Source organism: Collinsella sp. UBA1693, assembly GCF_002320115.1.
GTDB classification, from domain to species: Bacteria; Actinomycetota; Coriobacteriia; order Coriobacteriales; family Coriobacteriaceae; genus Collinsella; species Collinsella tanakaei.
Window position 1 is genome coordinate 1 of the sequence record NZ_DCJT01000012.1, and the last position, 161767, is coordinate 161767.

Genomic DNA, 161767 nt, shown 5'->3' on the forward strand with positions numbered 1-161767 from the left:
TTCGATCAAGGGATGCACGGACATAGGCTGGCTTCCTTTCTGACGGCGCCCCGGTGGGCGCATCGATAAAAAGGAGGGGCTACCGAACAAGTTGGCGCCCCTCCCCCACTCATTTGCCCTCCGCCGCCCAAAGCAGTCGAGAACGACGGGGGCGAAAAGATTCACGCTAACTCGAGACGGCCGCTAGCACTCGGCGTAGCCGGAGGAGATGAAGTTCTCCGCCGCGCCGATCAAAGGCGCATCCCCACCGAGCTCGCCGCCGACTATGGGCGTGGCGGCGACGGGCGGCATAGCCTGGCTCTTGAAGCCCTCTGCCATGGCATCCGACCAGTTGGGGCCGCACTGCGCGACGGAACCGGAAAGGATGACGCACGCCGGGTCGAGCATGTTGCACATGCTGCCCAGTACTTCGCCCAGAGCGAGGCCGGCGCGGTGCTCCGCACCGATGGCAGCCTCGTCTCCCGCGGCAGCGCGAGCGTCGATCTCCGCGCCGTGCATAGGGGTGCCGTCCTCGCAGAACTCGTCGCCGCCCAGGCGCACGTACTCGCGGATGATACCGGGGCCGGCCGCGATAGGCTCCAGGTGGGCGCTGGCGCCGCAGGGGCACGGAACGCCCGCCGCCGCGGGGCAGCAGACGTGGCCGATATGCCCGGCCTCGTCATGGGCGCCCAGCATGATATGGCCGTGCTCGACGAACGCGCCGCCGATACCGGTGCCCACGGCGACCACCAGGCAACTGGACGCATCGCGCCCGCCGCCGTGGCGCGCCTCGCCGAGCGCGTGGGCATGAACGTCGTTGAGGACCCGGCAGGGCAGGCCGCAGGCCGCGGTAACCTCCGCACCCAAGGCGGTTCCGCCCCAGCCGGGCATGATCTCGTTGGCGTACGTGATGTCGCCGCTGCGGGGATTCACGACGCCGGCGCTGGAGATGCCGACGCCCACGGGCTTAGCACCGCTGCGCTCGATGGCGGCTTTCACCTGGTCTATAACGGTAGCGAGAACATGCTCCCCGCCAAGTTGCGGATCGGTTGGGACCTTTACCACGCTCTCCACGACGGGAGCATCTCCGCCAAGGGTTACCAGACCGCACGCGATCTTGGTGCCGCCGATATCGACGGAAACGATCGTCTGAGTATCCATGAGAAATCTCCTCTTTCAATTCGAACCGGTCGGACGAGTACGGCCCGGGGCCCTACAGCAGGCCGTTGTCGACGAGGACCTTGCGGATGGCCTCGACGTTCTCGCCCTCGAGCGCCTTGACGGGACGAGGCATGGTGGGGCTATCGAACACGCCCATGAGGTGCATGGCGGTCTTGAAGGCGCCGACGCCGCCGGCGTAGCCCTGGACTCCCGTGGTGACGTCCCAGATATGGCTTATCTCGTTCAAGCGGTCCTGCTCGGCCTTGACGGTCGCCCAGTCTCCTGCCTGCGCTGCCTTCCACATGCGTACATAGCCCTCGGGCTCAACGTTGGCGAGGCCCGGCACGGAGCCGTCGGCGCCACCCAGGTACGCGCCGTCGACGACGACCTCGTGCCCGGTCAGCAGGGTCAACGGGTGACCAAGCTTCTCGTTCTCCTGAACCAGGTAGCGGAAGGACACGTCGTCACCGGAGGAATCCTTGACGCCGGCGAGCACGCCCTCGGCGCCGAGCTTGGCAAGGAGCTTCCAGGGAAGCTTGGTGTGGACGCACACGGGGATGTCGTAGGCGAAGATGGGGAGGTCGAGCTCCTCGTGCAGGATGCGGAAGTGCTCCTCGACCTCGGCCATGCCGCCCAGGGCGTAGAACGGAGCAGTGGCGACCAGGACGTCGGCGCCGAGCTCCTGCGCGACGCGACCGTGCTCGAGCACGCGCTCGGTCTCGGTATCGATGATGCCGACCATCACCGGCACGCGATGGTCGACGATGCGGACGGCCTCGGAGATGATCTGGCGACGACGCTCGTCGGTGGAGAACACGACCTCGCCCGAAGACCCCAAGAAGAACAGGCCGTCGACGCCCGCATCGATCATACGGTTGATGCTGCGCTCAAAGGAGACGACGTCGAGCTGGTGATCCGAGGTATCGGGGACGACGACGGGCGGATAAACACCGGTGAACTTGGCAGTAGTCATAGCGACAACTCCTTCTCTTATCGCCCCGGGCTCCATACCCGAGACTATTGATCAACGAACGCGGAGCCCGGCCCCTAACGGCGGGCACCTGAATTGTACTCATCTCTCGACGGAACTGAATCGCCTATTCGGTCGAGAGCAGATACGCGAGCGCACGGTCCTCGAACGCGTTGATGCGCTCGCGTCCGTGCTTTGGATAGATGATATGGCGACACGGGCACCCCATGCGATTGACCAGCGCGAACTGATCCTCCACCTTGTCGGGCGCATCCATAAGGCCGGTACCCACAAGGGTTGGGCAGACGATGCGCCGCGCAAGGTGGACAAGGCTTCCGCAATCCCCGCACAAGGCGGGCGCGCAGGGATTCGCCGCGGCGCAACGCGCGATATCGCCGCCCGAAAGAGCCGCGACACCCAAAGCGAGGGCTCCCCCCAACCCTTCGCCCCACGTCGAGATTGAAGAGGGGTCGAGCACGGAGACGGCGCGGGTCGCCGCCTTGAGGGCGATCGCATCGAGAAGAACGTCCTCGAACGGCCCTTCTTCCTGATCAAGGGCGAGGACCGCCATGCCAACGCCCGCGAAACGGGTCATATGATGCCAGCCACGAACCGGCCTGCCCGCATCGTGGAACATCAGAATCAGCGGATGCGCGCCCTGCCCGGAGGGAAGCACGAGGCGCGCGCGGATCGAGCGGCCGAGGCTCTCCCCCGACACGCTCCAATAGCAAGCCGCCGGATTGCCCATATCGATCCGCTCCACCGTGACGCGCGCGGCAGCGTCGGGATCGACTGAGCCGGCAAGCGCATCGATGCGCTCATCGAAGGCGCCGTCGGCGTCTTCGCCCCTCCACGTCGAAAGACGCGAAAGGGTCGCGGACACGGTGCCGGGAATCGCCGCCGCAGCGGGCGAGATGAGTTCCATTACGTTTGATTCGAGCGCCATGCCTACATCGCCTCGCAAAAGAACGCAATGATCATATCGTCGAACGATTGGATCTCCTCGTGGCCGAAACCCTCGAAGAACTCATGGCGCTTCTCGCAATCAAGATTGTTGAAGACGGCGAACTGGGTAGCGACGGGGCAGACCGAATCTGCGGTACCCGTGCCGAAGAGCACCGGGCATGAGACCATGTGCGCGAAATTCTTCGTATCGATATACGCGAGAGAGCCGAACGCCCGATCGATATCCCCACCCTCCGCATCGAACCAGCGGGTGAAATATCGAAGGCCCTCGTAAGCGATATCATCGGCGCCCAGGTCCCAGACCAACCTGAAATCAGACAGGAAGGGATACAGTATGGCGGCCCGATCGATCGCATCGCGGTTGAGCGCGCACGTGGCGAGCCCCAAGGCACCGCCCTGGGACGCGCCGTTCACGAAAAGGCGCGAGTGGGCGAACTCCGGACAGGTCTGGACGATTCGCATCATGATGCGAATGTCTTGATGCAGCCTGACGTAATAGAGCTCAGCGGGGTCGCCGGACAAGCCGGCGATGATGTGGCCGCTGACCGTTGGACCGGGATACCCACCGAGATCCTGCGAGGGGCCGCCTTGACCCGGGCAATCTAAAGCGAGCACCGACATTCCCATGCCGACAAACGAGCACTGCTCGAACCAACTTCGACTCGATCCGGGATAGCCGTGGAACTGAAGCACCAACGGATTGGACGAATCGCTCGTCACGCTACCGTCCGCGAGCCGAGAGGCGCGTCGGATGTATTTGGCATGCAAGCGAGACCCGTCGATGCCCGAGAACCAGACATCGAGAAACTCGCACGAGGGCGCATGGGGCAGCTCGGCGCGGGCGATATCGAACTCAAGCGCGACCGCGTCGGCCTCGTCCATACGCTCAGCCCAGAACGCATCGAAATCACTTGGGCAGGGGTCGCTACCCCGGTATGAAGACAGCTCTCCGTCATGCATCCAAGCCATAACCCCTCCCTTCATCGGATATGCGAACCGAAGCGGCACTTTCCACGAACGCGCGCCCGACGGGGTGCCGGACGCGCGAACCTGTCTATGAATTGCGACTACTCACCGAGCTTAGGATGCAGCAGCGAGGGCGCGGCGCCAAGCAGCAGCTTGGTGTAGGGGTCCTGCGGGTTCTCGAAGACCTGCTTAGCGGGACCCTGCTCCATGATCTGGCCATGGTTCATGACGATGATCTTATCGGAGATGTAGCGGACCGTCTGGATGTCATGGCTGATGAACATCATGGACAGGCCAAGGTCCTTCTTGAGGTCGGTCAAGAGGTTGAGGATCTGGGCGCGAACCGACACGTCGAGTGCGGAAGTGGGCTCGTCGGCGATGATGGCGCTGGGGTTCAGCGACATGGCGCGGGCGATGGCGACGCGCTGGCGCTGGCCGCCGGACAGCTGGCCGGGAAGGGCGCGAAGGGCGCTCTTGGGAAGGCCGACCAAGCCGATAAGCTCGTTGATGCGCTTCTCACGTTCGGCGGGGCTTCCCACCTTGTGGACCAGCAGCGGGTCGAGCAGCTGATCATGGACGATCATGCGGGGGTTCAGAGCCGTCGCGGGATCCTGGAAGACGACCGAGACCACGCGACCCATCTGCTTGCGCAGATCGGCGGTGCGCTTGGTGACGTCCTGGCCCTTGAAGTAGACCTTGCCGGACGTGGGGCTCTGCAGGCCGCACATGACGTTGGCGGTAGTGGACTTGCCGCAACCGGACTCGCCGACGATACCGATGGTCTCGCCCGGCATGAGCTTGATCGAGACATGGTTGACGGCGTGGACCAGGTTGGGATGGAGGAGCGAGCCCGTACGGGTCTTGAACGTGACGGAAATGTCGTCGAGGAAGATGATGGGCTCCTTCTCGGCATTCTGCGCAGCGCTCATCTACATCACCTCCGAGGCAGTCTTGGCGCTGATGGTCTCAAGGTAGGGCGTAAGGCCGTTGGCCTTGAGGTAATCGTCCGGAAGCTCCGAGTAGCGATGGTACTTGCCCGGAACGGACTTGATAACGGGATGGACGTCCAGGCCAAGGGTGGGGTGGCTGGAGCGCGGTGCGAAGCGGTCGCCGCGGGGGAAGTCCTCCGGAGAGGGAACCGAACCGGGAACCTGATGCAGGCGCGTACCGTCCTTGGCGCCCTCTTCGATGGAGAGGACGGAGCCAAGCAGGCCGCGGGTGTACTCGTGGATGGGGTTGGTGAGCAGCTCGACGGTGGGAGCCTGCTCGATAACCTGGCCAGCGTACATAACGGTGATCTCGGAGCCAACCTCGGCCACCAGGGCAAGGTCGTGCGACACGAAGATCATAGCGAAGCCGAGCTTTGCCTGAAGGTCGTTCAGGAGCTTGATGATCTGCTTCTGAACGGTAACGTCCAGCGCGGTGGTGGGCTCGTCGCAGATGATGAGCTTGGGGTCGCGGGTAAGAGCCATAGCGATAAGGACGCGCTGGCGCTGGCCGCCGGACAGCTCGTGCGGATAGCTCTCGAGCGTGCGCTGCGGATCGAGGCCGACGAGCTCGAGGAGCTCCTCGGCGCTGCGGGTGCCACCGCGGCTGGTAAGCTGCTTCATCTGGCTGGAAATGAGCATGGAGGGGTTGAGCGAGGACAGGGCGTCCTGGTAGACCATGGCGATCTCGTGGCCCAGAAGCTGACGATGCTCTTCCTTGGTGAGCTTGAGCAGGTCCTTGCCATCAAACAGCACCTGGCCGGTAATCTGCTCGCCGGGGTCGGTAAGGCCCATGATGACCTTGGTGGTAATGGACTTGCCGCAACCGGACTCGCCCACCAGCGCCATGCACTGGCCGGGGCGGACCTCGAAGGACACGCCGTCGACAACCTTAACGTCGCCGTGGCTCTCGAAGCTGATGGAGAGGTCCTTGACCGCGAGCAGGGGCTCGACGGACAGGTCGGGCACGTGGCGGTCGGTGCGCTTGAGCTCGACATCGCGCAGGGCGCCGAGACGACGATTCAGGGACTCAGCCTGCTGCTCGTAAGCAAGAACGGGATTATTGACCAGGATGTCGTCGGCGCGGTTGGACTCGGAGTCGTTGGACTTGACGGGGGCGCCGGGCTTGGCAGCCATGGCGTCGGTCAGGCCCTCGGAAAGGATGTTCAGCGCAAGGCAGGTAACCATAATGGCGATGCCGGGGAACAGCGCCTGCCACCAACGGCCGGCAAGTACGCCGCCGCGGGCGTCAGCGAGGATGTTGCCCCATGTAGCCGTCGGCTCGGTGATGCCCGCGCCGATGAAGGTAAGGGATGCCTCGAAGATGATGGCGTCTGCGACCAGGGTGACGGTAAAGACCATGATGGGCGCGATGCAGTTGCGCAGGACGTGCTTAACGAGGATCCAGGGGGCCTGGGCGCCGGACACGATGACCGCGCGGACGTAGTCCTCGCCGTATTCGGAAACGATGTTTGCTCGCACGATACGAGCGATCTGCGGCGTGTACATGAAACCGATGGAGAAGATGATGGCGGGCACGGAGTTACCGAGGATCAAGACCAGAACGGCTGCCAGGGCGATGCCGGGAACCGACATGATGATGTCGAGCAGGCGCATGATGACCTCGGACACGGCCTTGCGGGAAACGGCTGCGACGGCGCCGACAATGGAGCCGCACACCAGTGCGAACAGGGTTGCACCAAAGCCGATGACCAGCGAGTAGCGACCACCGTAGAGCATGCGGGACAAGATGTCTCGACCCTTATCGTCCGTACCGAACAGGAAGCCGCCACCGGGCGCCTGGCGCGCGGTGAAGATCTCCAGCGGGTCATGCGGAGCGAGTACGGGAGCGAGGATGGCGGTAAGCGCCACGAGCACGAGAAGGATGAGGGAGATCTTGCTTCCAAGCTTCATGTTCTTGAAGCCGCCGAACTTAAGGCCCTTGGAAGCGGCATCCTCGAGGCGCTCGGTCTGTTCTTCACGAATCTTAACCATGGCCTACACCGTCCTAATGCGCGGGTTGATGAGCAGATACAGCATATCAACGATGATGTTGATGATGACGAAGGCGAGCGCGACGACGATGACGACGCCCTGGACGAGCATGGTCTCGCCACCGGTGATGCCAGCGAGAATCGCCGTGCCCATGCCGGGGAGGTTGAAGATGACCTCGATGACGACGGCGCCGCCCATGAGGTAACCGATCTTGAGGCCCAGCGTGGTAACGGGGGTGATCAGGGCGTTGCGAAGCACGTTGCGGGCGATGACCACGAACTCGGGAAGGCCGCCGCCGCGAGCAGTGCGGACATAGTCCTTGTCAAGCTCCTCGACCATAGCCGTACGAACGATACGGGTCATCTGGCCGGTCAGCGGGAACGCCAAGGCGATGGCGGGCATGAGCATGCGCGCAAGGTAGCCGCCAGGGTTGGTGGTGAAATGCGGCAGAGGACCGGAAGCCGGCAGCAGGTGCATGTAAGACGAGAACACCAAGATCATCAAGACTGCCAACCAGAAGGAAGGCGTAGCGATGCCGGCGATCGAGAACACGCGGATCAACTGGTCGGGCCACTTGTCGCGGTAAAGCGCCGCGATGACGCCAAGCACGAACGAAACGATGGCGCCGATGATGAGACCGATGAAGGTCAGCTGCATCGTAACGGGCAGGGCCGTGGCGATACGGGAGGACACGGACGTGCGCGCTGCGCCGTAGGTGCCAAGGTCGCCGTGGAGCAGACCGCCGATGTAATTCACGTAGCGCTCGGGCAGCGGGTCGTTAAGACCCTGCTCCTCCATATACTGCTCGATCGCTTCCGGCGAGGCGCCCTCGCCCAGGGCGTTTCGCGCGGGAATACTCGGGTCGGTGAACGACATGAGGCCGAACACGAGCAACGTGACGCCGAGTGCCATGATGGGCAGCGCGACGAGACGTCGGCCAATGAGGCGCAAAAGATTGTTCACTGCTTCCCCTCTCTCTACTGATACTGCAGTAAACGATGAATGGGGGGTTCAGGTAGAGCGAGTCACCCAAACCCCCCACTTCACGTACTTTTTGTCACGCGCGAAGGCGTGCTCGTGAAACCGAAATTACTCGGTAACAGTGGTGCAGTCGATGAAGGACATACCGGTGGTGCCGATGCCCTCGAAGCCCTCGATGCGGACACCCTCGGCGTTGGGGTTCTCGCTCCAAGAGGCGGTAGCGGTCTTGACCTGGAGAACCGGGTACAGGACAGCCTGCTCGGCGATCATGTCGAAGCACTTGTTCCAAGTCTCCTGCTGCTCGTCGCCGGTCTGGCCCAGAGCGGAGGACATGAGCTCGGTGAGCTGCTTCCACTCAGCGGACTCGCTCCAGCGGGCACGGACCTTCATCCAAGCGTTGTCGCCGTACCACCAGTTCATGAGCAGGTCGGGGTCGGCGCCGAAGCAGGAAGGATCGCCAGGGGCGAGCAGGAGGTCGAAGTCGCCGCCAGCGTCGATGTCGGCGTAGGTATCGGCGGAGGTGCGGGTCACGATCTCAGCGTCGAAACCGAGCTCCTTGAGGTCCTGCTGGACCTGGACGGCCATGGTCTTGACCTGCTCGTTGTCCGTGGTGAGGAGCTTGATGGCGCCACCGGTAGCGCCGGCCTCCTCCAGGAGGGACTTAGCCTTGTCAACATCATGGGTGTAGACCGTGGAGGCCTCATGATAGTTGGTGTAGGACTTGGGCAGATAGCAGGTGGGGGCGGAGGCGAGGCCAGCGAACGCGTTCTCGATCATCTTGTCGTAGTCGAGAGCGAACATGATGGCCTGGCGGGCCTTGACGTTGTCCCACGGAGCCTTCTGGGTGTTGAAGAGCATGAAGCGGGTGCCGAAGCCGTCGACGACGTCGATTTTGCAGCCGGCGGACTCGAGCTGCTCGACGGCGTCAGCGGTAACCATCTCCATGACGAGCGTGGAGCCTTCCTGCTGAGCGGTGACGCGAGCGGTGGGGTCGACCAGGATGTCGTAGTGCAGCTTCTTGTCCTTGGCAGGATGATCGCCGTTGTACTCGGGGTTGGGGACCATGTCGACGGCGGAGTCGGAGATGGACTCATACATCCAGGGGCCGGAGCCGACGGGCTTGGCGGTCATGTCCTCCTTGGTGGAAGAAGCAGGGACGACGCGAACGATCGCCAGGCGCTCCTTCAGCAGGGAGAAGTTGGGAACGGTGGTCTTGACGGTGACGGTGGCGTCGTCCTTCTTCTCGACGGAGGCGATGGGAGCCAGCATCGGGATGTAGATGTTGCCCTCGGCGGTAGCGCGGACGAAGGACTCGACGATGTCGTCAGCGGTCACGGCGTTGCCATCGGAGAACTTGGCGCCGTCGCGCAGGGCGATCTCATAGGTGGTATCGTCGACCTGCTCGGGGTCGCCGGCGGCCAGCTCGTTGTAGACGCTGTAGTCATGGAAGTCCAGGCCGTACAGACCCTCGACGACATGCCAGTTGGTGCCGCATGCAAGAGCGGAGGAGGTGCTCGACGGATCGAAGTTGGTGGTGGTGTAGGCGGAGCCTGCGGTGATGGTGCCGCCGCCCTTGGTGCCGCCCTCGGCCGGAGTGGAGCCAGCGGGCTTGTCGCCGCCGCCACCGCAGCCGGCGAGACCCAGGCCGGCAACTGCGGCAGCGCCGCCAGCGAGACCGAGGAAGGAACGCCTGTTCATCAGATCGTGCATAATAGCTCTCCAATCACTAGAGCTTTCACGCGGCAGGGCAAATCCCGCCGTGCAATTTACGGACAACCTAACAATACCGACCACATCCGAACGCTCGGTTGTCCGCTCGGCGAGCGTTACCCTGAATCGCGCATACGGAAAAACCGACCGTTCACGGATTTGTTGACTTATTATTGCCAAGGTGTTATTGAGAAGACCACTAATACCAGTTTATTTCGAGCTTGTTTCGTATACATTTGTACATTATTAGAGTTACCCCAGTTGAGCACTCTACTTTAGTAAACCGCCCTATCACTCTCGTTTTTTATCGAATTCTTTCAGCCTTTTTTCTTCATACCACTTGTTATAACCAGATGACAAAAAACATCCCGTGAAACATGCCGTTCACGGGATGAAAACTTGCACTTTACCGTTTGTTATGACAGAGGATGAAAAATGTGCTAGGCAGCCTTATGCGCGAAGGGTATCGTAAAGCGCCCGGGCAACGTCCTCGCTTACACCCTTTACCGCCGCGATCTCATCCACGCTCGCCTCGCGCAGTCGCTTCATGGAGCCAAAGTGCTTCATGATGTCCTTTTTGCGACGCGGGCCTATACCCTCCACCTCGTCCAAAATAGATACGGTCATAGCCTTGTCGCGAAGCTCGCGGTGGAACGTGATCGCAAAGCGGTGGGCCTCGTCGCGCACCTGCTTGATGAGGTAGAGCGATGCCGAGCCGGTGGGAAGCACAACGGGAGTCTCGTCCCAGGGCACAAAGACCTCCTCGTCCGCCTTTGCCAGACCACACACGGGGATGTCGAGCCCCAGCTCTTCCAGCTGCGTGAGTGCCGCGGTCAGCTGCGGCTTGCCGCCATCGACCACAAGTAGATCCGGCCGCGAGCCAAAGCGTTCGTCCGCCATGCGCTCTGGAGCATAGCGGCGACCCAGGACCTCTTGCATGGAAACGAAGTCGTTCGCCTCGTCCAGCTCAGCGCGGATCTTGAAGCGGCGGTATTGCGATTTGTCCGCGCTGCCGTTGGTGAACACCACCATGGACGCCACGGTAAACCGACCGTGGATGGTGGAGATGTCGAAGCACTCGATGCGAAGCGGCGGCGCGGGCAGGGCCAGGGCGCTCTCCAGCTGAAGCAGGGCCTGGTTGGTGCGGTCGTCTGCATAGCCGGTGCGCATCATGTAGCGAAGCAGCGCATGGCGGGCGTTTCGCTGCGCCGTCTCGAGCAGGCGGTGCTTCTCGCCGCGCTGGGGACGGTGCAGGCGGCACACGCGCCCGCGCTTGGAGGTAAGCCACTCCCCTATCATCTCGCCGTCTTCAAGCTCGCAGGCGACGTCGACCTCTGCGGGGATATCCGCCGTCTCGTCGTAATAGCGCTTGACGAAGCCCTCTATGAGCTCTTCTTCCGAGACGTCGAAGCCCTTGTCCAGAATGAACTCGCAGGTGCGCTGCGTGCGGCCCTCGCGGACTACAAAGACGCAGGCCCCGGCGATTGTCTCCTCGCGGTAGAAGCCGATGACATCGATATCCACGCTGGTTGGGAACACCACCTGCTGGCGATCGTCCAGCCCGTCGATCACCTCGAGGCGGCGCTTGACGCGGCCGGCACGCTCGAAATCAAGCTCCGCGGCGGCAGCGGACATTTCCTCTTTAAGGTCTGCGATGAGGTCGCGACGCTGGCCGGACAAGAAGCGCTCCACACGGCGCACGTTCTTGGCGTAGGAGTCCGCGTCGATCATGCCCGCGCACACGCCCGGACCGCGTCCCACGTGGTAATCGAAACAGGGGCGGCCCTTCTGCGCGCAGATAAGACCGATGAGGTCCGCATCCTGGGGGCTTTTCTCCAACAGGCGGCGCACGCGCTTCCACTCCGTACACGACGCGCTGCAGATGGGGCACACCTTGCGCAACGTATCGATGGTCGCCCGCGCCGCGCGGCTGTCCGTGTAGGGGCCGAAATAGCGCGTATCTGGACGATGCTTCTCGCGCGTGTACTTGATAGCGGGAAAGACGTCGCCCTTGGTGATGGCGATGTAGGGATAGGACTTATCGTCCTTGTAATCAACGTTGAAATAGGGATGGTATTGGCCGATGAGGTTTCGCTCGAGCACAAGCGCCTCGTGCTCGTTGTCGACCACGATGTAGTCGAAGCTGGCGACCAGCTGCATCATGAGGGGAATCTTTTGGCGGTCGTCCTGCAAGGTGACGTACTGGCGCATGCGGGCGCGCAGGTTCTTGGCCTTGCCCACGTAGATAACCTGGCCGGAAGCGTCTTTCCACAGATAGCAGCCGGGATCGGTGGGCACCTGCGCCACCTGCTCGGCGATACTCGGCACGGGACCGCCCGCGATATCCATGCAGCTCCTCCCAAACGCTGTAGATTCCTCGTCCAAAAACGCACCGTGCGCACCGCCGTGAAAGCAAGGGCACGGCCATGCGGTATCATGTCCCCTTAGCGACCGCGCGCCGAAGGGCCGCGCGACCTTGCCCGTGAAACATCTCGATGCAAAGGGGACGAATATGGTCCGCATCTCGCATGATGCATCTATCCTACCAGTCATCTTGGGAGGCGACATTGGCGCCTACGCTATTGGACGCGAGTTCCACGAGGCATACGGCTGCAAGGCGATCTCGCTGATTCAGGAGCCCATAGGCATCATCAAGCATTCGCGCATTTTTGAACACGTTCGCTGCACCACCACCGAACCGGAGGAGATCTGCGATCACGTGCGCCGCATCGCGGTGCGCAACCGCGATAAGACCGTGGTGCTGATCACCAACTCCGAGCCGTGCATCCCCGCCGTCAACGCCGCCAAGGCGCAGATCGAGGGCATAGTCTCGCCCACCCCGTCCGCCGAGGTGATCGCACAGGTCTCGAACAAGAACCGCTTTAACGAGCTATGCCGCGCGCACGGCCTGGACACGCCCGCAACCGAACTGGTGCGCTTGGCCGGAAACGAGCCGATCGCCCCCAGCAAAATCGCTTTTCCCCTGGTTGCCAAGCCCGCGTACTCGCCCGAATACGCCAGCTTTATCAACATGGGCTTTAAGAAGGTCTACTTTATCGAGCGCCAGGAGCAGCTGGACGAGCTATGGGCCAAGCTGCGCGACGCCGGGTTCGCCGGCAACTTTTTGGTGCAGGAGCTTATCGGCGGCGACGACACCTATATGGACAGCGTCACCCTCTACATAGATAGCCATGGCAAGACCACCATGTTTGGCGGCGCTCAGGTGTTGCTGGAAGACCACGCGCCCTCTATGCTGGGCAACCCCGTGGCCATGATCACCCAGCCCATGGACGACGTATGGGACAAGTGCGCCCACATGCTCACCAGCATTGGCTACCGCGGTTTTGCCAACTTCGATATCAAGCGCGACCCCGCCACGGGCCGCCGCTTGTTCTTGGAAGTAAACCCGCGCATTGGCCGCAACTCGTTCTACAACTGCGCGGCGGGGGCAAACCCCATGGCGTTTTGCGTTGAGGACCTGGTTTGCGGACAAGACGTCGAGCCGGTGCGCATCACCAACGAGATCCTCTACTCGCTGGTGCCCACCCGCCTGCTGCGCCGCTACGTGCGCGACCCGGAACTGCTGGCGCGCGTCGACCGCCTGGTGAGCCAGAACCGCGTGTTTGACCCGCAGCGCTACGCCGCGGACCGCTCGCTGCGCCGCATGGTGGACGTGGAGTTGACGGAGAACAACCAGTACCGCAAGTTCGCACGCTACTACCCCGAGCCCACCGAGACCTCGTTCTAGCGTCGCTCGGCGGCTGCGGCGGCGCGCCTTGCCGCGTTGATGCGCGCCGCCGAGACTGACGCAAAAAACGGTCAAAAGTAATACCCGGAACTCGCGTATTACTTTTGACCATTTTGAACCGTTTCATATGGTCCCCCGTAATACCGATTTTGGAATTGGTATTACGGGGGACCACTTTTTCTCAGATTTCTGGTTCTTTTTAATACCAATCTTAAAATGTGTATTACAGCGAACCATTTTACCCTCATAAAACGGCCCGATTCGATACATGTATTACAACGGGCCGTTTTCCAAGAGCACAAAGCGACGGGCACGAAAGGCCACGCACGGAAGGCATGGCCACAAAAACCTACTTGAACAGCCTGCGATACAGCTTGAGCGAGCCCTCCCATACGCCAAACAGCGGGCTCAGCGGCTTATCGAACGTGCCGATCCACTGCGTGGGCTCCTCGATAAAGAGCATCTTAAACTTGCTGATACCGTCGTTGAGCAGACCGTTGAGATCGTAGAGCACAGCTCCACTCTGTTTTGCCTCAAGAATCGCCGTCCACTTGAGCAAATAGTTGGCGCGCTTTGTTTTACCTTCCTCGTTCACGCCGCCCCAGAGCTCAAACGCGGCAGCAGGCGTGGTGACGTTCCACAAAAACGCGAGCAGGCGACCTTCGCACTCGGCGACAAAGACCTGGTTCACATCGTCCATAGCGTCAAATGCCACCTGGTAGTAATGGTCGTCATGGATAAAGAAGTTATCCTCTTCAGCCGTCTTGTGATAGAGGTCGAGGATGGCCGGCAGGTCCTCACGCGTTGCACGACGCACCTCGACGCCCATGCGCCCGGCCTTGCGAATGTACTGGCGGGCCTTCTTGGAATGAAAGCTCTTGAGAATGGCATCCTCATCCGGCACGGTATCGATCACCGCGGTGTTGGCGATCAAGATGGTGCTCCCCTGCTTCCAACCGTCATTGAGGGTCACGCCGGACACGCCCGGGTCGATCTTGAGCGAAACGGCGTGCACGTGCTCGCGGCACCACTGGGCGATAAGGTCCGCAGCGCGGGGCAGATCGGCGACATCCTCAACAATGGGACCGCGCGGAGAATAGCAGATGCTCTTGAACGGCCAGGGAAGCTTGCGCACCAACACCAACGCGGCGCAGACAAACGTGCCGGCGTCCTCGCACACCACATGATGCGCGGTCCAAGAACCGGTCTGCTCCTTGAGCGATCCCCAGCCCCAAGACTGCATGGGGTGGCCGTTATGGGTTCGGACAACCTGGTCCCAGGCCTCTTGCGTATCGATCAGACGATATTCCACGGTTGATACTCCATCTATCTCTAATATCCGGCAACCATGCCGGGCTTCATTACAAAGATCTGCAGACAGGTAGGTGGACGATGAAGGGCGGCGCGGCCAGAAACGGGTCCCGCCCCCGCTGTCCTATGCCCTGCGCACCAGGCGACCCACCTTGCCAAAGATAGCGTCGAAGAACGGCGCCTCGGACTTATGCATAGCGTATGACAAGCCATAGCACATAATCAAGGATGGGATACCGGCAGCGCAGGCATAGATCAAGCCGCGCATCATGGATCCGCCCACTTCGCCCGCAAACATGTTGAGGGCAAGCAGGATACCGGCGCCGGTCGCCGCGCCCAACAGGCCAAAGACCAGCCCGCGCACGCAGCTGGACACCACGGACGAAAGGCCCAGGGAACCAATCTCGCGGCGAACATTCAAAATGGTCACCACGTCGACGGCGATAAAGAAGAACGTGGAGCTAAACGGAACCACGTACAGGCCGTAGACGGGAGTGAGGACGATGCAGAACGTCACCTGCACCACGGCTGCCACGCAGGTGGCGATGGCGTAGAACTTCATGCGCATAAGCGAGGAGCATACCTTCTGCAGATAGGTGGACAGCGCGTAGAACGGCAACGCCACGGCCTGGACCTGCAGGTAGGCAGCCGTAAGCGCGGCATCCTCGGCATCAAAACCGCCAATGACCGCGATGAGCACCGGGGCGAAGACGATCAGCAGCAGCGAGCACGGAATGAGCGTGAACATAAGCTTGCGCATGCCGGAGACCAGCGCGCGCTTGTAGGCGTCCATGCGGCCCGCAACGCGGAAGTTGGACAGCTCGGTAAACATGGTGACCGAGATGGGGATCGCCAAAATGGAGTACGGCAGCACGTACCACACGCGCGAGTAATACGCGATGGCGGCGCCGTTGGCCGTGACCTGCAGGGCGCAAGAGGACTGCACGGCAGACGTTGGGAACGACGCGAACGTGACCACCAGCGTGGGCAGACCGATAGCCAAGGTCTCCTTGATGGCGGGGTCGTGCAGATCGACGCGGAAACGCAGGCGTACACCGTGGCGCGCCAGGGCGGGTATCTGCATAAAGACCTGCGCGGCGACGCCCAAGGGATTGCCCACGGCCAAGATGATCAGCGCCTGCTCCCACGTGAGGATGCCGCTCTTGACCACATATGCATACAGCGAGAACGACGCGATGGTGATGACGTTGTTCACAATGGGAGCGGCGTTGCTCCAAAAGTAGTCGCGTTCCGCATTGAGTACGCCGGAGATAATGGACGAAAGACCGTACAGCACGATCTCGAACGCGAAGAACCTAAAGAACCATACGGCGAGGTCGAAGTTGAAGTCAGAGCTGGCACCTGCGGACTGCGTCCAAATGAGCGGCGCCGCAAAGATAAAGCTCACCACGGACATCACGCCCATGAGCATGACAACGAGCGAGAGCAGGTTGGACGCGTAATCCGCCGCGCCCTGGCGTCCCAGACGCTTGCGTACGGAAACGTAGACGGGCAAAAACGAGGTGATGAGCATGCCGCCCATGACCAGCTCGTACAAGAAGTTAGGCATAGTCGAGGCAACCGTGTAGCAGCTCGCCACCGCCATAAGGGCGCCGGACAGCGCGTTGGCCTGGGCCATGGTGCGGCCAAAGCCGGTGATGCGGCTGATGATGACGAGGATGCTCGCCGTGTTCGCCTTTTGCGAGGCGATCTGCTCGACCTCCTCCTCGCTCTCAAAATCCTCGTCCATAGCTGGAATTACACCCGTGGACTCAACGGGTTCAGATTCCAACGCAGCATCCCCGCGGGCGGCCGCATGGGCGCGAACGGCAGCATGCGACGGGCTAGCGTGCGAAACCAGAGCTGCATGGTCGCCACCAAGCGTGCCGGTCACGCCGGCGTCGGCGAACAGATTGCCGGTGGCGAAATCGCTCCCCTCCTCTGCCACAAGCTCGGAATCAGCAGGGAACAGATCGCCCACGTTGTCCATCTCGCCCATAGGCTGCACGGGAACGGGGGCCAGCGCCGCCTCTAAACGCGAGCGCTCCGCGGCAGACAGATAGACAGACGTCTCGTCCGGTCGGCGCATGGGCATGCCATCGCCCTCAAAGCGCGTGCGCGCAGCGACTAGAAACGCCGTCGTCTCATCGGGACGAGGTGCCTCGCTCCTTACGGTGGGCTTGGACGCAAAATGCCTGCCTCGCGGTCGTTCGTCCATATCCATTGGGTCCCCCTTAGGTCCCTTCATTGTTCCATAGTCTCTTAACTATAAATCAGGCTCCGGGAATGACCCGAAGCCTGATAATCATCACACGTTGACGTGTTTTCTATGTAACTGCAATCTCGCGAACGGATTAAACCGGAGAGCCGCCGCCCATATACGTGGAGCTGCCGGTGTTGAGCGTAGCGGTAACAACGCCAACGCCGGGCATGGAGGCGTGAACGTAACGGCCGCCGCCAATGTAGATGCCCACGTGGTAGATCGAGGTTGCGCTGTAACCCCAGAAGACCAGGTCACCGGGTTTCAGCGAGCTTGCGGAACGCACCAGGTGACCCTTGGACTGAACCAGGTTGAACTGGCCTTGCGACCAATGGGTGATGGAATAACCAACCTGCGCGTAGCTGTAAGACACCAAGCCGGAGCAGTCGAAGGTGTTGGGGCCGGCAGTACCGTATACGTACTCCTTGCCCACCTGCGCCAACGCGATATCGACCACGCTAGAAGGAGCGTTGCCGGAATCGGAGCCGTAATCAGGAGTGCTGGGCTTGCTGCTGCCGGACGAGCTGTTGTTGTTGGAACCGGAGTTGCTGCCGGAGCCGGAGTTGTTGTTCGAATTGTTGTTCGAATTGCTGTTGGAGTTGTTGTTCGAATTGTTGTTGTTGGAGTTGTTGGACGAGGAATTGTTGTTGGAACCACCGTTGTTGGTATTTCCAGCATTACCCGTGTTGGAAGAGCTGTTGTTGGACGAGGAGCCGTTGTTCTGCTGCTGGGCGGCCTGCTGCTTCGCATACTCCTCCTGGGCGATGCGAAGGGCCTCCTCCTCGGCAAGCTGCTCCTTCAGCTGGCTATCGAGACCGCTGTAGAAGGTCTGCTGCGCGTTGACGCGAGCGGCGACCGTGTCGGTCTGCTGCTGCTGATCGGCGACAAGCTGCTTCTGCTCGGCCTCCTGCTTGGCCAGGTCCTCTTGCTTGCTCTCAAGCTCGGACTTAGCGGCACGGACGGCATCGATTGCCTGCTGATCGCGCTCGGCAATCTTGTTCGCGTAGAACATGCGAGAAAAAAGCTCGCTAAAGTCATTTGCACCAAGGATGACGGAAAGAAGGCTCGCGTCACCACGCTTGTAGCTATCGGACAGGCGACCGCTCAGTTCCTCCTGAGCCACCTTGAGCTCTGCTTCCTTCTCAGAAATCTCGGTCTTGGTGGCCTCGATCTCAGTCTGGACGTTGCTCAGGTTGGTCTTAACCTCTTGAAGCTTATTACCAGCGAGCTCGAGTTCCTGCGTGTAACTCATAAGCTGGGCATACGCCTCGTTAACGCGCTGCTGCAGCTGGTCAGAAGGCTCAGCGTAGGCGGGCTGAGCGGGAATAGTGCAAGCCGCGAGTGCAAATGCAGTGGCAACCGTAACAGCCGCGCGAGTACGTTTTAGCATCATTTCATCGACCTTTTCTATCGACGGCGGACCGTTCTATACTAGCAGCCCCGCAACCATCGCGCCAATGACATTCACGTCCTCAACACCTTTCAGACCGTTTACAGGCCCCAATCACACGCTCGCGTCCGTCGCACGGCAAATGTCGGCAAACGTCGCCGCGCAATAAGTTCCAAGGTCATCGGGCGTGATTTCAATCTGCGCACCGCGGCGTCCGCCAGAGATCATGATGGTGTCGAATAATTGTGCAGTTTCATCGATGAGTGTGGGAAAACGCTTCTTCATGCCCACCGGAGAGCACCCGCCGCGGACATAACCCGTTGTTGCAAGTAGGTCGCGAACATGCAACATCGACAGAGACTTCTCCCCCGCCGCTGCTGCCGCGCGCTTAAGATCCAGCTCCTCGGCAACCGGGATGCAGCACACCACATGACCGCCCTCGGGCGTCGCCGTCACCAACGTCTTGAACACGCAATCGGGATCCTGCCCCAGCACGCTGGCAACATGCTTACCGGATAAATCGGATTCGTCCACCTCATACGTATGGACCGTATAGGCGAGCCCAGCGCTATCGAGTTCACGCATTGCATTGGTCTTCTGAAGCTTCTCGCGCTTTGCCATCGCGCTTCCTCCTTTTGATCCCCGCGCCCCGGCTCCGTAGGCGAACCCTCGGGCTGATTACTTGGACGAGCTTTTGGGTGGAAACCCTCTAAAACTAGTCCCGATACAACAAAGGCCCCACGAGGAGGCCTGAAAAAAATCTGGAGCCGGAGGAAGGATTTGAACCTAGAATCTGCGGAAAACGAGACCGCCGCTCTAACATTGAGCTACACCGGCATATATGGGCTGCTCTTGCAGCGAGATATATAGTACGCGCGCTTGCCGCCGCACACGGGGCCGAAGGGGAATATGCACATCTTCAACACGAAGCCTCATCGCGAGGCGACCGACGGGGCCCTGGCATGGCCCCTTCACGCCCCTACGGTGAGCTCTCTGGCACCCAAAGGAATCCATCACCCCGTCCCCCGAATACGTACGCGCCGCATGCCGACAAGACAGAATATTCCACACAATCGCGGGGAAAATGGAATAGTTAGTATGTTCTGGACGAGTACAGTCCGGATCCGGGCTTGCCCGGCAAATTTGAAAGGAGCATATACATGCTACTGGAAGGCAAGAAGGCAGTTATCACCGGCGGCACCCGCGGCATTGGCTACGCGATCGCAGAGCGCTTTATCGAGGAGGGCGCCGTTGTAACCGTCTTTGGCTCCCGCCAGGAAACCGCCGACGCCGCAGTCGAGAAACTGCTGGCAGCGCACCCCGATGCCAAGGTTTGGGGCCGCACCTGCGACCTTACCTCCCTTGACGCCGTGACCGAAGCCTTCAAGGCTGCCGCCGAGGACATGGGCGGCCTTGATACCGTCGTCAACAACGCCGGCATCTCCCAGTCCACCCCGCTGCTGGACTACACCGCAGACGAGTGGCAGAAGGTTATGGACCTCAACGTCACCGCGGTCTTCAACGGCTGCCGCGCCGGCGCGCAGATCATGACTGAGGCGGGTCACGGCGGCACCATCACCACCACCAGCTCCATGGTCTCCAAGTACGGCCAGCCCTCCGGCTGCGGCTACCCCACTTCCAAGTACGCGGTCAACGGCCTCACCCAGTGCCTGTCCCGAGAGCTCGCGCCCAAGGGCATCCGCGTTAACGCCGTCGCCCCCGGAATCACCAAGACCGACATGGTCGCCGCGCTGCCCGAGAAGATGATCGCACCGTTGATCGCCACCATCCCGCTGGGCCGCATCGGCGAGCCCGAGGACGTCGCGAACGCCTTTGTCTACCTGGCAAGCGATATGTCCTCTTACGTGACCGGCGCCGTCATCCCCGTCGACGGAGCAGCCCGCTCCTAATCGCGCCGCATTAATAGCGCCGCATTAATCGCGCATCGCGCTAGGCATAGCTCGAACAGAGGGCCCCGGCATTGTGTCGGGGCTCTTTTTCTCCAGCACTACCAAACAAGAAAATGGCACGTTTTAATACCTCATATCTATGTATTAGAACGTGCCACATTGAAGCGCTTAAAGTGGTTCGTTCTAATACCAATATCAACATCGGTATTACCATGTGCCGCTTTTTCCTAAAAAAACGGTACTTAGTAATACCGATTCCAACATATGTATTAAAAAGACCCATTTGAGCTACTAAAAATGGTCCATTTCAATACCTCATCTACCGAGAGCGACAGTAGAAGAAAACTGGAGGTTTGACAGGCGCTCAACGAGAAGCCCAGCCCCACAAGTCCACCCAACAACAACGAACGCGCTGCCGACACTTAGATATCGACAGCGCGCTCGCGTTCGCGCTATGTATAGGCACGCACCTCCCGGGGGCGGGCCCGTTTCTTAGAAATGCATCTTATCATCCCACGCAAGCAACGCGGAAACCCTCGTTACTCACCCAGCTGGGCCTGGCGCGCGCGGTCGCGCTCCAGGATGGGGCCGAGGAACTTGCCCGTGAAGCTCTCCGGGCACTTGGCAACCTGTTCCGGCGTGCCGGCAACCACCACGGTACCGCCGCCGTTACCGCCGTTGGGGCCCATGTCGATGATACGGTCCGCCACCTTGATAACGTCCAGGTTGTGCTCGATCACCAACACGGTATTGCCGGCATCAACCAGACGCTGCAGCACGTCGAGCAGCTGGCGCACGTCCTCAAAGTGCAGACCCGTGGTGGGCTCGTCCAGAATATAGAACGTCTTGCCCGTCTGGCGACGGTGGAGCTCCTTAGCCAGCTTGACGCGCTGGGCCTCGCCGCCGGAAAGCGTGGTGGCGGGCTGACCCAGGCGCACGTAACCCAGGCCCACATCGTAGAGGGTCTGCAGCTTGCGCTTGATCTGGGGAATGTTGCCAAAGAACGCCAGGGCCTCGGTCACGCTCATCTCCAGCACGTCCGAGATCGACTTGCCGCGGTAGGTGACCTCCAGCGTCTCGCGGTTGTAGCGCTTGCCGCCGCAGACCTCGCACGGCACGTAGATATCCGGCAGGAAGTGCATCTCGATCTTGATCTGACCATCGCCCTTGCACGCCTCGCAGCGGCCGCCGGAGACGTTGAACGAGAAGCGGCCCGGCGAGTAGCCGCGCGCCTTGGACTCCGGCACGCTGGCGAACAGCGCCCGCAGATCGTCCCACAGGCCAATATAGGTCGCCGGATTGGAGCGCGGCGTGCGGCCGATGGGGCTCTGGTCGATATCGATGACCTTGTCTATCTGGTCGATGCCCTCGAGCTTCTTATACGGACCCACCACGCGCGTGGAGTGGTGGATGGCGTTGGTGAGGGCGGGCGCGATGGTATCGGTCACCAGCGACGACTTGCCCGATCCGGAGACGCCGGTCACCACGGTTAGGGTGCCGAACTCGATCTTCGCCGTGACGTTTTTAAGGTTGTTGGCAGAGGCGCCGGTGATCTTGAGGGCGCCGCGACCAGGCTTACGGCGCTTCTCGGGCACGCGGATCATGCGCTTGCCGGTGAGGTACGCACCGGTCATGGAGTCCGGGCATGCCATGATCTGCTGAGGCGTGCCCGCGCAAACCACCTTGCCGCCGTGCTCGCCCGCACCGGGACCCATATCGATCACAAAGTCCGCCGCGCGGATGGTGTCCTCATCATGCTCGACCACGATGACGGTGTTACCGATGTCGCGCAGGCGCTCCAGAGTCTTGATCAGGCGCTCGTTATCGCGCTGGTGCAGGCCGATGGAGGGCTCGTCCAAGATATAGAGCACGCCCATGAGTCCCGCGCCAATCTGGGTCGCCAAGCGGATGCGCTGGGCCTCGCCGCCGGAAAGCGTGGCGGAGGCGCGGTCCAGGGTAAGGTAGTCCAGGCCAACGTCCACCAAAAAGCGCAGGCGCTCCAGGATCTCCTTGACTATGCGTCCGCCGATGAACTGCTGGCGCTCGGTAAGCTCCAACCCCTCGAAGAACTCCAGCGACTCGCGGCAGGAAAGGCAGCACACGTCATAGATCGACTTGCCGCCCACCGTGACAGCCAGCATCTCCGGGCGCAGGCGGGCGCCATGGCACGCGGTGCAGGGCTCCTCGCGGATGTAGCGCTCAAGACGGGTCTTGGTGTTCTCGTTGGTGGTCTCCGTGTAGCGCTCGTACAAGATGTTGCGCACGCCGGAATACTTGGTATCCCAATGCGTGTCGCGACCGTCCTGCGTGTGGTAGTCCACGCGCATCTTTTTGTCGCCCAGGCCGTCCAGGAAGATGCGGCGCACGCGGGCGGGAAGGTCGCGCCACGGGGTGGTCGGCTCTACGCCCAGGTGTTTGCACAGCGCGCGGAAGATCTGCGGGTAGTAATTGGACTTGCCAAAGAAGGTGCCAAAGACGCCGTCTTCGATAGAGAGCGAATCGTCTTCAATCAGCGCCTCGGCGTCCACCACCTTTTTAAAGCCAAGGCCGTCGCACTCCGGGCAGGCGCCGTAGGGCGCGTTGAACGAGAAATCGCGCGGCTGCAGATCATCGATGGAGTGCCCGTGCTCGGGGCAGGCAAGTGCCAGCGAGTACTGCAGTAGGTCGCCCTCGGTACCCTCCGGCGCATCGCGATCGGGCAGTAGGTACACGCCCACGTTGCCGTGAGCCAGACGGGTCGCCTGCTCAACGGCCTCAGCGATGCGGCCCAGGGAGTTCTCGCGGATGACGATGCGGTCCACCACCACCTCGATGGTATGCTTGAACTTCTTATCCAGCTCGATGTCCTCATCCAAACTGCGGACCTCGCCATCGATGCGAACGCGCGAGAAACCCTCTGCGCGCAAATCCTCGAGCAGCTTGGTGTACTCGCCCTTGCGACCCATAACCACGGGAGCCAGCATGAAGGCACGGCGTCCGTTGCCGGCTTCCAAGATCTTATCCGCCACCTGGTCGGTGGTCTGGCGCTCGATCACGCGGCCGCACTCCGGGCAGTGCGGGGTGCCTATGCGAGCGAAGAGCAGACGCAGGTAGTCGTAGATCTCCGTCACGGTACCCACCGTGGAGCGCGGGTTCTTGCTGGTTGTCTTTTGGTCGATGGAGACCGCCGGCGACAGGCCGTCGATGGAGTCAAGATCCGGCTTGTCCATCTGACCCAGGAACTGGCGGGCGTAGCTGGAGAGGCTCTCCACGTAGCGGCGCTGGCCCTCCGCGTAGATGGTGTCGAACGCCAGGCTCGACTTGCCCGAGCCCGAAAGGCCGGTGATGACCACCAGCTCGTCGCGCGGTATGGTGACGTCGATATCCTGCAGGTTGTGCTCGCGCGCGCCGCGGATGACGATCGAATTATCAGACATGCTGCAAACTCCCATGCTGGGCCAAACAAGACCCCTTCTCAATAGTTTTGCAGCTTCTCAGTCTAGCGTATGGACGAGGACTCTGCACGAACATTTGTACGCAGATAATTGTCACCACGGGAACCGCACGTCTTGTTCGATTGGACCGAACCCCGTCGCTAACGCCATTTCCAACCGCTCTACTTAGTGCGGATAAGGACGCCGCACCATAATAAGCCGGCTCATCGCTTTACGGAATGCGCCCAACGCCGCCAGATGCTACGCAACGTCCGCCACGACCAAATTCCGTATCGGTTCCGAACTGAGATGCAATTCATATGTGCCGGCGAGTAACTCGCCGTTATCAGAATCCACATATCCCGTGGCAGCGCTATAGGGAATATGGGTAGTGTAATCGGTCTGCGGCACTATGCTAAGCGCACCCAAACCCCCTGAGGGAACGCTCGGTTCAGACTTCGACCACAACTCGTTATCAATCTGCAGCACGGCATCTCCATTTGCAAGGTTCAGGCCCATGCCTATAAGCTCGATCGCCGACCCTTCGGAATCGGGCGCCGCTGCATTCCTCACGTTCATCTCAACGCAGATAACAGACTTGGTACTGTCGCCGTCAAGCCCCGCCGCTTTGTCGATTCCGTAGCGCTCGATATACTCATCATGGGTCATACGCTCCATTCCAAGAACCGTCACGCTGTAGTCTTCCGATCCAAGGGATTCGTTAATGAAGGACCCCGACAGCTCGATGGCCTCCCCCACAGCGTGTCGCCTCGCCTCAAAACGAATCGCGGTCGCGTTCACAAAAGCGATCCTCGCCACGCAAAGGGCAACCAGAACGAGGGACAGCAAGAGCACAACCTTCTTCTTCATACCTTCGGCACCCCCTCCAGACCATTCTGCATCGGGGTCGGTGAGGCAGCTTTCCTCTGCCGCTGAATAATGTGGCCGTCTTCCATGCGCACGATCTCATCCGCAACGCGACGCAGCATGGCCGCATCATGGCTCGCGATAATACCTATTGCCCCACGCGTCTTGATATCCCTTGCGATTCGATCCATAAGCCCGTACCCGCTCTCGTCTAGAGCGTTCGTCGGCTCATCGAGAAAGACTGCGTCGGGATTTCCCAAAATGGCGGCAGCTATGCCGAGCCTTTGCTTCATGCCGAGCGAGAACTGGCGATATTTCCTTTTGTCCCGCGGATCGAGGCCCACGTACGCTATGCGCGAGCGAATTGCCTCGTCCGCAACTCCGCCAATAAGGGCCGCGATGTACTGCAAGTTCTCAAAAGCGGTGTAGCGATCGAGAAATGCCGGGTTTTCTATCAGCATGCCGGCACGAGGAATAAAATCCAAATCGCGCCCTAATCGCCTTCCGTTGTATTCGACAAATCCCTTGTCAAGATACATAAGGCCGGTCATAGCACGCATCAGCATGATTTTTCCGGATCCATTGGCGCCGCACAGCCCAAGCACCCTTCCGGATTCGCACGACACGCTCACGCCATCCAGCACCTTGATGCCCCGGACGGTTTTCTCCGCACCCTGAACTACGAGCCTATTCATTGCGTCCTCCCCCGGATAGCAATTGACGAGAAAAGAAGATACCTCCTATGACGATCGCCAGCCAGGCGACCACCAGGCACTCGGACAAAGCGACGTTGAGCGGCACGCCTCCTAGGAACAGCCCTTTGTGCCTTCCGGTGATGAGGTAGTTGCCCAGCAGCAACACGTGCTGGAACATGCAGGAAAGCAGCAGATAGCTCATTACGACCGCGTACGCGGGGATGCGTTCGACCAGCATTGAGATGGAGAACTGCACCAATTGCAGACAACACGTGACACCGACGATCGAAACGATGAACAGCCCCACATTCGCCCCAGCCCCCAGTTCCTGATCGGCGGCGAGGATCGCGGAACCATCCGACCTGATGACATTCAGGCCTTCTACCGTCACCTCGAGGGTCATATTCGATCCCGCCATGAAAGCAACGAGCGTGATCCCAAAAAAGAACAGCGCCCAGAACAGCAGGGAGGATGCCACGCACCATGCGCTCTTCGCAAGCCACCAAGACCAACGGCTGCCAGACAACGCTATGCTCTTGGCGCCAACTCCAAACGTGTCCTGACGGGGATAGTCAAGTGTGCAAGCAAAGAAGAGAGCAAATGGAAGAACCCACTCGAACGATAAACTCACCGGCCTGCCCTGCATCACCTGCCGCCAATCGATAGGAACGGGATGGTCGAAGGTTTCCGCAACGATGTCGCCAAGCGTGAATGCCGCTGCATCGCCTATTGCCACCTTAGACAAAGCGACCGCGCCAAATCCGAGGACAGCCCCCAAAAGAACTGCCCCTATGTAATAGGGCAACAAGCGAACGAAGCCAAGGCGAATGTCCCTGGCAAGCAGTTTTGCGAACATCATAGGTAGCACCTCCTCTTAAATGAGATGATGGGGACAAGAATTCCAATCACGGAATAAACCGCGATCAAAACGGCAATGGCCGTCATCGACGGACTGGTGGAGTCGTATCCCAAAGGATGCAACACGGTAAACATGTCGAGCGTCTTGCTGCTGCCCATGAAGAACATGTTATTTATGGATAGAGACATATAGTTGATGAGCAACTGCGCTAAAACCGACCCGATGAAGAGCCGTACCGGACTTTTCGCGTACAACGAGACGGCAAGCACCGCGATAGACCACATTCCGCAGAGAAGCGCCGCGGTACCACTCCAGCAGAGCAGGTACATGCCAGGTTGAGTAAAGAAGAACGATCTAAAGGGGGTGTCGAGCGATATGGGGATGCCAAACGCGAACACCTCGTTTGGATCGGGCGTACCCCAGGGCCCAACCAAGCTGGCAAACACAATCGCCAGTAGAAGCGGAACAAGGGCAATTAGCGCGCCCGACACAAAGCAGGCCAGGGCTTTAGCGCAATAATATGCACCGTCGGCAACCCTGGAAAGCGCATGGGACTGGAATCCGGACCCACGGTCCTCTGCCAACGTTCCGGCACCCGGAAGCAGACACAACATGGGAAGAAGAAAGTAAAGCAACGCGGAGAAGGGCTTGCCGTCCGTTCCCACCCAATACATGGGCGCCAAGCGGCTTTGCATACCATAGCTTTTATAGAACCCCCCCCCGGTCAAGAACCGCCCGCGCATATCCATACCATTCGCTATAGCTTAGATAGTCGAGCACGGCACTTGCAGCAACGAGCACCATCGCCGCGGCAACCGCCCCGATAAACCAAGGGGAGCGGAGCATCCTTCTCAACTCGGCGCCGAATAGCCGAACAAAAGCCCTCGCGGTTTGATAGACGCCCTGCTTTAACACGCCCAGTTTGTACCGGTCTCATAGCACCCCCAAATCAACGACAAAAGACCCCACGCTACTGGGATTATCAAAAACCAACGCATAGTTAAATTGCCCAGAAGCGGCCTGCTCTTTGGCGGCGTCATCGTAGAGCCCAACCTTGAATATCATCTGTGCGCGGGTAGTCTCGCCCACGGGAAGGGGCACGGCACCATCGATCGACGGGTTCTCATGCTCTACCGTTGGCACAATCCAAACGGATCCGCAATCGATACGCGTACCCCCAATCTCCTCGATGGGATTTCCGGTGGAATCACATGGGAAAACGCGAAAATCATTAAACTTGATCCAGTAATCCTCTTGTCCATTTTCTAGATGGTCGGCAACCGCATTCACATTGGTAATATCGACATCAAGAACAATGAACTGATATTCTGCCGTTTTATCAACCCTATCGTCACCGTAGTACTCAGAGAGCTCCGCACGAACATCATCGGGGACATCAAGCCCATCTACGGATGAAACACGCTTAGCGCTCAAAACGCTCCAGTCGATTGTTCCGTAATAACCAAGGGCGCATAAATACGTGCGGGTAAAACGTGACCCTTCCTCGCTCTCCGAGTCATAGCCAGTCAAGGAAAACGATTCGCCAAGAAGATGACGCTGGCTCACTAGATCTGCCAACTCACTGTTCCCCCGCTCGTAGTCCTCCGTATACTCAAGTACTTTTTGAGGGGTGCCATCGCCTAAAAATCGAATAGATGCCGTAGAGCCAGCAATTACCAGCAACGCTGAAAGGGAGAGGAAGGCACGCCTCGTTACCCGCTTTGCCACAGCCATCAACTCCAGTTCCAGAGCGGGCGAACCGAATCGCCCGCACATCAAAGGACCTACCAAATATTGGGGTTGCAGTAACCATTAAGCGGAGTGTAAGAACGCAGGCTGTCAGGGCTCCAAACACCTTCAACGTAGCCCGTCTCCCTATTGCTCCATCCTGTCAACTGGCAAGTAGCGGTACCTGATTTGCCAAAGCGCTCGTACACAAGATTCCGAATGCAGTACTGACCGGTGGCCATGCCTTTTTTCACCTTAGCAGTAGTCCCGCCCATGCAATTCACCAAACTGGTCGCTTCCGAAGGACCGCCATCTACATAGAGATTTGCATCGGGAACCGTAATGCTGTCGATGCATACGTATGTGGAAGTCGAATTATGCTTAACCTCCAACGAATCAGCAGCAGTGGTCTGGAAGAAGCTGAAATCAAAGTGGAACGCACGGTCATTGTTATGGTAAGGAGTCACCTCGTTAGTTGAGGCAACAGCCATAACGGGTGCGGCGCATAGCGCGCCCGTGCCGACAGCCACAGCAACGGCAAGGCCGCACAACCGCCTACTCAAATTAAACTTCCCACCCATAGCGCTTCCTTCCTACTGGAAGATCCCCGATTCCCTCGGGCTTGGAAAGAAGCGTGCGCCAATTAGACGGTTTTGTATGTGGACAGGGGTGTTAGACCATGCAAATGGAGCGTCTACAAACCCGTTACCTGCTGAATCTTTTCCAACGCACCCTGAGCGTCATGAACGCCGAGCTTTGCGTAGGCGCCGCGGCGGATGGCGTAGACGGCGCTGGGCGAGTAGTGCAGGTCGCGAGCGATCACTGAGCAGACGCATCCATGGAGCGTTTGGATTATCACCTTAGCCTCGAGCGCGTCGAGCCCCATGGCAACGCAAACTGCTTCCATGCGATCGCGTGGAATGGCAACAGCATCCCGAGCGGCATCAAGCAAACGGGATCGATAGTAACGAGTTACCGCAAGGGCCACGGAAGCTATGGCAGCTGCAGCGCCGACGGCACCCAGACCCAAGCTGATGGCCGCGCGCGCCCGAAGCTCGTTCATCGCTCCCTGTACGATCTCAGTTTCATACAGATGCGACCCTATGGCATTGACCCCCACCATACCGACGAGAACGCCAAGCGCGAACGCAGCTATCGGCAACTTGGAGGAAAAGACGAGTGACCAGTTCCCCTCGTCAAGCTGAACCAGAAGACATAGAACGACAAAGGGCAGGGCGAACTGCATCCCGTGATTATCCATGGCATATATCGCCGCCGCTCCCGCAGCCCCAGTTGCAAGCGTGCAGGCAAACCGCTTTGACGCGGCATGTTCGATGACAAATATCAGGACCACCAGCTTGAGCGACCACGCATAGGGCTCGATGCTTGCCGTGTACGGCCAGGAAGACGAACGCCAAGAGATGGCGAACACCAGCCCCGTAACACCCATGAGCACGGCAACTAGGAAGGCCTGCAGGGCGTCATCCAATCCGGATTCTTCAGATAGCTCCTAATGAAGCACCCTTCCCACCAAGACGGCGGCGACAAAAGCCGCAGTGGGCAACGCCATGAGAAACCACACGTTGGCAATCCACACCGTGGCAGCAGCCAAGCCCAAGCATACAACGTCCGCGATGCCAAGAACATCGTGCTCACAAAGAAGTTTAGGGAAGAGCTCGGCAACCGAAAAGAAGGACATGGAAAGCAGCAGGCCCAGGGAGATGCCGATGCACACGTTGTTGGGCAGGTTCCACGTTACCCCCACGACGCTCCACGGCATAGCCCCGATCATGGCAAACAGGCTTAGCGCGCGGGCGATGGGCTTTAGGCGAACATTAAGAAATGCGGGATCGAAAAACCGCCCATGCGACCCCTTCGCACCATCCCGCTCTTCTACTCCGCCCAGGCCCTCAGCATCATTCGACATATCGTCCACACCCGGCGCAGCCAGCTTACGTGCGTCCTCAATAGAATCCACGCCCATCTTGGCGCGGGCGCGGCCCCATAGGCTCCTGACCGTAGAGGAACTAATCCCCATGCGAGCAGACGCCTCCTTGGAGTTGAGTCCCTCGATCAAAAGCCGAGTCGCCTCGAGCTCGCGCTCCGACAGCCCCCAGGCGTTGTCAAATGACATGCCGCAAGAAGCGGACTCGCCATCATCTTCCAGAACTTCCGCCGCGGCACTGGCAGGCTCACGCACCTGGGTGTTTGAAAGCAAAGGCGGCACAAGAAAAGAGACGGCGAGCGCCGTGGCTGCCAGCCCCAGGGAGACGAGGGGGTTGTCAATAATCCAGAAAAATTGGTCGGGCAAATACCTGATATATATGCGCGCCGTGATCTCTCCCGCGCACAGCCCCCCACGCGCAGGCGAACAGCCCGCGAGCGCCGACGACTCTGGACGAGCGTTGCAAAAAGGCTCCGATAATACCAAGAGGGACGAACATGATGGGTGCAAACAGAGGTGACACCATTTCTTGCATATAGCCCATGGGCGCAGCACCGAGCGTAAGCGCGGAGAACGCGGGGGCGCGCAAAAAACCAATACACACCGAACACGTCAGCAGAACAACAAGCAAAGCGTGGCTGGGGGCATCCACCGATCGATCATAGGCGGCGCGCAGATACATATGGACAGCGCAGGCCACCATGGATCCGATTGACGTCACCTTCCAAATTCCATGGAGGGATGAGGCGGCCGCGTACGCGTCCGCAGCACCGAGACAGCGCGCCGATATTGCAAGGACCAACGAGGCACAGAACCACATCGCAGCTAGGGCAATGCAGGTAGCACGGACGAAGCGGCCACGCCGCCCTGCGAATGCTCGGCCTCCGATGCGAGCGACGACGCGAGGAGCAAGCGCCGCCCCAACAAAAACGCAGCAAGCCAACCAATAATAGCCAGAGAAGGCGAGGGAGCGCATACCGAACTCGACGGGCGTCGGATCGAGGATCGACGGGACGGCGAACAGCAGGGCGAACCACCAAGCATCGACGACCATATTCCCCTCCCAAATCATTCCTCGCACGCAACTTGAACAATTGTAAGTCCAGGGCATCAGATTGTGAACGGAGCCATTCTAAACAAATGAGTCATCGCCTCGCGCTGAAGGCTAATATAGAATTCTCGCTAAGAAACCTCACTCCATGAATCAGGGTGGACTCATACGATGCATGTCGTCCATAAACAAGGCTTGCAACACCTGTCCACACGTTGTCTACAGCCACTATAAGACCGGGTCACAATTAGTCTGCATCGCTATTGTTGCTACTTACGACTTATTTACGATGCCCCGGGATGTAAAGTGAGCGAGGGCATTGCCCCCACTCCCAAGGTCACATGCATACATGCGTCCCCACGGGTACAATGGGTTGCGTATGATTCGACCGAGCCGGACGGCACGGGCGCGAAGGGGACGCATCCCCGCCGGCCTCGTCCAAACCCGACTCAATACGCGTATTCGCGCAATCGTCCACCCCCATGCGATCGTTTGCACACGGAGGCGTTGCGCGCAGAGAGGACAACCATGGGTTGTGAGCACGCACAGGCCGCGGGCGGGCAGACCGCTCCGCAGCAATTCGATGAGAACAATCTGTCCGAGGTGAAGCACGTCATCGCCGTTTTGTCCGGCAAGGGCGGCGTTGGCAAGTCGCTGGTCACGGGCTCGCTGGCAATCGAGCTGGCACGCGCGGGCCACAAGGTGGGCATTCTGGACGCCGACGTTACCGGCCCGTCCATCCCCAAGATGTTCGGCATGAGCGGTCGCCGCGCCATGGGCCTGGGCAACCTGCTTTTGCCCGAGATCTCTACCCACGGCATCAAGGTGATGTCCAGCAACCTGCTGCTTGCCAACGAGACCGACCCTGTTTTGTGGCGCGGCCCCGTGATCGCCGGCGCCATCCGTCAGTTCTGGAGCGAGACCAGCTGGGGCCCGCTCGACTACCTGCTGGTCGATATGCCTCCGGGCACCGGCGACGTGGCGCTCACCGTGTTCCAGTCGCTGCCCGTGGACGGCATCGTTGTCGTTACCAGCCCGCAGGACCTGGTGAGCATGATCGTCGCCAAAGCCGTCAACATGGCCGAGAAGATGGACGTGCCGGTTCTGGGCGTGGTCGAGAACATGAGCTACGTGGAGTGCCCGGACTGCGGCAAGAAGATCGAGGTCTTTGGCCACAGCCGTCTGGACGAGGTGGCCGCCGCCTACAACCTGGACATCCTGGGCCGCCTGCCCATCAACCCCGCCTTCGCCGCTAGCTGCGACGCCGGCACCCTTGAGGACGACCTGCCCGCCGGCATGCTGCCCGAGGCGGTGGCCGCCATCCAGACGACCGCCGAGTTCCTGGACGCCAAGGCCGCACTCGAGCAGGAAGACGCTGCCACGCCTGCCGAGGACGCTGCCGACCCCGAGTAGGCAGACTCTCAAAGAGTACTCGTCCAAAAACTCGTCCAAAATACCCGCGCCCAACCGCGCCCGCCCGCTGCCCGAAAGCGAGAAACCATGAACGCCCGCCCGCAGACCCGCTACGACGTTGCCATCATTGGTGGAGGGGCCTCCGGCCTTTCCACCGCCATAGCCGCGGGCCGCGCGGGCGCCTCCGTCTGCGTGCTCGAACGCGACGTGGCCTGCGGTCTGCCCATTTTGGCCACGGGCAACGGACGGTGCAACCTGTCGAACGCCCGCCTTGATAGCCGCCGCTACCACAACGCCGCCGCCGCTAAGGCCGTGCTGGGACGCGACGGCGCGTCGCGGGCGGCGTCGTTTTTTGACTCGTTGGGGCTTATGACCTGCGAGGTTGAGGGACGGCTCTACCCCATCACCCGACGCGCGGAGACCGTACGCGACTGCTTGCTGGGGGCGTGCGAGCGGCTGGGCGTTGACATGCGCTGCGGCGTTGAGCTCCAAGGCGCCGCCCTTGACCCGGCGGCCGCGCCGGACGCCGCAGGCGGCGCGTGGATCCTCGATATCAGCGAGCCCCAGCGGCCCGTCTACGTTCACGGCGACCAAAGCGACCGCGCCGCCCTGCGCCGCGCCCGCAAGACGCTCGCCGGCGCACAGATGGCCCAGCGGCAAATTCGCGCGCGCTCGCTCGTTATCGCCGTGGGCGGCTGTTCGCATGACATCTGCGACGTGCTTGATATTCCCCATGTGGACGAGGAACCCGTGCTCTGCCCCATCGCCGGCACGCTGGCACGCCCCGGTAGCGGCGCGGACGCCGGCAACAATCCGCTCGACGCGCTCGACGGGCTGCGTCTGGAAGCCATGCTCACCCTCAAACGCAAGGGTGCCTGCATCGCCTACGAAGAAGGCGAGGTGCTCCTGCGGCCCTACGGCATCTCCGGTATCGCCGTATTCAACCTATCGCGCCGCTGCCAAGCGGGCGACCTTATCGAGATGGACCTGTTCCCCGCCTGCAACAACGACCAGCTCGCCCACACGCTGCGTGCACGCGAGCAGCATGTGGGCCCTTGGAACGGAGAGGCAACGTGGTTCGACGGGGTACTGCCGCGCGCGCTGGCCTCATACGTGTGCGAGTGCGTAAACGGGGCGGGCGATGCGATCGCTGCCAGCGCCGCGTTGCTGCACCGCATCAGCCTGCGTGTTACCGGCACGTGCGAGCACCAGCAGGCGCAGGTGCGCCGTGGAGGCATCCCGTTTTCATCCATTGATGCTGACACGCTTGCCGTCACAAGCCGACCGCACCTATTTGCCTGCGGCGAGGCCCTGGATCAAGATGCGGACTGCGGCGGCTACAACCTGGGCTGGGCTTGGCTTTCCGGCCTGCGCGCGGGCGAGGCCGCCAGCCGTTAGGCACAGCCAAATGGCCGCGCGTTTCAAGCGGCCGCCCACCTTGCGACAGCCCGCCCATGCGACCGAACATATGAAACGGAGTTCCCCGTGATAGAGATTTCCGAGATCAAGGTTTCCCTCAAGGAAGGCGCCACCGAGCAGGCGGCCCTCGAAGCGGGAATGCGCGAAGCCGCCCGCCTGCTGTCGCTGGCACCCGCGGACATCGCGCACAGCGAGCTGCACCGCACGTCCATCGACGCGCGCAAGAAAAGCGACGTGCACTTCACCGTGAGCGTTCGCTTTACCCTGCGCGGCGGTCTTGACCAGGCAGACGTCCTTACGCGAGCAGACGCGAAGGCAGCCCGGCGTATCCGCATTGTGGACGAGGACTCCCCCTCCTACCCCGTCCCGCTTGGCAAGCACGCCCGCCCCGCGCTGCGCCCCGTGGTGGTAGGCGCCGGCTGCGCGGGCCTGTTCGCGGCTCTCACGCTGGCGGAAGCCGGGTTGGAACCGCTCTTGATCGAGCGCGGCGACAATGCTGCCGACCGCACGCGCGCCGTTGAGCACTTCAACGCCACGGGCGAGCTTAACCTAGAGAGCAACATCCAGTTTGGCCTGGGCGGCGCGGGCACGTTTTCCGACGGCAAGCTCACCACGGGTACCAAAAACCCCGCGCACCGCCTCATCCTCCAAACGCTGGTAGATGCCGGCGCCCCGCGCGAGATCCTGTGGGAGGCCAAACCGCACGTGGGCTCCGATATCTTGCCGGGCGTGGTGACGCACATGGTGGCGCGCATCCGCGACCTGGGCGGCGAGGTTCTATTCCGCACGCGCTTGGTGGATATCGACCGCGGGTCTAGCGGCCAGATTGAGGCTGTCCACGTTTCGCACAACGGTGAGGACGAGGAGCGCATCGCGTGCTCGCACCTTATCCTTGCCTGCGGACACTCCGCACGCGACGTCTTCGAATTGCTGGATCGCCGCGGCTTTGAGCTGGCGCGCAAGACCTTTGCCGTGGGCGCGCGCATAGAGCACCTGCAGGAGGACATCGACCGCGCGCAATACGGTCCCGCCGCCGGCCACCCCGCGCTGGGCGCCGCGCCCTACAAGCTGGTAGCGCATACCAAAAACGGTCGCAGCCTGTTCAGCTTCTGCATGTGCCCGGGCGGCGAGGTGGTCGCCGCGGCCAGCGAGGCGGGCGGCGTGGTCACCAACGGCGCCAGCCTCCATGCACGCGCCGGTAAAAACGCCAACGCAGCCCTGCTGGTCAACATCAACCCGCAGGACCTGCCAGGCGATGACGTACTGGCCGGCATCCAGCTGCAGCGCGAATGCGAGCGCATGGCATATGAGCTTGGCGGTGGCGCGTACAAGGCCCCCGCGCAGCTGGTGGGCGACTTTTTGTGCGGTATTCCCTCCGTGCGCGGCGGCAAGGTAACGCCCACCTACCCGCGCGGCGTCACCTGGGGATCCATCAATATGGCGCTGCCCCAACACGTAACCGAGACCATGCGCATGGGCATTCCCGAGCTCGCGCGTCGCCTTCGTGGTTTCGATGACGAGGAAGCCGTGCTAACCGGCGTGGAAACGCGCTCCAGCTCCCCCATCACCGTGGTGCGCGACCGCGCCTGCCACGCCCAGGGCGCCCAGGGGCTCTACCCTTGCGGCGAGGGTGCGGGCTACGCGGGCGGCATCATGAGCGCCGCCACGGACGGTATCCGCTGCGCGGAATCGCTCATCGCGGACCTGGGATAGACGCTCTAAGCGACGTCGCGCGACGTTAGTCATTAGGGTTGTAGATATCGCACACGCTGAGGCCCGCCGCAGGGTCGTAGTTGTATTCGACGATGCAGCAGTTGCCCAGGCGCTTGCCGCTCGAACGGTAGTCGTAATCGAGCGCGCGCAGCACCTGGGCGCACGCGGCCCCATGGCTCACGGCCAACACGCACTCGTGGTCGGGGCGATCCATGACGCGCTTCAGGGTATCCATCAGGCGAGCCCTAAATTCCATCTCGCCCTCGCCCCCAAACGGAACGTAGAAGTCACCGTAGGGCAACGGAGGGTTGGTATCCTCGGTAAGGCCCTCGAAGGTGCCGAAGTTCCACTCTTTCAAACCCTTCTCACGCACGTACGGCACGCCCGGGACCACCAGCTCGCACGTATCGCACGCGCGCTCGGACGTGCTGGAATACACGTGGTCGAACGCGATACCGTGCCCGCGCAGCCACTCCCCCGCCGTGCGCGCCTGCTCAATACCAGTTGCGGTAAGCGGAGAGTCGCACCACCCCTGTTTGCGCTTAAGTACGTTGAACAGCGTCTGGCCGTGACGCATCATATAGAGCTTCGCCATGCTGCATCCCCCTTGCATTCGATATACCGGCTCTTGTCTTCGTCCACATTATACGGCTCGATGCCGAGTCATAATAAATGGGGACCGCGAGCGATCCCCATAAAGCTATCTGTTATGCCGCCCGCATGCGAGCGAACCGTGCCCCGCCACCAGCGAGACATGCAACCGCAAACGCGCTTGTGGCTACGCCACGGCCTTGGCCTTCTTGGCACGGCGGAACGGGCAGGAACCCTTCTGCGGAGCCACACCGGAGAGCACCAGCGCGCCGTAGACAAAGCCCCAGCCGGCCAGGAACAGCTCCAGGCAGGACAGGGCAACGGAAGCGCCCTCGCCCGCAAAGTTCATCATGTTGAAAAAGCTCACGGCCCAGATGGCGGCGGCGAGAACCAGCGTCACAAACCAGTGGCCAACGCCCTTGCGGTCCATCTCAAGCGCGATGAACATCACGTAGAACGCCAGGAAGATGCCCACAAACGCATAGGTCAGCGAGAAAACGGCGATGTCATACGGGAAGAACAGCTCCCAAAAGCCCGCGACAAACATCAGCGCGCCCAGCACCGGCTCGGTCCAACCAAGCACCCACGTGGACTTGGAGACAAAAGACGCGATGAACGTGACGGCGCCCAGGAAGATACCGATCCACGGTAGCATCTCCAAAAGGCCCGTAAGGCCGTTGTGGGGCGTGATCATGAACATCCCCAGGCCACCCTCTACCGGAGTCACATACATGTAGACGGCGAACAGGAAGCAAAACGCGGCCATAATGACCAGGTTCCACTTCACTTCGAGCAGCTTCTTGATGATTTCGTCTTTCATCGATACCCCTTTTTCTTCCCATTAGATCGCGCAGGCGACAGCGCGCTCCTCTTCAAGGTCAAAGTATAGCATCCAGATTTACCGTGTTGAAACATAGGTTAGCGGGACGAGGAAGGGTTAACGTACGGCCGGGGTCCCACCGGTCTTATCACGAGATGCGTTCGCCGCTCTTTTGGACGAGGGAGGGCTCCGCACGGCCTGGGCCCCACCGGACTTATCAAGGGATGCGTTCGGCCCTGGCGGGCCTCAGAGCATCCCTTAGATAAGCCGGTGGGCGCCCCGGCCTGATGGGGGCCTTCCTGGTCAAGGCGCTGAAGTGGGCCCTGTAAGAAGCGGAGCCGGCGCCTGCGGAGGCGCCCCGTGCGACTTGTTCTGTTCGCGAATTGTTTGGCAGAGGCAGCTGCACAAAGTTGGCCTACCCCATGGTTTTGATGAGGTAGTCCTTGAAACCTGGATGGAAGGGCAAAGACAAGCTTGCCACGGATCGGCTCGTCTATAACGCCCGCTTCCAGAAGGCGCTTTTTGCAGATCGAGACATGGCTTGGAGACTTGGCAAGTCGCGTCTTTAGATTGGCCTGAAGCGTCTTACCCTCGTCCCGACTCATGGCAAGCAAAAACTCGATATCTGCTGGAGAGAGTTCGGAAAGCGCTGCATCGAAGACACGCGATTCGAGCTCCTCCTGCGCGAGGCCGGCACCCCGCCTCACATGGTCGATCGAAATGACGTCATCGTCATGCGACGCGCTCCAAGAGCGATAGCCGACCAGCTGCAACCGAAACCGATGCAAGGTGAACCGAACTCGCATCGTCTATCAAATGGGAAGAAGCGGCGCTCGTCTGTTGAAAAATGTCTTCGAGCATTCCTTTGGTTGCCGTCACGTTGGACGCAATCCAACCGCGGGCGCGTGCCTCTTGAGCAAGGTACGTAATAAGAGCGGTCTCGCCCGACCCGATTTAATAAAGCGAAACGGTCTTAAACGGTCTTAAACATCTCAACCGCAGGGGGGGGTTTACCTGGGATTGTGGATACGCAGGGGCCGCACGGGTTTCCGCCTGGGGTGTTCTGAGGCGCAACGCGCCGAACACACCCCAGACGGAAATCCCGGGCGGCCCCACAGCGGCAAACGCACCCCGGGCGGAAACCCAGACGGCCCCGCTCATCGCCCAAAAACCGCTAGCTCTTACCGAACCTGGCGCCCTTGCGAACGCGGCCGCTTGCGAACTTGGACCCCTTGCGGGCGTCACGGCGAAGGCGCTCGATCACCTCGTCCTCGCTGGTGCCTTCTGCCAGGGCCTTGAGGTGCACCACCGCGTCGCGCAGGCGGGCCGCCTCCTCGAAGTCCATGGCCTCCGAGGCGCTGCGCATGTCATCCTCCATCTGGGCGATGATGCGCTGCAGCTCGTCGGGAGGAAGCTCGGAAAGCTCTTGCGCCAGGCGCTGGCCATCGGAAGCCTCCACGCCGGGAGCCGCATCCGCCCCGCCCTCGCCCGCCGGGGTGAAGAACTCGCCGTGGCCCAGCGAGTCGCCGCGGCTGCGGTCGCGCTTGCCCAGGGTCTCCGAGGCTTCCGCGATGAAGCTCGAGATGTCGTTGATGGCCTTACGGACGGTCTTGGGCTCGATGCCGTGCTCCTTGTTGTAGGCCATCTGGATCTCGCGGCGGCGCGCCGTCTCGTCGATGGCCTCGCGCATGGAGTCCGTGATGGTGTCCGCGTACATGATGACCTCGCCCTCCGCGTTGCGCGCGGCGCGGCCGATGGTCTGGATGAGAGAGCGGCGGTTGCGCAGAAAGCCCTCTTTGTCCGCGTCGAGGATGGCGACCAGCGAGACCTCCGGCAGGTCCAGGCCCTCGCGCAGCAGGTTGATGCCAACCAGCACGTCGATCTTGCCAGCGCGCAGGTCGCGCAGGATCTCGACGCGGTCCAGCGTGGCGGTGTCCGAGTGCATGTAGTTGACCTTGACGCCGGCGTCGAGCAGATGGTCGGTGAGGTCCTCGGCCATGCGCTTGGTGAGCGTGGTGACAAGCACGCGCTCGTGACGGGCGGTGCGGACCTTTATCTCGTCCAGCAAATCATCGATCTGACCGCGCACGGGGCGCACGTCGATCTTGGGATCGAGCAGGCCGGTGGGGCGAATGATCTGCTCCACGTTGTTTTGGCTCACGCGCAGCTCGTAGTCGCCCGGCGTGGCCGAGACGTAGATGAACTGCGGGATGCGCGCCTCGAACTCGTCGAAGCGAAGCGGGCGGTTGTCCAGGGCGGACGGCAGGCGGAAACCGTGCTCGACCAGCGTGACCTTGCGCGAGCGGTCGCCCTCGTGCATGCCGCGGATCTGCGGTACGGTGACGTGGCTCTCATCGATGATGCAGACCATGTCCTTTGGGAAGTAGTCGATGAGCGTGAACGGGGGCTCGCCGGGTTTGCGGCCGTCCAGGTGGCGCGAGTAGTTCTCGATGCCGTTGGTGAAGCCCATGGTCTCGAGCATCTCAAGGTCGTAGTCCGTGCGCTGCTGCAGGCGCTGGGCCTCCAGGAGCTTGTCCTCCGCCTTGAGTTCTGCCACGCGGTGCTCCAGCTCTTCCTCGATGGTCTTGAGGGCGGCCGTGACCTTGGGCTTCTCGGTAACGTAGTGGGAGGCGGGCCATACGGGGATGGCGTCGTACTCGCGCAGGATCTCGCCCGTGACCTCGTCGATCTCCGCGATCAGCTCGACCTCGTCGCCAAAGAACTCGAAACGCAAGGGGTGCTCGGCATAGGGCGGGTAGACGTCGACCACATCGCCGCGCACGCGGAAGCAGCCGCGCGACAGATCGTAGTCGTTGCGGTCGTACTGGATGTCGATGAGGCAGTGGATGAACTCGTCGCGCTCGAGCGGCACCTTCTTGTCCACGTTGGGCGCCAGACCCGCATAGTCTTCCGGGCTACCGATGCCGTAGATGCAGGACACGGACGCGACCACGATGACGTCGCGGCGAGACAGCAGCGAGGCCGTGGCCTGGTGCCGCAGCATCTCGACCTCCTCGTTGATGGAGGAGTCCTTCTCGATGTAGGTATCCGACTGCGGAACGTAGGCTTCTGGCTGGTAGTAATCGTAGTAGGAGACGAAGTAGACCACCGCGTTATGCGGGAAGAACTCCTTGAGCTCGCTTGCAAGCTGCGCGGCGAGCGTCTTGTTGGGTGCCATGACCAGCGTGGGCTTGCCCAGCGCCTCGATGGTCTTTGCCATGGTGAAGGTCTTACCGGAGCCGGTAACGCCCAGCAGCACCTGGTAGCGGTCTCCGTCTTTTACACCTTTGACCAGCGATTCGATGGCTTGGGGCTGGTCGCCGGACGGCTCGAAGGGCGAAACGACCTCGAAAGCGGCCGGCTCTCCCGTGACACCGAAGCGGCGAAGCTCCCCGCCTACGCGTTCGACCTCGAAGTTCTCCATTGCTCTCCCCTCTTTGAACGCTGTGTTCACAACCATTTTGCCATGTACCGCAAAACCGCGCACCGTATACGCGCGAGCGCAGCACGATGCGCTGGCAGATTGACATACGGGGAGACGGGGAGCCTACATGAACGCGTCCGGATAGAGCTGGCGATAGCGATCGTGCGCGTTGTTGACGCGGATAAGGTAGGCCTGCGTCTCCGGGAAGGTAATCGCGTTATGCAACGACGTATCCTGCTGGACCCAATCATCGACGTTGCCCATCCCGCCGTTGTAAGCGGCGATGGCCCGGTCCGCCGACCCGTTGAAATACGTGATGAGGTAGGAAAGGTAGGCGCTGCCGAACTCGATGTTGACCGCGGGATCCTCGAGGTCGTCCGCGGAATAGAGCGAGCCGTCGACCAAGCCCTTGTCCACCATATCCCGGGCGGTCTCGGGCATAAGCTGCATAAGCCCGCGCGCGCCCTGGCTGGACTTTGCATCGGGGTCCCATCCGGACTCGGTCTCGATTACGGCGGCGACAAGATAAGGGTCCACTCCGTGCGCGGAGGCAGACCGCGTGATCTCGTCCTCATATTTTAAGGGGAAAATGGCGCTTACCAGCAGCGACGGCGCATAGGAGTACGCCGCCGAAACGCCGCCCACCACGGCCACGGCCAACATGGGCAGCACGCGGTACCACGCCAGCAGGCGAGGTCGCTTAGCCATGAAGCGTCTCCTCTGCTGCGGGGAGCGCAAGGCCGTAGCGGTCCACCAGCGCGTCGAGCTCGCGGAACAGCGAATCGTCCGCGCAAGCGTTATCGATGACGTAGGTCGCCATGGCGATCAAGTCTTCCTCAGCAGGCTGGCATTCTGCGCGGCGGTCGAAGTCATCGGCGTCCATGCCGCGCTCCACGGCGCGAAGGCGTCGCGTCTCCAGCGGGGCCGTCACGGCAATCACTTCATCTGCCAGCGCGAACGCATCGGCAAAACCCGCGGGGGCAGAGATCTCCACCACAGCAAGCTGGTGCTCCGGAACCATGACCGAGCAGCAATTAGCCGGCAGCAAGCGAAGCCCCAGCTGCTCCAGCAAGATGGGATGGACGATGGCGTTGAGCCGCGCGGCGTCCTCCGGCGTATCGAACGCACGGCGAGCAAGGACGGCCCGGTCGATGCCGCCCATGGCGTCGAGCACGTCCCAGCCAAACTCCTCCGCAATAGCGTCCACAACGGCGGAGCCGGGCTGATAGAGGCCTTTGGCCAGCTGGTCAAGGTCGATGCGCATGGCGCCGCGACGCTCGAGGTAGCGAGCGGCCGTGGATTTGCCCGAGGCGATGTTCCCTATGAGAAAGAAAGTAATCATGGTTACCTATTGTTGCTCAAAAGCACATCCGGGCGTAAGCGCGGCAGAAGTCTTCGTCCTAATTACACGCGAGCGCCGCAAGCGACAGGGCCCCGCGCGGGAACAACCCCGCAGACCGCGCGGGCGAAGCCTCGTACCCTAGGCGTCGCGAGACCCGGCAGCGGGCGCGCCCGCCGCGGCAAGGGGACGAAGAACAGTCAGTACGCTCAACAGCAGCGAGCCCAACGCAATCGCACCCCCGACGAACCCGATGAAACCGATGCCCACCCCGGACACCACCGCGCCGCCCAGCGCCGTACCCGAACCGATACCCAAGTTGAAGATACCTGAGAAAATGGACATGGCCACGGTCGAAGAGTCCTTATCGCAGCAGCGGATGATCTCCGACTGGTAGGCGATGCTGAACGTGGTGGCGAACATGCCCCACACCGCGCAGGCGGCGCCAAACGCGACGGGCGCCGAAGCGGTGAAGCGCATCAGCAGCAGGCCCGCAGCAACCCCCGCGCACGAACCGGCCAAGAACAGGGCGCGGCGGCGGTCGTAAAAGCGCGTCATCGCGACGCTGCCGACGAGCCCCGCGATGCCGAAGACCGTGAGCATGAGGGTTATGAGCGCGTCGGGCATACCGCCCACCTGCTGCAAAAACGGTTCGATATAGCTATAACCGGTGTAGTAGCCCGTCGCGAACAGTATCGTGGTGGCATAGATACCCATAAGAACGCGATTCTTGAGCAGCAGCGGCAGCTGGGCCAGGGTGAACGGTTCTTCCGCCGGCATCTTGGGAAAGCACGTCATCAAGTACACGACGGTAGCCGCGGCCACCACCCCGACGATGGTGAAGGTCATGCGCCAGCCCACCAGCAAGCCGATGGCGCGGCCGATGGGCAGCCCGAAAATCATAGCGATAGACGTTCCGGTCGCAACCATGCTGACGGCAAGGGCGCTATGGCGTACGTCGACCAAGCGAGAAGCGCACACCGCCGCAATGGACCAGAAGACAGCGTGCGCGCAGGCAACCACCAGCCGGGCAAGCACCAGCACGAGATAGCTGGGCGCCGCCGCGGACAGAAACTGTCCCAAGGAGAACAGCGCGATAACGCCGAGCAACAGCTTTTTGAACTCGATGCGCGACGCCGCCATCATAAGCGGCAGCGACAAGATCATGACCGCCCAAGCGTACACGCTGATCATGATGCCGGCTTGAGCCTCGGTAAGTGAAAATGTTCCCGCGATATCCGTAAGCAAGCCGATGGGCATAAATTCCGATGTGTTGAACACAAACGCTGAAAACGTCAGACCGATGAGCGGCAGCCATTGGCGCAAAGTGATTCCCTTTTGCATCAACGCACTTCCTTAACTTGTAAACTCGATAGACCGCAAGACCAACTGGTGAATTATACGGAACTCCCCCTTCTTTCTAAGACCGCCATCGCAACCGTTATGAAATCGTTTACATTGCCCTAACGCAAGAATCGAATGCGCGGAGTCATAGGGCGACCACCCATGCGGCGACTCGTCCATCCTTAAAGATGCGAACATCTGTTTGTGTCTATGCTATGATAGATAGTTACATAAGAGCAAGGGAGGGAGGCTATATGGACGATAAGCGGATCAAGCAGGCTCGATTCGCCGACGTGGCGGCACGTTCACAGCGAGTCGAGCGCGCTCGCGCCCTCATAGACCAGATAGTCTCCGATCAGAAGGCGCGCGGCAACTCCCATTTCTCGTCCAACGTATATCAGGACGAGCCGCTGCTTAAAACCGGTCGCCAAATGGCCAGCTACCTCCCGGATCGCTATCGCGAGATGCGGGCCATATCCCGTTGGGATGAATCCGGCACGGGCGGGCGCGGACGATGGCTCAGCGAGGCCGAGCTGTTCTGGCGCCAGGGCACCTTTATGGCGGATTTTGAGGACGACTGCCCCTACCGCGGCAACTTCAAATCCTATTACCCCACGTACAACGCCATGAGCGACCGGCAACTGCGCGGCTACTTCACCTGGCGCTCACGCATAAGGGCGGGCGAGCTGGCGGAGGCGCCGGACGCCTTTGCCCTGGTGTACATCTACGAGGTGCTCTGTGGCATTGGCGTGGATGATCCGCTGCGCGGATTCGAGACGCTCAAATGGTTTTGCGACGCGTGGGACAGCGAAGAAAAGGACATCAAGCGCCATGGGCTGACCTGGCAGCAAGACTACGTGGTCTACCACGACCTTGACCCCAAGTTGCTCGCCCAGACACCGTCCATGGAGTTCGAGGCGTCGCTTTACGCCTTTGCCCGGGCGCTCGCGAGCTACCGCAAGGGCGCGGGGTTGGACGAGATGGACGAGCCGTCTGACACGGTGGGCACGACGGCGGAAGCGGCGACAAGGACGACGGCGACAAGGATGACGACCGCCAGAAAGCGCAAGAGCGGCCCGCTCCCCCGCCCGGACGCCGATGTTGCCAGTGCGATGCTTGACGCCGCGGCGCGGCTCTCCGCCCATCGGATCGACACGGACGAGTTTTATCGCGAGCACCGAGATGACATGCGCGCCGTGACGGCCTCCGTCCTCGTCCGCCTTGACCAGCACCATCGAAACACCCGCGGCACAACGCTGGTCGAAGTTCTCTTTGGCAAGCGCATAGAGATGTCCTACACCATGTTCGCCTCGGCGGTGTTCTTTGAGGAGCGCGCCCACGCAGACGCCCACGTGACCCTCAACCCGCTTCGGTCCTACCGCTGCACCAAGGGCCTTTGGACGTGCGACCGCGTCCATTGCGACCAGGGGCGAAACATCAAGCTGGGCAACATCCTAAGGGAGATCGACCGCAGGATGCGCATTGCATGGGAATGGCCGCGTCTTTTGGACGAGGACGGCACCAAGACGCCCAAATACCTGCAAAAGATGATCGATACCGAGATCAAAAACCAGCTTGAATGGTCACGCGCGCACCAACCGGTTCGCATCGACATCGATTTGAGCAAGCTCTCCGGCATCCGCAGCGCGGCGGCCCAAACCCGCGAGGCCCTTCTCATAGAAGAGGAGCGCGGCGATGCGACGGCGAGCGGGTCCGCCTTGCTTGAAAGCGCGGCATCGGTTGCGGGGGTCGACGTGCCGAGCACCGCCGGTTCCCGTCCGGCGCCACCGCAAGCATCTGGACCGGCGCCATCGCAAGCATCTCCAAGCTTGGCTAAGCATGTGGACGAGGAGCCGCGGGCTGCGGCGACCCGGCCGCCCGCAATGCTGCAGGGCGGGCCGTTCTCGCCAGAGCAAGCATCCTACCTGGCAGACCTGCTCGCTGAATCGGCCTCGCCCCGCGTTCCCGTGGGCACATCTGAGGACATGCTGGTAGATGCGATCAACGACGCCGCGTTCGACCTGGTGGGAGACACCATATTGGAATTTGCAGCAGGCGGCGTGCGCCTTATAGATGACTACCGTGAAGACGTGGAAGGATACATCAATGGATAGCCCCGTGGCACAAAACCCCGTAGCGAACGGCGCGACGGCGGGCGGTGCGGCGCCGACCAGCACAGCGATGGATGCCCCCAGGCCCATCGACTTCTCCAGCGCGCCGCGCATCCCCAAGCGCATCGCCGCCGTCATCCTCAACTCGCTCAAAGGCGGCGTGGTACCGCGCATCGGCCTGCCCTACATCACGGTGGGCCGCGAGACGGAGATACGCGCGCTGCTAACCGATCTGGACCTTATCGCCGACGGCGGCGCATCGTTTAGATTCCTCGTCGGGCGCTACGGTGCCGGCAAAAGCTTCTTGCTGCAGACCATCCGCACGCACGCTATGGGTGAAAACTTTGTGGTAGCAGATGCCGACCTGTCGCCGGAGCGCCGTCTGCAGGGAGGCCAGGGACAGGGTCTCGCCACGTATCGCGAGCTCATCCGCAACCTTTCGACCAAAACTCGTCCAGAAGGCGGCGCGCTGATGCTGGTGCTCGACCGTTGGGTCGCCGCCATGCAGGGCTTGCAAGCCGACGCATCGCCCGACGGCACCGTCTCGGACGGCGAAGCGCGGGTGCGCGCGTTTTGCGCCTCGCTTGAAGAGATGGTCCATGGGTATGACTTTTCGCGCATGCTCATGCTGTACTACCGTGCGACCGTTGAAGGCGATGACGCTATGCGCGGATACGTCGCCAAATGGCTGCGCGGCGAATACCGCACCAAGACCGAGGCGAAAGGCGAGCTGGGCAGCACCGCGATCATCACGGATGACGACTGGTATGACTACATCAAGCTGCTGGCGGCGTTTTTGCAGGGCGCGGGCTACCGTGGCCTGCTGGTGCTGATCGACGAGCTGGTCAACCTGTACAAAATCCCCAACGCCATCAGCCGGCAGTACAACTACGAGAAGATCCTGCAGATGTATAACGACACGCTGCAGGGCAAGGCACGCCACCTGGGCATCATCATGGGCGGCACCCCCACCTCTGTGGAGGACCGGCGCCGCGGCGTCTTTAGCTATGAAGCGCTCCGCAGCCGCTTGACGCAGGGCCGTTTTGCCCGCGAGGGTATGAGGGACATGCTCGCCCCCATCATCCGCCTGCACCCCCTCACCTACGAGGAGCTGCTGATCCTTATCGAGAAGCTCGCCCAGATACATGCCGGCTACTTTGGTTACACGCCAGCGTTGACCGAGCTGGACTTGGTTGGATTTCTCACGGCGGAATTTGGACGAGTTGGGGCCGAGAGCCACCTTACCCCGCGCGAGGTGATCCGAGACTTCATCGAGCTTCTGGACATTGCCTACCAGAATCCGAACACGTCCCTGCCGGAGCTTTTGGGATCCGCCGGCGCGAAGGATGGGGCCGCGGCGACGTCAACGCCGGACGCAACGGTGGCGCCGGGTGCCGCAGGGGTGCCTGGTTCCGCAGGAGCGCCTGGTCCCGTAGCGATGCCGGCCTCCGCCACAGGCAGATCCGACGCCGAATTCGCCGAGTTCACGCTGTAGCAAAGTTCACGTTGCGGCTTCCCCTGACACGGCAACGTCAACGTTGATGAAACATAGAAAAGGGGCGCTTTTTGATTCGCTGGAATCGTAAAAGCGTCCCTAATCCCGTCTCACCAAAACGGTCTATAGAACCGCGGGCAAAACCGTGGCCATGCCTCGGTCGACCCGCGGTAAATGCGGGCCAAACCGCGGCCAAGCCGCGGCCAAGCCCGCAAGCTAAACAAACCAGAAAGCAGCCTTACTCCTCGGCGTCCTCGGCGGGCTTCAACGCCTCGGCAGACTCGGCGACCACGTCGGCATCGGCGCGGTGACCGTCCGCATCGCGCTCCAAGTCATGGATCAGCTCGCAATAAGCGTTCTCCGGGGCGGTCTTGATGGGAGCCTTCTTGGAGTAGAGCTTCACCGCACCCGCGGTCTTGTTGATGGGCTGCAGGGTGCCGGCGCCGGCGACGCAGCCGCCAGGACAGGCCATGCCCTCAAGCAGATAGCCGTTGAACTTGCCCTTGATGGCAGCCTTCATCATCTTGCGGCACTCGTCCAAGCCCTCGGCGTTGGTAACCTTGACATCCATGTCCGGGTGCTCGCGGTGGATAGCGTTCACCACGGCGTTGGCCACACCGCCCGCCACGGCAAAGGAGCGGCCGTCGGCGCTGGCGACCTCGAAGTCGCTGGAACCCTCGCCGGCGAGCTTGGTGTAGTCGATGTCCTTGGCCTCCATCATGCCGGCCATCTCCTCAAAGGTGAGGACAAAGTCGACCTCGCTCTTAACGCTCCTGCGCTGCGCCTCAAGTTTCTTTGCCGAGCACGGGCCAACGAAGACGATCTTAGCGTTGGGATGCTGCTTGCGGATGAGGCGGGCGGTCAGCGTCATGGGCGTCAGAGCCATGGAGACGCAGTCCGCATGCTCCGGGAACTCCATCTTTGCCATGACCGACCACGCCGGGCAGCAAGACGTGCCCATAAACGGAATCTTGTCGGGCACTTCCTCCAAGAAGTCCTCGGCCTCCTGCACCGCGCACAAATCGGCGCCCAGGGCGACCTCCTCCATACCGGTGAAGCCCAGGGCCTTAAAGGCCTCGCGCAGCTTGTCCACGTTGCCCTTGCCGCCAAACTGGCCGACAAACGCGGGCGCGACCTCGGCGATAACCTCCTCACCGGCAAGAATGGCCTGGATAACCTGGAAGATCTGGCTTTTGTCCGCAATGGCGCCAAACGGGCAGTTGACCAAACACTGTCCGCACGAGACGCATTTGCTGTAGTCGATCTGCGCGCGGCCCTGCTCATCAGAGCTGATGGCGTTCATACCGCAGGCAACGGCGCACGGGCGCTCATGATGCTGGATGGCACCGTAAGGGCACACGCTGGCGCAACGCCCGCACTTGATGCACTTCTCCTGGTCGATGTAGGCCTTCTTGTCCTTAAAGGTGATGGCCCCCTTAGGGCAGATCTCGCGGCACGGGTGAGCCAGGCAGCCCTGGCACGCATCGCTCACCTTGTACGAGTTCTCCTCGCAAGCGTTGCAGGCGAACTTGATGACGTTGATCAGCGGCGGCTGGTAGTAGGTCTCCGGCTTGGCGGCCTCGGCCACGCCCTCGGACAGCTTCGCGGGCTTGTCCACACCCTGCAGCGGCAAGCCCATCGCTAGACGAATGCGCTCGCCCACGATGGCGCGCTCGAGAAACACGCTCTCGCGGTACGTCGCGACGTCGCCCGGAATAATCTCGTACGGAAGCTCGTCCACCCAGCCGTAATCTCCCGACTGGCTCTCATATGCAAGGCGCGCTACCTCGCGAAACACGGTACGGCGAATCTGGGCGAGGCTGGTGTAAACCCCGCGCATCGAATTGCTCATAACAGTCTTCCCCTCTGTAACAGTTTGTTCTCTGTTGAGCCTATAGCGATGATTAACATTTTATAATCGTTGTCGCATATTCGACTAGACCAGTCGACGTTTCTTGGTGTTTTGAGTCGCATTTTGACCGCGCCCGGGCGCCCCTGATCGCCATTGAAGGGATATCGACATGAAGAACAACCACAACACGCCTGCTTCTGTTGATAAATACCATCTGCTAGAAGCCGCCGCCTGCCGCGCCGCCGACAGCGCCGTCATGAGACGCCGCGGTTTCCTCACCGGGGCGCTCGCCCTCGGCCTCGCCGGAGCCCTAAGCGCGTGCACCGGCAACGGCAACGCCGCCGGCTCCGCGACGGGCTCCGCAGCCGCAGCGGGTTCCTCGTCCGCAACCGCTTCCAAGACAACCGTGCGTGTCGCCTCGCTCAAGGGCCCCACCTCCATGGGCCTGGTTGGCTTTATGCAGAAGGCGGGCCAGCTCACCGCAGAGGGTGCCTCTGAGATGGAAGGCTCCGGCAAGGACCTCATCAACGCCTACGAGTTCCAGATGATGACCGCCGCGGACCAGATCATGCCCTCCATGATCAAGGGCGACCTCGACATAGCGCTGCTGCCCGCCAACGCCGCGAGCGTGCTGTACGCCAAATCCAAGGGCGCCGTGCGCTGCCTCAACATCAACACGCTGGGCGTGTTGTCGGTGGTAACCGGCGACGCGGCAGTCACCGCATTTGAAGACCTCACCGGTCGCACCGTCTACCTCACCGGCAAGGGAACCACGCCCGAATACGTCATGAACTACCTGCTCGATGCCGCGGGTATCGCGGACACCGTGACCCTTGAGTTCAAAAGCGAGGCCGCAGAGGTTGTCTCCGTACTCGCTGCCGACCCGCAGGCCGTGGGCGTACTGCCCCAGCCCTTTGTCACCGCGGCGCAGGTCAAGAACGCCGCGCTCGCCGCTCCCGTTGACCTTACCGAGGTTTGGGAGTGCCTCGCCAGCGACACGGGCAGCCAGCTTCTCACCGGCGTGACCGTTGCCCGCGCAGCATTTGTGGACGAAAACCCCGATGCCGTGGACGAGTTCATACGCGAGCAGGCAGCGTCCGTCGACGCCGTCAACGCAGATCCCGCCACCGCGGCCAAGCTTGTAGTCGCCGCGGGCATCGTTGAAGCCGAACCGGTGGCAGCAAAGGCGATTCCCGCCTGCCACATCACCTGCATCGAGGGCTCCCAGATGCGCGATGCCCTGGAGGGCTACCTCGACGTGCTCTATAACGCCGACGCCTCATCCGTGGGCGGAGCCATGCCAGGCGACGACTTCTATTACCAGGCATAGTGGAAGGCGCGGGAAGCGATGGGTTGCCGAAAGCACGGTGTGGAGAGCAGGGTCGCTAAAGCCGGGGCTATCTTGTTTTGGATTGTCGCCTGGCAACTCACCAGCATGGCGGCTGGCAGCGAGTTTGTCCTGGCGGGCCCACTGGATGCCGTCGCCGCCCTAGCGCACCTGCTCCCCAGTGCCGAGTTCTGGCGAAGCGTCACCTTCTCCCTCGTCCGCATCGTCGGTGGCTGTGCGTTCGCCTACCTGGTCGCCGTCCCGCTCGCCCTCGCCGCCGCCTCGCATCCCACCGTGCGCACGTTACTGCAGCCCGCGATGGGAGCAATCAAGGGCACGCCCATCGCCTGCACGGTGGTCGCGCTGCTCATATGGTTCGGCTCTGGTAATATCAGCGCCATCGCGGTCGGCCTAGCAGTGCTGCCCGTCGTCTATTTTGGCGTGCTGCAAGGGGCGGACCGCGCCGATCCGCGCATGAGCGACCTTTTCCGTGCTTTTGGAACCCCTGTGCCTGTGCGTTTGCTTGCGCATACGTGGCCACAGATCCTCCCCTACCTTCGGGCCGCCAGCCAGTCTGCATTGGGCATGAGCTGGAAGGCCGGCGTCGCCGCAGAGCTCATCGGCGTACCAACAGGGTCTATAGGAGAGCGGATCTACCAAGCGAAGCTCTTGCTAGAAACCGCCGACCTGTTCGCCTGGACCATCGCCGTGATCGTCCTCGCTTGGGCATGCGAACTCGTCGCACTACGCGCGCTAGACAGCAGCTGGCCCGCGTTCGCGAGACTCGCGTTACAATTCCGTCGCCGTGCATCGGACCAACCCCGCCCCTCGGGCACATTTGCCCATGCCGGAGCCCCGGTCTTTTCCGCCACAAGCCTTGTCTGCGGGCACGATGGCGCCCTGGCCTGCGGGCCATTCGACCTCGCACTTTGCCCAGGCGATATCGCATGCGCGGAGGGTCCCTCCGGCGCCGGCAAGACAACACTGCTGGACACCATAGCCGGCGAGCTCGCCCCTCTGTCCGGCGAAGCCGTCCGCAAAGCCACGACCGTCGCGCGCGTCTATCAGGACACCCGCTTGGTAGAGGACCTCTCCGCCATCGACAACCTGTTGCTCGTCACCCCCGCGGACTTCTCTTCTTCCAACGCCCGCGAGCGCCTCGAAGAACTACTGCCCGCCGACGCGGCCGACGTTCCCGTGAAACGACTTTCCGGAGGCCAGCGGCGCAGGGTTGAATTGGCCCGCGCGTTTGCAGCGCCCTCCGACCTCGTCCTGTTAGACGAGCCCTTCACCGGTCTGGACCCACGCGCTCGAGACCTCGCTCGCGCGCACATTCTCTCGCATATGCACGGCAAAGCGGTGCTCATCTCAGCCCACGATGCTTCAGAGCTAAGCCTTCCGTTTTCGAAAACAGTTCCAGCGGAAACAAGCAGACCTTTGTCCTAATTAAAAGAAGCGAACGACCCCACACCCATCCAGGTGCCACCAGATGCATTCGCGCTCCGTACAGCATGGGCAAAGCCTACCTCTATACCTTGCGGCAGCTCGATCTCCGCAGCACGTCATTTCTTAGATAGCGCAGAGGGCAAAATCGGTTGTATAGACCACAGATAAGAATTGGCCTCGATTATGACGTTGCGCCGTCCACCTCTAAAGGTCGATTTTGCATATTGGGAATTGGTTTAGATCGAAGATCTCCCTTCGGCGAGAAATTAGCCTGTCTTTTCTCGACCCGCCTCCGCCATCTCAAGGGGGAGATGGCGGCACAAAAGCAGGGCGCACTCGAAGCGGGTAAGAAAAACGCAGGCGGCACAATATACTAGAATGCCCATATGACAATCAACCTGCAGCAAAGGACCATTCATGCCTGATTCAATGTCAGCATCACAAAGCCTCGATGTGTCAACGGTATATTTCGAATTTCTATCGGCGATATTCGGCCGTTACTCCAAACCTATCGGATACCTGATTCTCGCCCTGCTAGCACTGGGCATCGCCTACTTGACCTTCCTCATCGTTCGCGGCATCTACCGAAGCCATATGCGTAAAAAGTTTTATCGACGCGAGGGGATAGAGCTTCCAAGCAATGTCCTCGTAAAGGTCAACAGAGATGACAACGATCCCATGATCGAACTTCACTTTCCATATTGGACTCACTCCAACAAAAACGGAACCAGAGACAAGCGGTATTCGAGCAACCCAATTGTCCTGCCCAATAGCACCGTTGTATCTAGCCATTGGATTCTGAAGTCAAATAGCCCAATTAATGCCACGAGAGCAGCCTGCTGCCTTCGTCGTAAAGGAGAGCCCATTCCCTTTTGCGAAGTCGAGCGCAACGCCTACCTCGAAGAAAGTCATTCCAGAGAAATACATAATCGAGCAACTAACCTCAATTCATTCATCAGACGGTTCAGCTCGCCGTTTGAATTTGAATCATACTGCGCTGACCTGCTGAATAAAAACGGTTGGATAGCCCGAACAACAAGGGCAACTGCAGACGGTGGCTTTGATATCGAAGGGGTTGACCCCCAAGGGCGCAAGTTCATCGCAGAGTGCAAGCTCTTTACCAAAAGCAAGGCAAGCCGTCCCGCAATCCAAAAACTTGTAGGTGCGGCACAACTTGAAAAAGCCGATCGCATGTTGTTCTTCTCTCCAAGCGGCTTCACTGTAGAGGCAGAACAATTCGCCTCAGCGGTTGGCTGCGAGTTGTTCGGTTTCTCCAGCATCGCCAATATGCATAACAACAGCTTTAGCGCACCAGCGCACAGCGACTTTGATATCAACGACTTCGAGATAAGCAATGAAAGCCTTTATGCCTATTATCCCGACGATTATCGATAGCCCAGCCACCTGACAGCCAATTTGCAAATCGACACCAGCTGGCGCTCTGGAACATTAATGCTAATATAGAACATACGTTCTTTAGTCTTCAAATCAAGCAGCACGGAGGTCGACCATGAGCGCATTCGATCGCTACGCACCCTTTGTGCAGGACTTTATCTACAACCACAACTGGGAGAACCTGCGCTCCATCCAGGTCGCCGCGGCGGACGCCATCTTCAATACGGACGAGAACGTGCTGCTCACGGCAAGCACCGCGTCTGGCAAAACTGAGGCAGCCTTCTTCCCCATCCTCACCGAGCTGTGGGAGAACCCGCCCGCAAGCGTTGGCGCTATCTATATCGGTCCACTGAAGGCGCTCATCAACGATCAGTTTTATCGCCTTGGAGACCTGTGCGAAGAAGCGGATATCCCCGTATGGCACTGGCACGGCGACGTCTCTGCCTCGCACAAAGCGAAAATGCTCAAGCATCCCAGCGGCATCCTGCAGATCACGCCCGAATCGCTCGAAGCGCTGCTCATGCACAAGCACGCTGCTGTGCCGCGACTCTTTTGCGACCTGCGCTACGTGGTGATTGACGAGGTCCATTCGCTGCTTCGCGGCGACCGCGGCGGACAAACCCTCTGCCTTATCGAACGCCTGGGACGCATGGCCGGCGTAAACCCGCGCCGCATCGGGCTTTCCGCGACAATAGGCGACCCAGAGCGTACCGGCGCGTTTCTCGCCAGCGGCACGGGTCGTGGCTGCATCATCCCACGCTTTGAGGAGCCGCACCGCGTCTGGCGCCTGTCCATGGAGCACTTCTATATCACGGGCCCCCAGACAACCGAGCGAGCATTGCAAGACCACGGCCCCCAACAGGCAGACGTCCTCAAAGTCGAACGCGTAGCGAGCGGCGAAGACGGAGGCGATGCGGACGACGATAGTCCCCGCATGGCGCCGCAGGCCCTTCCCGATCCCGACGGCGTGACCGTGCTCGATGCGGATGACAACGCGCTACTCGCCCCCACCGATACCGCACCCGATAACGCAGACCCCGGCATAGGCTACATCTTCGAGCGAACGCGAGGCCGCAAGTGCCTGGTCTTTGTCAACTCGCGCGAGGAGGCGGAAGCCGTCTGCTCCATGCTGCGCAGCTATTGCGAGGCGCGGCATGAACCGGACCGCTTTCTCATCCATCATGGAAACCTCTCTGCCAGCTACCGCGAGACCGCGGAAGACATCATGCGGGATGAGGAGCAGCTGCAAACAACCGTCACCACCGCGACGCTTGAACTTGGCATAGACATCGGGCGGCTGGAGCGCGCGTTCCAGATCGACGCGCCGTTCACCGTCTCCTCCTTCCTGCAGCGCATGGGACGAACGGGGCGGCGCGACGATCCGCCGGAGATGCATTTTGTCATGCGCGAGGAGCAGCCCGAGCCACGCAGCATGATGCCGGAGACCGTGCCGTGGAAACTCATCCAGGGCATTGCGCTGGTGCAGCTGTATCGCGAGGAGAAATGGGTTGAGCCGCCCGCGCTGGACCGCCTGCCCTACAGCCTGCTCTACCACCAGGTCATGGCCACGCTCGCGTCCTGTGGGGAGCTCTCCCCCGCGGAACTCGCCCAGCGCGTGCTCACATTGAGCTACTTCCACCGCGTCTCCGCAGACGACCTGCGCGTGCTTCTGCACCACCTCATCGATACGGACCAAGTCGAGGTCACTGAAAGCGGCGGGCTCATCGTGGGTATCTCCGGCGAGCGCGTCACCAACTCGTTCAAGTTCTATGCGGTGTTCCAGGAAAACGAGGAGTTCACGGTGCGCTGCGATTCATCCGAGCTGGGCACCATAGTCAATCCGCCACCCGCGGGCGAGCGCATCGCCATCGCCGGGCACTGCTGGCTGGTAGAAGAAGTCGACTGGAAACGCCATTTGGTGTTCTGCACGCAGGTTAAGGGCCGCGTGCCCGCCTACTTTGGCGACTGCGCTGGCGATATCAACACGCACGTGCTTGAGCGCATGAAGCGCTCGCTAGAGGAGCACGATGTCTACCCCTATCTGCTAGGCAATGCACGCGCCCGTTTGGCGCAAGCGCGCCACGTTGCGGCCAATGCCGGCGTGGCGGGGCGCGAGTCCCGGCCGCTCATCAACTTGGGCGGAGACACGTGGGCGCTCTTTCCCTGGCTGGGCAGCTACGCGTTCCTGGCGCTGGAGCGTCTTCTCAAGATCAAGTGCGCAGACGAGCTTGGCCTTAAGGGACTTGACCCTTCTCGTCCCTATTTCATGCAATTTAGGATGAAGACAGACGAGGAGACGTTCTATCAGGTAGTCGCCGCGGAGGCAGAGGCCAATTTCGCCCCCATCGATCTGGTATACCCCGGCGAGGTACCGTACTTTGACAAGTATGACGAGATGCTGCCCGCAGAATTGGTTCGCAAGGGCTTCGCGGAAGGCGTGCTCGACATAGAGGGCATGCGCGAGCGCGTCACAGGCTGGCGCGATGCGTTCGCGGCGTTCGCATAGCCCCGCGCTCGCCCGCCGCATAGTGCCACACGGCTCAGAAGCTCGCTAATCGCGAAGGACCTCTCCGAGGAACCCCTCGTCATACGGAACAACGGCGGGCACGCTGACGTCCGAGTCCGTTGCGATGACGAGGAAGTTGTCCTCCCCGCCGAAGCGCTCGTCCTCGCAGGGCACGATGTGCACATGGGGGAAAACACGCGAAAGCGTCGCCACCTGGTCGCGCAGGAAGGTAAGGTCCCCGCAGTTATCGCGGGAGACCACATTGGTCAGGTAGATACCCCCGGGCACCAGGCGACGGCGAATCGCCTGGGCCGCCTCGAGAGTCGCCAGCGACGCCACCGGCTCGGCACCCACGAAGCAGTCGTTCACGATCGCGTTGTACTGCAGGCGGCCGCGCAGATACTCGCGGGCACCGCGCGCCGACCCAAACGGATTGAGCGTATGCGCTCGGTGCCCCGCATGGACCGAACGATGGGCGGGATCGGGCAAGCTGACTTCAAAAAGGCGATCCTGCTGGTCGAGAAACGCGCGCGCGTCCGCAACAAAGACGCGCATGCGATTGCCGCGGGCTCGGGCGGCATCACCCAGGCGCTCCTCAAGCTCGTCCACAAAAAACCAGCGGCGTGCAGCAGAAACCACCGCAGGATCGATCTCCACAACATCAAGAGAGATTCCCTCGCGCGTGGTGAGCAGATGCTTTGGGTATGCAAACCCGCCGCCTCCCAGCATAAGGACATCGGTCATACCGTGCCCAAAAGCAGAGGCAAGCGGGGATTCCGCCGAAAACATGGTATCGAAACCGCGATAGTACTCGAACACGGGTTCAAAGCGGTGCTCGCCCGTATACGTCGCGGACTGAAACACACCGCCGGACCTGAGCACGCGCACGGGGTCTTTTGGATGAGAAGGAGCGATGCCCGCCCCATCGCCCGCCACCGCGTCGCCCGCTTCTTCATCGTCCACTTGAAACATGCGGGAGCGCGGCGTGTACACCAGGGCGCAGCCGCTATGCGTTCGCAAGGGATGCGCGTCGAAAATGCGCGCAAGCGCGGCGGCGGACGCAACGGAAGCGAGCGCCAGCGCGGCAACACCCGCTGCAACCCTTGATGATGTGGAACGAAAAACCATGGCTCCCCCTTGCTGAGAAACGCAGGTGCTGCGAGCGGACATTGGGAATGGACGCAGCGAACAGGCTACAGATCGCGGCGCTGGTAAAGGCCGTTGTCCTCAAAGCCCAGGCCGCGGTAGTACCCGCGCGTGCCCACAGCGGAAATAACGTTGATGCGAGTATATCCCTCATCGCGAGCGATTTCGCAGGCGCGCTCGACCAGTCGGCGACCCAGACCCAGATGCTGCGCCGCGGAGCCCACCGCCCCCGCCTCGCCCAAGCGAGCGACCGCGCCGTAAACGTGAACCTCGCGGATCATCGCCTCGCCCGCGCGCACGGGCAGCTCGTCCACATGATCGGCGAGGTAGTCCGTATGCGGCAGCGACAGGCGCAAGAAGCCCGCGATGCGCGTGTCCTGGTCCACCCACTGCAAGAAGCGCTCCGAGGTATTGGTGGTCTCATAGCGGACCTCGTCCAAACGCAGCGCATCTACGTCGACCAAGCCCGTGCCCACCTCGCGGTAACGAATCTCGCGCACTCGCTCACCGACGGCGAGTCGCTGCTCCACCATTTGACGCAGGTTGGGCTTCTTGTTGCCGGCTTTGATGTCATTGGACGAGAAGTCGCGAATCATGCGCGAGATGCGGCAGAACGAGGGCGTGGCGAGCACGTCGGCGGCGAGCACGTCCATGAGGACGTCTTCGGTATACGGAACCCATGCGCCGCTATCGAAATCGCGACACAGACGCGCCCCCTCGATGAGCGCGCAGGGATAAAGCTTGATCTCATCGGGCTGATAGGGGGCCTCGGTGACCAGGCGCCGGTAGTCGCACTTGTCGCTTTCCGGCGTTGCGCCCAGCAAGTTGACCATGGCGTGCGCGTGAATCTTGAACCCGAAGGCGCGCAGCAACTCGAAGGCGCGCTGGATGCGCTCGATGCGGATGCCGCGATCGTTGGAATCGAGAATCTGCTGGTCAAGACTTTGAATTCCCATTTGAATCTTAGTTGCGCCCAACTGCCGGATGAGCGTGAGCGCGTCTGGCGTCACGGCATCAGGACGAGTCTCGATCACCAGGCCAACCACGCGATGGCGCGCGGTCTCGTTGGCGTGCTGAAGCTGGACGAGCTCTTCCAGCGTGGCGGATTGCATCCGCGCGGCGCGGACCCATGCATCGCTTTCGCCATAAAGACGAGCGAACGCGCGATTGTAGTTGAGCTCGCCCGTATCGATAGCGCGCTGCTGTTCCGCCGCGAACGCAGCGAACTCTTCGGCGGTCTGCGGGAAGCCGCACTCGCGATAAAACGCTCGACGGGCAGCCACGTACGCCGGAACGCCGGCGTCTCGCTGAGAGTTCGCGTCCGCGCACGTCGCCGCATCGAGAGCAGAAGGGTTATCCGCAAGCATGGGGTTGGCGGCCACGTCCGCTATCGCGCTATCGTTCAGCGCGCGGAACAGCTCGGACACAAACCAGATTTGGTATCCACGGGGATAGTCGCTCCACGTGCCGCCCAAAATGATGAGCTCGATCTTGTCGATGGCGTGCCCCATCTGCGACAGCGCCGTCAAGCGCGCGGACACCTGCAAGTAGGGGTCGAACCACGTTTGCTCGGCGCGCTCGCACGCGGGCTCGCCGTGCAGATAGCTCTTGGGCATGCGGATATCATTGGGGCAGTAGCGGCAATCGCTGGAACACGGCCAGGGCTTGGTGATGACCGTAATGGTCGCCACGCCCGACGCCGTGCGCCGCGGCTTCATGCGCAGCACCGCCAGCAGCTTCTCCTCCAACTCCGGCGTCACTCCCCAGGACGCCCAGCGCTGGGGCTCGTCGCGCTTGACGCGCTGGTAAAACGGCAGTAGCCGACGCTTGGCGTAAGCACGCTTGTCCGCGGCGTCGCGCCGCGCCTGGGCGTTGATGATTTTCACCAGCGAGCGGTCGTCGACCTCGCGACCGACGGCAAGCTCGCTCAATATGTTCAAAATGATGTCTTCCATGACAGGAATTGTATCGTAAAGAACGGGGCATCGTCTTGCTCCCCCACCTGTCGACTCGCATATGATTATGCTTGCAATACCAGAGAAGATCGCCCCGCTCCCTCGTCCTCGCCAAACAGAAAGCCCCCTTACATGGACAACGCCACCGCCCAAAACTTTATCGATCTCAACACGCGTTTCTATGCGGAACACGCCGCTTCCTTCTCGGCCACCCGCAGCGCGCCATGGGAAGGCTGGCGGCACGTGGCAGACATCGCGCGCGAGCACTTTGGCGACACGCCCGCCGCGCTCCGAGTCTTCGACCTGGCCTGCGGCAACCTGCGATTCGAGCGCTTCTTGGCAGAGCAGCTTCCGCACACCTCGCTACATGCCACCGCGATCGACAACTGCCCCGCGCTCGCCGCGAACATGAACGAGCTTGCACGCGTCGACTACCACAGCCTCGATATCCTGACCTCCCTTCTCGCCGAGGACGAGTATGGAAGCGATGACGCGATCGCAGGTTCCCGGACCCCCGCGCTCGATACGGCTTTTCCCCACGTCTCCTGCGATCTTTCCGTCTGCTTTGGCTTCATGCACCATGTGCCGGGCGCAAAGCTTCGCCAGGCCGTACTCAGCCGGCTCATCGACGCCGTTCGCCCGGGCGGCATCGTCGTTGTCTCGTTTTGGCAGTTCATGAATGATGAGCGCATCGCTCGCAAATCAGCGCGCTCCCTCGACCTCGCACTCGCCCAGCCTCCGTTCGCGGGCTTCGCCTCCAGTTCGCTGGAAGAAGGCGACCACCTCCTTGGCTGGCAAGCCAACGATGCGGCCTTTCGCTATTGCCACCATTTCTTAACAGCCGAGATAGACCAGCTTGCGGCATCGGCCTCGCCCCTCGCCGCGCCCATCGACACATTCTCTGCAGACGGATCCAACCACAGCCTAAACCGCTACCTAGTGCTCCAGCGAAACGCTTAAGGGCGGGGCAGCAAACATGCGCCTATGGGGTGTGCCCTCCGCGCAAACGGGGCACGCCCTCTACGCAAGCTGATTTAATTCATGCGGAGCAAGCCCCCACGGGACTTTCGCGCCTTCGTAAGCCTTCAGCATAAGCATGCCTGCGCAGTTCTTGAGGATAATTGCATCCATTTCAAAAAAGTCTTTGTATACCAGCTTGGTAGACTTTTCCTACCTGCACCTTCTTACAGACAACAGGGGTGTCTACTCAGCAAAATCCAAAATCGATGCAATTATCCGTCATATCTGCACGCGCCTGGCCAACCCCACCGCTTATACCGGGTACAGCACTGACAAATATACCCCATATGAGGAATAAAAACCCACGATCAGAACCCGCTTGCCTCGCCCGCCGCGCAGCCCACACACATAGAGAGCCGCCAACCACCGCAGACCCTGCACAACTCGCACGCCAAGCGCAGGTATCATGAAACACCTTGCCTACCTGCCAATCCCGCATGAAAAGGAGCAGCCTAATGGGCTCGACCCGCGCCAGAACCCCCAAGAACTTTGTCCTGGACGAGCGCTTGGAGCGCTATCGCGACGCCATCGAGTACATTCCCGCAGCCTACGCTGGCAACTGGGCGCAGGCGTGCTGGCCTCTCGATCCGCATGCGGATAGCACCTCGCCGCGGTCTTTCCGCGAGGTGCGACTCGACCTTGGCTGCGGCAAAGGCAGCTACCTGGTAGCCGCCGCGCAGGCAGAGCCGGACGTCCTTTTCATAGGCATCGACATGCAGCCGGTCTGCATCGCCTACGCCTCCCAGCGCGTGATCGAAGCGGGCATCAAGAACGCGCTGCTCATCCCCGGCAGCGGCGAAAAGCTTTCGCACATGTTCGCCCCCGGTGAGCTCGCCAGCATCACGCTCAACTTCCCCACGCCGCACCCCCGCAAACGCGAGGCAGCGCAGCGCCTCACCACCGTGGAACACCTGCTCGACTACCGCAAGCTGCTTGCCCCGGGCGGCACCGTCGTTTTGCGCACGGACAGCGAGCCCCTCTTTGATTACTCGCTGCCGCAGTTCGAGGGTGCGGGCTACACCGTTCAGTGGACCTCGCACGATACGCGCGCCGACCACCCCTCTATCCCCATGAGCGAATATGAGGAGCGACTGGTAGAAGAAGGAGCAACCGTCCACGGCATCTGCGCCCGCCTGGACGAGGAGCCCTCAGGGCAGCAGCTTCAAGCAGCTCGCGAGCAGTCCCTTAACAGCCTCTACGACTACATCCCCGAAGACCTCTACGAAGGCGCCTACATTCCCCATGGCATGAACTTCGCGATCACGGCGTTCCGCAATCGCCGCAGGAACCTAGAGGCTCGAAACAGCAGGCAATAGCCCCGTCTTCTGGAACTCGGTTTCAGCTAGTCAGGTTGCCCGCGCCCTTTTCATCAAAGGTTCATTTGTTAACGCGAATCTCGCCTTTGCTGGTTGTTCCAGCATTCCGGCCAATTTTCAAAACCGTCGGTACTATCGTTCTTCTTTTTGGGAATGATGACAACAGTTGTCGCATTTCTATCATCAGTAGCGGCACTGCGACTACCCGTCGCTTCCGTCACATTTCATAAAAAGGAGAAAGCATCATGGACATCAAAAACGTTACCGTAGCCGGCGGTGGAGTGCTCGGCAGCCAAATCGCCTTTCAGTCGGCATATTGCGGCTTCAACGTCACCGTCTGGCTTCGCAGCGAAGGCTCGGTGGGGCGCGCGAAGCCCAAGTTTGAACGACTGCGAACAATTTACCTCAACACCCTTGAAGCCATGAAAACAAACCCGCAGGCATACTGCCGCGGGCTCGCCCCCTCCCCCGACATGAGCGCAGAAGAGATCGACCAGCTGAAGGCGCGGGCAGATGCGGCCTTGAACAACATCACCTTCACGCTAAGTTACGAGGACGCCGCGCGCGACTGCGACCTCGTCATCGAGGCGATCGCCGAGAATCCAGAAGAGAAGATCGCCTTCTACACCGAGCTCGCAAAACACCTTCCCGAGAAGACAATCATCGCGACCAACTCGTCGACCATGCTCCCCAGCGCTTTCGCACAATACACTGGCCGTCCGGAGAAATACTTGGCACTCCACTTCGCTAACGAGATCTGGCACAACAACACCGCCGAGGTCATGGGGCATCCAGAAACCAGCAAAGAAGGGTTCGATGAAGTGGTCACATTCGCCCAGGCGATATCGATGATCCCGCTGGAACTCCACAAGGAGCAACCGGGATACATCTTGAACAGCCTGCTTGTCCCCTTCCTCTCCGCAGCGGAAGCGCTGCTGGCAACCGGCGTCGCGGACTGCGAGACCATCGACAAGACGTGGATGCTTGCCACCGGCGCCCCGTTAGGGCCGTTCCGCATCCTGGACATCGTCGGCCTCACAACCGCATACAACATCGGCATCATGGATCCACGGTCCAAAGATCCCGGCACCGTTCAAGGCAAGGTCGCCGCCCTCCTCAAAGGCTATATCGATGAGGGCAAAACCGGTGTCAACGCGGGCGAGGGCTTCTACAAATACTAATCCGCACGCACGGACCCAAGCGCGGTCGAGAATAACGGCAGCCAATAGGGCGCGGGCCCACATCCCTACATAACGTGGACAGCGGACCCGCAGCCATCACGGCACCAGCCTCGCGAAGACAAATGCCGCCCAGCAATACCCCCACCGGCGTGCAGGGGCGTCAAAAAGCGGGTATACTGGTAGCGATCGGGAGGCGTACGCCCTCCTGGAACTACTTGTTGTGGGGCAAGCCCGCACGAACAGCCGCTCCGGCCAGGGCGGCTGTTCCCTTTTAGCGAATCCTCCTCCGCGCGGCGGCCCAGATTCGGTGCGGTCGCGCCCAAATCCACATCCTTGCGCCAGATTCCAAACATAAGCCCACAAGGCACACGGGCACACGGAGTTCTTCTGCGCAGCTACCCCGGCGGCGAGCCACGTCCCCGCATCACCGTATAATGGGCAAAACAACATGCGATGTAACGGAGACCCCATGCCAGACAGCCCAACCATAAACCAAGAGAATTCCTCGTCCGCAAACGCAAGCGCGACCGCAGCGGCGAACGCAAACGCGACCGGCGGTGCGTTCGACGCGCACGCCGCAGGGTCGCTGGGCGCACTGGCCCCCAGCTGGTGGGAACCTACCGACGGCGAGGAGGCGGAGCCCTGGCTCACCGCGGAGGACGCATACGGCCGCTTCCTCGAATGGGTGGAAGCCCGCGGCATCGAGCCCTGGCCGCACCAGGAAGAAGCCCTGCTCGCGCTGGCCGCGGGCAGCAACGTCATCCTGGGCACGCCCACGGGGTCGGGCAAGTCGCTGGTCGCGATCGGCATGATGTTCATGGCCATGGCCACCGGCCAGCGCGGCTACTACACCGCTCCCATCAAGGCGCTGGTGTCCGAGAAGTTCTTCTACCTGGTCGACATCTTTGGACGCGACAACGTCGGAATGATCACCGGCGACTCGCACATCAATACGGACGCGCCCATCATCTGCTGCACGGCGGAAATCCTGGCCAACCAGGCGCTACGCGAGGGCGAGGACACGGACGTGGGCTTTGTCGCCATGGACGAGTTCCACTTCTTCAGCGATCCGGACCGCGGCTGGGCCTGGCAGGTACCGCTGCTCACGCTGCCGCACACCCAGTTCATGCTCATGAGCGCCACGCTGGGCGATATGACCGCCATCTCGCAGGCGCTCGAGCGCCACACCGGCCGCGACGTGGAGACCATCGCCGACGCCCCGCGCCCCGTACCGCTCTCATACGAATACGTCAAGACCGGTCTTGAAGGCACGGTTGAGCTGGCGCTACGCCAGGGCGACTCGCCGCTGTACATCGTCCACTTCTCGCAAGACGCCGCGCTGGCGAGCGCGCGGGCGCTGGCGAGCTACGGCGTAGCCACCAAAGAGCAGCGCGAGGCCATCAAGGAAGCCATCAAGGGCGGCCGCTTCACCACGGCGTTTGGCAAGACGCTCAAGCACCTTATCTCCTGCGGCGTGGGCCTTCACCACGCGGGATTGCTGCCGCGCTACCGCCTGTTGGTCGAGAAGCTCGCCCAACAGGGCCTGCTGCCCGTCATCTGCGGTACCGACACCCTGGGCGTGGGCATCAACGTTCCCATCCACACCGTGCTGCTCACCGGCCTCACCAAGTTCGACGGCTACAAGCAGCGCCGCCTGCGGTCGCGCGAGTTTCATCAGATCGCCGGCCGCGCGGGGCGCTCCGGCTTCGATACCGAGGGCGTGGTCATCGCCGAGGCGCCTGAGTACGAGATCGAGAACCACAAGGCCGAGCTCAAGGCCATGGGCGACCCCAAAAAGATGAAGAAGCTCAAAAAGAAGAAGCCGCCGGAGGGCTTTGTCACCTGGAACCAGGGCACCTTCGACCGTCTGATCGAGAGCGCGCCGGAAACCCTCAAGCCCCGCATGCGCATCACCAACTCCATGGTGCTGGCAGAGGTGGAGCAGGGCGGCAACGCCTGGCGCCGCGTCCTCACCTTGATAGAGGACTCCCTGCAGACGGACGAGGAGAAGGAGCGCCTGCGCGCCCGCGCCGCCCAGATTTTCGCGACGTTGATCGATGCCGGCGTGGTGGTTCGCGAGGAGCTGGACGAGAACGGCAAGCCCGTCGCCGCCTCGAATCCCTCCAATCAAACGGAAGCGGCCAGCGCACCCACCGACGCGCCCGAGCGGGATTCCGATGCGGACATCGATGCGGACACCGAAGCAGAGCCAGAACCCACCGCTGCGAACGATGCCGAGGTCGCCGCCTTCCTGGACGGCGATGCCTCCTACTACCTCACCGTCGACCTGCCCGAAGACTTCGCGCTGGACCAGCCGCTCTCCCCCTTCATGCTCGCCGCGCTGGAACTGCTCGACCCGGAAAGCGAGACCTACGCCTTGGACGTCATCTCCATGGCGGAAGCCACGCTTGAAGACCCCAAGCAGATCCTGCGTGCACAAGAGCGCCAGGCGCGCGACCGCGCCATGAACGAGATGAAGGCCGAGGGCATCGACTTCGAGGAGCGCGTGGAGAAGCTGCAGGACATCACCTATCCCAAACCGCTAGAAGACATGCTCGCCGCGGCCTTTGAACAGTACTGCTCCAAGGTGCCGTGGGCCGGCGACTACGAGCTCTCGCCCAAGAGCGTCCTGCGCGACATGTTGGAGAGCGGCAGCGACTTCAAGGGCTACATCGCCCGCTATAACGTCGCCCGCTGCGAGGGCATCCTGCTGCGCTACCTCACCGAGGCCTACCGCACGCTGGACCGCACCATCCCGCACGACAAGCGCAACGAAGAGCTCAACGACGTGGTGGCCTGGCTTGGCCTGGTGGTCCGCTCGGTCGACTCCAGCCTGGTGGACGAATGGGAGAACGCCGGCTCTACCTTGGACGCCGCGCCCCCGCGTCCCGCGGACGCCGTCGTCATCGACCGCCGCGGTCTCACCGTGCTGGTGCGCAACTCGCTGTTCCAGCGCGTTCGCCTCGCCGCCCGCGGACGAGCCGACCAGCTGGGAGCGCTGGACGAGGATTGGGGTATGGGAGAGCTGCGCTGGCGCCGCGTGCTCGACGCGTTCTTCGAAGCGCATGAAGAGCTTCTCACCGATGCGGACGCCCGCTCCATGGCATTCCTCTCCATCGATGATGCGGACGAGAAAACCGACCACGTTTGGCACGTTCACCAGGTGTTCAGCGATTCCGATGGCGACCGCGACTTCGGCATCATGGCGGATGTAGACCTGGACGCGACGCAGGACGGTGACGGCATTGTGTTCGCCAACTACCGCGCGGGCGTGATCGAGGACATCGCGGGTTAAAAACGCTTGAAAAAGACTGCAAAAAGAGAACGGGAGCGCCATGTGATCAGCTCGACGCATGGTGCCCCCGTTCGGCGTGGTCAATGAACGCCACGAGGCGGGCAAGCCTCGCTTTATACATTGCGAAAACCCGCCGAATCCCGTCCCGCGAGCAACAGGCAGCGCAGAAGCACCGCGAATACGCACAACCAGCTGAAAACAAATCCATCATATGTGCAATATAACTAATACATGTCTCCAATTAAGTACGTGTAAAGCGGAACAAATAGACTTCCGCAAGGACCCTTTAACGTTCAAAGCGGACAAGCACGACCTTGTCAAAGGCATGGGTGGCCCCTGCTTACCCGCCTCGTGGCACTCATTGACCACGCCGAATGGGTACGATTTTTTAGCGTCGTTTTCACCTGCATAAACAACCACATTTCAGGCTCATTCATGCATAACATGCTCCCCGAGGCTTTCCAGGCAAACCTGAATCGCAATCCCCTACTCAACGCACAGCGCAGCGAGCCCGCCCTCGCGCCGCGAACCATCCCGACAGCAGTCGCCAGGCGGGAACGGCGAAGAGATAGATCGCCAACGCCATGCTCGCCGCAACGGGCGCGCCCATGGACGCCAGCGGGACCGCCCCGGCGATGGACCACGGCACCAATCCCGCCACCAGCACCACGGAATCTTCCAGGTCAAGGGCATGGTCGCTGGCGTTCTGGTCGAGATCGCTGCACAGCTGGTGCGCCAGCATGATTGCCAACGTCTGATTGCAAGAAATGATCGCCGTAAACACAGACGTCGTTAGCGTAACCCCGAAAGGAGAAAGCCGACGCGACATCCCCCACACCACGCGGTCGATGCCCGCCAACAGCGGCGTCTCCTTAAAAATGCCCGCATACGCGGATGTGATGCAGACGATCTGCACCGCATCGAGCATTGAAACCAGCCCGCCGCCGGAAAGCGCCCGCACCTGCGGCAGCGGAGCCACGTATCCCAAGATTGCCGTGCGAACTACGTCCGCCATGGTCATGTCCTGAACCGCCAGGCACAATGGAACCGAAGAGGCGATGCCCGCTCCTATGACCACCAGGATATCAACGCGCATCAAGGCCAGGGCGAACACGATCACCGGCGGCAGCAGAACCACAGGCCCCACGGCAAATGCGCTCGCCAGCGAAGCGGCCATATCGCCCGCCTCGCCACTCGCGGGGACAAGCAGCCCCAGCGCGAAGTACGCGGCGCACGTCAATACAAAGGGAACCGCCGCGCTCTTGACCATGCGCTTCAGATTGTTGTAGAAATCCGTGCCGGTAAGATCGGCAACCAAAAGAGCGCTGGTAGAGATGGGCGAGCAACGGTCTCCAAAAAACGCCCCGGAAAGCGCCGCCCCGCCCGCCGCGAAAAGCGGTACGCCCATGGCACCCGCCATCGAGATGCAGATGGATCCCACCGTCGCGGCCGTGCCAAACGAGGTCCCCGTCAAAACGGAAACAAAGCAGTTGAGCAGAAAAGTCGCCAACAAAAACACGCCAGGGCTGATGAGCGGCACGGCGTAGTACACGATGGCGGGAATCACGCCGGCGGCGCGCCATAGCCCCGTGAGCACGCCTATCAGCGCCAGCATGCCCAGGATCTTGGCGATGGGGGCGATTCCCTCCCAACACATGCGGGCAACACGTCGCACCGAACCGCTCCATCGCCACGCATAGATGCAAAACGCCGCCAATCCAACAAGCAGCGCGCACACGGTCGGCACTCCGGTAAAGATCGCGCCCACCAAGGCTGCGCAGAATATCCCTAGAGTCACAAGTTCCATAAACAGCTCCCCTCGCACAATTTAGGATACGCGCGGGCAAGGGGTTTGGCTACGGGTATGCCCATAGGCAAAGAAGCGCAACCGGTGTTCAACAGTTGGAGACACTTGTTACTTTTTGTAGAAACCAGTTGGTATTTTTTAGTAAAACCAGCATTTACCAGCAATTATATTCAAAACCGTTCACCGATTGGCAAGAAAGCCCCTGGGATTATTCTCATAATTGCAGATTGTCCAGAAAACGAACAAGGCGCCTTGCCTCTAGCTGCAGATATTGTTTATACGACATGTGTACACGTTCTCAGAATCTGTTCGAACGAACATGAGTAACCATACACCGTCTCAAACCGCACGCCGACTCGCCGCCCATGGCAAAAAACGCGCTCCCGAAAATAGGGAAATCTCGCACATTCGAGAATCCCGCGTGAAACAACGCATCGAGAGGAGCACTATGAACCATCGCTACGTGAAGGGGTCGGCCGTCGCAATCGGCGCATGTACCTGGGCGCTCGCCGCGTCCCTCACCGCACCCGCAGTCGTCCTCGCCACGCCGGCGAACCTGGCGCAAGGCAAGCCGGTCACCGTAAGCAGAGACGCAAGCGGCAAGAACACCACCACCAAGCTTACCGATGACGACAAGACCAAGGGTTCGCGTTGGTCCGCAGAGCAAAACGTCCCCCAGTGGGCGATCATAGACCTCGAAGAGTCAAAGACCTTCGACACGTTCGAGATCACCTGGGAAAGCGCCACCGAGCACGCGGTCGACTTCCAAATCTTTGTATCAGATTCCAACAAGGAAGACGGCTGGGGCGAAGCGAAGAAGGCCGTCACCGGCAACAAAGACGCCGTCTCGACCATCAAGCTCGAAAAGCCCGTCACGGGCCGCTACGTAAAGCTGCTGGTCACCAAGGTTTCCAAGTACCCCAATGTCAGCGCCTGCGATTTCACCATCATGAACTCCGCGGACGACGACGGATCGCAGCAGGCACAGGACCCCGCCGCCAACGTCGCCCTCAAGATGACCAGCGTCTCAGACAGCAAGGAGGCGGACACCCTAGGGCCAAACAATCTCTTTGACGGCAAGGTCGATCAGCGCGAATCCCGCTGGTCAAGCGCTTCCGCTAGCGAGAGCGCCTGCCCCACCACCCCGCACTGGGCCTACGTCGACTTGGGCCAGACCCGCGACGTCAAGACCGTGCGGCTGTTCTGGGAGCAGCGCAAGGCCAAGGGCTACAAGATTCAGCTGGCACAAGACGGCGCGGACCCCAACCAGGAGAGCAGCTGGGTAGACGCCTACACCAACAACGACCACCCCGCCGCAAAGACGGAGACCATCACCCTGGGCGACACCGCGAAGCAGGCCCGCTACGTGCGCCTCTACATCAACGGCAGCACCTATAACGACCCGGATGGCGGCACCGTCTCTCTCTACGAGATGGAGGCCTACGGCGGCGAGCCGGCCACAAGCATGGGCGACATGCTCTCGGGCATCACCGTCAACGGGGAAATCGACCCCGCCAAGAACTTCACCGACCAGATCACCCTGCCCAAGCACGAGGGCTACCAGGTCACCTACAACGGCACGGACTACGAGCAGGTCATCGATGCGGACGGCACCATCTAGCAGCCCATCGTGGACACCAAGGTCAAAGCGTCCTTCAAGGTGGTGGACGAGAAGACCAAGGCGTACTCTTTCCGCGAGGTCGAGGTCACCGTACCCGGCTCCATGAAGGGCAGCGAGCAGGGCGAGGCCGCTCCGGTCATCCTTCCCGAGCTGCGTGAATGGAAGGGCGACACGGGTCGATTCACTTCCTTTGCCCGCGTCACCTACAAGGACGCCTCCCTCAAAGAGATGGCCGAGCAGTTCGCCTCCGACTACCGCGCGCTCACCGGCCGCGGCATAGAGGTCGCCAAGGCGGACGCCGCACAGGCAGGAGACGTCTTCTTCACCCTGGGCGCGGACAAGAAGCGCGGCCTTAAGGAGGAGGGCTACCTCATCGAGGCCACCTCGGACAAGATCACCGTCAGCGCAGAGGCCGTGGCAGGCGCCAACTGGGGCTCCAAAACCATCCTGCAAAGCGTCAAGCAGACCGGCGACTTCCCCTGCGGCACCGCACGCGACTACCCGCTGCACAAAGTCCGCGGCTTCATCCTAGACGTGGGCCGCAAGACGTTCACCATCGAGTGGCTGCGCCAGCTCACCGACCATATGGCCTGGTACAAGATGAACGACCTGCAGATCCACCTCAACGACAACCTCATCCCGCTCGAGCAGCTCAAAGACCCCATGCAGGCCTACTCCGCCTTCCGCCTGGAATCGGACGTCAAGGCCGGCGAGGGCAAGAACCAGGCGGACCTTACCGCTAAGGACGTGTGGTACACCAAGAAGGACTTCAAGGCCTACATCGAGCACTCGCGCGCGCTGGGCGTGAACATCATCCCAGAGATCGATACCCCCGCCCACTCGCTCGCCCTCACCAAGGTGCGCCCGGACCTGCGCCACGGCACCACCGGTCGCGCAACCGACCATCTGGACCTCAAGAACCAGTACGACGAGAGCCTGTCGTTTGTCCAGGGCATCTTTGACGAGTACGTGCAGGGCGGCGATGCGGCCGTCTTCGCGGACGCGGACGTGATCCACATCGGCGCGGACGAGTACAACGCAGACGGCAACGCCTACCGTCGCTTTGTGAACGATATGTTCACGTACGCGGAGGACAACGGCAAGACCGCCCGCGTTTGGGGCTCGCTCTCGGAGATCAAGGGCGACGTGGCGGTCAAGGGCGTCTCCGAGACCGGCAAGCGCCGCCAGATGAACCTGTGGAACCCCGGCTGGGCGGACATGAAATCAATGTACGACCTTGGCTTCGAGCTGATCGACTGCCAGGACGGCGTGTTCTACATCGTCCCCAACGCCGGCTACTACTATGACTACCTCAACCAGAACTCCTGCTACAACGACAAGGTCAACGAGATCAGCGGCTTCGAGATCCCTGCCGGCGACCCGCAGATCTCCGGCGGCGCCTTCGCCGTATGGAACGACATGTGCGACTTCCAAGAAAACGGCATGAGCGAGTACGACATCTACCGCCGCATCGACGGAGCGCTGGGCCTGTTCGCCGCCAACACCTGGGGCAAGACCGGCGCCGTCGACCTCGTCGCCGCGCAAGAGCGCGTGAAGCAGCTGGGCGACGCCCCCTCCACCAACTTTGGCTACGAGCAAAAGGCCAACCAACAAGGCTCGATCGCCCATCTCACCATGGATTCTTTGGACGATGCATCTGGCCAGAAGCACACCCTGGGCAAGATGGAGAACGCCGAGCTTGAGAGCGTCGACGGGCGCCAGGCGCTGCATCTCAACGGCGGCAAGTCCTTTGCCAAGCTAGATGGCCTCGAGACCGCTGGGCTGGGCAACAGTCTGCGCGTCAAGGTCAAGCGCACGGACAATTCCAAGGACGAGCAGGTGCTGTTCGAATCCCCCTACGGCAAGATCATGGCCGTCCAAGAGAAAACCGGCAAAGTGGGCATCACCCGCGAGAACCGCGCGTACTCCTTCAACTACGCCCTGCCCGCCAACCAGTGGGTTGAGCTCGAGTTCAAAAACGAGTTCGAGAAGACCCATCTGTACGTGGACGGCAAGCTGGTCGACACCATCGGCACCAATACGCGCGCCCAGATCAAGGCCACCTGCATGCTGCCCGCAGGCACCGTTGGCAGCGAATCCGGCAACGCGTTCGCGGGTTATGTGGACGATATCCGCCTGGGCACCGCTAAAGACTTCAACTCCACCATGCCCCTGGACCACGCCGTGGTGAAGACGAACCTGCTTGCCTCCAAGAACTCCGCCATCAAGGGTGACGCGGAGCTGCAGGGCATGCTGTCCCAGGCTGCAGAGGTCTTCCGCCAGTACGACCCGTCGGCAGACGCCATCGCCGATCTCGCCGCCAAGATCGAGGCCAAGCTGGACGCCGCAGGCTACAAGAAGGCCGACTACGGCCGCATCGACGCCTACCTCGCCATCATCCCCGCCGACCTCTCCGAGTACGAGGACGCCGGTGCGCGCGCCATCGCGATTGCCCGCGACAGCATCGTTCGCAACATGAGCGCCTCGCAGCAGGATGTTGTGGACAACTATGAGAAATCCCTGGTCAGTGCCCTGGACGAACTCAAGCTCAAGCCCGTCGCCGACCTGAGCATGGTGGACCCCGCCCTGCTGAAGGCGACCGCGGACTGCGAGAACGGCGACGGCAAGGCAGCAAGCGCGCTGGACGGCAACACCGGCAGCATCTGGCATTCTCGCTACAGCCCAGACAAGTGCACGGGACAGCACCACATCACCCTAAGCTCAGAGCAGCCGCTGGGCGTGGACGGCATTGTCTACACCCCGCGCCAAACCGGCACCAACGGCGACCTTAAGAAGTACGAGGTCCACGTCTCCGCCGACGGCAAGACCTTCAAGAAGGTCGCGGACGGAACCATCAAGGACCTCACCCGCGACCCCTATCTCATCAGCTTCGAGCGCCAGGACAACGTCCGCGCCGTCAAGCTGGTCTATGTTGAGGGCGAGGGCGGCTTTGCGTCAGCAGCGGAGCTTCGCTTGCACGACGCCAACGCCGTTGCGGACACCGCAGCACTGAAAGCGCAAATCGCCGCGGCGGAGGCCGTCAAGCAGGGAGAAGGCACCGCGGCGTTCTCGTCCCAAACCTATGACGCGCTGAGCTCGAAGATCGCCGAGGCCAAGGCACTTGCCCAGGGCTCCCCCACCATCAACGACGCCAACGCCATGAGGTTGTCGCTCATGGAGGCAATCCTCAACCTTCGCCTTGAGGGAGCGCCGGCGCCCACGCCCGACCCCGAGCCCCAGCCGCCCGTGACCCCGCAGCCGCCCGCCAAGGACGATATCGAGATCCCCGCGCACCCCGGCGGCAAGGTGGCGGTGAGCCCCAAGAACCCGGATGCGGGCGATAAAGTCACCGTTTACCCCAAGCCGCAGGCGGGCAAGGAGGTCCGCAGCATCTCCGTCACGGACAAGGACGGCAACAAGGTCGAGGTCCGCAAGAACGAGAAGGGCGAGTTTGAGTTCACCATGCCCCAGGGCGACGTGGAGGTGAACGTGGTCTTTGGATGCGACGGCGGCGATCTATGCGAGACCCACAAGTTTGCCGACATCGACGCGAGCCAGTGGTACCACGACCCCATCGACTGGGCACTTGAGAAGGGCTACCTGCGCGGCTACGAAGGTACCAACTTGATGGGTCCAAGCGACACCACCAGCCGCGCGCAATTTGTCGCCATGCTGGCACGCGCCGCCGGCGCCGACAACGGCAAGCTGGACGGCAAAGGCGGTACATTTGGCGACGTCAACGCCGACGACTGGTTTGCGGGCGTGGTCGCCTGGGGTGCCGAGAACGGCATTGTCAGCGGCTACGACGGCACCAATGACTTTGGCCCCGACCACGCGGTCACGCGCGAGCAGGTGGCGGTGTTCTTGATGCGCTTTGCCCAGAAGAACGGCGTCGACACCTCGGGCCGTGGCGACCTGTCCAAGTTCCCCGATGCCGGCAAGGTATCCGATTTCGCCGGCACCGCCATGAAATGGGCTGTTGAGGAGGGCTTTATCAAGGGCCTGGACTCCGGTGAGCTCAAGCCCGGCGACGTGGCTTCCCGCGCTGAAGTCGCAACCATATTGATGCGCTACTTCGAGGCGCAGGAACAGGCGCAGTAGCAACCCCGGGAATCGCGGCCCCAAAGCCAGCGACTCCAAAGCCAGCGGCCCCAAAGCCAGCGACTCCACAACCCGCTTAGCAACCCCGTACGACAGGGCGCCCCGCTTGCACGTTCGCAGGCGGGGCGCCCACTTTATTAGCAGGCGGCGAACGGGGAGTGGCCATGGCGAGCGGGCAGCGGAGCGGAGCCGCCAACCCAAGGCGCATCGGCTAACAAAAGGTACAGCGCGGCAGCGAGCCCCTCCCTATATTCGAGCCATCGATACAAAGGAAGAGCCCATGACGTCCACTACCGCAGCCGCCGACGCGGCCCCCGCCGCAGCCGCTGCCAACGCCCTGCGAGACTTCACCCGCAAATGGCTGCCGCGCTTTAGGGACAGCCGCCAAAACCTGCACCAGCTGCTGGACACAGGCGAGTTTCGCGCCGACTGCGCCGCGCTTGGATATATAGACGATGCGGGCGAGGCCTTCGACGCCACGTACCCCGGCGCCTTCGACAACCTCGAGGAGCTGGACTGGCATCTGCCCGCCGTCACGGACGCCTCGCTTCTGGGATCAGCCGTCATGTCAAAATGGGATCAGGTGTCGCACCTGGTGAGCCATCACTTCTGGGCGACGGACAAGGCCCGCTGCAAAGCCGCGGGGCACGAGGTGCGCCTGTGGTTCATCCTAGCGCTCGAACGATTGGCGCAGCTCGCGGGCGAGAACTCGTCCGCGCCGCTGACCTGCCAGCCCACCGCGCTCTACCTTATATCGAGCACGCACGACCACAGCCGGCAGCCCTCGCGCAGCCCCCTTGTGCACCAGCGGTTGGAACTCCATAAAAATGGAGACTGCCGCCTGGTCAATCATTATTTGGACGAATACGGGCGCAGCTGCATCTCATCCGACTCCTACATCTCCATCTCGAAGGACGAAGCCGCCCGCTTGCTCGATGAAGCGTCTGACTGGATGGGATGCCATTGCTGCAACGTGTACGAATCGAATAGCGGCACATGGACGCTGATTATCGAGGACGAGGAAGGGCGCAGCCACTACGCCTTTGGCGCGCTGGCGATGCTCGATAATCGCCTGGCGCATCTGTCCAACTCGCTGCGACGAGTCCTGCAGCGCCCGGACCTTCTGGCGTGCTCCCTGTAGAGAACGCCTCCGTCGCGTCCCCAAGCACTCGATAAAGCGCCTTTGCCCTACGAGAAAAACGGGCAGCCACTACCCAGACATGCCGAATTTTGCTTACAGACCGCGCATCCGCGAACGGGCTCGGATTCCACAAGCCTAGTGTGCAGTTGGTCGTTGAACCAGGACGACGCCACGCGGACGGCAATGCGGGAATCGCGCTTGCAGCACCGCGGCGCACCGGCGTCCGCGATCGCGGCGAGGATCTGCGCCACCATGCGCTGGCCTTCGCCCCAACCCTCTTTCTTAAGCGGGGCGTTACCAGACAAGATGGCGAACGCCATGCCGCACGATGCAGCGGCGCCGCACACGCCCCATTTGGCGCACGCGGCGCCGGGCACGCAGGAAGCACGGTCGAACAGCTCGTCCAACGCATCCCCAAGCTCGCCCTTGCCCACAGCCCTCCAAGAACATGCAAGCAGCGCCGCTCCCACCAGTGCATGGTGAGCCGGACCAAATGCCGGGCAGTTCTCGTCCGCCATCAAACGTTCAAGCAGCTCGCCAGCGTCAGCGCCTGCACCCTCCTCAAGCCACGCAAAACAGGCGCTCTTAACCCAATCCAAAGATGCATCTGCCATGGTTGCACTCCCCTCTTGGCGCCCAGAGCCTTGCTCCGTGGCGCCCGTAGTCATATTGATGCACATCAATATGTATTATATAGACAGATATCTATATAATGGACGAGAATCACGCACCCGCCTGGAGGACCAATGAGCACTTTCGCACCGCTTAGCGTCGCCTTTATCTGCACGCACAACGCCTGTCGCAGCCAGATGGCGCAGGCCTTGGCCCACGCGCTTGCTCCAAACGAAATCGACGCCCGTTCCGCAGGCACGCACCCTGCCCGCGCAGTCAACCCAGATGCCGTGCGCCTTTTGCAGCAGCGCGGCGTAGACACTTCCGCGCTGGCCCCTAAGCCCCTTGAGGAGATTCCGCCCGTAGACATGGTGGTCACCATGGGTTGCGGCGTGCAATGCCCCACCCTGCTCGCTCGCTGGCACGAGGACTGGGGGTTGGAAGATCCCACGGGAGGGCCAGACCAGCAGTTTGTCGCCGTAATGGATCAAATCAAGATGAAGATCGAATACCTAAGGCGGCGCGTCATAGCGGGATGTTTTGACGAGGTTCGGCTCGCCGCCAACCTTAAGACGCTGGGAGACCCCAATCGCCTTCGCATCATAGCCATGCTCTCGCACTCGGATGAGCTATGCGCTTGCAAGCTGCTGGAGGAACTGGACATATCCCAGCCTACCCTCTCTCACCATATGGCCGCGCTTCGCGATATGGGACTTGTATCCGCACGCAAAGACGGCCGCTGGATGCGCTACAGCTTGGATAAGGAGCTGCTTGGCACCATAGGCGCGTGCCTTGGCAGATAGCCCCTGTGGACGCGGGGGCACCTGGCGCGTCACCGCGCTAGCCGCCGGTCGTCCCAGACGCGTCTCATCGTCCACATAATTAAGTGCTATCATTGTCAACGTACATATCAGCATCAACGCTTATTTAACGTGGTAGCGATTGGTGGTGCGGCAATGGGTGGCGATACCTATATTCCCATGGGAGATGCGGCACGGGCGCTGGGCGTGACCAAGCCGCGAATCTCGCAATTGCTTTCAACAGGCGAGCTAACGGGGTCGCTTGTTGGCGGCAGGCGGATGATCGACAGCGAATCGATCGACCGCTACCTTGCGGGCAAAGCCGCCGCAGTGGAGTTCGACGCATCGCGAACCTTTGTCCTTATGTCTGCTGACCATGAGGTTGCAGTGGTGCGCCATGACCCGCGGAAAGATAACCCCCTGGTTGTTCGCGAGATCCTGGACGCGCCGCGCATGCCCCTTGGCACCGTCACCTCCGGCGGCAAGACAAAACCCCGCAACGTCGCAGACTGGTGGGATCACAGGTCCGTTCCTGCCTCTCGACCAGGGCTGCTCGCCCGCCTTGGCCAAATCGAGATCACCGATTTCTCCCTGCTGCCCCTCAACAACATGGCGCTCTCGCTCTCGGACTGTTATTGGCTGCGGCCCGCCACCAATGAGACCCTACAGTGGAGCGACGTCAACTATTTTGACAACAACTTTGTCCAGTCAAACCTTATGGCGTGGGATAACTGGCTCAGTGCGGTGGGGCTCGATTCGCCCGACAACACGTCTGAGGGCGAGCTGCCAAAGCGCTGGGTTATCCGCGATGGCGTGCGTTGCCTTGCCAAAGGCTGCACAGGCGATGACCAGCGACCGTTCAACGAGGTCGTGGCGACCGTCCTGCACCGCCGCCTGCTGCAGCGGGACGAATACGTTCCCTACACCCTTGCGCATATCCAAGACGGTCCCTTGTGCCTATGCCCCAATTTCTTGGGCGAGCGCGAGGAGTACGTTCCGGCGGCGCTTGTTCGCGGCGACCTTTCTTCCATGCGCAGGGCCACAACGTACGATCGCCTGGTCCGCTTTGCGGAGCACCACGCATGCGATGCCGCTAACATGCACCGTGCGCTGTCGCAGATGATCGTATGCGACGCAATCCTTGCGAACACGGACCGGCATTGGCGCAACTTTGGCTTTATCCGCTCGGTCGACACGCTGCAGATGCGCCCCGCGCCCCTTTTCGACTCCGGCAACTCGCTGTGGTACAACAAGACGCCGCAGCAGGTAGAGCGAAACGACTGGACGTTTCAAAGCAGGCCGTTTGATCCCAATCCCGCGCACCAGCTGGCGCTTGCCAACGACCTTTCATGGTTTGACCCCACCGCTTTTGATCATGCTGCTTTATCCGGTTTTGTGGACGAGGCGGTCGAGATTCTCTCGCACAGCAAGCACGCAGCCGCAAACGGACGGCTTGACTACATTGCGCGCGGGCTTCAAAAGCGTGTGGACCAGGTATCCGCGGCAGTGGAGACACTGCGGTTTGTCCACCGTGGCTGGCGATAGCTTCTAGTCTGAATTATCGGCCAGAAGAAGGACGCAGGCTCCAGGTAGGACAAATTTCGAGTTAGTGCGGAACTTAGGTCAAATAGTCGCTTAGTGCGGAGGATTTTGGACCAAATATTGAGTTAGTGCGGAACGGGCGATAGATAGTAATGGTACCTTATGAATAGAGCGTTCGCGTTGTTCGAGTTAGAAAGCTCGGGCACCACCGCTCGATGTATAAGTCGAGCCCGTCAGGGCGACTCCAATCCGCACTAACGCACTATTTGACCAAACCTCCGCACTAACGCACTATTTGACACTCCGCCCTTTCCGCACTAAGGCACTTTTTGGCACCCCTCCGCCACCCTAACAAAGAAGGGCCTCGCCCAACCAGAGCGAAACCCTTCTTCTACCTGCAATTATGGTGCAGATTACTATGCAACTTCACGAAGCGAGCGGTGGCTCCGTTTACTCGAACTCAATTGTTCCGCAAGGCTTGGGCGTGAGGTCGTACAGCACGCGGCAGATGCCCGGAACCTCGGAGGCGATGCGGTCGCCAATCTTCTTGAGCAGCGCCCAGTCGAGCTCGGGGACCTCGGCGGTCATGGCGTCGACGGTGTTGACGGCGCGGATGAACGCCGGCCACTCGTAGAGGCGCTTGCCGTCCTTCACGCCGGTGACGCGGAAGTCGGGCACGGAGACAAAGTACTGCCAAACCTTGCCCTCGAGACCAGCTGCGGCGAACTCCTCGCGCAGGATGGCGTCGGCCTCGCGCAGGGCCTCCAGACGGTCGCGGGTGATGGCGCCCAAGCAGCGCACGCCCAGGCCGGGGCCGGGGAACGGCTGGCGCTCGACCATGTTCTCGGGCAGGCCCAGCTCGCGGCCCACCATGCGGACCTCGTCCTTATACAGCAGGCGAACGGGCTCGCACAGCTCAAACTGTAGGTCGTCGGGCAGACCGCCTACGTTGTGGTGCGCCTTGACGCCGTCGGACTCGAGGATGTCGGGATAGATGGTGCCCTGCGCCAGGAAGCTCACCTGGTCGCCTACCTTGCGGGCTTCTTCCTCAAAGACGCGGATGAACTCGGCGCCGATGATCTTGCGCTTGGTCTCGGGCTCGGCAACGCCATCCAGAAGATCCAGGAAGCGGTCAGTGGCGTCAACGTAGACCAGGTTGGCGTCCAGCTGGTTCTTGAAGACGTCGACAACCTGCTCGCTCTCGCCCTTGCGCATAAGGCCGTGGTTGACGTGCACGCAGATCAGCTGCTTGCCAACCGCCTTGATCAGCAGGGCCGCGACAACGGAGCTGTCCACGCCGCCGGAAAGGGCGAGCAGCACGTTCTTGTCGCCGATCTGCTCACGGCAAGCGGCAACCTGCTCGTCGATAAACGTGCGAGCAAGCTCCGGGGTGGTGATGCGAACCATGTCGTCAGGACGCTTGTTGGGATCCATCTGGACTCCTCCCATGTGTAAGTGCATATACCAATCTAAAAGTATATAGGATTCGCAGCAGCTTAGGCGCAGCAAGCAGGGGCTATCAGGCACCGGATTAGCAACGCTTGATTACCAACCCAAGATTAACAGCCCAAGATCAGTAGCCCCAAATCAGCGGCACAGATTAGCGGCTATCCCAGATGCGCGGTATAGAGCGGCTTGTAGGTCGCCCCTTCTTGCGACAGCTCGCTTTTATAGAGCGTCACGCTGTTGGAAGAGCTTTCTGCTGGAAAGACTAGATCGGACAGCGCCTGCGGAAGCACGCGCGCTCGTCGAGCCAGCGTCACGTGCGGATCGAACGCTTTCTCGTCATATGAAACCCCCTGTGCTCGCAGCTCCTCGCGAACCGCCATGGCGAGATTCATAAGGTCGCGCCCGTGCGCCAGCTTAAGCAACAAAGTTGCGTCGACCGGCTTGCCGTAGATCCCCAGGCCGTCCGGCACCAACCGAATCGCGGCGGCATGAGCGCACGCGGTGTCCAAAACGTCCATAACACGGCGCGCCTCCGCCTCGCCAATCTCGCCCAAAAACGCAAGCGTCACATGGTAGGTGGAACGCGCAACAAACCGTCCGCGCACCATAGAAGAAAGCTGTCGAGATAAATCGGCAACCTGTTCGATTAGCTCATTGGGCAGATCTAGGGCTATAAAAGTTCTCATGCTTACTCCCCCACCGCAACGGAGCGATCGCAAGCCAATCATGCGATATCGCCGTTGCATTCCACCAAGTTGTACCCGTTGTGCGCAACATGGCGCGACGCGCCCGCAAGCGCACGGCGGCATTCCGCCAACGGCGCCATGCGCAGCCGCGCGCCCATCGGGATATCATTTGTTCATAGTAAGTCACATTTAACTTATTGCGATGTTTTTGAGAATGAGTATCAATATGAGTCTAAGTAAGCCCCATTCTCCGCATAATGAAAATCGTACCAAGTGCGGTTGCCCGGAGAGGGCCCACAGGGACTGGGCGCCCGCACTATCGCCTGCGACCGAATGGAGAAGGTCATGAAGTTTGTATGCCCCGTTTGCGGTTACGTTGAGGAGTTCGACGGCGAGGAGCTGCCCGCCGATTTCAAGTGCCCCCAGTGCGGCGTTTCCGGCGACCGCTTCATCAAGCAGAGCGACACCGAGATGACCTGGGCTGCCGAGCACGTCATCGGCGTTGGCAAGCTCCCCGAGGTCTCCGAGGACATCGTTAACGACCTGCGCGCCAACTTTGAGGGCGAGTGCACCGAGGTTGGTATGTACCTGGCCATGGCTCGCGTTGCCCATCGCGAGGGCTATCCCGAGATCGGCCTGTACTGGGAGAAGGCCGCTTACGAGGAGGCCGAGCACGCTTCCAAGTTCGCCGAGCTCCTGGGCGAGGTCGTAACCGACTCCACCAAGAAGAACCTCGAGATGCGCGTTGAGGCCGAGAACGGCGCTACCGCTGGCAAGACCGACCTGGCCAAGCGCGCCAAGGCTGCCGGCCTGGACGCCATCCACGATACCGTTCACGAGATGGCCCGTGACGAGGCTCGCCACGGCAAGGCTTTCGCTGGCCTGCTCAAGCGCTACTTCGGCTAAGCCACAACGGACACACCGGTCATCCGGCTCCGTAGCACGCATTTAAGCTGCTAGACATACGGGACGGCTCGCATATGCGGGTCGTCCCGTTTTTTATATAGGTGGACGATCAGGGCCTGTCCCCTAATATCCGGCAAAACCAACGCGGCCGCTTGCAGGATTATCCTTTGCAGGCGGCCGCGTTTTCTATGCAAGCTGTCGTTGTCCTATAGGGCATTTATCTCAATCCGCGGTGCGCACACCAGAGTCGCACGCGCCGGACATGCACCGCAAAGCGCTACACCTCGTAGCTGTCCGCGGGATCCGGCTCCGCGCCGTCCGCCGCCTCAATCGACACGCCATCGCGGGCAGCTTCTTCCGCCGCGGTGCGTGCTTCGTCAAACTTCGCCTTCATGGTCTTGTTGTGCCAAGTGAGTTTGCGAATAGTCAGCTCCTCTGCCTTGTTGTTGGCCAGGCGCAGGTTGTTCTCAGAAGAAAGCAGAGCCTCCTTGGTCTTTTGCAGGTGCGAGATGGTCTTGTCGATCTCATCGATCGCGGTCTGGAACTTCCTGCTCGCCAGGTCGTAGTTGCGAGCAAAACCGGTCTTGAACTCCTCCATCTTGGCCTCGAAGTTGGTCACGTCGATGTTCTGGCGGCGCGCCAGCTCAAGCTCCTGCTTGTAGGTAAGCGAGTTCATGGCGGCGTTGCGCAGCAGCGTGATCATGGGGATGAAGAACTGCGGACGAATCACGTACATCTTGAGATAGCGGTAGCTCACGTCCACAATGCCCGCGTTGTACAGCTCGCTTTCTGGTTCAAGCAGCGTCACCAGCACCGCGTACTCGCAGCCCTTCTGTGTGCGGTCGTGGTCGAGCTTCTTAAAGAAGTCCTCGTTCTTGTGCTTGGTGGCCGTGGTGTCGTTCTCGTTTTTCATCTCGAACATGATCGAGATGATCTCGTTGCCGTCCTCGTCGCACTCGCGGAAGATGAAGTCGCCCTTGGTGCCCTCGGATGCGTCGTTATCCTTCTCAAAGTACGCGTTGGGAAACGCCGTCATACGCAGGCGGTTGAACTCGGTCTCGCAGTGCTGCTCCAGGGTCTCGCCCACCATCTTGGTAGAGAGGCGCGCCTTCATATCGCGCAGGCGCTCGATCTCCTCGTCCTTAAAGCGGACGATTTCCGCGTTGGCCTTGCGGGTCTGCTCCAACTCAAGCTCATGGGCGGCCTGCACCTGCTGGCGCTCGGAATCGCGCACGGCCTGCTCGCGGGCAAGGGCCGCCCGGGCGTCGTCGCGCTCGCGCTCGACCGCGGCGACGGCCTGCATGCGGGCGATCTCCGCCGCGCCTTTTAGAGACTCCAGCTTGGATTTTAGGTCCGCCACTTCTTGTTTGGACGAGGATATCTGCTCTTGCATGGCCTGCTGCGCCTGGGAGCGAGCCGCCTCCACGGCAAGGTCGCGCTGGCTTGCCGCCGCATCCAGCTGCGCCTTGAGCTGGACTGCCTGGGAGGTCGCCTGCTGCAGCTGTTCCTGCAGCGTACGACGCTCCTGCTCTGCCTGGTTGCGTAGGCGCTCGGCCTCCGCTGCCGCCTGCTCGCGGGACTCCTCGCGCAGGCGGGCCTGCTCGATCTGTGCCTGGTTGTCGCGCTGGGCAAGCTGCGCCTTGAGCTCGTCCACCTGATGCTGCAGCTCCGCCGCCGTCTTCTGCGATTCCGCGCGGGCCTGCGCCGCAGCCTGCTCGCTGGCAAGCGCTCGCTCCCCCACCGCCGCCTCAAGCTTGGCGGTGAGCTCGGCCACCTGAGCATCGCGCTGGGCGGTCACCTGCGCCAGCTCCGCATCGCGCTGCGCCAAGTTCTGCTGCAACGTAGCCTCCGCGTCCGCGCGGGCAAGCTGCAGCGCCTGCTCCTTCTCGCGGGCAAGCATCTGCATGCGCTCGGAAAGCTCGTCCGCAAACTCCTGGTCGCGAATCTGCTTCACAATGTCGGCGTACCCGGTCTCGTCAACCTGAAAAACCGTTCCGCACTTTGGGCACTTGATCTCATTCATACGCGCTCCCGTCTCTGCTGCCTGGCGACCGGTCCAAAGTGCCGCCGAGCTGGGTTGCCGGGCCTTCAAACCGATGGGCCTTTAAACGCTTTCAACTATACCCGCTCGTGCGGACATAATTTGTACCGAACAGGGACGCGCCGCGGCGCTGTGGGATTCCCATCGGGGATTCCTATCGGCGTCTACGCCTAGCTCACTTCCCAATAGGTAGTGCTAACGGAAGTGAAAGCTCATTCACTTCCGATACATAAGCCGGAAACGAAGCGAAAGGGAACGCCGCGAGCGTCGGGCACGGAACCCGTCCTACCCGCTTGCGCGCGACAAGACGGTGGACTCTAGCGCGCGTCTTTCACGAAGATGGCGACGCGCAGCTGCTTCCATGGCTCGCTCTCCGGGGCGACCTGCATCACACGGCACTCGAAGATGGATGCGTGACCGTAGTGGAAAAGCACCGAGAGCATGCCATTGTGATCAGCGGGGACGTAGCCCAGCATCTCGCCACACCCCTTGATGGCGATAGCTTGCGAATCGTACGGATTGTCCGGTTGAGCCTCGAGAGTAAGCTCATCGCCGGTCTTGAGCTGCGAGAGCACCAGTGCGCCCTCGTGATGCTGAAAACCTGCGACGTAGAAGTTCATAAGGTTGCGTGACGGCTCGTACATGATGGCCCCTCCTTCTTGAGAGCGCGGCCGCTTCTGCCGTGGCCGCGCCGGGGCACCGCATGAACCAGATGCCCCCGTGTGTTGGGAACACCATACGCGTTCGTGCGGACACGGTTTTGAGCGGCGCAGTTCGCCGGAGCGTCCGCGCCCGCTCGTCCTGTGCCTACTCGTCCCGCGCCCGCTCGCCGCGCTTACCTCAACCTTGGCATCGTCGAATGCCGGAATTATCAAGTGCAGACCCCAAAGCAAATCGATAAAGACGTTTCTTGACTCTCCTCTACTGCTTGCCGATGTAGATGACCAGGATGTAGAAAAACACGCCGTCTGCGGACCGGAGGGCACCGTCCCGCAAATGATTACCTCTAACAGACTTTGCTGGTGGTATTACACAGGCACTGATTCTGATGGGGCGCCATGCAGCACGCTGAGCCTTATTGCCTCCAACAACCGCCAATAACCGCTATCAGACGATCCTTATCGTGACTGGCTTCATTAATGACCTCAAGGACTTCTCATGTCTTCATATGATTTCACTTACACATTCCCTAGCAATTTCACCAATACCGTCGTTCGTCTCATCAAGAGCCATTATTCGTTGCCAGAAGTCTCTCGAGCTCTTGAATCATGCAGCCTGGATTACGAGGATATCGGAAGAGCGTACTACGCTGGTATAAAAGGGAACAACTGGAATATGAACGCCCTCGATTTCACCATCGAAGGGCCTGAGCGCGATATAGAGACGCTGGAACGTCACCGGATAATCTTCAAGAAGGCTTTTGACCATGCGATCAAATCCCGCCAGACAGGATTCCAAATCCATGAAATCATTCTGATGCCCAACGACGATACGGAGATGCTGCCCTCTTCGAACTCAGCAAGGCTGGACGAAACCATGTCCGAAGCGAATATGGTACTGAACGAGGTTATTCGCTGGGGCGAAACGATGTGCGCAAACCCTCTGTATACGTCAGAGCTTGCGGAGGATAGTTTTAATGACTTTCTCCGAGATACGCTGGCATCCAGCAGGACACTGGAAGTAAGGGATCAGACCCGCCATGGCCTCTCCTCAAGTGGATTGAGTGCTGGCGAGGTAAACATTCTCGTTAAACGCACCGGCAAGGAAATCGCCTTGATCGAGGGAGTGAAACTAAGCAACCTTGATCGAAGCAAGATTGATCTTCACATTCGAAAAGTGATTGACAACTACAACCCACTCGGCACATCAGCATTCCTTGTCTGCTACACCTCTGCCAGCGACTTCGAAAGCTTCTGGAACAAGTGCGTGGATCACCTGAGGGCATTTGATTATCCGTTCAAAGTCAAACCGGGCATCTTCGAACATCCCCATGCCAACGCCTCCACCAGGGTTGCGAGCATGATGCTATCCCGAGATGGATACGACTTTCCCCTCTACTTCATCGCATTCAAGCTCTTGAAATAGACCTGCCATTTGTTATCACCCCTCACTTGTGACGCGCCCGCACACTGTCTGACAACGACGGTGTGCGGGCGCTTTTTTCTTCCGCCCGATATTGAGAGGCGGTCCGGCCATGGACGGAGAACAGAATGCGGCGCAGGCACAAGCCAAAGGCGGCAAGAACCAGCAAACGAATGTGGAGCCCGCAGAAGGCCTGCAGGGCGCGGCCATGCAAGAAAACGAGGGCGCCGAGGCAGCAAAGAACGCCGATGCAGCCGAGAAGCTGCGCGCCGAAATGGGCGCCCTGCGAGAGGCGGGCGACGCCCGGCGCGTCGAGTTCGAGCTGATGCTCGCCGGTGCGTGCAACGCGACCGCTGCCCACGCGCTTCTTGGCGAGTACGACGGCGACGCGGGGAAGCTCAAAGCCTCCGATCCCTGGCCATTTCGAGGGTGCGGCCGCGCAGTCGGGCGCGGTACCAAGGAGACCATGATTCCCAAAATCGAGGCCACGGGACTGAGGACTACGCACTCGTCATTACTACATGGTAACCCCCATCCCTGCCACAACGGGAAATTCCGACGCCCCCTTGACAGTGAAGGCATATCAACCACACCCGCAAACATCCAGATGAACACCAGCCGGCTTCTACCACCCCTTTCAAATCAAAAGATATAATCTCGATTCAAACAGGCGCCACAGCAAACGACTCACTTTGAGGAGGTAATTCATGACGCGCAGGAACTGGACTATCAAAGAGACACGGGCGGCGTTTGCACTCTACCTGCTTCTTGAACCCTCCCAGATTGATAAACAAAACCCGGACATCATAACGTTGGCCAAAGCCCTAGATAGGACTCCCTCCGCTGTGGCTCTTAAGCTCTGGAACATTGCTGCTAACGACGCCAACCGCGTTGAATCGGGCCGTGCGGGCATGCCGCATGGCAGCAAGCTCGACAAGGAAATCTGGATTGAGTACGACAGCAAAGGAGATGAGCTGGTTAGCGAATCACTCGACCTCCTCGACCAGGCCACCGCTGGTCCCGATAAAAAGCTTGATTCCTTCCGGCCCATCGAACGCAATCTAGAATTAATTCCGGAGGGACAAGAGCGTATCGCCGCTGTAAGGCAGCGAGTCAACCAGCGGTATTTCCGCAATTCCCTACTTAGCGCGTATCACAATAAATGCTGCATAACAGGCATTTCTATACCAAGATTATTGGTGGCTAGCCACATCAAGCCTTGGCATATCTGCAATCCAAAAACAGAGCGCCTTGCTACCGACAACGGCTTGCTTTTAAACGCATTCCATGACCGCGCGTTCGACCAAGGGCTGATCACAATCGACCAACAGTATAAGATTCGCGTTTCCCATACCGTAAAGCACAAGCAAGATCCGCTCGATTGGCTATGGAGCTTCGACGGGGCAGAAATCGACCTACCTTCGGTTAAGAAACCAAAGAAGGAGTTCATCGAATATCACAACGATGTCATTTTTCTAAAGTAGGACCCCTTTCATCCACATACGACAGCTAGCCCTGCTGGAAATACCTCCCAGCAAGCGAATGCTTGATCTAGAACACTTCAACGTGATCTAATGATCAAAGCGAGAGCAGGGAGGTAGCATGTCTAACTACAGAATAGAAACCATCAACTTCGAAGATCTTGAAAACCAGATGACTATACCAACGTATCAACGTCCGTTGGTATGGTCCAAATCTCAAAAGGCTGCTTTCATCGACAATATAAGCAGGGGCTTTCCTTTTGGATCACTGCTTTTATATAAATACGACAACGCCGAACAGTACTCTCTCATTGATGGGCAACAGCGCTTTTCTACACTGCGCGAATATCAGCGTCATCCAGAGGAGTACTTTCCCATTGAATCAAACTCAGCGAAGCAGATTGACTCCTTGATGGCGCTCTCTGGCGCAGCGCAGCAATCGGAAGACGCAAGAACCAAATTAAGGAATCAATTCATCTCCGCAATCAAAGAGATGCTGCACCTACATGCCACCAAGAGGAATCTGCCCGGTTCATATCTAGCTCAACAAATCAAGGAAATCTACCCGGCATGTAGCGATGGCCATATGCTGGAGATTGTTGATATCCAAGTCGAGCTCATTACCGCTCTCGATAAGTATGTCAACCTGTCGACCCTCCAAATCCCCTGCGTGTTCTTCACGGGCGACAAATCGGAGCTGCCCGAGGTATTCGCCAACGTCAACCTTGGCGGAAGAAAGCTGACGAAATACCAGGTTTTCGCTGCCCAATGGAACCGCTATCAAGTCCAGCTGTCACCGGAGCCTTATTCCGATGACATTCTCGAGCGCACTATTTCACGCTATGAAGCGCTCACAGAAGATCGCGACGGCCTTGAGATCGAAGACTTTAGCGCTGAAGAGATGAGGCGCGAGCGCATTGTCACCTTGCCAGAATTCTGCCACGCATTGGGAGAGCTCGTTATCTCGCGATGCCGGGCATGCTGGCCGGATAAGGCTGCCGAGCAAGACGACACCGTAGATACCATTGGCTACAACACGCTTGCGATTGCATTTGGACTCCGCCCGCAGGAAATCGCCGGAAAGAAGGAAGGCCCCCAGGGACTTCCCGACGTCTTCGCAAATGCGGGCTTCGAGGATAACCCTGCTGCCACGGAGCACCTGGTAAAGTGCATGCTTGCTGAATACGATGAGATCAACGGACGCTTCGCCAAGTTCCTGAAAAAACCAGGCAGCAGAGAAGCATACGAGACCTCTAAATCTAGCGGCCAGCTACAATTTCTCTCGTTTTTTGCAGCTCTTTGGTTCGCGCGGTATGGAGCGATTCGCTCAACGGATTTTGAATCGCTGCCGGATTACAAGAAGAAGGGCTACAACGAAACAACCCGTAACCTCTTTAGGTGCTTCATCTTGGATATGCTCACCAATCAATGGAAAGGCTCGGGCGACTCCAGGCTTGGCAACTATATAGACGGGACGTTATCGTATGCGACGAGCGCTGCCTTCTCCAGGGCAAAACTCGAGATTGCAACCCAGTCTTATCTGGATTCAATCGAAAACAACGAGTCGATCAATGTTGACCCCATTGCGAAGACTCTGCTGACCGTCCTTGCAAGCTGTAATCCCCAGGCATATTCCGAGAGCGCCTACGACATTGAGCATCTAATCTCACGCGAGACGCTCCGAAATAAGACGAGCGGACAATACGCGTACAAAACGTACAAGCTCCCTGGTGGCAACCTCGGCAACATCGCTTACCTTTCTAGCGCCGAGAACAGGGCAAAGGGATCAACCACGCTCCCCGCATCCAAGGGAGAACTCTTTACCTTCAACGGAGAAAGGGAGTTTGTTTACAACGGCCAAGACCTGCGTGATGCCGACCTCGACCTTAAGAACGGCAATCCCGCAGCCGCTAAAAAGTTCTTGCATGAACGCGCGCAAATCATGCTGGATAAACTCGTTGAAATCCTCGCCAAAGATTAGGCCAGGAGGCGAGTGAGCATGTCTATAGAAACGTATCAAGGCCTAACGCTATCGTATGAACGAGCCACTTCACTTGTGCCCGGCTCTTACTTGCCGGCGTATCAATGGTTTCTGAGCCACGAGGGAGAAGTTGGACCTCGTCCGTGGAAAGACCATGCCCCCAAAGATATGCCCATCACCCTTGTTGCGCAACGAGGGATACACAAACCGGGCGGGCAAGACTACGCGATTTCGATCACCATCGCGAACCCTACGATATACGGAGCGGATTCCGTCCACCTTCTTGATGACGGCACGTGGATGATCCAATATTGCGAGCACCATCACAATACGGGACGAAAGCCTGGCTCGCCAAGGTACAACCAAGCGCTTATCAATTGCCTTGAGGACGGCGTGCCCGTAGGCGTCTTCTACAAGACCGGCAACGAGTACCAGTGCCTTGGCCTTGCGTTTCTTGAAAGCTACAACAACGTGGCGGGTATCTTCACCCTTCACGGACCCGTCCACAAACTCGATAGCGGTGCCCTCTCCCCCATCTCCGCAAAAGAGATAGAAGATGCCCTTGAAAACGCAGCCAAGCTGCGCGCCGACGTGCTGTTTAACAGCAAAACGCTAGACCTTGACTACCTTGGTTCTTCCCATGAGGGGAAGCGCGACTTCACCTCGCTCAAGAGGGACCTTAAAAATGCCCACGGAGAAACGTTTAAGGCGGATCTTATTGAGGCGTATAACGGCCAATGCGCGATTTCTGGCTACGATGCACTGCCCGCACTCGACGCGACATATCTCAGTTCCTATCTGGGCGCAGCAAGCAATACGCCGTCTGCCGGAATCCTGCTTAGAACGGACCTGGGTGCACTGTACCAACAGTCGCTCATTTCGATTAGGCCTGACACCTATGAGGTCACGGTGAGCGGCGCGCTACGGAATACCGCCTACAACCACTTTGACAGGCGACGAATCTCGTTACCCAGCAACGAGCAGCTCTGGCCATCCAAAGCCAGGCTCGAAGCCCATCACAGCTCGTTTATGCAGCTGAACTGCTAACACGTGGGGCCAACTGCTACAAGAATGCGGTTGGCCCCATCTTCTTTGGCACCTATTCCATGCGCCCAGCGATTACTCGTCCAATCATATGCGGAATGCCTACTACCAGCGCGTTGCCCATGCAGAAGGCGCGCTGGATATCGGTCATGCCCGCGTCCGTCCAGCCCTTGGGGAACCCTTGCAGCTGGTCCAACTCGTCCGGAACCAACCTGCGGTAGCGGCCGTCCCCCGCTTGCACAATATGTTTGCTCCGTGAGGCCGACCCCCCCCCCTCACTTGTGAGGATGGTACGCGCCGGACAGTCAACCGGGTCCGGAAACGCCATCGATCCTTCCGTGTACTGATAGGTAAAGCCGGTCTTCTTGTCCACGCGGGGCTCGCTTTTGCCGCCCTTGAAGTAGCGCCAACGCTCCAGCTTATCCTCGTCCGTAATAAAGAAAGACTCGTCCACTTCCGCATCATCGACCAGCACGTCGCCAAGGGTTTTGTACGTCCCGTTGTACTCGACGTTTAGCCTGCCCGTCATGACCTTGCAGCCCTGCATAACGCCCGCCGTCTCAAAGCGGGAGCGCTTGGCGCCCATACCAAAAGACTCCGAGCACTCATAGGGGTCGGCGGGAATGGTGAAGCCCACGGGATCGACCTCTGGCTTTACGGGCAGCGCTTGGGCCATCACGCCGCGCGTCATACGGTCGGCGAGGTCCCACGCCTCATCCGTCTTTTCCGCGTAGATGTAGACGCGGCGACGCTTTTGGGGAAAGCCGTAGTCCGCGGCGTTCACAACGCGCCACTCGACCGCGTAGCCCAGGGAGGCGAAGCAGGAAAGGATGATGGCGAAGTCCCTACCGCGCTGCGACGCGGGGCTTTTAAGCAGGCGGTCGACGTTTTCGAGCAGCACGTAACGCGGCGTGTTCTTAAGGCGCAAGAACCGGTAGATATCCCACCAGAGCACGCCCTTCTTGCCAACTATGCCACTTGCCTGAGACAGCGGCTTTGCCACCGAGTAGTCCTGGCAGGGGAAGCCGCCGACCACCATGTCGACGTCCGGGATGTCTATGGTGCCCGCCTCGTAGGCGTCTAGCACCTTGTTGATGTCCTCATTGATGAGGGAATCCTCGCCAAAGCGCTCGCGATAGCACTTGGCGGCGAACTGGCGCGTTGGGGTTCCCGGTGGCTCCCATTGGTTGGCCCAGATGGTTTTGAAGGGACCTGCGGACGGCATGGCGAACTGCGGATGCGCGGGGTCGCTATAGCCCTCCAGACCCAGGCGGAAGCCTCCAACGCCGGCGAAAAGCTCGGCCACTCGAATGACGTTCTTGGTCACATAACTCCTATCAACTGCAGAGGCGCCTGGCTGCGCGGGCGGGTTGCATGCGCTGGCGCAGTGCGCGGTGGCGCCGGACGCCTCTGAGATCGTTTCCCGCCTTACTCTATCGATCTCTTCGCCTATATAGCGAGCATTGATCCAAAAACACTTTTTTGTTTCTGGCTTGCCCGCCGGCGTGGGTAGAACGTCTGCCTTGTTGCGCCCGTGGGGACGAACGTGGCAGCAGCGGTTCTCGCTGGATTTAACCGACCAGTCCGCGCGGCCCATGGCGACGCGACGGCGCATCTCCTCATAGCAACGTTGCGCTTCTAGCAGGTCTTTATCGGGCATCTGCCAAAAGAGGACTTCCGAAAGCAGATAGCGGCCGCGAGTTTCCTCGTCCTCTTTATAGATGACAAAGAGGTACTTGCTACGCAGGTACTCCCTAAAGTCGCTCTCCTCAAACGGGCGAGCCACCAGGTCGAAGTAATCAAACGTTGGGAAGGAGATCGACTCTTTGGGCACCCCGTCGCGCTTTAGGCGGATGGTCTTGGTCTTGATGCCAGCCTTCTCGAACTCAGCGATCTTGGCGTTCTCGTCAACGCCCAGAATATGCTTGGTGATGAGCGCGCACAGGTTCTTGGGTTTGCGGCGCCCATTATGGAGGTAGCCGCAGTGCTCGCCCAGCTCCTCTTCCGTAAGGCCAAAGTAGGGCTCAAAGCGAGAGCGGACAAGATGTTCAAGGTCGAGGTCGGCCTCCCCCTCTCGCCGCTCGATCGCCTTTGCGTCCAACATGCTGTTGAAGATCGCCGTCATGTACGCCGGCTTGATAGCCCACGCGCGAGGCTTGGCGGGAATGGACGAGAACGGCTGCGGCCTGCGGACCTTGCTGGACGCGGCCTTTGTCGCCGCCTCTAGATAAAACGTATCAGAGCCGGAAAGCTCATGCGCCTTGCCCTGGCGGATCTTTTCGACCACGGTATTCCAGTCGCGGCGGAACACGGGCACGTCCTCTGGCGGAATGCCCCAAAGCTCTACCAGGTCGACAAAGAAGTCCACGGGGTTGAGGTCTTTATCGTATTCATAGGCGATGAGCAGGATCTTGCTGAGCTTCTTTTGGACCGAGCTTGTCTCCCAGGTCTCGTCCACCACGCTCATATAGTTGATCATGCTGATGACCAAGCGCTCCTTGGCGGAGAGCTCGCCGTTCTTTTTACGACGAAGCGGCGTGGTCTTAAGCTCCGTTTCTACCTGGGCGAAATCCGGATCCGCAGAGCTGTTGATGTCATAGTGGAAGTAATACTCTTCGATTGCGTTGCCAAACGAGCCCTTGCGGCGATGCGGGTCATCGATGGCGGCTAGATGGCACGCCGTGCGCAGCGTCTTGCCCTCGAGCTTTTTGGCGTAGCTGTAGATGGAGTCTAGGGAGCTGGCATCGTAGTAGTCCTGGGACCCGTCCATATCCCCTCCCATGAAAGAACGCGTGTTCGATCATGTCATTGTATCGATCGAACGTGTGTACGATCTTGCGATTGGAGGTATTACGGGAAGGATCCGATCTCATAGGCGCCATGGGCCGGCCCGGCAAAGATAACAGCCGGTAGACATACGGCACTAGCGGGATTCCTCGTCCAAAGACGCATGAAAAACGGATCCGAAGCGTTAATGCTCCGGATCCGTTTTGCTTTTAAGAAGCCTGGCAAAGGGCTTTCGCTCTATGCGTAGGCGACGCGATGCTGGCTTGCGGGTGCAGGCGCATGAGCGGAAGGCTTAGTAGCGCTTGCCGCCAAAGCCGCCGCGGCCGCCACGGTCGCCACCGCGGCCGCCGAAGCCACGGTCATCGCGACGGGGACCACGGTCGAAGTCGCGGCGCGGACCGCGATCGTCACGGCCGCCAAAGCCGCCACGGCCACCGCGATCGAAATCACGACGGGGACCGCGATCGTCGCGACGCGGGCCACGGTCATCGCGGCCGCCGAAGCCACCACGACCGCCACGGTCGCCACCGCGGTCGAAGTCGCGGCGCGGACCACGGTCATCGCGACGGGGACCACGGTCGTCACGGCCGCCAAAGCCGCCGCGGCCACCACGGTCGCCACCGCGGCCGCCAAAGCCGCCACGGCCGCCGCGATCGTCATCATTGTCCAGACCCATAGCGGTCAGGGGGTCGATGACCTTGCTCAGCAGGGCGAGCAGCTGCTCGGTCTCCTCGTCGTCAAGGCTGGGAACCAGCTTGTCCTGCTTCTTAGCGAGCACGCCAACGCGGGCGACGGCGTCCTCACCGGTGTAGACAACAACCTTGCGCATATCGGGCTCGTCAGCGGGCTCGACGCGGGCCACGATGTCCGCAGCCTCGGCCTCGGCCAGCAGGGCGTCCAGCTCGCGCAGACGCATGCCCAGCAGGTCGGCCATCTCCTTCTGCTCCATCTTGGGCTTGAGCTCCAGGAGCTTGAGGGCGCGCTTGAGGTCCTCCATGCGGGCGGCACGGGCCTCAGCCTCGCGACCCATCACGGCGCGACGGGCGCGCAGCAGGCGGGCAGCGCGGTTGGCCTTATCAAACAGCTCGTCGTCGGTGTTGGGCTCCTCGGCCTCGGCCTCGGCCTCTGCCTCAACAACCTCTACCTCGGCCTCGACGACGGCCTCAGTCTCGTTCTCGGTCTCGGCGGCAACCTGCTCGCCGACGGTCTCCTCCGCTGCCTCGACAGCGGTCTCAACGGTCTCGATGGTCTCTACGTTCTCGTCCATGGTCTCTACAGTCTCGTTGATCTCAGACATGTTTCCTCCTGCGCTTCCGCGCGTGTTGGGCGGCCTTCCCATTGCGTTCAAATACGTTGCGCCCGCCGTACGGGCTGCGATTGACCCCTCTGCATGCGCGCGGGGCTGCTCTTAGACGTTGCTCTGATGTACTCTGATTGGCCGCTGATTGATAACGGGCACGGCATTCTCCTCGCCGCGCCAGCTTGGGCCTTTCGGCCGCTCATTAGTGTATGCGCGCTGCGGCGAAATCGCATGAAGAAGGCGTGGCTTCACAGCGTATACAGGAACTTGCAGGTTCGCACGCAGGCGCCGGAGGCTCGTACGGTGCCTCTGCCCCTCCTCGTCCAAATGCACCCTCGCCCTCGTCCAAAAACAAAAAACCGCGCCCAGCCGTAAAAGCCGGGCGCGGCTATGTACAAGAAGGGGGCGCCGGTGCCCGCCCCCTTCTGTACGTCTGGGTTAGGCCTGGCGGTAGTGGGCCATGAAGTCCGCGAGGTCCTCCATGCACTCGCGCAGAACGCCCATGCGGGGCAGGTAGACCACGCGGAAGTGGTCGGGCTTGTGCCAGTTGAAGCCCTTGCCCGGCACGATGAGGACGCGCTTCTCATGCAGCAGGTCGAGCGCGAACTGCTCGTCGTTGGTGATGTTGAACTTCTTGACGTCGATCTTGGGGAAGATGTAGAAGGCCGCCTTGGGCTTGACCGCGGTGATGCCCGGGATCTCGTTGAGCGCCTTGTAGACATACTCGCGCTGGTCGTAGATGCGGCCGCCCGGCACCACGTAGCCCTTGACGGACTGGTGCCCGCCCAGCGCCGTCTGCACAATGGACTGCGCCGGCACGTTGGAGCACAGGCGCATGTTGGAGAGCATGTTGATACCCATGATGAAGTCGCGCGCGCAGCGCTTGTTGCCGGAGAGCACCATCCAGCCGATGCGGTAGCCGGCGATCATGTGGCTCTTGGACAGGCCGGAGAACGTGATGCAGAACAGGTCGGGCGCGAGCGAGGCGATGGAGACGTGCTCAAGGTCATCCATGACCAGGCGGTCGTAGATCTCATCGGAGAAGATCATGAGCTGGTGCTTGCGCGCGATCTCGACGATGCCCTCCAGCACCTCGCGCGGGTACAGGGCGCCCGTGGGGTTGTTGGGGTTGATGATGACGATGGCCTTGGTGCGCGGGGTGATCTTGGACTCGATGTCCTTGAGGTCCGGGTACCACTCCGCTTCCTCGTCGCAGATGTAGTGCACGGGCGTGCCGCCGGAGAGCGTGGCGCACGCGGTCCACAGCGGGTAGTCCGGGCTGGGAATCAAGATCTCGTCACCCGTGTCGAGCAGCGCCTGCATGCACAGGTTGATGAGCTCGGACACGCCGTTGCCGGTGTAGATGCTGTCCATGTCCACGTTGGGGATGTGCTTGAGCTGCGCGTACTGCATGATGGCCTTGCGCGCGGAGAACAGGCCCTTGGAGTCGGAATAGCCCTCGCAGTCCGGCAGCTGGTGGCGCATGTCCTGCACCACCTCGTCCGGGGTGCGGAAGCCGAAGGGCGCGGGGTTGCCGATGTTGAGCTTGAGGATGCGAAGGCCCTCCGCCTCCATGCGGCTGGCCTCATCGACCACGGGGCCGCGGACATCGTACAGGACGTTATCGAGCTTGGAGGACTTTTTGAACTCGCGCATGGGGGTGCTCCTTGTGGGTTGCTGTAGGGTGGATTGCGTACGGGTGGCGGGTGGTGCGGTTTGACCTGCGGCCGCTTCGCTTATTGCGGCCTGCTCTACGGTGGCGGGGTTGGATGCGGGGGCTCCGGGCTCTGGAGCTGCGGCTGCTGAGGCAACGGCGACGGACGTGGCACCGCTTGCCGATGCGCCCGCCGGCGGCGATGCCGCGGGGGCCTGTGCCGTAGACGCCGAAGGATCGGCCGCCCGCCCTTCTTGGCCTGCAAGCCATTCCTGGTCCACGCCCAATACTGACGCGATATCGCGCACCACGTCCGCCCGGGGCATCGTCTTACCGCTTACATACTGGCTGACCTGGCTTTTTCCAAGCTTGATGCCCTGCTGCGCCGCGATACGGATAAGGTCCGACTGGCGCATGTCGCGCTGCTCCAAAGCCTGCACCAAGCGATTGCTAAATATGGTATTGGCCACATTGACCTCCAATAGTTCAATTTGAACAGTGCCTTTGTTGTTGGACCTCTTTACTTGGTTCAATTTAGAGGCGAAGTTCAATTTAGTTGGGAGCATAGCACGGTCCGGAATTGAACTCCTTGAGAATTTGGTTCAATTTGCTTTCCACAGATGCGAACGGCGCGCGAGACACCCCGCGCAAGAAGGCGATTCGGTCACCCGCGAAGGACCGGCACGATTTACCCGTGCAGTTCTTAAGGATAATTGCATCGATTTCAGGTTTTGCCCAGTAGACGCCACATACACCGCGCTCCGCCTAAGGTAGAGCGGCTTGGGGGCGCAAGGTATACATTGGGGGTAACGAAAATCGATGCAATTATCCTCAACAAGTGCGCAAGGGTACGCGTCGAAAGACGCACCGATCGTTAGCCGGGCACAGAAAAGCGGACCCCCAAGGGCCCGCCTCCATGCGTTCAGTTGTTAAAGCGAGGCCGGCGGCAGCAAGCACGCACCCGCCGGCGCTGTTGGATGCTAGATCACGTAGTCGATGCCGCGCGGCGAGCAGCGCAAATCCTCGATGGTGACGCTGTCCAGGTAGCCGGTAATCATGCTGTCCAGCTTGGACCACATCCCCACCGTAGGGCAATCTGCCGCGCGCTCGCAACCGCTGCACGTACCATCCAGGCAGGAAACCGGGGCTAAGCTGCCCTCGGTAAGACGCAGGATCTCCCCCGCGCTGTAATCAGACGGGTTGCGCGTAAGACGATAGCCGCCGCCTTTGCCGCGCATACCGGACAACATGCCGTTGCGGACCAAGGTCGCCAAGATGTTTTCCAGATACTTCTCGGAGACGCCCTGGCGCTCCGCGATCTGCTTCAAGGGGATACGCCCCTCGCCCTGATGCTCCGCAAGATCGACCATAACGCGCAGCGCGTAGCGTCCCTTTGTGGATACCAGCATTACTTCCACCTTCCGACGTGATTGGTAGCCTTATCCTAGCAGACCGCTGCGAAAGTGGCGCTCCTATCCGTCGGCGGCGCGGTGGACGTTGCAAAAACCCGGACAAGAGGGGTTTTATTCCAGATGAATGGATAGAGCGAAGTTCACAGATTGCCCACGCGCCGCCCACGGCTAAAAAAGTACCCCTGACAAGGTATTTTTGTTAACATGCGGTCTCATTTGCCGGCGAGCGCTTTCGGATGCTTGACAGGGATATATGTATAAAGTTAACTATCGATGTCGACTATTCCATACTATTCATGTGGGTTATAGGATTTATAGCCAAGTCGCACGATCCGTGCGCGCAGCTACTGCAAGAAGGAGGCTCTCATGAGCAAGGTATACACTTCGATCGACCAGCTTATCGGACACACCCCCCTGCTGGAGATCACCAACATCGAGGCGGCGGACAACCTGGCCGCGCGCGTGCTGGTAAAGCTTGAGTACTTCAACCCCGCGGGTTCCGCCAAGGACCGCATCGCCAAGGCGATGTTGGACGAGGCGGAGCGCACGGGCAAGATCCGTCGCAACGACGGCTACACCATCATCGAACCCACCAGCGGCAACACCGGCGTCGGCCTGTCCAGCGTCGCCGCCGCCCGCGGCTACCGCCTGATCATCACCATGCCCGAGACCATGAGCGTGGAGCGCCGCCAGCTTATGCGCGGCTACGGCGCCGAGCTGGTGCTGACCGAGGGCCCGCTGGGCATGAAGGGCGCTATCGCCAAGGCCGAGGAGCTGGCGCGCGAGACCCCCAAGAGCATGATCGCCGGCCAGTTTGTGAACCCCGCCAACCCCGCCATCCATGAGGCGACCACGGGTCCGGAGATTTGGGAGGACACCGACGGCCAGGTCGATATCCTGGTTGCCGGCGTGGGCACCGGCGGCACCATCACCGGCACCGGCCGCTACCTCAAGAATCAGAACCCGCAGGTAGAGGTTGTTGCCGTTGAGCCCGCCGACTCGCCCGTGCTGTCCGGCGGCAAGCCCGGCCCCCACAAGATCCAGGGCATCGGCGCCGGCTTTGTGCCGGAGGCGCTCGACACGACCATCTACGACAAGATCATGCCCGTGGCTGCAGAGGACGCGTTCGCCGCGGGCCGTCGCCTGGGACATGAGGAGGGCGTGCTGGTTGGCATCTCCTCAGGCGCCGCCCTTCACGCCGCCCTTGAGCTCGCCCGCAAGCCGGAGAACGCCGGCAAGACCATTGTCGCCGTCATGCCCGACACCGGTGAGCGCTACCTGTCCACCCCGCTGTTCAGCGAGTAAACTCAACAGGTACCCTCAACAGGCACCCCGCACGTTTTATGAGAAAGGCCCGTATGACCCTCTCCCCCACCTTGTCCGCAAGCAGCACCGCAACCGACGCGCCTGCCGCGACCAACGCAGCCGCCGCGACCGAAACGCCTACCGCATCCGACGCGCCCGCCACGACCAACGCAACCGCAACGAACGGGACCGGCCGCAAGAAGCGCGTGCTGGTCGCCATGAGCGGTGGCGTCGACTCCAGCGTGACCGCTTACCTGCTGCTTCAGCAGGGATACGAATGCGTTGGCGCCACCATGCGCCTGTACGACGCGGGCTGCGCGGGCCGCGGCGAGGGCCGGGCCTGCAACAACGTGGCGGACATTGAGGACGCGCGTGCCATCGCCCAGCGACTGGGCTTTGAGCACCATGTGATCGACTGCCGCGAAGCCTTTGACCGCGACGTTATCGAGCGCTTTGTCACCGCCTATGAACACGGCCTCACCCCCAACCCCTGCGTGCTGTGCAACCGCATGATGAAGTTTGGCGCGCTGCTGGACTTCGCCGACCAGATGGGATGCGACTACATCGCAACCGGCCACTACGCGCAGGTTGTTCGCGTGGACGAGGACGGCGAGGCCACCGCAAGCGGCGACGGCGTGGGCGCGGCGGAAAACGCGAACGCCGCAAGCAACGGCGGCGGAAGCGGCAACGCCGCAGGCAAGGGCATCTACCTGCTCAAAAAAGGCGTGGATACCTCCAAGGAGCAGAGCTATGTGCTGTACTCGCTCACGCAGGAGCGCCTTGCCCGCACGTTGTTTCCGCTGGGCGGCCTTGTCAAGGAGCGCGACGTGCGCCGCATCGCCCAGGAGCAGGGTTTTGTCAACGCGCAGAAGCGCGACAGCCAGGGCATCTGCTTTGTTCCGGACAACGACTTCGCCACGTTTATAGAGCTGCGCCGCGGGCAGGCGCTACCCGAGGGCGACATTGTCAATGCCGCAGGCGAGGTGCTGGGCCGCCACCACGGCGCCATCCGCTACACCATAGGCCAGCGCAAGGGCTTAGGCGTGGCGCTGGCGCACCCGGTGTTTGTAACGTCCGTGGACCCGCAGGCAAACCGCGTCGTCTTGGGCGAGAGCGAGGACCTGATGTCGCGCGCGCTGGTTGCGGACGATTGGGTTTGGAGCGCACCCGCCAGCCGTATGGAGGCGGCGCTTGATCGCGCGGGCGATACCGGCGTACCCGTGACCGCCAAGGTGCGCTACCACCAGCAAGACCAGCCGGCCCGCCTGATGCGCGGCGATAATCCAGGCAGCTACCGTGTGGTGTTCGACCAGCCGCAGCGCGCGATCGCCCCGGGGCAGGCCGTGGTTGTCTACCATGGCGACGTTGTCCTGGGCGGCGGTACCGCTGTTGCAGCTGAGAAGTAGCCGCAGCTACGACAAAGATGCGGGGCAGCCCTCGTCCAAAAACGCAAAAAGGCGCCGCGAGCGAAAATGTGCTCGCGGCGCCTTTACATGTCGCTATGAAGCGGAAAGCCCGCTTTTAAGGGGATCTACTTCATGATCTGGCGGAACATGCCCATGACGTCGTCATAGGTGGCCTCGCGGGGGTTGCCCGGGAAGCAGGCGTCGGCCATGGCGTCCTTGGTGAGGGTGTCCAGCTCGTCCTCGGTGATGGCCTCGCAGACGGTGGGGATGTTGACGTCGACGGAGAGCTGCTTGACGGCGGCGATAGCGGCGTCGGCAGCCTCATCGGTGCTCATGCCGGCGGTGTCGACGCCCATGGCGACGGCGACCTTAGCCAGGCGCTCGGTCACGACGGGCTTGTTGAACTCCATGGCGATGGGCAGCAGCATGGCGCAGGCGACGCCGTGCGGGGTGTCGAAGTGCGCGGAGAGGGTGTGGGCCATGGAGTGGTCGACGCCCAGGCCGACGTTGGAGAAGCCCATGCCGGCGATGTACTGGGCGAGCGCCATGCCCTCGCGGCCGGATCCGGGCACGCCGCTCTTGGCCTCTGCCACGGCGTCGCGCAGGTTCTTGGAGATGAGCTCGATGGCCTTGAGATGGAACATGTCGCTCATCTCCCAAGCGCCCTTGGTGGTGTAGCCCTCGATGGCGTGGGTGAGCGCGTCCATGCCGGTGCTGGCGGTGAGGCCGGCGGGCATGGTTGCCATCATCTCGGGATCGACCACGGCGACCTCGGGGGCATCGTTGGTGTCGACGCAGACGAACTTGCGGACCTTCTCGACGTCGGTGATGACGTAGTTGATGGTGACCTCCGCGGCGGTGCCGGCGGTGGTGGGCACGGCGATGGTGAACACGGCGTGGTTCTTGGTGGGGGCGACGCCCTCAAGGGAGCGCACGTCGGCGAACTCGGGGTTGGCGATGATGACGCCGATGGCCTTGGCGGTGTCCATGGCGGAGCCGCCGCCGATGGTGACGATGGAATCGGCCTCGGCAGCCTTGAAGGCCTCAACGCCGTCGGTAACGTTCTGGATGGTGGGGTTGGGCTTGATGTCGGAGTAGACGCTGTAGGCGATGCCGGCCTCATCCAGCAGGTCGGTGACCTTGGTGGCGACGCCAAACTTCACCAGATCGGGGTCGGTGCAGACAAAGACCTTCTTGTAGCCGCGGCGCTGCAGCTCGCCGGGGATCTCCTGGATGGCGCCGGCGCCATGATAGGAGATGGTGTTGAGAACGATGCGATTAGCCATGATGTTGCCTCCGTGCATAGATATATAGGGAGCACAGCGCCGTTTGGTGCAGCCGTTTGGTGCAGCCGTTTGGGTGCGCTGCCTTTTGGCTTTGCCGCTGCTTGGCGCAGCTGTGGGCTTGCGACGACTGGGCGCGCTGTGGTCCCGCCAACGTTTTGCATTCTATATCTCTGCGGCACCTTAAATTAGTTCACGGGGCGTGAATCCCGTGAACGTAGCCTGCTGGGCGCTGAACTGCTCTTGGCAGCGGTTAGCGCTTGCTGTGATCGCGGTGGCCGTGGGCGTGGCTGCCGGGGTGCTCGCGGTCGATGAACATCATGCTAAACGCTACAAACAACAGCAGCGTGCAGATGGCAATGGACTGCAGGCCCCAGCGCTCGAGCGACCAGTTGCCCAACACCGCGCCCAGTACAAAGCAGGCGATGACGCCGGCGTAGAGCAGCGCGTTGACAAGGAAGCCGCGCTCATGGTTGAGGATATAATCGTCCACATTTTGAAGAGCGCTGCGCAGGTTGCCTATGCACATGGTGGTGGCGATTCCTCGTCCATGTATTTTGCGGAACGATTCCACCTGCATGCCGCACGCGAACGAGGTGAGGCTGTTTGCCAGCAGGTTGAGATTGGGCCCCATGAACGCCACGCCCAAAAGGATCAGCGCCTCTATGAAGATGGAGACCTGGCGCCAGTGCAGCACGCTGCCCAGACGCGCGTGGATCATATCCGCCAGCATGATGCCCAGCGCGAAAGACACCACGGGAAGCAGGTAGCGTATGGACAGGTCGAGGTTGCCCTGCGACAGATGCACGCCGAACAGCAGGATGTTGCCGGTCTGAGCGTTGGCGAAGACCTGGTCGCGACCCATGTAGGAGTACACGTCCATGAAGCCGCCCACCAGGGAGAGGACGATGCCGAGCTCGATGGACTCGGATATCTGCCGTGCTCGCTCCATTACCTTCGCTTCCTTTGTGACGCCGCGCGGGGCGCCGCCATTGTGGCGTCGTGCGGGACGGCGCCGCCGTTGTTGTACCGCACCATACTACCCCATGCGCACGCGTCTAAGAGAGGGACAAGATTTGTTAACGTCTGTTCTCCTAAAATGGCGCACATGCCCGGCGCACGCCCAACGCATAGCCAGACATGTCCCCCAGCGACGCCCACGGCATGCCCCGGCTCATCCTTCGCGCGCGTAGCTTTAGCCCGCTAGCGTCTAGACAAGGTGCATGCGCGATTCCGGCGACCCATCGAAAGGCCCATTTGTAAGGCCCCGGTAAAGAGAGTTTGGGCAAAGCGTGTCGACGACCTGTATATGGCGTGTCGAAACCGTGTTGTCAAAGAAAAGCGACGGATGTTAGAGATAATACCGTTGACAAGTACAGGTTCATACCTATACTGCCAGTAAGTTATTCAAGAGGCCTCGGCCCAAGCACAAGGAGGTGCAGCCATGGACGTTCCCAGTAGTAGATCCGGCGATGCCGGCTATCGATTGCGCGCATGGCATGCCTCCAACGCGTGCGCTTAAGGTGAGGCCGCGTTAAAGCGAGACCGCAATAAGGATTCCTCGTCCAAAGAAGCTTTGCCCAAAGGACCGCCAAGCTAATAATTCCTGTTCGAAGGCTCCTCGTCCAAAAACGCCTTAATCGAAGCGCGCCGAATTCGAGACACTGTAACGCAATCGATGTGCTGATAGCATCCACCAACTAAATCCGTAGGGTACGCGTGCGTCCGCGAGATGCGGCGCACCGAGCATCCGTTACGCCGCCCGTCCGCCGTTTGTGGCACGGTGTCGGCCGGCTACGGAGTCAAGCCCAACTACCAGGCAGCCCCAGCGCTGCGACCATCACGTGCGCCAATGCGCCGCCCCGCTCGACACGGGGCAAACCGACGTTGGCGCGAGGATTAGGAGGTGCGATATGTCCAAGTTGACCCGCACGATTCATCAGCTCCACCAGCTGCGCCGCCAGCAGAAGAACGTTCAGACCAGCGAACTCGACCGCCTGGTGGTCTTTGCGGCAACCCACCGTCCCGGCGATGTCTTTGGCCAGCTCGATACCGGCGAGGCCGGCCTGGACCCCGAGCTTGCCCGCGACCTCACCGGCGTCTACGGAAAGAACGTGGTGGAGGAAGAGCGCCACGAGCCCAAGTTCAAGCGCGCCGCCGCTGCTTTTGTGAGCCCGTTCACGCTGATCCTGGCAGCACTGGCGGCGGTCTCCGTCTACACCAACGTGGTCATGGCGGCACCCGGCGAGGCCGACCCCTCCACCGCCATCATCATCGGCATCATGGTGCTGATCTCCGGCGTTCTTCGCTACACGCAGGAGTCCAAGAGCGAGAGCGCCGCCAGCGCCCTCAAGAACATGGTGACCACCACCTGCTGCGTGATCCGCGGCGGGGACGCCGGGCGCGAGATCCCCATGGAAGACGTGGTGCCTGGCGACATCGTGAAACTCTCCGCCGGCGACATGATCCCGGCCGATGTGCGCATCATCACAGCCAAGGATCTGTTTGTGACCCAAGCGGCGCTCACCGGCGAGAGCGAGCCCGTGGAGAAGACGGCCGAACCCGTCGAGATCGAATACCACGGCCGCGGGACCTCGATCGCCATCGACGACTGCACCAACATCGCGTTCTCCGGCACCACCGTGCAGAGCGGATCGGCTACCGCCGTGGTGCTGTGCACCGGCAAGCACACCTATCTGGGCAAAGTCGCCCGCGCCCTGGAGGTCAAACCCACGCGCACCAGCTTCGACGTCGGCGTGGCGGCGGTGTCGCGCGTACTGGTGGCGTTCATGCTGATCATGTGCCCCATCGTCTTTGTGGTGAACGGCATTACCAAGGGTGACTGGCTGGATGCGCTGCTGTTCTCCATCTCCATCGCGGTGGGCATCACCCCGCAGATGCTGCCCGTCATAGTGACCACCTGCCTGGCCCGCGGCGCCACCAACATGTCGCGCCAGGACGTGATCGTTAAGAACATCAACGCCATCCAGAACCTGGGCGCCATGGACGTGCTGTGCACCGACAAGACCGGCACCCTCACCCAGGACAAGGTTATCCTGGAGCGCCACATGGACGTCCACGGCCGCGATGACGACCGCGTACTGCGCCACGCCTATCTCAACAGCTTCTTCCAGACGGGACTGAAGAACCTTATCGACGTCGCCGTGATCGAGAAGATGGATGAGCTGGCAGCGGCCGATCCTGCGCAAGCGGGCATGAGCGAGCGCTACACCAAGGTGGACGAGATCCCCTTCGACTTCGAGCGCCGCCTGATGAGCGTTGTCGTCGCCGACCGCAGCGGCAAGACCCAGCTGATCACCAAGGGCGCCGTAGAAGAGGTGCTGGGCATCTGCACCTGCGTGGAGTACGACGGGCAGGTGCGCCCGCTCACCGACAATCTGCGCGATCGCGTGCTCGAGCGCGTCCGCGGCTTCAACGACGACGGCATGCGCGTGGTCGCCGTGGCGCAGAAGACCAATCCCCGCCCCGTCGGTTCCTTCTCGACCGCTGATGAAAGTGACATGGTGCTCATAGGCTACCTTGCGTTTCTCGATCCGCCCAAGGAGAGCGCCGCTGCAGCCGTCGCGCGCCTGTCCGAATACGGCGTAGGCGTCAAGGTCCTTACCGGCGACAACGAGGGCGTCGCGGCGGCGGTGTGCCGTAAGGTGGGCATCGACCCCTCCGGCATGCTGCTGGGCAGCGAGGTAGACGGCCTCACCGACGAAGAGCTCGCGGCCCGCGCCGAGGGATGCCAGCTGTTCGCCAAGCTCTCTCCCCTGCAGAAGCAGCGTGTGGTAAGCGTGCTGCGCGAGCAAGGCGGGCATACCGTGGGCTTTATGGGGGACGGCATCAACGACGCCGCGGCCATGCGCGCCAGCGACTGCGGCATCTCCGTGGACACCGCCGTGGACATCGCCAAGGAGTCCGCCGACATCATCTTGCTGAAGAAGGACCTCATGGTCCTGGGACGCGGCATCATGGAGGGACGCCGCACCTACGGCAACACCATCAAGTACATCAAGACCACCGCGAGCTCCAACTTTGGCAACGTATTCTCCGTGCTGGTCGCCAGCGCTTTCCTGCCGTTTTTGCCCATGACCGCCCTGCAACTGCTGCTTTTGGGAGTAGCCTACACCGTCTCCTGCACCGCGATCCCCTGGGACAACGTTGACGAGGAGTTCCTGCGCGAGCCCAAAACCTGGGACGCCAAGTCCATTGTCTCGTTCATGCTTTGGCTGGGCCCCACCAGCTCCGTCTTCGACATCCTCACCTACGCCGCGATGTTCTTCGTCATCTGCCCCATGGTGGTGGGAGCGCCCTTCGCGCAGCTAACCGATCCCGCGCAGATCGCCCTGTTCGCCGCGGTGTTCCAGAGCGGTTGGTTTGTCGAGTCCATGTGGACCCAGACCTTTGTGCTTCACATGCTGCGCACCGAGCACGTCCCCTTTGCGGGCAGCCGTCCCGCGGCCTCGCTCACCGTGCTCACGCTCGCCGGCGTCGCCGTGGTGACCGCGCTTCCCTACGTGCCCGGCCTGGGGGCGGCACTTGGCCTGAGCCCGCTGCCGCTGCCCTTCTTTGGGCTGCTCTTTGCGTGCATGGCGCTCTACCTGCTGCTCTGCGGCGCGGTCAAGGCCCTGTACGTACGCCGTTACGGAACGCTGCTGTAGCCGCCGGACAGCCAGACCCCCGCATTCGACGTCCGCGTATCCCATCCATCAGGCCCCTTTCTCCTTGAAAGGGGCCTTTCTTGCGTGGATCCAACCGTTTAGCAGCCGCTCGTCCAACCATGCGAGAGCGGTTCTCACGGATAATCGCATCAATTTCGATTTCCTTCGAGTAGCCCAGCAATTCCGAGCTTAAAACCGCTGGTATTGAATTGCTACAGTTCTTGTATAGAAAGCGCTTTTCAAAATGAATGCAATTATCCGTAAGAACCATATGCGAATCCGACAATCATTCAGTCACGAGTCTCCAAAAAGTCCAGACACCCTGAAAGCAGCGGCGGCCGCGCAAAGACGCACCTCCGAAGCGGATCGCGCGCCTCGTCAACCGTCCAGCACCGACCAATCGGTCAATATTGTCTGCCTTAGCACCTTTTCAGCATCCGCCATCCTGCTACTAGGCGGATTCTGGCGAATGCCAAGCTTTGATCCCAAATGCGATGCAAACAGATCAAACTTCTCCTCGTCGCTTATCTGCTTATAGGTGATTCGCAGCACGTCGTTCCCCATATTCTCCAATGCTAGAGCCCGGTCATCATCGCTCTCAGAAACCTCCGCTCCGCTATGGGTCATTCCTCCCTGACACTCGACTATCGTCGTAGGACGACGAGCAGTCGCAAGCCAAGTGAGGTCACCCTCCGCATACGAAAGGCCGCATATCGTGCGTGCGTCCTCGCTTAAATCGATCCTGAAGTTGTTTTGCACGCCACTGAAGCCGCGCCCGCCAAGGCGGCGCGGCGCGCAAAGCAGCATAGAGGCACAGGCTTCAAACGGGCTTCGAGTCACTCCCGTCACGTAGCGCATCGCTTGAGCGAGCTTCTTTCTCCCGCGAACACCCTTCCCCCTATCGATAAACTCATGCACTTGATCCATGGTCAGCAAAGGCGGCCTCTGCCAAAGCCCGCTTGGATTTCCCTTGGCATCACGAACCATCTTCCATCCACCATCAAACTCCCACTCGGGCGCGGGCGGCAGACCCCTGCACGCTTCCTCAAGCACCTGCGTGGGGGTAAAGAACGTAAACTTCCCTACGAACTCATAGAGCAGCATTGCGAGCTTGATTGGCGAGAAGCGATATGTCAGCATGAGCAGCGTAAGCAGTGGCGAGGTCACGGAAACATCATGCGGGCTCTCGAGAATCGAGCCCGTGGGCAGCGGCCCGTCCCATCGGTGCGGCTTGACCAACGTAGAGTGCAAAAGGCTCCTCCTGGTGTCTAGCGCATGGATTGGCAGGCCAAAAATCTCCGACACCGTTGGGCTTCCGCGCATCTCGCTGCGACCAAACGGTGTATCGAAGTCGGGTAGGTTCGGCATCATGTAAAGGTATCGCGGTGGGACGCGATAGAGCTTCAACGCCGATATGTCACAAAGTATCTTCTCCATTCCCAACACCCCCATATCCAAAACCCTAATCTGTATTAAACGGGCAGGACCATACGGACGGCAAGCGGGCATTGTCCATCGTTTAACGGTATCTACCTGCTGCTATTCACATATCCATCGATAGATTGGAGCAAGCAATTTGTAAGAAAGGGCGCATATCCCAAGAGATACTTGTGAACAACGGCTACTGAGAGTCACCCCTTTGGACCATGTAAACCGAAAACGAAAAACTCGAGAATTCACGTCAACACGGTTCTCGCGGATAATCGCATCGATTTCGGTTTTCCTCGAGTAGCCCAGCAATTACGAACGTAAAACAGCTGGTTATTAATTGATATGTTTCTTGTATACAATTCAGTTTTCAAAATAGATGCGATTATCCGTAAGAACCTTGCCTTTCAAAATCGCCCTGATCGGCAAAACCCGCGCAACTCGCGCGGAGGGCCGCCGTGCTTAGTGGGCCCGCGGTGGCTCAGCCTGCTACTATGCTGCAGAAAGCACATAGCGCACAACGCGCGCCACCCCGAAAGGACGGACATGCAGGCCATCATCTTCGACATGGACGGAACCCTCATCGATACCGAGCGCGTAAGCCAGGCCTCCTGGCGCGCCGCCGCGGCGGACCTGGGCATCGAGATTCCCGAGCGCATCTTGCACGCATTCGTGGGCCTCTCCATGAAAACCGCCCACACCATGATCGACGATGAGTTTGGCGATCCCGCGCTTACCGACCACCTCTTCGCGCGACGCAACAAGATTTACAGCGACACCTGGATTGACCAGCTGGAACTCAAGCCCGGAGCGCGAGAGGCCATCGATGCCGTGCACCAGCGCGGACTCAAGTGCGCCCTGGCAACCTCCAGTGAACGCGACCGCGCGCTGTTCTGCCTTGACCACTTTGGCCTGAGCTCCGCTTTCGATGCGACCGTTTTCCACGAGGACATCGCGCATCCCAAGCCAGCCCCAGACGTCTACCTCACCTCTGCAGAGCGCCTGGATGTCCCCGCGCACGAATGCGGCGCCGTGGAAGACTCCTTCAATGGCATCCGCGCTGCAACGGCGGCGGGCATGACCGTTTTCATGGTTCCGGACTACAACGCCCCCACGCCGGAGATCGAAGGTCTTTGCACCGCGGTGCTTCCGTCGTTGACGGAGCTTCCCGGCGCGATCGACCTTCAGCTCACGGACTAACCGCATCGCGAGCACCCTGCCAAAAAAAGCAAGCAACCCCGCCAAGCGCTGGCAGCCCCATCTTCAGGGCCGCGGGAGCCGGGCGTCCCATCATGCCCCAACCCTCGCCGCCTGTATCCGTTTTGCGCGAGACGCCCATGCGGCGCAAGCGGCGTCGCAGCTGTCGTATCCTTGTAGCATTCAACCTGCAAGGAAAGCGAGCTCCATGCCAAAGCAGACCAAGAACCCATCCCACAAGCCATCGCATGGCGAAGGCGCAAGCCGTCCCCGCAAGGCCTCGTCCTCCAAGAAGGCGGCTCGCGCGAAGAGCCCCGTGCCCAAGAAGGCAAACGTCAACGCAGGCGCCAACAACACAAGCACCGTCGGCGCCGCACGCCCGTGGCGCCCGGGCCGCGAGAAGTTTCTACCCGTAACCCGCGCGGACATGGAGGCCCGCGGCTGGGATCAGTGCGACTTCGTCTACATCTGCGGAGACGCCTATGTGGACCACCCCAGCTTTGGCATGGCCATCATCACCCGAGTGCTCGAGGCGCACGGTTACCGCGTGGGCATCATCTGCCAACCCGACTGGCGCGACCCCGCAAGCATCCAAGTCCTGGGCGAGCCGCGTCTGGGCTTTCTTGTGTCCGCCGGCAACATGGACTCCATGGTCAACCATTACTCGGTCACTAAGCACCGCCGGCACACGGACGCCTACACCCCCGGCGGCGTCGCGGGCGCGCGCCCCAACCACGCGGTCGCGGTCTACGGCAACCTGATCCGCCGCGCCTACAAGAACACGCCCCTCATCATCGGAGGCATCGAGGCGAGCCTGCGCCGCCTGGCCCACTACGATTACTGGTCGGATAAACTCAAGCGCTCCATCCTTCTCGACTCCGGCGCGGACCTTTTGATCTACGGCATGGGCGAGCATGCGGTGGTGCAGATCGCCGACGCCCTGGACGCCGGCTTGCCCGTGGACCAGATCACCTACGTGGACGGCACGGTCTACCGCACCTCCAGCGAGGGAGCGCTCGGCCAGGTCTTTGATTACGAGCTACTTCCCTCTTGGGACGAGCTCGAAGCCGACCGCCTGGCATATGCCCGCAGCTTCAACGTGCAATACCGCAACATGGACCCCATCACGGCAAAGCGCCTGGTGGAACCCTATCCCAACGGGGTGTACGTGGTGCAAAACCCGCCTTCCACCATCCTCACGGAAGCAGAGATGGACGAGGTCTACGAGCTGCCCTACGCGCGCGACTGGCATCCGGACTACGACGCGGCGGGCGGCGTGCCCGCGTTTTCCGAGGTAAAGTTCTCCATATCGTCCAACCGCGGGTGCTTTGGCGAGTGCTCGTTCTGCGCGCTGACGTTTCACCAGGGGCGCGTGCTGCAGACCCGCAGCCACGACAGCATCGTCCGCGAGGCGCGCGAGCTGACGCGCGACCCCGAGTTCAAGGGCTACATCAACGACGTGGGCGGCCCCACGGCGAACTTCTTCCGCACCGCTTGCGACAAGCAGCTCAAGCACGGCGTATGCCAAAACCGTCGCTGCCTTTGGCCCACGGTGTGCCATAACATGGTGGTGGACGAGAGCGGCTACACAGCGCTGCTTCGCGATCTTCGCCATCTGCCCGGCGTGAAGAAGGTCTTTGTGCGAAGCGGCATCCGCTTTGACTACACCATGGCCGACGCCAGCGACGAGTTTTTGCGCGAGCTGCTGCAGCACCACGTGAGCGGCCAGCTGCGCCTGGCGCCCGAGCACGTGAGCGACGCGGTGCTCTCGGTCATGGGCAAGCCGTCGAGGTCGGTTTACGATGCGTTTTGTCGACGCTTCGACGCACTCAACCGCGAGTACGGGCTGGAACAGTACGTGGTGCCGTACCTGATCAGCAGCCACCCCGGCTCGACCATGAGGGAAGCCGTGGAGCTTGCCTGCGCGGTGCGAGACATGGGATACATGCCCGAGCAGGTGCAGGACTTCTACCCCACCCCGTCGACCATGTCCACCTGCATGTACTACACCGGCGTCGACCCACGCACCATGAAGCCCATCTACGTGGCGCACGACCCGCACGAGAAAGCCATGCAGCGCGCGCTGATCCAATACCGCAAGCCCGAGAACTACAAGCTGGTCCGCGAGGCGCTTGAGAAGGCCGGCCGCCAGGACCTCATTGGCTTTGACAAGAAGTGCCTAATCAAGCCGTATCCGCCCAAGGCGAGCGAGCTTGCAGGAGGCAAGGGCGCCTCTCGCGGCGCCGGCGGTCGCAGCGGCATCGGTGGCGCTTCGCGCGGCAGCGGCGGTCGCAGCGGCAACGGCGGTGCCGGACACGGCAGCGGCGCCGGGCGCGCCAGCGGTAGCCGTGGCGCTGGCAGGGGCGGCGGCAATGGCAGGAGCGCGAGTCGCGGGGGCGGCAAGGGACGCGGCACTCGCAACGGCAAAGGTTCATCGTCCAAACAATAGAAAGAACCACGTTTGAATAAAAGGGAGAACCACTTGTTGCGGTTCTCCCTTTTTGATTGCGAATTGTATAAACACGCCGGTCGCACCGGGTGCGAACAAGGCCGAGGCATGGGCGCGAGCGCGTCATGGCTCGCTCCAATTGCCGGCTCGTCAGTCTGCGGGCGGATTGGGCGACGGCTCCTCGCCGGCGGGCGCATGGTGACGGGGCGCACCCCACGCCATGGCGAACAGCTTTGCCCCCGCGATGAGGCAGGCCAGCAGAAGAGCGATGAACGCGACATCCGGCAGCGCGGCAGAAATGGGCTCGATGATGTAGGACGCGGCGTTGATGGAGAGATGGAGCACCATGGGATAGCGAAGGTCTCGTGTTTTCCAGTAGACCCAGCCCATTGCCAGGCCCAGCAAAAACGCGTAGGTGCTTTGGACGATGTTGAGATGCAGCAGGCCGAACGCGGCGGCTTGCAGGGCGTTCGCGATCCAAAACATGCGGTCGTTGATGGGTGCATGGGACGCGGGGCCACGATAGCCGCTCACGGCGCGCAAGGCGTACTCGAGCATGACGCCGCGGCACACGATCTCCTCGCCCACCGCCGCCAGCACCGTTACCGAAAGTACGCTCAGCAGGGAGAAATCGCTTGAACCGGCGCCGGCAGAATCCATGAGCTCGGTGTACTCGTCCATAACATCTGGGAACAGCGGCAAGATCAGCGTGAGCGCCACGCCCAACACGAATTGAAGGCCCACTCCCAGCAGCGCCAAACCGGCGACGGATCCCAAACGGCGCCTGAGCGGGGGAAGCGCTTCCGCGCACGGAACAAGGGTACTTCGCGCAACGTGGCGCCACCAGGGCCACATCGCCACGATTCGCACCACCTGGGTGAGGACGACTATTGGGGTAAGGCTATCTATCAGCACCGCCGCCTGTGCTTGGGGCAGCACGCCCGCCTGGGCCGCGAGCTCTATGAGCAGCATGCCGACTGCGGAAAAGACGATTTGGATCATCATGTCGGTCGCCACCACGCCCGCTAGCGACGCCACCCATCTCCAGCGATGCGAACGCTGGGGCTGGTCGACGGGAGCTGGCAACGATAAGGGTGCAGACGCTGGCAGCGGAGGCTCGCCCGCCGGGCGCGGGGCCTCTTCTGTTGGGCGCGGGGCCTCTCCCTCCGAGTTCGCATGCTCTTCTGCGGAAACCTCGGCCAACGAAACCGGCGCCGGATGCGGGGGCTCCTTTGTTGGGGCAGACCCGCCAAGGTCATTGTTGAGATCTTGAGTCATATGCGCTCCCGTCGGACAAATTGCCTTTACGGGTTATTCCCCATCTGAGGCCAAAGGTTGCACGGAGGCGTGCGGCGCCCCGAGAACGCCCGCGGGAGAGATGTCGAAGGGAAATGTGCCGCACCTGTTGAAGGCGGCGATGAACATTCGTATCGCGTTTGAAGGAGTTGTCCCCACTTGCTGGGTCGCAGCCGCGAAGGCCGCCTTTTCTTCAGGCAAGACCTTCGCGACGACCGGGGTCATGTGCTCTGCCATGGTTAGTCCTAACAGATATGACACTAGTACGTTTGCGCGCGCAAGCGGCTGGGCAAAAAGCGCGCGCCGGGTGTGATTCTGGTGCGTTGGTATTACTTAGTATTACTTAGTTATACCCCGTGAGAAAGAATATACCAGATGCTCGCTAAGAGCGCAACGAACGGGAGGGACTATTCGAAAGTGAAGGCGAAACTGAGAGGTTTAGATTGCCGGTGGATGAGGCGGGAGACCCTTGGAATAGGTCGTACCGCCTTGGGTTGGTCAATGAGGGCCACGAAGCGGGGATCCCCCGGCTTATGCACGGACCAAAAGGATCGATTTAGCGACTTCTATAGCGCGACGATCTCCCAGCGAGCCCTGACGCTATGCAGCACCATATAGCGCTAATTATTCTTGGCGACATTACTCTAATATACGTCTGTTAGAAGACAGATGACGCAGCGCACGTAGAAAGACCGGCAGGCCTTCTGGGCCTATCGGAGCCCAGCACTACCCGCCTCGCGGCCCTCATTGACCATCCCGAAACGGTACGACTTTTAAGGCTGAAAACCAGCTGCATAAAACGATTGATTTCGACACTACAATTGCATATCGAACCAATGGGCGCAAAAAAGCGGGCCCAGTAAAGGACCCGCCTTGAAATGAGAACAAGCTATGTTAGATCTGGCTGCGCCCTGGCGATTAAGCGCGGCTGGAGCGTCCGCCGCGGTCTCCCGGGCGACGGCTTCCGCCGCGATTGTTTGCGTGGGGCGCAGAATGGCCGCCGCGCGAACCGTAGTTACCGCGATTGTCGCGCCCGCCGGCACGTCCGCCGCGAGAACCGCGTCCACGGCGGTCGCTGGGCTCATCGTAGTTGCGCCAGGTATCGCGGGCGCTACGCGAAGTAGCCAGCACTTCCTCGCCGCGAGGACGGTCAAAGCGGTCGGAACGGGGGCGGTCCGAACGAGAGGAGCCGCTGCGAGCGCGGTCGAAGCGCTCCCCGCGCGCGCCGCGTTCATCGCGAGAACCGCGGTCCGCGCGATCGCTATTGGCGCCGCGGCCGCCACGGTCGCGACGCGGCTTAGAGTCGGAAGCCTCCTGCGCGCGCACGCGGGTCTTTCCTGCGCGCTTGCGTCGAGACGGCTTGGGCGCGGTCTCGAGAGCCTCGTCGCGCGGACCGTCCTCGCGAGTCAGCTTGGAAGCGCGAGCGGCAGGCTGTCGCTCGGCCTTGGCGTCTTCGTCGAAAGAGCGCTTGGAACGAGGTTTAGCCTCAGCGGTGTCGCCTGCGGGGCGCTCATCGCGCTGCTTTCGCGGACGACGGGGGGCACGCCCCTCGCCCTTGGGCTTGGAGCCCGCCTCCGCCTTGGCGCGGCGACGCTTCTTGGCTTTCTTGCCAGCTGGCTTGTCGGCCGGAACGCGATCGGGATCGACGGCGGGCGGGTTCTCGCCCAACTCGAGGCCCTCGGCATCGTAAAGGTCCGCGGTCTTGCCCATCAGAGCCTCAATGTCGAAGAACTCATCGATATCCTGGCTGGTCACGACGGTGACAGCCCAGCCAACCTCGCCGGCGCGGCCGGTGCGGCCGATGCGGTGGATGTAGTCCACGGGCTCCTCGGGCACGTCGAAGTTAACCACGTAGCGCACGTCGGTAACGTCGATACCGCGGGCGAGAACATCGGTCGCCACCAGCACGTCGCACTTGCCGGCGCGAAACGCCTTGAGCGCCCGCTCGCGCTGGGCCTGGCTGCGGTCGCCGTGGATGGCGGCGCAGGAAATGCCGGCGCGTGCCAGACGGCGACAGCACGTGTCGGCGCGGCGCTTGGTGCGGGTGAAGACGATGACGCGCTCGGTGCCCTGCGCAAGCAGCAGGTCTGCCAGGACCCCGTTCTTCGCCTCAAGCGAGACGGGCAGCAGGTACTGCTCGACGGTCTCGGCGGTGGAGGTGGCAGGGGCGATCTCGACGCGCGCCGGATCGCTCACCAGATCGGTAATGGAGCCCACGGCGGCCTCGTCCAAGGTCGCGGAGAACAGCAGGGTCTGTCGATCGGCGGGCGTATAGCTTACGATCTTGCGGACGGCGGGCAGAAAGCCCATGTCGAGCATGCGGTCGGCCTCGTCCAAAACCAGGACCTGAACCTCGTCCAGCATGCAGGCGCCCTGGTCGATGAGGTCGACCAGGCGGCCCGGCGTGGCGACCAGGATGTCGCACCCGCGCTTGAGGGCGCTCTTCTGGGGGTTGTATGACACGCCGCCCACCACGGTGACGGCGGTATGACGGGTGCGGGCGGCGACCTTTTTGCAGACGTCGTCGATCTGCTGGGCGAGCTCGCGCGTGGGCGTGATGATGAGCATGCGGGGACCGCAGCCCACGGACATCGCGCGGCCGCGAGCGCGCTTGACACGCGGCAGCTTGCTCATGGTAGGCAGCAAGAAGGCGGCCGTCTTGCCGGTGCCGGTCTGCGCGGCGGCAAGGATATCGCGGCCGGCCAGGACCTGCGGAATCGCCATTGCCTGGACGGGAGTGGCGTGCTCGTAGCCAAGGTCTTCCACCGCGGCCAGGACCTCATCGGAAAGGCCAAGGTCGGCGAAACGGGCGAGCTCATCGGCAGCGTCCGCGGATTCGGACGAGAAGGAGGCGTCGGCAGCGGTGTCGAGCATCTCGAGCTCGTCGTTGTTCTGTGCAGTCATGCAGTTGTTTCCATTCTGGCAGGGTTCGCCGGCAAATCGGTCGCACGTCTGGAGCGCGGTCGGTGTCGCGCGAACGCTGCAGGTTAGCTATCAGGCAAATTCAAAGGCGCGCGGGAGGATGGATGCCGCGCGGGCGGATCGCGAAAGCCGAAAAGGCCGTGGCGATGGAGCAGGTTCCGCCAAGCGCTAAGTATATGGGGCATCGCCCCGTTCCTCCCCTGCCGCGAATAAACAAGCACTCAAACCCCACGTTTACCGCCCAAGTTGCAACGTCTGCCGATTGGATGTGGCAACACCGCGCGTTAGTCGTATAGGGCGCCAGCGAAAACGGCGCGCCCCGCCCCACGTCCTTGCGAATACTACGTCCTTGCGTGAATGGACGGTTTATTCAGCTTCCCATACACCCCCAGGGGGTATGGGTGATATAGTAAGCCTCAGTAAACACGCGAGAGGAGCATGCTATGGCTCATGAGAGATTCGATGTCGGGGGCATGACGTGCGCTGCCTGCCAAGCGCATGTTGACAAGGCGGTCTGCAAGCTCGACGGCGTGCAGGAGGTCGCCGTCAACCTGCTCTCCGGCTCCATGACGGTCGACTTCGACGCCAACAGAGTAAGCGCGGAGGAGATCTGCTCCGCCGTGGACCGGGCGGGCTACACGGCCTCCCTCGCCGGCGGGTCAGCGGGCGCGCCGGGCACGGGCGGGGCCGCCGGGGTGGCAGGCGGCGCGCGCTTGACGGGAGCGGCGGGAGCTTCTCGTCCAGAATCGCCCACAAAGAAGCTGCAAGCGACCGCCGACGCCATGAAGGGGCGCCTTGCGGTGTCGCTGGCGTTTTTGGTCCCGTTGTTCTACATAGGCATGGGCCATATGCTAGGCTGGCCGCTGCCCGCCGCGCTGGGCGACCACGACCACGCCATGACGCTGGCGCTGGCCGAGCTGCTGCTGCTGTTGCCGATTCTATATGTGAACAGCTCGTACTTCACCGGCGGTTTCAAATCGCTCGTCCACGGCGCGCCCACCATGGATGCCCTGATCGCCATCGGCGCGAGCGCCAGCGTGGCGTGGTCGGTCTACGCGATGTTCGTCATGGCCGACCAGCTAGCCGCGGGAGATGTCCACGCCGCGGCGACCACCGCTATGGACAACCTGTACTTCGAAAGCGCAGGAACCATCCTGTCGCTGGTCACGGTAGGAAAGTATCTGGAAACGCGCGCAAAGTCCAAGACGGGTGGAGCCATTGAAAAGCTCATCGACCTGGCGCCCAAGACCGCGTGCGTTGTGGACGAGGACGGCAGCGAATCCACCGTGGCGGCAGAGGCGATCCTACCCGGCCAGGTCATACGCGTGCGCCCCGGCGAATCCGTGCCCGTAGACGGCGTTGTGCTGGAAGGCGCAAGCTCTATCGATGAGAGCGCGCTGACCGGTGAGTCGATCCCCGTAGAGAAGAACCCCGGCGACACCGTATCCGCCGCGACCATCAACCGCACGGGCACGTTCACGTTCCGCGCCACCCGCGTGGGCGCGGACACCAGCTTGGCCAAGATTATCCAGCTGGTAGAAGACGCCAACGCAACCAAAGCCCCCATCGCCCGCCTGGCGGACAAAGTCGCCGGCGTCTTTGTTCCCGTGGTACTGGCGATCGCCGCGGTGACGTTTGCCGCATGGATGATTTTCACCGGCGACGTCAACGAGGCCCTTACCGCAGCGGTCGCCGTGGTGGTTATCAGCTGCCCGTGCGCACTTGGCCTGGCCACGCCAGTCGCCATCATGGTGGGCACCGGCAAGGGAGCGGAGATGGGTGTGCTGTTCAAGAACGCCGAGGCGCTTGAGAACCTGCGCGGCGTTGGCACCGTGGTGCTGGACAAGACCGGCACCATCACCGCGGGAGCTCCCAACGTGACCGATGTCCTGCCCGCCACCGGCCCGGACGGCGCGCCCGTCATGAGCGAGAAGGCGCTGATGAAGCTCGCCGCCGCACTTGAGAAGGGCAGCGAGCACCCGCTGGCAGAAGCCATCATGGCCCGCGCGGACCAGATGGGCATAGTCGCCCGCCGCGTAGAAGACTTCCAAGCGCTGCCCGGCCGCGGCGTGACCGCGCGCGAGGGCGCAAACCAGATCGCCGCCGGCAACGACCGCCTTATGGCTGATCTTGGCATAGAGGTCGACCGGGCCGTGCGAGAGAGCTTTGCCCACGAGGGCAAGACGCCGCTGTTCTTTGCCAAGAACGGACACCTTGTTGGAACCATCGCGGTTGCGGACGAGGTCAAGCCCACCAGCGCTCAAGCCATCGCCGCCCTGGATCGCCTGGGCATCAAGACCGTTATGCTCACCGGCGACAACGCGTTGACCGCGCAGGCGATCGCAAAACGCGTGGGCGTGGCGCGGGTGGTCGCGGACGTCTTGCCCGCAGACAAGGAGCGTTTGGTACGCGAGCTGCAAGACGCCGGCGAGCGCGTGGCGATGGTGGGAGACGGCATCAACGACTCGCCCGCCCTGGCGCGAGCCGACGTTGGCCTGGCGATAGGCGCCGGCGCGGACGTGGCCAAAGAGGGCGCGGATGTGGTTCTTATGCACAGCGACCTTCTTGACGTGCCCCGCGCCATCGAGCTTTCGCGCGCCGTCATCCGCAACATCAAACAGGATCTGTTCTGGGCCCTGTTCTACAATTCCCTTGGCATCCCGCTGGCGGCAGGCGTCTTCTTCCCCATCTTGGGATGGCAGCTCTCGCCCATGTTTGGCGCTGCGGCGATGAGCCTCTCGTCGCTATGCGTGGTGGGCAACGCCCTTCGCTTGCGCGGATTTAGGGCGAGCGAGTAGCAGCGTGGTGTCCGCACGCGCGAATATGCGACGATGCGACCCCGCCGCTTCCTTGGCATGCACCTCTGGCATGCGCCTCTATACACCCTTGGCATTACACCTTTGATTGAAAGGACGACACCATGAAGTACATCATCAAGACCGAAGGCCTTATGTGCGGCCACTGCGACGCGTCTATGGAGACCGAGCTTTTGAAGGTCGCCGGCGTGACCGGCGCCGACGCCGACCACGAGACCCAGACCGTTGAAGTCGAGACCAGCGAGGCCGTCGACACCAACCTGCTCGCTCAGGCGGTACATGCCGCTGGCGAGAAATTCCACGCCCTCAGCGTCACCGAAGCCTAGGGCGGGCTGCGCCATGATGGCAGACCACGATCGCACGATGCGCCTGCTCAAGACGGCGCGCGGCCAGATCGACGGCATTATGCGCATGGTCGAGGAGGACCGCTACTGCATCGACATATCCACCCAGCTGATGGCGACGCAGTCGCTTCTCGCCCGCGTAAACGCCGACGTCCTCAAAGCCCATATCGAGCACTGCGTGCGCAAGGCGGCGGACTCAGGCTCGCCGCTGGAAAAGGAGCAGAAACTGCAGGAGATCGAGAAGGTCATCGATAAGCTCGTGAAGTAGGACCACGAGCTACGCGGCAAACTGCGCGGGCTCGCCAGATGGGCCGATTATTTCTCCAATGGCAAACCCTTTTCACAATGCCGTAAGGCACCCTAGCGGCATCCTCGTCCACAAAATGGAGCGAGGATGCCGCTTTTTTGCGCTTTTAGGTCGGCGCGGCGGGTTGGGTGGCGTAGCATTGGGCATAATTGGTCTTTGACCATAGTGAAGGAGCTTGCACATGCAGGATTTTATGAAAGGACGCTACGGCGTCGATGACCTTACCCTTAGCCTTGGCGTGCTTGGCATGGTTCTCGCCCTGATAGGGTCGCTTGCCAGCCTGGCGCCGCTTTCTTGGATCGCACTTGTGGTGGTGGTCCTGGCGATTTTGCGCGCATTCTCCAAGAGCATTCCGGCCCGCGAGCGCGAGAACCAGATGTTCTTGGATCTGGCACGCAAGATTCCGGTTGTAGGGCCGCACATTGGCTGGCTTGACCGCGAAAAGGGCCCGCGCTCCGCATCGAGCGCGTCCGCGCAACGCCCCGCACAGGGCTCCGGCCCCGACTTTGGCCGCACCAAGCGCACCGCCGAGCGCATGTGGCGCGAGCGCAAGACCACGCTGTTCTTCCGCTGCAAGACCTGCGGCGCCATTCTTTCCGTTCCGCGCGGCAAGGGCCACATTCGCGTGACCTGCCCGCGCTGCGGCACCAAGGTGGAAAAGGTTTCCTAATCGAATGACCCGGCAGGCGATGGCAGTTTGCCATGACCTGCAAAGACGGCACTTCTATTTGCATGCATTTGATGAACTCGCTGGAGATTGAGGTCTCTGGCGAGTTTTTTTTCTTTGATACGAACATCGCCATCCACCTGCGGAAACGCAATGCTGCATAGATACGGGTGTGCCGCAGCAATACTTTTTGGAAGAATTGAACGACACTGAGCGGGCGCGCTGCAAGATAGCATTCGCGGCATGAGTATCTGTATTTGCAACACATCAGCCCTTGAGGCACTTAGATCGAGCGGACGGCTGCTGCCCACCTTGCTGGACGGCCCCCGCTGCTCGCAGCTGGATGACACGCCCATCCCTCATCCAATCATGCTCCATGACGATATGGCGCGCATTGGGTTAAAGGAAGAGCCGTACCACATCCTTGTTCCTACAAAACGGCTTCGCTATGCGCGTAAAGACGTTGTCTACCACATCAGGGAGCGTCCGTTGCCTTTCCAAACGCTTTTGCGCAGCGAACACGGCGGACCGCTTATCACCGGGCCGGAGCTGCTTTTCTGCGACCTTGCCCTCTCCCCCGACTATGGCGCGATCGACCTTATAGAGCTTGGCTACGAGCTGTGCGGCACCTACCTCATCAGCGATTGCTGGGACGGCTATATCTCCAACGCGGTGTGCGCCACATCGACAGAGAAGATCCAGCGCGTGGTCGACGACCTTACAGGGCGGCCCGGCATCGATGTGGCCCGCAAGGCGCTTCGGCACGTTCGCGATGGATCGAACTCCCCCATGGAGACGGCACTCGCCATGATGCTCAGCCTGCCCAAGCACCTTGGAGGACAGAACCTGGGACCCATCAGCCTTAACCATCCCGTGGTCACGTCCCAGGGAACCAAGTACGTTGACGTGGCGTTCCCCGAGGCAAAGGTGGGACTGGAGTACAAAGGCAGGGATGCGCACTCGATAGAAAAGACCGCGCGCGATGACCGGAGACAAAACACGCTCTCGGGATCGGGGTGGACCATCCTTTCCGTGTGGTACGAGAACCTTGTCCAAGACCACCTCTATGGCAAGTTCCTCCAAGAGCTGGCAAAGGTGCTGCATGTACGCCTGCGAACGCTCAGTAAAAGCTATGAGGCGCTGCAAACCGTGCTAAGGGCTCGGCTCTTGCCTGCAATTGAGAAATATTCTCGATAATGACCCGCACGTCGAGCAAAACTGTCCAATCGGCTCTTGGGTAACACCCGGAAATGATGGACATTAAACCGTCCTCGATCGGGTTGGCAGCTGAGTGCCACGAGGTGGGTAAAACCCAACCGCTCGATTTTTATGCAATTAGTATACTTGTTGTATAAATTACGTTTTACTCGAATCTGCAACTATTATTCAAAAGCTTGAAGCGCTCTTGCGCGTGACCTCTGACAAAAAAGAAAGCACCAAACGGCTCGAGTCTCGAGAGGATGGCTCTAAGACAGTCCCCATGGCACTAAAGGGGAACTTTCCTCCTTTGGCCAAACGGGTTCGTACCCACCTCGTGGCCCTCAGCTGCCACAGCGAAAGGCAACGGTTTTTCAGCGAGCTAAAATGAGGCAAAAACATGAATAAAGATCCAGTCAAACCGCATACTCGACTCTTTACAACAAAGCCCTTCGCTGCAAAAGACGAAGAAGGCCGCCCGCAAAGGCGGCCCTCTTCGCAATTAGATGATGGTAACGCGACCCTTCACGCCCACGATGCCCTTGACCTCGGCGAGCAGCGGGATCGAACGAGCATTCACGCGCGCGGGAATCTCGGCGCGCATGGTCTGGCCATCTGCCTGCTCGATAAAGAGCTCGACACGGTCGCCGCCCGGGTTGGTGGCGAGCACCGTCGCTAAGCGCGACATGTTGGACTGGCTAAAACGCGAGCTTGGAACCATGATCTCGAAGACCTTGGGGCGGTTGGTCTCCTCGTTGAGCTCCAGCGGCAAGATCTCCTGGGCGATGATCTGGTCGCCGCGGTCGGAGCGCTCGAGCTTGCCGTGGACGCGGATGAACGCATCGGAGAGCACCGCACCAGTTTCGGGATCGGTCTCGCCGTAGAGATAACCCTCCGCCTCCTTGTAGGTCTTGGGGAAGACCACCACTGTGGCCTCTCCTTCCATGTCCTCCAAGGTGACGATTGCCATGGGGTCGCCATTTTTGGTGACGCGCTTGGAAACGTCGGACACCATGCCCGCGAACCAGAACTGCTTGCCCTCGGGAATCTCCTGGTTGATGGTTCCCTCGCCGGTGGGAGACGCGGTCTCATAGCCGGTATCGATCTGGGACAGCGAGAACTCGCGTGCCTTGCCCAGGGCGTACTCGTAAGGACGCAGCGGATGGTCGGAGACGTAGATGCCCAATACGTCGCGCTCCTGGGAGAGCTTCATGTGACGGTCCCACTCCTGGCCATCGGGCTCGGGAACAACGACCTCGAAGCCGGAACCCTCGACATCGCCGAACACATCGAACAGCGAGGTCTGGCCGTTCGCACGGTCCTTCTGGCGCTTTACGGCGGCGTCGATGATGTTCTCGGGGTTCTCCTTGTCCACAAAGTGCATCATCTGGCGGCGCGGGTAACCGGAGTTATCGAACGCGCCCGCTCGGATAAGCGCCTCGATGACGCGGCGGTTCGCCTGGCTGGAGTCCACGCGCTCGACGAAGTCGTGCAGGTTCTTGTACGGACCGTTCGCCTCGCGCTCGTCGATGATTGCCTGCGCCACGCCCTCGCCCACGCCTCGGATGCCGGCAAGGCCGAAGCGGACGCCCTCGGCCGTAGCCGTGAACTCCTTACCGGACTCGTTGACGTCAGGGGGCAGGACGGGGATGCCGTCGTGACGGCACGCGGAGACGTAGTGAACGATCTTCTCGGTCTTACCGGTGTAGGAGGTAAGAACCGCCGCCATGTACTCGTGCGGGTAGTGCGCCTTGAGCCAAGCGGTCTGCATAACCAGGATCGCGTAGCCGGCGGAGTGCGACTTGTTGAACGCGTAGGATGCGAACTCGAGAACGTCGTCCCAGATGCGCTGGGCAACCTCGCGCTTATAGCCGTTGCGCTCCGCGCCGTTCATCCAGTGGTCGTAGATGGTCTCGTCCTCGCCGTCCGACCACTTGAAGACCTGGTCGGTCAGCATCTTGATCTTCTTCTTAGCAACCGGCTTACGGATGCGCGAGTCGGATTCGCCCTTGGAGAAGCCGCACATCTCGACCGAGATGAGCATAACCTGCTCCTGGTAGACCATGGTGCCGTAGGTTTCGCCCAAGATGCCGTCCAGGCGCGGGTCGTAGGAGACCGCCGGCTCCTTGCCGTTCATACGGTTGATGTAGCTGGTAACCATGCCTGCACCCAGCGGGCCCGGTCGGTATAGGGCGATAAGAGCGACCACGTGCTTGTACTCGGTGGGCTTCATGTTCTTGATGGTCGCGGTCATGCCTGCGGACTCTACCTGGAACACGCCCGCGGTACGGCCGGCGCTCATGAGCTCAAAGATCTTGGGGTCGTCGAACGGAATCTCGTCGGGGTTGATATCGATGCCGTAGTTTGCCTTGATGTTGGCCTTGGCCTTGGAGATGACCGTCAGGGTGCGCAGGCCCAGGAAGTCCATCTTGAGCAGGCCCATGTCCGCGACCGTGTGGCCTTCGTACTGGGTGATCTCGACGCCGCCCTTGGTGTCCAGCTTGGTGGGGACGTGCTCGTTGACCGCGTCGCGGCAGATTAGAACCGCGCATGCGTGCACGCCTTCGCCGCGCGTCAAGCCCTCGATGGAGAGCGCGGTATCGATGATGCGGCGCGCGTCATCGTCGCGCTTGTACGCCTCTTCAAAGTCCGGGTTGTAGAGGTCCTCCTTGCCCGGCACCTTCTCCAGCACCTGGCGCAGCTTGACGGAGGGGTCGCTCGACACCATCTTGGACAGGCGCTGGCCCATGTAGACCGGGTAGTCCAAAACGCGGGCCGAGTCGTTGATGGCCTGCTTGGCCTTGATGGTCGAGTACGTGATGACGTGGGTAACCTTCTCGGGGCCGTAGAGCTGGCGGACGTGTTCCACCACCTCCAGGCGCCGCTCATCGTCGAAGTCCATATCGATATCGGGCATCTCGGTACGTTCGGGCGACAGGAACCTCTCGAACATCAAGCCGTTGCTCAAGGGGTCGAAGGTGGTGATGTCCATCGCGTAGGCGACCAGTGCGCCCGCAGCCGAGCCACGGCCCGGGCCGACGCCGATGCCGTTTTGCTTAGCCCAGCGAACGTACTCCGCAACAATCAAGAAGTACGCGGCAAAGCCCTTTTCGCAGATGACCTTGTATTCGAACTCGAAGCGCTCGCGGATGTTGACGCCGCCGATCTCCTTGCCGTCCCAGTCCTCGCCGTAGCGCAGCGCCAAGCCCTCCTCGCACTCGCGACGGAACTGGCTCTCATGCGTCTCGCCGGGATCGAGCAGCGGGTAGTTGGGCAGGATGATGCTGTCCCAGTCCAGCTCGACGTCGCACTTCTCGGCCAGCTCGACGGTGTTGTCGCACGCCTCGGGGCAGTACGGGAACATCGCGCGCATCTCGTCCTCGGACTTCATATAGAACTCCGAGCCCTGCATGCGCATGCGATTGGGGTCGTCCACCTTGGAGTTCATGCCGATGCACATCATGACGTCCTGCACCGGCGCGTCGTCGCGGGTAAGGTAGTGGAAGTCGTTTGTAGCGATGACCTTGACGCCTATCTGCTTGGCGATTTCGATCAGCTGACGGTCCATCTGCTCGTCCGTCATGCCGGAGTCCGTGGTGATGCCGTGCTCCTGGATCTCGATGTAGAAGCAGCCGGGCTCGAACAGGTCGCGGAAAGTCTCCGCCCATTCGAGCGCGCGAGGCAGGTCGCCGCGGTCGATCATCTTGGGGATGATGCCGGCGATACAGGCCGAGCTCGCGATAAGTCCCTCGCGGTGGCGGCGCAGGTTGTCCAGGGTGACGCGCGGCTTGTAGTAGAAGCCGTCGACGGCCGCCTCGGAGACGGTCTGCATCAAGTTAACGTAGCCGGTCTGGTTGCGGGCGAAGAGCACCATGTGGTACAGCTCGGGCTTCTTGTCGCGCGACAAGGTGTCATCCGGCGTGAAATAGACCTCGCAGCCAAAGATGGGCTTGATCACCAGCGGCGGCTTTACCGAGTCAACGCTGCCCTCGGCGTCCCACGCGGCCATATCCTTATGGAACTGCTCGTAGGCGCGCGGATCTTTCTCCGGATCGGGCTCCTCCAACTCTGCGCGGCGGCCCTTCTCCAAAAACGACTTGTCGTGGCTCCAGGTCTTGTACTCCGGCGTGCCATGGTTAACCGCGTCGCACGCAAGGCCCAACTCGGGGATGCCGTACATGTAGCCGTGGTCGGTCAGCGCAACTGCCGGCATACCAAGCTCGACAGCGCGACCCACCATGTCCTTGATACGAGTGGCGCCATCGAGCATCGAATACTCGGAGTGGTTGTGAAGGTGGACGAATGCCATGTGCGTAAACTCCGATCTGATGTGCTGAGAATTCGTCAGGGCCCGCGCAGCCCCACCGCCGCGCAAGCCCCTTTTTGAACGCTATCGATTCTAACCGACCGCGCAGACGCCGCCTTGACCGCAACGCGGTATCGCCCAAAGCAACATAGCCTGTTCGGTTCTCTGGACGAGGGACGCGGTCGCGCGCCCACCATACCGGCACGCGCGCCCTCGTCCGCTACATCTGGTAGCTCACAACCTGGGGCTGACCCGGAGCTGCCGGGTCTTCCACCTCCACACGCACAAACGCAAGGTCAACCCGCTCAAACCCCGCCTTGTGCAGCACGTCCGCGTACACATGCGCCTGCAGGGCGTGCTTATCTTGCAGCTGCTCAGGCGTCTCCTGCGAAGACCCGCCGGTCTTGTAGTCGATCACCAGCGCGCGGGCGGGGTCATCGGGATCGGTGCACAACAGGTCGATAGCGCCCTCCGCGAACTCGCCGAAACGCTCCGTCAAATCGTCCGCGCCCAGCGAGAAGAACGGCACCTCCGCGCGGACCTGCGGCCAGGCCAGCGCCTCGGAGCGAATGGCGGACGAGCACCAACGATCAAGCGCCGCATCTAAGCGCTCGCGCTGCGCAGGCGTGCACCCCCAATAGCGCGCCAGGGCGTCGCGGCGAGCGGTGGGCACGCGGTCCTCCCCCATCTCGACCATCCACTGGCAAGCAGCATGGAACGCGCTGCCCAGCGCCGTGGGGTCGCCGTCGCGAGAGACGGCGGCATCGGCGGCTTCCGCAGAGTTCTGTTCGCCGGCGGCCCGCCCGTCGGCGCCCATCACGGCCAGGGGCTCGAACGCCTCGAAATCATCCGCATCTTCCGGAGCATCGATAAAGGGGGCGGGCATCGCGCGGTCCTCATCCTCCCCATGCAGCTCTTTGGCTATGGACGAGTAGCTGTAGGATTCACGCGGGGCGCGCGAGGCCACGCTCGCTCGCCACGGGCAGGCGGCGGGAGCCACCAGCGTAAACGCATCCGGCGCCTCACCGTCGTCCGCCATGGGGTCGCAGGCGGTCTCCCCCGCAGCTGCGGCGTCGCCGGCGGCGGCAACAACGGCGGCGGTGCCGGCTGCGGCCGCGGTGTCCGCAGCGCCGGCGTCCGCAGCAGCGGCGTCCTCGCCGATGAAGCAGCCATCCTCCACCGAGTAGTTTTGCGTGTAGGCCGCATCGCCGCACGCGAAGTCCTGCAGCGCAAGCAACTCGAAGTCGCCACGGCGAGAATCCTCAAAACACAGCATGCCGCCGTTGAGCGCGGAGCCGGCGGGAAGAATCTGCTCGAGCACGCGACCCGTGAGGTCGATATCATCGCGCAGGTCGAGCACCGGCTGCTTGTTTACCGATCGCACGGGCGCGTCCATGGCGAGCAGGCAGTACTCGCGGGCGCGCGTCATGGCGACGTAGAGCAAGCGCTCGCGCTCCTGCAGCTCAAGCCGGGTCTCGCGCTCGCTCATGGCAAGCCATGCGCCCGCAGCGGAATCGCTTGCGCACACATCGTCCGCATATTCGCTGGTAAGCCACGCACTGGAGCCTCCCAGGTACTTCTTGAACTCCTTCGCCACGTCATCGCCCTTGATGTACGCACCGTCCGCCGAGCGCGCCGAGGGAAACTGGCTGGGCAGCGCGACCAAGCTGATAGAACCGTCATCATCTCGCAGGCTTTGCAGCTTGGCGTTGCCGGACCTAATGGAGAAGCACTCCGCCACGGCGACAACCGGGAACTCCAGGCCCTTGCTGGCGTGCACCGTCATGATGCGCACCGCGTTGCCGCCTTCCTCGTTGAGCGCGCCGGGGGCCTGCTTGCCCTCCAGGAACCTATCGTAGGCAAGGGCGACCTGGCGCGGCGCGGGACCCAACTGAGCCTCCGCCTCCGCGATGGCATCCAGCGCCTTGAGCACGTTGGCGGCGCGGGCGCGTCCCTCCGCCCCCTGGCCGGCCAAGCGAACCATCCAGCCGGACTGGTTCACCACGTCGCGGGCGATCGCGGCAAGGGAGTCGCGGCCCACACGGGAAAGCGCGGGACGCAGCACGGCGCGGGCGCGGTCCACCAGCGGCAGGTCGCGCAGGCCGTCCGCGTCCTCATCGCTCATGAGGCCGGCGTCTATGTTGCGGCGGCGGGTCTCACCAGTTTGCTCGTCCTTCGCGGTCGCCAGGGCCAGAAACTCCTGCGCACCCAGCGAGAACATGTCGCACGCCAACAGCGGCGCCAGGCCCTGCGCGGTATCCGCAAGGTTTGCCAGCGTCCACACCAGCGCGCGGACCGCAGCGGCCTCCTGCGTTTGGGCGAAGACCGAACCGCCCGAGATGACGCAGTCGAGCCCTTGGGCGCGGAAGGCGTCCGCGTACATGTTGGCACGCGGCATGCCGCCAAGCAGCAAGACCATGCCGCCCACGGGCTGGCCCGCGTCCGCCAGCTCGCGGAAGCGGCGGGCGATGGCCTGGGCGCGGGCCTGGGCGCGCTCCTGCGTGCTGCCGCCCGCGACCAGCAGGGCCTGACGACGGTTCACGCCGGTGGCGACCATGCCGTCCTTGCGGCCATCGTGCGCCTGCAGGTTGAGGAAGCCCTGCATAAGGCCGCCGCGGCCCTGGGGCGTTCCGTCGAAGATGGCTGCCACGTAATCCAAGATCTCGGCATGGCTGCGGAAATTCTTGACCAGCTGCACCACGCGGCCGGCGGCGGCACCCGCAGCACCGGCGCCCGCAGCACCGGCGCCCGCAGCACCGTCGGCGCCTTCGGCAGCCTCCACCTGCGCCTGGGCACGGCGGAACACATCGACCTCCGCGCCGCGGAACCGGTAGATCGACTGCTGGGCATCTCCTACCGTGCACAGGGCGCGGCCGCCCTCGCCGGTGAGGAAGTTGATAAGGTCCACCTGCTGCTGGTCGGTATCCTGGAACTCGTCGATCATCACCATCTTGAAGCGCGACCCGTAATCTTCGCGCATGGCGGGGTTGTCGTGCAGAGCCTGGTAGGTAAGGCGGAGCAGGTCGTTGTTGTCCAGCACGGAGCGGTCGAATTTCAGCTGGTTGTACTCGTCAAACACCGCATGCGCGATCTCAAGCAGCTGCTGGGTGGCGCGCGAGCCCAAGGCGAGGTAGGCGTTCACAAAGGCGTCCGCTTGCTCGGCCTTGAGCAGGTTCACCTGTTCTTTAGGCAGGTTCTTGCTTGAGCGCGGCGGCTTGCAGGCCATCATGCAGGCGATGAGGTTGCCCACGGTCTTCTCGCCCGCTTCAAACGCCTCGATCGCGGCGAGCGCGGCCTCCGCCGTCTTGGTGGCACCGGCGGTAATGCCCATGCAGCCACGGTACGCGTCCGCCAGGCCGTCCAGGTTAACGGAACCCTGCAGCATGCGCAGGTCGCTAAAGCCGTTGCGCGCGGCGGACGCCTTCTCTAGCAGCACTCGCAGCAGCGAGGTCACGCTGGTGCCGCCGCCAAAACCGCCCGGCGCGGACTCGCCGGCAAGCGGGTACCAGCCAAACAGGTCCCCATAAGCCGAGTCCTCGCGAGAAAGCACGCGCTCCACGGCCAAGTCCATAAGGTCGCCCGGATCCTCTAGCACGGAGAACTCCGGGTCTATGCCAAGCTCAAGCGCGTGGGCACGCAAAATGCGCGAGCACATGCCGTGGATGGTCGATATCCAGGCATCGTCCACAGACAGCGCGGCGCGCTCCATTCCCTCTGCCACCAGGGCGGCGCGGACGCGTTCGCGAATCTCCGCGGCGGCGTCCTTGGTAAACGTGATGGCCAGCACCTGGTCAAGACCATCGACAAACGGGCCGGACTCCGGCGACAGCGCCCACAGGATGCGGCGTGTCAGCGTAAAGGTTTTGCCCGAACCCGCGCCCGCGGACACAAAAAGCTTGCGGTCCAGCGTGGTCACGATGTCGCGCTGCTGGGGCATAAGCGTTGATAGGTCCATTTACGCGTTCCTCCGCTTGAATCCTAGGGTGTGGTTAAAGTCGCAGCTTTGCTGCCGCGTGGACGAGGCGTGGATGTCGCCCTCCTCAAGCTGGTCAAGCTTGCGGGTAATCGTTGCCTCCACGCGGTCAAGCAGCGCATCGAAGCCCATGGTGCCACCGTTTTCCTCGTCCGGAAAACCGCGCTTGAGACCGGGGATCATGCCGGGGTCAAGCTCCGCGTCCGCGCCGACCACCACCAGCTCTGCGGATGCGGCGCCGTTCAACGCGGGCGACTTGCTCTTGGTAGAGAAGTACAGCGCGGCGCGCGAATCCAGCGCCAGGCTGGAATGGCGCAGCGCCTGCGCGTAGATGAGCGACTGCACGTGAGCGGGCAACCAGTCCGGGTCATCCGCCGGCACCTCGCCCGCCTTGTTCTCCACCGTGGGGTCCTTGACCTGGAACGCGCGCACGTCGGAGCGATGCTTGTAGTCGATCACCACCGCGCGCCCGTTTTGGTCCACGTCCACGCGGTCGATGCGGCCTCCCAACGGGCGGCCGGCGTAGTCCACGCCCAGCTCGTTGAACGAGTACTCCAGGTAGGCGGGCGCAAACGGCGCCAGCGCGTCCGCCTCGTAGCGAAGCGCGGCCTCTAGCTGCGGCAAAATGTCATCCACCTGCAGGCTCTCCGTGCGCGACAACGGCACCAACGCGCCAGAGCTGGAGGTCTTGCCGCGTTGATGCTCTGCGCGGACCGCATCGAACACGCCGCGCAGACGCTGCAGGCACTCGTCCAGATTCGCCGGCGTCACGCGACCCGTTCCGTCCTCCATAAGCTCCGCGTGCAGGCGGAACAGCACGTCGTGCACAAAATTGCCCTTCTCCATGTTGGAGAAACCGGCGTCCAGCCCCTGCGGGCGAACGCGCGAGCCCATAAACCAGCACAGCGGGCAGGTAAGGTAGCTCTCGATTTGCGAGGCGGACAGCTGGCGCGGCACCAGCGGCCCATCCGGATTGGCGGGATCGCGGCGGTACAAAACCAAATAGGGCACGGCTTCGCTCGACAGGCGCTGAGGTGCCAGGCACTCCACCTGCCGCACCTCCATATCGCGGCACGCCATGGGGTCGAAATTGGCGGCGACATCGCCCTCGCCCACGGACCGCACCAGGGGCAACGTGGACGAATCCTCTTTGCTAGACGCCTGCGCGCGGGCGAGCAGCTCCGTCCAGATCGCCGCCGGGTAGCGATCTTTTGCCTGCCGGTCATGCGTGACGCGGGTCAGCGTTGCGGCGCAAGGGGCGCTAAGGGCCCGGCCAAACAGGTCTCGCAGGCGAGCGGCGGAATCGATCGAAACGGTAGGAACTCCGCGCGCTTGCTGCATGGTCACCAACGGGCCCTCCGGCCGGTTGAGCGGATAGGACTCTATGTCAACATCTGCCAGCAGCATGGCGTCGACGCTGCCCGGCTCAAGCAGCGCGGCGTCTGCGGGCGTCATAAAGTGGACGAGGACCTGCGACGCGGCGTCGGCTGCGGCAGCGCCCGCGCCGGCATCGGCGCCCCCGTCGGCATCCTCGCGCGGCGGACGGGCGGCGATTCGCTCCTCCACCACCACGCACACGCCGTCCAATGCCGTCGCGGCAACGGCCTGCGACACATCCAGCAAGCGGGCCGTGTTCATGAGGGCGTCCGCCGCGGCGTCTGCCATCGCGGCCTCCACGGCGGCGTTCACGTTGCCGGCATCAGAGCCGTGCGCGAATGCGGGCAGGGCGCGGGCAGCCGCCGCCATCGACTTGAAGGCGGAGACGGGACGGCCCTGCCACAGGTAGTTCACCACGTCGGCGCAAACCGCGGGCACGCCAGCAAAGGGGTTGCCCGCATCCAGCTTAGCGCGGGCTGCATTGATCCTGCCCTGGTGGCTCTGCAGCGCACGCAGGGCCGCTTGCGGCGTCATGCAGCGGTTTTGACGAATCTTCTTATCGAACATGCGGGCGGTGGATGCGTCCGCACCAGATATGGGCGAGTACAACCAGTCGGTCAGCTCGGGCGCCGGCCACCACAGGGCGCCGGGGGCCTCCTCGTTCTCAACGGCCTGCATGCGCTCCACCACATCGGACAGCGCCGCAAACTGCCTGCCCACGGCCGTCTGCCCAAAGCGCGCAAAGTACGTGCACGTAGCGGCGATATCGCGCGCGGCCAGGTACGGTGCCAGGTCCGCAGCCAACTTTGAGGGCTTGGCGCACACCGCAGCGACGTTGACCTGGCCGCCCCGCGCGCCCGCGGCAGCCCCGCAAGAAGCGGTGCGCTCTGCCGCCAGACGAGCAATCTCGTCCGCATACGCGCGGTCGCGGGCATGCGGGCCGGCCACCTCTAAGAAGCGAGGCTCTGCGGCATGCGGCAGTTCCTCATCCGCAGCGGACCGCGTCTCCCCCGCCGCAGGCGCAGCCGTCGCACGGCCCGCGGCGAGCGTCACCGCATCAAGGTCGAGCGGACCCTCGCATGCAACATGCGCCCGAATATCCTCGGCAAAAGACGCCTGTTGCGGGTTCAGCAGCAGACGGACCTCGCCCATGCGCGCCACGCGAGAAAGCAAGCGCCAGTCGCGCGCGGGCAGCATGGTCACGTCGCGCAGCACCACAAAGCGGGCGCATACGGGCAAGCCGTCATCAAACATGGCGCCCAGCTGCTCTGCAGCCGTCACGGGCTCAATCATCTGCCGGCTATCAAGCGCGGCCGCATACGCGTCCAGCAGCTCAAGCACCACGCGCTCGGAATCATCGTCCGCAAACTCGACCGGAGCAGCCGGCGTAGCTGGCACACCCGGAACAGCCGGCGTAGCCAGGCCAGCAAGCGCCCCGCCGCCCTCGCCCACCGCTGCGGCGCCCGCGCCTCGATCCGCCCCATGAGCATAGGGAAGCAGGTCGCGGGCCATGCGCGCCAGCATGCGAACGGTGCCGGGATTCGCGCGCAGCGGCGCCAGGTCATCCGCAGAACGCGCGGCCACAACGTCTGCCATAAGCATGTTGCGCTCAATGCCCTTGACCATGCGGCGGCCGTCGCCCATAAGCTCCCAAAGCGACTCTATCCACAAAGGCGGAGTGGTCACATCAACGCCAACGCCAACACCGGCACGTGCCAGAGCCGCTCGGCACGCATCGCGCTCGCGGCGGGACGGAACCAGCAGCACGGCGTGCCCGCACGCGCGCACGGCATCGCTTATAAGAGAGATCTCCTGCTCAAGCAGGCAAGCACCCGCCCGCGTAGATATCAACTGAAACGCCACAGCCTCTTCACCTTCGCCCTCGCCCGTCACGACGCCTCTGCACCGCCGTCGGCCATGCCCGGCACGGCCCGACCTTCAAACCAGCCTATCGATTACATGTCATTCTATGCTACACGTTCGTGCGGACATGAAAACAAAAACGGCACCCCGCCCACAAAGCAGGATGCCGAATGATGCCGTGACAAGCACTGCGCAAAGCCCGATGTCAAACCGCGCGCATCGCGGCCAAACAGCGAGCCGCCGCTTCTACACGTCGTCGCCAAAGCGCACCAGCACACGACGATACCCGCCGTATTCGCCGTTCAGCGCCTTGGACACGCGGCTCACCGTGGTGGACGAAGCGCCGGTCCTGGCCTGCACCTCAACGTACGGCTCGCCCTCGTCCAAATAGCGTGCAACCTGCAGCCGCTGGGCGAAGTCGCAAATCTCGCGCGGCGTGCACAGATCGGTCAAAAACGTCTTGATGTCGTCCTCGTTCTCAAGCAGGGAGAACGCATGCACCAGCTGCTCGACGTCAGGGCGCTCGAACATCTTTTCAATATTCATAGGTCTCTTCCCCTAAACCGGCTTCTCGACTATGTCGATTCACCATGTCGCTCATTATATGCAGCGTCAGCCGCAGTAAACCAAGCAAGTGTAGCACACCACTTAAATAAAGCGTTGCACGTAACCACCAACGGTGGACGGTTGGTGAAGAACGGCGGTACCTAATTTTTGGACGAGGAATATACATGCGGGTATTTGGACGAGGAAGGGTTGACGCACGGCCGTGGCCCCACCGGTCTTATCACGGGGTGCGTTCGGCCCTGGCGGGCCTCAGAGCATCCCTTAGATAAGCCGGTGGGCGCCCCGGCCTGACGGGAGGCCTTCCTGGTCAAAGCGCGCTGAGGGGAATCGCGCAAGAAGCGGGGCCGGCGCCCGCAGCGGCACCGGCCCCGTGTGGCGGCCATTTGTTTAGCGGCAAATCAACATGCCCGCCCGGCCCGGCCGGTCTAGCTGGTCCGGCCGGTCCGCCTTGCCCGCGGCCCTTACGCGTACATCAGGTTGATGAAGCGCATGAGCACGGCGGCCACCTCGGCGCGGGCGGCGCCGTCGGTGGGGTTGAGCTCGCCGGTCACGTCGTCGCCGCTGAACAGGCCCTCGACGACCGCCCAAGACATGGCGTCCCTGGCGAAGTCGGAGACCTCGCCGGCGAACCAGTCGGCGTCGGTCACGTCGGGCATGTCCTTGGCGTTGTCGACCACCTTGATCGTGACGTCGCCCGTGGCCTCGAAGACGACGTTGCCGTCCTTGTCGACCGTGCACTTGGGGATCACTGTCTCGTTGCACTCGGCATCGACCGCAAACACCACGATGCCATAGTTTAGCTCGTCGCCCTCGTCCTTAGCCACGGGCACGGTCACCTGGACGGGCGCCTTATCGGAGACGGATGCGGGAACCTTGACCTCGACGACCGATGCCTTCTCGACGTCCGATCCGGACTCCGCGTCGGCGAGCGGCAGCTCCACCTTGCCGTCCTCGTCCTTCTTGACCACGGACTCGGTGCCGGTGGCGGTCTCGTGCGTGATGGTTTGAGATCCGTCGGGCTTGGTCACCGTGGTCGTGGTGGAGCCGTCTGGGTTCTTCTCGACCTCGGTCTTGTCGGACGGGGTCGGCGGCGTCACGGGCGGGACGTAGGTATTCAAATCTTGATCACGCATGGTATCGCGCAGGTAATAGACTGAATTCTTTACGCGAGACGCACCAGTGGGTACATATTCAGTCGAGCCATCAAAGTGACTCCCCGAGGAAGACGCGTCCTCGACTCGAGGCGCCATCGCCTTTCCATCAAATGAATAGTAGTTATACTCGATGTCATATGTTCCGGCGTCCGCATCCTCGACGCCTTCATTTCTTGGATCAAACTCGAAAGCAAATCGACAATTCACCATCTTATTTTTGCTAAAAGCGATCTTTGTTCCCTCGATTGTGGCGTGATCAACGCCAAGCACGCGATTCGCGTTCTTAAGCGTATTACCCTTGATCTCTACGCCATCTCCACCCGAAACAGCGGTAAGGGAGATTGCACCCGTACTGTAGGCATCAGAATAGTGTTAGCTCAAAAGATCAATTTCGTTATCAACAATGCGCGATCCGTTATATACGTTGACTAGCAAGCCACGTGAAAGAACGCTCACGGTGTTGTTGACAAACTCATATCGAACCGGTCCACCTTGAGCAAAATTGACTATCTTTCCCTCGTCGGATCCAGCCTCAATTGTGCAGCCTTGCATCTCTATCGAAGTCAACGCGGAAAGCGGGGTCTCTATTGGAACAGACTCGCCATCGAAAGACAGCTTCACGCCGTCCATCGATATCGACACGCCTTCTGCCCTTACGTTAAATAGCTGCCCCTTATCAGACTTAACGCTAACGCAATGATTGTCCCCGAGAATGAAGACGGACTTGGAGACCTCAATCGGCTTGTCGATCACAATATCATCGTGCAGTACAATGGGGGTTTCCTTGCTGGACCAAGCTTCAATCGCCTCTGCAAGAGTTTTGCAGTAGGCACCCCCAATGGAAATGACCTTTCTGCTTATCTCGCCTGCCTGCGGGTCATGCTCCGATCCTTCAGCAAGGTATGCATCGGGATTAAAGTTGTTTTCCCCGCCCCATCCGTCGGCTTAACTACACCGCCGCTCACAACAACCTGATTAACTTTCACTCCATCGGAAGGATCAACGGGGCAGCCTTCGCCCGTCTTTCCAACCGATGCAGCCCGTTCAATTACCCCCCGGTACTACTGATATCACCGCCGTCAGTATTCTGCCCGCCGCCAATTGCCGCTGCGCCCGAACCTCCCTCTGCATATACCGTTCCGCCTGCAATCTCAATACGGCCAGCAGTCACATAGCCGTCGGATTCAATAGGTTTGTTACCAGTAGCGCTGTTTTTACCAGCGCCTATTCCGGCACCCCCTGGACCGCCAGCGGCATGTACAATTCCGCCTTCAATGCGAATTGTGCCAACCGGAGTCGACTTGCCGCCCTCATAAGAGCTACGGCTACCGCCGGCGCCGCCCAATCCGGCGCCGCCCGCAGGAGAGCCAACCGCGCTCCATCCAGCAGCAGCTTCGCAGAAGAAACGCTGCCATCGATGGCCACCCTCAACTCACCTGAACCAGAAACCGTGAGAGGCGTTGAAGACAAAATCGTAAGCGTATTCGTGGCGGCATCCATCGTGTAGTCTGTACCCAGAACGCCGCCCGCAACAGCAACCCCTTCTTCCAAAGGCGTCACCTGAGCTGACGGAACATCCGCGTAGACGGCCGGAACAATTCCAAGAGACGCGCATGTCACAAATGCAATTGGAATAAAGACTCGTTTTGCGTTCATCCCTATCTCCTAAACCGCTATTTGCCCTAGGGCAATCTGTCCGGTACACATGAGGGCATCGCAGCCGTTGACCAGGTTGTACCGCCTTACGGGTGACCGAGACAAGGCAAGCCGTGTATGGCAAAAAATAAGAGGAAGGGATGTCTCTTTGCCTTAGGCAGAAGGACGTTTTGGCGCGCCTGCCTTGGCTTCCTCCAGGGTGTTCTGAGCCGCAGCATGCGGCGAACACACCCTGGAGGAAGCCGGGGGCGGCGCGCAGGCCATTCGTCCACATATGCAATTGGAGCGCTGCGACCTAGAACCGCGGCAACGTGGGCACCAGCGACAGCCTCTCCTCGATGCCGGACGTCCACCAGACCTCGTCCGCTTCATCTATGAGCACGGCCTCGATACCGGGCAGCGACTCCACAAAGTCGATGGCGTCGCGCGCCCCCAGCATGAGGGCGGTGGTGGAGTAGCCGTCGCAGTCCATGGAGCGCGGGGCGATGATGGTTGCGCTGGTGAGATCGGTCTTGGCGGGCATGCCGGTGGCGGGGTCGAGAATGTGGTGGTACGTGACGCCGCCCTTGGTAAAGCGCCGTTCATGGATGCCGCTGGTGACCACGGAGCCATCCGCCATGTCCACGATGGCCCGGTTGTGCGCGGGGTCAAGCGGGTTGATGATGCCGATGCGCCAGGGGCTGCCGGCGGCCACGGGAGGCCGGGCGGACGCGTCCGCGGGTCGGCCCCCGCGCACCACCACGTTGCCGCCCAGGTTGATGACAAAACGGCCGACGCCATGAGCGATAAAGAGGTCGGTGAGATCGTCGGCGATGTAGCCCTTGGCGACGCCGCCCAGATCGAGGATGGTTTGGGGATCGGTGATGGCAAGGGTGGGCTGGGATGATTTGGACGAGGGCGTGTTTGAAGAGGGCGCGCGGGAGGTGCCGGCGTTCAAAGCATCATCGTCCAGAGAACCCTGGACCGGAGAATCTTTACCCAGAGGCTCCTCGTCCAAAACTATATGGCGGTAGTCCACATGAGGCAGGGCGCGCGCCAGCGCGAGACGGCTGGGCACCTCACCGGTGTGGAAGTTCCACAGCGAGGTCACCGTGCCCATGGTGATGTCGAACTTGCCGCGGCTGCGCTCGCAATAGCCCAGGGCCTGGCGGACCAGGCGGGCCGTTTGGGGCGAGACGGGCACGGCGTTGGGCGAGGCGGCGTGCGCACGGGCTATATCGGAGTCATCGCGGGTGCGCGAGAAGGCGCGCTCGAAAAATAGGCAGCGGTCTCGGGCGGCGACGAGCGCGGCGTCCAGGCGCGCGGTGGCTTCAGAGCTCGCGGCGGTGCTTGGACCGGCAGCGGCGTTTGGGTCCGCGGCCGCGAGGCGACCCGTGGGGTCCGCGGCGGCATCACCATATGCGTGCATATGCACCTGCGTGTTGAACAGGAAGAAGGAAATGCAGCGCGAGCCGTCCTGCGCCCAGGCGGGCATCGCCGTTTTGGCATCGCCATATGTATAGGTCTGCACCATGCTCTCCCTTTGCTCTTTTAGCTTCGCCGTACAGCGGCGCGCGGCGTGGCGCGGCGGGGCAAGGCTGCTACGTTGGCCCCGCGGGCGCTTGCGGCGTCATCCGCTTGGGGCACCACCATCTTATCCCCCTTGCGTGTCCGCGCAACCACGCGTGCGCAGGGCGATAGCAACAGTTTGGCAACGGAGCGGCCGCTTTTCTGCAGACACTCATGTATTTCCGTTTGAGGGGCGCTCGGACAAGGATTGGGTACAAATGGCGTGATAGGCTTTGAAATCTCGAGACCGCAACCGCTCGGTCTCGGTGCGTCCACCCACGTACCCGCGCGTCTGCCCGCGCCCGCCCCGGCTCGCCCCAACTCGCACCGCCGACGGGCTGGCGGACCATTCGATGATTCTCGTCCACAGACAGGAGACCCCTATGCGCTTTCTTCTCAACTGGCTCTTGACGTCCATCTCTATCGCCATCGCCACCTTTATTGTTCCGGGCATCGCGCCGTTTGGCCCCACGGACGCCTGGCTGAGCTTTGCCTTTGTCGGCCTGTTCTTGGGCCTGGTCAACTCGCTGGTCAAACCACTGGTCACCGTGATCTCGCTGCCGGTCACCTTCCTTACGCTGGGCGTGTTCCAGCTGGTGGTCAACAGCTTCATGCTGGAGCTCGCTAGCTGGCTGTCCGTCAACCTGCTGGGCTCGGGCGTCTCCATCTCCGGCTTCTGGTCCGCGTTTGTGGGCGCCATCATCGTGAGCATCATGTGCTCCATCCTGGGCGTCGCCACCAAGGACGCGTAGAGGCACCGCGCGATGGAAAACCAAACCGTTCACGTCGAGCGCTACACGCTCACCACCGCCCTGTGCATGATCGTTGGCATCTGCATTGGGTCTGGCATCTTCTTTAAATCTGACAACATCTTGATCGCCACGGGCGGCAACGTTGCCCTGGGCGTGGCGATGTTTCTACTGGCCGCTACCACCATTGTCTTTGGCGGCCTCACCCTGGCTCGCTTCGCCTCGCGCACCGACGGCGCCGGCGGCCCCATCGCCTATGCCGAGCGCTTTTTGGGACCGCACCGCCTTACCTTTGTTGGCTGGCACTTCACCTTTTTGTACCTGCCCATGGTGACCGCCATCATCTGCTGGGTGGTGGGCGCCTACGCCTGCATGACCTTTGGCCTGGCGGGTACCTTTGCCCAGCAGATGACCATTGGCGTGGTGTTTTTGCTGGCCTGTTGCGTATGGAACGTCTGCTGGCCAACGCTTGGCGGCTACGTGCAGAACATCACCACCGTCGCCAAAGTGGCCCCGCTGGTGGTGGTGCTGGTGGTGGGACTCATCTTTGGCCAGCCCGCCCAGCACATTGTCCATGGCATAGAGACCGCGGGCGCCGCCGGCACCGGGTGGATCGCCGCCGCCGCGCCCATCGCCTTCGCCTTCGACGGCTGGAGCGCCGCCGCCAGCATCGCGCCGGAGCTCAAGAACGCCAAGCGCAACCTGCCGCTGGCGCTCACCATCGGACCGGCGATTATCCTGGTCCTCTACGTTGGCTACTTCTTGGGCGTCTCTTGCACGCTGGGTCCGCAGACCGTCATGGCCGCCGGCGACGCCAGCTTGTCGATGCTCTTTGTGGAGCTCTTTGGCGAGGGCGCCGCGACCCTGCCCAACCTTATCGCGCTGATCGCCGTTGTGGGAACCGCCAACGGCCTGGTGCTGTCGCTTTTGCGCATGCCCTACGCGCTTGCCTTGCACGACGAGATTCCGTGCTCCCAGGCCGTCCTGCGCATGAACAAGACGCTCAAGTTCCCCCTGGTATCCGCTGCGATCGCGCTGGGCACCACCCTGTTTTGGATGGCCGTGCACACCGTGGTCACCACCTTCAACCTGCTGCCCAACGGCGACATCTCAGAAGTCAGCGTAAGCCTCACCTTGCTGGTGCTGCCGCTGTTCTACGTACAGGCCCTAATCCACGACCCCGCCGGCCCCGTGCCCAGCCGCGCCGCGCGCATTCGCCGCGCCATCGCGCCCGTAATCGCCATTGCGAGCTCGTTGGCCGTGGGCCTCTCCAGCATCTCCAACCCCACGCGCTGGCCGTTTGTGGCGGCGCACGTGTTGACGCTGGCGATTGCCACCTACCTCATGGGCCGTCGTCGCGCTCGTAAGGCGTAGGTGGACGAGGAGCTCCGCTCGCCGCCGGCACAAAACAGGGGCCGCGGGCTTATCCGGGGATGCGTTCGACGCGCTGCGTCTCAGAGCATCCCCGGATAAGCCCGCGGTTCCTTTTTACTGCCCGGCCGTGGTTGAAAATCCTTGTCTGTGCTTCGCCCGCAGTCGCTATGGCCGGCGCCTTAGCGCAGCCGCGCACCTGTGTCCCGCGCGGCGGCCTACTTTAGATGGCATCGCCCGCAGACGCAGGCACAGCCTCCTCGTCCACCTCCACGGCGGAGCGAATCTCGGTTATGCGGCACTCCTCGTCCACATCTGCCATCACCGCGTAGCGCGCACCTGCCGGATCGGTTGCCATCGCCATCACCGTGTCGGTATGCCCGGGAACAAACGATGGGTCTTCCTCCAGCGTGAACTCAGCCCCAAACGCCTGCCGCAGGTAGTCCAAGATCGCCGTACGGTTAGCCTGCGCGACCGCCTGCAGCGCCTGCTTTTCCTCCTGCGTTGCGGTGGGCACGCTCAGCGAAACATCTTGCGAATCCAGCAGGTCCTGGCGCTCCAAAACCTCTTGCCCCATCTGTTCCATGCTCTGCTGCACCTCTTGTCGCAGCTCTGTCCTACGACTTATCTGTCCCACGCGCAGCGATAAGAACACGGCGATCACCACCGCGCTCGCCAGCACGCTCAGCACATCTCTCCGATGCTTTGTGTGCTCCGCCCGACGCCTCGCCAGCAGCGCACGCAGCGCATCTTGTTTCGCCGCGCTCCCAAGCGCCTCTTCAAGCTGGTCCAAATCGCGCCGGCGCATGCGGCTTACGTATGGACGAAGAAGGTTCGCCGCAGCCTGGTCCGCGCCGTCCACATCCATGTACTGCGCTGCGGGCCGACGCCGCAAAGCCGCGAGGACGTCACCGCTGTTGTTCAAATCATGGCCTAAGTCATCGATCCAACGCTGCGCGTTCTCGCGATGCCGGATGTCGCTCAGTATCTTTTCGCGGATGAAGTCGGGCTCGGTGCCGGTGCTGGCACACGCGGGGTCGCCTGCTGGGGCCGCGGCAGCCGCTTCGGCCTCAGCTTCGGCCTCGACGTCAGCAAAAACGCCGCCCGGGCGCGCGATACGCGGACGCGGGGCGGTGACGTCAGCGGCGGACGGCACCGCTTTGGGCTCCAATACCGCAGGCTCCCCCACTGCGGGTGCCGTCACCGCGGGGGCCGTCGCTGCGGGTGTCGTCGCCGCGGGCGCCGTGGTTGCGGCCTCCGGCGCGGCGGCCCCGGCTTCGACGCTTGCGCGGAGCGTGAGCGACACGTCCTCGGATGCGTCCTTGCCCCCGCGGGCGATAAGCAGTGCGCGCTCATAAGCCGCCTGCACCAGCTGGAACCCTTCCGGGTCATCTTCAGGGTGATGTTTGGCAAGCTGCCGCGCATAGGCACGCTTTATCGCCCGGGCGCTCGACGTGGCCTCGATCTCCAAGACGTCCCAGATATTCACAGGCGCTCCTCGTCCAAGTCATCGTCCAAACCACGCGAACCGTCGCCGGCGTCTTCACCCAAGCTGTCGCCAGGACCACCGGGCTCACCGCAATTGCCCTCGTCCCCATGCCTAAAGAACGCGTTGTCCGCCTTGTCAGCCTCGATGCGATCGAGCACGGCGTTGAGCTGGCGTGTTCTCATAATCAATAGCTTTAAGCTGTTGGAATTCAAGCTGCTTGCAAAATCGCAGGTCAAAACGCGTAAATAGTCGCGGACATAGTCGCTACCCTCGGCCGCCACGCGCAGCGCGCGCTCCAGGGCCAGCTCCGCGTCGACCCGTGCCGGCTCCATGCGCGCACTCAGTTGAACCTCCTGCAGGGTCGCCAGCACGCCCTCGCCCTCGTCCCAGCTCGACCCGTTGTAGACACGACGCGTGACCTCGCCCGTGGAATGCACGCGCACCTCCACGCCCAGTATCGAATTGATGTCATAGGTGAACGTGACGGTAAAGGGCTCCTGCTCGCTAGCGTTGCGCGGCAGGGGCACCATGAGCTCTGCCAGCTGCTTGTTGTCCTTGGCGTACACGTTCTCGCCCTGGTACACCGCCACGCGAGCTTCTCGCGCACCCACCTGCGAATTGGCGTACACCTGCGAGCTGCTCGCCGGCAGCGTGGTGTTGCGTGGGATGAGGACGGATGCCAAGGGCTCAAACGGCGGATGAGGGTTGCGCACGTCGGTCGAAAGCGAATGCGGGCAGATATCCGTTAGCACCAAGCTGTCGACGCCCCGCGCGCGCCGCTTGATGCCAACGTAGGTGCCCAGGCCAAGCGCTACGGCCACATCGCAATCCTCCTCGCAGGTCACGGGAACCGCGAGCAAACGTTCGAGGTAGTCGCGCACCACCGGCATGCGGCTGGATCCGCCCACCAGCACCGCGCGCGAGATCTCTTCTGCCGGCACGTCCGAGTCATACACCGCCTGCTTGAGCGGGCGCTCGATGCGAGTGAACAGCGGCTCGGCGAGCTCGAAGAGCCTCTCGTTGGTTAGATGGAGCACCTGGGGCAGCGCAGGGATGGAGCTGCGCAGAAACGCATGGGAATCGCGGTCCGTAAGCTCGCGCTTGGCGCGCTCCGCCTCGCGCAGCAACGTCTCGCGCTGGGAGGCCTCTAGCGCGTTGAGGCCGATGCCGTTGATGCGACACGTCTCTTGCGCGATCAACAGGTCGAAGTCGCCCCCACCCAGATGGTTATCGCCCGCCACCGCGCTGATGCTAACCACGTTGTCGAAGCAGTCGACCACCGAGACGTCGAGCGTGCCGCCACCAAAGTCGAACACGCAGAAGGTCTCGTCCGGCGGGTACCCGTCCGCTGCGGCGGCGGCCACGGCGCCCTCATTTGAGAAATGATGCCCCAGCGCCGCGGCGGAGGGCTCGTTGACCAAACGTTCCACGCGAACGCCCGCAAGCGCGCCCGCGCGCTTGGTCGCCGCCCGCTGCGCCACGTCGAAGTAGGCGGGAACGCTCACCACCGCCTCGTCCACACGCTCGCCCAAAAACTCCTGCGCGTCCGCCACCAGCTGGCCTATGACGCACGCGGAGAGCGCTTCCGGCGTGAAGCGGCGCCCGCCCAGGTTGTACACCGCGTCGGTGCCCATCTTGCGCTTGAAGCGCGCGACGGTATCTTGGGGCTGCGTCACCAGCCGTTCTTGGGCGATGCGACCCACCACGGCGCGGCCGTCCTTGCCCACGCTTACCACGCTGGGGGTAAGGAACTCGCCAAACTGGTTGGGCACCAGTTGCGCGCACCCGTCTTTGTATACCGCCGCCAAGCTGTTGGTTGTGCCCAGGTCTATGCCCACGATTGCCATATGCGCTCCTTGCAACCGACGGCGAACAGATAGGGCGGATTGTACCAAAGGGCGTGTGCGTAACCGAATTCGCTACGGCGCGGGCCTGCCGTTCGGCGGGGTTTTTTCGGCATGCGCCGCGTGCCCCTTTAACCGCTCGGCACCCTCGCGCGCCCTTTTGCATAGGCCGTTGATAAATGGAGATACTACTAACATCTAACTCAAAAACGTTACAAGTTATAATATTTTTTTAAAGGGGCGTCCGATGCCGATGACATATCGTGACGCCGTCTAATACGTTCTCGCAAGGGACGGCGTATTCCTCAACCACGGACGGGGGCATGACACGTTCGTTATGCCCTGGGGAACCAAAATTCGTATTCCGCGCCATCGAGGCGACCTATCGCCCGGCGTAGAAAACGATATCAAGAAAAGGGCAGACGGCATTAGAAGATGAACGCACCAAGACGCGGGGAGAGCGAATCGATATGCAGAAGGGAGCAGCAGTGGACAGATATCTTTACGAGGCGATATTGACCCCATATGACGATATGTATGAAGTCTACTTCCCAGAACTCAATCTCTACACCCAAGGAACCAGCCTTGCCGACGCTGCCTATATGGCACAAGACCTTCTTACCATGGACATTGCCGAGCGACTTGAAGCCGGAGAGGACGTCCCCCATATTGGATCCTTTGGAGCTGCGGGAGCCATATCCGCCGGCAGCATCGCGATGGGCATCATGGCTCTTGTTGAAGCGGGATGTGAACGAACTGAGACCATGACCGTTGCGGAAGCCGCCGACATCCTCAACGTTAGCCGCGCTAGAATCTACGCGCTCGTGAAGGAGGGGGCCATCCGCTCGGAGAAGGCGGGAAGCTCCCGCCTACTCAACGCTCAAGACGTTATGGACCGTTTTAACAGCCCGCGCAATCCCGGTAGACCGCCCAAGCATAGCGACGGGGCAAAGTCGGCGTTGTCGTCGACTACGATGGGGGCGGCAACGCCCGCGACCGCAGCGAAAAGCGAGCGGGCGCTTTAAACCAGCCCCTATGTGCAAGACAAACGCCAGACATGGGGAGTCTGGACGGACACATCTGAACGAAGCGCCGCTGCCGCAGAAGACCTTGCCACAGCGGCGCCTGAACAATACATCCTGCGCATACGCTACAATATGCCGCAACGCTTCAGCCGAATCCTCGCCGCGCAGTCCCCCGTCACGCAATCCAACGCGTCGCGTGGCTAGCGGCCCCCAGGACAGGAGCACCCATGCACGACACCGCCTCCAACCCGCCCTCGTCCTCGTCCACGACTTCCGCGACTTGCGCGCCCGCGCCCTCAACCCGGACGCGCCCGTCATGGCAGCGATCGCCTTACGAGGACCTGAGCGCGCAACAGGTCGCCGACCAACATGTCGCATGGATCAAGAAGCGCCGCCTCGTCTTTATCCCAACCGAGATTGCCGTCTTCGCGGCGGCGCTCGCCGTCATCGCGCTCAAACCCCCTGCCGCGGGGATCATCTATCTGGCGCTACTGGCTTCCGCCGTCGCAATATCCTTCCTTCATCGAACGCAGGCGATCAATCGATTTGGCTCCCTGCACCAGATCTGCAGCCTCGAATGCGACCCCGCCAAGTACCGCGCCGTCATGGAGGCGCTTGTCGCCAGCGATGTGCACGACCGTTCCCACAGCATCCTTGCAACCGAGCAGGCGCGCGGCCTCTACTACCAAGGCGAGTCCATGCGTGCGCTGCAGCTGCTCTCGCAGGTCAGGTTTAAATCTCCCAAGAACCCCTACTGGCTCGCCGTCCTCTCAATCGAGACCATGTGCCGCCATGACGTGGGCGATTCCGCCGGAGAATCCCTCGCGCTGTCGCGCTGTCGCGCTTGGATGAGCTTGGGCGCAAAGCGTCGGCGGGCAGCCCCCTTGCCAAGGAGCTCGACAAGCTGCGCGCCCGCTATCAAGTCATACTTAAGGACCCCGCGGCATGGACGTCGCAGGACGCCGCGTTCATCCGCGATGGAGTCGACCGCGCGCAGAGCCCGTTGGAATACGCCAGCTGGCTTTTGGACGAATGCACCTGGGAGCGACTTCACGGTGACCGCACCCGCGCCCTGCAGATTATCGCGTCTTTGGACGAGCTGAAGCTGACGCCGCTCCATAAGAGGCGCCGCGACGCCCTGGCAGCCGCGCTGCGCCCTGAAACGAATACGGAGCATCAGCTCGATCTATAACCGAACGGATACCTGGGCGCGGCCTGTGCGCCCTTCCCGCGCGCTGTCACCGCGCGGCCACCCGCCCCGTACGCACATCCTCCCTGCGCGCGCGGGTGTACACTTGCCTCATTATCCGCAGGCGAATCGCGCGAGCCGCACCCGCCTGCGGCTACAGGGTTTCAGAGCACAAGCAGGTGAGGTTATGTCAGCAACCAATAATTCCATCGCGTTCACCAACGCCACCCTTCTAGACGGGACCGCTTCCATGGAGCCTCGTCCCAACATGACGGTCACCGTCAACCGCGGCGTTATCACGGGCATCGCCCCGGATGCCATCGCCCGCATCGAGGACGGCGCGCGCGTCATCGACCTTGCCGGAGCCTACCTGCTACCCGGCCTCATCAACATGCACGTGCACCTGTGCGGATCGGGCAAGCCGGTCTCCGCAGGCGATGCGGGCAACCTTATGAAGAAGCTCGACAACCCCGTGGGCCGCGCAATAGTCCGCCGCATCCTCAAAAGCAGCGCCCAGCAGCAGCTGGCCAGCGGTGTCACCACCGTGCGCGGCGCCGGCGACCCGCTGCTGTGCGACCTGGACGTGCGCGACGCCATCAACGCCGGCAAATATCCCGGCCCGCGTCTGGTCTCACCCGGCACCGGCGTCACCGTGCCCGGAGGACACGGCGCAGGGCTCTTCGCGCAGGTGGCCAACACTCCGCAGGAGGCCGCTTCCATGGTGCAGTCGCTCGCCCAGCGCGGCGTAGACGTGATCAAGCTCTTTGTCACCGGAGGCGTCTTCGACGCGACGGAACCCGGCGAGCCCGGCGTGGTGCGCATGTCGCCAGAGGTCGCCCAAGCGTCCTGCGAGGCCGCCCACAAGCTCGGCATACCCGTCATGGCGCACGTGGAGAGCACCGAAGGCGTGCGTATCGCTCTTGCAGCCGGCGTCGATACCATCGAACACGGCGCGCCCATGGACGATGAGATTCGCGATCTCTATCTTTCTCGCAGCGGAGCGCAACTTGCCGGACGCCCCGCATCGGTCACCTGCACCATCTCGCCCGCCCTGCCGTTCACGCTGCTCGATCCGGAAAAGACCCACTCCACCGAAGTGCAGAAGATCAACGGCGACATTGTGTGCTCGGGCATTATCGAGAGCGCGAAGCAGGCCCTTGCCGCCGGCATTCCCGTGGGCTTGGGCACGGACTCGAGCTGCCCCTACGTCACCCAGTACGACATGTGGCGCGAGGTCGCCTACTTTGCCAAGTACGCTGACGTCTCCAACGCGTTCGCCCTGCACACCGCCACGCAGGTCAATGCCCAATTGCTGGGACTGGGCGACATCTGCGGCACCATCGAGGTTGGCAAGGAGGCGGACATCATCACGGTGAAGAGCAACCCGCTTGACGACCTCTCGGCCCTACGCGAGGTGACCCATGTGATGGCGCGCGGCGTATTGGCGGACAAGTTGCGCGTCAAGCACCTGCCCAAGCTGGATGCCGAGCTGGATTGGATTATGGAACAACCGGCCAACCTCATCGCCCGCTAACGCGAGCACGGCTTTCATGCCACCCGGCGATAGCCGGCAATCGATACGCTTCATCGTCCAAACCACCCTAAGGGTCACGGAGCCCCAGGGTGGTTTCTTTGTGTGCGCTGGCCCTTGCTTGTGGACGATGAAGGAACGAGGCGACCCCTGTACCTGCCGCGGCCACATCTTGGATAGACTGCGCGCTGACTTTTGGAAGATCCAGCGTATAAAAACCGTGCATCGCCCGTGTTTCGCTATGCCGTGCCCATCCGCGGGGGCGAGCCATGGAACCAGCGAAGTCATGGAGGAGCGAGCGATGAGTACATACCAAGATGTTGAGCGCGATATTCGTCAGATGGCGAATTACTGGCTGTTGAGGAAGTTCCAGTTTTTAGACTGGACCAATGACGTCTTCTTCTCTTACATAGACCCGCACAACGAGCTCGATGAACTGGACGATGATAAACAGGTGATCATGAGCATGTGCTTTACCGAGTGGCTATTGTTCGAATGCCCGCTACGAGACGGCCTTACCCCGCTATCGCTCTATTTGAACGAGCGCCCCATGCGCGTATCGCAGCAGGCTTTGGACCGCCTGCTCCAGGTGCGCGACACGCAGTTCTTCTCGCGCTTTGCCATTCTTAAAAAGAACGCCGCCACGGGCGTCAGCGCACTCAAAGACGTGCGGACGGGCCGCTGCTACGACGTATACGACCAGCACCTATGCGAGGTAAAGCATTGGAAGAACGGCACCATAGCCGAGCGCATAGGATGCATTGACGGCGCATGGCAGATGGTAGGCCAGGTGCGCATGTACGACCGCGCCGCGCCGAATGCCGCCTCTGCCGACGGCCCGGGTGAGTTTCATCCCGAGGATCACGAGACGCGACCGGAGCTGGAGGCAGCAAGCTACTTTATCCGCCTGGCTCGCGACCTGCTCTCTCCCGACGGCCGCTATCAAGACACGCTGAAAGTGCGCACGGCGTAGAGGTTGCATAGGACCATGAAGCGGGCTTTTTTCGCTATTCGGAACCGATTGCCTCCTCGGAGCAATCACGTTCTACGACTTCCCAATCCATCCGGCAGCATTAGAAGCGCCGCCGCTTTGACGCCGCGGTAAAAAAACCGGGCGAACCGACGCATATGCGAAACGGTCCGCCCGGCGATTCCAGGCATCTGGTTGAAACGAGGTTACTCCTCGACGGCCTCAAACTGGTCGGGACCAACGCCGCAAACGGGGCAGATGTAGTCCTCGGGGAGCTCGGGGGTGTCGACCTCGACCTCGAAACCGCAGACAACGCAAACAAACTTGTAGGTCTTCTCGTCGCTCATGGCGAACCTTCCTTTCACAGGCGAATGAACAATAGTAGAAGTATATCCATCCCGCGCGGGTGCATGCGCGAAATTGAAATCTTCTCAAGCAGGCGGTCGCACCGGAATCCCCTCGCGGCGCCCTCTTTTGCTACCATTCTTATACCATTCGATGGGATGGCTTGCAAGTAACAATACAGAATCCTAATAAGGATTTCCTCGTGCCTTGCGCATGCGCGCCGCGCGCCTTGAGATGACGCGACCGCGCAGCGCGGGGCGACGCGGCACGGCGCCTCCATAGCGGGGCTATGCCTGGTAAGACGAGGCCTTAGGAGGCGTCTTGCCCTTGAGGGTGGAGTGATAGTAGGAATACGTCAAAGGCTCCTCGTCCGAAACGCGCTCCGCCTCGACCACATCGCCGATGAACAGATAATGGGTGCCCACGTCCACGGTCTCGACGAGGTCGCAGGAGAACACGGCGCAGATATGCTGGGGACTATAGGGGCAGCCGTTGCCCGTGCGCTCCTCGCCGTACTTCTCAAACTTATCGAACGTATTGGAGCTGCGGAAACCGAAGTTGCCGATATAGGGCATGTCCGCGGTCTTATCGATCGCGGTGACGGCGAACTTGCCGGCCTTAGCGATAACGTCTGCAGTGACGTTGTCCTTGTGCACGGCGACCATCATACGCGGCGGCTCAGCGGTGACCTGCGTTGCGGTGTTGATGATGCAGCCCGCCTTGAGGCCGTCCGCCTCGGACGAGACCACGTACAAGCCGTAGCTCATGGTGAAGAAAGCAGTTAGATCCATGGCGTCCCCTCTTAACGTAGAGATGTCGCCGCGCCGCGCGGGCGTGTTGCCAGGCGAAACAGGACGCCCGCGCGTCGCGGCATTTGCATCAAAGATTCTACCCACGCGCATGTGCTCCAAAGCGCAGCGCTGTGCAAATTAGACTGTTCGGCGCGGCCTAGCGGCTACGGGTTTTGAGCGCGCGGTCGATCTCGCGCTGCATATCGCGCTTGGCCATATCGTCGCGCTTGTCGTAGAGCTTCTTTCCGCGACCCAGGCCAAGCAGCAGCTTGACGCGGCCGTTGTCATCAAAATAGAGCTCCAGCGGCACCAAGGCGTAGCCCTTGTTGCGAAGCTTGCCGTCCAAGTAATCGATCTGTTTGCGATGGAGCAGCAGCTTGCGGCGGCGATCCGGATCGCGATTGAAAATGGAGCCGTGCGAATACGGATGGATGTGAACGCCGATCAGCCAGCACTCGCCGTTGCGGATAAGGGCGAAGGTATCGGTTATCTGGCAGGCTCGCTCGCGCAAGCTGCGAACCTCGGTGCCCGCGAGCACCACGCCGCACTCAAACGTCTCGTCGATAAAGTACTCGTGATGCGCGGAGCGATTCTTGGCGATGGTCTTGCGTTCTTTGCGGATGGGCATGGCTACTCCCCCGCCTCGTCGGAACGCGGATCGGCGGCACCGGCCTCGCCGGCAGCGCGCTCGGCCTTGAGCTCGGCATCCGACTCATGGATGAGCTTGATAAGCGCCTTGCAAGCCTCCTCGCCCACCAGGTGGTGCGCGCGCACGGTGAGATCGGTCGCCATGGCGGTATCGCCCTCTGCAGCGGCGTCAGAAGCGCACATGAGCAGGCAGACCGCGATCTCGGCATTGGGCGTGGTGGGCACGCCCTCAAGTACCAGCTCGCCCATAACATGGTCGTCCGTCTCTTCCGCGACCTCCGGATGCTCGTTCATAAGGCGGCTCATCAAGCGGACCACGCGCTGCTCCGTGGGCGCCAGGCGCTGGGCGATGCGCGCGCAGCCAGATGCGGCGGAGGCGCGGTCCTCGTCCAAAAAGAACTGGCCCAGGTTGGCGTAGGCGCGTGCCGCGGAACGGTTGTCGGATGCGCGCTCGATCACGGAATTGCTCAGCGCAGCCCACTCCTGCACGTCGCCCAGCACGCGGAAGAGCTCCGCCAGGTCCAAACGGTAGTTGCAGTTCATGGGATTCCAACGCACTGCCTGCATAAGAGCGTCGCGAGCGGATTCCCACTGCTGCTGGCGAATGTAAGCGAAGCCAAGGGCGCCATAGAGGCGGTCGACCGGCGCCTCCATCTGCACCAGCTCGCGCGGGTCGCGCTCGATGCGGCGATACGCCAAGCGCTCAAAGGGGTCGGCGAAGCTGAACCACTGCATCTTGAAGGTATCGGAGCATTCGGCCTCGACGTATTCCTCAAGCATTTGGACGAGTTTCTCCAGCAGCGGCACGGCCGTCGCCAGATCGCCGGTCACAAGGAAGTTCTCGGCGTATTCGATATCATGGGCATCGATAGGTAGATCCATGGTTCCTCCTGTAAAAACAATCAGCCACCAGTGTAGCGCAAGCCGTGCTGCTAGGGACGAGCGGGCTGCCGGAGCGTCTCCGTGCTCGAGGGCGTGACCGCGTGGACGAGCTTGAAGTCGAGGTGCCCGCGCATGACGTTGACGCTTGAGACCTCGATCACCATGCGACGGCCCAGCTCGATGACATCGCCCGTGGACGAGCCGGTAAGCGTGAGCGCGTCCTCGTCCAGCTCCCACCAATCGCCGTTGACTCCAAGGTTGCTCATGCGCACCAGGCCCTCGGCGCCGGTATCATCCAGGCGGACAAAGACGCCCATGCGGTCTATCCAAGACACGGTGCCGCAGAAACGCTGGCCTATGCGCTCACCGTAATACTGCGCCACCTTGACCTTTTGCGTGGCGTGGGCGGCGGCGTCTGCCAAGCGCTCTCGGTCGCTGGCGTGGCGACAGAGCTGCGGGGCAATCTGGTCGAGCGCCTGCCGTCCGGTGCCCACCAGGGCGGCCGTGCGTTCGCGCGCGGCCTTTTTACCCAGATGCTCGCGGGCGAGCGAAAGCTTGAGCGCACGATGGATCAGCAGGTCCGGATAGCGGCGAATGGGGCTGGTGAAATGGCAGTAGGCCGGTGCGCCCAAGGCAAAGTGACCCTGGTTGTGCGGCTTGTAGACGGCGCGCTGCATCGCGCGGAGCAACAGGGCATTGGTGAGCGCCTCGAAAGGCGTGCCATGCGCTGCCTCGACGCCCTGCTCGATGGCGTGCGGGTCGCCTAACTCGATCTCAGATGCCTGCTGCGGCGTGATCGCCCCCAGATCTGCCAGCACGCGCGCGGCGGCCACCAGGTTGTCCGGAGACGGCGGCTCGTGCACGCGAAAGGCCGCGGGCGCGCCCTCGTCCGCCAAACGCTCCGCCACGCATTCGTTGGCAAGCAACATGGCTTCCTCGATGAGCGAGGTCGCGTCGGTGCGGGTGCGGTTCACCAGCTCGACCGGATAGCCTTCATTGTCCAAGATCGCATGGACCTCGACCGTCTCGAAGTCGATGGCGCCGCGCTCGTGGCGAATCTTTTGGCGCGCATGGGCAAGGTCGTTCGCATCGCGCAGAAAAGCCGCGAGGTCGACGCCAACTTCCTCCGCCTGGGCAAGGCAGGCGCGAGCGCGCTGGAACGAAGGCTTATCGCCCAATGCGAGCGGATCTTGCAGCAGCGCGTCCGCAGCGGCGTAGTCCATGCGCACGCGCGAGCGGATTACGGACGGAAACATGGTGTAGGACCGCACGCGACCGGCGGGCGAAAGAGCCATATCGACCGTAAAGGCCAAACGATCCTGGTGTGGAACAAGCGAGCACAGGTTGTTGGAAAGACGCTCGGGCAGCATAGGGAGCACGCGGTCGGCAAGGTAGACGGACGTGGAGCGAGTGCGCGCCTCAAGGTCGATCGAGCTTTCCCACGTCACGTAATGCGAGACGTCGGCGATATGGACGCCCAGGTTCCAGCCACCATCCGGCGTGCGCGCAACGGAGATGGCGTCGTCGAAATCGCGCGCGTCAACGGGGTCGATGGTGATAAGGAAGCGATCGCGGATGTCGCGACGCAGCGGGTCCGCAAGAGCGGCCTCGACATCCAGGTCTAGCGCCCGGGCTTCTTCAAGCGCACGAGGGTTGTAGCCGTCACTCAAATCATAGCGGGCCATGATGCACTGGATGCCCAGGTCCGGCGCGTCCGCATCGCCGATGCGGCGCTCGATGGTCGCCACGCCGGATTCATAGCGCGACGGATAGGTCTCGATACGGGCAGACACGATGTCGCCAGGCTTGACCTTGTGGTGCTTGGGGCTATTGTCCGTAGGGAGGATAAAGAAATCCTGCCTAATGCGCGCGTCCAGCGGATGGACCACGCCCAGCGGCCCGTTTTGAACAAAGGTACCTATCACGGAGGTGGCGGCATGCTCGATGACGCTCTCGATAATAGCGCGGCGCTCACCGTGGGGTCCGCGGCATAGGCTGGCATGAACGCGGTCGCCGTTCATAGCCTCGCGAAGCCCGCGGCTGGTGAGCTTGAACTCGCCCTCCGCGCATTCAACATAGCCAGATCGCTCCGTAATATGAACCGTGCCGATAAGGCCGGCTTGGCGTTGGGTGCGCGCCGGACCCTTGCGGCCGCCGCGCCCCTTCTTTTTGCGTCCCACCGACGCACCCCCTTTCGCGCCCGCCGCAGCGTGCGGGTGGCGCGTCGATATATCAAAAGCGGCTCCTCGTGCGAATCATCGTCCAAAGAAACGAGGGCACCGCGAACAGGTGTTGTTATACCCAAACAAAACCCGGGCGGGACTTGGACATGGCGATGCGCATATGTTGCACTCACCTTGCCGAAGTCCCGCCCGGGATATACGTGCAAGCTGTCATGGCCGTACGGCCAACTCGAAGGACCTTTTGGACGAGTATAGCGCGGCGCTAGACCTTGAGGTAGCGGCGCATAGCGATAGCCGAGCCAAAAAGACCGATAACAATACCAACCAGGATAAGCGAACCGTAGGTTGCCAGGTACATCGCCATGGTGACGTTGAACGGCATGAACTTGAGGTTCTCCTGGATGAGAGGCATGAGGAAGTTGCGGACCAGCTCAAGGCAACCGATGGCCAGAAGCGATCCCAGCAACGCCTGCAGCACGCCCTCGGCAACAAACGGCCCGCGGATGAAGCCGTTGGAGGCACCCACCAGGCGCATGATCGCGATCTCTCGACGGCGCGCGGTGATTGACAGGCGGATGGTGTTGTTGATGAAGATGAACGCTACGAAGGTGAGCAGAGCCACCAGCACCACAGCCGCCAGGCGGATGTAATCGGTGAACTGGAACAGGCGCGCGACCTCCTCCTGGCCGTAGAGGACCGACTCGTCCACGTTGCCGCCATCAACGATCTGCTGGAAGTCCGAGTCCTGCTTGATCTTGTTGGCCATCTCCTCGACCTGGCTGGGCTCGTTCATCTCGATGGTGTACGAGCGGGGCAGCGGGTTCTCGCCGTCCAGGGCGGAGATGGTTGCGTCGGCGTCGCTGGAGCTGCTCTGGAAGTCCTCCAGGGCATCGTCCTTGGTCTTGAACTCGACGTTCTTGACGTTGTCCCAGCCCTCGATCTTCTCCATGAAGGCCTCGACGTCCTCGTCCGACGCATCGTCCGAGATGAAGGCGGAGATCTTAACGGTGTCCTGAACGCTGCCGATCATGGAGTTGATCATGGCGGAGCCGATGATGAACAAGCCGATAATGAACAGCGACAAGAAGATGGTGATGACCGCGCCCAACGACGTGGTCCAGTTGCGGGTGAAGTGGCTGCCTGCCTCGCGCAGGGAGTAGCCCAGATTAGAAGGAGCCATAGTTGCCGTAGCCTCCCCTCTCCTGGTCGCGGATCACGCGGCCGCCCTCGAGGGCGATAACGCGACGGTGCATGGAATCGACCATCTCGCGGTCATGCGTGGCCACGATCACGGTCGTGCCGGTACGGTTGATGCGCTCGAGCAGCTTCATGATGCCCAGCGAGATCGCCGGGTCGAGGTTGCCCGTGGGCTCGTCGCAGATGAGCAGCGGCGGGCGGTTGACCATGGCGCGAGCGACGGAGACGCGCTGCTGCTCGCCGCCGGAAAGCTGGTCGGGCAGGGAATCCATCTGATCCGCCAAACCCACCAGGCGCAGCACCTCGGGTACCTGGGCGCGGATAACGCCGCGGGGCTTGCCGATGCACTGCAGGGCGAACGCCACGTTCTCGTACGCGGTCTTGTTGGGCAGGAGCTTGTAGTCCTGGAAGACGGCGCCGATCTGGCGGCGAAGGTACGGAATGCGGCGGTTCTTGATGCGCATGAGGTCCTGACCGGCGACCAGCACGCGGCCGGAAGTAGGCTTGACGTTGCGCAGCAGGGTGTTGAGCAGCGTGGTCTTGCCAGAGCCGGAGTGACCGACCAGGAAGACGAACTCTCCGGGATAGATCTCGATGTTGACATCGTCCAACGCGGGCTTATTGGGCTGCGCGGGATAGATCTTGGTGAGGTGCTCGGTCAGGATGACGGGCTCGACGCCCGCCTGACGCGCCATCTTCTTGCGCTCTTGGGCACGGTCCAGGTCCGCCGGGGCGAACACCGAGGTAAAGTCCGGATTCTGGAGCGCTGCGTCCAAGTCGCGAATCTGACGGGCCTCGTCCGCGTCCGTGGAGGGGCCGGCGGCGCCCGCAGACGTCATGAAGACGTCCGGAGCAGTCACGGCAGCTGCGGGGGCCGCGGGGGCCGCTGCGGGAGCGGACGGATCGGGAATGCCTGCCAGCGATGGCGTAGACGGTCCAACGGGATCGACCGAAGGGTCGGGCACGTTGACGCGCGGCTGCGCGGGCGCGGCGGGCGAAGGGATGTTGAGCATGGGGTTTGCCGCGGACTGAGCGGCGGAAGCATCGCCTGCCGAAGCTGCGTGCTGTGCGAGCGGATCGCTCTGGAAATCCGGCACGGAATCCTTGCTCTCAACGCCGTTTGCCTGGGGCATAGGCGCCTGAGACGCGGACTGCTCGTCTCCGGATGTACGGAAGTGGTTACCCACTAGAGCTCCTTCGTGTCGTGCGTTTGAACTACATATGCGTTTGCTATTTTAGCAAGACCTGCGCAGATGCACAGAACAAGCACGATAAGGCGCGTTATCGACATGCCGAAATAGAGCCTCGTCCGTGTCGCCCCGCCTCGCCCGCGTCACCCGCTTCGTCCGCCTCGTCCGCTTCGTCCTGCTTTTTTCAGCCTCCAGTTGGAGTTGGCTGTACTGAAATCGAGCTTCAGTTGGAGTTGGCTTGCTAAAATCGCGGTCCAGTTGGAGTTGGATGCTATTTTTACGGTCAAGTTGGACTTGGCACTGCTGAAATCGACCTTCAGTTGGACTTGTCGCGGATTCATGGATACGATGGTTTAGAGAATCTGCAGGTAGATGAGCCGCATCCCTTATCGCTGATTGACATCAACTCCAACTGGAGGTGATTTTTAGCAATTCAGGCAACATGAAGGCTCTTTTTAGCAGAGTGCAACTCCAACTGAAGGCCAAAAATAGCAAGAGGGGGTCCGCGCGTACGCAGAACCCCTCTTGGAAGCAGTTCTAGTTGTCTAGTTCTAGTTGACTAGTTCTAGTTGTCAAGTTCTAGTTGTCTAGCTCTAGTTGACTAGTTGGACGAGAAGCCGTGCAGGCACCCGCCCGTCTTCGCCCCCTACTTGCCCAGAACCTCGTGCACGCGGGCGACGATGCCGGCGGCGTCCAAGCCGTAATGGGCCAAAAGCTCGGCAGCGTTGCCGGACTGGCCGAAGCCGGTCATGCCCAGACGGCTCACGCGGCAGGGATGCTTTTCTGCCAGCAGCTCCGCGACCGCGGAACCCATGCCGCCGTAGACGCTGTGCTCCTCAACGGTGAGGACCACGCCGGTCTTGGCAGCGCTGGCGAGAATGGTCTCCTCGTCCAGGGGCTTGATGCTCATGATGTCGACGACCTCTGCGGAGATGCCCTCCTCAGCGAGGAGCTCGGCAGCCTTCAGGGCGTGAGCGAGCTCGACGCCGCATGCCATGATGGAGATGTCGGAGCCCTCGCGGACCACGTTGGCGAACGCCTCGGTGTCCACGGAGAAGTCCTCGCCGTAGACCTCGGGCAGGGGTTCACGGCCCATGCGCACGTAGAAGGGGCCGGGAGTCTTTGCGGCGAGCTTGATCGCGGCGCGGGCGGCGTTGTAGTCAGCCGGAACCAGCACGCGCATATGGGGCAGAACGCGCATGAGGGCGATGTCCTCGAGCGCCTGGTGGGTCTCGCCGTCCGGGCCGACGGTGATGCCGGCATGGGTGGGGCACACCTTGACGTTGAGGTTAGAGATGCACACCGTGTTGCGGATCTGCTCCCAGCAGCGGCCGGAGCCAAAGACTGCAAAGGAACCGGTGAAGACCGTGCGGCCGGTAAGCGCCAGGCCGGAGGCGACGCCGATCATGTTCTGCTCGGCGATGCCCACGTCGACAAAGCGGTCCGGGTGGGCTGCAGCAAGCTTGGCGGTGGTGGTGGAGCCGGCGAGGTCGGCGTCGACGGCCATGACGTCGATGCCCTCGTCCACAAGCTCGAGAAGGGTGGGGCCGAAAGCGGCACGCGTTGCTTTTGCCATGGGGTCTTTACGCCTCCTTCGCAGCGAGCTGCTCGCGCGCCGCATCGATCTCTGCCAGGGCGACGGCGGCCTGCTCCGCGCTGGGAGCGTTGCCGTGCCAGCCCACCTGGTCCTCCATGAAGGAGACGCCCTTGCCCTTGACGGTCTTGCAGACGATGGCGGTAGGGGCGCCGGTGTGCTCAACGGCCTGAGTCAGGGCCTCTCGGATAGCCGGGATGCTATGGCCGTCGCAGGTGAGGACGTTCCAGCCAAAAGCGCGGAACTTCTCGGCGGCGGACTCGATGCTGCAGACATCGGTCACGTGGCCGTCGATCTGCAGGTTGTTGTTATCAAGCATGAGGACAAGGTTATCCAGCTTGTTGTGGGCGGCGAACATGACCGCCTCCCAGTTCTGGCCCTCCTGCAGCTCGCCGTCGCCGGTGAGGACGAAGACGCGCTGGGGGTCGGTGCCCGCGGCGACTGCATCGAGCTTCAAACCCAGCGCCATGCCGGCGGCGATCGAGGTGCCCTGACCCAGCGAGCCGGTGCCCACCTCTACGCCGGGGCACAGGTTGCTATCGGGATGGCCCTGCAAGCGGCTGCCCATGTGACGCAGGGTGACAATCTCATCATGCGGCAAGAATCCCTGCTGGACCAGCAGGGCATACAGCGCGGGAGCGGCATGTCCCTTTGAGAGGACGAAACGGTCGCGGTCTGCGGACGAGGAATCCTGGGGGTCCCATGCGAGGACGCCGGAGAAGAACAGGGTCGCCATGACGTCGGTCGCGGACAGCGAGCCGCCAGGATGACCGGAGCCCGCGGCTTCGAGCATCGCGATGATGTCGTGGCGCATAGAATTGGCGATGAGCGCTATCTCATCATCCGTGCGCGCGCACGCGCTCCTGAGCGTTTCAGTTGACATGCCTTTCCCTTCATGTGCGGGGTGGTCTGATAAACGGTTCTCACTATAGCAGCCATGTGGGGGAACACGGCGGGCGAACACAATCAATCAACACGGATGTACGGAACATTTTTGCCGCAAGCACGCAAAGGCCGGCAAACGGTCGCAATCCAGGATGCGGTTCCCGTTGAGGAGCGGAGCCCCGTGCCGCCGCGCTCCTCTGCGCGCAGGCCTCCCCTACCCCTGCTGCTTGACTACCGAACCGGAGATCTCCATAGACTCGTTGCTTGGATTGCCAAACAAAAACGCCGGCTTGGTGTAGTCGCCCGAGAAATCGAACAAGATGCTGCCGTCCAAGCCCAGCACACCTTCGATGTGCGCGGCACCGTCGCCGCCGGAGCTCTGACCGTCACCTGAGAACGCGTACACAAAGCCGTCCGCTTGACGGAACGAGCCGCTGCCCTCGCCCGCCGCCTCGCTGGTCATCTGGCAAGCGATGACACCGGATATGGTCTGGGGGTTAAAGCCGCTGCTCGTAGCTTTGTACTCAATGGAGAACGCGCCGGTCGACGCATCGAAGTCGACGATCCTAAAGGAAGCCATGCGCCCGGCGTCGCCGTCTTGAGCGGAGTAATACCCCGCCAGAGCGTCGGCGTTGTAGGAGAACTCTTCCGTCGCCTCGCCGGTGCTCCTCGTCCACGCCTGCCCATCGAATGTATAGGTATACGGGGTCGAGGTCCTGCGCGAGCCAAACCACATGTCGAGCGAGCTCACGCCGGTGTAGGAGCACGTCTGCGATGCCTCGTCAAACGTGGGCGAGAAGCCCTCCGGAAAATCTGGGTCATTGGTTACGCCGGCGATGGCACGCGTGGTGGCCGAGCTTTGGCTCAGCGTGCCCAACCACTCGCCGTCCGGGCTGGTGGCGGTCTCGGCGTCTTGCATGCTGGGATAGCGGTCCACCTGCGACGCGTGGACAAAGATCAGGTGCACCAGGCACTCGCTCTTGAAGAACTCGTTGGTAAGCACTGCTTCCGCATCGACCAGGACCGATCCGTCATCTTCCGTCACCGCCTGGGTGATGCGAACGTCGGAGAGCTGGTAGGTGCTCTCACCCACGTAATCGGTCGAAGCAAAGCCGCGCATAAACGCGTCGTCCTGCTCCAGGACGGCAGCGACCGCGGACTCGTCGACCTCCGCCAGCATCGATGCGATGTATGCCGGACCTCCCAGGGCGAAGAAGCCGCCAACGCCCGCGCCGCCCACCAGCAGAATCACTATGAGGACGATGGCCCAGCGAGGCATGCGGCGCTTCTTGGGTTTCTCGTCCAGAGAATCCGCCTCCACCGCATCCGCGGACACCGGGCGATGCAGGGCCTGGGTCCAGCCGTCGCGCCCGCCCTGCTGCAGGGTCGCCGTAGCGGTGGGCAGCACCTGGGTGAGCGAGTTCACCGCCTGGTTGTATTCGGCCAGGTCCCTGCGGGCGATGGCGACCAGCTCGCACGCCGCAGCATAGGTAGAGGTCGCGGTCTTGGCGAGCTCGCGCGCCGTGGTTTGGTTGCGCAAGGGCGACTGGTCGGGCGCGACCACTTGGCCCGATGCGGGCACCTCGCTAGAAGCGGGCACCTCGCCGGGCACGGGCACCGGGTCGGATATCTCCGGAACGCGGGATATACGGTTGGAAACCGTCTGGGGCGACGGGGGCGCGAAGTGCGCCGCCTGGCGCATGGCCTCGCGCGTGGCCAGGTCATCGGGCAGGATCTGGGTAGACGTGCCAAAATGCGCGCCGAACGTGCGGTCCAGCGCGCTGCTTGCCAAAGATGGCTCGACGGAATCTATCGCATCGCGATCGCTGTTGTGCGGGTCGCTCATAGTGGCTCCAAATCAATCAAGGGTACGGGGACATTTTAAAGCAGATTGATGAAGACGCTGTTGGGCGGTTGCGCTGTGTATGTAAACGATGGTGACAGCAAGGTTGCCGTGTTGGCGGTGCGCCCTCTGCGGTCTTAGGATCAGGACATTAGGATCCGGGTATTAAAGAGAACCATTTTTTCTGATTATTCCGGTCTGCTGTAATACCAATTTCAACATTTGTATTATCTTGTGCCAGTTTTTTCATAAATAGTGGTCCCCTGTAATACCGATTTTGGAATAGGTATTACAGGAGACCACTTTAGACGGTTATTTTGGTCCGTCGTAATACATGTATTGCAACGGAACATTCCAATTGTTGGGGCAACCCCAGTCGCCAGGGATGTTTCGATTGGGAAGGGCTCCAGCGCGCCTACTCCCTCGCCTTTTTGAAGCCGTAGCCAATCGCTTCGTTGACATCCGTAATCACCAGGATGGCATTGGGATCATGCTGGTAGACGATGGTCTTGATGATAGAGATCTCGCGCTTGCTGAATACAAAGAACAGCACCGGGCGGTCCTTGCCGGTCCAGGAACCCTGGGCCATCAGGCGCGTGCAACCGCGGTCCATCTCATGCAAGATGTCGTACTCGATATCGGAGAAACAGTCCGAGATGATGAACGCGGCACGCTGGCGGTTACCGCCGTCGACCACCATGTCGACGACGTAGCCCATGACCACCATGGCGAGCGCCGCATAGAGGGCGTTGGCCACGGAGAACACCGGGGCGGACGCCGCGCAGACCGCCACGTCGATTGCCATGACCGTGCCGCCTACCGGCAGGGAGCTTTTACGGGAGATGATCTGGCCGATGGTGTCCGAGCCGCCCGTGTTCGCGCCGCATCGAAAGACCAAGCCGTAGCCCAAGCCGGAGATGATTCCACCCCACAGCGCGGAGAGCGTGAGGTCCGCTGCATCGAGCGGAAGCACAAAGGGCGCGAACAAATCCGTGAAGAAGCCGAAGAACACAAATCCCGTCACGGTCTGCAACGCATAGCGCAAACCACCGGCACGCACCACCACAAGGAGCAGCAGCGCGTTCATAACGATGGTCTGCATACCGACCGGAAGGTTGATCCCGGAACGACGGCCCAGCTCGGCGATGATGGTCGCAAGACCGGTCAGGCCGCCGGCAGCCAGGCCGTTGGGAATGAGAAAGATGTCCGTCGCCAACGCGGCGATAGCGCAGCCCGCCATAACCAGGGGGACGTCGCGCATAAACTGGGACTGAATGATCGCCTGGATATTGATCCTCTTAGCCATACGCTCCTACTCGTCCAGGTCGTCTTCGCTCAGCGAAAGGGGCTCGGCGTTGCCGGTGGCCCAACGGTGGTAGCCAACAATAAAGGGGTCGAGGTCTCCGTCATCGAGCACGGCCTCGACGTTACCCGTCTCCACGCCGCTGCGCAGGTCCTTAACCATTTGGTACGGATACAGCACGTAGCTACGGATCTGGTTGCCAAAGCCAATGGTGTGCTTGGGACCGCGGATCTGGTCGAGGGCCTCCTCGCGCTTCTCGAGCTCGAGCTCATATAGGCGCGCCTTGAGAATCTGCATGCACGCGGCCTTGTTCTGGATCTGGCTGCGCTCGTTTTGGCAGGTGACGACGATGCCGGTGGGCAGATGGGTAACGCGGACGGCGGAGTCGGTGGTGTTGACGCCCTGGCCGCCCGGGCCGGATGCATGGTAGACGTCCACGCGGATATCGTCCGGGGCGACCTCGATCTCGATATCGTCCGGCAGAACCGGAATGACCTCCACGCCCGCGAAGGTGGTCTGGCGTCGCTTCTTATCGTCCGTGGGCGAGATACGCACCAGGCGGTGCACGCCGGCCTCGGCGCGCAGCATGCCGAAGGCATCGCGCCCCTCGACCGTAAAGGTCGCGCGGTCGATGCCGATAACCTCCGCAGCGGGGCAATCGTTGATGGTGACCTTCCAACCGCGGCGAGCACAGTACTTCATGTACATCTTGAACAGCATGAAGGTCCAGTCCTGGGCCTCCAGGCCGCCCTGGCCGGGCTTGATGGTGACGATTGCGCTGCCGTGATCGAACTCGCCCGTAAACCAACTTGAGAGCTCCATCTGGTCGATAGAGGCCTCGAGCTCCGCGGCGGTCGAGGATGCCTCGGCCACAAGCTCGGCAGCCTCATCGCCCTCGAACTCGTCGGCGAGCTCAAGAGCGGCGGAGGCGTCCGCCAGGCGCTCGCGCGCGGTCTCAACCAGCTTCACGTCTTCCCTGCAGCGGGCGAGCTCCTCCATAACGGAGCGGGCTGCGTCGGCGTTATCCCAAAAGCCGGGCTCGGTGCTCCTGCTCTCAAGCTCGGCCACACGCAGGCGCTTCTCGTCCACATGCAGGTACTGCTCAACTTGGGAGAGGCGCTCGGCAAGCGCCGTCAGGTCGGCCTGCGACACGACGGCGCCCTCGTTCGCCGATGCCATTAGCGGTCCTTGCCGTGGCAGTTCTTGAACTTCTTGCCGCTACCGCAAGGGCAGGGGTCGTTACGTCCCACGCCCGCATACGGATCGGACTCGTCCTTGCGATAGGTGCGGACGCCGGCGCTGGCAGCTGCCTGCGGGGCGTGACCGGCGCTGTTGGCGGCCTGCTCGGCTGCCTGGCGGCGCAAGGTGGAGGAACCGGAGTCGCCATCAACCTGGTCCGGACCGGAATAGGTGGCGCCGCGCAGGGCCTGGGACTCCATGGGGGCCGGGGCCTGCTTGAGCTCGACGCGCAGAACGGTGCGCAGGTAGTCCTCGTACATGGTGTCGACCAGGATTCGGAAGGCGGCGAAGGCCTCGGTCTTGTACTCGACCAACGGGTCGCGCTGGCCGAAACCGCGCAGGCCGATACCCTGCTTGAGGTAGTCCATCTCCTGCAGGTAGTTCATCCAGCGGGTGTCGATAACGCGGAGCATGACCTGGGTGTTGAGGTTGCGCATAAGCTCATCGCCCAGGCGCTCGGCCTTCTCGTTATAGACCTTCTGCACGTACTCCAGGACGGAGGCGCACAGCTGCTCGTAGTCCTGCTCCTCGAACTCGGGAGCGGAAACGTTGCCGGTGAGCTCGACCAGCCACTTGTGCAGGCCCTCCATATCGCGCTCGCCCTTGCGGGAGTCGACCGGGCAGAACTCGGCCACGCAGCGGCGGACGGTGTCGTTGATAACCTCGTCCACGTGCTCGGAAAGGTCCTTGCCGTCCAAGATCTTGTTGCGCTCGGCGTAGATGACCTGGCGCTGCTTGTTCATAACGTCATCATACTCAAGAACGCTCTTGCGCATGGCGAAGTTGATGCTTTCGACCTTGTGCTGGGCGCCCTCGACGGCCTTGGAGATGATCTTGTGCTGGATGGGCATATCGTCGTCCATCTCGGCAGAGACCATCATGTTGGAGACCCTCTCCATGCGGTCGCCGCCGAACAGGCGCATGAGGTCGTCCTCGAGCGACAGGTAGAACTGCGTCTCGCCGGGGTCGCCCTGACGGCCGGCGCGGCCACGCAGCTGGTTGTCGATACGGCGGCTCTCGTGGCGCTCCGTGCCGATGACGGTGAGTCCGCCGGCGGCCAGAACCTTCTTGCGCTCCTCGGCGCAGGTCTCCTTGGCCTTGGCCAGGGCCTCGGCGCGCATCTCGGGTGTGGCCTCCTCGAGGTCGATGCCCTGGGAGGTGATCATCTCGTCCGCCAGCTCCTCGGCGTTGCCGCCCAGCAAGATGTCCGTACCGCGGCCGGCCATGTTGGTAGCGATGGTGACGGCGCCCTCGCGGCCCGCCTGGGCGACGATGTGGGCCTCGCGCTCGTGGAACTTGGCATTGAGGATCTGGTGCTTGACGCCGCGCTTGTTGAGCAGGCGGGACAGGCGCTCGGAGCTCTCGATGGAGACGGTGCCCACCAGAACCGGCTGGCCCTTGGCATGGCGCGCCTCGACCTCGTCGGCGACGGCGTTGAACTTGGCGTCGATGGTGCGGTAGACCAGGTCCTCGTTGTCCTTGCGCGCCACGGGGCGGTTGGGCGGGATGACCTGGACGGGCAGCTTGTAGATCTCGCGGAACTCGGCGTCCTCGGTAAGCGCGGTACCGGTCATGCCGGAGAGCTTCTCGTACAGACGGAAGTAGTTCTGCAGGGTGATGGTGGCCAGCGTCTGGTTCTCCTCGCGGACCAGCACGCCTTCCTTGGCCTCGATGGCCTGGTGCAGGCCCTCGGAGTAGCGACGGCCCTCCATGATGCGGCCGGTGAACTCATCGACGATCTTGACCTCGCCGTTGGTGACAACGTACTGTTTGTCGCGATGGAACATGTACTGGGCCTTAAGGGCCTGCTGCAGGTGGTTGACCAGCTGGCCGGAAAGGTCGGCGTAGATGTCATCGATACCCAGGCGCTGCTCGATCTTCTTCAGGCCGCGCTCGGTGGCGGCGATGGTGTGCTTGGCCTCGTCCATCACGTAGTCGCCCGTGGGCTCCTTGGGCTCGGGATCGGAGAGCATGTCGTAGACGACTTCCTCGCCGCGCTCCAGGCCGCGGACGGCGCGGGCAAAGTCCTTATAGGTGCTTGCGGACTTGGTGCCGGCACCGGAGATGATCAGCGGGGTGCGGGCCTCGTCGATCAGGATGGAGTCGACCTCGTCGACGATGGCGAAGTGATGCCCGCGCTGCACGCGGCGGGACGCATAGGTGACCATGTTGTCGCGCAGGTAGTCNNNNCTCGGAGTTGGTGCCGTAGGTGACGTCGGCCTGGTAGGCCGGGCCCTTGAGCTCCAGCGGCATGCCGTTCTGCAGAAGGCCCACGCTCATACCCATATAGCGGTACAGGCGACCCATCCACTCGGAGTCGCGCTT

114 protein-coding genes and 1 pseudogene are annotated in these 161767 nt (G+C 61.7%); 43 read left to right on the top strand and 72 right to left on the bottom strand.

The genetic code is table 11. The features are described 5' to 3' along the window. Positions 1-183 precede the first annotated feature (183 nt). The 9 genes from B3H65_RS08445 to uvrC form a co-directional block, all read right to left on the bottom strand. The gene (locus tag B3H65_RS08445; RefSeq protein WP_117678971.1) at positions 184-1140 is read right to left on the bottom strand and encodes an ROK family protein; all 957 of its coding nucleotides are present in this window, start codon (positions 1138-1140) and stop codon (positions 184-186) included. Positions 1141-1192: 52 nt separating this feature from the next. After that, positions 1193-2113 carry a dihydrodipicolinate synthase family protein gene (locus B3H65_RS08450; protein WP_286684883.1) on the bottom strand — a complete coding sequence of 307 codons (921 nt, stop codon included), beginning with the start codon at positions 2111-2113 and terminating at the stop codon, positions 1193-1195. A gap of 124 nt (positions 2114-2237) precedes the next feature. Then, positions 2238-3056, bottom strand: coding sequence for an acetylxylan esterase (locus tag B3H65_RS08455; RefSeq protein ID WP_117678969.1), 819 nt, complete (start codon positions 3054-3056; stop codon positions 2238-2240). Between the two features lie 2 nt (positions 3057-3058). Further along, positions 3059-4045: an acetylxylan esterase gene (locus B3H65_RS08460; RefSeq protein ID WP_270480423.1), complete on the bottom strand. Its 987-nt coding sequence runs from the start codon at positions 4043-4045 to the stop codon at positions 3059-3061. Positions 4046-4143: 98 nt separating this feature from the next. Then, positions 4144-4971, bottom strand: a complete 828-nt coding sequence (locus B3H65_RS08465) for an ABC transporter ATP-binding protein (RefSeq protein ID WP_117678967.1) — start codon at positions 4969-4971, stop codon at positions 4144-4146. Further along, positions 4972-7023: a dipeptide/oligopeptide/nickel ABC transporter permease/ATP-binding protein gene (locus B3H65_RS08470; protein WP_286684884.1), complete on the bottom strand. Its 2052-nt coding sequence runs from the start codon at positions 7021-7023 to the stop codon at positions 4972-4974. A 3-nt stretch (positions 7024-7026) separates the two neighbouring features. After that, positions 7027-7986: an ABC transporter permease gene (locus B3H65_RS08475; RefSeq protein WP_009140063.1), complete on the bottom strand. Its 960-nt coding sequence runs from the start codon at positions 7984-7986 to the stop codon at positions 7027-7029. Positions 7987-8112: 126 nt separating this feature from the next. Next, positions 8113-9714 carry an ABC transporter substrate-binding protein gene (locus B3H65_RS08480; RefSeq protein ID WP_286684885.1) on the bottom strand — a complete coding sequence of 534 codons (1602 nt, stop codon included), beginning with the start codon at positions 9712-9714 and terminating at the stop codon, positions 8113-8115. 450 nt (positions 9715-10164) lie between these two features. Next, positions 10165-12063, bottom strand: coding sequence for an excinuclease ABC subunit UvrC (gene uvrC / locus B3H65_RS08485; protein ID WP_286684886.1), 1899 nt, complete (start codon positions 12061-12063; stop codon positions 10165-10167). A gap of 163 nt (positions 12064-12226) precedes the next feature. Between uvrC and B3H65_RS08490 the strand changes: the two genes are divergently transcribed. Beyond that, the gene (locus B3H65_RS08490) at positions 12227-13462 is read left to right on the top strand and encodes an ATP-grasp domain-containing protein (protein WP_286684887.1); all 1236 of its coding nucleotides are present in this window, start codon (positions 12227-12229) and stop codon (positions 13460-13462) included. Positions 13463-13811: 349 nt separating this feature from the next. Here B3H65_RS08490 and B3H65_RS08495 read toward each other — a convergent pair whose 3' ends face one another. The 4 genes from B3H65_RS08495 to ybaK all read right to left on the bottom strand — a co-directional run bounded on the left by B3H65_RS08495 (position 13812) and on the right by ybaK (position 19044). Further along, positions 13812-14774: a lipid II:glycine glycyltransferase FemX gene (locus tag B3H65_RS08495; protein WP_286684888.1), complete on the bottom strand. Its 963-nt coding sequence runs from the start codon at positions 14772-14774 to the stop codon at positions 13812-13814. A gap of 123 nt (positions 14775-14897) precedes the next feature. Further along, positions 14898-16997: a murein biosynthesis integral membrane protein MurJ gene (murJ, locus tag B3H65_RS08500; protein WP_286684889.1), complete on the bottom strand. Its 2100-nt coding sequence runs from the start codon at positions 16995-16997 to the stop codon at positions 14898-14900. Between the two features lie 130 nt (positions 16998-17127). Beyond that, positions 17128-18426, bottom strand: a complete 1299-nt coding sequence (locus tag B3H65_RS08505; protein ID WP_286684890.1) for an NlpC/P60 family protein — start codon at positions 18424-18426, stop codon at positions 17128-17130. A gap of 111 nt (positions 18427-18537) precedes the next feature. Further along, positions 18538-19044 carry a Cys-tRNA(Pro) deacylase gene (ybaK, locus tag B3H65_RS08510; protein ID WP_286684891.1) on the bottom strand — a complete coding sequence of 169 codons (507 nt, stop codon included), beginning with the start codon at positions 19042-19044 and terminating at the stop codon, positions 18538-18540. A gap of 539 nt (positions 19045-19583) precedes the next feature. Between ybaK and B3H65_RS08515 the strand changes: the two genes are divergently transcribed. Next, positions 19584-20333, top strand: a complete 750-nt coding sequence (locus B3H65_RS08515; RefSeq protein ID WP_286684892.1) for an SDR family NAD(P)-dependent oxidoreductase — start codon at positions 19584-19586, stop codon at positions 20331-20333. 539 nt (positions 20334-20872) lie between these two features. Here B3H65_RS08515 and uvrA read toward each other — a convergent pair. The 10 genes from uvrA to B3H65_RS08565 form a co-directional block, all read right to left on the bottom strand. Then, the gene (gene uvrA, locus B3H65_RS08520) at positions 20873-23749 is read right to left on the bottom strand and encodes an excinuclease ABC subunit UvrA (protein ID WP_286684893.1); all 2877 of its coding nucleotides are present in this window, start codon (positions 23747-23749) and stop codon (positions 20873-20875) included. Positions 23750-24007: 258 nt separating this feature from the next. After that, entirely contained in the window at positions 24008-24616 is a 609-nt protein-coding gene (locus B3H65_RS08525) for a DUF5028 domain-containing protein (protein WP_286684894.1), read from the bottom strand. Then, a complete protein-coding gene (locus B3H65_RS08530) occupies positions 24613-25308 on the bottom strand; it encodes an ATP-binding cassette domain-containing protein (protein WP_286684895.1) in 696 nt (231 codons plus the stop codon). Before B3H65_RS08530 ends, B3H65_RS08525 begins: the two co-directional genes overlap by 4 nt. After that, positions 25301-26167 (bottom strand): hypothetical protein, encoded by an 867-nt coding sequence (locus B3H65_RS08535; RefSeq protein ID WP_286684896.1) that lies wholly within the window; start codon positions 26165-26167, stop codon positions 25301-25303. The genes B3H65_RS08530 and B3H65_RS08535 overlap by 8 nt, the downstream gene beginning before the upstream one ends. Next, entirely contained in the window at positions 26164-26850 is a 687-nt protein-coding gene (locus B3H65_RS08540; protein WP_286684897.1) for a hypothetical protein, read from the bottom strand. The genes B3H65_RS08535 and B3H65_RS08540 overlap by 4 nt, the downstream gene beginning before the upstream one ends. A gap of 250 nt (positions 26851-27100) precedes the next feature. Then, entirely contained in the window at positions 27101-27901 is an 801-nt protein-coding gene (locus tag B3H65_RS08545; RefSeq protein WP_286684898.1) for a hypothetical protein, read from the bottom strand. 50 nt (positions 27902-27951) lie between these two features. After that, entirely contained in the window at positions 27952-28476 is a 525-nt protein-coding gene (locus B3H65_RS08550) for a hypothetical protein (RefSeq protein WP_286684899.1), read from the bottom strand. 113 nt (positions 28477-28589) lie between these two features. After that, the gene (locus B3H65_RS08555) at positions 28590-29384 is read right to left on the bottom strand and encodes a hypothetical protein (protein WP_286684900.1); all 795 of its coding nucleotides are present in this window, start codon (positions 29382-29384) and stop codon (positions 28590-28592) included. A gap of 21 nt (positions 29385-29405) precedes the next feature. Further along, positions 29406-30206, bottom strand: a complete 801-nt coding sequence (locus tag B3H65_RS08560) for a helix-turn-helix transcriptional regulator (RefSeq protein WP_286684901.1) — start codon at positions 30204-30206, stop codon at positions 29406-29408. Further along, positions 30178-30894, bottom strand: coding sequence for a hypothetical protein (locus B3H65_RS08565; protein ID WP_286684902.1), 717 nt, complete (start codon positions 30892-30894; stop codon positions 30178-30180). Before B3H65_RS08565 ends, B3H65_RS08560 begins: the two co-directional genes overlap by 29 nt. 525 nt (positions 30895-31419) lie before the next feature. On the opposite strand from B3H65_RS08565, the gene B3H65_RS08570 reads away from it, so the two are divergent. From B3H65_RS08570 to B3H65_RS08580, 3 genes are all read left to right on the top strand, one after another. Continuing rightward, positions 31420-32304, top strand: a complete 885-nt coding sequence (locus B3H65_RS08570) for an Mrp/NBP35 family ATP-binding protein (RefSeq protein WP_286684903.1) — start codon at positions 31420-31422, stop codon at positions 32302-32304. 87 nt (positions 32305-32391) lie between these two features. After that, a complete protein-coding gene (locus B3H65_RS08575) occupies positions 32392-33702 on the top strand; it encodes an NAD(P)/FAD-dependent oxidoreductase (protein WP_286684904.1) in 1311 nt (436 codons plus the stop codon). An 87-nt stretch (positions 33703-33789) separates the two neighbouring features. Next, positions 33790-35436, top strand: a complete 1647-nt coding sequence (locus B3H65_RS08580) for an NAD(P)/FAD-dependent oxidoreductase (RefSeq protein WP_286684905.1) — start codon at positions 33790-33792, stop codon at positions 35434-35436. Between the two features lie 25 nt (positions 35437-35461). Here B3H65_RS08580 and B3H65_RS08585 read toward each other — a convergent pair whose 3' ends face one another. From B3H65_RS08585 to B3H65_RS08610, 6 genes are all read right to left on the bottom strand, one after another. Further along, positions 35462-36031, bottom strand: coding sequence for a histidine phosphatase family protein (locus B3H65_RS08585; RefSeq protein ID WP_286684906.1), 570 nt, complete (start codon positions 36029-36031; stop codon positions 35462-35464). Positions 36032-36214: 183 nt separating this feature from the next. After that, on the bottom strand, positions 36215-36847 hold the full coding sequence (locus tag B3H65_RS08590) for a hypothetical protein (protein ID WP_286684907.1): 633 nt from the start codon (positions 36845-36847) through the stop codon (positions 36215-36217). A 1174-nt stretch (positions 36848-38021) separates the two neighbouring features. Continuing rightward, positions 38022-40271, bottom strand: a complete 2250-nt coding sequence (gene uvrB / locus B3H65_RS08595) for an excinuclease ABC subunit UvrB (protein WP_286684908.1) — start codon at positions 40269-40271, stop codon at positions 38022-38024. Positions 40272-40394: 123 nt separating this feature from the next. Beyond that, on the bottom strand, positions 40395-40979 hold the full coding sequence (locus B3H65_RS08600; RefSeq protein ID WP_286684909.1) for a lytic transglycosylase domain-containing protein: 585 nt from the start codon (positions 40977-40979) through the stop codon (positions 40395-40397). Further along, positions 40972-41613 (bottom strand): dephospho-CoA kinase, encoded by a 642-nt coding sequence (gene coaE / locus B3H65_RS08605; RefSeq protein ID WP_286684910.1) that lies wholly within the window; start codon positions 41611-41613, stop codon positions 40972-40974. Before coaE ends, B3H65_RS08600 begins: the two co-directional genes overlap by 8 nt. Positions 41614-41751: 138 nt before the next feature. Beyond that, positions 41752-42954, bottom strand: coding sequence for an MFS transporter (locus B3H65_RS08610; protein ID WP_286684911.1), 1203 nt, complete (start codon positions 42952-42954; stop codon positions 41752-41754). A gap of 254 nt (positions 42955-43208) precedes the next feature. On the opposite strand from B3H65_RS08610, the gene B3H65_RS08615 reads away from it, so the two are divergent. Together B3H65_RS08615 and B3H65_RS08620 are read left to right on the top strand one after the other, a co-directional pair. Beyond that, positions 43209-45068 carry a TerB N-terminal domain-containing protein gene (locus B3H65_RS08615; RefSeq protein WP_286684912.1) on the top strand — a complete coding sequence of 620 codons (1860 nt, stop codon included), beginning with the start codon at positions 43209-43211 and terminating at the stop codon, positions 45066-45068. Then, positions 45061-46560, top strand: a complete 1500-nt coding sequence (locus tag B3H65_RS08620; RefSeq protein WP_286684913.1) for an ATP-binding protein — start codon at positions 45061-45063, stop codon at positions 46558-46560. Before B3H65_RS08615 ends, B3H65_RS08620 begins: the two co-directional genes overlap by 8 nt. A 238-nt stretch (positions 46561-46798) precedes the next feature. Here B3H65_RS08620 and B3H65_RS08625 read toward each other — a convergent pair whose 3' ends face one another. Continuing rightward, the gene (locus B3H65_RS08625; protein WP_286684914.1) at positions 46799-48412 is read right to left on the bottom strand and encodes a 4Fe-4S dicluster domain-containing protein; all 1614 of its coding nucleotides are present in this window, start codon (positions 48410-48412) and stop codon (positions 46799-46801) included. Between the two features lie 169 nt (positions 48413-48581). Here B3H65_RS08625 and B3H65_RS08630 point away from each other — a divergent pair, with 169 nt between their 5' ends. The 4 genes from B3H65_RS08630 (at position 48582) to B3H65_RS08645 (ending at position 55086) form a co-directional block, all read left to right on the top strand. Next, complete coding sequence (locus tag B3H65_RS08630) at positions 48582-49742, top strand: ABC transporter substrate-binding protein (RefSeq protein ID WP_286684915.1); 1161 nt, start codon at positions 48582-48584, stop codon at positions 49740-49742. Positions 49743-49760: 18 nt separating this feature from the next. Continuing rightward, entirely contained in the window at positions 49761-51185 is a 1425-nt protein-coding gene (locus B3H65_RS08635) for an ATP-binding cassette domain-containing protein (protein WP_278561388.1), read from the top strand. Positions 51186-51602: 417 nt separating this feature from the next. Next, on the top strand, positions 51603-52580 hold the full coding sequence (locus B3H65_RS08640) for a restriction endonuclease (RefSeq protein WP_286684916.1): 978 nt from the start codon (positions 51603-51605) through the stop codon (positions 52578-52580). Positions 52581-52695: 115 nt separating this feature from the next. Next, on the top strand, positions 52696-55086 hold the full coding sequence (locus B3H65_RS08645) for a DEAD/DEAH box helicase (protein WP_286684917.1): 2391 nt from the start codon (positions 52696-52698) through the stop codon (positions 55084-55086). A gap of 45 nt (positions 55087-55131) precedes the next feature. Here the strand turns inward: B3H65_RS08645 and B3H65_RS08650 are convergent, their stop codons facing one another. Further along, on the bottom strand, positions 55132-56214 hold the full coding sequence (locus tag B3H65_RS08650; protein WP_286684918.1) for a spermidine synthase: 1083 nt from the start codon (positions 56212-56214) through the stop codon (positions 55132-55134). Positions 56215-56279: 65 nt separating this feature from the next. Continuing rightward, on the bottom strand, positions 56280-58187 hold the full coding sequence (locus B3H65_RS08655) for an elongator complex protein 3 (RefSeq protein ID WP_286684919.1): 1908 nt from the start codon (positions 58185-58187) through the stop codon (positions 56280-56282). Between the two features lie 132 nt (positions 58188-58319). Here B3H65_RS08655 and B3H65_RS08660 point away from each other — a divergent pair, with 132 nt between their 5' ends. The 4 genes from B3H65_RS08660 to B3H65_RS08675 all read left to right on the top strand — a co-directional run bounded on the left by B3H65_RS08660 (position 58320) and on the right by B3H65_RS08675 (position 64999). After that, positions 58320-59147, top strand: a complete 828-nt coding sequence (locus tag B3H65_RS08660) for a class I SAM-dependent methyltransferase (RefSeq protein WP_286684920.1) — start codon at positions 58320-58322, stop codon at positions 59145-59147. A gap of 515 nt (positions 59148-59662) precedes the next feature. Continuing rightward, positions 59663-60523: a tRNA (guanine(46)-N(7))-methyltransferase TrmB gene (trmB, locus tag B3H65_RS08665; RefSeq protein WP_270480491.1), complete on the top strand. Its 861-nt coding sequence runs from the start codon at positions 59663-59665 to the stop codon at positions 60521-60523. A 245-nt stretch (positions 60524-60768) separates the two neighbouring features. Continuing rightward, the gene (locus tag B3H65_RS08670; protein ID WP_286684921.1) at positions 60769-61704 is read left to right on the top strand and encodes a 3-hydroxyacyl-CoA dehydrogenase; all 936 of its coding nucleotides are present in this window, start codon (positions 60769-60771) and stop codon (positions 61702-61704) included. 469 nt (positions 61705-62173) lie between these two features. Beyond that, positions 62174-64999: a DEAD/DEAH box helicase gene (locus B3H65_RS08675; RefSeq protein WP_286684922.1), complete on the top strand. Its 2826-nt coding sequence runs from the start codon at positions 62174-62176 to the stop codon at positions 64997-64999. A 490-nt stretch (positions 65000-65489) separates the two neighbouring features. Here B3H65_RS08675 and B3H65_RS08680 read toward each other — a convergent pair whose 3' ends face one another. Then, complete coding sequence (locus B3H65_RS08680; RefSeq protein WP_286684923.1) at positions 65490-66806, bottom strand: Na+/H+ antiporter NhaC family protein; 1317 nt, start codon at positions 66804-66806, stop codon at positions 65490-65492. A gap of 45 nt (positions 66807-66851) precedes the next feature. On the opposite strand from B3H65_RS08680, the gene B3H65_RS08685 reads away from it, so the two are divergent. The 4 genes from B3H65_RS08685 to B3H65_RS08700 all read left to right on the top strand — a co-directional run bounded on the left by B3H65_RS08685 (position 66852) and on the right by B3H65_RS08700 (position 73669). Further along, positions 66852-67133, top strand: a complete 282-nt coding sequence (locus B3H65_RS08685) for a hypothetical protein (protein WP_286684924.1) — start codon at positions 66852-66854, stop codon at positions 67131-67133. Positions 67134-67254: 121 nt separating this feature from the next. Beyond that, complete coding sequence (locus B3H65_RS08690) at positions 67255-68427, top strand: discoidin domain-containing protein (protein ID WP_286684925.1); 1173 nt, start codon at positions 67255-67257, stop codon at positions 68425-68427. Positions 68428-68436: 9 nt separating this feature from the next. Next, positions 68437-72528, top strand: coding sequence for a family 20 glycosylhydrolase (locus tag B3H65_RS08695; protein WP_286684926.1), 4092 nt, complete (start codon positions 68437-68439; stop codon positions 72526-72528). Positions 72529-72808: 280 nt separating this feature from the next. Beyond that, the gene (locus tag B3H65_RS08700; RefSeq protein WP_286684927.1) at positions 72809-73669 is read left to right on the top strand and encodes a hypothetical protein; all 861 of its coding nucleotides are present in this window, start codon (positions 72809-72811) and stop codon (positions 73667-73669) included. A 47-nt stretch (positions 73670-73716) separates the two neighbouring features. Here the strand turns inward: B3H65_RS08700 and B3H65_RS08705 are convergent, their stop codons facing one another. Then, complete coding sequence (locus B3H65_RS08705; protein ID WP_286684928.1) at positions 73717-74283, bottom strand: DUF5714 domain-containing protein; 567 nt, start codon at positions 74281-74283, stop codon at positions 73717-73719. Positions 74284-74415: 132 nt separating this feature from the next. On the opposite strand from B3H65_RS08705, the gene B3H65_RS08710 reads away from it, so the two are divergent. Together B3H65_RS08710 and B3H65_RS08715 are read left to right on the top strand one after the other, a co-directional pair. After that, the gene (locus B3H65_RS08710; protein WP_286684929.1) at positions 74416-75084 is read left to right on the top strand and encodes a metalloregulator ArsR/SmtB family transcription factor; all 669 of its coding nucleotides are present in this window, start codon (positions 74416-74418) and stop codon (positions 75082-75084) included. A 153-nt stretch (positions 75085-75237) separates the two neighbouring features. Next, positions 75238-76626 carry a helix-turn-helix domain-containing protein gene (locus tag B3H65_RS08715; RefSeq protein WP_286684930.1) on the top strand — a complete coding sequence of 463 codons (1389 nt, stop codon included), beginning with the start codon at positions 75238-75240 and terminating at the stop codon, positions 76624-76626. A gap of 447 nt (positions 76627-77073) precedes the next feature. Here B3H65_RS08715 and guaA read toward each other — a convergent pair whose 3' ends face one another. Together guaA and thpR are read right to left on the bottom strand one after the other, a co-directional pair. Next, complete coding sequence (gene guaA, locus B3H65_RS08720; protein ID WP_009141578.1) at positions 77074-78057, bottom strand: glutamine-hydrolyzing GMP synthase; 984 nt, start codon at positions 78055-78057, stop codon at positions 77074-77076. A gap of 173 nt (positions 78058-78230) precedes the next feature. Next, positions 78231-78758, bottom strand: coding sequence for an RNA 2',3'-cyclic phosphodiesterase (thpR, locus tag B3H65_RS08725; RefSeq protein ID WP_286684931.1), 528 nt, complete (start codon positions 78756-78758; stop codon positions 78231-78233). Between the two features lie 345 nt (positions 78759-79103). Between thpR and B3H65_RS08730 the strand changes: the two genes are divergently transcribed. Continuing rightward, the gene (locus B3H65_RS08730; RefSeq protein ID WP_009141576.1) at positions 79104-79664 is read left to right on the top strand and encodes a ferritin family protein; all 561 of its coding nucleotides are present in this window, start codon (positions 79104-79106) and stop codon (positions 79662-79664) included. A 277-nt stretch (positions 79665-79941) separates the two neighbouring features. On the opposite strand, the gene B3H65_RS08735 is transcribed toward B3H65_RS08730, so the two are convergent. Further along, the gene (locus B3H65_RS08735) at positions 79942-81687 is read right to left on the bottom strand and encodes a DUF2130 domain-containing protein (protein WP_286684932.1); all 1746 of its coding nucleotides are present in this window, start codon (positions 81685-81687) and stop codon (positions 79942-79944) included. A gap of 335 nt (positions 81688-82022) precedes the next feature. Continuing rightward, positions 82023-82349, bottom strand: coding sequence for an HIRAN domain-containing protein (locus tag B3H65_RS08740; protein WP_286684933.1), 327 nt, complete (start codon positions 82347-82349; stop codon positions 82023-82025). Between the two features lie 514 nt (positions 82350-82863). Between B3H65_RS08740 and B3H65_RS08745 the strand changes: the two genes are divergently transcribed. The 5 genes from B3H65_RS08745 (at position 82864) to B3H65_RS08765 (ending at position 88296) form a co-directional block, all read left to right on the top strand. Continuing rightward, a complete protein-coding gene (locus tag B3H65_RS08745; protein ID WP_286684934.1) occupies positions 82864-83790 on the top strand; it encodes a hypothetical protein in 927 nt (308 codons plus the stop codon). 109 nt (positions 83791-83899) lie between these two features. Further along, the gene (locus B3H65_RS08750) at positions 83900-84442 is read left to right on the top strand and encodes a hypothetical protein (RefSeq protein WP_286684935.1); all 543 of its coding nucleotides are present in this window, start codon (positions 83900-83902) and stop codon (positions 84440-84442) included. Between the two features lie 52 nt (positions 84443-84494). After that, a complete protein-coding gene (locus tag B3H65_RS08755; RefSeq protein WP_286684936.1) occupies positions 84495-85271 on the top strand; it encodes an HNH endonuclease in 777 nt (258 codons plus the stop codon). A gap of 118 nt (positions 85272-85389) precedes the next feature. After that, a complete protein-coding gene (locus tag B3H65_RS08760) occupies positions 85390-87249 on the top strand; it encodes a DUF262 domain-containing protein (protein WP_286684937.1) in 1860 nt (619 codons plus the stop codon). 168 nt (positions 87250-87417) lie between these two features. Continuing rightward, positions 87418-88296 (top strand): hypothetical protein, encoded by an 879-nt coding sequence (locus B3H65_RS08765; RefSeq protein WP_286684938.1) that lies wholly within the window; start codon positions 87418-87420, stop codon positions 88294-88296. A gap of 52 nt (positions 88297-88348) precedes the next feature. On the opposite strand, the gene B3H65_RS08770 is transcribed toward B3H65_RS08765, so the two are convergent. The 4 genes from B3H65_RS08770 to B3H65_RS08785 all read right to left on the bottom strand — a co-directional run bounded on the left by B3H65_RS08770 (position 88349) and on the right by B3H65_RS08785 (position 95443). Beyond that, positions 88349-91063 carry a Sau3AI family type II restriction endonuclease gene (locus tag B3H65_RS08770; protein WP_286684939.1) on the bottom strand — a complete coding sequence of 905 codons (2715 nt, stop codon included), beginning with the start codon at positions 91061-91063 and terminating at the stop codon, positions 88349-88351. 309 nt (positions 91064-91372) lie between these two features. Then, positions 91373-92377, bottom strand: a complete 1005-nt coding sequence (locus B3H65_RS08775; protein ID WP_286684940.1) for a hypothetical protein — start codon at positions 92375-92377, stop codon at positions 91373-91375. Positions 92378-92818: 441 nt separating this feature from the next. Continuing rightward, on the bottom strand, positions 92819-94504 hold the full coding sequence (locus B3H65_RS08780; protein WP_286684941.1) for an aminotransferase class I/II-fold pyridoxal phosphate-dependent enzyme: 1686 nt from the start codon (positions 94502-94504) through the stop codon (positions 92819-92821). Between the two features lie 510 nt (positions 94505-95014). Next, on the bottom strand, positions 95015-95443 hold the full coding sequence (locus tag B3H65_RS08785; protein WP_009141554.1) for an RrF2 family transcriptional regulator: 429 nt from the start codon (positions 95441-95443) through the stop codon (positions 95015-95017). Between the two features lie 369 nt (positions 95444-95812). Between B3H65_RS08785 and cysK the strand changes: the two genes are divergently transcribed. Both cysK and B3H65_RS08795 read left to right on the top strand, forming a co-directional pair. Continuing rightward, on the top strand, positions 95813-96751 hold the full coding sequence (gene cysK, locus B3H65_RS08790) for a cysteine synthase A (protein ID WP_286684942.1): 939 nt from the start codon (positions 95813-95815) through the stop codon (positions 96749-96751). A 53-nt stretch (positions 96752-96804) separates the two neighbouring features. After that, on the top strand, positions 96805-98157 hold the full coding sequence (locus B3H65_RS08795) for an MnmA/TRMU family protein (protein ID WP_286684943.1): 1353 nt from the start codon (positions 96805-96807) through the stop codon (positions 98155-98157). Positions 98158-98282: 125 nt separating this feature from the next. On the opposite strand, the gene fucO is transcribed toward B3H65_RS08795, so the two are convergent. After that, on the bottom strand, positions 98283-99443 hold the full coding sequence (gene fucO, locus B3H65_RS08800) for a lactaldehyde reductase (protein ID WP_286684944.1): 1161 nt from the start codon (positions 99441-99443) through the stop codon (positions 98283-98285). 250 nt (positions 99444-99693) lie between these two features. Beyond that, a complete protein-coding gene (locus B3H65_RS08805; protein WP_286684945.1) occupies positions 99694-100392 on the bottom strand; it encodes a YoaK family protein in 699 nt (232 codons plus the stop codon). A gap of 961 nt (positions 100393-101353) precedes the next feature. On the opposite strand from B3H65_RS08805, the gene mgtA reads away from it, so the two are divergent. After that, complete coding sequence (gene mgtA, locus B3H65_RS08810) at positions 101354-104107, top strand: magnesium-translocating P-type ATPase (protein WP_286684946.1); 2754 nt, start codon at positions 101354-101356, stop codon at positions 104105-104107. Positions 104108-104485: 378 nt separating this feature from the next. Here mgtA and B3H65_RS08815 read toward each other — a convergent pair whose 3' ends face one another. After that, complete coding sequence (locus tag B3H65_RS08815; RefSeq protein WP_286684947.1) at positions 104486-105358, bottom strand: hypothetical protein; 873 nt, start codon at positions 105356-105358, stop codon at positions 104486-104488. A gap of 723 nt (positions 105359-106081) precedes the next feature. On the opposite strand from B3H65_RS08815, the gene B3H65_RS08820 reads away from it, so the two are divergent. After that, entirely contained in the window at positions 106082-106735 is a 654-nt protein-coding gene (locus tag B3H65_RS08820; RefSeq protein WP_286684948.1) for an HAD family hydrolase, read from the top strand. Between the two features lie 205 nt (positions 106736-106940). Further along, a complete protein-coding gene (locus B3H65_RS08825) occupies positions 106941-109181 on the top strand; it encodes a YgiQ family radical SAM protein (RefSeq protein WP_286684949.1) in 2241 nt (746 codons plus the stop codon). 150 nt (positions 109182-109331) lie between these two features. Here B3H65_RS08825 and B3H65_RS08830 read toward each other — a convergent pair whose 3' ends face one another. From B3H65_RS08830 to B3H65_RS08840, 3 genes are all read right to left on the bottom strand, one after another. Continuing rightward, a complete protein-coding gene (locus B3H65_RS08830; RefSeq protein WP_286684950.1) occupies positions 109332-110459 on the bottom strand; it encodes a CPBP family intramembrane glutamic endopeptidase in 1128 nt (375 codons plus the stop codon). 33 nt (positions 110460-110492) lie between these two features. Beyond that, a complete protein-coding gene (locus B3H65_RS08835) occupies positions 110493-110714 on the bottom strand; it encodes a type II toxin-antitoxin system RelB/DinJ family antitoxin (RefSeq protein ID WP_286684951.1) in 222 nt (73 codons plus the stop codon). Between the two features lie 681 nt (positions 110715-111395). Then, complete coding sequence (locus B3H65_RS08840; RefSeq protein ID WP_286684952.1) at positions 111396-113381, bottom strand: DEAD/DEAH box helicase; 1986 nt, start codon at positions 113379-113381, stop codon at positions 111396-111398. A gap of 461 nt (positions 113382-113842) precedes the next feature. Between B3H65_RS08840 and B3H65_RS08845 the strand changes: the two genes are divergently transcribed. The 5 genes from B3H65_RS08845 to B3H65_RS08865 all read left to right on the top strand — a co-directional run bounded on the left by B3H65_RS08845 (position 113843) and on the right by B3H65_RS08865 (position 118730). Beyond that, complete coding sequence (locus B3H65_RS08845; protein ID WP_286684953.1) at positions 113843-116197, top strand: heavy metal translocating P-type ATPase; 2355 nt, start codon at positions 113843-113845, stop codon at positions 116195-116197. A 122-nt stretch (positions 116198-116319) separates the two neighbouring features. Continuing rightward, a complete protein-coding gene (locus tag B3H65_RS08850) occupies positions 116320-116541 on the top strand; it encodes a heavy-metal-associated domain-containing protein (protein ID WP_286684954.1) in 222 nt (73 codons plus the stop codon). A 13-nt stretch (positions 116542-116554) separates the two neighbouring features. Then, on the top strand, positions 116555-116827 hold the full coding sequence (locus B3H65_RS08855) for a metal-sensing transcriptional repressor (RefSeq protein WP_286684955.1): 273 nt from the start codon (positions 116555-116557) through the stop codon (positions 116825-116827). A 220-nt stretch (positions 116828-117047) separates the two neighbouring features. Continuing rightward, positions 117048-117536, top strand: coding sequence for a hypothetical protein (locus tag B3H65_RS08860; RefSeq protein WP_286684956.1), 489 nt, complete (start codon positions 117048-117050; stop codon positions 117534-117536). Between the two features lie 240 nt (positions 117537-117776). Further along, entirely contained in the window at positions 117777-118730 is a 954-nt protein-coding gene (locus B3H65_RS08865) for a hypothetical protein (protein ID WP_286684957.1), read from the top strand. Between the two features lie 502 nt (positions 118731-119232). Here the strand turns inward: B3H65_RS08865 and dnaE are convergent. The 8 genes from dnaE to B3H65_RS08905 form a co-directional block, all read right to left on the bottom strand. Beyond that, a complete protein-coding gene (gene dnaE, locus B3H65_RS08870; protein WP_286684958.1) occupies positions 119233-123039 on the bottom strand; it encodes a DNA polymerase III subunit alpha in 3807 nt (1268 codons plus the stop codon). 217 nt (positions 123040-123256) lie between these two features. After that, positions 123257-126991 (bottom strand): UvrD-helicase domain-containing protein, encoded by a 3735-nt coding sequence (locus B3H65_RS08875; protein WP_286684959.1) that lies wholly within the window; start codon positions 126989-126991, stop codon positions 123257-123259. Then, positions 126992-130249, bottom strand: coding sequence for a PD-(D/E)XK nuclease family protein (locus B3H65_RS08880; protein ID WP_286684960.1), 3258 nt, complete (start codon positions 130247-130249; stop codon positions 126992-126994). A 246-nt stretch (positions 130250-130495) separates the two neighbouring features. Next, positions 130496-130795 carry a YerC/YecD family TrpR-related protein gene (locus tag B3H65_RS08885; RefSeq protein ID WP_270241958.1) on the bottom strand — a complete coding sequence of 100 codons (300 nt, stop codon included), beginning with the start codon at positions 130793-130795 and terminating at the stop codon, positions 130496-130498. A 482-nt stretch (positions 130796-131277) separates the two neighbouring features. Beyond that, complete coding sequence (locus B3H65_RS08890) at positions 131278-132180, bottom strand: hypothetical protein (RefSeq protein ID WP_286684961.1); 903 nt, start codon at positions 132178-132180, stop codon at positions 131278-131280. Between the two features lie 162 nt (positions 132181-132342). Beyond that, positions 132343-132612: a hypothetical protein gene (locus tag B3H65_RS08895; protein WP_286684962.1), complete on the bottom strand. Its 270-nt coding sequence runs from the start codon at positions 132610-132612 to the stop codon at positions 132343-132345. Between the two features lie 582 nt (positions 132613-133194). After that, entirely contained in the window at positions 133195-133626 is a 432-nt protein-coding gene (locus tag B3H65_RS08900) for a hypothetical protein (protein WP_286684963.1), read from the bottom strand. Between the two features lie 295 nt (positions 133627-133921). Beyond that, positions 133922-135139 carry an FAD:protein FMN transferase gene (locus B3H65_RS08905; RefSeq protein ID WP_286684964.1) on the bottom strand — a complete coding sequence of 406 codons (1218 nt, stop codon included), beginning with the start codon at positions 135137-135139 and terminating at the stop codon, positions 133922-133924. Between the two features lie 418 nt (positions 135140-135557). Between B3H65_RS08905 and B3H65_RS08910 the strand changes: the two genes are divergently transcribed. Both B3H65_RS08910 and B3H65_RS08915 read left to right on the top strand, forming a co-directional pair. Continuing rightward, positions 135558-135926 (top strand): phage holin family protein, encoded by a 369-nt coding sequence (locus tag B3H65_RS08910; protein ID WP_286684965.1) that lies wholly within the window; start codon positions 135558-135560, stop codon positions 135924-135926. Positions 135927-135938: 12 nt separating this feature from the next. After that, the gene (locus B3H65_RS08915; RefSeq protein WP_286684966.1) at positions 135939-137297 is read left to right on the top strand and encodes an APC family permease; all 1359 of its coding nucleotides are present in this window, start codon (positions 135939-135941) and stop codon (positions 137295-137297) included. Between the two features lie 220 nt (positions 137298-137517). Here the strand turns inward: B3H65_RS08915 and B3H65_RS08920 are convergent, their stop codons facing one another. Beyond that, the gene (locus tag B3H65_RS08920) at positions 137518-138783 is read right to left on the bottom strand and encodes a hypothetical protein (RefSeq protein WP_286684967.1); all 1266 of its coding nucleotides are present in this window, start codon (positions 138781-138783) and stop codon (positions 137518-137520) included. Then, the gene (locus B3H65_RS08925) at positions 138780-140630 is read right to left on the bottom strand and encodes an Hsp70 family protein (RefSeq protein WP_286684968.1); all 1851 of its coding nucleotides are present in this window, start codon (positions 140628-140630) and stop codon (positions 138780-138782) included. The genes B3H65_RS08920 and B3H65_RS08925 overlap by 4 nt, the downstream gene beginning before the upstream one ends. A gap of 485 nt (positions 140631-141115) precedes the next feature. Here B3H65_RS08925 and B3H65_RS08930 point away from each other — a divergent pair, with 485 nt between their 5' ends. Continuing rightward, positions 141116-141652 carry a helix-turn-helix domain-containing protein gene (locus B3H65_RS08930; RefSeq protein WP_286684969.1) on the top strand — a complete coding sequence of 179 codons (537 nt, stop codon included), beginning with the start codon at positions 141116-141118 and terminating at the stop codon, positions 141650-141652. A gap of 488 nt (positions 141653-142140) precedes the next feature. On the opposite strand, the gene B3H65_RS08935 is transcribed toward B3H65_RS08930, so the two are convergent. Next, positions 142141-142341, bottom strand: a complete 201-nt coding sequence (locus tag B3H65_RS08935) for a hypothetical protein (RefSeq protein WP_286684970.1) — start codon at positions 142339-142341, stop codon at positions 142141-142143. Positions 142342-142496: 155 nt separating this feature from the next. Between B3H65_RS08935 and B3H65_RS08940 the strand changes: the two genes are divergently transcribed. From B3H65_RS08940 to B3H65_RS08950, 3 genes are all read left to right on the top strand, one after another. After that, a complete protein-coding gene (locus tag B3H65_RS08940; protein WP_286684971.1) occupies positions 142497-142844 on the top strand; it encodes a hypothetical protein in 348 nt (115 codons plus the stop codon). Positions 142845-143028: 184 nt separating this feature from the next. After that, positions 143029-144375, top strand: coding sequence for an amidohydrolase family protein (locus B3H65_RS08945; protein ID WP_286684972.1), 1347 nt, complete (start codon positions 143029-143031; stop codon positions 144373-144375). A 298-nt stretch (positions 144376-144673) separates the two neighbouring features. Next, positions 144674-145345 carry a hypothetical protein gene (locus B3H65_RS08950; RefSeq protein ID WP_278561531.1) on the top strand — a complete coding sequence of 224 codons (672 nt, stop codon included), beginning with the start codon at positions 144674-144676 and terminating at the stop codon, positions 145343-145345. 203 nt (positions 145346-145548) lie between these two features. Here B3H65_RS08950 and B3H65_RS08955 read toward each other — a convergent pair whose 3' ends face one another. The 13 genes and pseudogenes from B3H65_RS08955 to secA form a co-directional block, all read right to left on the bottom strand. Then, positions 145549-145689 (bottom strand): rubredoxin-like domain-containing protein, encoded by a 141-nt coding sequence (locus B3H65_RS08955; protein WP_117680350.1) that lies wholly within the window; start codon positions 145687-145689, stop codon positions 145549-145551. 285 nt (positions 145690-145974) lie between these two features. Beyond that, a complete protein-coding gene (locus B3H65_RS08960; protein WP_270479701.1) occupies positions 145975-146478 on the bottom strand; it encodes a flavin reductase family protein in 504 nt (167 codons plus the stop codon). Between the two features lie 157 nt (positions 146479-146635). Then, positions 146636-147106: an SsrA-binding protein SmpB gene (gene smpB / locus B3H65_RS08965; RefSeq protein WP_286684973.1), complete on the bottom strand. Its 471-nt coding sequence runs from the start codon at positions 147104-147106 to the stop codon at positions 146636-146638. 2 nt (positions 147107-147108) lie between these two features. After that, the gene (locus B3H65_RS08970; RefSeq protein ID WP_286684974.1) at positions 147109-148008 is read right to left on the bottom strand and encodes a hypothetical protein; all 900 of its coding nucleotides are present in this window, start codon (positions 148006-148008) and stop codon (positions 147109-147111) included. A gap of 50 nt (positions 148009-148058) precedes the next feature. Next, a complete protein-coding gene (locus tag B3H65_RS08975; protein WP_286684975.1) occupies positions 148059-150188 on the bottom strand; it encodes a ribonuclease R family protein in 2130 nt (709 codons plus the stop codon). A gap of 265 nt (positions 150189-150453) precedes the next feature. Next, positions 150454-151371: a permease-like cell division protein FtsX gene (gene ftsX, locus B3H65_RS08980; RefSeq protein WP_009141515.1), complete on the bottom strand. Its 918-nt coding sequence runs from the start codon at positions 151369-151371 to the stop codon at positions 150454-150456. After that, entirely contained in the window at positions 151358-152575 is a 1218-nt protein-coding gene (gene ftsE / locus B3H65_RS08985) for a cell division ATP-binding protein FtsE (RefSeq protein WP_270479709.1), read from the bottom strand. The genes ftsX and ftsE overlap by 14 nt, the downstream gene beginning before the upstream one ends. Positions 152576-153224: 649 nt before the next feature. Further along, a complete protein-coding gene (locus B3H65_RS08990) occupies positions 153225-154154 on the bottom strand; it encodes a transketolase family protein (protein WP_009141512.1) in 930 nt (309 codons plus the stop codon). A 7-nt stretch (positions 154155-154161) separates the two neighbouring features. Next, a complete protein-coding gene (locus B3H65_RS08995) occupies positions 154162-155055 on the bottom strand; it encodes a transketolase (protein WP_286684976.1) in 894 nt (297 codons plus the stop codon). A gap of 216 nt (positions 155056-155271) precedes the next feature. Then, positions 155272-156903 carry a hypothetical protein gene (locus tag B3H65_RS09000; protein ID WP_286684977.1) on the bottom strand — a complete coding sequence of 544 codons (1632 nt, stop codon included), beginning with the start codon at positions 156901-156903 and terminating at the stop codon, positions 155272-155274. Between the two features lie 412 nt (positions 156904-157315). Then, positions 157316-158206 carry a YitT family protein gene (locus B3H65_RS09005; RefSeq protein WP_286684978.1) on the bottom strand — a complete coding sequence of 297 codons (891 nt, stop codon included), beginning with the start codon at positions 158204-158206 and terminating at the stop codon, positions 157316-157318. 6 nt (positions 158207-158212) lie between these two features. Beyond that, a complete protein-coding gene (gene prfB / locus B3H65_RS09010) occupies positions 158213-159382 on the bottom strand; it encodes a peptide chain release factor 2 (protein ID WP_286684979.1) in 1170 nt (389 codons plus the stop codon). Then, positions 159382-161767: pseudogene (secA, locus tag B3H65_RS09015) on the bottom strand (preprotein translocase subunit SecA); the annotation flags it as partial. The pseudogene secA and the gene prfB, both read right to left, overlap by 1 nt.

Excerpts from the sequence above, each read along its gene's own strand:
- B3H65_RS08445 (WP_117678971.1), bottom strand. The coding sequence starts at position 1,140 with ATGGATACTCAGACGATCGTTTCCGTCGATATCGGCGGCACCAAGATC.
- B3H65_RS08450 (WP_286684883.1), bottom strand. The coding sequence starts at position 2,113 with ATGACTACTGCCAAGTTCACCGGTGTTTATCCGCCCGTCGTCGTCCCC.
- B3H65_RS08455 (WP_117678969.1), bottom strand. The coding sequence starts at position 3,056 with ATGGCGCTCGAATCAAACGTAATGGAACTCATCTCGCCCGCTGCGGCG.
- B3H65_RS08460 (WP_270480423.1), bottom strand. The coding sequence starts at position 4,045 with ATGGCTTGGATGCATGACGGAGAGCTGTCTTCATACCGGGGTAGCGAC.
- B3H65_RS08465 (WP_117678967.1), bottom strand. The coding sequence starts at position 4,971 with ATGAGCGCTGCGCAGAATGCCGAGAAGGAGCCCATCATCTTCCTCGAC.
- B3H65_RS08470 (WP_286684884.1), bottom strand. The coding sequence starts at position 7,023 with ATGGTTAAGATTCGTGAAGAACAGACCGAGCGCCTCGAGGATGCCGCT.
- B3H65_RS08480 (WP_286684885.1), bottom strand. The coding sequence starts at position 9,714 with ATGCACGATCTGATGAACAGGCGTTCCTTCCTCGGTCTCGCTGGCGGC.
- uvrC (WP_286684886.1), bottom strand. The coding sequence starts at position 12,063 with ATGGATATCGCGGGCGGTCCCGTGCCGAGTATCGCCGAGCAGGTGGCG.
- B3H65_RS08490 (WP_286684887.1), top strand. The coding sequence starts at position 12,227 with ATGGTCCGCATCTCGCATGATGCATCTATCCTACCAGTCATCTTGGGA.
- murJ (WP_286684889.1), bottom strand. The coding sequence starts at position 16,997 with ATGGATATGGACGAACGACCGCGAGGCAGGCATTTTGCGTCCAAGCCC.
- B3H65_RS08505 (WP_286684890.1), bottom strand. The coding sequence starts at position 18,426 with ATGATGCTAAAACGTACTCGCGCGGCTGTTACGGTTGCCACTGCATTT.
- ybaK (WP_286684891.1), bottom strand. The coding sequence starts at position 19,044 with ATGGCAAAGCGCGAGAAGCTTCAGAAGACCAATGCAATGCGTGAACTC.
- B3H65_RS08515 (WP_286684892.1), top strand. The coding sequence starts at position 19,584 with ATGCTACTGGAAGGCAAGAAGGCAGTTATCACCGGCGGCACCCGCGGC.
- uvrA (WP_286684893.1), bottom strand. The coding sequence starts at position 23,749 with ATGTCTGATAATTCGATCGTCATCCGCGGCGCGCGCGAGCACAACCTG.
- B3H65_RS08525 (WP_286684894.1), bottom strand. The coding sequence starts at position 24,616 with ATGAAGAAGAAGGTTGTGCTCTTGCTGTCCCTCGTTCTGGTTGCCCTT.
- B3H65_RS08530 (WP_286684895.1), bottom strand. The coding sequence starts at position 25,308 with ATGAATAGGCTCGTAGTTCAGGGTGCGGAGAAAACCGTCCGGGGCATC.
- B3H65_RS08535 (WP_286684896.1), bottom strand. The coding sequence starts at position 26,167 with ATGATGTTCGCAAAACTGCTTGCCAGGGACATTCGCCTTGGCTTCGTT.
- B3H65_RS08545 (WP_286684898.1), bottom strand. The coding sequence starts at position 27,901 with ATGGCTGTGGCAAAGCGGGTAACGAGGCGTGCCTTCCTCTCCCTTTCA.
- B3H65_RS08550 (WP_286684899.1), bottom strand. The coding sequence starts at position 28,476 with ATGGGTGGGAAGTTTAATTTGAGTAGGCGGTTGTGCGGCCTTGCCGTT.
- B3H65_RS08565 (WP_286684902.1), bottom strand. The coding sequence starts at position 30,894 with ATGGTCGTCGATGCTTGGTGGTTCGCCCTGCTGTTCGCCGTCCCGTCG.
- B3H65_RS08570 (WP_286684903.1), top strand. The coding sequence starts at position 31,420 with ATGGGTTGTGAGCACGCACAGGCCGCGGGCGGGCAGACCGCTCCGCAG.
- B3H65_RS08575 (WP_286684904.1), top strand. The coding sequence starts at position 32,392 with ATGAACGCCCGCCCGCAGACCCGCTACGACGTTGCCATCATTGGTGGA.
- B3H65_RS08585 (WP_286684906.1), bottom strand. The coding sequence starts at position 36,031 with ATGGCGAAGCTCTATATGATGCGTCACGGCCAGACGCTGTTCAACGTA.
- B3H65_RS08590 (WP_286684907.1), bottom strand. The coding sequence starts at position 36,847 with ATGAAAGACGAAATCATCAAGAAGCTGCTCGAAGTGAAGTGGAACCTG.
- uvrB (WP_286684908.1), bottom strand. The coding sequence starts at position 40,271 with ATGGAGAACTTCGAGGTCGAACGCGTAGGCGGGGAGCTTCGCCGCTTC.
- B3H65_RS08600 (WP_286684909.1), bottom strand. The coding sequence starts at position 40,979 with ATGGCTAAGCGACCTCGCCTGCTGGCGTGGTACCGCGTGCTGCCCATG.
- coaE (WP_286684910.1), bottom strand. The coding sequence starts at position 41,613 with ATGATTACTTTCTTTCTCATAGGGAACATCGCCTCGGGCAAATCCACG.
- B3H65_RS08610 (WP_286684911.1), bottom strand. The coding sequence starts at position 42,954 with ATGCAAAAGGGAATCACTTTGCGCCAATGGCTGCCGCTCATCGGTCTG.
- B3H65_RS08615 (WP_286684912.1), top strand. The coding sequence starts at position 43,209 with ATGGACGATAAGCGGATCAAGCAGGCTCGATTCGCCGACGTGGCGGCA.
- B3H65_RS08620 (WP_286684913.1), top strand. The coding sequence starts at position 45,061 with ATGGATAGCCCCGTGGCACAAAACCCCGTAGCGAACGGCGCGACGGCG.
- B3H65_RS08625 (WP_286684914.1), bottom strand. The coding sequence starts at position 48,412 with ATGAGCAATTCGATGCGCGGGGTTTACACCAGCCTCGCCCAGATTCGC.
- B3H65_RS08630 (WP_286684915.1), top strand. The coding sequence starts at position 48,582 with ATGAAGAACAACCACAACACGCCTGCTTCTGTTGATAAATACCATCTG.
- B3H65_RS08635 (WP_278561388.1), top strand. The coding sequence starts at position 49,761 with ATGGGTTGCCGAAAGCACGGTGTGGAGAGCAGGGTCGCTAAAGCCGGG.
- B3H65_RS08640 (WP_286684916.1), top strand. The coding sequence starts at position 51,603 with ATGCCTGATTCAATGTCAGCATCACAAAGCCTCGATGTGTCAACGGTA.
- B3H65_RS08645 (WP_286684917.1), top strand. The coding sequence starts at position 52,696 with ATGAGCGCATTCGATCGCTACGCACCCTTTGTGCAGGACTTTATCTAC.
- B3H65_RS08650 (WP_286684918.1), bottom strand. The coding sequence starts at position 56,214 with ATGGTTTTTCGTTCCACATCATCAAGGGTTGCAGCGGGTGTTGCCGCG.
- B3H65_RS08655 (WP_286684919.1), bottom strand. The coding sequence starts at position 58,187 with ATGGAAGACATCATTTTGAACATATTGAGCGAGCTTGCCGTCGGTCGC.
- B3H65_RS08660 (WP_286684920.1), top strand. The coding sequence starts at position 58,320 with ATGGACAACGCCACCGCCCAAAACTTTATCGATCTCAACACGCGTTTC.
- trmB (WP_270480491.1), top strand. The coding sequence starts at position 59,663 with ATGGGCTCGACCCGCGCCAGAACCCCCAAGAACTTTGTCCTGGACGAG.
- B3H65_RS08670 (WP_286684921.1), top strand. The coding sequence starts at position 60,769 with ATGGACATCAAAAACGTTACCGTAGCCGGCGGTGGAGTGCTCGGCAGC.
- B3H65_RS08675 (WP_286684922.1), top strand. The coding sequence starts at position 62,174 with ATGCCAGACAGCCCAACCATAAACCAAGAGAATTCCTCGTCCGCAAAC.
- B3H65_RS08680 (WP_286684923.1), bottom strand. The coding sequence starts at position 66,806 with ATGGAACTTGTGACTCTAGGGATATTCTGCGCAGCCTTGGTGGGCGCG.
- B3H65_RS08690 (WP_286684925.1), top strand. The coding sequence starts at position 67,255 with ATGAACCATCGCTACGTGAAGGGGTCGGCCGTCGCAATCGGCGCATGT.
- B3H65_RS08700 (WP_286684927.1), top strand. The coding sequence starts at position 72,809 with ATGACGTCCACTACCGCAGCCGCCGACGCGGCCCCCGCCGCAGCCGCT.
- B3H65_RS08705 (WP_286684928.1), bottom strand. The coding sequence starts at position 74,283 with ATGGCAGATGCATCTTTGGATTGGGTTAAGAGCGCCTGTTTTGCGTGG.
- B3H65_RS08710 (WP_286684929.1), top strand. The coding sequence starts at position 74,416 with ATGAGCACTTTCGCACCGCTTAGCGTCGCCTTTATCTGCACGCACAAC.
- B3H65_RS08715 (WP_286684930.1), top strand. The coding sequence starts at position 75,238 with ATGGGTGGCGATACCTATATTCCCATGGGAGATGCGGCACGGGCGCTG.
- guaA (WP_009141578.1), bottom strand. The coding sequence starts at position 78,057 with ATGGATCCCAACAAGCGTCCTGACGACATGGTTCGCATCACCACCCCG.
- thpR (WP_286684931.1), bottom strand. The coding sequence starts at position 78,758 with ATGAGAACTTTTATAGCCCTAGATCTGCCCAATGAGCTAATCGAACAG.
- B3H65_RS08730 (WP_009141576.1), top strand. The coding sequence starts at position 79,104 with ATGAAGTTTGTATGCCCCGTTTGCGGTTACGTTGAGGAGTTCGACGGC.
- B3H65_RS08735 (WP_286684932.1), bottom strand. The coding sequence starts at position 81,687 with ATGAATGAGATCAAGTGCCCAAAGTGCGGAACGGTTTTTCAGGTTGAC.
- B3H65_RS08740 (WP_286684933.1), bottom strand. The coding sequence starts at position 82,349 with ATGTACGAGCCGTCACGCAACCTTATGAACTTCTACGTCGCAGGTTTT.
- B3H65_RS08745 (WP_286684934.1), top strand. The coding sequence starts at position 82,864 with ATGTCTTCATATGATTTCACTTACACATTCCCTAGCAATTTCACCAAT.
- B3H65_RS08750 (WP_286684935.1), top strand. The coding sequence starts at position 83,900 with ATGGACGGAGAACAGAATGCGGCGCAGGCACAAGCCAAAGGCGGCAAG.
- B3H65_RS08755 (WP_286684936.1), top strand. The coding sequence starts at position 84,495 with ATGACGCGCAGGAACTGGACTATCAAAGAGACACGGGCGGCGTTTGCA.
- B3H65_RS08760 (WP_286684937.1), top strand. The coding sequence starts at position 85,390 with ATGTCTAACTACAGAATAGAAACCATCAACTTCGAAGATCTTGAAAAC.
- B3H65_RS08765 (WP_286684938.1), top strand. The coding sequence starts at position 87,418 with ATGCCCATCACCCTTGTTGCGCAACGAGGGATACACAAACCGGGCGGG.
- B3H65_RS08770 (WP_286684939.1), bottom strand. The coding sequence starts at position 91,063 with ATGGACGGGTCCCAGGACTACTACGATGCCAGCTCCCTAGACTCCATC.
- B3H65_RS08775 (WP_286684940.1), bottom strand. The coding sequence starts at position 92,377 with ATGTCTGAGATCAACGAGACTGTAGAGACCATGGACGAGAACGTAGAG.
- B3H65_RS08785 (WP_009141554.1), bottom strand. The coding sequence starts at position 95,443 with ATGCTGGTATCCACAAAGGGACGCTACGCGCTGCGCGTTATGGTCGAT.
- cysK (WP_286684942.1), top strand. The coding sequence starts at position 95,813 with ATGAGCAAGGTATACACTTCGATCGACCAGCTTATCGGACACACCCCC.
- B3H65_RS08795 (WP_286684943.1), top strand. The coding sequence starts at position 96,805 with ATGACCCTCTCCCCCACCTTGTCCGCAAGCAGCACCGCAACCGACGCG.
- fucO (WP_286684944.1), bottom strand. The coding sequence starts at position 99,443 with ATGGCTAATCGCATCGTTCTCAACACCATCTCCTATCATGGCGCCGGC.
- B3H65_RS08805 (WP_286684945.1), bottom strand. The coding sequence starts at position 100,392 with ATGGAGCGAGCACGGCAGATATCCGAGTCCATCGAGCTCGGCATCGTC.
- mgtA (WP_286684946.1), top strand. The coding sequence starts at position 101,354 with ATGTCCAAGTTGACCCGCACGATTCATCAGCTCCACCAGCTGCGCCGC.
- B3H65_RS08820 (WP_286684948.1), top strand. The coding sequence starts at position 106,082 with ATGCAGGCCATCATCTTCGACATGGACGGAACCCTCATCGATACCGAG.
- B3H65_RS08825 (WP_286684949.1), top strand. The coding sequence starts at position 106,941 with ATGCCAAAGCAGACCAAGAACCCATCCCACAAGCCATCGCATGGCGAA.
- B3H65_RS08830 (WP_286684950.1), bottom strand. The coding sequence starts at position 110,459 with ATGACTCAAGATCTCAACAATGACCTTGGCGGGTCTGCCCCAACAAAG.
- B3H65_RS08835 (WP_286684951.1), bottom strand. The coding sequence starts at position 110,714 with ATGGCAGAGCACATGACCCCGGTCGTCGCGAAGGTCTTGCCTGAAGAA.
- B3H65_RS08840 (WP_286684952.1), bottom strand. The coding sequence starts at position 113,381 with ATGACTGCACAGAACAACGACGAGCTCGAGATGCTCGACACCGCTGCC.
- B3H65_RS08845 (WP_286684953.1), top strand. The coding sequence starts at position 113,843 with ATGGCTCATGAGAGATTCGATGTCGGGGGCATGACGTGCGCTGCCTGC.
- B3H65_RS08850 (WP_286684954.1), top strand. The coding sequence starts at position 116,320 with ATGAAGTACATCATCAAGACCGAAGGCCTTATGTGCGGCCACTGCGAC.
- B3H65_RS08855 (WP_286684955.1), top strand. The coding sequence starts at position 116,555 with ATGATGGCAGACCACGATCGCACGATGCGCCTGCTCAAGACGGCGCGC.
- B3H65_RS08860 (WP_286684956.1), top strand. The coding sequence starts at position 117,048 with ATGCAGGATTTTATGAAAGGACGCTACGGCGTCGATGACCTTACCCTT.
- B3H65_RS08865 (WP_286684957.1), top strand. The coding sequence starts at position 117,777 with ATGAGTATCTGTATTTGCAACACATCAGCCCTTGAGGCACTTAGATCG.
- dnaE (WP_286684958.1), bottom strand. The coding sequence starts at position 123,039 with ATGGCATTCGTCCACCTTCACAACCACTCCGAGTATTCGATGCTCGAT.
- B3H65_RS08875 (WP_286684959.1), bottom strand. The coding sequence starts at position 126,991 with ATGGACCTATCAACGCTTATGCCCCAGCAGCGCGACATCGTGACCACG.
- B3H65_RS08885 (WP_270241958.1), bottom strand. The coding sequence starts at position 130,795 with ATGAATATTGAAAAGATGTTCGAGCGCCCTGACGTCGAGCAGCTGGTG.
- B3H65_RS08890 (WP_286684961.1), bottom strand. The coding sequence starts at position 132,180 with ATGGTGAATTGTCGATTTGCTTTCGAGTTTGATCCAAGAAATGAAGGC.
- B3H65_RS08900 (WP_286684963.1), bottom strand. The coding sequence starts at position 133,626 with ATGAACGCAAAACGAGTCTTTATTCCAATTGCATTTGTGACATGCGCG.
- B3H65_RS08905 (WP_286684964.1), bottom strand. The coding sequence starts at position 135,139 with ATGGTGCAGACCTATACATATGGCGATGCCAAAACGGCGATGCCCGCC.
- B3H65_RS08910 (WP_286684965.1), top strand. The coding sequence starts at position 135,558 with ATGCGCTTTCTTCTCAACTGGCTCTTGACGTCCATCTCTATCGCCATC.
- B3H65_RS08915 (WP_286684966.1), top strand. The coding sequence starts at position 135,939 with ATGGAAAACCAAACCGTTCACGTCGAGCGCTACACGCTCACCACCGCC.
- B3H65_RS08925 (WP_286684968.1), bottom strand. The coding sequence starts at position 140,630 with ATGGCAATCGTGGGCATAGACCTGGGCACAACCAACAGCTTGGCGGCG.
- B3H65_RS08945 (WP_286684972.1), top strand. The coding sequence starts at position 143,029 with ATGTCAGCAACCAATAATTCCATCGCGTTCACCAACGCCACCCTTCTA.
- B3H65_RS08950 (WP_278561531.1), top strand. The coding sequence starts at position 144,674 with ATGAGTACATACCAAGATGTTGAGCGCGATATTCGTCAGATGGCGAAT.
- B3H65_RS08955 (WP_117680350.1), bottom strand. The coding sequence starts at position 145,689 with ATGAGCGACGAGAAGACCTACAAGTTTGTTTGCGTTGTCTGCGGTTTC.
- B3H65_RS08960 (WP_270479701.1), bottom strand. The coding sequence starts at position 146,478 with ATGGATCTAACTGCTTTCTTCACCATGAGCTACGGCTTGTACGTGGTC.
- smpB (WP_286684973.1), bottom strand. The coding sequence starts at position 147,106 with ATGCCCATCCGCAAAGAACGCAAGACCATCGCCAAGAATCGCTCCGCG.
- B3H65_RS08970 (WP_286684974.1), bottom strand. The coding sequence starts at position 148,008 with ATGGATCTACCTATCGATGCCCATGATATCGAATACGCCGAGAACTTC.
- ftsX (WP_009141515.1), bottom strand. The coding sequence starts at position 151,371 with ATGGCTCCTTCTAATCTGGGCTACTCCCTGCGCGAGGCAGGCAGCCAC.
- B3H65_RS08990 (WP_009141512.1), bottom strand. The coding sequence starts at position 154,154 with ATGGCAAAAGCAACGCGTGCCGCTTTCGGCCCCACCCTTCTCGAGCTT.
- B3H65_RS08995 (WP_286684976.1), bottom strand. The coding sequence starts at position 155,055 with ATGTCAACTGAAACGCTCAGGAGCGCGTGCGCGCGCACGGATGATGAG.
- B3H65_RS09000 (WP_286684977.1), bottom strand. The coding sequence starts at position 156,903 with ATGAGCGACCCGCACAACAGCGATCGCGATGCGATAGATTCCGTCGAG.
- B3H65_RS09005 (WP_286684978.1), bottom strand. The coding sequence starts at position 158,206 with ATGGCTAAGAGGATCAATATCCAGGCGATCATTCAGTCCCAGTTTATG.
- prfB (WP_286684979.1), bottom strand. The coding sequence starts at position 159,382 with ATGGCATCGGCGAACGAGGGCGCCGTCGTGTCGCAGGCCGACCTGACG.